Genomic DNA, 230,686 nt, shown 5'->3' on the forward strand with positions numbered 1-230,686 from the left:
CAGAGCAAGCGGCAGCGTTGAAACCTTACGATCGCGTGACGATTACCGGTCGTTTTAACGCTATTAGCGATGCCGTACGCGCAGCCTCCGCTCGCGCAGACAAAGAAGGCGCTGCCTCTTTTTACGTTGTGGATACTTCCGATTACGGTAGCGGCGGCAACCTGCGCGTCGTGGCCGATCTGTACAAACAAGATGCCCCGAAAGCTGACGCACCGAAAAACCGCGTGATCAATGGTGTCGTTGAGCTGCCGAAGGATCAGGCCGTCGCGCTGGAACCCTTTGACACCGTGACCGTTCAGGGCTTCTACCGCAGCCAGCCAGAAGTGAACGATGCCATCACCAAAGCGGCGAAAGAGAAAGGCGCAGCCTCTTTCTACATCGTGCGCCAGATTGACGCCAACCAGGGCGGCAACCAGCGTATCACCGCGTTCATCTACAAAGCAGATGCCAAAAAACGTGTTCTGCAGAGCCCTGACGCCATCCCGGCTGATTCAGAAGCAGGCCGCGCTGCCATCGCTAAGGGCGGCGAAGAAGCGAAGAAAGTGGAAATCCCGGGCGTTGCGACCACTGCGACACCAAGTTCTGACGTCGGTCGTTTCTTTGAAACGCAGACCACCAAAGGCGGTCGTTACACTGTCACCCTGCCGGACGGCACAAAAATTGAAGAGCTGAACAAAACCACTGCCGCGCAGATGGTGCCTTTCGACAGCATCAAGTTCACCGGAAACTACGGCAACATGACCGAAGTTTCTTACCAGGTGGCGAAACGTGCCGCGAAGAAAGGCGCTAAGTATTACCACATCACCCGCCAGTGGCAGGAACGTGGTAACAACCTGACCGTCAGCGCTGACCTGTACAAGTAACAAAACAGGTTTGAAAAGGCGGCGCAATGCCGCCTTTTTTGTAACTTTTTTCTTATTTCTGCCTCACATCATTGCATGCCCGCAATACACTCCGTAAAATCCCGCGCCTTAGTGTGATCCACCATTTTTATGCGCTTGTGCGAAATAATTATTCTGGATTTGGACCTTTCATAACAGGAAGCCAATGGAAAAGAAACTTGGCCTAAGCGCTTTAACTGCGCTCGTTTTAAGCTCCATGCTCGGCGCGGGCGTATTCAGTTTGCCGCAGAATATGGCGGAAGTCGCGAGCCCCGCGGCGCTGCTCATCGGCTGGGGGATCACCGGCGTCGGGATCCTGCTGCTGGCCTTTGCCATGCTTTTGCTCACGCGCATCCGTCCGGACCTGGACGGCGGAATATTCACTTACGCCCGCGAAGGGTTTGGCGAGCTGATTGGCTTCTGCTCGGCCTGGGGCTACTGGCTCTGCGCGGTGATCGCCAACGTCTCCTATCTGGTCATTGTCTTCTCGGCCCTCAGCTTCTTTACCGATACGCCTGAGCTGCGTTTCTTTGGCGACGGTAACACCTGGCAATCCATCGTTGGCGCATCGGTCCTGCTGTGGCTGGTTCACTGGCTGGTGCTGCGCGGCGTGCAGACCGCGGCGAGCATTAACCTGGTGGCGACGCTGGCAAAACTGGTTCCGCTGGGCCTGTTCATCGTGCTCGCGTTTATCGCGTTTCGTCTCGACGTCTTTAGCCTTGATTTCAGCGGTGTCGCCCTCGGCGTGCCGGTCTGGGAGCAGGTGAAAAACACCATGCTCATTACCCTGTGGGTGTTCATCGGCGTGGAAGGCGCGGTGGTGGTGTCGGCGCGAGCGCGCAACAAGCGCGACGTAGGCCGTGCCACGCTGCTGGCAGTTCTGGCAGCGCTTAGCGTCTACCTGATGGTGACGTTGCTCTCCATCGGCGTCGTTGCGCGTCCTGAACTGGCGCAAATGCGTAACCCGTCGATGGCGGGCCTGATGGTCAAAATGATGGGTTCCTGGGGCGACGTGGTGATTGCGGCGGGGCTGATTGTCTCGGTCTGCGGCGCGTACCTGAGCTGGACCATTATGGCCGCAGAAGTGCCTTTCCTGGCCGCGACGCATAAAGCATTCCCGCGTATGTTTGCCCGTCAGAACAAAAACAGCGCGCCGTCTGCGTCCCTGTGGCTGACCAACATCAGCGTGCAGGTCTGTCTGGTGCTGATCTGGCTCACAGGTTCGGACTATAACACCCTGCTGACCATTGCCTCCGAGATGATTCTGGTACCCTATTTCTTAGTCGGTGCCTATCTGTTAAAAATAGCTGCCCGCCCGGCGCATTACGTGGTCGGTGTCGGGGCCTGTCTCTACGGGCTATGGTTATTGTATGCTTCAGGGCCAATGCACCTGCTGCTGTCGGTGGTGCTGTATGCGCCGGGTCTGCTGGTGTTTATCTACGCCCGCCGCACGCATCAGCTCGGACACGCGCTGAAGCGCCGCGAAATGGCGTTGATTGGTATGTTACTGGTTGCTGCCGTACCGGCGACCTGGATGTTAATGGGATAAGCGCGTTTTTCCCATTGTCGAAGGAATATGGAGAACACGATGGGAAAAGCACCGCAACGCCCGATTCTGATTACAGGCGCAGGCCGACGCATCGGCCTCGCCCTTGCCCACCACTTCCTCAATCAGCACCAGCCGGTGATCGTCAGTTACCGGACGGAATACGGCTCCATTGAAGGATTGAGAAACGCAGGCGCGGTCTGCATTCAGGCGGATTTCTCCACGGACGCCGGGATTCTGGCATTTGCTGACACAGTGAAATCCACCACTGACGGCCTGCGCGCTATCGTGCATAACGCCAGCGCCTGGCAGGCAGAAAAACCGGGCACGCCGCTGAGCGACACCCTCGCCGCGATGATGCAGATCCACGTTCACGCCCCCTATTTGCTCAACCACGCCCTGCAGGATCTGCTGTGCGGGCACGGCCATGCCGCGAGCGATATCATTCATTTCACTGATTACGTGGTGGAGCGCGGAAGCGACAAGCACATTGCCTATGCGGCAAGCAAAGCGGCGCTGGATAACATGACCCGATCGTTTGCCCGTAAGCTCGCGCCAGAGGTCAAAGTCAACGCCATCGCCCCGTCGCTGATTCTGTTTAACGACCACGATGACGCGGAATATCGCCAGAAAGCGCTCAATAAATCGCTGATGAAAATCGCGCCGGGCGAGAAAGAGGTGATTGATCTTATCGACTACCTGCTGACCAGTTGCTACGTGACAGGCCGCTCATTCGGCGTGGACGGCGGTCGTCCGCTGAATTAGTGGAAACGGCTCCAGAAGAAGATCAACACCCAGGCGCTGAGGCTCCAGCAGACCACTGCCCCGCCCAGCGCCAGCGGTAACCGCATCATGGCGGTGAAATACCACAGAGAAAGCAGATAGATAAAATAGGGAATGATCGACCACATACCAAACACGATGGTGGTCCGCAGCGCCTCAATTCCCCGCTCAGACGCCACAATATAGTGAGCGATCAGTGCAAAGGTCGGGAACAACGGAATCAGCCCGGCGATATAGTAATTTTTAGTCTTCGCCAGAATGCCAATCAACACGACCACCAGCGCACCCAGCGCGGCTTTGATCAAAAGCGCCATCCTTTTCCCTTAACAATCAAATAACAATAACGGCCAGCATAACGGAACTGGGGTTAATTTTGAAAGATTAATGGAAGGTTAAGGTTGCGCGGTGTATGTTGGCTTTTTTCACGAAAACAGACGTTGTATGAATAAGATCGTTTTTGTTGAGGACGAACCGGAAGTCGGCCAGCTGATCGCCGCCTATCTGGGAAAACACGATATGGACGTTATTGTTGAGCCGCGAGGCGACCGTGCGGAAGAAGTGGTGCTGCGAGAGAAACCCGACCTGGTGCTGCTCGATATTATGCTCCCCGGCAAAGACGGGATGACCGTGTGCCGCGATTTGCGCGCGCAATGGGACGGCCCGATAGTGCTGCTCACCTCTCTCGACAGCGACATGAACCACATTCTGTCGCTGGAAATGGGGGCGAACGACTATATTCTCAAAACCACGCCGCCTGCGGTGCTGCTGGCGCGCCTGAGGTTACACCTGCGTCAGCGCGTCGTCACCGAAAGCCAGACGTCGTCTGCGGCACTGACCCCGCACAAAGCCATGCGTTTTGGCACTCTCTCGATCGACCCCGTTAACCGTCAGGTACTGCTTTCCGGCGTGGATATCGCCCTGTCGACCGCCGATTTTGATTTGCTGTGGGAGCTGGCTACCCACGCCGGGCAGATTATGGATCGCGACGCCCTGCTGAAAAACCTGCGCGGCGTGAGCTACGACGGGATGGATCGCAGCGTTGACGTTGCCATTTCGCGCCTGCGAAAAAAGCTGCTGGATAACGCCACCGAGCCGTATCGCATCAAAACCGTGCGCAACAAAGGCTATCTGTTCGCACCGCACGCCTGGGAAACCTGAGGGTCAGACACGCGGAGCTCGAGCGCTGAAACATCGCCAGAAGATAAGAGAGGCTGCAGCTCCACCAGCTTCTCTTCCTTAGAGGATGCTTATACTTTGAATCAGCGCATTGAAATGAGAGTTTCTCTTCAGCGATATTATTCGAACAAACCACATTAAGGATGATAACCATGAAAACCTTCGTACTACCCTGGTTTATTTTCATTAACGTATACGGTTGCATTACGCTTGCAAATCAGTTGAGTGAATCCTGGTTTGATGGCTCCGACATACCCATGTTCATCGCTATTCCCTTTCTTTGCGTGACCAACTTCATCGCTGCAAAATCTCTAAAGCGCTCTTAACCGTCGCCCTCCATATCCAGCACATCATAGGTGTTGTCAGCCAGCGCAAACCCTGCTTTCATAGCACCCCAGAGGGCACGTGAGACGGAACGCCCCAACAAAACCGAGCTAAGTCGTAGTATTACGGGTGACCATTCATGAAAAAGCTGTTTGTGCAGTTTTATCTTTTACTGTTTGTCTGTTTTCTGGTCATGACCATATTGGTCGGGCTGGTCTACAAATTCACCGCCGAGCGCGCGGGCAGGCAGTCGCTGGATGACCTGATGAAAAGCTCGCTCTATCTGATGCGCAGCGAACTGCGAGAAATTCCGCCGCACGACTGGGCGAAGACGCTGAAAGAGCTGGATCTGAATCTGTCGTTTAATATGCGCATCGAGCCACTCAAAAATTACGATCTCGATGCCCCGACCACCCAACGCCTGCGCGATGGCGACATCGTGGCACTTGACGATCAGTACACCTTTATCCAGCGCATTCCGCGCAGCCATTACGTGCTGGCGGTCGGCCCGGTTCCTTATCTCTATTTTATGCATCAGATGCGGCTGCTTGATATGGCGCTGCTGGCGTTTATCGCCATCTCGCTGGCCTTCCCGGTGTTTATCTGGATGCGGCCCCACTGGCAGGACATGTTGCGTCTGGAATCCGCCGCGCAGCGTTTTGGCGAAGGGCATTTTACCGAGCGCATTCACTTTGACAGCGCCTCCAGCTTTGAGCGCCTGGGCGTCGCCTTTAACCAGATGGCCGATAACATCAATGCCCTGATCGCCAGTAAAAAAGCGCTAATCGACGGTATCGCCCACGAACTGCGTACGCCGCTGGTGCGCCTGCGCTATCGCCTGGAGATGAGCGAAAACCTGACGGAGGCCGAATCCCTGGCGCTCAATCGTGATATCGGCCAGCTGGAAGCGCTGATCGAGGAACTCCTGACCTACGCCCGTCTCGATCGTCCGCAGAATGAACTCAAACTCAGCACGCCCGATCTGTCGGCGTGGATCCACAGCCATATTGAGGATGTGCAGAGCGTGAATCCGCAGCGCACGCTGCTGCTGGACAACAGCCCTGGCGATTACGGGGCGCTGGATATGCGCCTGATGGAGCGCGTGCTGGATAACCTGGTCAATAACGCCCTGCGCTACAGTGAAAGCCAGCTGCGTATTAGCTTGCACCTGAACGGCAGCGAGGCCAGTTTAGCCGTTGAAGACGATGGTCCCGGCATTGCCGCCGACGAACGCGAGCGGGTGTTCGAGCCGTTCGTGCGTCTGGACCCGAGCCGCGACCGCGCGACGGGCGGCTGCGGTCTGGGGCTGGCGATTGTCCACTCGATTGCTCAGGCGATGGGCGGTCACGTCAGCTGTGAGGAAAGCGATCTCGGCGGCGCGAAGTTCTGCTTTAGCTGGCCGGTGTACCACAACATCACCCTTCCCGTGACCGTCTGATGCGCATCACGCCTCGTCAGGCAGCGCCTGTAAATGCCCATGCCGCACGCCGCGCTGGGCAATCACATCATCGGCAAAATGCTGAATATCGCCCATATCGCCTTTTAACACCGCGATCTCCAGACAATCCTCGTGGCTGACGTGAACGTGCAGCGTGGCGACTGACAGGTCGTGATGATGGTGCTGCGTCGAGACCAGACGCCGCGCCAGATCGCGCTTCTCGTGCTCATACACATAAGACAACACCGCAAACCCGTTCCTGCCGTGCTCCTGAGCGGTTTCCTGCGCCAGTGCGCCGCGCAGAATATCGCGCAGCGCCTCTGAGCGATTGTTGTAACCCCGGCGCTGGCTCAGGCTGTCCAGCGTCTCCAGCAAATCATCATCGAGCGTGATAGTGACACGTTGCATCGGATGTAACCCTCAAAGTCTGGCGCGACGGCGCACGGGGAAAGCGGGAAGAACCGCGGTTTGTAACCTCTGTCCGGCGATGGAGGAAAAGGTTAAGGTTTCGCCGACGGTTTGCGTCTCAACGATTTTCCCCTCCTCCATCACCATCACCCGGTCGCAAAACCGCTCGACCAGCCGCAAGTCATGTGTGATAAACAGGCAGGCGGTGCCAAACTGCTGCTGGAGTTTTTTGAGCAAACGGATCACGTTCGCCTGCAATACCAGATCGAGATTCGACACCGCTTCATCAAGGATCAGCAACCTCGGTTCAACGGCCAGCGCTCGCGCCAGGCACACGCGCTGAAGCTGTCCGCCGCTGAGCTGCGGCGGGCGCTGGTTGAGAAGCGAATCATCCAGCTCAACCGCCTGCAGCAGCTTGCGGGCGCGGGCCAGCTGTTCAGTCCTCGACAAGGACAAAAGATGGCGCATCGGCTCGCGCAGGATATCACTCACCGTTTTGCGCGGATTCACCGCGCTGATGGCGTCCTGAAACACCATCTGGATCTCACGGCGAAAAGCTTTTTGCCGGGCTCGATTGAGTGTTGACAGCGACTCGCCCTGCCAGAAAACCTCGCCCTGACTGGGCGACTCCAGCCCCACCAGCAGGCGCGCGAGGGTGCTTTTTCCGCAGCCGCTGCGACCGAGCAAAGCCACGGTCTCACCGTTTTTCAGACTCAGTGCGACGTTGTCCAGCACCCACTCTGCGCGGGAATACTGGTGCGATACCGCGGAAACGGAAAGCAGCGTCATTGGGTCAACTCCATGCCATACAGGGCCAGATGTGCCGATACCAGACCGCGCGTCACCGGATGTACCGGCGCATGAAACAGCCTCTCCACGTCGCCCTGCTCGACAATCACCCCGCGATCCATCACCGCCACGTCATCCGCCAGGCGAGCGACCACACCCATATCGTGCGTGACCAGTAGCATGCCGGGTGCACGGGTGTGCATGATATCGTCCAGCAAATCCAGAATCCGCGACTGGGCGACGGCATCCAGATCGGTGGTCGGTTCATCGGCAATAATAAAGGGCGCGTCGCACAGCACCGCCATGGCGATCATCATCCGCTGCAACATGCCGCCGCTCATCTCGAAGGGATAAAGCTTCAGCACGCGTGCCGCCTCCTCCAGACCAACGGCAGTTAACGCCGCGATAAGCGCCGCGTCATCCGACGCTTTACCCAGCGCCTGACAGGTCTCGCGGGCGTGGGTCGCCATGGTATGCAGCGGATTAAAGGCGCTGCGCGGGTTCTGCATAATGGTCGCGACCTTGATCCCCCGAAGAGACGCCGGGGTGATCTCCTGACCGTCGGCCAGAATCTGCCCCGCCGTCTGACGCACACCGGCAGGCAACACGCCGAGCGCGGCCGCGCAGGTTAGGGATTTCCCACTCCCGCTGCCGCCGACCAGCGCCAGTACGCGCCCGCGTTTCAGGGTCAGCGAGACGCCGTTGACTAACGTGCGATCCGCCTCGAGAACAATATTCTGCAAATCAATACGCTGTGGCATCAGTGGGCGTGCTCCGTGGCCAGATGAGGATCGAGGTGATCGCGCAGGGCGTCACCCACCAGGTTAAAGGCCATCACGCTGATAAACAGCGCCAGCCCTGGCCAGAACATCTGCAGCGGCTGGGTCCAGATATACTGGCGCGCGTCGTTAATCATCACGCCCCATTCGGCGGTCGGCGCAGTCACGCCTAAGCCGAGGAAAGACATCCCGGCGACGTGCAGCATCATGTGGCCGATATCGAGCGTCGCCAGCACCAGCAGCGACGGCAGCGCGGCCCCCGTGAGGTGGTCGATAAAAATGCGCAGATTCCCGGCCCCAGAAAGACGCGACGCGAGGACGAACTCCCGCTGACGCAGGGCGATCACCAGGCTGCGCACCATCCGCGCATACCAGGCCCAGTGGGACAACGCGATGGCGATGATGACGTTGGTCAGCCCCGTCCCCAGCACGCCCACGAGGAAGAACGACAGAATCGAGGTCGGAAAGGTCATGAACATATCCGCGACGCGCATGGTGAGCTGATCGACACGTCCGCCGAGCAGCCCGGCAGCGCCGCCGATCACCATGCCCAAAATCAGGACTAACAGCAGGCAGGCCATTACCGAACCCAGCGACACGCGCGTCGCCGCCAGCAAACGAGAAAAGATGTCGCGCCCGAGGTGGTCGGTGCCGAGCCAGTGCTGGCTGTCGGGCGACAGCAGTCGCGACGGCAGATCAATCGCCTGCGGATCGTACGGCAGCCACCACTGGCTGGTGAGCGCAATCAGCGCCAGCAGCGCGATGATCGCCAGCGCCAGGCGAACGGGGAGACGCGCGGAACGATAGAAATTCATGCGTGCGCTCCTTCATGTCGACGAATACGCGGATCGAGCGCCGCGTTCAGCACGTCCACCGCCAGATTGCAGAGGACAAACACCACCACCATGATCAGCGTAAAGCACTGGATGACCGGATAGTCGCGATTAAAAATCGCCGAGACGGCGTAGCGCCCCACGCCCGGCCAGGCAAAGATGTTTTCGATGATCATCGTCCCGCCGATCAGCTCGCCAATGTGCATCCCCACGGCGGTGATCATCGGCAGCGAGGCGTTGCGCAGAATGTGGCGGCGCTCGGTCTGTTTGTGGCTCAGCCCGCGCAGACGTGCCCAGGTGACGTGCCGCTGTCCGGCGACGTCGAGCATACTGGCCCGCAGCAGTCGGGCGTTAATCGCCAGCGACATATAGGCGATCGACACCGCAGGCAAAATCAGGTGCTGCCAGTCGCCATAGCCCATCGCCGGGAGCCATTTGAGCCACACCGAAAAACACATCACCAACAGGAAGGCGAGCCAGAAATTGGGCATCGAGACGCCGAGGAACGAGATCACCCGCACGATGAAATCCGGCAGCCTGTCGCGATGGCGCGCCGCCCAGATCCCTAGCGGCACCGAGGTGAGCAGGATAAGCACCAGCGCCGCACCGGCCAGCAGCAGCGTAGCGGGCAGAAAATGCAGAACATCGTCCAGCACCGGGCGCTGGGTGGCAAAGGAGATACCGAAATCCAGATGCAGCGCCCGCCACAGCCAGGTGCCGTACTGCACGATTAACGGCTGATCCAGCCCGAGCATCACGCGCGTGGAGGCGACCATCTCCGCCGTGGGCGGCAGATTCGAAAGACGCAGGTAATCCAGCGCCGGGTCGCCGGTGCCGAGACGCAGCATCAGAAAGATAATCACCGAGGCGGCGAGAATCATCGGGATCAGGAGCAGCACGCGCCGCACGATATAGCGCAGCATTAGTGTTTCACCGGTTGGATCTGTTCGAACGGAATATCGGACGCGACAGGCGCGAACGGGATCACGCCCAGCTCGGGCTTCGCCACCACCATCATCGAGACGTAGCTTATCGGCAGGTAGACCGCGTCGTTGTGCAGGCGGGTTAAGATATCGCGGTACAGCGCCTGGCGCTGTGCGTCATCGCTCGTCGAGAGCACTTCGCCAATCTCTTTGTCGATGACCGGTTTATCCGCGAGGCCCAGCTGCGCCTGATAGTCGGCGTGGGATGGCACGCGCATCGAGCTCATAAAGGCATGCGGGTCGTAAGGCGCGCCCCAGGTGCGGTTGAAGATCATGCCAAAGCGACCGTCGCGCTGACGGGCGTAAATGCTGCTCTCCTCTTCCCCGACCAGCGCCACATCGACGCCCACCTGACGCATATCGGCCTGAATAATTTCCGCCATCGATTTGCTCAGGGCATCGGTGCCGATATAGGAGAGTTCAATCCGCAGCGGCTGGCCGTTTTTCTCGCGGATGGCTTTTCCGCTTTGCGCCTTCCATCCGGCCTGCTCCAGCAGGGATTTGGCCTGCTGAGGATCGTACTGACGCGGCTTCAGGCCAATATTCGCGTAGGGTACCGTCGGGGCAAAGAGCGTGTCCGCGACTTTTTGTGTGCCGTAGAGGGCGTTGTCGATCAGGGATTTTTTGTTGACCGCGTAGTTCAGCGCTTCGCGCACCGCCAGATCGTCCGTCGGCGCTTTAGCGGAATTCAGCGCCAGCATCACCGTTTCAACGGGCTGGGAAAGCTGGGTGCGATAGTTCGCGCTTTGGCTGAACCGGGAAAAGGTATCGAGCGGGAGCAGCCCTTCATTGCCGTACAGCAGGTCAATATCGCCCGTTTCAAAAGCCACGGAGCGGGTGGTCGGATCCGGGATCACTTTAACCGTGATCTGCCGGATGGCGGGCTTTTCACCCCAGTAACGGTCGTTACGCACCAGCACGTCATACTGGTTGAGTTTGGACTCTTTCAGCATCCATGGACCGGTGCCGACTGGTGCCTTTATCCCATTCATGGTTTCGTTGTTTTTGAACTGCGACGGGGCGATAAAGCGGAAAGGACGCGGCAGCGCGAGTTCCTGTAAGAAAGGGTAATAGGCGCTTTTCAGGGTGATTTGCAATTCGGTATCGCTGAGGGCTTTGACGTCGACGATCTGTCGGGCCAGCTCCAGCCAGGCGTGGCGCTGGCGGTTATCCAGCACGGCGCGAAAGTTCTCGGCAGCGGCGAACGCATTAAAGGGTTCACCGTTGGAAAAAGTGACACCGTCACGCAGAGTAAACACCCAGGTTTTGCCATCCGCCGTGTGGGTCCAGCTTTTCGCCAGCCAGGGTTTGACCGACCCATCGGCCTGATACTTCACCAGCGGTTCGTACACCATGCTCTGGGCAAACATTTGATTGGGCGTATAAAGATGGGGATTAAGCGGTCCAACGTTGACGGGCCACGCGGTTGTCAGTTCATCCGGTGCGGTGGCTTGTGCGAAGAACGACGCGCACGCCAGCAGCGCGCAGAGGATACGGCCAGGTCTGGACAAAAGTTGCCTCTTACCCTTTCGGGGTAGCTAAAACGTGTGACGATTTTAGGTTTTCATCATACTTTTAACCTGTTCTGGATCAACCGAGGGGGCATGAGAGACGCAAAGTATACAAAATTCGTATAGTTAACCCTCAATCGATAAGTCCCTTTTAGCCTGCCGGACCGAATCCGCACCGTAGCCTGACCGGGCGCACTGTGCTATATAATAAGTATGTTGTAACTACTGCGAGTGTTTTATGGCGACTTACGATCTTCTCGAACGGCTGAATTCGACTTTTCACCAGATAGAGCACGAACTCATGAGCCTGTGCGAACGGCTCAAAAGCTGCCGACTGCTGGCCGCGCGCGTCTTTACTTTGCCGGATGTGGTCAAAGGTGCGGAGCACGATCCGCTGGATGTGATTGAGGTGAAGCAGCATATCGGCAAGGAGGCGCTGGACCTGACGCTCGCCCACTACCGCCATCTTTTTATCCAGCAGCAGTCGGAGAACCGCAGCAGCAAAGCCGCCGTGCGGCTGCCGGGCGTGATATGCCTGCAGTGCGACGGCCCCCTGCGCGAGCAGATTGAAAACCAGATTGCTCACATTAACGCGCTTAAAGCGCAGTTTGAGAAGATTGTCACCGAAGAGTCCGGCCTGGCTCCCGCCGCGCGCTTTGAGTGGGTGCATCGCCAGCTGCCGGGCCTGATTACCCTCAACGCCTACCGCTCCCTGACGCTCCTGCGCCACCCGGCGACCCTGCGCTTTGGCTGGGCGAACAAGCACATCATCAAGAATTTTACCCGCAACGAGGTGCTGTCGATGCTCGAGAAGAGCCTGAAATCCCCGCGTACCATGGCCCCGTGGTCGCGGGAACAGTGGATCGAGCGCCTTGAGCAGGAGTACGAGAGTATCGCCGCGCTGCCTGACGATGCGCGTCTCAAAATCAAACGTCCGGTGAAAGTCCAGCCGATTGCGCGCGTCTGGTATTCCGGTGAGCAGAAGCAGGTGCAGTACGCCTGCCCGACGCCGCTGATTGCCCTGTATGACACGGAACAAGGGGCGATGGTGCCGGATATCGGCGAGCTGCTGAATTACGATGCCGAAAATATTCAGCATCGTTATAAACCGCAGGCACAGCCGCTGCGATTGATCATTCCGCGGCTGCACCTGTATGTGGCGGAGTGATTATTTCATGCTGCCGACCATCTCTTCCGGGCGCACCCAGGCATCAAACTCGGCCTCGGTGAGATAGCCCAGCGCCAGGGCTGAGGCTTTCAGCGTCAGCCCCTCTTTGTGCGCTTTTTTGGCGATTTCCGCCGCTTTGTCGTAGCCAATGTGGGTGTTGAGCGCCGTCACCAGCATCAGGGATTCGTTCAGCAGCTGGCTGATGCGCTCCCGGTTTGGCTCGATACCCGTCGCGCAGTGCTCGTTGAAGCTCTCCATGCCGTCCGCCAGCAGGCGCACGGATTGCAGGAAGTTATGGATCACCATCGGGCGATAGACGTTGAGCTCAAAGTTGCCCGATGCCCCGCCGAGATTCACCGCCACGTCGTTACCGATCACCTGACAGCAGAGCATGGTCATGGCTTCGCACTGGGTCGGGTTCACTTTGCCCGGCATGATGGAGCTGCCCGGTTCGTTTTCCGGAATGCTGATTTCGCCGATGCCGCAGCGCGGGCCGGATGCGAGCCAGCGTACGTCGTTGGCGATTTTCATCAGCGAGGCCGCCAGCCCTTTCAGCGCACCGTGGGCGTGAACCAGCGCATCGCAGGTGCCGAGGGCTTCGAATTTATTCGGCGCGGTGACGAAGGGTTGCCCGGTGATCGCCGCCAGCTCTTTCGCCACCCGCACGGCATATTCCGGGTGGGTGTTTAGCCCGGTCCCCACCGCCGTGCCGCCCAGCGCCAGCTCACAGAGATGCGGCAGGCTGTGGTCGATATGCCTGAGGTTGTGCTCCAGCATCGCCACCCAGCCGGAGATCTCCTGGCCGAGGGTGAGCGGCGTGGCGTCCTGTAAGTGGGTGCGGCCAATTTTGACGATGTCGCTGAACGCCTGTGATTTTTCGCTCAGGGTTTGGGTCAGCACCTTCAGCTGCGGAATGAGGTGCTCGCGCAGGCCAATGATCGCCGCCACGTGCATGGCGGTCGGGAAGACGTCGTTCGAGCTTTGGCTTTTGTTGACGTCATCGTTCGGGTGGACCTTGCGCTCCATACCGCGCACGCCGCCCAGCAGTTCGCTCGCGCGGTTGGCCAGCACTTCGTTCATGTTCATGTTGCTTTGGGTGCCGGAGCCGGTCTGCCAGATGGCAAGCGGGAATTCGTCGGGGTGTTTGTCGGCCAGCACTTCATCGGCGGCGCTGATAATGGCCGTCGCTTTCTCGGCGCTCAGCAGGCCTAAATCCTGGTTAACTTTCGCGGCAGCGCGTTTGGTCAGCGCCAGAGCGTGGATCAGCGAGACGGGCATTTTCTCCGTTGAGATACGGAAATGCTCCAGCGAGCGCTGGGTCTGCGCGCCCCACAGCTTGTCAGCCGGGACGTCGATGGCACCCATTGAATCTTTCTCGCGACGATTGGTGGTCATTACTTTCTCCTTGATAACAATGAATTTGGCGACATTGCTCACATGCTGGATTAAGTATTGTTTGCTTCAAAAAAACGGTATGGCGCTTTGTGCGCTCTTTTTGTGTCGGGTGGCGGCTACGTTTCGCCAGTCCGGGATTCTGCGGTTTTTGTGTCGGGTGGCGCTTCGCTTACCCGACCTACGGTTACAAAACCGTGGGCCGGGCACTGTTTAAAAACTACTTAACGCACGCCGAACACTGGGACGACTGGATCTGTTTGAAGAAATCGTTGCCCTTGTCATCCACAAGGATAAACGCCGGGAAATCTTCCACTTCAATTTTCCATATCGCTTCCATCCCCAGCTCCGGATACTCCACGCACTCCAGGCTCTTGATGCTGCCCTGCGCCAGCACCGCAGCCGGGCCGCCGATACTGCCGAGATAGAACCCGCCGTGCTTGTGACACGCATCCGTCACCTGCTGGCTGCGGTTGCCTTTGGCGAGCATGATCATGCTCCCGCCGTTGGCCTGCAGCTGATCCACGTAGGAATCCATGCGCCCAGCCGTGGTCGGGCCGAGTGAACCCGAGGCATAACCCTCTGGCGTTTTCGCCGGTCCCGCATAATAGATCGGGTGATCTTTCACGTACTGCGGCAGCCCTTCGCCGTTCTCCAGACGCTCCTGCAATTTGGCGTGAGCAATGTCGCGCCCAACGATAATAGTGCCGTTCAGCGACAGACGCGTCGACACCGGATACTGAGAAAGCTGCGCCAGGATCTCGCTCATCGGACGGTTGAGATCGACATGCACCGCCTCGCCCTCACCGGCTTTGCGCAGCTCTTCCGGAATGTATTTCCCCGGATTGTTTTCCAGTTTTTCAATCCAGATACCGTCGCGGTTGATCTTCGCTTTGATGTTGCGATCCGCCGAACATGAGACGCCCATCCCGACCGGGCAAGAGGCACCGTGACGCGGGAGACGGATCACGCGGATATCGTGGGCGAAATATTTTCCGCCGAACTGCGCGCCTAAACCTAAGTTCTGCGCTTCTGTCAGCAGTTCCTGCTCAAGCTGAACGTCGCGGAACGCCTGACCGTGCTCGTTCCCTTCCGTCGGCAGACCGTCATAGTATTTGGTCGAGGCCAGTTTGACGGTTTTCAGGGTGCTCTCAGCGGAAGTCCCGCCGATAACAAACGCGATGTGATACGGCGGGCACGCCGCCGTGCCGAGGGTGCGCATCTTCTCGACCAGGTAGTTTTTCAGCTTGCCCGGCGAGAGCAGCGCTTTGGTTTCCTGGTACAGATAGGTTTTGTTGGCAGACCCGCCGCCTTTGGCGATGCACAGGAATTTGTACTCGTCGCCGTCGACGCTGTAGAGGTCAATCTGCGCTGGCAGGTTGGTGCCGGTGTTGACCTCTTTGTACATATCCAGCGCCGCGTTTTGCGAATAGCGCAGGTTATCTTCGATGTAGGTGTTATACACACCGTGCGCCAGGGCGGCCTCGTCACCGCCGCCGGTCCAGACGCGCTGGCCTTTTTTGCCGGTGATGATCGCGGTGCCCGTGTCCTGGCAGGTCGGCAGAATGCCTTTCGCGGCGATATCGGAGTTACGCAGGAACTGCAGCGCGACGTATTTGTCGTTTTCGCTGGCCTGCGGATCGCTCAGGATATCGGCCACCTGCTGCTGATGCGCCGGGCGCAGCATAAAGGAGGCATCGTGGAAGGCGTGCTGCGCGAGTAAGGTCAGCGCCTGCGGATCAACTTTGAGGATCTCCTGCCCTTCGAATTCAGAGACAGAGACGTGGTCAGATGTTAACAGATAGTATTCAGTCTGATCCTTCGCCAGCGGGAAGGGATCTTGATAATGAAAGGGTTTGTTCGACATTGTTCTCTCACTTACTGCTTCGGTCTGGTTATTTAAGAGCAGATGTTCCGCTGCCCTGCTTAAAAGCGAGTTTGCTTATCCTACACAATTTTTTAACAAAAACTGAGACTAGTACGACTTTTTACATGTGCAGGTTACTTCCGGGCGGTTTATTGCTTTAATACGCGAAGATAATTCCACATTTGAAACAGGGCTTGATAATGCAAAAACTCATCAACTCAGTGCAGAACTATGCCTGGGGAAGTCAAACTGCGTTAACGGATCTCTACGGTATCGCGAATCCCGACAACCTGCCGATGGCGGAGCTGTGGATGGGCGCGCACCCGAAGAGCAGCTCAAAAATTGAAGATGCCAGCGGCCAGGTTCGCTCTCTGCGTGACGTAATCGACGCGGACAAAGCCGCGCTGCTGGGCGATGCGGTTGCCGAACGTTTTGGCGAACTGCCGTTCCTGTTCAAGGTGCTGTGCGCCGCGCAGCCGCTCTCCATTCAGGTTCACCCGAACAAGAAAGCTTCTGAGATCGGTTTTGCGAAAGAGAATAAAGCGGGTATTCCGCTGGATGCCGCCGAGCGTAACTACAAAGATCCCAACCACAAACCGGAACTGGTCTTCGCCTTAACGCCGTTCCTGGCGATGAACGCCTTCCGCGAGTTCTCCGAGATTGTCTCTCTGCTGCAACCGGTCGCAGGCGCGCATCACGCCATCGCCCATTTCCTCGAAAACCCGGACGCAGCGGGCCTCAGCCAGCTGTTTGCCAGCCTGCTGAACATGCAGGACGATGAAAAATCCCACGCGCTGGCGGTGCTCAAAGCGGCACTCAACAGCCAGCAGGGCGAGCCGTGGCAGACCATTCGCCTGATCTCTGAGTTCTACCCGAACGACAGCGGCCTGTTCTCCCCGCTGCTGCTGAACGTGGTGAAACTCAACCCGGGCGACGCAATGTTCCTGTTTGCCGAAACCCCGCACGCCTACCTGCAGGGCGTGGCGCTGGAAGTGATGGCGAACTCCGACAACGTGCTGCGCGCCGGTCTGACGCCGAAGTACATCGACATCCCTGAACTGGTGGCGAACGTCAAATTCGTCGCAAAACCAGCGGCAGAGCTGCTGACCCAGCCGGTGAAAAACGGTGCGGAGCTGGACTTCCCAATCCCGGTTGACGATTTTGCCTTTGCCCTGCACGACCTGAGCGCGCAAGAGACGGCGGTTTCCCAGCAGAGTGCGGCGATCCTGTTCTGCGTCGAAGGCGAAGCGGTGCTGAGCAAAGGCGAGCAGCGCCTGGTGCTGAAGCCGGGTGAGTCGGCGTTTGTGGCGGCGAATGAGTCCCCGATCAACATCAGCGGTAATGGCCGTTTGGCCCGAGTCTTCAATAAGCTATAAGTTTATCGACTCTCTTGCTAAGCTAGTTACAGGCTTTATATCTCCAGGCGGTTTCTACCGCCTGGTTTCATTTTAGGGATAATCACGATGAAAAAATCGGTTGTAGCGGTTGGCGTTGTTGTCGCATTAGGGGTTGTCTGGACGGGTGCGTCATGGTTTACAGGCAAGCAGCTGGAAGGCCGTCTGGCCGAAATGGTGGCGCAGGCCAACGGCGAAATCAAACGCACAGCACCGGAAGCCGGGCTGGAACTGAGCTATCAGAACTACCAGCGCGGCGTCTTCAAGAGCCATATGCAGCTGGTCGTGAAGCCGGTTGCGGGAGCTGAGAACGGCTGGCTGAAAGCCGGTCAGAGCGTGGTGCTGGACGAAGTGGTCGATCATGGTCCCTTCCCGCTGGCGCAGCTTAAGCATTTCAACCTGATCCCTTCCATGGCGTCGGTGAAAACAACGCTTGTGAACAACGAAGCGACTAAGCCGCTGTTCGATCTGGCGAAGAACGAATCTCCGTTTGTGATTGATACGCGCATTAGCTACGCCGGTGATACCAGCTCTGATATTGCCCTGAAAGCGCTGAACTACGAAAAAGGCGACGAGAAAGTGGCCTTCAGCGGCGGCGATTTCAAACTGGATGCGGATCGCGAGGGTAACGTCTTCTCCCTGAGCGGCTCGGCGGAAAGCGGCCTGGTGAACGCGGTCAACGAATACAATCAGAAAGTCCAGATGACCTTCAATAATCTGAAAGCAGACGGCAACAGCCGCCTGACCAGTTTTAATGAGCGCATCGGCGATCAGAAAATCAGCCTCGATAAACTGGCAATTTCTGTGGAAGGCAAAGAGATGGCCGTGCTGGAAGGGATGGATCTGAACGGTCAATCTGATATCTCCAAAGACGAGAAAACCGTTAACAGCCAGCTGGATTACAGCCTGAAGAGCCTGAAAGTGCAGAACCAGGATCTGGGCTCCAGCAAAATGACCCTGAAAATCGGCAATATCGACGGCCAGGCGTGGCACCAGTTTAGCCAGCAGTATCGCGCGCAAAGCCAGGCGCTGCTCGCTGATAAAGAGCTGATGACTAAGAACCCTGAGCTGTATCAGCAAAAAGCGATGGATGCGCTGCTAAGCAACCTGCCGCTGCTGCTGAAAGGCGAACCGGTGATCACTATCGCTCCGCTGAGCTGGAAAAACAGCAAAGGCGAAACCAACTTTAACCTGTCTCTGTTCCTGAAAGATCCGGCAACGGCGACCGGTGAAGCGCAGACGCTGGCGCAGGAAGTGGATCGCAGCGTCAAATCCATCGACAGCAAGCTGACCATCCCGGTGGATATGGCGACCGAGTTTATGACCCAGATTGCGAAGCTTGAAGGGTATAACGACGCCGATGCCGCGAAGCTGGCAAGCCAGCAGGTGAAAGGCATGGCGGCGATGGGCCAGATGTTCCGCATCACCACGCTGGAAGATAACGTGATCGGCACCAGCCTGCAGTATGCGAACGGCCAGGTGACGCTGAACGGGCAGAAAATGCCGCTGGAAGATTTCGTCGGCATGTTCGGGATGCCAACGCTGGGAATGCCTGAACCGGCTGAACCTGCGGCTCCGCAGCAGTAACGGTGAACATCGCCGGGTGGCGGCTTCGCCTTACCCGGCCTACAAAACCCTCGATCGCACTGGATCTGTAGGCCGGGTAAGCGCAGCGCCACCCGGCTTTTTTTATGACGGAAAATCCACCCCCTGCCGCCAGCGGTTCTCCCAGTGCGCAAGATACTGCGCCACCAGCTCCGGCGCGTTATGAATCACAATCACGTTCTCTGAGTTCTTGTACTCCGCCGTTTTGGCAAAGTTAAATGAACCCGTTTCCACCGTATTCCCGTCCGTAATAATCACCTTATCGTGTTGAATACGATAGTGATTATCCGTTCTCAGTTTGATGCCGTTTTGCGTCACGTAGTGCATCGCCAGCAGGCTTTTGTTGCTGATGTTTCCCTTCTCATCAATCACTATCTGCACGTCGACGCCGCGCTTTTGCGCCGCCACCAGCGCATTCATCACATCCGGGGCGCTAAAAGAAAAAGCCATCATACGGATCGATTTTGTCGCCTCATTGATGGTTTTCAGCACCAGCTCCTGAGCGCCGCCCTCCGGTGAAAAACCGACTTCGATATTGCTGGAGGCGAAAGACAACGCGGGAACGAACGCTAAGGCGAGCAGGGTTTTGGAGATTTGCATGGGGTAATCGTTTTACAGAACAAAACAGGTGCGCTGAATATGCATCGTTCGCTGACCTCAGCCGTTGATCTGGATCATTCAGCAAACTGATGCTTCTTACTTCACCGTCACCAGTCGCGCCGACACGATCTGATGCCCGGCCTGGACGTCTGATTTCTCGATGCGCTGCATCATCCGGTCAGCCAGCGTATACCCCATCTCACGCGCCGGTGTGGTGGCCCAGACAATAGGCAAGTCGTCCAGCGCGCTTTCGCCGACGTCGGCAAAGGCACCGAGCGCCACCTGCTGGTCGAAGAAGGTTTCCACGCCGCCCTCACCGCTCTGGCGCCCGGCGCGGATCAGGCCGAACCACGCGCCCATCGCAATGATGTCGTTGTAGCAGATCACCGCGCTAATGGTCGGATTGCTGCGCAATAGCGCGCCCATCGCCTCGGCCGCTTTCTTCTGGCTGGATTCGCACTCGACCACCCATTCGCTGTGGAACGGCAGACCGTATTTGATCAACGTCGAGCAGTAGCCGCCAACGCGTTCAGCGCGGGTCAGCGAGGAGCTTTTGCCGCCCAGCCAGGCGATTTTCTGATGGCCGCGACGAATAAGATGCTCGGTCAGCATTTGTGCGGCCTGCATGTTGTCGGGCCGCAGCGTGTCGGCTTCATCGAGATAACTGGCGCGTGAGGCAAACACCAGCGGCACGCCCTTCTCGGCTGCGCGCTCGCAGAGTTCACTGCCCACGCCCGACGCTCCGGCGATAATCACGCCGTCCACACCTTGCGTGAGCAACATGTCCAGACGCGACAGCAGTTGCTCCGCTTCACGGCCACCGTGCAGCAAGAAAACCATCCGCCCCTGCGCTTCGAGCGCTTCCGTCAGCCCGGCGGTCAGTTCCGCATAAAACGGCGACGTCAGATCGCGCACAATCAGGCCAATCACGCCGCTCTGCCCACCGCGCAGCGACGCCGCCTGCCGGTTACGCACAAACCCCAACTGCTCCACCGCCTCGTTTACACGCTGGCCGGTGGCGGGAGAAATACGCCCTTTTCCGCTGAGGACTAGCGAAACGGTACTGACCGATACCCCGGCCGCCAGCGCAACATCATTGATGGTGATCTTCTTCGCAACAGACATGTGAACGCGCAACTCCCTGATGTGCAGTCCGATAAAACGTTTTATCAATAGGTTCTATTTATACTGCTAATTAAAGCACGAGAATGTGATTCAGAGCGCACTAAAGTTTGGTAAAACGTTTTATCTTCTCGCCACAGTGAATCAGCTAAAACCATTTTAAACCATCAAGGAGTCGTTTTATGACGGCGAAAGCAGCACAAAAAATATCGCTGTGGGAATTCTTCCAGCAACTGGGTAAAACCTTTATGTTGCCGGTGGCACTGCTCTCGTTTTGCGGGATCATGCTCGGGATCGGCAGCTCACTCAGCAGTCATGATGTCGTTACGCTGATCCCGTTCCTCGGCAATCCGGTGCTGCAGGCGATTTTCATCTGGATGAGTAAAGTCGGCTCCTTTGCCTTTAGCTTCCTGCCGGTGATGTTCTGTATCGCTATCCCGTTGGGGCTGGCGCGCGAGAACAAAGGCGTGGCGGCATTTGCCGGTTTCGTCGGGTATGCGGTGATGAACCTGGCGGTGAACTTCTGGCTGACCGCCAAAGGCATTCTGCCTACCACCGACGCTGCGGTGCTGAAAGCCAACAACATTCAGAGCGTGCTGGGCATTCAGTCCATCGACACTGGGATCCTCGGTGCGGTGATTGCCGGTGTGATCATCTGGATGCTGCACGAGCGCTTCCACAATATCCGCCTGCCGGACGCCCTGGCCTTCTTCGGCGGCACCCGCTTTGTGCCGATTGCGACTCTGGTTGTTATGGGTCTGTTTGGTCTGATCATTCCACTGATCTGGCCGGTCTTCGCGATGGGCATTACGGGTATTGGTCGCATCATTAACAGTGCGGGCGATTTCGGTCCGATGATTTTCGGGACCGGTGAGCGTCTGCTCCTGCCGTTCGGTTTACAGCACATTCTGGTGGCGCTGATCCGCTTTACCGAAGCGGGCGGCACGATGGACGTGTGCGGCCACGACGTGAGCGGCGCGCTGACCATCTTCCAGGCGCAGCTGAGCTGCCCGACCACCCACGGCTTCTCCGAAAGTGCAACCCGCTTCCTGTCGCAGGGTAAAATGCCGGCCTTCCTGGGCGGTCTGCCGGGTGCGGCGCTGGCGATGTACCACTGCGCACGCCCTGAAAACCGTCACAAAATTAAAGGCCTGCTGATCTCCGGCGTCATCGCTTGTGTGGTCGGCGGAACGACCGAGCCAATCGAGTTCCTGTTCCTGTTCGTCGCCCCGGTGCTGTATCTCATCCACGCCGTGCTGACCGGTCTGGGCTTCACCGTGATGGCGGTTCTGGGTGTGACCATCGGCAACACCGACGGCAACGTGATCGACTTCGTGGTGTTTGGGATCCTGCACGGTCTGTCGACCAAGTGGTATCTGGTGCCGGTTGTGGCGGCCATCTGGTTCGCGGTGTACTACGGTATCTTCCGCTTCGCCATCACCCGCTTTAACCTGAAAACCCCTGGCCGTGATACGGACACCGCCAGCACTGAACAAGCGGTGGTTGGGACTGTCGGTAAATCTGGCTACAACACGCCAGCGATTCTGGCAGCACTGGGCGGCGCGGATAACATCACCTCTCTGGATAACTGCATTACCCGTCTGCGTCTGTCGGTGAACGATATGTCGAAAGTGGACACCAACGCCCTGAAGGCCAACCGGGCCATCGGCGTGGTACAGTTGAATCAGCATAATTTGCAGGTGGTGATTGGGCCGCAGGTCCAGTCGGTCAAAGATGAGCTATCGACGCTGATGCGCACGGTAGAAGCCTGACACCTCACCCCCTTCCCTTGAAGGGGGTTTTACTTTAAGGACGAGCGCTATGTTTGATTTCTCAACCGTCGTCGATCGCCACGGGACCTGGTGTACCCAGTGGGATTATGTCGCCGACCGCTTCGGGGCAGACGACCTGCTGCCTTTTACTATCTCCGATATGGATTTTGCCACCGCGCCGTGCATCACCGCCGCGCTGCATGAACGCATCAACCACGGCGTATTTGGCTACAGCCGCTGGAAGAACGACGAATTCCTCGCCGCCGTGGCGCACTGGTTCCAGCAGCGCTTCAACAGCCGCATTGATAAAGAAACCCTCGTGTACGGCCCGTCGGTGATCTATATGGTCTCTGAGCTGATCCGCATCTGGTCAAAACCGGGCGACGGCATCGTGGTCCACACCCCGGCGTATGATGCTTTTTACAACGCCGTGCAGGGCAACGATCGCAGAATCGTTCCGGTTTCGATGCAAAAAAGCGCGACCGGCTGGATGTGCGATATGGCGAAACTGGAAGCCGAGCTGGCGAAACCCGAGAACACCATTTTACTGCTGTGCAGCCCGCAGAACCCGACCGGTAAGGTCTGGACGCGCGACGAACTGAACACCATGGCTGAGCTGTGCGCCCGCTACGGCGTGGCGGTGATCAGCGATGAAATCCACATGGATATGGTGTGGGGCGACCACCAGCATACGCCGTGGAACGAAGTGGCGAAGAGCAAGTGGGCGCTCCTGACCTCAGGGTCCAAGAGCTTCAACATTCCGGCGCTGACCGGCGCCTACGGGCTGATCGGCGACGACGAAAGTCGGGCGAGCTACCTGAAAGCGCTGAAAGGCCGCGACGGGCTGTCATCCCCTTCCGTGCTTGCGCTGACGGCGCATATCGCCGCTTACGAGCAAGGTGAAGCGTGGCTGGATGCGCTGCGCGCCTATCTGGAAAATAATCTGCGCTTTGTGGCAGAGCAGCTGAACGCTGCGTTTCCGCAACTGAACTGGCAGCCGCCGGAAGCGACGTATCTGGCGTGGATTGATTTGAGTGTGCTAGGTATCGACGATAAAGCGCTGCAAAAAGTGCTGATCGAGCAGCAAAAAGTGGCGATTATGCCGGGATACACTTATGGCGTGGAAGGTAACGGCTATGTACGCCTGAATGCCGGATGCCCTAAGCGCAAGCTGGAACAGGGTGTTGAGCGGTTGATTGCGGGGGTGAATTCTCTGCTGTAACAGATTGCGCAATGGAATTTTCTATTGCGCAAATAGCTTTTTACCTGCAAATGTTTTTATAATGTGACGCACTTTAACCAGAAAAAGAGTGCGACCATGATTGATACCCGCCTGCCTTTAACCGATATTCACCGTCACCTTGATGGCAACATTCGTGCCCAAACCATTCTCGATCTTGGCCGCCAGTTTAATTTATCTCTCCCCGCGCAAACCATTGAAACCCTGATCCCTCACGTCCAGGTGACGGCCAACGAGCCGGATCTGGTGAGTTTCCTCAGCAAACTGGACTGGGGCGTGAAAGTGCTGGCGTCGCTGGATGCCTGCCGTCGCGTGGCGTTTGAGAATATCGAAGATGCGGCGCGCAACGGCCTGCACTACGTCGAGCTGCGTTTTTCTCCGGGCTATATGGCGATGAACCACAACCTGCCTGTTGAAGGCGTGGTGGAAGCGGTGATTGAAGGCGTGCGCGAAGGCTGTAAAGCCTTTAACCTTCAGGCGCGTCTGATCGGTATTATGAGTCGCACCTTTGGTGAAGCGGCCTGTCTGCAGGAGCTCGAAGCGCTGCTGGCGCACCGCGACCACATCACCGCCGTCGATCTGGCCGGTGATGAGCTGGGCTTCCCTGGCAGTCTGTTCCTCTCCCATTTCAACCGTGCGCGCGACGCGGGCTGGCATATCACCGTCCATGCAGGCGAAGCGGCGGGTCCGGAAAGCATCTGGCAGGCGATTCGTGAGCTGGGTGCTGAGCGTATCGGTCACGGCGTAAAAGCCGTTGAAGACCGGGCCCTGATGGATTTCCTGGCCGAGCAGCGTATCGGGATCGAATCCTGCCTGACGTCCAATATCCAGACCAGCACGGTCGCGTCTCTGGCGCAGCATCCGCTGAAAACTTTCCTCGAGCACGGCGTGCTGGCAACGCTGAACACCGACGACCCGGCAGTTCAGGGTGTCGATATTGTTCACGAGTATAATGTTGCCGCACCGCAGGCGGGTCTGAGCCGGGAACAGATTCGTCAGGCGCAGATTAACGGGCTGGAAATTGCGTTCTTAAGCGCAGAAGAGAAACAGGCGCTGCGCGAGAAAGTCGCAGGGTGATAGCCATTTTGCCGGGCGGCACTTCGTTTGCCCGGCCTACAAATGAATATAAAAGGCCGGCAAATTCGCCGTAATGCCAGTCAGTTAAGCAACATAATGAATTTAATTTCATTGTGTTGCTTGCCCCAAGACCTTTATGGCATCAGTGGAATTGTTCCGTTCACTTTCGTTCCTCTGCTTCCGGTCTATCACTCTGCGGTGAACGTGCCAGGGTGGCTCAATCGCCACCACCCTGGCAACCCCGGCTCCCGGCAAAGAAAATCGCCGCTTCGCGGTGCCCTCAGCTTATTCCTTGCGGCTTTCGGGTCGGGCGCGATCCTGCATCCATGCAGGTCGCACCCTCTCGGCGCTTCCCTGCGCCTCGACCCGGCCTCCAGGAAACGCTTCGGCGATTTTCAGCCGGACTAACGCTCCCTCCAGCTTTACAGCCGTCTGAATGTGGCACCGGTGTGGGTCCCCGCAGAAATCGGCGAACCGGAGGCCAGATGACAAGGGCTGGACGCCAGGGATGGCGGCCAGAGGCGAAACGAGACAGGAAGTCGAGTCGAGCCGACCGCAGGCAGAGGGTCGGGAGGTGAGCGCAGTGCGAAGCACCGATTTCATGGCGGGGCGCGGGGATTGACAAGGGGGCCGCGCAGCCCCCTTGTCACGTTCACAGGTGATACAGGTTTTATATTCTGCTGAACATAAGGTGAACGGAACAACCTCAGATGCTTAACTGACCAGCATTACGGCAAATTCACCGGCCTTTTTTTGCTTTACGCCAGACAGAGCGTCGAGCGGTGTTTCGCGGATTCGATACCCAGCTCGATCAGTTCCATAATCTGAATCGCCTGACTTGCCGGAACCGGGTTTTCGCCCGTGCCGTTCAGGGCATCACGGATCCCCGCGTAGTACGCCGGATAGTTCCCCGGCAGGGTCAGCCAGGTCTCCTGCACCTGCTCTTCTCCTTCAACGCGCGTTAACACGCCGTCGCGCATGTCGTAGCCCCAGTCTTCCTGCGGCAGACGCTCGCCGTTTTTGAGGCGGTCTTCCTGCGGATCCAGACCAAATTTCACGTAGCTCCCGCGCGTGCCGTGCACGATATAGCGCGCAGATTCTGCGGCCGCCAGCATGGTGCCGTGCAGCACCACACGACGCTGAGGATAACTCAATATGGCGTGGAAGTAGTCCGTCGCCTGGGCGCCGGGGCGCAGCTGCGCGAGATCCACCGTCATGCTCACCGGCAGACCGAACAGGTTCACCGCCTGATCCAGCAGATGCGGAGCCAGATCGTACCAGATGCCGCTCCCCGGACCGGCCTGCTCGCGCCAGCGGTTACGCACCTGCGGACGGAAACGGTCGAAATGAGACTCGAAGTACGCCACTTCTCCCAGCGTCCCTTCGTTCATCAGCGCTTTCACCGTCAGGAAATCACTGTCCCAGCGACGGTTATGGAATACTGACAGCAGACGCCCCAGGCTTTTTGCCAGCGCATCCAGCTCGCGCGCCTGAGAGAGCGTCACCGTGAAGGGCTTATCCACCACCACGTGTTTGCCCGCTTCCAGCGCGGCTTTCGCCAGCGGGAAGTGGGTATCGTTCGGCGTGGGGATGACGATTAAATCGATATTCGGATCGTTAAACAGGTGCTTAGGTTCAGACACCACCGGCACCGAGGGCCAGTCAGCGTGAACTTTAGCCTCGTCGCTGCTCGAAACCGCCGCCAGCTCCATTCCAGGCGTACCGGCAATCAGCGGCGCGTGAAACGTTTTGCTCGCGTAACCATAACCAATTAATCCGACGCGGATTTTGTCACTCATGTCGTTGCCTCTCGTCTTGTCTTTCACCCATTCTCACACTATCAACATTGCCGTCACAATAGTTTTGTAATGGATTACAAAACTAAAACTAGCATGACGCACCGAAGGTCTTTGTTACATTTATATAACCTGCTGAATTCATGAAGGGAAACCGTTCCCGAAGGGCTTGCGATAGCCGAAATCACGCTGTAACATTCTCAACCTGTATTTATGGATAAATCACAAACAAAAGATTATGACGTCAATCATTAATAGAATCGTTGAATTAGCGGGATGGGTTGTCCTGGGTGTTTCTGTCATTTTGCTCGGCGTTGCCAGCCATATTGATAACTACCAGCCGCCGGAGCCCGTTGCGGCTTCGCAGGCGAAATAGCTTTTGCTGCCAAAAGAGTGACATATCCTGTCAGTTGCTTGTTGCCAGCCGCAGTCATCAGGGTTAACCTTCTTCTCCGGGCGTCGTTCGACGCCTGAATTTATAAAAGAAAACTCCTAATTTAGCTTTAATCCTTGAGTGGGCAGTTTACGTCCTTATTTATCCGTTTATTATTCGAGCGAATTACCCTACTTGTATGATTTACTTTTAAAATGGAAGCTTATTACCATGACAGTTCAGGACTATTTATTAAAATTTCGCAAAATCAGTTCTCTCGAGAGCCTGGAAAAACTGTTTGATCATTTGAACTACACGCTGACCGATAATCAGGACATCATCAATATGTACCGCGCCGCCGATCACCGCCGCGCAGAGCTGGTTTCCGGCGGTCGTCTGTTCAATATCGGCGAAGTCCCTAAATCAGTTTGGCGCTACGTGCTGTAAGACAGTAGCCATCGACGCGAAATGTTATATACTCACGCCCCGGTAAATTTGCCGGGTATCATTTCGCGCAGACTGAGGGAGATAACATGACCACATTGCCTGGAGAAAAAATCGGAGGCTGGTTACTCGCCCCGCTCGCCTGGTTACTGGTTGCTTTGTTAAGCGCATCGCTGGCGCTGCTGCTGTACACCACGGCTCTCGTGACGCCGTATGCGTTAAAAAATCTGACCTCCCAAAGCACGCTGAATATTGCCTTGTGGTTTGTCTCATTCGCTTTTGCTATTGCCATGTGGTACTACACCCTGTGGCTGACCATCGCCTTCTTTAAACGCCGTCAGAAAGTGCCTAAGCACTATATTATCTGGCTGCTGATCTCTGTGCTGCTGGCGATTAAGGCCTTTGCCTTTTCCCCGGTTTCAGATTTACTGGCGACCCGCCAGCTTCTGTTCCCGCTGCTGGCCGCTGCGATCTTCGCACCCTATTTCAGGCGCTCTGCCCGCGTGAAAAAGACCTTTGTGAATCCGTAATAACCCTACAGTTATCCTGTTGTCGCCCGTTGTGGTTTATCCGATAATAGGCGGCTTTTTTATTTCAGGCTAAATAATGACCGATTACTTACTGCTCTTTGTCGGAACTGTGCTGGTTAATAACTTCGTGCTGGTGAAGTTCCTTGGCCTGTGCCCGTTCATGGGGGTTTCCAAAAAACTGGAGACCGCGATGGGCATGGGGCTGGCGACCACCTTCGTGATGACGCTGGCCTCTATTTGCGCCTGGTGGATTGATACCTGGATATTGATCCCCCTCGGCCTGACCTATCTGCGCACGCTGGCGTTTATCCTTGTGATTGCCTTTGTGGTGCAATTTACCGAAATGGTGGTGCGCAAAACCAGCCCGGCGCTCTATCGCCTGCTCGGCATCTTCCTGCCGCTCATCACCACTAACTGCGCCGTTCTCGGCGTGGCGCTGCTCAACATCAACCTTGGGCATAATTTCCTGCAATCCGCGCTGTACGGTTTTTCCGCCGCGGTCGGATTCTCGCTGGTCATGGTGCTGTTTGCGTCGATTCGCGAACGCATGGCCGCTGCCGATATTCCGGCACCGTTTCGCGGTAACGCTATCGCGCTGGTCACCGCCGGTTTGATGTCTCTGGCCTTTATGGGCTTCAGTGGTCTGGTGAAGTTGTAATGAATGCTATCTGGATTGCCATCGCCTCCATCAGCGTGCTGGGGCTGTTTTTTGGCATTATTCTGGGTTACGCCTCGCGCCGCTTTGCGGTCGAAGGCGATCCTGTCGTGGAAAAAATTGACGATCTCCTGCCGCAAAGCCAGTGTGGCCAGTGCGGCTATCCCGGCTGCCGCCCGTATGCTGAGGCCGTCGGCAACGGTGAAAAAATTAACCGCTGTGCGCCGGGTGGCGAAGCCGTGATGCTGAAAATCGCCGCGCTGCTGAACGTTGATCCGCAGCCGGTGGATGGCGACGAAACGGCGCAAGAGCCGGTGCGCGCCCTGGCGGTGATCGACGAAGCCAACTGTATCGGCTGCACCAAATGCATTCAGGCCTGCCCGGTGGACGCCATTGTCGGTGCGACCCGCGCGATGCACACCGTGATGGCGGATCTGTGCACGGGCTGCAATCTCTGCGTGGCCCCCTGCCCGACGCAATGCATCGAGCTGCGTCCGGTCGAGACGACGACTGACAGCTGGAAGTGGGATCTTCAAACCATTCCAGTTCGTATAATTCCTGTGGAACACCATGCTTAAGTTATTTTCTGCTTTCAGAAAAGAGAAGATTTGGGATTTCGACGGCGGCATTCATCCGCCGGAGATGAAAACCCAGTCCAGCGGCACGCCGCTGCGCCAGATCCCGCTGGCGACCCGTTTCGTCATGCCGCTGAAACAACATATCGGCGCGGAGGGCGAGCTGTGCGTCAAGGTCGGCGACACCGTCCTGCGCGGCCAACAGCTGACTTTTGGCCGTGGGCGTATGCTCCCGGTCCATGCCCCGACCTCCGGAACAGTGGTGGCGATTGCCCCACACACGGTGCCCCACCCTTCGGCGCTGTCTGAATTAAGCGTCACTATCGAGCCGGATGGCGAAGACCGCTGGATCGAGCGCGACGGCTGGAGCGATTATCGCGCCCAAAGCCGCGAGGCGCTGATCGAACGCATCCATCAGTTCGGCGTGGCCGGTCTCGGCGGCGCTGGCTTCCCGACCGGGACCAAACTGCGCGGCGGTGGCGACAAGATCGAGACCCTGATCATCAATGCCGCCGAGTGCGAACCCTACATCACCGCCGATGACCGTCTGATGCAGGACTGCGCCGCGCAGGTCGTGGAAGGCATTCGCATTCTTGCCCACATTTTGCAGCCGCGCGAAGTGCTGATCGGCATCGAAGATAACAAGCCGCAGGCGATCTCCATGCTGCGTGCGGTGCTGGCGGGCAGCCACGATATTGGCCTGCGCGTTATTCCGACCAAATACCCGTCCGGCGGCGCGAAACAGCTGACGCAAATTTTAACCGGCAAGCAGGTTCCACACGGCGGCCGCTCGTCCGATATCGGCGTGCTGATGCAAAACGTCGGTACGGCTTACGCAGTGAAACGCGCGGTGATCGACGGCGAGCCGTTGACCGAGCGCGTGGTGACTCTGACCGGGAAATCCGTTTCGCAGCCGGGCAACGTCTGGGCGCGTCTGGGTACGCCGGTGCACCATCTGCTGGAACAGGCCGGATTTTGTCCTGGCAGCGATCAGATGGTGATCATGGGCGGCCCGCTGATGGGCTTTACCCTGCCCTGGCTCGACGTGCCGGTGGTGAAAATTACCAACTGTCTGCTGGCGCCTTCCGCCAGTGAAATGGGCGAGGAGCAGGAAGAGAAAGGCTGCATTCGCTGCAGCGCCTGCGCCGACGCCTGCCCGGCGGATCTGCTCCCGCAGCAGCTCTACTGGTACAGCAAAGGTCAGTTGCACGACAAAGCCAAAGCCCACAATCTGGCCGACTGCATCGAGTGCGGGGCCTGCGCATGGGTTTGCCCGAGCAGCATTCCGCTGGTGCAATATTTCCGTCAGGAAAAAGCCGAGATTTACGCTATTTCGCTGGAAGACAAACGCGCGGCGGAAGCCAAAGCCCGCTTTGAAGCACGTCAGGCGCGTCTTGAGCGCGAAAAACTGGCGCGCCAGGAACGTCATAAGCAGGCCGCCGTGCAGCCAGCCGAAAAAGATCAGGATGCGATCAATGCCGCGCTGGCACGCGTTCGCGAGAAGAAAGCCTCTGCTGCCCAGCCGGTGATTATTCCTGCCGGTGAAAAACCGGATAACAGCGAAGCCATCGCCGCCCGCGAAGCGCGTAAAGCGCAGGCCCGCGCGCGTCAGGCGGAGAAAGTGCAGGACGCAGAAATCGATCCGCGCAAAGCGGCTGTGGAAGCGGCGATTGCTCGTGCCAAAGCGCGCAAAGCGACACAGCAGGAAGACGCTGTTGCGCCGGAAGCTGCCGTCGATCCGCGTAAAGCCGCCGTAGAAGCCGCTATCGCCCGCGCCAAAGCACGTAAAGCGGCCCAGCAGGAAGCGCCAGCCGCGCCGGAAGCCCCCGTCGACCCGCGTAAAGCCGCCGTTGAAGCGGCTATCGCCCGTGCGAAAGCACGTAAAGCGGCCCAGCAGGAAGCCGAACCCGCAGCAAACGACGACCCACGCAAAGCCGCAGTCGCCGCCGCGATTGCGCGCGTTCAGGCTAAGAAAGCCGCACAGCAGGCAGTAAACGAGGATTAAATGGTTTTCAGAATCGCAAGTTCCCCTTACACCCATAACCAGCGCCAGACGTCGCGCATTATGATGCTGGTCTGCCTGGCGGCCCTGCCGGGCATCGCCGTGCAGTTCTGGTTTTTTGGCTGGGGGACACTGTTTCAGATCCTCCTCGGCGGCGGTAGTGCGCTGGCCGCTGAAGCGCTGGTGCTTCGACTGCGCAAAATGCCCGTTACCCGTATCCTCGCCGATAACTCGGCCCTGCTGACGGGCCTGCTGCTGGCGATCAGTATTCCGCCGTTTGCTCCCTGGTGGATGGTGGTGCTGGGTACGGTGTTTGCGGTCATTATCGCCAAACAGCTGTACGGCGGCCTGGGGCATAACCCGTTCAACCCGGCGATGATCGGTTATGTGGTACTGCTGATCTCCTTCCCGGTCCAGATGACCAGTTGGCTGCCGCCACATGAGATCGCGGCGACGGTGCCGGGCTTTATGGATGCGTTGCAGGTGATCTTCACCGGCCATACGGCGACGGGTGGCGATATGAACACCCTGCGCATGGGCGTGGACGGGATAAGCCAGGCGACCCCGCTCGACACCTTCAAAACCTCATTGCATGCCGGTCACAGCCTGGAGCAGATCATGCAGTATCCGATCTACAGCGGCGTGCTGGCGGGCGCAGGCTGGCAGTGGGTGAATATCGCCTATCTTCTGGGCGGCGTATTCCTGCTGTGGAAGAAAGCGATTCGCTGGCACATTCCGGTCAGCTTCCTGGTGACGCTGGCAATCTGTGCCACGCTCGGCTGGGCGTTCTCGTCCGAGCCGCTGCCAAGCCCGCAGATGCACCTGCTCTCTGGCGCTACCATGCTCGGCGCGTTTTTTATTTTGACCGACCCGGTCACCGCCTCCACCACCAACCGTGGACGCCTGATTTTTGGCGCGCTGGCGGGGCTGCTGGTGTGGTTAATTCGTAGTTTTGGCGGTTATCCGGACGGTGTGGCCTTTGCCGTTCTGCTCGCCAATATTACGGTGCCTCTGATTGACTACTACACGCGTCCTCGCGTGTATGGACACCGCTAAGGGATTCGCCATGCTGAAAACGATGCAAAAACACGGCGTGACGCTGGCGATCTTCGCCGCCGCCCTGACCGGTCTGACCGCGCTGGTGAACGAACTGACTAAAAACACCATTGAAGAGCAAGCGGCGAAGCAACAAAAAGCGCTGTTCGATCAGGTGATCCCGTCGGACTTCTACGATAATGACCTGCAGAAAAGCTGCTTTATCGTGCAGGCCCCGCAGTTAGGCAAAGGTGAACACCGCATTTTCATTGCGCGCAAAGGCGATACCGCCGTGGGCGCGGTGATGGAAGCGACCGCCCCGGACGGCTACTCAGGCGCAATTCAGCTGCTGGTCGGGACCGACTTCTCCGGTACCGTGCTGGGTACGCGCGTCACCGAGCATCACGAAACGCCGGGCCTGGGCGATAAAATCGAGCTGCGCCTCGGCGACTGGATTTTGCACTTCGCCGGAAAAGTGATTCACGGCGAAAATGACACCGCCTTTGCGGTGAAAAAAGACGGCGGCGAGTTCGACCAGTTTACCGGTGCGACCATTACGCCGCGCGCGGTGGTGAATGCGGTGAAACGCGCCGGGCTGTATGCCCAAACGCTGCCCGCGCAACTTAACAATCTTCCCGGGTGTGAGGAGTAATCATGAGCCAGGTTAAAGAGGTTATTGTCCAGGGTCTCTGGAAGAACAACTCCGCGCTGGTGCAGCTGCTGGGGATGTGCCCGCTGCTGGCGGTGACATCGACCGCCACTAACGCCCTGGGTCTGGGGCTGGCGACGACGCTGGTGCTGACCCTGACCAACCTGTCGATCTCTGCCCTGCGCCGCTGGACGCCAGCGGAAATCCGTATCCCGATTTACGTGATGATCATCGCTTCGGTGGTGAGTATCGTGCAGATGCTGATCAACGCCTACGCGTTTGGCCTGTACCAGTCGCTGGGGATTTTTATCCCGCTGATCGTCACCAACTGTATTGTGGTGGGCCGTGCCGAAGCTTTCGCGGTGAAGAACGATCCGCTGATCTCCGCTCTGGATGGCTTTGCCATCGGCATGGGCGCGACCTGCGCGATGTTTGTCCTCGGCTCGCTGCGTGAAATTCTGGGCAACGGCACCCTGTTCGATGGCGCAGATGCGCTGCTGGGCGGCTGGGCGAAAGTCCTGCGCATTGAAGTTTTCCATACCGACACGCCGTTCCTGCTGGCGATGCTGCCGCCGGGTGCCTTTATTGGCCTTGGCATGATGCTGGCGATAAAATACCTCATTGATGAGAAACGTAAGCGCCGCGCCGCCGAGCGCAGCGTGCAGGAAGGACTCCCTGAGAAGGCTGTATGAATAAAGAGAAACGCATAGCGATTCTGTCGCGCCTGCGTGATAACGACCCGCATCCAACAACGGAGCTGAACTTCAGCTCCCCTTTTGAGCTCCTGATCGCGGTGCTGCTCTCCGCTCAGGCGACTGACGTCAGCGTCAACAAAGCGACAGCAAAGCTCTACCCCGTCGCTAACACCCCACAAGCGATGCTCGAGCTGGGCGTGGAGGGCGTGAAGTCGTATATCAAGACCATCGGCCTGTTTAACACCAAAGCCGAAAACGTGATTAAGACCTGTCGTATTCTGGTCGAACAACACGGCGGTGAAGTACCGGAAGACCGCGCGGCGCTCGAAGCGCTGCCGGGCGTCGGGCGCAAAACGGCGAACGTGGTGCTCAACACGGCCTTCGGCTGGCCGACGATTGCCGTCGATACGCATATCTTTCGCGTCTGTAACCGCACTAATTTCGCGCCGGGGAAGAACGTCGAGCAGGTCGAAGAGAAACTGCTCAAAGTCGTTCCTGCCGAGTTTAAAGTCGATTGCCACCACTGGCTGATTTTGCACGGGCGTTATACCTGTATCGCCCGTAAACCGCGCTGCGGCTCGTGCCTGATTGAAGATTTATGCGAGTTTAAAGAGAAAGTCGATCTCTGATATCTGCTGCATGTCGTTATCCCCTCACGCAATCAATCCCTTACTAAAGGAAGGTCTAACCGTGAACCTTCCTTTTGCCCATTTATTATCCGCTTCGCTGACTTTTAGACCTGTCGATTGTTCGGTTAATTAACACTCAGGCAGGTTAATTGTTTTTTCGTCAGCGAAATTTTCTATACATCTGTGACAGAGATCACTGTGATAACGTCATGTTGGATTTTTGTATCTAAAAACCTGATAAGCCCTTGCCTGCACAGGCTATGACCGATCGTTACCCACAGATTAAACCAGTTCATTTTCGGATTATGGGTCATCTGACTGCCTGAAAGGCCATATAGCAGAACATATCGCCATACGGGGCTTTTTAAGGGCATTCCGTAGTGAAAAAAACCACCAATTCTCTGGCTGTGAGATTTAACGCTAAATAACATTTGCCTGACCGGCTGATTATACCACGTCGGTTATATGTAACAGAGTATTACAAATGTATTGCCAGATGGACCAGGATAGTGAACATTACCCGCCGTTTCCCCTCCCAATATAACTATAAGGCGAATGGATTCCGGTCGATTACGCTATGAACACCCCCGTTAATATGGGATGTAAAAAAAGAGGTATATGTGTCTACTGCAAACAATAAACCAACAGAAGAGAGCGTAAGTTTAAACGCTTTCAAACAACCTAAAGCGTTCTATCTCATCTTCTCTATCGAGTTATGGGAACGTTTTGGTTTTTACGGCCTGCAAGGGATTATGGCTGTTTACCTGGTTAAACAACTGGGTATGTCCGAAGCTGACTCCATCACACTGTTCTCCTCATTCAGCGCACTGGTTTACGGCCTGGTCGCCGTCGGCGGCTGGTTAGGCGATAAAGTCCTGGGCACCAAACGCGTCATCATGCTGGGCGCCATCGTTCTGGCGATCGGTTATGCGCTGGTGGCGTGGTCCGGTCACGATGCAGCGGTTGTCTACATGGGTATGGCGACGATTGCCGTCGGTAACGGGCTGTTCAAAGCAAACCCGTCTTCCCTGCTGTCTACCTGCTACAGCAAAGATGACCCGCGTCTCGACGGGGCATTCACCATGTACTACATGTCGGTGAACATCGGTTCCTTCTTCTCTATGCTGGCGACTCCGTGGCTGGCCGCGAAGTTCGGCTGGAGCGTGGCGTTCTCCCTCTCCGTCGTGGGTATGCTGATCACCGTGGTTAACTTTGCCTTCTGCAAACGCTGGGTCAAAAACTACGGTTCAAAACCTGACTTCGAACCGGTTCACATGGGCAAACTGCTGGCAACCATCGTCGGTGTCGTAATCCTTGCGACTATCGCCACCTGGCTGCTGCACAACCAGGGCGTTGCACGTGCCGTTCTGGGCGTAGTGGCTCTGGGTATCATCTGCATCTTCGCGAAAGAAGCGTTCGCAATGCAGGGCGCAGCGCGTCGTAAGATGATCGTGGCCTTCATTCTGATGATTCAGGCGGTTGTTTTCTTCGTCCTGTACAGCCAGATGCCGACCTCCCTGAACTTCTTCGCGATTCGTAACGTTGAACACGCCATTCTGGGCATCGCGTTCGAACCTGAGCAGTTCCAGGCACTGAACCCATTCTGGATCATGATTGGTAGCCCGATTCTGGCCGCTATCTATAACAAGATGGGCGACCGTCTGCCAATGCCGCACAAGTTTGCCATCGGTATGGTACTGTGCTCTGGCGCATTCCTGGTTCTGCCTCTGGGCACCAAGTTCGCGACCGACGCGGGTATCGTGTCTGTAAACTGGCTGATTCTGAGCTATGCGCTGCAGTCTATCGGCGAGCTGATGATCTCTGGTCTGGGCCTGGCGATGGTTGCACAGCTGGTTCCACAGCGTCTGATGGGCTTCATCATGGGTAGCTGGTTCCTGACTACCGCGGGTGCGGCGATCATTGCTGGTAAGATTGCAAACCTGATGGCGGTTCCAGAAAACGTGACTGACCCACTGGTCTCCCTGGAAGTTTACGGTCGCGTCTTCATGCAGATCGGTATCGCGACCGCAGTTATTGCTGTGCTGATGCTGCTGACTGCGCCTAAACTGAATCGTATGACTCAGGACGACGACAAAGCCGCAAAAGCGACGGATACCGCTACCGCGTAATTGTCATCGGGAAACGACTGAAGAGAAGCCGCTAACTGTGCGTTAGCGGCTTTTTTTTTATGAGCCCGCGCATTAACATGCTTCTAACCTCAGCAAAAAGGAGTTACCGATGAAACTGTTCTACAAACCAGGCGCATGCTCTTTGGCTTCACACATCACCCTGCGCGAGAGCGGCAAGGATTTCACGCTCGATAGCGTCGACCTGATGAAAAAGCGTCTGGAGAACGGCGAGGACTACTTCGCGATTAACCCGAAAGGACAGGTTCCGGCTCTGGTGCTGGACGACGGCACCCTGCTCACCGAAGGCGTGGCGATCATGCAGTTCCTGGCAGACACCGTTCCCGATCGCCAGCTGCTGGCCCCGACCGGCAGCATTTCCCGCTATAAGACGCTGGAGTGGCTGAACTACATTGCGACCGAGCTGCACAAAGGCTTTACGCCGCTGTTCCGCCCGGACACGCCTGAGGAGTACAAACCGACCGTTCGTGCCCTGCTTGAGAAAAAACTGCAGTACATCAACGAATCCCTGAAAGACGATCAGTGGATTTGCGGCCAGCGTTTTACCATCGCTGACGCCTATCTGTTTACGGTTCTGCGCTGGGCGCGGGCTGTGAAGCTGAATCTGGAAGGGTTAAGCCACATTGAGTCGTATATGGAACGTATGGCGGCGCGTCCTGGCGTGGCGGCGGCGCTGAAGGCGGAAGGATTGAACTAACGGAGCGGTCTGTTTTGCCCGGCGGCGCTGCGCTTGCACGGGCCTACAGTTTTGTAGGCCGGGTAAGGCGAAGCCGCCACCCGGCAATGCTTTAAAGCTGCGTCGCGCTAAAATAGTGCTCCGGTTTCGCGATACGATCCTGCGCCGCCACTACCTGCAACTCATACTCATCCATCTGTTTGGTCGCGATCATGATTTCATATACCGCGGCGGTCACATGCTCCAGCGCGTCGCGAAGAGATGCGCCCTGCAACAGTTTCACCAGCAGCAACCCGCTGGTCACATCACCCACACCAACCGGCTGACGCGCACCAAAATCCACCAGCGGACGGCTGATATGCCAGGCGTCGTCTTTCGTCACCAGCAGCATTTCAAACCGGTCGTGGCTGATCCCGGCCCGCGCCAGATGCTTCACCAGCACGATCTCCGGCCCCTGAGCGATCAGCTCACGTGACGCTGTCACAGCTTCTTCCACGCTGTTCACCGGGTGTTCGCACAGGATTTCAAGCTCGATCAGATTCGGCGCGATAATGTCGCTGGCGGGCATCGCATGCCGCACGTGGAACTCCGCCACGCCCGGCGCGACAATACAGCCTTTTTCCGGATGACCCATCACCGGATCGCAGAAAAATTTGGCCGACGGGTTCGCCGCTTTCACCTGACGCACGATACCGAGGATATGCTCGCCCTGCTCTGCAGAGCCGAGATAACCGCTCAGCACGGCGTCACAGCGCTTCAGCTGGTCGATATCCGCGATACCCTGCACAATCTCCGTCAGATGCGACGCGGGCAGCACACAGCCCGTCCATTTGCCGTACTGCGTATGATTGGAGAACTGAACGGTGTTGAGTGGCCAGACGTTGGCGCCGAGGCGGCGCATCGGAAACTCAGCGGCGCTGTTGCCGGCATGTCCAAAAACAACGTGGGACTGAATGGCGAGGATGTTATTCATTTTTCTTACCACAACCCTGAAAAAAGAAAGGGGCGTGGTTACCCACGCCCCTCAAACACTTGTGATTACTTCCAGCAAACCAGACAGTAATTCTTCTTACCGCGACGCAGCAGCGTGTATTTGCCGTACAGGCGGTCGCTCTCTGCGAAGGTGTACTCCGGATCGGCCTGCTTTTCACCGTTGATGGTGATGGCGTTAGAGGCGATTGTTTTACGTGCCTGACCGCGGGACGGCTGCAGCTCGGAATCCACCAGCGCCTGCATCAGGTCTGCGCCCTTCTCAATCTCAACCATCGGCACGCCATCCTGCGCCAGCTGCTCGAAATCTTCCACGCTCAGATCGCTCAGCGTACCGTTGAACAGGCTGGCAGTAATGCGTTTCGCCGCCGCCAGGCCTTCTTCACCGTGCACCAGGCTGGTGACCTGATCGGCCAGCACATACTGCGCGCGAGGCGCTTTGCCGCTGTTCTTATCTTCTTCTTCCAGCGCATTGATCTCTTCAATGTCCATGAAGGTGAAGAACTTCAGGAAGCGATAAACGTCCGCATCGGCGGTGTTGATCCAGAACTGGTAGAATTTGTACGGGCTGGTTTTCTTCGGATCGAGCCAGACCGCGCCGCCTTCGGTTTTACCGAATTTGGTGCCATCGGCTTTGGTGATCAGCGGAACGGTCAGACCGAAGACCTGGTTCTGATGCAGACGACGCGTCAGGTCGATACCGGACGTGATGTTGCCCCACTGGTCGGAACCACCAATCTGCAGCGCCACGCCGTGCAGTTTGTTCAGACAGGCGAAGTCATAACCCTGCAGCAGGTTGTAGGAGAACTCGGTGAAGGAGATGCCCTGATCGTCACGGTTCAGACGCTGCTTGACCGCTTCTTTGTTGATCATCTGATTAACGGAGAAGTGCTTGCCGATATCACGCAGGAAAGTCAGCACGTTCATGCCGCCAAACCAGTCGTAGTTGTTGGCCGCAATCGCGGAGTTTTCGCCGCAATCGAAATCGAGGAATGGCGCAACCTGCTTGCGAATTTTATCCACCCACTCCTGCACGGTATCTTCCGTATTCAGTTTACGCTCGGCGGCTTTAAAGCTCGGGTCACCAATCAGACCGGTCGCACCACCCACCAGCGCCACAGGCTTATGGCCCATCTGCTGGAAGCGTTTCAGGCATAACAATGGAACAAGATGCCCCAAGTGCAAGCTGTCAGCGGTGGGATCGAAGCCGCAATAGAGCGCGATCGGGCCTTGCGCCAGTCGCTCTGCTAACGCTGCTTCGTCCGTCACCTGGGCCACGAGGCCCCGCTCTTGCAATTGTTTAATCAAGTTACTGCTTGCCATCAAATTCTCCATGTATAAACGACTGCACCTCTGTCGGTACACGACTTTTCGCCTAACGCGAAAGTGACATAGAATAAAGCGCCAGCCCATCCAGCGCTAGCGCTTACGACAACAAATTTCGCGGATTACGGGGCCAGTCGGTCGATTTTCCACGCGTCGCTGTCGCGCTGGTATAAAAAGCGGTCATGGAGGCGATGTTCGCCGCCCTGCCAGAACTCCATCTGTTCGACAGGCACGCGGAATCCACCCCAGAAGCTCGGGAGCGGCACTTCGCCCTGCTGGAATTTCTGTTTCAGCTCGAGGAATTTGCTCTCCAGCACGCCGCGCGCCGAAATTCGGCTCGACTGTTTGGAGACCCAGGCACCGATCTGGCTGTCGCGCGGACGGCTATGGAAATACTTCAGCACTTCCAGCGTTGAAAGGCGTTCGACTTTGCCGGTCACCATCACCTGACGCTCCAGCATATGCCACGGGAACAGCAGGCAGATGCGCGGATTGTTTTCCAGATGATGGGCCTTACGGCTGCCAAGGTTGGTGTAAAACACCAGCCCTTTTTCGTCGTAGTGTTTCAGCAGAACGATGCGCTGATACGGCTGGCCGTGCTCATCGACGGTAGCAACGACCATCGCCGTCGGATCGGCGAGTTTGGCCTCACAGGCCTGTTTCAGCCAGCGCTCAAAAAGGACGAGGGGTTCAGCGGGAAGATCCTGGCGACGCAGACCGCCTTTGGTGTATTCACGGCGCAGATGCGCAATTTGCTGCAATTCATCGTTATCTGACATGGCGTTAGCTGAAATTAGAATTGGGTGGCGCTATTGTGCGCCGCCCCTGGAAAAATCTCAACGCTTCGGATTCTGCAGCACGCAGTTGTTCAGCACGACGCGGTCGCGTTTATAGACGGTGGCATCGTCACCTTTCGACCAGAAGACGTAAATCCCATCGGTATAGCGCGCCCCGGAGGCGGACATTCCCTGTTTCAGGTTCAGCACTTTATTGTCATAGATGAAACTGGCTTCCTGACGCGGGTTATTCAGCTTCACGGTCAGCGGTTTTTCATCGCAGCGATATTCCAGCGTGTCGGTGTTCATGCGATCGACGAACTGGTTGTAGTAGCTACAACCCGCAAGTAAGAGAGGGGCAAAAGCAAGCAGAAGTTTTTTCATGGGCCTGTTCCGAAGACTATCCTGGTCATGGAGGGTGAAGTCACCCTCCTGTATTCCTGTGGATTTTAACCGTAACAGACCGGGCTTTGTTTCAGTTAACTCTGATTCTGACGTGGGTTGGCCGGAAAAATGGCGCCCAGCACGCTGGCTTCGCGCGCACCGGTGACGGAGGGCAGATTTCCCGGCAGTCCGGCGACCGTGCGCCAGGCAAGCCAGGCGAAGGCCAGCGCTTCCATATCATCCCCGCTAATCCCGGCCACATCGGTGGTGGTCACCTCGGTGCCAGGAAGCAGCCCGGCGAGACGCGCCATCACCAGTGGGTTACGGCTCCCGCCACCGCACACGAGAAGGCGTTCACAGCCGCCGCTCAGCAAGACCTGTTCAGAGATTGAGATTGCCGTCAGCTCCACCAGCGTCGCCTGCACATCCTGCGGGGCCAGCGCCGGGAACGGCGTCAGCTGACGCTCAAGCCAGCCGTAGTTAAAGTATTCCCGACCGGTGCTCTTCGGCGCAGGAGCCGCAAAATAGGGGTCGCTCAGCATCGATTGCAGCAGCGGGAGGATCACTTTCCCCTCGCTGGCCCACTGTGCGTCTTTGTCGTAGGCTTTGCCGCGCTGACGCCAGATCCAGGCATCCATCAGCATATTGCCGGGGCCGGTATCGTAGCCGCGCACCGGTTGGCCTGGAATGAGCATGGAGAGATTGGCGATACCGCCGATATTAAGCACCATCCGGCGTTCAACTGGATGCGCCAGCAGCGCCTGGTGAAACGCCGGAACCAGCGGCGCGCCCTGCCCACCGAGCGCGATATCGCGACGGCGGAAATCGCCCACCACCGTCACACCGGTTTTCGCCACGATCTGGTTGTTGTCGCCAATCTGCATTGTATGCGGCGCGTCGCCGACCGGCTCGTGCCAGACGGTTTGACCGTGACAGCCAATCGCCACCACGTCTTTCGGCTGCAGATTTTCCTGCTGCATCAGTGCGAGCACGCCATCAGCAAACAGCGATCCCAGCTGTACGTCCAGCCGCCCCAGCTGCGACAGGGTCAGCTGTTGGCCCTGGCAAATGCTCAGAATCGCTTCCTTCAGCTCAACGGGGATCGGCCAGGTCAGGCTGGCCTGCTGCGCCACCATATTCTCATCAATTGCAGCAAGGACAACATCGACACCGTCAAGGCTGGTGCCAGACATCACACCGATATAGCGACCCGATTTCATGCGCTTTCCTTAAGTTTTCAGGGCTTGGGGTAAACACTCCACCATAAACTTAGGGTCATTTCTATGACGCGATAATATTTTTTAACAATGTCAGATCTCAAACACCCCAGGCCGTCCGTTTATGTCTCGTTAAGCTAAATTCAAGTACAATTTTCTTATTGTTAGTGCAAAGATATGATCTATGGCTGCCGATGCCATATAATTGAGCCATAACGGATGCTCAGATTGAGCGTTTTGGGTGAACAGGAGATTCAAATGATTTTACGTGTACTGGGCGTTTCATTGATTGGTTTAACTCTGGCTGGCTGCGTGAATAACGACTCCCTTTCCGGTGACGTTTACACTGCCTCCGAAGCCAAACAAGTGCAAAACGTCACTTACGGTACTGTTGTTAACGTGCGTCCGGTTCAGATCCAAGGCGGCGATGACAGCAACGTGATTGGCGCAATTGGCGGTGCTGTGCTGGGTGGTTTCCTGGGTAACACCGTCGGTGGTGGCACCGGGCGTTCTCTGGCGACAGCCGCAGGTGCGGTTGCCGGTGGCGTAGCCGGTCAGGGCGTTCAGGGTGCGATGAACAAAACCCAGGGCGTTGAGCTGGAAATCCGTAAAGACGACGGCAACACCATCATGGTGGTGCAGAAACAGGGCAACACTCGATTCTCTAGCGGTCAGCGTGTTGTACTGGCGAGCAACGGTAGCCAGGTCACTGTTTCCCCACGCTAATTCCTTAATGGATGTGGCTTTCGGCCACATCCATTACTCTCCCCCCCAATTCATTAATAAAATTAAACACATGTAATATGTGAATTAATTAATGACGTTTCCCTTGTTCCTGCGCAAAGTATTTCCCACGTCGTCACGCTAGTCTCCACGTTCGTTCCTTCAGCTCAATAACGCAATATCTGCCCGCTAACAAACGTATGATTGTGATTAACCGACATCTGGGAAACCGATATGTTTCCTTCGCTCTAACTTGCCTCGTTTTCTTTGGCATATTACATGCGATATTTAATAATATAGAACGTACTGTCCCGACGCTGTCACCATTTTTATTCCCGACGCTGACCGTATTTCTGCTGGTGTTTCATCTGTTTATTGCCATTTTTATGATCATGAAATACTGGTGCGACAAACAGCGCGTGTTTCTGCTCGCCATCGCCTTTGCCTTTGTGGGCTCAGCGCTACTGATGGCGGGAACCCTGAGCTGCTTCCCGACGTGGCTAAACCCATACAGCCTGCATCCTAATAACTATAACGATGCGATGATTTATTTCATGATGCGCAACATTATGATGGCCAGTCTGTTTACGCTTTCGACGGTACTTTTTACATTGCGTCACTCGGCATTAACACGGTTAATGTACGGATCCATCGTAGGGCTATTATTTATTTTTACCGCGCTGATGATAATTCTCGCGTGGCTCTACTCCAGCCATAGCGCGTTGCTCTCGCTGGATCTAGTCAATAATGACACCCGACAGAACACGATATTATGGACGCAAGTCATTAATATTATCCTGATCCTGTTCTGGGTGAGCACATTAATAACCATGCTGGTTATTACTCGTCTGAGAAATCTATTCTGGCTGAGCGGCTGTTTTCTGTGTGTCTGCTATATCATTACCTTATCGACGCTGATGACCACCGACTATGTGGGAGGGTTCGTCTGGTACCGGGCGAGATTTTTTGAAGCTATCGCCACCCTGGTGATTATCTTCACCCTGCTGCAGGATGTGTTTAGCCTCTATCGCCAGTCGCATCTGAAATATCAGCAGTCGTACCAGAACTCGATTCGTGATGCCCTCACGCGCCTCTACAATCGCAGCTATTTTTACGAATCCTTGAATCACTCCCTCAGTACCACTACCGGCTCCAAACCCGTGTCGGTGATAGTGAGCGATCTCGACCGTTTCAAACGCATCAACGACACCTATGGGCATCTGCAGGGCGACAAGGTGTTGCAGTTTGTATCCAACCTGCTGATGGACTCCGTACGACCACAGGATATTGCCGCGCGCATCGGCGGCGAAGAGTTTGTTTTACTGCTGCCCAATACCTCGTCAGAGGCGGCTAAACAGGTGGCTGAACGGATCCGTATTCTGTTAGCCAGTTTTGATCGCGAAACCACGCACGGGGAACTACCGGAACCGATCACCATCAGCATGGGGGTCTATACCGCGACCTCCTCTGCCGTGACCGCTGAAGAGTGCGTCGAGCGTGCGGATAAGGCGATGTATGAGGCCAAAGAGACGGGACGAAATCGGGTGGTGGTGTTCAGCTAAAAAGAAAGCCTTGCGATGCAAGGCTTTGTTATGACGTTAGTCGCGGGTCTGGAGCTCATTGATGTTCTGCTCAAGGCGAGCAATCATGTCAATCAGCTGTTCCAGCTCGGCCGGTGAGATCCCGGAGAGGATTTCACCGCGCGTTTTACTGATCACAGCTTCCATCTCAGTGATGATAGGCGCTGCTTTTTCAGTGAGCTTAATACGTTTGGCACGGCGGTCGCTGGCGCAGGTCTGACGCGAAATCAGTCCCTTCTCCTCCAGTTGATCGAGCGTGCGCACCAGGGACGGCTGCTCAATGCCAATCGCTTTTGCCAGTTGAATTTGTGACTGCTCGGGCGGCAACTGATGAATGTTATGCAGCGTAACCCAATGCGTCTGTGTCAATTCCAGAGGTTTCAGGCGATGGTCAATCAGAGCACGCCAGATGCGCACCAACCTTGCCAGATCAGAACCTAATGGCGATTCCAATTTCATCTCCTTATAATTAGCTTGCTAAGTTATTATACTGATTTTAGAATAGTGTGCAGCATTTATATTGGCAAAACAAATGCAATACTGCATTCATCAAAATCGAACGAATGATTTACACTTATTGAAGGCGCTTCATCGTGTTAACACTCGCCTCTTCTCCACAGCAAAGGATCTCTTCTCGTGAAGTTCTCTTATAGCTCCGCGGGTTTACCCCTACAGGACCTGATTGTCGGCGCATCTGTCTATTTCCCCCCGATTTTCAAAGCCGTGATGTTGGGCTTTTTGATCTGGCTTGTGGCACACCGACTGCTTCGTGACTGGATGTATTCCGGTGAAATCTGGCATCCCATGTTGATGGATCTTTCGTTGTTTACCCTTTCGGTCTGTCTTGGTCTGGCTCTGTTGATTGCGTGGTGAATATGTCGCTGAAAACCGTTAAATACTTTTCGAGCCTGCTGGTGCTGGCTCTGGCGCTGGTCGCTGGCTGGTGGTTATGGAATTATTACATGCAGTCTCCCTGGACGCGCGACGGCAAAATCCGCGCTGAGCAGGTGAGCATTACCCCGCAAGTCTCAGGAAGTATCACCACGCTGCGGGTGAAAGATAATCAGAAAGTCAGAGCGGGAGATGTGCTCTTTCGCATCGATGAAACGCCCTACCATATCGCGGTGCTGAATGCCCAGGCGCAGCTGGCAAAAGCGCAGTCGGATCTGGCGAAAGCCAATAACGAAGCCAACCGCCGCCGCCATCTGCCGCAAAACTTTATCTCCGCCGAAGATCTCGATACCGCGAACATTAACGTGAAAGCGATGCAGGCCAGCGTGGAAGTGGCAGAAGCGACGCTGAAACAGGCGCAATGGCAGCTGACGCAGACGGTGGTCAAAGCGCCCGTTGACGGCTGGGTGACCAACTTATCCACCCGCGAAGGGGATTACGCCACCCAGGGAAAACCGCTGTTCGCCCTTGTGGATAGCCACTCTTTCTATGTCGTGGGCTATTTCGAAGAGACCAAACTTCGCCACATTCAGGAAGGCGCTGCCGCGCGTATCACCTTGTACAGCGGCTCCCGCGTGTTACAGGGTCACGTTTCCAGCATTGGCCGCGCAATCTACGATCAGAGCGTCGAGACCGATTCCGGCCTGGTGCCTGATATCAAACCTAACGTGCCGTGGGTGCGCCTCGCCCAGCGCGTGCCGGTTCGCGTGGAGTTCGATAACCTGCCGAACGATATCACCCTGGTCTCCGGGACCACCTGTACCGTGTCGATCGGAGCCCACTGATGGACCTCTCTGCTTTCTCCTGGCGTAAAATGCCGTGGTTTAAAGCAAACCCGGCGCAGTGGCGCTACGCCCTGCGCAACGGGATCGCCATGTGCCTGGCCCTGTCGGTGGCCTATTACCTGAATCTGGATGAGCCCTACTGGGCGATGACTTCTGCGGCGGTGGTCAGCTTTCCGACCGTCGGCGGCGTCATCAGTAAAAGTCTTGGGCGCGTCGCCGGGAGCCTGCTCGGGGCGACGGCGGCGCTGATTATCGCCGGACATACCCTCAACGATCCCTGGCTCTTTTTACTCAGCATGGCCGCCTGGCTCGGCGTTTGTACCTGGGCCTGCGCCCATTTTACAAACAACGTCGCCTACGCGTTCCAGCTGGCGGGCTATACCGCCGCGATTATCGCCTTTCCGGTGGTCAATATTCTCGACACCACGGAGCTTTGGGATATCGCCCAGGCGCGCGTGTGCGAAGTGATCATCGGTATTTTGTGCGGCGGGGTGATGATGATGATCCTGCCGAGCACCTCTGACGGCACCACGCTCATCACGGCGTTAAAAAACATGCATGCGCGCCTGCTGGAGCACGCCAGCCTGCTCTGGCAGCCCGACTCCAGCGATGCGGTTCGCCTGGCCCACGAGAAAGTCATCGGCCAGATCCTGACCATGAACCTCCTGCGCATCCAGGCGTTCTGGAGCCATTACCGTTTTCGTCGGCAGAACAAATTACTGAACTACCTTCTCCACCAGCAGTTGCGAATGACCAGCGCCCTTTCGGGCCTGCGCCGGATATTGCTCAACTGGCCCAATCCGCCGGACAACACGCGCGAAGTGATCGACCGTCTGCTGGCGGCGCTGGCGAATCCGCAGACGGATATGCTGGCAGTGGCGCGTATCATTGCGCCTCTCGCGCCGACGGATGAGTTTGATTACCGCCATCGCGCGTTCTGGCAGCGGTTGCTCTACTTCTGCCGCTTATACCTGCGCAGCAGTCGCTGGATCAACGCCGTTGAAAATGCCACACCTATTACCGAATTTAACGTGCCGGGCAGCCCTGCGTTGACCAGGCATACGGATAACAAAGAAGCACTATGGAGCGGTTTTCGCACCTTCTGCGCCCTGACGCTGGTCGGTGCCTGGAGCATCACCACCCAGTGGGAATCGGGCTCGGCGGCGCTGACGCTGGCGGCGATCAGCTGCGTACTCTACTCCGTGGCTGCCTCGCCGTTTAACTCTCTGACCCTTTTGATGCGCACGCTGGTGCTGCTCTCGCTCTTCAGCTTCGCCGTGAAGTTCGGGCTGATAGTGCAAATCACCGATCTGTGGCAGTTCCTGCTGTTCCTGTTCCCGCTGCTCACCACGATGCAACTGCTTAAATTGCAGATGCCGAAACTCGCGGGTTTGTGGGGGCAACTGATCGTCTTTATGGGTTCGTTCATTTCCGTCACCAATCCGCCGGTTTACAATTTTGCCGACTTTATGAATGACAATCTGGCGAAGATTCTGGGCGTGGGGCTGGCGTGGCTGGCCTTTGCGGTCTTGCGCCCCGGCTCGGACGCGCGGAAAAGTCGGCGACACATCCGCGAGCTGCGCGCAGGGTTCGTCGATCAGCTCAGCCGCAAGCCGCACCTGCGTGAGAGTGAATACGAATCGCTGGTTTATCATCACGTGAGTCAGCTGAATAACAGCCAGGATGAGCTGTCGCGTCGCTGGCTGCTGCGCTGGGGCGTGGTGCTTCTGAACTGTTCGCATGTGGTGTGGCAGTTGCGCGCATGGGAAACCCGCTCCGATCCCCTTTCGCAGGTGCGTGATATCTGCATTTCTCTGCTCCGGGACGTGATGAGCAAACGCGGCGTTCAGCAGCGCCCGCTGGCGGTGACGCTCGCCGAGCTACAGCGCATTTGCGATACGCTGGCGCGCCACCATCTACCGGCAGCGCGCGATCTCGCGTCGCTGATTTGGCGTCTGCACTGTTCGCTCTCTCAGCTGGAACAGGCTCCGCCGCCAGGGACGATTACGGATCAGATCACCCCGCAGGCATAACGCGCCCCGCCACCGCCCAGAGGTTTAGGCTGATCGGACATGTTATCCCCGCCGACGTGAATCATCAGCGCTTTGCCTTTTATCTCTTCAAGTTTTTTCAGACGCGGAGCCACCACCGGATCGGTGGCTTTGCCGTCATTGTTAACCACCAGCACCGGTAAGTCGCCTTCGTGCCCTGCGCCCTCCGGTCCTTCGTGTTTACCGGTTTTTTGCGGGTCAAAATGGCCGCCAGCCGCTTCAGCTGCCGAGGCTTTTCCGTCTTTCATGGCGGGCTGACAGCTGCCTTTGGCATGAACATGAAAGCCATGTTCACCGGGAGGAAGAGCTTTGAGATCGGGCGCAAACTCCAGCCCTTTATCGGTTTCGCTGATGGTGACACTGCCGATGGACTGGCCGATCCCCTGCGAGGTGACGAGATTCATTTCAACTTTGTCGCTGGCAGCCTGCGCGCCTGCGCAAACCACCAGCGTCATCACTGCCAGAGCAAAACGCTTCATATGACCTCCTCGGGTTGATTTTGCCCCTAAAGTTTAGACCAGGGGCAAGGATTTCACCGGAAAGTCATCGGCATAGACGATTAAGGTACGTCGTAACCGAGCGCCGCTTTGCGAATGCGGAACCACTGCTGACGCGTCATCTGCAGCTCTTCGGCAGCGATCGCTGAACGCACACGTTCGATTTTACCAGAGCCGATAATCGGCAGCGGTTTCGATGGCAGACGCAGGATCCACGCGTACACCACCTGCTCAATGCTCTCGGCGTTCAGCTCGCGGGCAACGGTTTCAAGCTCATCGCGCAGCGGCTGGAATTCGTCGTCATTGAACAGACGACCGCCGCCCAGGCAAGACCAGGCCATCGGACGAATGCGCAGCTGTTGGAGTTGATCCAGCGTGCCGTCCAGCAGCAGCGGCTGATGAACCGGGGAGATTTCCACCTGGTTTGTTGCCAGGGTAAACGGCAGACGAGACTGCAGCAGCGCGAACTGTGCAGGGGTGAAGTTCGACACGCCAAAGTGACGTACCTTCCCGCTCTGATGCAGCGCGAGGAACGCCTGCGCGACTTCATCGGCGTCCATCAACGGATCGGGACGGTGGATCAGCAGCAAATCGAGATGGTCGGTGGCGAGATTCACCAAAGACTGCTCGGCGCTTTTGATGATGTGATCGCTGTCGGTGATGTAATGACCGAGGGCGTTTTCTGGGCGAGCGGTGGTGGCGATGCCGCATTTGGAGACAATCTCCATGCGCTCACGCAGATGCGGAGCCAGCTTCAGGGCTTCCCCAAACGCCGCCTCGCACAGATACCCGCCGTAGATATCGGCGTGATCAACGGTAGTAATCCCGAGGTCGAGATGTTCCTCAATGAAACTGACCAGCTGACGCGGGGACATATTCCAGTCCATCAAACGCCAGTAACCCATGACAAAACGCGAAAACTCTGGGCCCTGCGGGGCAAGGGCAATACGCTGAACCATAACAATTTCCTCAAGGAAGTGATGTCATGAGTATACGCATATCCACCGCTAAAAAAGTGAAGGTTGCTGGGGTTCTTCGGTATCCGACGGTTTGTTTGCGCGTAATTTGCGCAGTAACCGCTGGCGACACAGACGGATGACATCCTGTTTCTGCACGTCGCTCATGTTTTGCCAGTTGAAACGCTCATCGCGACTGCGCATGCAGCCCCGGCAAAAACCGCGCTCATCAGACTGACAAATTCCCCGGCACGGGCTCTGGATGGGGAAAAACTCCAGTTGCTCTGCCACACGCACCTCCCGAAATCGATTCTCACCTTCAGTGAAGACGCTAATTGCGGCGTCTGCAAGGGCTTTAACACAGAATTGTGGCATTAAGGTTTCACTAATCTTCACTCCCTATACTCGCCTCATCAATAAAACAGATGGTTTCTTTATGATGTGGTCCGTTAAAAAGTTACAGTGTAACGATATTAAATTCACTCTGGGTTGTGCCCTGTTCTTTACCGTGCTGAATGCGCTGTTTATTCAACGCAGCTGGGAGATTATTGCCCCCGCTCATCTGCACGATGTTCTGTTTGCGGCGTCCGTTCCGCTGGTTCTGTTTTGTGGCTGGGTGATTGTTTTCAGCCTGCTCAATATTCCGTTTATCCGTAAGCCGCTGATGATCCTGCTGACCCTGGGCTGCGCCGGGGCGACGTACTTTATGTACACCTACGGTGCCGTCATCGATCAGAACATGATGGTGAACGTCTTCGAGACCAACTCGCAGGAAGCCACCGCGCTGGTGACTCCGCAGATGCTGCTGTGGATTGCCGCTATCGGTCTGATCCCGTCCATCGTGCTGATCTTTGTTCGCATTCGTTCCGGTAAATGGTGGTACACGCTCCTGATGCGCGTTGCCGCAATCCTCGGGGCGCTGATGGTGATTATCCTGGTCGCCTCCGTCTTCTATAAAGATTACGCCTCCCTGTTCCGCAACAACAAAAGCATCGTCAAGATGGTGACTCCGGCGAACTACGTCAGCGCCATCGCCAAATACAGCAAAAACCGCTGGTTTGCAGGCGATCAGACGCTGGTGCGCATCGGCCAGGACGCTCAGAAAGGGCCGGTGATTCTGGCGCAGAAGAAAAAGACGGTGCTGGTGCTGGTCGTCGGCGAAGCCTCTCGTGCGGAAAACTACTCGCTGAACGGCTATGCGCGTGACACCAACCCGCAGCTGAAAAAACAGAACATGATTAACTTCCCACAGGCCTCTTCCTGCGGCACTGAAACGGCGGTCTCCTTACCTTGCATGTTCTCCAACATGCCGCGCAAAAATTACGACGCGGATCTGGCGCGTCATCAGGAAGGCTTGCTCGATGTGCTGGCGCACGCAGGCGTTAACCTGCTGTGGCGTGAAAACGACGGGGGCTGTAAAGGGGCGTGCGATCGTATCCCGCATACGGACATGACCCAGTGGAAACTGGATGAGTTCTGCAAGGATAAATCCTGTATCGACGACGTGAACCTGCACCGTCTGGACAACGTGCTCGATGGCCTGAAGCAGGATTCGGTGCTGGTGATCCACCTGATGGGCAGCCACGGCCCGGCCTACTACCAGCGCTATCCGAAGGAGTATCGCCAGTTCACCCCGACCTGCGACACCAACCAGATCCAGGACTGCGACCATCAGGCGCTGATGAATACCTACGACAACACCATCCTCTATACGGATAGCGTGGTCAGCAAAACCATTGATGCCCTGAAAGCGCGTCAGACGACGATGAATACCGCCCTGATTTATCTCTCCGATCACGGTGAGTCGCTGGGTGAAAACGGCCTGTATCTGCACGGTACGCCGTACCTGATTGCCCCTGCGCAGCAGACGCACATTCCGTTTATGTTCTGGCTGTCGCCGGACTACGTGAACAGCTACAGCATCAACGAGCCGTGCTTACGCGATCAGGCGGCCAAAACGGCGGTTTCTCAGGATAATTTGTTCTCGACGGTTCTCGGCATGATGAACGTCAAATCAGCGGTTTATCAGCCGCAGATGGACATCATCAACACCTGTCGTAAATCGTGAGACTTGCATTAGACCGATTGGTCTAGTACATTAAGCGCCATGGGCAAAAATACTGAACACGATACACGCGAACATCTTCTGGCTACCGGCGAGCGTCTTTGCATGCATCGCGGGTTTACCGGAATGGGTCTTAGCGAGCTGTTAAAAACCGCTGAGGTGCCGAAGGGTTCGTTTTATCACTACTTCCGCTCCAAAGAGGCGTTTGGCGTGGCGATGCTGGAACGGCACTATGCCGGGTACCATCAGCGTCTCGCTACCCACTTTGCCAGCGGCGAAGGGTGCTATCGCGATCGTGTGCTCAACTATTATCAGGAAACGCTGAACCAGTTCTGCCAGCAGGGCATTATCAGCGGTTGCCTGACCGTCAAATTGTCCGCCGAAGTGTGCGATCTCTCAGAGGATATGCGCACGGCGATGGACAAAGGGGCCAGCGGCGTGATCGCCCTGCTGGCTCAGGCGCTGGAAAAAGGTCGCGATGAAAAAACGCTGAATTTTAGCGGCGATCCTTTGACTCAGGCCCAGGTGTTATATGCGCTGTGGTTAGGCGCAAATTTGCAGGCCAAAATTTCCCGCAGCGCCGTGCCGCTTGAAAGCGCACTGGCGCATGTGAAGAACAGCATTACAGCGCCTGGCGTTTAACAGGCGTTTTTATTTACCAAATCACTAGTCGACCGGTCTACTCAGGAGTCATGATGTCAACTGAAAAATTATTTACCCCACTGAAAATCGGTGCGGTTACTGCACCAAACCGCGTACTGATGGCCCCGCTGACTCGTCTGCGCAGCATCGAACCGGGTGATATCCCGACGCCGCTGATGGGCGAATACTACCGCCAGCGCGCCAGCTCCGGCCTGATCATTTCCGAAGCGACGCAAATCTCCGCGCAGGCGAAAGGTTATGCGGGCGCTCCGGGCCTGCACAGCCCAGAGCAGATCGCCGCATGGAAAAAAATCACTGCCGGTGTTCACGCTGACGATGGCCGCATCGCGGTTCAGCTGTGGCATACGGGCCGTATCTCCCATAACAGCATTCAGCCTGGCGGCCAGGCACCGGTTTCCGCTTCTGCCCTGAACGCCGGAACGCGCACATCCCTGCGTGACGAAAACGGTCATGCGATTCGTGTGGATACCTCTACCCCACGCGCGCTGGAACTCGACGAAATCCCAGGCATCGTGAATGATTTCCGCCAGGCCGTCGCCAATGCCCGCGAAGCCGGTTTCGACCTGGTTGAGCTGCACTCGGCACACGGTTATCTGCTGCATCAATTCCTCTCTCCGTCGTCTAACCAGCGTACGGATCAGTACGGCGGCAGCGTGGAAAATCGCGCTCGTCTGGTGCTGGAAGTGGTAGATGCAGTGTGCCAGGAGTGGAGCCCGGACCGCATCGGTATCCGTGTCTCCCCGATCGGTTCCTTCCAGAACGTGGATAACGGCCCGAACGAAGAAGCCGACGCCCTGTATCTGATTGAAGAGCTGGCGAAACGCGGTATCGCCTACCTGCACATGTCCGAGCCAGACTGGGCGGGCGGTCAGCCTTACTCCGAAGCCTTCCGTGAGAAAGTGCGTGCGCGCTTCCAGGGCGTGATTATCGGCGCGGGGGCGTACACCCCAGAGAAAGCCGAAGATCTCATCAGCAAAGGGCTGATCGACGCCGTCGCCTTTGGCCGCGATTACATCGCCAACCCGGATCTGGTGGCGCGTCTGCAGCGTAAAGCCGAGCTGAACCCGCAGCGTCCAGAGACCTTCTATGGCGGCGGCGCTGAAGGCTACACCGACTACCCTTCCCTGTAATTCCTCGGTTGTCCATTGATAGCGGCGATGATTCGCCGCTATACTAAAACATCGTTTCTGTTCAAAAAGATAAGCCACTGAGGTGGTTAAGAGGAAAATATGCGCCTACTTCACACCATGCTGCGCGTTGGCAACCTGCAACGTTCTATCGATTTCTACACTAACGTACTGGGCATGCAGCTCCTGCGCACTAGCGAAAACCCGGAATACAAATACTCCCTGGCGTTCGTCGGCTACGGCCCGGAAAGTGACGAAGCGGTGATCGAGCTGACCTACAACTGGGACGTCGATAGCTACGAGCTGGGCACCGCTTACGGCCACATCGCGCTGGAAGTGGATAACGCAGCAGAAGCCTGCGAGCGCATTCGCAGCAACGGCGGCAACGTGACGCGCGAAGCGGGTCCGGTCAAAGGCGGTACCACAGTGATTGCCTTCGTTGAAGATCCAGACGGTTATAAAATCGAACTGATCGAAGCCAAAGACGCCGGTCGCGGTCTGGGCAATTGATCCCTCCGGGCGCGTTCTGCGCCCGTTGTTTTACTGCATCCCCGCGCAAAATTTGCCATAATACGCACTGCTTTTTTCCCCTTGTAAGAGACCCTGATGTCCGATAACGCTCAACTTACCGGTCTGTGCGACCGTTTTCGTGGTTTTTATCCTGTTGTGATTGACGTAGAAACAGCCGGATTTAACGCTAAGACCGATGCGCTGCTTGAGATCGCTGCCATCACGCTGAAAATGGATGAACAGGGCTGGCTGACACCGGACACCACGCTGCATTTCCATGTTGAACCCTTCGAAGGCGCAAACCTGCAGCCCGAAGCGCTGGCCTTTAACGGCATCGACCCGACTAACCCGCTGCGCGGCGCGGTGAGTGAATACGACGCCCTGCACGCCATTTTCAAAATGGTGCGCAAAGGCATGAAGGACAGCAACTGCAATCGCGCGATCATGGTGGCGCATAACGCGACCTTCGATCACAGCTTTATGATGGCCGCCGCCGAGCGCGCGTCCCTCAAGCGTAACCCGTTCCACCCGTTCGTCACCTTCGACACCGCCGCGCTGAGCGGGCTGGCGCTGGGACAAACGGTGCTCTCTAAGGCGTGTATCACCGCAGGCATTGATTTCGACGGCACCCAGGCGCACTCGGCGCTGTACGATACGGAACGCACCTCAGAACTGTTCTGTGAGATTGTGAACCGCTGGAAGCGTCTCGGTGGCTGGCCGCTGCCGATGGGCGACGAAACAGATAACTAATCGTCGGCTGGGTAAGCGCAGCGCCACCCGGCAAAAAAAAAGCGACCTCTTCAGGTCGCTTTTTTTATCTCCGCAGCAAACTTACTCTGCGTCTGGCTCTTCGGTTTTGTACTTCGCAGCGGTCTCTTTGATCAGCTGCTGCAGTTCGCCACGCTGATACATTTCGATCAGGATGTCGCAACCGCCAACCAGCTCACCGTCTACCCACAGCTGCGGGAAGGTCGGCCAGTTGGCGTATTTTGGCAGCTCAGCGCGGATGTCCGGATTCTGCAGGATATCGACGTAAGCAAAACGCTCGCCACAGGCAGACAGAGCCTGCACGGCTTGTGCAGAGAAACCGCAGTTTGGCAGCTTCGGTGAACCTTTCATGTACAGCAGAATCGGGTTTTCAGCGATCTGGCGCTGGATTTTTTCAATAGTCGTGCTCATGTCTTGCTTCCTTAAACTTCTGTTACGGCATTCGTCTGACATTGTAGCGGGTCAGACAGACATCGGAAAATAACATTTTCGTCACCTGTATATATCATAACGGTTGTCTGCTGAAGTTGCATTCCTAAGATAGCTTAACCCTAAGCCGCGCGCGGTTTCGCTTAAGGAGTGAGCAATAAGGTAACAGTCTGACGTTTTTTTTTGCACTCGCTAACGAAACAGACTTTTTTGCCGATAAATGCTATTAACTTCTCGCAGATTTTTAGATTAGAATCGACGGGCTTTGTAAATCATACGCAGGCATTATTGATGACCTGCTCCTAATTCAGAGGAATGCTCAGTGGCGCGGATAACAAAAATCTCGATCACGCTCTGTGCTTTACTATTTACATCACTTGTTTTCACGCCAGCGGCTAACGCCTCCGAGCAGGCGCGGCACTCTGCCGTGCAGAAATCGCACCTGGCGAAAACCACAGAACGTAAGAAAAAAACCACCAGCTCCAGTAAAAGCGAAAAGAAAAAAACCACCACCGCTCGCAAGCAGTCCACCTCCAGTAAGGCCCTCACCAGTAAAACCCGAAGCAAACCGACCCGCACCGCAAAAGTGACTCCGGAAAAATGCACCGTGCGTAAAGGACACAAAACTAACTGCGTGAAAGTGGGCAAAACGGCGAAGCTCTCTGAGGTGCATAAAGTGCGCGTGCAGAAAGCGCAAAAAACCGCGATGAACAAACTGATGGGTCAGATTGGCAAACCGTATCACTGGGGCGGCACCTCCCCGCGCACCGGTTTCGACTGCAGCGGTCTGGTCTATTACGCGTATAAAGATCTGGTGAAGTTCCGCATTCCGCGCACCGCGAACGAGATGTATCACCTGCGCGATGCCGCGTCGGTTAATCGCGGTGAACTGGAGAGCGGCGATCTGGTGTTCTTCCGCACCCAGGGTCGCGGCACTGCCGATCACGTGGGCGTTTACGTCGGCAACGGGAAATTCATTCAGTCTCCTCGCAGCGGCCAGGACATTCAAATCACCTCCCTGAGCGAAGACTACTGGGTTCGCCATTACGTTGGCGCGCGCCGCGTGATGACACCGAAAACCATTCGCTAATCCCTGCCCTGCCGCGCCGTCGGCAGGGTAAGTTCCTCTTTTGCATACCCTTTCAATTTGCTACTCTATCCATGCACTCAATAGGGTTATTGGCGTGCAACACTATAATAAGGAGAGAAGCAATGTCGTTCGAATTACCTGCATTACCGTATGCAAAAGACGCCCTGGCTCCGCACATTTCCGCGGAAACCCTGGAGTATCACTACGGCAAACACCATCAGACCTATGTCACTAACCTGAACAATCTGGTGAAAGGCACTGCGTTTGAAGGCAAAACGCTGGAAGAGATCGTGCGTAGCTCTGAAGGTGGCGTGTTCAACAACGCGGCTCAGGTCTGGAACCACACGTTCTACTGGCACTGCCTGGCCCCGAACGCCGGTGGCGAACCGACCGGTGAACTGGCTGCAGCGATCAATGCCGCGTTTGGCAGCTTTGCAGATTTCAAAGCGAAGTTTACTGACGCCGCAATCAAGAACTTCGGTTCTGGCTGGACGTGGCTGGTGAAAGAGGCTGATGGCAAACTGGCTATCGTTTCCACCTCTAACGCAGGCACCCCACTGACCACCAGCGCGAAACCGCTGATGACCGTCGATGTGTGGGAGCACGCTTACTATATCGATTACCGTAACGCTCGCCCGAACTACCTTGAGCACTTCTGGGCGCTGGTTAACTGGGAATTTGTGGCGAAGAACTTCGCCGCGTAAGAGACACGCAGAAGGGTTTTGCCCTTCTGCGTTTTTGGTTTATTCCGTCACGCTGGCCGGTTCCGGCTGTTTGCGACCGGATGTGAGAACCAGCAGCAGACCAAGAGCCGCAATAATCGCCCCCATCACCGGGACAAAGCTGTATCCCAGCCCGCCCGAAATCACCGCCCCACCCGCTGCCGCGCCGAGCGCATTACCGAGATTAAACGCGCCGATATTCACGGACGACGACAGACCCGGCGCTTCGTGTGCCACACGCATCACGCGCATCTGCAACGGCGGAACCACCGCAAAGGTCGCCGCGCCCCACACCACCATCGCAATGGCCGCCCCGAATTCGTTACGCGCCAGCCAGGGAATGGCGAGCATAATCACAATCAGCAGGGTTAAGAAGCCTTTCAGCGTACCGGTAACCGAGCGATCCGCCAGCTTGCCGCCGAGATAGTTCCCGAGTGAGAAGCCAACGCCGATCAGGACCAGCATCGCCGTCACAAACAGCGGCGTCGCGTGGGTAATGTCATGCAGCACGGGAGAGATATAGGTGTAGAGCGTGAACATCGCGCCTGCGCCGAGCACCGTCGTTAACAGGGCAGACAGCACCTGCGGGCGCACCAGCACCGACAGCTCTTTGCGCACGTCCGGGCGCTCGCCCGCCTCGCCTTTCGGCAGGGAGAAGAACAGCGCGATCATCGCCACCACGCCCAGCCCGGCGGTCGCCAGGAACGACATTCGCCAGCCAATCACTTCCCCGAGCCAGGTCGCCGCCGGAACGCCGCCAATGTTGGCGATGGTCAGGCCCATAAACATCGTCGCCACCGCGCTCGCCTGTTTATGTTTTGGCACCACGCTCGCGGCCACCACTGAGCCTAAGCCAAAGAACGCGCCATGGTTCAGGCTGGTCAGAATGCGCGACAGCAGCAGCGTCGTGTAATCCGGCGCAATCGCCGACAGCACGTTGCCGAGGGTAAAAATCGCCATCAGGAAGATCAGCGCATTGCGGCGGGCGCGATGGGAGAGCAATAGCGTCATGAGCGGCGCACCGATCATCACACCAATTGCATAGGCGCTGATGAGCATCCCCGCCGCTGGAATGGAGACGTCCACGCCTTTAGCAATGACGGGCAGCAGCCCCATCGGGGAAAACTCGGTGGTGCCGATGCCAAAAGCGCCAATCGCCAGGGCCAGCAGGGGAAAATTGATTTTCATTGTTAACTCCGGATGCCGTGTCGTCGTCATCGCGCGACACGGGACTAAGATGGCAAAAGCATGACATCAATCACAAAAAATGAGAAGTTAACAAATTAGCAAAAGATTTTTGCAGGATGGGTAACAATCAGGGAGAGGAGACGAGGGAGAGAACTCTCCCTCGCTTAAATCAGTGCAGGGCTGCGGTCAGACCTGCTGCAACAATCAAAGCCAGCACAATAACGGTCGTGGTCAGCGAAAACTTCAGATCGGTACTCATCAATTTTTCTCCTTTTAATCACCTTACGAAAAGTGAGCTTGCTCATTTTTACACAGTTTACCCCAAAAATCTTCCTGGATTTAGACTGATAACCGTTTTTGCTCTTCCCCTTTTCATCAAGATAAGACAAAATTCCACGCTAAATTTATAAGCGTACCGGCCACTGACCCCCTCCTGACGTTCTGAGTCGTTTTCCCGGCGTATCGCAATTCACATTGCGAGATAAGGGTGAGAGAAGGCAAACGTTTACCTTTAAGTATTTCAGGAGTTTAAGATATGGTCTGGAGTGACATGTAATGGCAACAATTAAAGATGTGGCGAAACGCGCAAACGTTTCCACTACAACCGTATCACATGTAATTAACAAAACGCGTTTTGTTGCGGAAGAGACGCGCAACGCCGTATGGGCTGCCATCAAAGAGCTGCACTACTCCCCGAGTGCCGTGGCGCGCAGCCTGAAAGTGAACCACACCAAATCGATCGGCCTGCTGGCGACCAGCAGCGAAGCCGCCTATTTCGCGGAGATCATCGAAGCCGTTGAGAAAAACTGCTTCCAGAAGGGCTACACCCTGATCCTTGGCAACGCCTGGAACAGCCAGGAAAAGCAGCGCGCTTACCTGTCGATGATGGCGCAAAAGCGCGTCGATGGCCTGCTGGTGATGTGTTCTGAATACCCGGAATCCGTGCTCTCCATGCTGGAAGAGTACCGTCACATCCCGATGGTGGTGATGGACTGGGGCGATACCCGCGCCGATTTCACCGACTCCGTGAACGACAACGCCTTCGAAGGCGGCTACATGGCGGGCCGTTACCTGATTGAACGCGGCCACCGCGAAATCGGCGTGATCCCGGGTCCGCTGGAGCGCAACACCGGCGCAGGCCGTCTGGCTGGTTTCATGAAAGCGATGGAAGAAGCGCTGATCACGGTGCCGGAAAACTGGATCGTGCAGGGCGACTTCGAGCCGGAGTCCGGCTATCGCGCGATGCAGCAGATTGTCTCCCAGTCACATCGCCCGACCGCGGTCTTTATCGGCGGCGATATTATGGCGATGGGCGCGCTTTGCGCAGCCGACGAACTCGGTTTGCGCGTCCCGCAGGACATTTCTGTGATCGGGTACGATAACGTGCGCAACGCCCGCTACTTCACCCCGGCGCTGACGACCATTCACCAGCCGAAAGACTCGCTGGGTGAAACGGCCTTCAACATGCTGATGGACCGCATCGTCAGCAAACGCGAAGAGTCGCAGTCGATTGAAGTCCACCCGCGCCTGATTGAGCGCCGCTCCGTCGCCGACGGTCCGTTCCGCGACTACCGCCGTTAATCACCTCTGAGGGGCCGGTTATTCCGGCTCCTTCAGCCACTCTCTGTTCAGCGTTTCGCTATCCCCCAGATACTCCAGCAGCCACGCCAGGGCCGGTGACATATCGTTTTGCTGCCAGGTCAGGCAACAGGCCGCATCCGGGAACGGGTTTTCCAGCGTTAAGGCCACCCACTCACCGCGATCGATACGCGGACGCGCGAAATGCACCGGCACCATCCCGACGCACAGCCCTGCGGAAAGACAGGTCGCCGAGGTTTCCCAGTCAGGGGCCACCACCCGCCGCTGGTTATCCAGCAGCCAGGTGATGCGTTTTGGCAGCGATCGGGACGTATCTTCCAGCACCAGCGACGGCCAGTTGCGCAACGTGTCATCGCTCAACGGGCCTTCAATAGCGGCGAGGGGATGATCGCGCGCCACGACGCAGGTCCAGCTCAGGGCTCCCATATCGCGAAAGGCATAACGTCCGCCCACCGGGATCGCCTGCGTGGCACCGATCGCCATCTCCACCCTGCCGTCAGAGAGCGCATCCCACACGCCGTTGAACACCTCCTGGGACACGCGCAGCTCCACGTCCGAGAAGTGGCGGTAAAAATCGACCACCATCTGGCGGGTGCGTTCCGGTTTGACGATGTTATCCACCGCAATGGCGAGATGGCCGCGCCAGCCGTTGGCAATCTGCTGACACTGCTCGCGGGTGATCATCATTTTTTTGATAACAGATCGCCCTTCTTTCAAAAACCAGACGCCCGCAGGCGTCAGGACGACGTCGCGGTGGCGGCGCTCAAACAGCGGAACCGCCAGCCACTCTTCAAGCTGACGCACGGTATAGCTTACCGCAGACGGAACGCGGTGCAGTTCCTGGGCCGCGCCGCTAAAGCTGCCGTTGCGCGCAACCGCATCAACCACTTCTAAGGAATATTCAGACCACATTTTTTGCCTGCAAAATTTTTGAATGCAACCACCAAATATTAGCGTTTCACAAGGCAGTTTGCACTCCCTACACTCTGCGCCAGTGAATACCCGCCCTCTTTAGGAAATAAAAACAATGCAACCCAACAAAGGATTCCTGGTCTGGCTCGGCGGCTTAAGCGTGCTGGGCTTCCTGGCCACCGACATGTACCTGCCCGCGTTTGCCGCGATGCAGGCGGATTTACAGACCCCAGCCGCCGCCATCAGCGCCAGCCTGAGCCTGTTCCTCGCCGGTTTTGCCTTCGCGCAGCTGCTGTGGGGGCCGCTCTCCGACCGCTACGGTCGTAAACCGATTTTACTCTTAGGTCTGGCGATTTTTGCCGTCGGCTGTCTGGGCATGCTCTGGGTGCGCGATGCGACCTGGCTTCTGGTACTGCGTTTTATCCAGGCATTCGGCGTGTGTGCCGCGGCGGTGACCTGGCAGGCGCTGGTCACGGACTACTATCCCGCTTCACGCGTGAACCGCATTTTTGCCACCATCATGCCGCTGGTCGGTCTTTCTCCGGCCCTGGCCCCGCTGCTCGGCAGCTGGATCCTGGTGCATTTTGACTGGCAGGCAATCTTCGCCACCCTGTTTATCATCACCCTGGTGCTGATGTTACCGGCCTTCGCGCTGAAACCGGCGCCAGCCAAACCGGCTGAAACGACGGATAATCGCGTCACCTTCCTCTCCCTGCTGCGCTCCCGCGCCTATCGCGGCAACGTGCTGGTCTACGCCGCCTGTTCCGCCAGCTTCTTTGCGTGGCTGACCGGTTCGCCGTTTATTCTGCACGATATGGGCTACAGCCCGGCGGTGATTGGTCTGAGCTATGTCCCGCAAACCATCGCCTTCCTGGTCGGCGGTTATGGCTGCCGCGCGGCGCTGCAAAAATGGCAGGGACAGCAGATGCTGCCGTGGCTGCTGGTGCTCTTCGCGGTGAGTGTGATTGGGACCTGGGCCGTTGGCTTTATTCCAGACGTCGGGCTGACGGAGATTCTGATCCCGTTCTGTGTGATGGCCGTGGCGAACGGTGCGATCTATCCTATCGTGGTGGCGCAGGCGCTGCGTCCGTTCCCGCATGCGACGGGGCGTGCAGCGGCGCTGCAAAACACGCTGCAGCTGGGTCTGTGCTTCCTGGCAAGCCTGATTGTTTCGGCGCTCATCGCCACCCCGCTGATGACCACCACCAGCGTGATGCTGGCGACCGTGGTTCTCGCCGCGCTGGGCTATCGCATGCAGGCCTCAGCGAAAGATCGGGTAAGCGAAACGGCACAAGCATAATCGCGCCAGCAATTATGTGACATTTTAGTGATTAGGCTGCTAATAACTTTCGGTTGAATCACCGTTTTTTGCAGCCTATACTAAATTTGCTTCACACAAATACGATAAATATTATGTGTTAACGGGAGCCGGAGTGCTCCCGTTTTACCATGGAAGGCCTTTCGGTAAGGGTTATCTCCCTTCCTCTGTTCTACGTCGGATATTAGCCTCGCGGAAAAACCGTGGGATTTCTCACAAACCATAAAAAACGGCTACGCTGTTTGAAGGTTCTGATCACAGCAGGTGATGGAGAAGCTATGAGTTCATCGTGTATAGAAGAAGTCAATGTCCGGGACAATGACTGGTTTCGGATCGTCAATGAATTACTGAGTCGGGCGGGCGTCGCGATTAACGGGTCTGCCCCATCCGATATTCAGGTAAAACACCCCGATTTTTTCAAACGCGTTCTGCAGGAAGGTTCGCTCGGTCTGGGCGAGAGCTACATGGACGGCTGGTGGGATTGCGAGCGGCTGGATATGTTTTTCCATAACGTTCTGCGCGCCGGGCTGGAAAACCAGCTCCCTCACCGCCTGAAAGACACCCTACGTATCGCCTCTGCGCGATTGCTCAATCTGCAAAGTAAAAAGCGGGCGTGGATTGTCGGGAAAGAGCATTACGATCTCGGAAACGATCTTTTCAGCCGCATGCTTGACCCGTTCATGCAATATTCCTGCGCCTACTGGAAAGACGCCACCACCCTTGAAGATGCACAGCAGGCCAAGCTGCGTTTAATCTGCGAAAAACTGCAGCTTCAGCCCGGCATGCGGGTTTTGGATATCGGCTGCGGCTGGGGCGGACTGGCTTATTACATGGCGAAAAATTACGGCGTGAGCGTTGTCGGCGTGACCATTTCCGCCGAGCAGCAGAAGCTGGCGCAGGAGCGCTGTGCGGGTCTGGATGTGACTATTCTGCTGCAGGACTATCGCGATCTCGACGACCAGTTTGACCGTATCGTCTCCGTGGGGATGTTCGAGCACGTCGGTCCGAAGAATTACAGCACCTATTTCACGGTTGCCGACCGCAACCTGAAACCGGAAGGCCTTTTCTTGCTGCACACCATCGGTTCCAAAAAGACGGATCATTCCGTTGACCCGTGGATCAACAAATACATCTTCCCGAACGGCTGCCTGCCCTCAGTTCGCCAGATTGCCGATGCCAGCGAGTCGCATTTTATTGTCGAAGACTGGCACAACTTTGGCGCGGACTACGACACGACCCTGATGGCCTGGCATTCTCGTTTTATCGCCTCATGGCCGGAAATTGCTGATAACTATTCGGAACGCTTCAAACGGATGTTCAGCTATTACCTGAATGCCTGTGCAGGGGCGTTTCGCGCGCGGGATATTCAGCTCTGGCAGGTGGTGTTTAGCCGCGGTGTGGAACACGGATTGCGCGTGGCGCGGTGAGGTTATGGCTTTTGTAGGCCGGGTAAGCGCAGCGTCACCCGGCAACAAACGTGCTCATCTTCAATGAATAAACCCCGACTATCCGGGGTTTATTTTATTCGTCTTCCGACGTCAATTGACTCGCTAATTCTTTCGCCGCCAGCACGCGCTCAACGGTATCCACAACCGCCTGGGTCTGCGGATCAATTTCGATATTAATGCGATGGCCGAGTTTTTTCGTGCCCAGCGTCGTACGCTGCAAGGTTTCCGGAATTAAATGCACGCAGAAACGCGTCGGCGTGACTTCACCTACCGTCAAACTAATCCCATCCACGCCAATAAATCCTTTGTACAGGATGTATTTCATTAATGAGGAGTCCTGGACCTTAAACCAGATCTGGCGATTATTTTCCGAGGTCAGAATTTTGGATACTTCAGCGGTGGTGATAATATGGCCCGACATTAAATGCCCGCCGATTTCATCGCTGAATTTCGCCGCGCGCTCAACGTTGACCATATCGCCCACCACCAGCTCGCCGAGATTGGTAATACGCAGCGTCTCTTTCATCAGATCAAAGCTAATGCGATTCCCGTTAATCTCTGTCACCGTCAGACAACAGCCATTGTGGGCCACCGATGCGCCGGTCTCCAGACCGTCGAGCATATATTCCGGCAGCTCCACTACATGGGTACGGAAATTGGGTTTTTCATCAATGGACACCAGTTTTGCGGTGCCCTGCACAATACCAGTAAACATGCTTACCACTCCTGTTTTATCCCAACGGTGGTGACACCGTTTTAATCGCATCACAATAACAGTTGGAAAAAGAGGTTGCCAGCGGAGCGCATTTTCTGGCGATTTTTTCACTAGATAAATAGAGAATCCCCGCTACAATAGCTGGCATTCCCCCTGCATCTTCTTCTTACTGCCAGTTTTGGCGGGTTTTTTAGTCTCTCAAATAACAACAATACAAAAGGTGTTCACGTGCAGAAGTACATGAATGAAGCGCGTCAGTTATTAGCACTGGCAATACCGGTGATCATCGCGCAGGTCGCTCAAACCGCAATGGGATTTGTGGATACGGTCATGGCGGGCGGATACAGCGCCACCGATATGGCCGCCGTTGCGATCGGTACCTCTATCTGGTTCCCGGCCATTCTTTTCGGCCACGGGCTGCTGCTGGCCTTAACCCCGGTTATCGCCCAGCTTAACGGCTCAGGCCGACGCGATCGTATCGCCCACCAGGTGCGCCAGGGCTTCTGGCTCGCCGGTTCGGTCTCTGTTCTTATCATGATTGTGCTGTGGAATGCGGGCCATATTATTCGCTCCATGCACAATATCGACCCCGTGCTGGCCGACAAAGCCGTCGGCTATCTGCGGGCGCTGCTGTGGGGCGCGCCGGGCTATCTGTTCTTCCAGGTGGCGCGTAACCAGTGCGAAGGGTTAGCCAAAACCAAACCTGGCATGGTGTTCGGCTTTATTGGTCTGCTGGTCAACATTCCGGTGAACTACGTCTTTATTTACGGTCATTTCGGCATGCCGGAACTCGGCGGCGTGGGCTGTGGCGTGGCGACAGCGGCGGTGTACTGGGTGATGTTTATCAGCATGCTGTGGTACGTCAAACGCGCGCGTTCGATGCGTGATATCCGTAACGAGCCGCGTTTCAGTAAGCCGGATATGGAGGTCATGAAGCGTCTGGTCCAGCTGGGCCTGCCTATCGCGCTGGCGCTGTTCTTTGAAGTGACGCTGTTTGCGGTCGTCGCCCTGCTGGTGTCGCCGCTGGGGATTGTCGACGTGGCAGGCCACCAGATTGCCCTCAACTTTAGCTCGCTGATGTTCGTTCTGCCGATGTCGCTGGCCGCAGCCACCACCATCCGCGTCGGCTATCGTCTGGGCCAGGGCTCGACGCTGGACGCGCAAACCGCGGCACGGACCGGCCTGATGGTCGGCGTATGCATGGCGGCCTGTACCGCGATCTTCACCGTCGTGATGCGCGAGCAAATCGCCCTGCTCTACAACGACAACCCGGAAGTGGTGATCCTCGCCTCACAGCTGATGCTGCTGGCGGCGGTGTATCAGATTTCCGATTCGATTCAGGTGATTGGCAGCGGCATTCTGCGTGGTTATAAAGATACGCGCTCGATCTTCTATATCACGTTTATCGCCTACTGGGTGCTCGGCCTGCCGAGCGGCTACGTGCTGGCGCTGACGGATCTGGTGGTCGACAGAATGGGCCCAGCCGGTTTCTGGATGGGCTTTATCATCGGCTTAACCTCCGCTGCGATCCTGATGATGTTGCGCATGCGCTTCCTGCAACGCCAGCCGTCGACTATCATTTTGCAGCGCGCTGCGCGTTAATTATCCGTAAGCCGCCTTCGGGCGGCTACTTTCTCCTCATTTTGCGCGGGAATACAGCAATCGCGTGAAATACGGAAGAAAATTGCATTTTCCCTCTTGCCTCATCCACTCACTGTCGCTAATATTCGACCCCGTTGTCACAGACAACATGATGCGTCCGTAGCTCAGTTGGTTAGAGCACCACCTTGACATGGTGGGGGTCGGTGGTTCGAGTCCACTCGGACGCACCATTCAAAAAAATCTGTACAGTGCGTCCGTAGCTCAGTTGGTTAGAGCACCACCTTGACATGGTGGGGGTCGGTGGTTCGAGTCCACTCGGACGCACCATTTCACTTTCTGTGATTTGGTGCACTTTCTTCTCTCTCTTTTGAATTCCCCCTGATTTATCTCAAATAAAAAATGAATTTTTCTTCCAGCAAATTCATGAATCACACTCATAAGCCCTAGCGTATTACCCAATCTAATCAGATAAATCATTTCGCGTTATGCTTTCCTCCATACCCGCTGAAGGAAAACGTCATGCAAACAGTAAAACTGAACAACGGTATTGAAATGCCCCTGCTGGGCTTTGGGGTCTTCCAGATGACGGACCCCGCCGAGTGCGAGCGCGCCGTGATCGACGCCATTGATACGGGCTACCGCCTGATCGATACCGCGGCGTCTTACCAGAATGAAACCCAGGTCGGGAACGCCCTGAAACAGAGCGGTATCGCACGTCACGAGCTCTTTGTGACCACCAAACTTTGGCTGCAGGATACGCATTACGAGGGGGCTAAAGCCCAATTTGAGCGCTCACTGAACCGACTGCAGCTGGACTACGTTGACCTGTATCTGATTCACCAGCCTTATGGCGATGTCCACGGGGCCTGGCGAGCGATGGAAGAGCTGCAGCAGGCGGGAAAAATTCGCGCCATTGGCGTGAGTAACTTCCACCCCGACCGACTGGCCGACCTTATCGCCTTCAACAACATTGTCCCGGCGGTAAACCAGGTTGAAGTGAACCCCTTCAACCAGCAGCTTCACGCGGTGCCGTGGATGCAGAGCCGCGGCATTCAGCCGGAAGCCTGGGCACCTTTTGCGGAAGGTAAAAATGGTCTGTTCCAGCATCCCGTGCTGGCGGCGATGGGTCAGAAGTACGGCAAAAGCGTGGGACAGGTTGTGCTGCGGTGGATCTTCCAGCGAGGCATCATTTCGCTGGCGAAATCGGTGCGCAAAGAGCGTATGGAAGAGAACATCAACATTCTCGATTTTGAACTCAGCGCTGAAGATATGCTGCAGATTGCCGCCCTTGATACCGCCACCAGCGGGTTCTTTTCTCACCGCGATCCCGCCATGGTGGAGTGGCTGACGGGCCGTAAGCTGGACGTTTAAAAAAACGGCTCCCCCTCGATAATCCTCTCTTAACTTTTGCAAACAAATCTTGGGTCGGATAACCACCGGCCCTTCGCCTGATGGCAAATTGCTTCTGCATAGGGTGACTGCTGAAATCGCAGAATACTTAATAAACTGAAATAAACCGAAGGATCGTTATGTACCTCCAGATAGGCTTTGGCCCAGGAGCGAAATTCCTCAAGCGAAGCATTATTACGCTGGCGATTAAATCTCACTAATAAGGCAACATGCCGATCAAAATCCAGACGGCTGTACTGACTGTAAGGATTGCTCAACGACTGCAAAGTGCTTTTTTCGTTGAAAGCTAAAGGCGCCAGCTGGTGTTGTTCAATCCGTGTTAATGCCTGCTGAGTCTGCACACCCGTTATCATAAAGACGAATATGCCGACCGATATCATCATCGCCACCACTCGCCATGTCTGGCTCACATAGCGAAAGGGAAAATGACAGTTCGCAGCCGTTGCTTCCGTCTCTTTAACAGGACTGCGTTTCATACCGTTACCCAGAACAACCAGTAACAGGATAAGCGTCAGGCCGTGCGTCATCGACTGATAGAGAGGATATTCCAGGTTCATATGCAGCGTGATAGGTAATAACAGCGCGAACCCGACCCATCTTGCTCCACCCCGGCTCCACAAACGTTGCAGGATACCCGCGATGATACAAAAAATACCGGTAACGGCGATCAATCCGCCTTCGGCCCAGGCATACAGAATTTCATTATGCGGATAGAGCACCGTGGCGCTTTCCAGGCCAGGAGCTATCCGCTCGGCCATCTGGCCAAATAGCGATTCAAAGCTCCCATAGCCATTGCCCGCGACAGGATGCATTTTGATTAACGCCCAGGTCAGCTTCAGCAAATAAATACGTGAAGTTGTCGACCCTTCTTTATCCACCACCGGGATCATATTGAGATTGAAATAGTGACCCGCATAGAGAATGACACACCCCAACCCGACACCGCCCACGATCAATATGATGGCATCAACGGCGTACTGCTTTTGATTTCGCCCCATTGTCAGTAAAAGAACGAGCAGTGCTAACAGCGCACCAAGCGTGCCCGCGCGACTTTGCAGTAACACCAGGCTCGCTGGCAGAGTCACTAAAGCAACACTCCAGATAAGATGCAGAATTCGGTGGCTGTTCTGCAGATATAGCCACAGCGCACAGGCGAGCCCGGTGGCAAGAAAAGAGGCTAATACATTAACTTGCTGAAAACTGCCATAGGGCCTGCCCCCCGGTAAATCGTCAATTTCGATGATTTGCCAGAACGCATAGCCAGCCTGCATCAATGCCGCAGTCGCAATTATCGCTAACCAACATCCCCGCAGGCGGCGACAGGACGTGGTGCACAGTAACAGCAGATACAGCGCAACCATTCCCCAAAGCGCGACCACTTTTTGGATCGCATTAAATTGCCAGTCTGCGCGCGGTGACCAGAATAACGGCAAAGACCACAGTACCGCCCCAACAATTATCATCGCGGTCCCGACAGGAAGCACCGTTTCCCTCTCAGGATGACGCCGAGTGACGGGATGACACACACACCACAGGGCAATCATCGCCATGACGCTCCATACCATCAGATTTTGCGGCAGCGATAATCCCGCCCCACCGTGATTCGGCAATACAAACAATAACCCACCGCAAAACCAGCTAATTAATAATAACGTTACACCCGTGTTCATTCGTTTATAGGGTGAAGAAAATATTACGCGCCTGGACATGATTGACCTTGAAAGTTAAAAAAATAATCGCGTTCAGTCCCTCGGTGTTTTATTGCTGAGTCATCACTAATACTGCGCTCGCCGTAAATGCTCCGGTGGGAATATCTTTTGTTTCAACCGTCGGGTCGCGCACGGCCTGAAATGCGAGGTCGACGGAATTAGATCCATTTGTAAAAGTAATCGGCGTGGTATCGGTAGTGGAAATCACCTTGCTATTGTAAACAATCGAAACGCCCAGCCCATTGGACGACGATTTCACCACCTGCCCGGCATCTAACGTTATGGGCGTATAGTTCAGCTTCATATTGACGGTGACGTCTCCACCGGTGCAATCCACCGGAATCTGAAGGTGACGCATCGAGCCAGAGCCTGGCACGGTGGGCAGCTGAGCTCGCTCGACGTTATTGAGATTAACATTTAGGGCGTTGCCGCTGTTAATGGTACATGCCGTGTCAGGTGGGGCTGGGGTTGGCGGTAAAGGGTGGGCGTTAACGATACAATTGGGATTTGATGATATATAGTACAATTTACCGGCATCATCCTGCAGATATTGGCATACGGCAATGGTTTGCCCTGCAGCTACCGCAAACCAATCCTGATATCCTCCAACGGCTGTTCCATTCTGAGCTGATATTGTTTTGTTTCCATCAAGCCAAACAGGAGTTGTCACTGCATCTTGCAACATATATCCATCATCAACAATAATTACACCTGTAAATATTCCGTAATAACCTGAGCGAGGAGGATACATATTGGATGATACCGTACACATCCCAGGATCAATTGTTAAACCTACAGCATTTGCCGAGAAATACTTTGAACCATATCCTCCGCTGGGGCAATGATGACCATTTATTCCATGTGCACCGGAAATACTTGCTACTGCCTGTTGCACAATAAAGAGCAGCCCAACAAAAAATAAAAATAACCTTACAATATTTAATTTTTTCATCATAACAAATCCGACAATAGGCTATGGGTAAGCCATTTCAAAAGTAGCCGTGGCGCTGAAATCACCCGTAGTTATCGTCTGCGCCTGAATAGCGTCAGGCTCGCCTGCGACATACGCCTTCAGCAAAAAACTGTTGTTACCGCTGGATAAGGCCATAGCTGGAGTGGGTTTATTCAATGCCAGCGGACTGCCATCCGGGTTTTCCAGACCAATGGCAATCCCCGTCGTACCGGTCACCGCCAGCGTGCCCGGAAGCGTCGTGCTTTCGGTGCCGCTGAGGGTAAAGGTGATCTGATTGCCCTGCGCGATGTCGCAATTAATCAGGTTAATCGTGAAGGGTATCGCACTGGTGCGCGCGTTCTGGTACAGCCCTTTTTTGATGACCGTGCCAAAACTCACCGTGAGATCGGTCGTCAATGGATCCAGCTCGCAGGGATCGCTCACCAGCATGCCGCTAAATTTCAGGTTATCGTCGACGGCATGAACCGAAACGACAGACAATATGGCCGTCAGTAACGTCGCGGCCCGGTACGCCCAGCAAACAGCCTGTTTCATTGGTAATCCACCTTAAGCGTCGCCGTGGCAGAGAAGGTTTGCGCGGTCAATTCGATGGCGGGATCTTTGACCGGCACCGCCGATAAGCTCAGCGAACTTAGCGCGCCCAGCGTTGTCGCCAGCGGCGTGTTCAGTTTCATTGGCTGACCGTCAGCCTGAATTTGTATCCCCAGACCCGGCGCGTCCGTGGTGACCGCCGCGTTATCAAAACTCTCTGCCTCGCCGACAATAGTCATGTTCAACGCCGTGTTGTCTGGTTCGCCCTTGCAATCCACGGTGTAGGGGATCGTCCGTTTGTAGTTCGCACCATCGACTTTTTTTACGCCGACAGTATCAAAGGAAATATTCATCACCTTGTCATCGCTGACGATGCAGGGAGAGAGCAGCAAAAAGTGACCTTTAAAGGTGAAATCCACGCTGTCACCCGTTTGTGCTGCGCGGGCGGCAGGCATCAGGCAAGTCAGCAGCAGGCTCAACAACATTATATTATTCATGACGCGCATCTCAGTTAAACGCCAGCGTCAGCGTACCGGAGGCGGCAAACAGATCGCCGCTGACCACGTTATCGCTGTTGGTAGTGCTCAACTGGACCAGCTGTGCTTTTAGCGCCGGTCCGGCCTCCTGATCCACCGTGAACCACTCCCCCATATTCTGAGGCGTGCCATTAACCAGCAGCTCAATGCCAACAACACTTTTGTCCGTAGCCAGCACCTGAACCCCCTGATAGGTTTGGTAACTCCCGGCAGATGACGTGAATTTCATCTGTAGTAACCCTGCCGTATCTCCATCACAGAAAAAGTCACTCACCATAGGGCGAAGATAACTGCCTGCCAGTCCGACCGTACTGGTGCCCGACGCTTTCAGCTTTACCTCACCAAAATCGACCTGTAGCGTGCCGCCCTGGTTAAAGGTGCAGGTGCCGTTGGCGACCACCGTGCCGGAGATATTGATTTGCAGCGAGTCAACGTCCCCGGTATTTCCGGGAGCGGCGTAAACATTAAAGGCAGACGCGATCAGGAACCCTACGCCAGCTAATCTGGTGATTTTTTTATTCATAACTCATCCGAAAATCCACCGTGGCCTTAAAAGGGCCCGTGGTCAGCGGCGCAACAGTGCGAACCGGAATAACCTGATAAACCATCGTGTTGGCAGCGGCCGTCGTAAAGTGCGGCTGATAGCGCTCACCCGGCGCTATTTGCCGCCCCTGGTCGTTCAGGATCCGCAGCCCCACGCCTGACACTCCGCCTATCTTGAGTAACGTCGGCTCATCGGCATCGGCCGCCGATAAAAAGCTGATCATCGGCATCGCCTTGTCTGACACCCGGGCGGCAAAGCACCCCATCAGATGAAAGGTCAGGGTTACCGGCTGGCCGGTATCACCGGGATGCCGGAGATTCGCCAGCGCGGAACTGTCCATCGCCACATCCTGAAACTCTGAGCGCATATCCAGCAGACAAGGCGCTTCCATCAGCGAGCCATTGATTTGCAACACGCCGTGCTCGCCCTGGACATTCCAGCTATCGCTGGCGCTACTGCAGGTGCAGAACAGCATCCCACTTGCCAGCAGGGCTTTCGCCAGATGTATTTGTCCGCTCATCGTCTTTTCCCCCAGAGTTCGCGGTGAATTAACCCGCCGTGACGCTACTGACCGCACAGGTATTGCCGTTGCAGCTGAAGTTTAGCTGCGGGCGTCCGCCAAAATCATTCACAAAGGTCAGCACCGGATGGCTGCCCAGCAGCGTCGAACCGGCACCCAGCGCGATGGTGCCTTTGGGTTCTACCATCACCGGTTTAAAACCCTCGACGGCATTGCCCTTCGCGGAGGCCGCTGCGGCAACGATCGTCACAAAATAGGGCGTCGGATTATTCAGCTGGTAGGCTTCGCCCTGGCGGGTCAGGGTCAGTTTTTTTTGCACCTCGTTGTCATTGCCCTGCTTAATCGCCAGCGCCTGCGGGCGGTAAAACATTTTGATGCGCGTCTGGAGCGCGAGTTGAAGCGTGTTGGGCTTGTCACTTTTTGGCGGGATTTCCCGCACATTGAAGTAGAACAGCGATTCTCTGTCCTGCGGCAGCGCGCCGAGGCTGTCAGTAGCCTGGATCTTCACCTGCCCTTTCGCCCCCGGCTCCACGCGCTGTAGCGGCGGAACAGCCATCACCGGCGATTCAATTTTGTCCCCACTGGCGTTTTCTACCCACGCCTGCGCCAGATACGGCAACGATTTATTCTGGTTACTGATGCCAAGGCTCATGGATTGCGGCCCGGCGTTAAAAATCACGCGGGTTCTGTCCAGCGCAATCGCCGCGTGCGCCTGTTGGGCGACGAGCATAACGGCGATAACGCTCAGGGTAATTTTGATCAATTTTTTTGACGGGTTCATGTTCATAATAATTTCACTTGTTGATATGAGATTGAGCAACGGGCATCCGGCCTGATTTCGTTTCGCGCTGCCTGCGTCACGGTGTGTTATTCCTGTTTGCCTCGCGGACGGCAAGGCAACAGCAGCCCTTTGTCCTGCGCAGGTAGCGGAGAAGGCAAATCAATTCGGCACTGCACGACTTCGTTCCAGCTGACGTCCATATATTCGCCGGGGCGGATCCCGGACAGCCAGGTGCTGCCTTTTTCGCCCACAATACCGGTCTGAATGCCCTGCTTATTGCGGATTTCCGCACCGAACGGCGGCGAACTTCCATCGGTAAGCCGCACGGTCGCCATGGCTTTTTCTCCGGCCAGAATGCCGAATTTGCGATAGCCAATGGCACCTTCCGTCAGGGTGTCCTGTACCACGGAATTCGTGGCATCGACGTCGTCCGGCAGTTTGTCCAGATCCACGTTGACGCTGCTGCGGTAATAGCTGCTCACGTCGCTGAGCACCGCCTTACCAAAGGTGTTGGTGCGCACGATGCCACCTGAACCCCGCACCGGGACATCACTTACCCCGTCGGTGTCGACCATGATCCGCGTGCCGCCCGGCGTGCTGGTGCGATGCAGCGCTGCCCCCTCGGCGGTGGCGGTTAACCCACCCTGAACTGAAAGCCCATAGGCGTTGTAATCATTACCGGAATAGCTGGCGTTGGCGGTCATGCTGGCGTTGTCCCCGTCATGGGTGAAATAGCCGCTACCGGTGGCTTGCCCCTGGGTCGTGGTGCCCGCGTTGATGCGGTAGTTATTGTTCTCATCGATCCGGTTGTAGTAGCCCACGTTCCGGGTATTACTCCCGCCGCTGTACTGGCTGTTGTAGCTTAGGGTGCCACTCTCCCCCCAGGGCAGAGACAGGCTCACATACATGCCATCATCATTAGATCCATTACTCAGCGAGCGGTATGCCGCGACGCTGATGCTGACGTTTTTAACGCGTCCGATATCGAAGTAACTGGATAAAGAGAGGTTCCACGTATTGCTGGCCTGACGGTCCCAGTAGGTCTGGTGGCTGTAGTTGAGATAGGCGCTGATGTTCAGGGGTCTGAACTGCTTATTCAGGGTAACGGTATAGAGCTCTTTATCGGTGCCATCGTTGGTGTTTTCGTGATAACGCTTATCCAGATATTGAGACATGTTCATAAATTCTTTTTCCGAGAAGCGATAACCGGCGAAGGTTACCTGGCTGTCGTACTCATCAAACCTCTTGGAGTAACTGACGCGGAAAGATTTACCGCTTTTGGTCCCCTGATCCGGTAATTGTGCACGCGACTGGGTGACGTCCATGGAGATGGCCCCCAGCGCCATCAGGTCACGACCGATCCCCAATGACACCGCGTTGTAATCTCCGGCAAACAGCCCGCCGCCATACAACGACCAGCCGCTGTTCACACCCCAGGAGAATTCTGAGCTGCCAAATTCGGGTCCCTGAGTATGGTGGCCCATGTCCATCGGCTTACCGCCGGAAAACTTATAGCGCACCAGCCCCGGACGGGTCAGATAAGGAATACTGGCGGTATCCACCTGGAAGGTAGAAACACTGCCGTCCTGCTCTTCGACCTTCACATCCAGCTTGCCGGACACGGCCGAGTTCAGATCCTGAATACGGAATGGACCGGATGCCACGGTGGTTTCATAGATCACCCGGCCCTGCTGGCTGATGGTCACTTTGGCGTTGGTTTTCGCGATACCCGTCACCTCCGGCGCGTAGCCGCGCAGATTAGGGGGTAACTGGTTGTCATCGGTCACCAGGCTGGCTCCGGTGAAACGAAAGCTGTCAAACATGGCAGAGTTAAGCGAGCTTTCGCCGACCACCATTTTTGCCCGCAAAGAGGTGATCGCGCGGTAGGCGTAGTAGCGGCTCCAGTCCCAGTTCTTCTGCGTATTGCTGTTTTCACCGGTGGACTGGTTATATTGCGCCTGCCAGTCAGCGCGCAGGCGCCATGGGCCAACATTGACGCCCGAGGTGCCGTTTCCGCTCACCGACCGGTTACGCCCGCCGTCACTCTGGCTTGAGTTCATGGCATTGACGTTGTAATCGAACACCATGCCCGGGATGCCGTTATCCCAGCGCGATGGGGGGTCCCAGTTTTCCGAGGTGTATTCCATGTACGCCTGGGGCACGTTAATGTTTAACGCCCCACTCCCGAGATCGGGGGTGGCGGTCAGGCCGTGCAGGGACGCTAAATCCAGACACTGATTCTGATGCCACCAGCGGGCATCTTTCAGTGATGCCTCTTTCAGGCCAAATTTTTGCACCAGCTCTGGTGTCAGGCAGACCTGGCTGCCTTTAGGATCATTTTCAGGGGCCAGAAACGCGACGGTCTGGTCAGGAATATCAAATTTATTTACCCGTACCATTAGCTGATAGTTGCCAGGCATCAGATACCCGGCTTGAGAAAACTGTCCGAGATCGATGTTCGCGCGCTCTTTGACGTCCAGCACATCCGTGTTGAACTGAATCGCCTCTTCTGCCTGGGCACTGCGCAGGGTGATTAACGCGACCAGCACGCCCAGCGCAATCGGGCATAACCCACTGGTCACTGGAGATAGCCCGTGGCCATTTTGTGCCTGAAACCCAAGTTTTTTCACTTTCATCATCATCAGAAGTAATCAACTTTAAAACGCAAAATGGCGTGGTAATTACCAGCCTTAAGAGGCTGATCGTTTCTCACCAGGCGCAGGGTGTATTCCAGATTCTGCGTTCCCGAAATCAGCGAGCCTGAAGGGAGGGGTTGTCCCGGGATGGCGACATTACCCGCGGTATCGAGGATTTGAATGCCCATTCCTGTGGCGCCACTGATACTGAACAAGCCGTTTTTCGACGGACCATCAAAAGTGGTGCTGAAACGGGTGCGGTCTGGGGTTTTCTGGTCATGTGATGTGAGGTCACAGTTCACCAGGTTCAGAGAAAACGTTTGTTGCGCTCCGCGGCCAAAAAGGAACATCTCTCCGAGCGTCGTCACTTTCATATCGATGCTTTGGTGAAGATCGTCGGTAGCGATAGCGCAAGGTGTATCGATAATGCTGCCCTGCATATTCACCCGACCGAACTCCGACGCGGATCGCGCCTCACCGGCAGAGCTGAGCATCACGCTCAGAACGGAGGTTGCCAGGAAGACGGGCAACACGTTTTGGTGAAACGAACGGGGAAGCAGCATGCTGGAATCCGGGATGACGAAGTCTGAAACACGCCATGCTGCGAGCCTGACTCGCTCAAAACAGCATGGCGAACGCGGGGCGAATACAGGTGTATTCGCCGCTCAGTCTGTTACGGGTAGTCGAGCGCGAAGTTAGCCACAGACTTGAATTCGCCCGGGACGATGGTTGCGCTGGCACCGTCACCCTGCAGATAGGCCGCGAAGTCCAGGTTGTTCGAGCCGTTGAGCAGAGCCTGGGCCGGAGATGCTTTGCCCAGTTTGATCAGCGTGCCAGTTGTGGTGCTGATGCCGATAGAAGCACCCTTGGCGCTTCCCGTCAGACCGAGCAGGTCTGGGTTAGCCGCCGATGCTGTACCCGAGAAGGTAGTGGTAACCGTTTTGGAGGTGGTGGTATCGCACTGCTCCAGCTTAATAGAAAACACCTGTGGAATTGAGCGACCACCGTCTTTCAATGCCAGATTAGAAACCTGACCCAGATCGACCGTCTGATCAGAACTTTCAGGGGTAATAGAACACGGCGCATCAATGATTGAACCGGTGAAAGTCACGGTACCGTGCCCCTCATCTTTCGCATTTGCCACGCCCATGCTAATACCCGCTGCCATTGCTAAGATAAGAACTAATTTTTTACGATTCATAAATATAACTCAGTCAGATAAATACATTAAAAGAAGAGTCAGGCCAAATGGGTAAGCCGCCAGCAGTAATGAACAGAAAATCCATTGAATGAAACACCAGCTTCCTTATATTCAGCACATCTACTTCAGCTTTTTTGTTTAGAGTTTCAAATGTGCAGATAAGATAAAATTATCTGTGCGTTTGATGAAATAATCATATTCATAAGCAGACTAAGAGTAAAAACATAATGATTGTCTTTTGGGAATGGCACGGCAAGCTATTGTTAATTATGACTTTTAGATAGTCTCACACGTAAGGGAACCCGCGACAAAGCGCCATCAGTGATAATAAACATCCCGCTTTTGTTATCAGTCGCCAACCTGCCAGGCCCACTCTCAAATGAGAATAACAAATGAGTGATTTAGCCCCGCCGATCGTATGTAATATAGAAACCCTTATCCTAAAAGTGTAAACATTATGTCGTGCAATATACTAACGCTTAACAGCAAAAATCAGCATGTTTCAATCCTGATGTCGGATGAACAGTTTGAGTTATGGTTCCTGGGAAAACATGACATGAGTATGTTCGACGATGAAAGTGTCAGGTTACTACTGGAAGAAGAAAAACCTGCCGTTTATCCTTGCATCCCCGCGATATCCAGTGACGGATTCACCATTACTTATGTGGAATTAAATCTTGTTGAGCGGTGGTTTAATAAGCTATATGGTTTGCAGGATAAGGATAGAGTATCTTCTTGTTAGCATCAGGCTAACCTCAGTCAGTGTTGCTATAGTTGTTACATCTCACTTCACAAACAACGTGTTAATCATGCTCAATAATAATGAATTTCTAAACGTTAACCTAAATGTGATCCGTGTTAACCCTGTTTACCTCGAAGAGATGATTCAGAAACTTGACTCGGTTATTCAATACCATCTCTTTCCTGTCGGGCAGCGTTTCACCCTGACTGCCGATCATCAACCCAATGTCTACATCATCCGCACCGGGGCGATCTCATTTCTCCGGCAGCCAAATGATATTCTTCTGGATCTGCTGCCCGCCCCCTCCATCAGAGGCGTGATCCCGATTCATGCTGAATCCGAATCTATCTATACGATTAAAGTGATTGAGCAGGCCGAGATTGCCATTATCGATCGTGAGCAGATGTACAGGCTGTTGACCGAGCACAATTTGTGGGAGTCGTTCGCCAGACACATGCAGCAGCTGGCGGCGATGGCCACGGAAGTGATGTACAAACTCAGCTCGTCCTCTGCCTTTGAAATTGTGCGCTTTCAACTCTATGAGCTGATGAGTAAACCCGCACATATTCGGGAGAATATTACCGCTGAAAACTATATCAGCAGCAAAACCCGGCTATCCCGAAGCGCAATTTTTCGTGTTATTGCCGATTTAAAATTAGGGGATTATATCGTCATTGAGAATGGCATTTTGAAAGAAATTAAATTTATTCCTGCTCGTTACTAAAACTAGTATGCATTACCGTTTTTCGTAGCAATACAGTTAGCACAAAATGCACTAATGATTATTCAATTAGTCAAAATAACGGGTGGCAGATCATTATCATTTTTGTTGTATCATGATGACAAACAGCAAAAATCCACGCCCTTGCGTGGATTTTTCATATTCGACACTCAGGACTAACTAAACTGCCTGATCATTCGGTCGAGATCTTTTTCCCTGACGGCTTTCGAAAGGTAATATCCCTGGAAACTTTTCACCCCTGCCGCGGCCAGTTTTTCGAACTTATCCTCACTGTCGACCCCTTCTGCCACACAAGCTCCGCCGGTCATATCGCTGTAAAACTGGATGGCCTTAATCAAACTGTAGTCGTCTTCATTTGCTGAGAATTTATCAACAAGATCGCGATCTAATTTCAGCCCATCAAAACGTATCTGCCTGACAGGAAACATCGCGTAGTCACTGGAAAAACAGTCATCGAGGAACAGGCGACACCCGGTATCACGAATACGCTGCATCGCGAAAGGAATCTCTTTATTCTGGGTGACATCAATGGTCTCAGCAAATTCAAATACCAGCTTCTCTGCCCAGGCCACGTTCGAGAGTAACTCGACCGCTTTTTTTGCCATATCAGGCAATGCGTTCCCTCCGGCTAATTCCGGCGGAATATTGACCGAGAAATAATATTTGCCATTGTATTTATTGATCCCTTTCACTGCCGCATCAATCACAAGGGCCGTCATCTGCAGCCAGATTTTTTTATCATGAAGATCGGTCAAAAAGCTCACAGGTTTAAGGATCTCGCCGTTACGATCCCAGCGTAACAGGATTTCAAACCCGACCACTTTTTTATTTCTGTCCGTAATCACCTGATAAACAGGGAAAATTTCTCGCCTCATCAATGCCCTGATCAGTTCAGACTGACGATCGCTATGCTTTTCACTCTCCACGTCTGCTGGATCTGCACTGATGCGAATAAAAGAGACATCCTTCAGCCAGGGCTGAATAAATTGTAATTTACGCAGCCCTTCCGTACGGTGCGTGTATATCGTTTTGACGTCCAGACCGTACATTTCTGATTGTTGTTTAACCGATATTCCGCGGTAGGCGTTAAGCACAACATCGAGTTCTCGTGATGTGAGTCCTTTTGCCAGATTGCCGGTTAACATTTCATCGAGCCGTACAGCATCTTCCAGACGAGGGAAATCATTGTGAAGAATATCCTCACAGGAGTGCGACAAACTGGCAATGCGGATGGTTTTAAGCTTATATCTGTCTTTGATAAGACTCAACACCATACGGTAAATCCAGGTAGCGGGCAGACCACAATAAATAGTCATCGTCACACTACAGGGAAGCGCGTTGAGTAATGAAATGCTCTTCTTTAACGTCAGCAAAATAGTGGGCAGATCGCCTTTTAAAAAAACAGAAATACACCTGTCAGCATCCCCACAGATGTCATTGACTTCACGTTCGGTGGCCGTATCACCCTGAGTCATAATACGTGAAGAACGGATGGCATCACGTGCAAGCAGCATATCATAGCCCTGCCAGGTAAAACCGCAGGGCGTAATGACGAATTTATGTTTAATAGGATTCGGGTAATAGATAAGCGCTTCGCAGGCCACAATGACCTCCTGTAAAAAGAGTAGATGCAATGAACTTCGTAAAGAAGAAACGTAAAATATCATACCAAACCCGTATTCGCATCACTATATAAGAGACGTTTTAAAATGCGAAAAAGCCGCTTCTTTACAGATAAAAGACATTAAAAGCATTTAATGCCAATAACAATACAGAATGAGCACGTACATATTTGATTTAATTTCTCTGCGTTGCTAATGCAATTACATCCAATTACATTCTTAACGCACCTGAGGGCGTTATCTTTTAAAATAATAAAAGTAAAATACATTCACCCAATGTATAATATTATCTACGAAAGTTCCGACTGACATCAACACAGCACTTACTGGCTCGCTTTAATATAGGGCAACCGCATGGATAAACTCATTTAATCCAGGGCATTGCTGCATCGAAGGGACGTTATCAAAAATAACCCTCGATTCAGTGAAGCTATAAAACAGCATTTCACCATTAATGATTCAATCTACAAGAAACAACCCCTGTTCTATAAAACAATGCTTCAGGAATCCAGGCTTAACATTGTGTTATCGATGTGCTGCTTTGTGTTCGGCAACCAGGCCTCTTCCGTCTCAGAAATCAAAGAGTTATGCGCACGATATAAAATAGCCAGCCCGAATAGCGTGATCGCGATTATTACCCTACTCCGAACGACCGGCAGAATCAGTACCTGGCGCTGCAGCGAGGACCGACGAAAAATGTTGATCGAGCCGACGCAGAAAGGGCTGGATGAACTCAAGCGCTATATGTCGGGTGCGTTTTTACCGGTGAGCACATTATATCCAGATTACAATATCAACATTAATCTCTTAGACAATACGGCGCTGCGCCATAGTTTTTTTCATCGTGCCGCTGAGTATCTTTTCCGGGGCGTGACCTTTAAAAAGATTTTGCCCGACGTTGGATTGTTTATCGATAAAGATGGAGGGCGCATGATCATGCTGTATCTCTATTTACAGGCAATGAAAAACAGAAATTCCCATGGTGCGATTATTGACTATTCGGCGAGCGTGATTGCCAAAGAATTTTATGTTTCGCGCATCCATGTTAATCGCATCATTAAGGCGGCGCAGGAGGCAGGATATCTCAAAGATCGGGAAGATGGTTTTATTACGATTTACCCCAGCTTTATTCAACTGGTGGAAAATTATTGCGGGTTATACTTTGCCTATGTCACTCACTATCTGAATATTCACCCTAAAGAACGGCTGGCGGCAATCAGTTTTCACGCTGCCGTATAATAAAGCAGGCGGTCGGTTAACCGACCGCCTTTTTTTATCTTTCCCTCAACGCTTCCCGCGCTTTGTTCAGCGGTTTTAACAGATAATCCAGCACACTCTTACTGCCGGTTTTAATATCGACGGTTGCAATCATCCCCGGAAAGACAGGGAATTCTTTGCCCTGTTTATTGGTCAGATGATTACTGTCTGTGCGGATATAAACCCGATAATAGTAAACGTCTCTTTTGACCTCATCCTGGATGGTGTCCGGGGAAATCATGGTGACTTCACCGTCCAGCCCGCCATAGATGGAATAATCGTAAGCGGTCACTTTGACCAGCGCTTTTTGACCAGGATGAATAAAGGCCACATCGCGGGGTGAAATTTTGGCTTCAATCACCATCTGGTCATCAAGGGGGACCAGGGTCATCAGTTTGCCGTTCGGCGGAATCACGCCTCCCACGGTGGTCACGTCGATATCTTTCACAATTCCGCGGACTGGAGCCGTAAACGCCAGTCGGGTCAGGGAATCTTCCCGGCCTTTCATGACCGAACGTTGCGCTTCAATTTCAGCATTCGCCTTCGCCAGCTCTTCGCGGGCACGGACGTAATACTGGTTTTGCATCTCGGTGATCTTGCTCTCAAACTCATTTTTCTGCCGCTCAAGGCGTAAAACCTCCACCTTGCTGGCGGCCCCCTGAGTCACCAGCGGGCGAGTCAACGACAGCTCACGCTGGACAAGATCGGCGCCCTGACGCAGACCGGCCACCCCTTTGTCGAGACTTTCACGACGGGATTGATACAACGCCGTTTCCTGCCTGACCAGTTCGACGTCATCGTCCAGCTCTGACGGGAAGACCAGCTCCGTGTTATTCACCTCCGCATTCAGACGCGCGGCCGTTGCCAGGGCCGCATTCAGCCGGGACTCACTCTCCAGCACGCCCGACTCCGTTTTCGTCCGGTCCAGTTGGGCGAGCTGCTGCCCGCGCTCAACGATGTCACCTTCGCGCACCAGCAGGCTGTGAATAATCCCCCCTTCGAGGGACTGGATCACCTGCTCATGAGAGGACGGGATGACCTTGCCGCTGCCGGTGGTCACTTCATCGAGCTGGAAAAGACTCGCCCAGCCGACGAATACGGCCAGAAGTGAAAACAGCGACCATACCACCCAGGTTGAACGGGGCAGACGCGGCTCTTTCAGACGGCTGTTAAAGCGGGAAAAATCATTCATGCCAACCCCTCCTCTGTCATCGCCGTCGCTTTCATGGTGACAGTGCGTTTTGGTGCCTTTTGCGCGGCCATGCCGTGCTGGCGCAGGATCGCGTCTCGCGGGCCATCCATCACAATTTTGCCGTTTTCCAGCACAATAATGCGGTCAACCAGATCCAGAATCGGCAGACGATGCGTCGCCACCACCAGCGTCCGGCGCTGGCCCAGCCACTGATCGAGATGCTGGATAAACTGCTTCTCGCTCATCTCATCCAGCCAGGCGGTCGGTTCATCGAGCAGCAAAATATTCGGCGAGGTGATGAGCGCGCGCGCCAGCAGCAACGCCTGCCGCTGTCCGCCGGACAACCCTGCGCCCCCTTCGTTGATGATGTAGTTCAGCCCCATTTTCTGTTTGCGAACGAACTCCAGCGCCCCGCTGTTGACCAGCGCCTGATGAATTTCATCATCGGTTGCCAGCGGATTGCCCATCATGATGTTATCCCGCACCGAGCCAAAGAACAGCCGCGCCTGCTGGCCGAGCAGCTGCATGTCCCGTCGCACATCGGCCGTGTCGAGATGGTTCAGGGCAATATCGTCCAGCAGAATGCTGCCCTGCTGTGGTTCCTGCATGCCAGCCAGTAGCTGCAGCAAGGTGCTTTTCCCGGAGCCGTTACGCCCGAGCACCGCGATGCGCTCCCCGGCGCGGATCTGCAGCTTGCCGATCTCCAGCACCTTGAGTTTTTCCTCGTCGTCGTACCAGAAGCCAACGTCCTCCAGGGCATAGTCGCCCCGCAGGTGCGCTTTATGCACTTTCTTACCCTGCAGAGGGTCGTCAATCGGGCGCTGCATCAGATCGTCCAGCCCTTTGCGCGCCACTTTTGCCGACTGCCAGCGCGAAAGCACCCCGGAAATCTGCGATAACGGGGCAATCGTGCGGGACGCCAGGATCGAGGTGCCCACCAGCGCACCCGTGGTCATGTCGCCACTGATCACCAGATAACAGCCCACCAGCAACACCACCGCGTAGACAATCGACTGCACTTCCTGGGTCCAGGTCAGCAGCAGCCCCGTCAGCCAGCGCTGCTTCATCCCCACGTTGGCGGCCACATCGTTGGTGTTATTCCATTGATTCTGGAAACGCTGTTCAGCGCGCATCAGTTTGATGTCTTCGATGCCCTGCACCGCTTCCACCAGCGTGGCGTTGCGAATCGCCGACTCGCGCATCCCTTCACTGGAGAGTTTCCCCAGCGGACGCTGCACCAGCAGGCCAGGAATAAGCAGCAACGGCACGGCAAGGAGTACCACCAGCACCAGCGGGCCGCCAATCATCCACAAAATAAACACGAACAGCAGGAAGAACGGCAGATCGGAGATTGCCGCAATGGTGGTGGAGGTGATCAGTTCCCGCACCGACTCCAGCTCGCGGATTTGCGCGATAAAGGAGCCGGTTGATTTGGAACGGGCACCGTTTTTGATGCGCAGCGCGTGGGCAAAGACGCGCTCAGAGATCCGCAGATCGGCGCGTTTCCCCACCACATCGGAGATATGCACGCGCAGCATGCGCATGATGAATTCGAACAGGATGGCGATCATGACGCCACCAAACAGCACCCAGAGGGTGGCTTCGGACTGGGATGGCACCACCCGGTCGTACACCTGCATGGAAAAGAGCATCCCGGACAACGCCAGCACGTTGGCGACCATCGCCACCAGCATAATGTCGCTGTAACGACGCCAGTCTTTCAGCGCCAGCTGCCAGAACCAGTTTTTTTCGTAGGGCTTGATGTAGTCATCGACGCGCGCATCCGGCGTGGATTCCAGCGGGCGCAGCACCAGTAAACGCTGCAAGCGCGTGCCCAGCGCCTCACGGGTCAGGACCGTTTCCAGACCGCCATCCCCGCTGAACTGCAGGCTGACATTCCCTTCGTTGTCCATACGGTTAATCACCGCAATCTGCCCTTCGCTCATTTCAGCGATCAGCGGCAAACGCCACGGGTCGAGGGAGGCTGGCGTTGCGGCAACTTCACGCAGCCCCAGCCCGAGCTGGCGCGCCATCTCTTCCAGCACCAGCTGGCGCGGGGACTGACTCTCGTGGTTAATGGTGACCCGGACATGCTCCGCAGAGAAATCCAGCCGGTAGTGCTTTGCAATGATGAGCATACCCTGCAACCAGGGTTCGTACTGCGGATGTGTCTTCATAATGCTACGTCCTGTCCAGTGCGGTAATTTATCACTGAAATAGTACCCTTGCGGAACGATTTATAATCGAACGGTTTCTAAACAGGTCCGCAAAATAATCTTGTGAAATATAGGGTTAATACATTTGCTGTAAAGAAACGCAAAAGGCCGCGGGAATCGCTCCCCGCGGCGTTGTTTTACGCAATCAACAGTTGATGGTTAGCCAGCAGCGTAGCCAGATCCGTTTGCACGCCGTTGAGTGTCACCAGCGTGGTCGGTGTGAACTGGCCGCTCGACCCGTCCAAGTCAACCTGGATCTCGGTATTGCTGCCGTTTTGCACCACACGGATGTAATCGGCAACGTTGCCCGCACTGCTGTCCAGCGCCGCCACGCCGTTCACGTAGCTCGCGGAGCCCGTGCCGGTGTAACCACTGCCGGAGAGCAGATCGCGCAGGTCGATGCGATCCGTATCCGCGGTCCCTTCCCAGGTGCCGACGGTGAACCCGTTCACCACATCACTGCCGTTACCGCCCGTGGCATCCGACGCGTTGATCAGCTTATAGAGCAACGTATCGTGTCCCCCGCTGCCGATATTGAAGGTGTCATTCCCACCGCGGCCTTCGAACTGGTTATCACTGCTGTTACCGGTGATGACGTCGTTGTAGTCCGAGCCGTTAATGCCTTCAATGTTCAGCAGTCGCGAGGTGCCAAAGCCCGTGTCCTGGGCCGTGGACAGACGCAGGTCAACGGTGACCGCCGACGTCGCATTGCGGTAGTCCACCACGTCCATGCCACCGGTATTGCTCCAGGTGTCGTAGTCGGACGTCGTATTCCAGCCGCCGGAACCGTTATAGGTATAGGTGCCATCTTCTGCCACGAAGGTGTCGTTATACCCGGTCCCGGTGATCGTTCCGCTGTGGACGCCGGTTGCCGCTTCGGCGGTCAGGACATAGCCCTCTTTGCCGTTGCCCGCTTCCAGACCGTCCCAGGTGACGTTATCCGACGCGCCGTTGGTGATTTTCACAATCTGCGCCGAGTAGGTTTCGCTCGGATCCAGACCGTAGAAGCTCACCAGTGCCGTGGTGTCGTTCGACCCCACACCCGACTGGGCGTTGATGATCTGCGATGCCACCAGGACACCCGCTGCGTTATACAGATTGACCGTATTCCCGTAGTAGGCGTTGATGCCCTCGCTATCCACAATGTGCAGGTGCATCGCGGTACCGTCGGCGATGGTCTTGCTGTTCTGGAGCAGAACCACTTTGCCGTTCTGCTGAGACACCAGCAGATCCTGGGCGCCATCCCAGTTGTAATCCACTGCCGCCATACCCGTCACGTTCACCAGCGCCGACGCCAGCTGGCTTGAGGTCCAGGTGGAGCCGTAGCCATTGTTGGTGAACAGGGTTGCCGTCTGCGAACCGCCGTAAGTGCTGAGCTTGACGATGTCCATCTGGCCATCGGCGTTCCAGTCCACGGCCACAGAGAGATAACCCGCCGTGGCGTTAGACGCCTCGACCGCACTCTTGGTGGTCAGCAGTTTCCCGGCACCGTCGTTGTAGTAAATCACCCCGCCGTTGTTGTTGTAGGTGGTCCCCAGATACAGGTCCATGTAGCCATCGCCGTTGAAGTCCGCCCACGTCATTGACGCCGCCGTGGTGGTATTCGCGCTGTTACCGACAAACACGTTGGTGATGTCCTGGCCCACGGACAGAGTCCCGGTGCCGCTGTTGGAAATCACGGTCAGCGTATAGGCGCTGCTTCGGTTAGTGTGCTGCACCACATCCACAGCACCATCGTTGTTGATGTCGACGCCGGAGATTTCGCGCCCGGAATCGAACTGACCATAGAAGCCACCTTCCCCACCGGTGCCGTCCGGCGTCAGCACGCCGTTGTTGTTCACCAGATAGGTCAGGGAGTCCATACCCGCATCTCCGTAAGCCATATCCAGATAACCATCGCCGGTCTTGTCGTAGGCAATCACACCTCCGTAGTAGATCGCCGCGCCCATCGCCTGCTGGCTACCGGTGTAGCTGCTCCCGTCGTAGGTCCACATCACCTGAGTGTTGTTGGTATACGAGGTCTCCGTCGCAAACACGTCCATCGTCCCGTTACGGTCATAGTCCGCAGATGTATAGCTGATGACGTTCCCCCCACGGGTGTTGGTCAGGGCGTTTGCCGCGTAGGTCGACGCATCGCTGCTGGAATAAGCCTGTCCGTTCGCAATAATCGTCCACAGACCGCTGCTGTTCAGCCCCACCGACATGGCTTCGTTGTTCGAATTCCCCGCCGTGGTCGCCCAGTCGGTATTCACCGTCGTGGTACCGATGACCAGGCTACCGGTGGTCACGCCGGTGTTATTCCCGTTACCCGCGCTGCTCTTCACCTGCGCCGTCACGTCGTAACTCGCCACCGCTAAGGTATCGCTGTCCGGGATCTGCAGATACCAGGTGTTATGGTCAGGATCGACCACCACTGCACCGCCGGTCTGGGAGGTGTAGGTTTTACCGTTCACCTTCACTTCCAGGTACTCGCCGTTCTCCAGATCGGCAGAGACATTCCCGCCGACGATCGGTGTGGTATCCGAGGTCGTCTGAGCGGTCACCGTCGCCACCGTAGTCGGTACGCTGGTATCCACACCCAGCACAAACCCGGCAGATTCGGTGTAGTTCCCCGCGAGATCCGTGATACGCAGAACGTAGGTGTGGTTCCCGTCGCTCAGGCCGTTATCCTGGAAGGACCAGCTGGCGCTGCCGTTCATCGTGACCTGACCCAGCAGGATCCCGTCACGATACAGCTGCATGATCTCACCCTCATCCGGCGCACGGTTCAGCGTGCCGGTAATCACCGGTGACGTATCGTCCGTGGTCACCGAGGAGCCGAAGGTCCCCTGGCGCTCGCCTTCCGAGTCGGTGTAGCTCACCACCGTCCCCACCGTGGCTGGCACGGTGGTATCGACCGTTACTTCCTGCGACGTGGTTGACCCGACGTTGCCCGCCTGATCGATAATTCGCACCTGATAGGTGTAATCCCCGTCAGCCAGTTCACGCGTGTCCACGTAGCTCCAGCGCTGGTTGGTGACGCTGGCATCTATCCAGGTGTTGCCCCCGTCCAGGCTAATCTGCACACGTTCATCGCTGGCCAGCGCGCTGCCCAGTGAACCGTTCACCGTCAGCGTGGTGTCCATGGTGATGAAATCACTGGTGGACTGCCCGGTATCATCACTGATGCTGTCAATGGTGATGCCGTACTGTGGCGACTGCGTATCCACAGTGACCGCCTGCGAGGTGGTTGCCCCCACGTTACCCGCCTGGTCAACCACGCGAACCTGATAGTTATAGCTGCCGTCAGTCAGGGTACGCGCGTCGTTGTAGCTCCACTGCGTGCCATTGACTTCGGCGTAAACCCAGGTCGTGCCGCCGTCCATACTCACCTGCACAAACTCATTGCTGCCGAGCGCGGCGCCCAGCGTGCCGTTCAGGGTGTACGACGTTGAGCTGGTCAGGAAGTCGTTGTTATCAAAGCCGGTATCCACGGCAATGTTATCCACGGTCACGGTGATCGCCGCGTCCGGTGCGACGGTGTCAACGGTCACCTGCTGCTGGGCGTTGGATCCGATATTGCCCGCCGCATCGACGACACGCACGAAGTAGGTGTAAGTCCCGTTATCCAGCGTACGGGCGTCAGTGTAGAACCAGCTGTTGCCGGTCACGTTGACGTTCTGCCAGGTCACGCCGCCGTCGATGCTGATCTGCGCATATTCACCCTCAGAGAGCGTCGCCGCCAGCGTTCCGTTCACCGTCAGCGACGTATCGTTAGTGATAAAGTCGCTGTTGCTCAGGCCCGTATCGTCCGAGATGCTGTCGATGGTGATCACTTTGCTGGCGTCCGGCACTGTGGTATCAATCGTCACCACCTGGCTTACGCTGGCGCTGATGTTGCCCGCATCGTCAATCACGCGCAGCTGGTAGTTGTAATCCCCATCGGCCAGCGTACGGCCATCGACGTAAGTCCAGCTCGTGCCGCTGACGCTGACATCGCTCCAGGTCACGCCGCCGTCAATACTGATCTGCGCGTGCTCACCGCTGGCGAGCGTCGCACCCAGGGTCCCTTTCAGGCTGATCTGGTTGTCGCTGGTGATGAAATCACTCGCCGACAGACCCGTATCCTGAGTCACCGCATCCACGGTAATGGTGGTGGCCGCCGGTGCCGTCAGGTCGATGACCACATCCTGGCTGTCGGTTGCGCCGACGTTACCTGCGTTGTCGATCACACGAACCTGATACTGGTAAGTCCCGTCGGTCAGGGTACGGCTGTCGCTGTAGCGCCATGTCGTGCCGGTCACCGTCAGGTCAGTCCAGGTGGTACCGCCGTCGAGGCTGATCTGCGCTTTCTCGTTGTTACCGAGCTGCGCGGTCAGGGAGCCGTTGACGACCACCGAGCTGTCGTTGGTGATGAAATCACTCGCGCTCAGGCCGGTATCGTTTTGCAACGAATCAATGGTGATGCCCATCGACGGCGCGGTCAGATCCACGTTGATGGTGTGGTCTGCGCTGACGCTGTTGCCGATAGCGTTGCTCACCTGCGCATTGATGACATAAGCGCCGCCATCGGCCATGGCCGTGACATCTGCGCTGCCAAGCGTCGTGCTCCAGGTCCCGTCGTTTTGCACCGTGGTGGTGTAGGTTTTGCCGTTCAGCGTAATGGTCACCGTCTGGCCCGCAGGCGCGTCGGTGGTGCCATTGATCATAAGCGGCGTGCCGTGCTCGGCGGCGCTGACGATGTCATCCTCGGCAAAGGTGTTGATGGTGATGGTCGGAACATCCCCGCTGAGCGTCACATCGTGCGTGCCGCTGCCAGGGTTGCCCGCTTTATCACTCACGGACGCCGTAATGGTGTAGCTCCCGTCGCTCAGGCCGAGGAAATCACGCCCTGGTACGAACACCGACCATGTGCCATCCGCCGCCGCAGTCGCCTGATAGCTGTGACCGTTGAAGGAGACCGTCACAATCTGGCCCTGCTCCGCCGTGGTGGTCCCGCTGATCGTCTGGCCCGCCAGCTGCTCGGTATTGTTGACAATATCGTCGCCCGCCACCGTTGCAATCGTAACCGTTGGTGCAAGGGTATCGACCGTCAGGGTATGCGTGGTCTGGCCGCTATTGCCCGCCTTATCGTTCACCGATGCGGTGACCGTCAGCGCGCCCTGGCTCAGGGTGGACAGGTCCGTTGCCGGAACATCCAGCGTCCAGGTGCCGTCACTGGCGACCGTCGCGGTATAGGTTTTCCCACCGAGCGTGACCGTCACGGTTTGACCCGTTTCAGCACTGGAGGAGCCATTGACCGTCAGCGGTTGCTGCGCTTCGGCTGCGTTCAGCACGTCATCCCCGGAGAGGGTCGCGATGCTGACCACCGGCGCGGTGAGATCGACACTGATAGCGTGCGATGCCGTTGCGCTGTTGCCTACGCTGTCCTCGGCAGAGACGAACACGCCATAGTTTCCGCCATCGGCCAGCGCCGCGACGTCCGTTGCCGGTACGGTCGTCGTCCAGGAGCCATCGTCCTGAATGGTCGCCGTATAGTTCTTGCCGTTCAGGGTGACCGTCACCTGCGTCCCGCTGGCGAACTGCGCGCTTGACCCACCGATCGTCAGCGCATTGCCCGCTTCCGCCGCGTTGATAACGTCATCATCGCTAATGGTGTTAACGGACAACATCACCGATGCGGTGTTGATCGCCACGTCGTGGGTCTGGGTGCTGCTGTTGCCCGCGCCGTCAGTGATGGTCGCGCTGATGGTGGTGGTCCCGTCCTGCAGCGCCGAGATCACGCTTGCCGGTACGCCCACGCTCCAGTTTCCGCTGGCATCGACGGTGGTGGTGTACTGATTCTCACCGATAGTGATCACCAGCTTATCGCCGACGCTCGCGCCGGTGGTGGTGCCGCTGACGATCTGCGCCTGCGCGTGCTCCTCGCGGTTGATCACGTCATCGCCTGCAACGGTGTTGAAGCTGATGACCGGCGGTGTGGTATCCAGGGTAATGACCTTATCGGCGCTTCCTGGGTTACCTGCTGCATCGTTGACGCTCGCCTGCACGGTGTAGCCGCTGTCGGCCATCGCCGTCAGGTCTGCCGTCGGAACCGTTACGCTCCAGATGCCACCCTGCTGAACCTGCGCGGTATAGCTGTTGCCGCCCAGGGTCACGGTGACCGTCTGACCGACTTCCGCCGTCGTGGAGCCGGTAATGGCTACACCCGCCGCCGCTTCGCTGCTGTTAATCACATTGTCGCTTGCCACCGTATCGATGATGACGGTTGGCGCCGTCGCATCGACGCTGTACTCGCGGCCCGCCGAGGCGCTGTTGCCGTTCACGTTAGTGACATTGGCCTGCACGCTGGCGTCGCCGTCTTTCAGGCTGGTCAGATCCGCTGCCGGAACGGTGGTGGTCCAGTTGCCGTCTGCGTCCACACTTGCGGTGTAGGACTTGCCGCCGAAGGTGACTGATACAGTCTGGCCTGCTTCCACGTTGGACGTGGAACCAGAGAGCACCAGATCTGTACCCTTCTCTGCCGCGTTGATCACGTCGTCGGTGGAGAGCACGTCGATGCTGATTGCGACCTCTGCCAGATCGACGGTGACGTCGTGGCTGATGGCGACCGGGTTACCCGCGCTACTCTGCCCTTCAACACTCACGGTTACGTTGCCTGCCGCAAATGCGTTAACGTCTGTCGCCGGAACGGCGGCGGACCAGGTGCCGTCTGCCAGCACGGTGGCCGGGTAGGTTTTGCCGTTGACGGTGACGGTCAGAAGAGTGCCTTGTGCCAGACCATCGCTGGAGCCAGTGATAATCAAGTTTTGGCCGTGCTCGATGCTGTTAATCACATCGTCGCCCGCCACGGTATCCACACGCAGACCCGGCAGGTTGGCGTCGATAGTCATATCGCGCTCGCCGGAACCGGTGTTGCCGACGCCGTTAGTCACGGAAGCCGTGACCGTCAGGTCGCCGTTGCCGATTGCCGTCAGCACGTCCTCAGGAACGTTCACCGACCAGGTCAGATCGCTCTGAACCGTTGCAGTGTAAGTGTTGCCACCAATGGTCAGCGTGACCGTGTTACCCGCTTCGGCGTTCACCACTTTACCGCTGATGGTCTGGCCCGCCGCGACTTCTGCGGCGTTGACTACGTCGTCACCGGCGATGGTGTTGAGGGTCACACCAGGCAGCGCCGTATCCACCCGCAGGTTCGCGGTGTTGCTGATGCTGTTGCCCACATCGCTGGTCGCGGCTGCGCTCAGGGTGTAGTTCGCTTCGCCCAGAGCTGCCAGATCCGCTGCCGGAACCGTCAGGCTCCAGCTGCCGTCCGCTGCCGTGGTCGCGGTGTAGTTCTTGCCGTTCAGGGATACCGTTACCACGGTGCCTTCGGACAGGTTCGCGCTGGTGCCGCTGACGCTCAGGTCCTGGCCTTTCTCGACCGCGTTCAACACGTTATCGGCTGAAATGGCGTCGAAGCCCACGGATGGCAGACCGGTGTCGACCGTCACGTCGTGCGTGCCGGTCCCGGTGTTGCCTGCCACATCGGTGACGCTGGCGCTGATGGTCACGGAACCGTCCTGCAATGCAGAGATGACGCTCGCCGGAACACCCACGCTCCAGTTACCCGCCGCGTCGAGCACGGTGGTGTAGGTCTGACCGCCAACAGTGACAGTGACCTTATCGCCCGCGGCCGCGCCGGTGGCGGAGCCGCTGATGATCTGCGCCTGAGCGTGTTCCGCCAGGTTGATGACATCATCGCCTGCGACGGTGTTGATGGTGACCACCGGTGCGGTCAGATCGACCGTCAGGGTGTGATCCACCGATGCCGGGTTGCCCGCTTTGTCGCTGACGGATGCCGTCACAGTCAGGACGCCGTCATTCAGGACTGCCAGATCTGCCGCCGGAACCGTGACGCTCCAGTTGCCGTCTGCGCCCACGGTGGTGGTGTACTCGACGCCGTTCAGGGTCAAGGTCACCGTCTGCCCCGCTTCTGCGGTGCTGGTGCCGTTGAGAGTCAGATCCGCCTGCGCTTCGGTGGCGTTAAGCATGTCGTCAGCCGCAATGGTGCTGATAGTCACGGACGGTGCCGTGGTATCAACGCTGTACTCGCGGCCTGCTGAGGCGCTGTTGCCGTTCACGTTGGTGACGCTTACCTGCACGCTGGCATCGCCGTCTTTCAGGCTGGTCAGGTCCGCCGCCGGAACGGTGGTGGTCCAGTTGCCGTCTGCGTCCACATTTGCGGTGTAGGACTTGCCGCCGAAGGTGACGAACACCGTCTGGCCTGCTTCCACGTTGGAAGTGGAACCAGAGAGCACCAGATCTGCGCCCTTCTCAGCCGCGTTGATCACGTCGTCGGTAGAGACCACGTCGATGCTGATCGCGACTTCTGCCAGATCGACAGTGACGTCGTGGCTGATGGAAACCGGGTTACCTGCGGTGCTCTGCCCTTCAACACTCACAGTTATCGTGCCTGCTGCCAGTGCGCTGACGTCTTTCGCAGGAACCGCGGCGGACCAGGTGCCGTCTGCCAGTACGGTGGCCGGGTAGGTTTTGCCGTTGACGGTGACGGTCAGCAGAGTGCCTACGGTCAGGCCGTCGCTTGCCCCAGTGATAATCAGGTTCTGCCCGTGCTCGATACTGTTAATCACATCGTCGCCCGCCACGGTATCCACACGCAGACCCGGCAGGTTGGCGTCGATAGTCATATCGCGCTCAGCGGAACCGGTGTTGCCTACGCCGTTAGTCACGGACGCAACAACGGTGAGATCGCCGTTGCCGAGGGCCGTCAGCACGTCCGCTGGCACGTTCACCGACCAGGTCAGGTCGCTCTGAACCGTTGCAGTGTAAGTGTTGCCGCCAATGGTCAGGGTGACCATGTTGCCCACTTCGGCATTCACCACTTTACCGCTGAGGGTCTGGCCCGTCGCCACTTCCGCGGCGTTGATCACGTCGTCACCGGCGATGGTGTTGATAGTCACGCCAGGCAGCGCCGTATCCACCCGCAGGTTCGCGGTGTTGCTGATGCTGTTGCCCACATCGCTGGTCGCGGCTGCGCTCAGGGTGTAGTTCGCTTCGCCCAGAGCTGCCAGATCTGCTGCCGGAACCGTCAGGCTCCAGCTGCCGTCCGCTGCCGTGGTCGCGGTGTAGTTCTTGCCGTTCAGGGAAATGGTCACCAGGGTGCCTTCAGACAGGTTTGCGCTGGTGCCGCTCACGTTAAGATCCTGGCCTTTCTCGACCGCATTCAGCACGTTGTCGGCTGAAATGGCGTCGAAGCCCACGGATGGCAGACCGGTGTCGACCGTCACGTCGTGTGTGCCGGTGCCGGTGTTGCCCGCCACGTCGGTGACGCTGGCGCTGATGGTCACAGAACCGTCCTGCAATGCAGAGATGACGCTCGCCGGAACACCCACGCTCCAGTTACCCGCCGCATCCAGCACGGTGGTGTAGGTCTGGCCGCCAACAGTGACAGTGACCTTATCGCCCGCTGCCGCGCCGGTGGCGGAGCCGCTGATGATCTGCGCCTGAGCGTGTTCCGCCAGGTTGATCACGTCATCGCCTGCGACGGTGTTGATGGTGACCACCGGTGCCGTCAGATCGACGGTCAGGGTGTGATCCACCGATGCCGGGTTGCCCGCTTTGTCGCTGACGGAAGCCGTCACAGTCAGGACGCCGTCATTCAGGGCGGCCAGATCTGCTGCTGGAACGACCAGCGCCCAGTTGCCGTCTGCGCCCACGGTGGTGGTGTAATCCACGCCGTTCAGGGTCAGGGTCACCGTCTGCCCCGCTTCTGCGGTGCTGGTGCCGGTGAGAGTCAGATCGGTCTGCGCTTCAGTGGCGTTCAGCATGTCGTCAGCCGCAATGGTGCTGATGGTCACGGTTGGTGCCGTGGCATCGACGCTGTACTCGCGGCCAGCCGACGCGCTGTTGCCGTTCACGTTAGTGACGCTTGCCTGCACGCTGGCGTCGCCGTCTTTCAGGCTTGTCAGGTCGGCAGAAGGAACGGTGGTGGTCCAGTTGCCGTCAGCGTCCACGCTTGCGGTGTAGGACTTGCCGCCGAAGATAACTGACACAGTCTGGCCTGCTTCCACGTTGGAAGTGGAACCAGAGAGCACCAGATCGACGCCCTTCTCAGCCGCGTTGATCACGTCGTCGGTAGAGACCACATCAATGCTGATCGCCACTTCGGCCAGATCGACGGTGACGTCGTGGCTGATGGAAACCGGGTTACCCGCTGTGCTCTGCCCTTCAACGCTCACGGTTACGCTGCCTGCTGCCAGTGCGCTGACGTCTGTCGCAGGAACCGCGGCAGACCAGGTGCCGTCTGCCAGTACGGTGGCCGGGTAGGTTTTGCCGTTAACGGTGACGGTCAGCAGCGTGCCTGCCGTCAGGCCATCGCTGGAGCCAGTGATAATCAGGTTCTGGCCGTGCTCGATGCTGTTGATCACATCGTCGCCCGCCACGGTATCCACACGCAGACCCGGCAGGTTCGCGTCGATAGTGATATCGCGCTCGCCGGAACCGGTGTTGCCCACGTTGTTAGTCACGGAAGCCGTGACCGTCAGATCGCCGTTGCCGAGCGCCGTAAGCACGTCCGCAGGAATACTCACCGACCAGGTCAGATCGTCCTGAACCGTTGCGGTGTAGGTGTTGCCACCGATGGTCAGCGTCACGGTGTTGCCCGCCTCTGCGTTCACCACTTTACCGCTGATAGTCTGGCCTGCCGCCACTTCTGCGGCATTGACTACGTCATCACCGGCGATAGTGTTGATGGTCACACCAGGCAGCGCCGATCCGACATTCACGGTGTGAGTTGTGCTGGAGCTGTTGCCCACGCTATCCGTCGCCGAAGCGGTGATATCGTAGAGCGCTTCCCCCAGGGCACCCACCTGATCGGCAGGAACCGTCGTCGTCCACAGGCCGTTATCGTCCACCGTTGCGCTGTAGGCTTTGCCGTTGAGCATCACGGTGACAATCGCCCCCGCCGCCAGCCCCATCGCAGTACCGCTGATGGTCAGATCCTGAGTTTTTTCGCTGCTGTTGATCACATCGTCGCCGGAAACCGTGCCGATGGTCAGAACAGGGGCCGTCAGATTGACTGCCACATCGTGCGTGGTGCTGTTGCTGTTGCCCGCTTTATCAGTCAACGCCGCAGTAACGGTGTAATCCCCGGCAGTCAGTGCGCCCACGTCCGCAGCCGGAATGCCAATGCTCCAGTTGCCAGAGCCATCCAGAACGGCAGTGTAGGATTTGTCGTTCACCGTGACGGTCACCAGATCACCTGCCGCCGCGCCGGTCGCAGAGCCGCTGACGATCAGCGCCTGGCCGTGCTCAGTGGTATTGATCACATCATCGCCGGCGACGGTGTTGATGGTCAGCTGTGGAACCGTGATATCGACCAGCACGTCGCGCGCCGCCGACGCAGGGTTACCTGCTTTGTCAGAGACGGAGGCGTTGACGGTATAAGTACCATCCCCGAGGGTGCTCAGGTCAGCGGCTGGAACGGTCAGGCTCCATGTCCCGTTGTCCTGTACGACGGTGGTGTAATCCACGCCGTTCAGGGTGACGGTGACAGTCTGACCGGCTTCGGCATTACTCGTCCCGTTAATGGTCAGATCGGCCTGCGCTTCGGTCGCGTTGAGGATGTTGTCATCGCTGATAATGTCGATGGTCACCGTCGGCGCGGTCGCATCGACGCTGTACTCGCGGCCTGCCGACGTGCTGTTGCCGTTCACGTTGGTGACATTGGCCTGCACGCTGGCATCGCCGTCTTTGAGGCTGGTCAGATCAGCAGAAGGAACGGTGGTGGTCCAGTTGCCGTCTGCGTCCACGCTTGCGGTGTAGGACTTGCCGCCGAAGGTAACTGACACAGTCTGGCCTGCTTCTACCTTGGACGTCGAGCCGGATAGCACCAGATCTGCGCCCTTCTCAGCCGCGTTGATCACGTCGTCGGTGGAGACCACGTCAATGCTGATCGCGACTTCGGCCAGATCGACGGTCACGTCGTGGCTGATCGCCACAGGGTTACCCGCTGTGCTCTGGCCTTCAACAGTCACGGTTACGCTGCCTGCTGCCAGTGCGCTGACATCTGTCGCCGGAACTGCTGCAGACCAGGTGCCGTCTGCCAGTACCGTTGCCGGGTAGGTTTTGCCGTTAACGGTGAGGGTCAGCAGCGTGCCTGCGGTCAGGCCATCGCTGGAGCCAGTGATGATCAGGTTCTGACCGTGCTCGATGCTGTTGATCACATCGTCGCCTGCCACGGTATCGACACGCAGACCCGGCAGGTTGGCGTCGATAGTGATATCGCGCTCGACGGAACCGGTGTTGCCGACGTTGTTGGTCACGGAGGCGGTTACGGTCAGATCGCCGTTGCCGATAGCCGTTAATACATCAGCCGGGACGTTCACCGACCAGGTCAGATCGTCCTGAACGGTAGCGGTGTAAGTGTTGCCGCCAAGGGTCAGGGTGACCGTGTTGCCCGCTTCCGCGTTCGACACTTTACCGCTGATGGTCTGGCCCGCCGCGACTTCTGCGGCGTTGACCACGTCGTCACCGGCGATGGTGTTGATGGTCACACCAGGCAGCGCCGATCCGACATTCACGGTGTGAGTTGTGCTGGAGCTGTTGCCCACGCTATCTGTCGCCGAAGCGGTGATATCGTAGAGCGCTTCACCCAGGGCACCCACCTGATCGGCAGGAACCGTCGTCGTCCACAGACCGTTATCGTCCACCGTTGCGCTGTAGGCTTTGCCGTTCAGCATCACGGTGACAATCGCCCCCGCCGCCAGCCCCGTCGCAGTACCGCTGATGGTCAGATCCTGCGTTTTTTCGCTGCTGTTGATCACATCGTCGCCGGAAACTGTGCCGATGGTCAGAACAGGGGCCGTCAGGTTGACTGCCACATCGTGCGTGGTGCTGTTGCTGTTGCCCGCTTTATCGGTTAACGCCGCAGTAACGGTGTAATCCCCGGCGGTCAGTGCGCCCACGTCCGCAGCCGGAATGCCAATGCTCCAGTTGCCAAAGCCATCCAGAACCGCCGTGTAGGATTTGTCGTTCACCGTGACGGTCACCAGATCACCTGCGGCCGCGCCGGTCGCAGAGCCGCTGACGATCAGCGCCTGACTGTGCTCGGTGGTGTTGATCACATCATCGCCGGAGACGGTGTTGATGGTCAGCTGTGGAACCGTGATATCGACCAGCACGTCGCGCGCCGCCGACGCAGGGTTACCTGCTTTGTCAGAGACGGAGGCGTTGACGGTATAAGTACCATCACCGAGGGTGCTCAGGTTAGCGGCAGGAACGGTCAGGCTCCATGTCCCGTTATCCTGTACGACAGTGGTCAAATCCACGCCGTTCAGGGTGACGGTGACGGTCTGACCGGCTTCGGCATTACTGGTCCCGCTGAGGGTCAGATCGGCCTGCGCTTCGGTCGCGTTGAGGATGTTGTCTTCGCTGATAATGTCGATTGTCACCGTCGGCGCGGTCGCATCGACGCTGTACTCGCGGCCTGCCGTTGCGCTGTTGCCGTTCACGTTGGTGACGCTTGCCTGCACGCTGGCGTCGCCGTCTTTGAGGTTGGTCAGGTCGGCAGAGGGAACGGTGGTAGTCCAGTTGCCGTCTGCGTCCACGCTTGCGGTGTAGGACTTGCCGCCGAAGGTGACTGACACAGTCTGGCCTGCTTCCACGTTGGAAGTGGAACCAGAGAGCACCAGATCGACGCCCTTCTCAGCCGCGTTGATCACGTCGTCGGTGGAGAGCACATCAATGCTGATCGCCACCTCTGCCAGATCGACGGTGACGTCATGGCTGATGGAAACCGGGTTACCCGCGCTGCTCTGCCCTTCAACGCTCACGGTTACGCTGCCTGCCGCAAACGCGTTAACGTCTGTCGCCGGAACCGCGGCGGACCAGGTGCCGTCTGCCAGCACGGTGGCCGGGTAGGTTTTGCCATTGACGGTGACGGTCAGCAGAGTGCCTTCAGACAGCCCATCGCTGGAGCCAGTAACGATCAGGTTCTGGCCGTGCTCGATGCTGTTGATCACATCATCGCCCGCCACGGTATCTACACGCAGACCCGGCAGGTTGGCGTCGATAGTGATATCGCGCTCGACGGAACCGGTGTTGCCCACGCCATTGGTCACGGAGGCGGTTACGGTCAGATCGCCGTTGCCGATAGCCGTTAATACATCAGCCGGGACGTTCACCGACCAGGTCAGATCGTCCTGAACCGTTGCGGTGTAGGTGTTCCCGCCAATGGTCAGGGTGACGGTGTTGCCCGCTTCCGCGTTCGACACTTTACCGCTGATGGTCTGGCCCGCCGCGACTTCTGCGGCGTTGACCACATCGTCACCGGCGATGGTGTTGAGGGTGACGAGCGGCAGCGCCGTATTGACCAGCACGTCGCTGACAGCCGATCCGGTGTTACCCACGCTGTCGGTGACGCTGGCCGTCAGGCGGTAGTTCGCCTCGCCCAGCCAGCCAACCTGATTGGCAGGAACCGTTACGCTCCAGCTGCCGTCCGCCGCCGTGGTGGTATAGAAGTAGCCATCGTTCAGGCTCACCGTGATGGTGGTGCCTTCCGGCTGGTTGCTATACCCCGTCAGCAGCAGGTCTTCGCCTTTCTCGGTGGCATTGATCACGTTGTCCATCGCGATGGAATTGAAGGCGATCTGTGGGACATCCACGATCACCGCCACATCGTGCGTCGCACTGGTGCTGTTACCCGCTTTATCGGTGACCGTCGCCGAAATCGTGGAGTTGCCGGTGTCGAGAGCCCACACGTCCTCTGCCGGAACGCCGATGCTCCAGTTGCCGTTTGCGTCCAGCATCGCGGTGTAATCGGTGCCGTTCAGGGTCACGGTGACGACGTCACCCGCCTGGGCGCCGGTCACGGAGCCGGAGACCATCAGCGCCTGACCGTGCTCGGTGCTGTTGATCACGTCGTCGCCGGAGACGGTGTTGAAGGTGATCTGCGGGACGGTGACATCGACCAGCACGGACGCGCCGGTGCTCGCCGGGTTGCCTGCTTTATCGGACACGGACGCGGTAATCGCCGCGTTGCCGTCGGTGATATCCGCCATGTCTGCCGCCGGAACGTCGAGCGTCCAGCTGCCGTCGGCCTGCACAGTTGCACTGTATTGATTGCCGTTGAAACTCACGGTGACGGTCTGGCCTGCTTCCGCACTCGAGGTGCCGCTCAGGGTCAGGTCCGCCGCCGCTTCGGCTGCGTTCAGCATGTTGTCATTGCTGACGGTGTTGATGGTGACGGTCGGCGCAGTGATGTCCACGCTGTAGTCCAGCGCCGCGCTGACGCTGTTGCCGTTCACGTTGGTGACGCTCGCCTGCACGGTTGCGTCGCCGTCTTTCTGACCCGCGAGGTCTGCGGACTGTACGGTGGTGGTCCAGTTGCCGTCGGCATCGACTGTCGTAGTGTAGACCTTGCCGCCGAAAATAACTGACACCGTCTGGCCTGCTTCCACGCCGAATGTCGAACCGGACAGAACCAGATCCTGGCCTTTCTCTGCCGCGTTCAGCACGTTGTCGTCGGTGACGCTGTTGATGCTGATGGCGACCGGAGAGAGGTCGACGTCAACCAGCGTGCCGATGGTGACCGGGTTACCGGAGGTGTCCTGCGCGCTGGCGCTGATGGACAGTTCACCGTCCGCCCACTGGGCGACATCCGCCGCTGGGATCGCGGCCAGCCAGGTGCCGTCTGCCAGAACCGTCGCCGCATAGTCGTTGCCGTTGATGGTCAGGGTGACCGAGCTGCCCGCCACCAGGTCGGTGCTGGAGCCGGAGATCACCAGGTTCTGGCCGTGCTCGATGATGTTGATCACATCGTCGCCCGCCACGGTGTCGATACGCAGACCCGGCAGATTGGCGTCGATGGCGAACTCCAGAGATGACGCGCTGGTGTTGCCGTGGCCGTTGGTCACGCTGACAGTCGCCGTCAGATCGCCGTCGCCGAGCGCGGTCAGCAGGTTGCTGTCGAGCGGCAGGCTCCAGGTCAGATCGTCCTGCACGGTCGCGGTGTAGGTCTGACCGCCGAGAGTGATAGTCACGGTGTCGCCCGCCGCCGCGTTGGTCACGCTGCCCGTCAGGGTCTGGCCCGCTGCCACTTCCGCGGCGTTCACCACGTTGTCACCCGCCAGAGTATTGATTGAAACCACCGGCAGAGAGCTGTCGACCAGCACATCGTGAGACGCTGACGCGCTGTTGCCGACGCTGTCGGTGACGCTGGCCGCCACGCTGTAGTTGGCTTCACCCAGCGCGCTGACTGCGGAAGCCGGAACGATGACGCTCCAGCTACCGTCCTCTGTAGTGGTCGCGGTGTAATTGATACCGTTCAGGCTCACCGTCACGGTGGTGCCTTCCGGCTGATTGCTGGTTCCGGAGAGGAGCAGATCTTCGCCCTTCTCGGTCGCGTTGATCACATCGTCCACCGCCAGAGTGTTGATGGCGATCACAGGAGTGACGGTGTTGACCACCACGTCCAGCGAGCTGCTGCCGGTGTTGCCAGCAGCGTCGGTAACAGAGACATCAATAGTCCAGGTGCCGTCTGCCAGCCCCTGTACGACGGACGCAGGAAGGCCGAGGCTCCAGTTGCCCTCGGCATCCACGACGGTTTTGTACTCAATGCTATTGATGGTGATCGTGACCGCATCCCCGGCCGCGGCACCCGTGACCGAGCCACTCAGGATCTGCGCCTGAGAGTGAGCCGCCTGGTTGACGGTATTGGTGTCGGTCACGAAGTGATTGATGGTGACCTGCGGAACCGTGGCATCCACCAGGCTGACGCGATCGACGCTGCTGCTGTTACCCGCTACGTCGCTGACGCTTGCCGTGACGGTGAGGCTGCCATCCGCCAGCGCGCTCATGTCGGCTGCCGGAACGCTCAGTTGCCAGGTACCGTTGTTTTGCACCGTGGTCTGGTACTGTTGACCGTTCAGGGTCACGGTGACCGTCTGGCCAGCTTCGGCGTTGCTGGTGCCGGAGAGCAGCAGATCCTGCCCGGCTTCCGCCGCGTTGATGATGTTATCGTCAGTCAGGCTGTCGATAGCCACGGTTGGCGCCAGAGTGTCAACCATCACCACGCGCGCGGCGTCGGCGCTGTTGCCGTGAACGTTGGTCACGCTCACGCTGATCTGTGCCCGTCCGTCGGTTAAGCCGTCTATCGCACTGGCGGGCACCGTCAGGCTCCATGAGCCATCTTCCTGCACCTGGGCGGTGAAGGTCTGATCGGCAAATTTCACCACCACGCTCTGACCCGGCTCCACGCCCTGGGTCTGGCCTGAGAGGGTGAGATCGGCGGCTTTTTCTGCCGCGTTGAGCATGTCATCGCTGCTGATGGTATCGACAGTGATCGCCACGGCGTTCAGGTCGAGTTCAATCGGGTGATTGACTGTAACGCTGTTGCCCCATGCATCCACCGCGTGGGCCGTGACCAGCACGTCGCCTGCGCTCCAGTTTTGCAGGTCTGTCGCCGAGACGCCGATCTGCCAGCTGCCGTTCTGGGCAACCACCGCCGGGTAGTCGACGCCGTTCAGGGTCACGATAACCTGGGTGCCTTCTGCCAGGTGAGTGCTGGAGCCGGTGACGGTCAGGTCCTGCTGCTGCTCGATGGCGTTGATGACATCATCACCCGAAATGGTGTTGATGCGCAGGCCTGGCAGCTCGGCGTTGATATTGATATCGCGCTCGCCGGTGCCGGTGTTGCCATGGGCGTTGGTGACCGAGGCGCTAAAGGTCAGATCGCCATCGCCAAAGGCGGTGAGATCCGCAGCCGGGATGGTTACGCTCCAGTTCAGATCGGCGTCGACTGTCGCCGTGTAGCTTTGACCGCCGACGGTAATGGAGACGGTGTCGCCCGCCGCCGCGCCGGTGACGCGACCGCTGAGGGTTTGATCCTGCGCCGCTTCGGCGTTGTTCACCAGGTTATCACCCGCGAAGGTATTGATAATGACCTGTGGCAGAACGGTATCCACCAGCAGGTTCACGGTGGCGGAGCCGGTATTGCCCACGCTGTCGGTGCCGCTCACGGTGACGGTATAGAGGGTGTTCGCCAGGTTCAGGACATCAGAGACCGGCACCACAACGGACCAAACACCGCTCTCGACGGTGGTCTGGTAGTTGACGCCATTGAGCGTGACGCTCACCGCACTGCCGTCCGGCAGCGTGCTGGTCCCGCTTAAGGTGAGAGGCTGCACGGCTTCCAGTGCGTTGAGCACGTTATCCTGGCTCAGAGTATCTACCGTAAAATCTGGCGGCGCGCCGTTGAGGGTAATGTCACGGGTTGCGCTGCCGGTATTGCCTGCCGCGTCGGTGACGGAGACTGAAATCTCATGACTGCCTTCGCCCAGCGCGCCAATCACGGATGCCGGAACACCGATGTGCCAGCTGCCGTCCGCCAGCACCACGCCGACAAAGGTCTGATCGCCCAGGGTGAGTTTCACCACATCGCCCGCTGCCGCGCCGCTCGCCTGACCGGAGATCATCTGCGCCTGGCCTTGCTCGGTGGTGTTGAGCACGTCATCGCCCGAGACAATATCAATGGTGACAACCGGGGCAGCCGTATCCACGCCGAAATTGGCCGTGGTTGACGCTGGGTTACCGGCCTTATCGCTGACGTTCGCCGTCAGGGTGTGATCGCCGTCGACCAGCGCCTGGACGTCACTGGCGTCCAGGGTCAGAGACCATGTGCCATCGCTGCCAACGGTCGCGGTGTAATTTTTATCATTGAGCGTGACCGTGACGATCTGCCCGGCCTCTGCGGTGGTGGTGCCGCTCAGGATCAACGCCTGACCGTGTTCGGCGGCGTTAATAATATTGTCCTGCGCCAGCGTGTTCACGGTGAGGGCCGGTGCCTGGGTGTCGACAATCAGCGACTGGCTGCCGGTCACGGTGTTACCTGCCGCATCTTTCCCGCTCACGGCGACGGTCCAGTTCCCCTCCCCCAGTGCCTGGGCATCGGTGGCCGGAACCTCAAGGCTCCATGTGCCGTTCGCCTTCACGCTGGTGGTGTAGGTTTTTCCGTTCAGCGTGACGGTCAGCGCGGTGTTCTCAACCAGGTTTTTGCTGGTGCCGGAGAGGGTAAACCCTGCCGACTGTTCGCTGGCATTAATGACGTTATCACCCGCCGTCGTCGCCAGCGTTACGCTGGTTTCCGCCGTGGCGACGTTCAGCGTGATGCTGCCCGCCGCGGTGGTTTTGCTGCCGTCGATTTGCACGACCGACCAGGTGTGTTCGCCGTCAGCCTGGGTTGGCAGCTGTACGGTCCAGTTGCCATTCGCGCCGACCATGGTGCTGGCGATGGTGCTGCCGCTGCTGTCCTTGACCTGAATGGTCGCGCCCGGCTGTCCGGAGCCGGTAAAGGTTGGGGTGTTGTCATCCGTGATCTCTTTTGCACTCAGCAGACCCTGCTTGTCACCCGCTTTGTCCGTGACCATAAAGGTCGGCGTCGCGCTCTCGACCTCTTTTTTGGTATTGTCGATAACTTTTGTTCGGGTTCCGCCGTCATCCCCGTGCGCCAGCAGCGCGCCGATGGCGCCGCCGCCCAGCGCCGCGCCTGCGATCCAGCCCCACGGGGCATCGCTTAAAATGTTGTCCTGCGCCATGAAGGGTTCGATGCTGGAAATTGACGTGGCCTGAGCGGTCAACTCCGTGGCCGCCAGACCCGCCCCCTCTGCCGTATCGGCAAAGGCGATATGCGTCAGCTCCTGCTGATCGTTAAACACCAGTTCAGACTGCTTTTGCGTGTCAGGATCTTCGACGAAATAGTTATTGCATCGAATCACACTGCCATCTTTCATATAAATCAGCAGATCTTTCCCCTGGCGAATATAACGCGCCACATCCTGGGCAGAACCGTGGATTTCAATCACGCTCGGCGCAGAGACCGATACGGACAGGTTACCTTCACCCATCAATACCGTTTTCTCTGACGTCTTGCGAACGATGACATCAACAACTTTAGTTTTATTCATATTATTCTCCATTGCAGGCGTACTTAATGCTGTGGGTAATCCTGATGCAGGGATGTAAAAAACCCTGGGAATTAGCCCCATGACTTCCAAACTTATTGCTGCGGTTAAACCGCCAGGTATTAACTTAAATCGGGTATTTTGACGCCGGCGTTATTATCAATCCCCACCAGCGACATTAAATTATTGGTGGCGGAAGAATAATTAATGGCAGAACTCCAGCCATCATATTCCGCGGTTATTTTTGACAAGGTTGCCTGCCAGACGTCCTGCTCGACGCTGAGCAAATCGTTGATACTTCTTTTGCTTAAGGTGTATTCATTTTTATAAATATCACGAGTGCGTAAGGCATTTTGCAGCTGCACTTTTCCGGCTTCCATTCTGCCGCGCGCACCGGTCCAGTCCGCCTGGGCCACGGAGGCTTTTTGCAGCACATCAAAGCGCGCCTGTTCCACCTGGGAGGTGGCCATTGCGCGGGCACCCTGCGCCTGACGCACGCGGGCAGAGACGGCACCGCCCTGATACAGAGGGGCCTCAACGTTCAGTCGAATTTGATCGTCCCAATAAGAACGGTTGTTCGACTCATAGCGCGTTCGCCCGCCCTGGACGCTCACCGTCGGCCAGTACTGAGACTTGGCCCGGTCGACGCCATATTGCGCGGAGGTTTCCATGGTGCTGGCGGCCAGTACTTTTGGAATCATCGAGTAATCAATGGTATCCAGCGAATCCTGCTTGTTTTCCAGGCTCTGCGGCAGGGAAGAAAGCTGAGTCGCGTTCACGCCCGTCAGGACCGCAAGCCTGGCCCGTGCGCTCTGGAGCGCCGCGTTGTATTGCTGGACCGTTGCCTGCATACCGGCAATGCGCGTCTCGGTCTGGAGCTCATCTGAGTTGGAGCTTAAACCGGCATTCGAACGCAGCTGCGCCAGGCGTTGCACATTTTTGAGCGCCTTAACATTCTCTTCTGCCGCTTGTGTCAGGTCCATATAACGCTTGACCTCAACGTAGCTCAGGGCGGTTTTTTCCGCGACGTCAGACAGCGTGTCCATCAGCTGATAACGGTAGCTGTCGCGCTGAGATGAAGTCTGGTTGATCGAGCTGTTCGTTTTACCGAAGTCATAAACGAGCTGCGTCAGGGTTAATCCCCAGGACGCGGAATTCTTCAGCGATCCGCTGGAGTCAGTGGTTTGACTGTGGCCCGTGCTGCCATTGAGGGCAACTTGTGGCATCCATCCACTGCGCGCTTCATCAATTTGCGCCTGTCCAATCCCCATCTGTGCCGCCTGCTGGCTAATTGAGGGATCGCGATCAAACGCAAAAAGAATACTTTCTTTTAATGAAGTTGAAGGGACAAGGGCAGTTCCCACTGGCGTGTTTAAGGCCAGTGCGCGCGGAATTAATATTGAAGCGAATATCAGTGTCGAACCGAGGAAAAGTATCTTTCTCATAATTTCGTCCTTCTCTTTCACCCCCACAAGGATGTTTTTTAATGACCACCTCTTTTAACTACCTCGAAGGGAGTAGAAGAGACTCGCATAAAGTACATATGATCCCATCCCGAAATTATCACCCAACATCAGAGTCAGCCTTGTATTAAAGACCTGCTTCCTTTGGATTAATTTCAATTAAGAATGAGCTTATTCATTAGTACTATTTAACCTGGAGCATAACAAAATGCCTTAAGTGGAACTACACCTCCAATGTTAACGATGTGTTAATAACAAGAAAAATGTTTCCCTTTACTCGGCATAATGTAAAAAGTGTGTTTTTTACTCAAATAATAAAACGCTGTTATCAAAGGAAATATCCTCCCGGCCCACCTGTACATTTTTGAGTTAATTCCGCCATTCATCTGACACAAAGATTTTCAAAGAATCGTCAGTTTTATGATTAAGCTGATTGCTTAATGAATAATCAACGGGTAATGACCGAGCGGAGAGTATGGCGTGCTACCTTTACCTTCAAAGCAGCATTTAAAACCATCATTAATGTTAATAATAGTGTTTTATATTATATGTGATAAATAAAACAGAGTGATAACAAAGTCATTGAGTTTCAAGCCAACTGTTTATGTTTTTTAAATACTTTCTCACCTTTACTGAAAAGCACTCATAACAACAGTGAGATGACGCCTGGCCGTCAGCACGGCACAACTCATCTTGAGGCGTAAAAAAACCGCCCGTAGGCGGTTTGATTGCTGATGTGGTCAGAGCGGTTTTACAACATCCGGATCTTCCGGTAGCAAGGGATCATTCACATCAGGTGTTTCAGGGATATCGTCACCAGGAATCGGGTCATCTACAGGGACCGGATCAATTAAATCAGGACGTTCAGCCATAAAGCCTCCGTCAAATGCGATGAACTCAAGCTATTTACTTTTGCTCGGTTGTTGTTTGCCGTGATCGTTTGGCTGTTTTTGTGGTTGTTGCGGCTGCTTAGGCTGCTCTTTATTCACATTTAAGATGGTGGATTTCATTTGGAACTCCGGTAGGGTAAGCAGCATTTTGCTGCTCACTAACTATACGAGGGTATTGCTGATAATTCGAGCGAGGCGACAGGCGAATTTAGGCTATCTCATTAAGATATTACGTGTTTTAAGTGAAATTATTTTTATACTTACCACGATGAGAAGATTCCGGGGCGCAGGGTGCCACTACCTTGCGCCCCCTTTTAACGTTATCGCGTGAGTCCCCCCTTTCCCTTGATAAACAGATGCGGATACAAACTGCGCTCATGCAATCTTTCCAGCAAGCGCATTAATTCATAGTCCGTCGACAGACTGAACTTAGCCATCATGTAGTATTTATGAGAAAAAATTGTCTTTTCCGAGAGGTTTAGCTCATGGGCGATTTGCGGCACGCTTTTACCGCAATAAAATCCGGCCATAATCCGCGTCTGCTGCGGCGATAAAGCCCGATGGCGGCAGGCATAACAATTGCTGCAGCGGCTTTCCTCATGACCCTTCCAGACGTTGATGATGATTTCGTGGATCACATCGAGCGGTGCCCGGCGTTCGATAAAAACAATATCTTCCATACACTCCGGGGACGGCACGATCTTCAACGGTTCTTTATCTGTCAGCCCAACGATGACCCCTTTAGTCCGCGAATGCAGCACCGGATGGCAGGTAAACTGCTCCCCCTGACACATTTCCATGATAATCATATCGGCCTGGCTAACGGCTTCAGAATTAAACTCCCGGCTTAATTGCACTTTTTTAGAATATTGCCGGGAAAATAGTTCGGTCAGAAACGTCTGCATCGACCAGTGATAGAACGCGTTGTCATCTCTTATAAGTATGTTAATCATGAAACCTCATAGCGATGCGTGGCAACGGATCATCAAACCCGTTGCCAGCATGAACATGCAATATGATGAATCGATATCACTTACTGCCAGGTAAACTCCAGATTAATCACCGTTGAAAAGGTGCCGGGCACGGCATTTCCCTGAGGCGTAAATATTTTGGCCGCCATCGGGAAGGTTGCGCCTTGTGTACTGGCATTCACGGCAAGCGACTGAGTATCGCCCTGGCTGTAAATCACCGTGTGAGCAGCATTCGTCAGACGCAGCGCAACGTTAGTGGCAGAGCCACTGTTTTTCCACGCGGTGGCGTCATGCGAGTCTTGAGTGCCCAGATACTTCACCGTCACCTGCCGGGTGCCCGCCGGGCAATTATTGATATCAAGCGAAAAGTCCTGCCACTCCCCGCCGGCACCGGCATTCACTAATTCCATCCGGTGTAGCGAGGAAAACGCAACCTGCTTATTCACCGTCCCCGTATCAATCATGCACGGAGTGGCCACCACGTTGCCGCCGATCGTCACACTACTATCGGCTGAACAGAAAAATGAAACACCCGTCATTATTACTGCGCTGAGGTTAATCAAAACGCGCATAGTTTCTCCATAATGTTCCAGCGGTGCAGGCAATTACTGATAAGTGATGGCTGCCGTGACGACCGTGCGGATGGTCCCGGGGGTCGCATAGCCGGTATTGGTATAGGCTCTGGCTCTGAGGTGGAAGCTGTAGGCATTGCTGGCAAAAGCGCCGGTTAAACTTCTTCCGTTCCCGAGCGGCTGCCCTCCCATCCCCTGCATTTGCACCGCCACGTTTAACGCCGTTCCCGAACTGGCGTACATATCAACGGGATTACTGCTGTCCGGAATTCCCTGGAATATGATCGTCGCATTGGATGTTGTCGCAGGACAGTTAATCAAATTCACATCAAAAGGCACCCACTGGGTCGCATTCCCGGCTTTTTGCAACGCTGAGGCCTGAATAGATTGCCCCAGATCGACCACAATATTCGTACTGTCGCTTTTGATCTCGCAAGGTGATGCCACAATATTACCGGTCACATTAATACTCACGGGGTCGGCCGCGTTTGCGCCGGGCATCATACCCAATAAGATTCCAGTCATCGTGCCTTTGACGGCCCGCAAACGTGTCACTTTCATCATTAAACTCCTTGTATTATTGATAGGTAATATTGAGTGTCGCCGAAGTATTTGCAGTCCCTGTCGTGACAATATTTTTAGTTTGATAATATCGGGCTGTTAAAGGGAAGGTTTCCTGACCGCCTGCCGAGCGTTTTAAAACGATACGGTTATTAAGGGATAAGGGTGTGCCGTTATATAAAAGCTGCACGCCTACACCCGTGGCCACTCCTGCACTGCCCTGGTTGGTTAATGCCAGCACGCTGTTGTTTGCAACATCAGGATGTCTCACACCAGATAGACTTACATTAATATTGGCGTTGTAATCACAGTTAAGCCCCAGATTTTGCGTGCTTTGTGCGTTTGCCGGAATGGTTCCGACGGTCGTGCCAAAAGAAGCCGCCTTTATATCTCCGATAGGAAATGTTAAAGATGGAGTAGTGATACTGCACTGCACAACCTGCAAATTTCCGCCACCGATATTAAAAAATCCGATATAAAATTCACTCTCGAAGCTCGTTTCAGCAAACGCCCCTGTTCTTATGTAACCTGATGATGCAAAATTGGAAGTTTTGACAATCTCAAATTTATATAAATAGGTTTCGTTAGTCCAGTTGCCCGAGTCTCCTCCGGTCCAGCCCTGTATTGACACAGGGAAATAGTGGTGCATATCACCATTCGTTCCATTCTCAGAGAGTCTTAAACCAAAGCCATTTACCCCAATGTCATAAACATTATTGCCAAAGGCGGTTAATGGCGTATACATTTTTTCTTTATAAATATGGGCCTCACTGCCTGTACATTCTATTTTTACATCACCTTGCACAGACTGCGTCGCCACAATTGAACCCGGCACGGCATCGCGCTGAACAATTACCGTTCCAAAGTTAACCGTTTTGGTATAAGTACTTATTTTATTCGTGCAACCGGCGATAGCGTCTGAAATAAAGAGAGAAGCCAATAAAATTAAAAGACCTAATTTAAAGTATTTCATCCTATAAACCCTATAAACATTTTTCATTCGCACGGGTCAAATGAGCCGTCATATTCGTTGAGAGGGAATAATTCACTGTGCATTTTTCATCGGTTCCCCATTGCACATTGATGCGTCCGGCATTCTTTAAACCCGTCAAATAAACCTGCCCCGCATCACCCACGATGAAGCTTTGCCCTTTCTGCTGATCCACGGTCACGATGGCGCCGAATGGCACAGGTTGCCCGTTAACCTGCGTTAACGTCATCAATAAGCGCATCCCGACATTGGCGACATAATCGGCGCGCACCACCGCGCCGCGCGAAGGGATCACGGTACGGTTCGTCAGTTCCAGTTCAACGTTGTCGGGCAGGGTATCGGTGATTAATGCCACATCGTTTTTGCGGTAAACGGTCACATTGCTGACCGCGGTATAACCCCGCCAGTCGGTCTTCGCGCCGGTCTGGTTTAGTATGCTGACGCCACTCGCCCCCGGCGCCTTAATCAGGACGTTGGTTTCACCCAGCGGCTGGCTAAAGGTCACGCCGTCGGCATGGGCAAGCATCCCGCCCTGTAGGCCGTAGTTCAGGCGATCGCTGTTTTTGTCATAGCCATACCCGGCACTGATTTCAGCGTAAGTTCCGCGATAATCAGCATTCATCGATCCGGTATAGCCGACATCATGGGTGCCATATCCCTGCTGGGCGCTCCAGTTCAGGGCGTTATTCTCCAGCGCCATTCCGCTCAGTCCGACAGAATGGGTGGTGCCATTTTTCTTGCTGGCATTCATGCTGTAGTTGGCCCAGCTTTGCGGCAGGAATTTCTCCAGCGGAATACTCACGTTCAACGCCAGCTGCTGATCCTTATCGTAATAAGTTTGTTCCCCACGACCGGTCGAAGAGCCGTTTTTGCTGTAAGTCCATGCCAGGCCGTAGTTGATCCCGCGCCAGCCATTGTTGTAGCTCAGACTCCAGGAGCCCATCGTCCGGTTCGAATTCCAGTAATCCTCACGGACGGTGCTCAGCATCAGGGTGCCGAGATCTTGTCCCAGGATCTGACTCATGGTCAGCTCCATGCGGTTTCGGCGACGTTCAATCAGCCCGGCACTTTGACTGTAAGAGTCCAGCACTTCCTGCATGCCGTAATAGCCGCTGGTGGAGTAGCGATACCCGGCGATGGCAAAGTTGGTCCCGGTATTCATCAGATTTTTGCTGTAACGTGCGCGCCACGACTGGCCGTCGGTTTTCACCCCATCCTGCGGGGTTGACCAGCCCTGGGTCACATCGGCGGAGAGCGCACCGAAATCGCCCATGTTTTTACCGATCCCGGCGGCCAGAGACTGGTACTTACTCGACTCCTGCAGGCCACCGTAGATCGTGAAACCGTGCGGCAGACCGTAGATCGCGGTTCCCTGAGCAAAGGGGGTTTTCTCCACGCGGCTGTCATACGAACGATATTGACCGCCGGTGACGGCAAATTTCACGCGACCTTCACGCTGGAGTACCGGCAAAGAGGCAAACGGCACCGTGTAGTGCTGCTCGCTGCCATCCGCCTCTTTCACGGTGACCTGCAGATCGCCCGCCCCGCCCGTCGGGTACATATCGGTAATTTCAAACGCGCCCGGCGCCACGAAGCTCTGATAAATCTGGTAGCCATTCTGGCGGATCACCACCTGGGCATTGGTGCGGGCGATCCCGCGCACCACCGGCGCATAGCCTTTCAGGGAATCGGGCAGCATGTCGTCATCAGATGCCAGCTGCACACCGCGGAACGGCATACTGTCGAAGACATCGTTCGGCGCGCTGCTGTCGCCGCCGGTAAATTGTGCTTTGAGCGGGATGACATCGCGCTGGGCGTAGGTATAAACCGTGTCCCATTTGTCCTGGCCGGACGAATCCCGGCTCCAGGTGGAGTAGTTGCGTACGCGCCACGGGCCGATATTGATGCCAGGGCGCAGGTTGGCGTACTGGCTATCGTCGGATTGACCACCCGCGCCGCGCTGCCAGTTATTCGCCCCGCTGAGGCTGTAGTTGAGCATGGCTGCCGTGATGCCCTCATCCCACTGTTCCGGCGGAACATAGCCGCGCGCCTGCGGCTCAAGGGCCGCCTGCGGGATGCTGATCACCAGGCGTTGGGTACTGAACTGGAAGTCAGCCGCGGCATGGGGGATGGCGGATAAATCGACGCACTTCCCACCGGCGGCCAGATTTGGGAACAGATGGGTTCTGACGCCCCAGCTTTTCAGCTGTTCCAGGCTGAGGCACGGATGCAGCAACGTATCACCGTCCGGAGACTTGACGGCTTTAAACTCAATATCCTGGGTATCCACCGTCTGCTCGTTGATAACAATATCCACGTGATAGACACCCGGAGCCTGCGCGCCCGCCTCAAACATCGACAGATCGGTTTTTCCCGCGCCGGGATTCCCCACTTCCAGCAGCTCCGGGTTAAAAAAATCCCGGCCCAGCGCGTCCTGCGTGACCGATCCCAGCGCCACCGCGATGAACAGCGCCAGCCTGGCCGGTTTCATGTGTTTTTGTTTTTTTATCATCATCATTAACCAGAAGTCCGTCTCATAGTGCGGTCATTTTTAAATGCTGGCGTTGTGCGCTTTACCCGGTCCGCCGTAGTCGTTGATCACTTTAAACATCACGGTTCCCACGCTGACGCCTGCAGGCAGAGGAAACTCAGTCGTGGCACCCGGCAAGACGTAGCTCACCTCTTCAAGTTCACGGCCATTGACGCTGACCTGGCTGAAATTCATGACGTAGGGTGTGGGGTTACTGACGCTGAGATTATTTCCCGAGCGACGCCAGACCAGTTTTTCAGCCACCTCTTCCGGTGAGACGCCTTTTAATCCGGCAGGACGATAGATCAGCTTAATGCGCGTTTTAATCGCAATTTGCAGGCTGTTTTCTTTTTTCGGTGCAGACGGGATGGCTTTAATATTCAGCCAGTACAAACTTTCCTTATCCTGAGGTAAGTTGCCAGCCAGCATAATACGTTCAACGTTTTGCTGATCTTTATCGAGTCGATAAAGTGGCGGCGTAATCACAAAAGGGGCTTTCTCAGCGCCGCCATTTTGCGTTTCGACCCAGGACTGAATTAAATAGGGTGTCGCGTCCGGGTTACTCACGCTAATAGAGGCTTCTTTTTTATTGCCGTCATAGATGACACGCGTACCGCCTATAATCACTCCGGCGTTGGCAGCAGATATCCCGGCCGCAATAAATGCACCGACAATAAAGGTCTGGCGAAGAAAGTTCATTTTATACCTCAACTAAAAAATGAGGCCGATAAACGGCCTCACACTTATTCCGCGTATGGGAAATTAGTTATAGACAACAGAGAAGCTGGTTGCTGCGTTAGCCGGACCTGCAGTCACGTTATCAACCGTTGATTTATACTGAGCGTAGAAGTTCAGGATATTATCAGCGGTGGTATTCAGCGCGTAACGGTAGTTGTTATCACCGTGCAGTGGCAGCTGAGATTTGTCCGCAGACATCAGATTGATCGCTACGCCGGTTGCTGCTCCGCTCGTGGTGCTGTCGATGGCCAGCAGTGAAGAGTCAGTGGCTTCTGGTGTACCGTCAAAACGAACGCGCGCCGTAGATACGGTCGCCGGGCAGTTTTTCAGCACGATGCTGAATTTTTTCGCCGAGGTAGAGTCACCAGCACGAACGAATTCGGCTTTGTGATAGGAACCCAGATCAACGGTCTGGTTCTGAGAGGCCACGTCAACAATACAGGCGTCATTCAGAATTTCACCGGTAAAGTTTACTGTGCCAGCCGCCGCAAACGCGTTAGACATAGACAGTGCAGCGGTCGCAGCAAAAGCAACAGCGATCAGATTCTTTTTCATTTCATTTTCCTTAAATATAATAATATTGTGCCTGCTGAAGTTAAATTCATTCAAATATAGATTTGAAATCATTTAATACATCAACATTTGCGCACTCCAGTGAACGCAAAAACAACCATCAACTCTTTTATTACCACTCCAACGGCTAATAATTATCCCTGGCGAGGCGCAGGATAATTAGCCATAAATTTACTCGCGGCGTGTGATGTTGTTTTGCTAAACAGCAATTTATCGAAACACATTCGGTTACTCAATTTTTTTCTCAGTCCATCTGTAGACTATAAAGCGACCTGAGAAAATTCTGCTTTAAGTACACCTCACAGCAGCAATAATTGATTGACCACACTGAGATTATTGACAAACCACAGTTCAAAGTCCCTTTTCAAGCATTTTCTCGGTCTACACTTAGACCGTATTAACTACTTTTAAAAATGTTTGCAGTAGCAATAATTAATGGTCTCAATGAATCAGCATCGCAGGTGTAATTAAATATGAATACGCGTATGTCCCTTGAAGGGCTTGCTGGCGGCTATACATTTCCCGCGCATAAGCCCTTGAACCACATAGAAAGGATTTTGCTGCATCTTCACCCCTTCTCCACGGAAGTGATTTATCCCAAAGGCGCCATTATTCGCTACAACGAAGAAAATATTCGCTACTGCTTTCTGCTTTATAAAGGCAGCGTCGCTCTGCACCGCCGCGGAGATGGAATGGTATTGAATTCCGAATCCTCGCCCTTTGTCTTTGGCATCAGTAATCAGCTCTCCAATGAAGAGCATATGTATATTCGCACCCTTGACGAATGCCGCGTGGGCCAGGTCCCGCTGGCAAAAGCCAATGAAATTATTGCCCAGGACGATCTCTGGGAGAGCCTTTCCCATTTGGTGATCTACACCACGGGCCGCGTTTACGACCATTGCATGGCGATTACCCAAATGTCGGCCTATGACATCATTCGTTTCCATCTCCTGGAATTAATGAGCGAGCCCGATAATATCCGCCTGCACCTCACCGCAGCCAACTACATCATCGACCGCAGCTACCTGTCGCGAAGCGGGACGATGCGCATTCTCTCTGAGCTGCGCACCGGCGGTTACATCATTATGGACAAAGGTATTCTGATCGAAATTCGGCATCTGCCGTTGAAATATTGACAGCGTGTATACTCTTTAAGGTACGGGTCACCCGGCTTTAAAGACAGGACGCGCTGTATGAGCAACACCGATAAACCTGCTTTCCCTATGAATCGCGCGACGCCGCTGGCCGAGACATTAATCGATGCGTTGCTCCCTCATGCCACCATCGCCACTTATCCACCCGGACAACGATTCCCCCTGCGGGTGAACGATGTTGCCGTGTGCTACATTCAACTCGAGGGCACGACGGAATTTCATCGTGGGCCCGACGGACTGGTCGTTACTCACATTTACGCGCCCGCTATCGTAGGTCTCGCCGATGTGCAATTTTCCACGTTTCGCGAATCCTGGATCGAATCACGCGAGCTCTGCAAGATAGCGACCATGAATATGGAACAGGCGTACGAAATTATTCGTCAAAACGATTTGATGGAAACGCTGGTAGGCCACATTAACGGCGTCCTGGGCAAACTCTATTATCACACCCTGCAAAATACGGCCCCGTCGGCCTATGAGATTATTCGCTATCAGCTGATGGAGTTGATGACCGAGACCGAAGAATTTCGTGCCAGCACCACCGTTGAAAAATATGTCCGTTCCAAAACCAATTTATCTCGCAGCGGGATTTTAAAAATCCTAGCCGAACTGAAAACCGGGTCTTACGTCGAAATGGACGAAGGCCGACTGGTGAAAATCAATAAACTCCCGGCGAAGTATTAGCCCGCTGTTTTCTGGAAGAAAAAATAATAACAGGTGAATGTGGATGAAACAGATTGCGATTATCGGTGCCGGACCCACCGGCATTTACACCCTCTTCTCCCTGCTGAAAAACCAGACACCCCTCGCAGTGACGCTCTATGAGCAAGGCGACGAAGCCGGTGTTGGCATGCCCTACAGCGATGAAGACAACTCGCGGATGATGCTGGCGAACATTGCCAGTATCGAAATTCCGCCGCTTTTTTCGACCTACCTCGACTGGCTGCGCACCCAAAGCAGCGCGCATCTGGCCCGCTACGGCGTGGAGAAATCCACGCTTCATGACCGCCAGTTCCTGCCGCGCATTCTTTTGGGCGAGTACTATCGCGACCAGTTTGTGCAGCTGGTGCGTCAGGCCCGAGAAAACGGCTTTGCGATTAAGGTCCACGAATCCTGTCAGGTTACAGATCTCGAAGCCACGCCTGCAGGCGTCAAAATCTGGGCGGATAGCCAGGCAGAACCCACGACTTACGATCTCGCCGTACTCGCCACCGGGCACGTCTGGCCGGACGATGACGAATCGACCCGCTCGTACTTCCCGAGCCCCTGGTCCGGACTGATGGAGGCCAAAATAGGCGCCTGTCGCGTCGGCATTATGGGCACCTCTCTTAGCGGACTGGACGCGGCAATGGCCGTCGCCATTCAACACGGCGACTTTATCGAGCCGGAAAATCAGCCGGTAGAATTCAGGCTTGATAAGGGCAGCGAAGCGCTCAACATCGTGCTGATGTCCCGTTCAGGCATTCTGCCGGAAGCGGATTTTTACTGCCCGCTGCCTTACGAACCCTTAACCCTCGTGAGCGAACAGGCGATCGAGGAGGAAATCGCCGCTGGATCGGACGGGCTGCTGGATCGCGTGTTTAGCCTGATGGTAGAAGAAATCGAGCTCGCCGACCCGCAGTGGAGCGCCTCCATCAACTTGCCGACGCTTAACGCCGACAGCTTCCACGACGCCTACTTTGCCGAACGCCACAAGCACGATCCCTTCAGCTGGGCGCAATCGAATCTCGATGAAGTCGAGCGCAACAAACGCGACAAACGTACGGTGCCCTGGCGCTACACCATTTTGCGGCTGCATGAAATTGTGCAGGAGATCGTCCCGCATCTGACCAGACAGGACCGCAAACGCTTTGACGCCGGGCTGTCGCGTATTTTCATCGACAACTACGCCGCCATCCCGTCCCAGTCGATTCGCCGTCTACTGGCGCTGCGCGAAGCGGGGATTATCAGCGTGGTGGCGCTGGGCGCTGAGTATGAAATGGATGTGCAGGACGACCGCACGGAGATTGTCTTCGACGGTAAAAAAGTGGAATTCGATCTGTTTATCGATGCCCGCGGGCAGAAGCCGCTGAAAACGAAAGACCTGCCGTTCCCGACCCTGCGCCAGCAGTTGCAGGAAAATGGCGATGAAATCCCGGACGTCGGCGAGGATTACACCCTGCTCGCGCCGGACAGCGTGCGTGGGCGCATTGCCTTTGGGGCGTTGCCGTATCTGATGCACGATCAGCCTTTTGTTCAGGGGCTGACGGTGTGCGCGGAGATTGGCGAGGCGATGGCGAAAGCGATAACGCAGCGTGCGTCACGGGCGCGTCGGCGGTTGCCGCCGATCGAATGGTAAGGTCTGGTGGGGCGATTCAGGGCGGGTAAACTCCCGCCCTGAAAACAGGTTACTCGAAGTAAACCTGCGGATTATCAGACAGGGAGATAAAGGTTTTGCTCTCTTTATCCAGCGCCAGAATCGCGCCGCTTTCGATGTCATACACCCAGCCGTGCAGGCGGATGGCGTTATTGCGCAGGCCCACTGCCACTGATGGATGGGTTTTGATATTGCTCAGCTGAGCAAAGACGTTTTCCTGCACCATCGCGTTCACTTTGTCGGTCGGCGTCGCCCAGGTTTTGTTCTCCACCACCGCTTTGGCGGCATCGGAATAGCGCAGCCAGTGGGAGACCGCAGGCATCGGGTCGAGATTGGCGTTGTCGGCAATCGCCTTCATCGCACCGCAGTTGGAGTGGCCGCAGATCACAATGTCGGTCACGCCCAGCGCCACTACCGCGTACTCAATCGTCGCAGAGACACCGCCCGGTTCGGGACCAAATGGCGGCACGATGTTGCCAGCATTACGAATGACAAAGAGCTGTCCCGGTTCCTGCTGCGTCACCAGTTCAGGGACCAGTCGGCTGTCTGAGCAGGAGATGAAAAGCGCTTTGGGATTCTGGCTGGACGCTAAACTGCGGAAGAGTTCTTTACGTTGCGGGAAAATCTCTTTTTGAAAGCTGAGAAAACCTTCAATGATATGTTGCATAGCAATGTCTCTTTTATCTGTTTTAGTTTAGGCATGAAGCGATCACGCTTCCTGAGTTTACCCACCGCGCTTTATTTCATACAAGAAATATATTTCTCCCCTGATTGCATGACGATTTCATGAGCATTCTCAGTGATGTTTTGTCCTTCGAACGCGCCATAGAGCCGCTCGAAAGGTACCCCTTTAAGACGATCGGTGATCCCCTCCACCGCCGCCCCGGGCAGCGGGAGCATGTTCGGGTAACTCCACATAAAGGAGACGCGGTCCGCGCCGGGCGTGACCTGCAAAATATCCCCGGCGAGCAGGACGCCGCTGTCGTTATTCCAGTGCAGTACCGTGCCGCCAGCAAAGTGCCCGCCCAGACGCAGCAGCCGGACGCCAGGCAAAATATCCAGCGAATCGCCCTGCCAGAAGTGGAGCGCCGGGCTGTCGCGCATTACCCACTCCCGGTCGCTGGCGTGGAGGTAAACCGGGGCGTCAAACGCCGCCGCCCAGTCCTGCATGGTGGTGTAGTAATGCGGATGGGAAATCGCGATGGCCTGGAGTCCTCCGAGGGCTTTATCAGCGTTAGAGTGGCCGGGTCGAGCGTGGCGATGCAATCCCACAGCACGTTGCCGTGCGGTGTTTGCAGCAGAATTGCGCGCTGGTTGATGGCAAATTTGGGGACGGTTTTGAGGCTTAACAGGCCCGGCTCAAGCTGCTGCCATTTGTTGGTATGGCTTCGCGCGACACTGTCGTAATCCACCCACTGTTGCCCGCCGATGGGCACATACTGGCGTTCATCGTCGCAAATTGCGCAGCGCGCGGGCGTGGTGTCATAGGATGTCCCGCAGGTTTTGCAGAGTGTGATCATTTTCCCTCCTCTTATCCGTCAGAGAAAGAGTATGGCAGGGATTGGCGTTACGTGCGGTGAGGTACTTTCCCTGACTTTTTTATCCTATAATCTACCAACAGCAAAAACTGAACCAAGCAGGTGCATGATGGAAATTGATCTCGATAATCTTGTGTTTAACGGCCTTGAAGAAGCGCAAGAGCGCAACGCGGAACGTCTGGAAGATGCAGACAAGAAAGCGCAGGCGGTTGTTGCCGACGATGATTGCGGTGATGCGTGTAAGATTTGAGTTTTGAGTTTTTTTGCCCGGTGGCGCTGCGCTTACCGGGCCTACAAAACCATCAATGTCATGGTTTTTTGTAGGCCGGGTAAGGCGAAGCCGCCACCCGGCGATAACCCCGCACCGAACTACTTCTTCAACCCATCCAGCGCCTGCTGCGCGCACGCCTCATCGAGCTGACCGCCCGGCGCACCGCCGATACCGATCGCACCGATCACTTCGTCGCCCTCTTTCACCGGCAAACCACCCGCCAGCAATAAGAACCCCGGCACGTCACGTATATTCTGCGCGCCCGCGTTGCTCTGCGCGGCTTCCATCACTTTGCCGGAGGCATTTTTGGTGCTGAGCGCCGTGAAGGCTTTCATCTCACTGGCTTTCACCGTGTGCGGACCGGCGTTATCGGTACGCTGCACCGCTTTCACCACGCCCGCGCGATCCACCACCGTCACGCTCACCTGATAATTTTTGGCGCTACAGGCCTGAATCGCCGCGCTCGCCAGGGCATTCGCCTCGGTCAGAGAGATATTTTTCTGCGTCAAAGTATCTGCCTGGGCGGATACCGATACCATTCCTGCCACCAGCGCGGCCACCGTCATGAACTTTTTCATCGCAATTCCTCGAATGTGGGAGACAAGGCGATGCTATCGGGATGCGCGATGGAGCGATATTCGGTTGATTACGCAGGCCACCTGGTAGTTATACGGATTGCAATTTGTCGTATTCACGCATCGCCTGCACCAGGCTGCTCACTCCGAGCTTGGCAAACAGCGCCGCGCGGTGCGCTTCGACGGTTCTGGGGGAAAGATTTAGCCGCGCCGCCACCTCTTTATTGCTGCGCCCCTCCATCAGTTCGGCCAGCACTTCATGCTCGCGCGCCGTCAGCTGTTCAAACAGCGCTTTCACCCGCTTCAGCTCCTGCCAGTTGGCCGTGCGGCGCTGGCTCTCTTCGAACGCGCGGGCGAGAGTCTCGATGAGTTTATCGGCGTCCAGTGGCTTGGTGAAAAACTCAAATACACCGGTGTGAAACGCGCGACGGCAGGCATCGACGCTGCCGTGTCCGGTCATAATGATCACCGGCAGCAGCGGCCACGGCCACGCGCCCTCTTCCAGCCAGGTGAGACCGCCCTTGCCCGGCATGCGCATGTCCAGCAGCAGACAGCCGGTGAGCGCTTTTTCCGCGTCATGTTGTGCCGTAAACGCCTCGATGCTGGCGAAGGTTTGCACCTCCCAGTTCATGCCCGAAAGCAGAAACGCCATCGACTCCCGGATGGCGGCATCGTCATCAATCAAATACACCACATTAGTCATGCGCGGCTCCTTTACCCGGTTCCAGTTGCAACACAATCTTCGCTCCGCCCTGCGGCGCGTTGCCGAGCGTGATACTGCCGTTCATGCGCAGCATCAGTGATTCCGTGAGCGTCATCCCGAGGCCAATCCCCTTTTCTCTGCCGCTGTAGAACGGCATAAAAGCATTCTCCAGCGCCTCGGGGCTGAACCCCGGCCCGCCGTCGGTCATGATGATTTCTATCACCTCGCTCTGACGCTGACTGGTGATATGCACCCAGCCGCGCGCGTTCTCCTGCTGCGCCTGAATCGCGTTGCTGAGCAAATTATGCAGCACCTGCTCGAGCCACAGCCGGTCCGCCTGCACGCGCGCGGCCTCCGGCGGGAAATGGTGGTTGACGGTGATGTGCTCATTTTTGCGCTCATGCTCCAGCAAATTGCCTACGTGCTGCCAGCACTCAGCCAGATCGACCTCGCTCAGGGTGACTTTTTCCTGCACCACATGTTCACGAAAGCGCGCCAGCAGTTCGCCGATGCGCTGGGTCTGAACCCGCGCCGCATCGAGCGCATGGGAAACCGCCGCAGGGTTATCCTGCCCCAACTGGCGCTGCGCGCCCTGAATCCAGGTTTGTGCCGCCGTCAGCGGCTGGTTGATCTCGTGCACAATCCCGGCGGTGATCTCCCCCAGGGTGTTGAGGCGCGCGTGCTGATAATACCAGGCGCGCCGCTCGGCGTTTAATCGCTGCAACCGTTGCCAGACCACGCCCGCGCCCACAGCGACAATGCCCGCCCAGCCGAGAAACAGCAGCGGGAATAGCGCCCAGGAGATTTGCAGCCAGTGCGGTTCGGCATCCGCCGTCAGCGTGAAGGGCTGGGTATGCTGCGGAAAATCGCGCTGCCAGTGCCAGAACGCGGTCGAGGGTTCTGAGGCAGTCGCCGACAGGTTGATGTGCAGAGGGGAAAATTCATGCGCCGCCGTGAGCAACGGGCGCAGATCGACTCGCACCCGAATCTGCCGCCACGGATTGTAGAGCCAGTATTGTTCGTCGCCGAGCGGCTCAACGCGAGCAGCGTCCAGCGCTCGATCGTGCGTTTTTTCCAGGGCGAGGATCTGGGGGAATTTTTTGCGCAGCGCCGTCAGGTCTTCATCGCCATTGAGCAGCGGCAGCACGGACTCGTTTTGCGTCAGCACGGCGCTGATGCCGGAGAAGAGCGCGGTGAATTCGCGATCGCGCTCCCAGAACTGGCGACGGATCTGTTCGGCATACAGCAGGACGCTGCTCAGCAGGCAGAGAATTATCCACACCACCAGGGCTCGTCGGATCAATTTTTGGCTGGTCATTCGGTCTTCAGGCGAGGTGATTTTTGCCTTAGACCTTAGCAGGTTGAGCGATTAAGAACAAAAAAATGCCGATACGTTCAGGTATCGGCTGCACAGTTCGTTCCAGTAGGTCAGGCGCGTACGCCGTAACTCAGCGTGGTGTTTTGTCATGGAACCACTCCGGGTCGATGTTGGCTACATCGACGCCATACAGACTGGCAATCGGCAGCACCGATTCAATAACACGTTGCGCACTGTTCTCCGCACTCTCTGATTTGGCGACAAAAAACCGCCGTAACGTATTCACCCAGTTTTGCATGGCCCGACTCCTCTCGATTGCGTCTGAACTCAGTTAAAACCCAAACCCGACTTAACGGAAATACCAATATCAGCTGACCATTTTCAGAATCCGCAAATGCGACGTTTCCCGTCACTTACCCGTAACACCCTGTTCACTAATAACTTTTCTTATATAGCAAAGAACATTTTCTTATTTGGCGATACATAACGCTTATGGGAGCGTATTCGAACAAAACAAAAACAACGGGATACTTGAGGGAACTATGGCTACACACAAAAAGCATTATCACAGACTGGCGCTGGCACTGGGTTTACTGACCGCAGGCGGCTTTTTATCGACGCAGGCTCAGGCCGATCAACTGGCGGATATCAAAGCCGCTGGGGTGGTGAAGGTCGCGACCTTTGACGCCAACCCGCCGTTCGGCTCGATCGATGCCAAAACCCACGACATCGTCGGGTATGACGTCGATTTCGCCAAAGCGCTGGCTAAAAAGCTCGGCGTGAAGCTGGAGCTGGTCGCCACCAACCCGGCGAACCGTATTCCGCTGCTGCAGTCGGGCAAGGCCGATCTGATCGTCGCCGACATCACCATCACCCCGGAACGTGCGCAGGTGATCGATTTCTCCACACCCTATTTCGTGACCGGTCAGCAGTTCCTGGTCCCGGCAAAATCGGCGGATAAACTGGATGCCTACAGCAAAGCGCGCATCGGGGCGGTGAAAGGCACCACCGGTGAGCAGGCGCTGCATCAGCGTTTCCCGCAGTCTCGCGTGCTCTCTTATGATGATATTCCGCTGGCGTTAACCGCCCTGCGTAACGGCAACGTGCAGGCAATTACTCAGGACAGCACGATTCTGGCAGGCCTGCTGGCACAGGCGCCGGATAAAGCCGATTTCAAAATCCTGCCGGACTTGCTGAGTAAAGAGGAGATTGGCGTGGGGGTGAAGAAAGGCGAAACCGCGCTGCTGAAAGTGGTTAACGACGAGCTGGTCAATCTGGAGAAAACCGGCGACGCGGCCAAAATCTATGACGTCTGGTTCGGCCCGCAAACCCAGTCACCTCAGCCTCGCGCCTTTAAAATAGAAGCCCAGTAATATGCTCTCAGGTTTATTTTCACGCTCCGCGGCCCGTGCCGCGGATTTTTCACATCTGGACCAGGCAAGCGTTGAGTTCCGCGAGGTGGTCAAACGCTACGGCGATCATCCGGTTTTAAAAGGGATTAACCTCAGCATCGCGCCCGGCGAAGTGGTGGCGATCCTCGGCCCGTCCGGTTCCGGTAAGTCCACATTGATTCGTCTGATTAACCAGCTGGAGTCGCTGAACGGCGGCGAAATCCTCATCGACGGCAAACCCACCGGCAAACTGACCGGCACGGCCCTGCGCCAGCTGCGCAGCCGGGTCGGATTTGTGTTCCAGCAATTTAATCTTTACGCCCATCTGACGGCCAGCCAGAACATCAGCCTGGCGCTGGAGCATGTGCACGGCTGGAAAGCGCCGCAGGCCCAGGAGCGCGCCCTGACGCTGCTCGATAAAGTCGGGATGGTGGAGAAAGCGGAGCATTACCCGGCGGAACTGTCCGGCGGGCAGCAGCAGCGCGTAGCGATTGCCAGGGCGCTGGCGTCCTCGCCGCAAATCATCCTGTTTGATGAGCCGACGTCGGCCCTCGATCCGGAGATGATTGGCGAGGTGCTGCAGGTGATGAAGGCCCTCGCCCACAGCGGCATCACGATGATCGTCGTGACGCATGAGATGCAGTTTGCCCGCGAGATCGCCGACCGGGTGGTGTTTATCGACGGTGGACAGATCCTGGAGACCGCCCCGCCGGAGCAGTTTTTCCGCCATCCAGAACATCCTCGCGCCCGACAGTTCCTGCAAAAGGTGCTCAACCCGCTGCATCAGGAGTTACCGTGATGCCCGCCCTCGACTGGCAAGGGGTGCTATCCGGACAGCCCTTGCAGTGGATTTTATCCGGTTTTCTCACCACGCTGTGGGTGACGCTGGCAGGCATGATCATCGCCAGCGTCTTCGCGATTCTTTTTTTGCTCCTGCGCCTGGCAGGCGGAAAAACGGGCAACGCCCTCGTGGCGGTATGGGTCTCTTTGTTTCGCAATACGCCGTTACTGGTGCAACTATTGTTCTGGTATTTCGCCGCCTGGAACGGGCTGCCGCGCGCGTTTCGCGATTACATCAACGCCGATCACAGCTGGTCGATTCTGCCGGGTGACGTCTGGTGGTTTACGCCGGAGTTTCTCTGTTCCGCCTGGGGGCTGGGGGTGTTTACGTCGGCGTTTTTGATCGAAGAGATCGCCTCGGGTTTACAGGCGGTGTCATCCGGGCAGCGACAGGCGGCGCTGGCGCAGGGGTTTTCTTCCTGGCGGCTGTTTCGCTACATCCTCCTGCCGCAGGGGCTGGCGAACGCCTGGCAGCCGGTCGTCGGGCAGTATCTGAACTTAATGAAACTCTCGTCCCTGGCGAGCGGCATCGGTTTTGCCGAGCTGACCTATCAGGTGCGGCAGATTGAGAGCTACAACGCCCACGCCCTGGAGGCCTTTACCATCGGCACCGTGCTGTATCTGCTGACCGGCGTGGTGCTCGGGCTGCTGCTGGTGAGACTTGGGCCATCGACCGTGAAACGCCGTCCGCGTCCAACTACCATCCGCACCGGGAGGGAACGCGCATGATCGCCGGACTGAACGTGATTACTGAAAACCTGGATTATCTGCTGTGGGGGCGGATGTCGGCGGGGCAACCTGGCGGCGTGTTGCTGACGCTGCTGATGGCGCTGGGCGCCGCCGCGCTGGCCTTGCCGGGCGGAATTGCCCTCGCCGCGCTGGCCTGGCGTTTTCCAGGTATCGTGCGCAGAATGCTGTTTCTGTGGGCGGAGCTGATTCGCGGTATCCCGCTGATCTTCGTGATTTTCTGGATGTGGTATTTGCTGCCGCTGCTGACCGGCGGCGATCTGCCCGGCGCGTTGACCGTGACGCTGGCGCTGGCGTGGTTTACCGCGGCGGCGGTGATGCACTCAGTGCTGGCCGGGCTTCGGGCGTTGCCCGGCGGGCAATACGAAGCGGCGCTAACCCAGGGGTTTGGCACGCAGCAGACGCTGTGGCTGATCCTGCTGCCGCAGGTGTTACGCAATATTCTGCCGTCTCTGCTGGGGATTTTTATCAGCCTGCTGAAAGATACGTCGCTGGCCTTTATTGTCAATGTGCCAGAGCTGACGACCGTCGCCGGACAGGTGAACAACCGGGTGCAGATTTACCCGGCGGCCATTTTTATCTTTACCGGCGTGGTCTATTACCTGCTCTGCTGTGGTCTTGAGCAGGTTGCGAAACGCTGGCGTTTTACCCCGCCAGCGCTTTAACCACCGTTTCCATCGCTTCTGTCGTCAATTCACTGCGTTTCACGCGCTGGTTCGCCAGCGCGGTACGCAGCACGCCCGCAATGACGATATGCTTCGGCTCCTGGCCCAGATCCCGCATCTCAAGAACGACCTTCCCGACTACCCGGCACATTTCCTGATAAAGCGCGTCGTCTTTAGTCACATTGCCCATTGCTATCACTCCATTGCTGTAAAGGAGCAGCTTAAATGATTAACAGAATGGATACAAAAAAGGGTGAGGGGAAACCGCGGTTTCCCCTCACCCTAACCCTCTCCCAAAGGGAGAGGGGACCGACCGTGCTTAGTTATTGACCGGGATCACCGCGCCTTTGTATTTGGTGCGGATCCAGTCCTGAATCTCTTTGGAGTGCAGCACGTCCACCAGTGCGACGATATCTTTCTTCTTCTCGTCACCGCGATGCACGGTGATGATGTTCGCGTACGGGTTATTCTCACCGCTTTCTACCGCGATTGGGTCATGAACCGGGTCGAGACCCGCGTCGATGGCGTAGTTAGCGTTGATCACCACCGCCGCGCCTTCGTCGTTGTTATACATCTGCGGCAGCAGAGAGGCTTCGACGTTCGGGGTGAACTGCAGCTTTTTCGGGTTTTCCACGATGTCGCTGATGCGCGCGGTCACTTTGTCGATCCCAGGTTTAAGCTTAATCACGCCCTCTTTCTCGAAGATAGAGAGAATACGGCCTTCTTCAGACACCGCATCACGCATGATGATTTTGCCGCCTTCCGGCAGATCTTTCAGGGATTTGTATTTTTTGGAGTAGATACCAATCGGCTCGATGTGGATCGCCCCGGCACTGACGAAATCATAATCTTTGTCGCCCGCATGATCTTTCAGCACGCTGTTCAAATACGGAATGTGCTGGAAGTAGTTCGCGTCGATGTCACGGCCCGCCAGCGCGGTGTTAGGCAGGATGTAGTCCTGGAAGGGTTTGATCTCCAGATCGATACCCTGTTTCGCCAGAATCGGTTTCGCCTGCTCCAGAATTTCAGCGTGCGGGGTGTTGGATGCGCCGACGGTCAGCGTATCCGCCCAGGAGGCAAAGCTCAGGGCGCTCAGGGTTGCGGCGGCAATCAGTGTCAGTGTCTTTTTCATGATGTGTGTTCCTGTGAATTAATTGTTTTTAGCGTTTATCTAACAGTGAAGTAATGACGTCGCCGCAGAACTGGATAATGAAAACGATGATCAAAATGGTCACCGTTGCCACCAGCGTGACATCACCGTGGTTGCGCTGGAATCCTTCCAGATAAGCCAGATTTCCCAAACCTCCTGCCCCAATCACCCCCGCCATGGCGCTGTAGCTCACCAGGGCAATCAGCGTAACCGTGATGCCTGATACCAGGGCGGGTGAGGATTCCGGCAGTAAAACCCGAAAAATTAAGGTGCTCAGGCGTGCGCCCATCGAACGCGTCGCCTCGATCACCCCTTTGTCCACTTCGCGCAGGGCGATCTCCACCAGACGCGCATAGAACGGTGCCGCACCAACAATCAGCGCCGGGAGCGCGGCGTTGGCGCCCAGAATCGTCCCGACAATGGTCTTGGTGAACGGGATCAGCAAGACAATCAGGATAATGAACGGAATCGAGCGGAAGACGTTCACCACGATTGAAATCACGCTGTAGACCGTGCGGTTATGGAACAGCCCGCCGCGCGCGGTCAGAAACAGCGCCAGACCCAAGACAATCCCTAAAGCAAAGGTCGCGACGCCGGAAATCGCCGTCATATAGAGCGTCTCCAGAGTAGCGGCCCATAGCTGGTCCCATTTCAGATGCGGAAAAAGAGTTTCAGGCATGTTTAATCACCTCGCCTTCAATATCGCTGTGCTTCAGGTCGGCGAGGATATTGTTCAGTTGTTCTTCGGATGCCACCACGTGCAGCCAGAGCTGGCCGAAAACGCCGTGTGCGGTTTGCGTCATTTTGCCGTGCAGAATGTTGAACGGCAGGCCGTAGCGCAGGGTCAATTCCCCGACGACGGGCTTGTGGGTGCTGTGTCCGGTGAAGGTCAGGCGGATCACCGTCCCTTCCAGCTCGTTCGCCAGCTCCGGGTTAAAGGCTTCTTCTTCGGCGTACTGGCTCACCTGGCGCACAAACTGCTGAGTGATCGGTTTTTGCGGATGGGTGAAGACGCTCAGGACGTCCCCCTCTTCCACCACTTTGCCGTTTTCCATGACCGCCACGCGGTCGCAGATTTTGCGCACCACGTGCATCTCGTGGGTGATCAGCACGATGGTGAGGTTGAAACGACGGTTAATGTCGAGGAGCAGATCGAGGATCTGGTCCGTCGTTTGCGGGTCGAGCGCGGACGTGGCTTCATCGCACAGCAGCACATCCGGATTATTCGCCAGCGCACGGGCGATGCCGACGCGCTGTTTCTGCCCGCCGCTGAGCTGTGACGGATAGGCATTCTCACGGCCTTTCAGTCCCACCAGATCCACCAGCTCGGCGACGCGCGTTTTGATTTTGGCTTTGGGAACGCCCGCGATTTGCATCGAGAAGGCGATGTTTTCTGTCACCGTGCGCGACCACAGCAGGTTGAAGTGCTGGAACACCATGCTGATCTTCAGACGCGCCTGACGCAGCTCTTCCCCTTTCGCCGAGGAGATCTCCTGACCGCTGATGGTCACGCTGCCTGACGTCGGCTTTTCCAGCCCGTTCAGCAGACGAATCAGCGTACTTTTTCCGGCACCGCTGTAGCCGATAATCCCGTAAATCTGTCCCTGCTCAACCGTCAAATTGACGTCATCCACGGCGGTAAGCGCCACTTTTCCGTTGTCAAAAACCTTCGAAATATTCCTCAGAACTATCATTCTTTTTCTTATCCGTTACGCATATAGCGGTTTAGCAGTATGGATGTCCAAACGATAGTAATCAGAGGTTCTGAGGTTTTAAATGAACAAAATCGCATGTCTTATAACTCTGAGGAATATGTGGCGTGGCGACTGGGCGCAGAACGAATAGCTTATTTTCAGCAATGATTATCTGTGGAATGGATATGAGGCAGCGCCTCAGGCGCAAAAACGGTCATTTTTACCGCATTTTGTCCTTATATAGCCATCCTCACATCTGGAGCACTTTACGGCTTGCTATCTTGACTGCCAAATCAGGCATTTATATTACTTTCCGTTCTAATAGGCAGTGAAACGTTCTTTCTTGAGAAATTTTCATGCTCCTATCATCCAGCCATGTCCCTGTTAAGGAAAAGACCATGGCGATTTATCACTCTGTCACCGAACTGATTGGCCGCACGCCGCTGATCCAGTTGCACAAGCTGGATACCGGCCTGTGCTCGCTGTTTTTGAAACTCGAGAACCAGAATCCGGGCGGCTCCATTAAGGACCGCGTGGCCCTGTCGATGGTTAACGAGGCCGAACGCAAAGGGCTACTCGCACCGGGCGGCACCATTATTGAAGCCACGGCGGGCAACACCGGGCTGGGGCTGGCGCTGATTGCGGCGCAAAAAGGCTATGCGCTGGTACTGGTGGTGCCAGACAAAATGAGCCGCGAGAAGATTTTCCATCTGCGCGCGCTGGGCGCGCAGGTGGTGCTCACGCGCTCGGACGTCAACAAGGGCCATCCGGCCTATTACCAGGATTATGCGCAGCGTCTGGCGCAGGAGATTCCGGGCAGTTTCTATATTGACCAGTTCAATAACGAGGCCAATCCGCTGGCACACAGCACCTCCACCGCGCCGGAGCTGTTTGAACAGCTGGACGGAAAAATCGACGCTATCGTCGTCGGCGTCGGGTCCGGCGGTACGCTCGGTGGGCTGCAGGCGTGGTTTGCGCAGCATTCGCCGCACACGGAGTTTGTGCTGGCCGACCCGGCGGGATCGGTGCTGGCAGATCAGGTGGAGTCGGGCCGTCATCACGACGCCGGTTCGTGGCTGGTCGAAGGCATCGGTGAGGATTTTATTCCGCCGCTGGCGCACATCGAGGGTGTACAGCAGGCGTATCGCGTGACCGATCGCGAAGCCTTCACCACCGCCCGCGATCTGCTGAAAACCGAAGGCATTCTGGCGGGCTCTTCCAGCGGCACGTTGCTGGCGGCAGCGCTGCGCTACTGTCAGGCGCAAACCACGCCCAAACGGGTGGTGACCTTTGCCTGCGACAGCGGGAACAAATATCTGTCGAAAATGTTTAACGACGACTGGATGCGCCAGCAGGGGCTGATCTCCCGCCCGCCAACCGGCGATCTCTCTGACTATATCGCCCTGCGGCACGACGAAGGCGCCACCGTCACCGCCGCGCCGGACGACACCCTCGCCACCGTGCTGGCGCGCATGCGCCTGTACGACATCTCCCAGTTGCCGGTGCTAGAGAATGGTCAGGTGGTGGGCATTGTCGACGAGTGGGATCTGGTCAGCCATATCGCGGGCGACGGCGAGCGCTTCGCCCTGCCCGTGACCGAGGCAATGACCCGCCACGTGGAAGTGCTCGACAAACACGCCTCCGAGAGTGCGCTGAAACCGATCTTTGACCGCGGTCTGGTGGCGGTCATTAACGACCGCGATCGCTTTCTCGGCCTGATTACGCGCAGCGACGTCCTCACCGTCTGGCGCAATCGTCTGCAACAATAAGGAACAATAATGATGAAAACTCTGGCAACCCTGAGCGTCCACAGCGGCGAATTTAACGATCAGCACGGCGCGGTGATGCCGCCGATTTACGCCACCTCGACGTTTGCGCAACCCTCTCCCGGCGAACACACGGGCTACGAATATTCCCGCAGCGGCAACCCGACGCGCCATGCCCTGGAAACGGCGATCGCTGAACTCGAGAGCGGCACGCGCGGATATGCTTTTGCATCCGGTCTGGCGGCGATCTCCACCGTGCTGGAGCTGCTGGATAAAGACAACCATATTGTCGCCATTGACGATGTGTACGGCGGGACCTATCGCCTGATCGAAAACGTGCGCAAACGCAGCACCGGCTTGCAGGTGAGCTGGGTGAAACCGGGGGATTTGGCGGCGCTGGAGGCGGCGATTCGTCCTGAGACTAAAATGATTTGGGTGGAAACCCCAACCAACCCGCTGCTGAAACTGGCCGACCTCGCGGGGATCGCAGAGATTGCCCGTCGCCATCGCATCATCAGCGTGGCGGATAATACCTTTGCTTCGCCGGTGATCCATCGTCCGCTGGAGTTTGGTTTTGATATCGTGGTTCATTCCGCGACCAAATATCTCAACGGCCATTCTGACGTGGTGGCAGGTCTGGCGGTGGTCGGCGATAACCGCGAACTGGCCGAGCAGCTGGGCTATCTGCAAAACGCCGTCGGCGGTGTGCTCGACCCGTTCAGCAGCTTCCTGACGCTGCGCGGCATTCGCACCCTCGCCCTGCGAGTCGAAAAACACAGCGCCAACGCGCTGGCGATTGCGCAATGGCTGGAGCAGCACCCGCAAGTCGAAAAGGTGTGGTTCCCGTGGCTCGAATCTCACCCGCATTATCAGCTGGCGCGCGAGCAGATGGCGCTGCCGGGCGGGATGATCTCCGTGGTCGTGAAAGGTGATGCGCAACAGGCCACTTCGATAATCCGCAAGCTGAAACTGTTTACCCTGGCTGAAAGTCTGGGCGGCGTTGAAAGCCTGGTCAGCCAGCCCTACAGCATGACCCACGCCTCGATTCCGCTGGAGCAGCGGTTAGCCAACGGCATCGTACCGCAGCTGATTCGCCTGTCCGTCGGGATTGAAGATGCGAACGATCTGATCGCTGACCTTGAACAAGCGCTGAAAAATTAAACACATTGCGGCAGACATCGCGTCTGCCGCAACAAGATGCTGTTTAGCCTTAACGCCTTGATAACAATCTTTGTGAATCTGCACAGAATGGTTTTGAAACACCGTTTCCATTTTCCTTTTATCTGAAAATCAGCGTATAATGCGCGCCTAATCCCTGGGTGAATGGTTTCAGCGCTTGGAATACAAAAAACAACGTACAACTTCTCCTCTCCTTCGTTGGGCCAGGTCTCAGGCACACTTTCTTCTGCACGCTCATTTGATGTCACCTATCCTTAGTGCGTGTCATTTAAAATTTCGCAACACAGGTTTGACTCTGCGGCAGTGCGCCCCCGGAGCGAGATTTCCATATCCTTCCCAACTTAAAGACTAAGACTGTCATGAAAAAGACGAAAATTGTTTGTACCATCGGCCCGAAAACCGAATCTGAAGAGATGCTGAGCAAAATGCTGGACGCCGGCATGAACGTGATGCGTCTGAACTTCTCTCACGGCGACTATGCTGAACACGGTCAACGTATTCAGAACTTGCGCAACGTGATGAGCAAGACTGGTAAAAAAGCAGCGATCCTGCTGGATACCAAAGGCCCGGAAATCCGCACCATCAAACTGGAAGGCGGCAACGACGTCTCCCTGAAAGCGGGTCAGACCTTCACCTTCACCACTGACAAAACCGTTGTGGGTAACAGCGACATCGTTGCTGTGACTTACGAAGGCTTCACCACTGACCTGTCCGTTGGCAACACCGTACTGGTGGATGACGGCCTGATCGGTATGGAAGTCACCGCTATCGAAGGCAAAAACGTTGTTTGTAAAGTGCTGAACAACGGCGACCTGGGCGAAAACAAAGGCGTTAACCTGCCAGGCGTTTCCATCGCACTGCCAGCTCTGGCTGAAAAAGACAAACAAGACCTGATCTTCGGTTGCGAGCAAGGCGTTGATTTCGTTGCAGCGTCTTTCATCCGTAAACGTTCTGACGTGACCGAAATCCGTGAGCACCTGAAAGCCCACGGCGGCGAGAAGATCCAGATCATCTCCAAAATCGAAAACCAGGAAGGCCTGAACAACTTCGACGAAATCCTCGAAGCGTCTGACGGCATCATGGTTGCGCGTGGCGACCTGGGCGTTGAAATCCCGGTTGAAGAAGTGATCTTCGCGCAGAAGATGATGATCGAGAAATGTGTGCGTGCACGTAAAGTGGTTATCACTGCAACACAGATGCTCGACTCCATGATCAAAAACCCACGCCCTACCCGCGCAGAAGCTGGTGACGTGGCGAACGCCATCCTCGACGGTACCGATGCAGTGATGCTGTCTGGCGAATCCGCAAAAGGGAAATACCCGCTGGAAGCCGTGACCATCATGGCCACCATCTGCGAGCGTACTGACCGCGTGATGACCAGCCGTCTGGATAACAGCAACGACAGCCGTAAACTGCGTATCACCGAAGCGGTGTGCCGTGGTGCTGTAGAAACCGCTGAGAAACTGGATGCGCCGCTGATCGTGGTAGCGACCCAGGGCGGTAAATCCGCTAAAGCGGTGCGTAAATACTTCCCTAACGCCACCATCCTGGCGCTGACCACCAACGAAACCACTGCTCGTCAGCTGGTTCTGAGCAAAGGCGTGATCCCACACCTGGTGAAAGAGATCGCGTCTACCGACGATTTCTACCGTCTGGGTAAAGAAGTGGCCCTGCAGCTGGTTGATTGTGGTCTGGCGCGTAAAGGCGACGTGGTAGTGATGGTTTCTGGTGCTCTGGTTCCAAGCGGAACGACCAATACTGCCTCTGTTCACGTGCTGTAATCATTACCAAACGAATTGTTTTCGTAAAAAAGCGCCCCTTGGGCGCTTTTTTTATTTATGGCATCGCCATATTTATTCAAAATGCAAATCGAGTTTTTCTATTTAAGAGACGATTATCTAAGATGAATCCGATGAAAAATGTCTTTTTTAACATAGCTTTTTCGGCAAAAGGGGCAGATTCGTTGTTTCTTTGAGCGAACGATCAAAAATAGGTGTATTCCCATCAAAAAAATATTCTCAACCTAAAAAACTTTGTGTAATACTTGTAACGCTACATGGAGATTAACTCAATCTAGAGGGTATTAATAATGAATCGTACTAAACTGGTACTGGGCGCGGTAATCCTGGCTTCTACTATGCTGGCTGGTTGTTCTAGCAATGCTAAAATCGACCAACTGTCTTCTGACGTTCAGACTCTGAACGCTAAAGTTGACCAGCTGAGCAACGACGTGAACGCAATCCGTTCTGACGTTCAGGCTGCTAAAGACGACGCAGCACGCGCTAACCAGCGTCTGGACAACCAGGCTACTAAATACCGTAAGTAATAGTACCTGTTAATAAAATGGCGCACATTGTGCGCCATTTTTTTTTGCCCTTTTTCCGCCCTACTGCATCACCACTTCTTTCTCACCTTCTGAGACTGCGCTTGATCCGCTACTGTTCTGCACTGACAGCACCGAACTGTTCACCGACGCGGAGGGTACGTTTCCCACCGAGACCGCCACAGGAATGCCCGCGCGACGCGACAGGGCTTTATCAATCAGCGCCTTGTCATTCCCGTCAAGCGAAGCGAACGACGCAAAGCCGGCGTTGTGAACAATCGGCGTGGTTTGCGGGTTCTCCCCTTCGACCTGCGCCAGCGGGCGATGGACCTCGACATAGCGTTTCCCGTCAGGCTCCACCGAGTACTTCACCGGCTCGTTGATGATCTGCACGCGCGTGCCCACGCGAGCCTGCTCGAACAGCGCTTTAATGTCCGGCGCATTCATGCGCATACACCCGGAGCTCACGCGCAGCCCGACGCTGTCCGGCGCGCTGGTGCCATGAATCAGATACTCGCCGTTACCTATCCCCAGACGCAGCGCAAAGCGCCCCAGCGGGTTATTAGGGCCTGCCGGGACCACAGGCGGCAACTTGATACCCATTGCCAGCGAACGCGCTCTGATGCCCGGCGTAGGCGTCCAGGTTGGATTCGGGATTTTCTGGCTCACGCGCGTGGTGCTGACCGGTGTTTCCAGCCCCAGTTGACCAATCCCCAGGGGATAGACCTGGACGATATTTTCGCCCGGCGGGAAATAATAGAGCCGCAGCTCAGCCAGATTCACCACAATGCCTTCGCGCGGCGTATCCGGGAGCAGCATTTGCGATGGGATAGTAATCACCGTTCCCGGCGCGGGATAGACCGGGGCAATCGTATTATTGGTTTCGAGGATCAGCTGCGCCGCCGTATTAAATCGTCGGGCGATCGCCTGCAGATTTTTGTCCCCTTCCTGAATGGCGTAGGTTTGATTTTGACCAATAAGGCGGCTGCCCGCTGGCGGCAACGGATAATCCATCGCGCTGGCAGAATTAAGGCCACCGAAAGTGCTGATGAGTAAGAGTGTAATTATCGACGCGCGCTTCATACTGAGATTCCTTATTCACTGGCAGAACGCCAGAAAGCCGAAAAACCAGCGAGGTGAGAACCACCTCGCGAAACAGAATGAATGCAGTCTTTTTAGTTTAGCTAATGTTGGACGCTTTGGAGCGGATTGCGCGGATCATCGCTTCCAGTCCCTGAGAACGGGAAGGCGTTAGATGTTGAGTCAGCGCCATTTTTTCAAACCACGGGCGCACATCGAAGGCGACGATGTCCTGGGCGGACATCTGGTGATACAGAATAAACACCACGGCCACCAGCCCTTTGACGATAGCCGCATCGCTGTCGCCCTCAAGCTCAATCACCCCGTCGTCCCGCTGGTTCATGACGATCCAGACCTGGCTCTGACAGCCCTGGATCGTATTCTCCGGGCTGTGCGCTTCGTCGCTGAGGGCAGGCAGACGCTGCCCCAGCTCAATGATATACAGGTATTTCTCTTCCCAGTTGGCGCAACGACTAAAATTACGCAACAGCTTTTCTCTGTCCGGCAACGCGGCCATGTCTTGCCTCTCTTTTATCCCAGCAGGTGATGGATGCGTTTCAGCCCCGTCACCAGCCTGTCGATCTCTTCTGTCGTGTTATACATTACCAGCGACGCGCGGCACATCGCCGGGACCTGGTAAAACGCCATCAGCGGCATCGCGCAGTGATGCCCGGTACGCACGGCGACGCCGTAGTTATCGAGGAAACTGCCGACGTCGTAGGCGTGATGTTGACCCAGATTAAAGGCAATCACCCCTTTGCGCGAGTCCGGGCCGTAGAGAGCGAGATCCGGCACGCTGGCCAGCTGCTCCAGGGCGTAACGCATCAGCGTCTCTTCATACTCGGCGATCGCATCGAGGCCAATGGCCGAGACGTACTCTATCGCCGCGCCCAGCCCGATAATCCCGCCGGTATTCGGCGTCCCCGCTTCAAAACGCCACGGCGCTTTCGCGTAGGTGGTGCCCTGCGTCAGGCTGACGGTGGCGATCATCGACCCGCCCCCTTCCCACGGCGGCATCGCCTGCAGGATATCCTCTTTCACATACAGCACGCCAATCCCGGTCGGGCCATAAAGTTTGTGACCGGAGAAGACGTAAAAGTCGCAGTCCAGGGCCTGGACGTCGATGGTGTGATGCATCACCGCCTGGGCGCCGTCCACCAGCACTTTCGCGCCGGTCTGGTGCGCTTTAGCGATGATCTCCGCCACCGGGTTTTCGGTGCCGAGGACGTTGGAGATCTGAGTGATGGCCACCAGCCGCGTGCGCTCGTCGAGCAGGGAATCCAGCTGCTCCAGCTGCAACGTTCCGTCCTGATTCAACGGGATCACCCGCAGCTGGGCGCCCACGCGCTCGCAGAGCATCTGCCAGGGCACGATGTTGGCGTGGTGTTCCATCTGGGTGATGATGATGTTGTCACCCGCGTGGACCTGCGCACTGCCCCAGCTGTTCGCCACCAGGTTAATACCCTCGGTGGTGCCGCGCACAAAGACCAGTTCTTCGGGCGAACGGGCGTTGAGGAACGCGGCAATCTGCGTGCGCACGTTCTCCATGCGCTGTGTCGCTTCGGCGCTCAGGGTGTGAATGCCGCGATGCACCGCCGCGTAGCCGTGGCGATAGAACTCCGCCTCGGCGTCGATCACCTGGTTCGGCTTCTGCGCGCTGGCCGCGCTGTCGAGATAGGCAAGCGGCAGACCGTTCACTTCACGGGTCAGGACGGGAAAATCCGCCCGCATTTTCTCTACGGGAAAACTCATGCTTCGCCTCCTGGCAAACGCTGACCAATGCGTGCCAGCACCTGCTGTTTCAGGGTTTCATCGCGCAGGGCTTCCGTCAGCTCCGCGGCAAACGCGTAAATGATCATCTTCTGCGCGGCGTTTTTGTCGATCCCACGCGAGCGCAGATAGAACATCTGTTCATCGTCGATGCGCCCGACCGTCGCGCCGTGGCTGCACTTGACGTCATCGGCGTAGATTTCCAGCTGCGGCTTGGTATCCACTTCCGCCAGACGCCCCAGCAGCAGATTGTTGTTGGTCATCTGCCCGTCGGTTTTGATGGCATGTTGCGCCACGTTAATCAGGCCATTAAACACCGCGCGACCTTTGTCGTTGGCGATAACTTTGTGCATCTGACGGCTGTTGCAGTAGCCCTTGTTATGCTCAAGCCAGGTGCGGGTGTCGCACACTTCTGACTTAACCGGCATCGCCAGGCTGTTGATGCGAAGCGTGGTGTTTTCGCCGTTCAGCTGGGTGCTGGTGTTGTGACGCAGCACCGCTCCGCCGAGCAGGAAGCTGTGGCTGTATGCCGCCGCGTCCGGGCCGATCAAAATGTCGTTATGAGCAAAGTGATGGCAGGCCGGGTTTTCAAACGCCAGCTTGATGTGATGCAGCTGGGCGTTGGCCGCCACGTTCATCGTCAGGCGCGCGCCGGTAAAATGTTTGGTCTCATTCAGGCTGACGTAATGCTCAATGATCGTCGCTTCCGCGCCCTCGGCCAGCTCAAGATGATGACGATAGTGCGCGGTGTTGACCTCATCGCCGTCCAGCCCCTGGGTGATATGCAGCAGCAGCAGCGGTTTCGCCGGGCGCTGGTTGCGCTTCACGCGGATGTGCGTCACGCCCGACGCCAGGCTTTCGGTCAGATGCAGGAACACTTCCGGCTGAACCGGTGCAGGCAGAGACTGGCGCTGGTCATTAATCTCGACCTCAAAGCCGCTCGCCTGGGTGCTGTCGCTCAGTTCAGAGCTATATCGCCCGTCGACGAAGACCAGCCGCACGGCGTCCACATTCAGCGCCAGGGCATCGCGCTGCCCCGGAGTGACCTCCGCCAGACGGGTGACGAACTGGCTGTTGAGCAGGCCGTCCAGCGGCGTGTATTTCCAGTTCTCGTGTTTGCGCGTCGGCAGACCGAGGCGCAGCATCTGTTGCAGGTGCTGTTGTGCCTGCTCGGATCGCGTTTCGCTCTGGGTTTCAAACAGGCGATGCCACTGCTGCAGCGCGTTACTGCTGTTCGGTAAGCCAGCCATAGCCCTGCTCCTCCAGTTGTTTGACCAGAGTAAAGTCACCGGATTTCACGATGCGGCCCTGATACAGGACGTGGACGTAATCCGGTTTGATGTAGTCCAGAATACGCTGGTAGTGGGTGACGATAATGAACGAGCGTTTGCCGTCGCGCAGGGAGTTCACGCCGTCGGCAACAATTTTCAGCGCATCGATGTCCAGACCGGAGTCCGTTTCATCCAGGATGCACAGCTCCGGCTCCAGCACCGCCATCTGCAGGATATCGTTACGCTTTTTCTCACCGCCGGAGAAACCGACGTTCACGGAACGGGTAAGCAGATCTTCCGGCATTTTCAGCAGTTTGATCTTCTCTTCCATCAGATCCTGGAAATCAAAGCGATCCAGCTCCTCTTCGCCGCGGTATTTGCGCACCGCGTTGAGAGAGGTTTGCAGGAAGAACTGGTTGCTGACGCCCGGAATTTCGACCGGGTACTGGAAGGCCATAAAGATCCCTTCCCCGGCGCGGTCTTCCGGTGACAGTTCGAGGAGATCTTTGCCTTTAAACTCGACGGAACCGCCGACCACTTCGTAATCTTCACGCCCGGCAAGCGTCGCGGAGAGCGTGCTTTTCCCGGAGCCGTTCGGCCCCATAATGGCGTGCACTTCGCCCGGACGGACCTCAATATTCAGCCCGCGCAGGATCGCTTTATCTTCCACACTGACCTGTAAATCTTTAATGCTTAACATGTTTATTCCTTAACCGACACTGTGTTCAAGGCTGATGGCCAACAGTTTTTGTGCTTCTACGGCAAATTCCAGCGGCAACTCAGAGAACACGTCCTTACAGAAGCCGTTCACAATCATCGAAATCGCATCTTCTTCGCTGATACCGCGCTGCAGGCAGTAGAACAGCTGATCTTCCCCGATGCGCGAGGTGGTCGCCTCGTGCTCCAACTGGGCGCTGTTATTGCGGCATTCGACGTACGGGAAGGTGTGCGCTCCGCAGTCGGTACCGATCAGCATCGAATCACACTGGGTGAAGTTACGCGCGTTGGTCGCCGTCGGCATGATTTTCACCAGGCCGCGATAGCTGTTCTGGCTGTGTCCGGCGGAGATGCCTTTCGAGATGATGGTCGATTTGGTGTTTTTGCCGATGTGGATCATCTTGGTGCCGGTATCGGCCTGCTGATACCCGCTGGTCAGCGCCACGGAGTAGAACTCACCGATCGAGTTGTCGCCGCGCAGAATGCAGCTCGGATATTTCCAGGTGATCGCGGATCCGGTCTCGGACTGGGTCCAGGACATCTTGCTGTTTTCGCCTTCGCACAGGGCGCGCTTGGTGACGAAGTTCAGGATGCCGCCGGTGTTGCCATCGCCGGGGAACCAGTTCTGCACCGTGGAGTATTTCACTTCCGCGTCTTTGTGGATGATCACTTCAACCACCGCGGCGTGCAGCTGGTAGCTGTCGCGCACGGGCGCGGAACAGCCCTCAATGTAGCTCACATAGCTGCCTTCGTCGGCGACCAGAATGGTGCGCTCGAACTGGCCGGTTTTTTCGGCGTTGATACGGAAATAGGTCGAGAGTTCCATCGGGCAACGCACGCCTTTCGGCACGTAGATAAAGGTCCCGTCGGAGGCGACCGCCGCGTTCAGCGCCGCAAAGAAGTTGTCGTTGCTCGGGACCACGGTGCCGATGTATTTCTTCACCAGCTCCGGGTGATCGTGAATGGCTTCGCCAAAGGAGCAGAAGATGATCCCCTGTTCGGCCAGCTTGCCACGGTAGGTGGTGGCGACCGATACGGAGTCAAAGATGGCGTCCACCGCCACCTCACGCCCTTCGCGCACCGGCACGCCGAGCTGCTCGAAGGCCTCTTCCACCTCTTTGCTCAGGAAGGTGTTGGCCCCGGTTTGCTGCACCGCGCCAGGCTGTGAGGCGCAGGTATCGTCACAGCTGCCGCAGGAGGGCGCGGAGTAGTAGCTGTAATCCTGATAGTTGAGTTTGTCGTAGTGCGCCTTCAGCCAGTGGGGCTCTTCCATCTCCAGCCACGCGCGAAACGCGCTCAGGCGAAACTCGAGCATCCACTCCGGCTCGTTACGTTTGGCCGAAATCGCGCGCACCACCTCTTCGTTGATGCCTTTCGCCAGTTCGTCCGTTTGCAGCTGGGTGAAGAAGCCCTCTTTATAGTTGAGGTGCCCGCCACTCCAGGTATTCACATCGTCAGTTGCTTCAGTATTACGAGACATAGTACCGCCTATACCCCAAAGCTTTCGCCGCAGCCGCATTCATTCTGCGCTTTCGGGTTATTGAATTTGAATAACTGGTTTAAGCCTTCGCGCACGTAGTCGACTTCAGTGCCATCGATAAACGGCATCGCCTGCAGGGCGACAAACAGCTTCGCCCCGTCGGTTTCGAATACCAGATCATCTTTTTCGGGCACGCTGACCGTATCCAGCACGTAGCCGAATCCGGCGCAGCCAGTCTGTTTAACGCCTAAACGCAAGCCCACAATTTCCGGCTTTTTCGCCACCAGCTCGTGAATATGCGCCGCCGCCGTAGGCGTCAGCGTCAAACCACGCCAGGCAAAATCAGCGGGATTAAAGGTTTCTGAATGCAATTCCATAGGTCCACCTCATCTATTAAGCCACCAGGGGCATTACACCATGTTAGTGATAACGATTATCACTTCAACCCCCTGACAGCAGGGGCTTTCGGCTAAACCGCCCTTTTTGGCTACTTTTATTAAGCATAGACCCTGCCACGCAGGTTATTTAGCTATGTCGAAATTGTTTAATCTATTGATGTATAACGCATTTGAGGGGTTTAGAGCGTGAGAATGGCGCAAGTGGAAAATATGTATCGGGAATACCTATTTATTTAATTGGTTTTAGAAAATCTACAGAATCAAACGATTACCCCAAAAACAGTGGCTTATGTTTTGCGCAGAGTCTGTCGCTCCAGGAAAACACCGAATCCTGAGCGGGTGTGCAATGAGGGACTAAACTTTAGTCTGACACCTAAAGGAGATAACTATGTCATCACATGATTTTGAAAATGAAGCCGATCGCCTGGCGAAGAAAGCCCTGAACAAAGCCGATGAATTTGCGGGCGAGGCTCAGTCACAGTTTGGCGATGCGGTGGATTCACCGAAGCATCAGTTGAAAGGTGCCGCTCGCAAATACGCAGCACAGGCATCAGACGTCGCGTCAGAGGTCTCAGACAGAGTCCGTGATAATCCATTGACCGGATTGATGGCGGCGGGTGCGATTGGTCTTATCATTGGTCTACTGGTAGGCCGGAAATAAGCAGCAAAACGAATACGACAGGCCCGCAAGGGCCTTTATGCTATCGACAGGACGGTTAGCCTGCGATGAAAGAGACGGAAAAACCTTGCTCTCGCCAGTGGTCTAGCTGTTCCTGTTGACGTCTTGACGGCGCATGGCCGGTCCAGACAAAGAGTTTTTGACCTGGGAACAGTTCCGGTTTCGGCGAGTCAATCGGCTCAGCCAACACATCGACATGCCATCCCTGCTGTGACAAACGCCCTGCTTCAAGCCATAAACGCGTACGATCGTCCGTATCCCAGCCAATCAGCAACGCCTCTTTGCCCGGTTTTTTACGCGCTTCGACCAGAAGCGTGGCAATGAAATCGATCAGCACACCGTCCAGCAGGCTGGACATGTGTCGGGCGGTATTGTGATCGAGGCTTAAACGTTGACGAACGGGAATGAAAATGTGGTCAATGAGGGCTTCAACGGCGTGGTCACGACGGAATTCCGCAATTTTAAGCCGCAGTTTCGCCGGGCTGGCAAAACGCAGCACCGTCATCATCTCTTCCTGGAAAGAGACCCAGTTGCTGTCGACCAGAGGATTACCGACTTCAAGCAACGCCTTTACCTTGCCAACCGAAATGCCGGTTTTCATCAGGCGTTTGATCTCTTCGATGCGCTGGATATCCTCTTCGTCAAACTGACGATGGCCCCCTTCACTGCGCTGCGGTTTTAACAAACCGTAGCGTCGCTGCCAGGCGCGCAGTGTGACGGGGTTGATTCCGCATCGTTCGGCGACTTCGCCGATACTGTATAAGGCCATTAACTCCCTCATGCTTAAACGCAATACTTCCATACCAAACCTGTTCAACTTTAGCAGATTGTACAAACTCATTGTATAACTAACAAATCACCAGGGTTCAAGCCGAATTTGTACAAGATTTGTTGTCCCTGGTCTGATTTGTACAACCTATGTCACTGTGAAAGGGGTTACAGTCCGGCTTTTTTCTCCGGCCACGCCACCGCTGGAATACCGCCAAAACGTGGGCTGGCAAAGAGATGCCCCTGGAACTGGGAGATCCCCGCCGACTCAAGCCACATCCACTCTTCCGCTTTTTCGACACCCACGGCGCAGACCAGGATCTCCAGCGATGTACAGCATTTGATGATGGCCTGAATAATCGCCTGGCGCGGTCCGCTGCGATGGACATCCGCCACCAGATCGCGATTAATCTTGATTCGGTCTGGCTGGAACTGCGCCAGCAGTAACAGTCCGGCGAATCCGGCGCCAAAGTGATCGATTGCCACGCTAATACCGGCACTTTTCAGCTGCCTGACTGCGTCTTTAAATTCATCAAAGCGCGAAATCACCTCGCTCTCGGTAAACTCGACCACAATCTGCTCCGGCACCAGGCCGTTGGCTTCGATTTCATTCAACAAAAAGCCTACCGCGCCGGGCACATTCACCAGCGTCATCGGCAGCAGGTTGACGGACAACGCCTGCTCTTTCAGGCCCAGTTTACCCGCCATGGCGAACGCCACTTTCTTGCTGTCGAGGTCCGCCTGATAAATATCGTTCCCGGTAAAAGCCTTGAAATACGCCTGCGGAGAACCGCCGGTATGGGTGCGGATCAGCGCCTCGAACGAGACCACCTCCCGGGCAAACGGATCGACAATCGGCTGAAACGCAAAACCGCAGTCTGCGGTTTCATCCACCGCCAGCGGCCCGGAGGAGAGATCGTCTTCGTCCGGAATAAAATCCCACGTATCTCCGGCAGGAATTTCGTAATAGTTGGCTTTTTCCGTGGCTTCGACAAAGGTGCGGAAGAACTGCAATGCGCGGTCGTTGTAGATCAGCTGATACTTGGTCGTCCCTTTATCCAGAACCTGCTGGAGCACCTCTTCGCGTTCATAGGTTCTTAAATCGAACAGCTCCATCCCGGCTTTGCCGAAGCGGCGCGACGGGGCGTAATCGCACAAAAGTTCAACGAGATTGTAATGACGCGGGTCCTTGCAGATGTCGGCGTAAATGCGGAAAACGCTCTCCTCGGGGCCTTCGAGCAGCTGAAAGAAGTGGGTTCCGTTAAACAGTAAAATCCCGGTGACATCGGATTCCCCGTTTTTGATATTGGCCGCCGCGACCATCTCTTCCAGCGCTTTCACCGGAACGGTTTCGCAGAGATGACTGCGGTAGATAATTGTTGTGAGCATAGTGATTCCGGGAGTTAAAGGGGTGTTTGCCGTTGGGCTCAGGACGCCCAGGTCTTTGTTATATCACATTAATTGATTAACAAATAATTCACATCACAATCAGTTTAGCCGCTATCGGCTATCCGTCCTCTTCGATCGGACAGATTTTCAGAATGAAACATCTTGTACAATATATTCTGTACTGATATCAACAGCCATCGCCAATAACCCACTGATAAACAACGAATAGCACTTTTTGATCAAAATTAACCCAAAAAACTGTACATCAGAAATGTACAACTTTTTAAAAAACGTATAACTTAAATTGTAACTTAGCTGACTACTTAATTTTACAGGAGTGATACATGCGTCAGAACAGCTACATTCCCGACAGCGCCAATGCGATTGTCCAGTATTTTGAGAAAGCCGCGCTACCGACGCAGCAGGAAACCCTCGGTCAGATCGTGGTGGAGATCCTGAGCGATGGCCGTAATCTGAATCGCAAGACCCTGTGTACCAAGCTGCTTAGCCGCCTCGACACGGCGTCTGGCCCGGAAGAAGAGAGCCACTACCACACCCTGATTGGTTTGCTATTTGATCGCTAAGATCCAATAGCAAACCCATTGAGCAGATCACCTGGTTTTTAAGGCAATTCTGACGAAGGAACGTTGCAGGCACTGAAAGACCTGGCAATCTTCAGCAGACCCCCTCGCGAGGGGATCTGACTTAATGCCGCATGGTGTAACATCACCCAGCGGCAATCAGAGATGCAGTTATGAGAAGTGAAACAGAGCAACTAATAGATGAATTAATTGGAGAGGCGGTTTTATCTCTTTTGAAAGAGCACGGCCCTGTCAGCAAGCAATCGCTTTTGCGGCGATTGCGGGACATGGAGGCGAGTGAGGCCGACCCTCGCCGTCGCGAAGCCCTCGCGGCGGTGATCGGCGAAATCAACGCCAGCGGTACGCCGTTTGCCCAACGTAAGAGAGCCCGTCCTCAGAGGGATCTGAACGGTCTAAAAAGTGAGCAAAACGATAATGTTTTCCCGCTGTTTGGCGATGGTAAGCCCGGCGGTTCAAAAAACATTCATTAACAGCAACCGATCAATAACCCTTACGGTGAGAATAAATGAGACAAAATATTCAAGTTCAACCCGCTATGTACGCTGGTTTTAGTGATAATCCTCTGTCTGAGTATTTCCGTAATGCGGGCGATAGACTGGCTGAAGAGTCTGCCCTTTTTGCTTCTGCGGTGAGCTGTATCATGGCCTCCGAAGGGCATCTGACCAATAAAGCCATTATTCTGTGGCTGATTAATGCCCTCGAATCCACCGACGACGTGGTGATGGGCGATGTGATCCGCAAAACCCTCGAAATCGTCGTCGGCTATACCATGGACGATATTTAAGACACGATTTTTGCTATACAGGAGGCCAGAAGAGAGTATCGCCTTTGCTGCGGTTTTCTCACTGGCCTTCTCATTTTGTCGACACTTATGTCGAATGTCATGTCGAGCCCGATCCTCAAAAATCAGTAATCCCTGTTAAATCAACGAAATGAAATTCTGGCACAGAACCTGCTTTAACGGTCTGTCAGATGACGCTCGTTCAACTCTTAACAGGTCTGTTATTGATGAAAAAAATCGCAAGCGTCTGCCCCTACTGTGGCGCAGGCTGTAAATTAAATCTCGTGGTTGAGAACAACCGCATCATTCGTGCCGAAGCCGCCGACGGCGTCACCAACCAGGGCACCCTGTGTCTGAAAGGCTTTTACGGCTGGGACTTCCTCAACGATACCCGACTGCTCACCCCTCGCCTCACCCAACCGATGATCCGCTACAACAAAGGCGACAAATTCACCCCTGTCACCTGGGACGAAGCGATCCGCTACACCGCCAGCAAGCTGAAAGCCATCAAAGAGCAATATGGTCCGCGCTCGATTATGACCACCGGCTCGTCACGCGGTACCGGTAACGAAACCAACTACGTGATGCAGAAATTCGCCCGCGGCGTGCTCAACACCAATAACGTGGACTGCTGTGCCCGCGTCTGCCACGGCCCGTCGGTGGCCGGTTTGCAGGAGACACTCGGCAACGGGGCGATGAGTAACTCTATTAACGATATCGAAAACTCAAAATGTCTGCTGGTATTTGGCTATAACTGCGCGGATTCTCACCCGATCGTCGCCCGTCGAGTGATCAAGGCCAGGCAGAACGGCGCGAAGATCATCGTTTGCGATCCGCGTCGCATCGAAACCGCCCGCATCGCCGATCAGCATCTGCAGCTCAACAACGGCAGCAACATGGCGCTGATCAATGCCTTTGGCTACGTGCTGCTGGAGGAGGAGCTGTACGACAAAAACTACGTCGCGCGCTTCACCGACGGCCTCGAGACCTATCGCCAGATCGTCAAGGATTACGCGCCTGAGAAGGTCGAGCATCTGACCGGCATTCCGGCGCGCGATGTGCGTCAGGCGATGCGCACTTTCGCCGCCGCGCCGTCCGCCACGGTGATGTGGGGTATGGGCGTGACGCAGTTTGGTCAGGCCGTCGACGTGGTGAAAGGCCTCTCCAGCCTGGCGCTGCTGACCGGCAATCTGGGCCGCCCTGCCGTCGGCGTTGGCCCGGTTCGCGGACAAAATAACGTCCAGGGCGCGTGCGATATGGGCGTGCTGCCGAACATGTTCCCGGGCTACCAGGAGGTGACCGACGCCGCCGTGCGCGCGAAGTTCGCCGACGCGTGGGGCATTAACGTCAACGACATGGATGACCAGGTCGGGACGCGCATCACCGAAGTGCCGCACATGGCGCTGGAAGGCAAAATCAAAGCCTATTACATCATGGGGGAAGATCCGCTCCAGACCGAAGCGGACCTGGGCCTGGTGCGCCGCGGCTTTGAGGCGCTCGACTTCGTGGTGGTGCAGGACATCTTTATGACCAAAACCGCCGAAGTGGCGGATGTGTTGCTGCCAGCCACCTCCTGGGGTGAGCACGGCGGCGTGTTCACCTGCGCGGATCGCGGCTTCCAGCGCTTCGGCAAAGCAATCGAGGCCAGCGGGAACGTGAAGCGCGACTGGGAGATCATCAGCCTGCTCGCCAGCGCGATGGGCTATCCGATGCATTACGACTCTAACCAGCAAATCTGGGATGAAATGCGCGAGCTGTGCCCGCTGTTCTTCGGCGTAACATACGAAAAAATGGGCGAAATGGGTCACGTTCAGTGGCCGTGTCCGACGCTGGATCATCCCGGTACGCCCTACCTGTACAAAGACAATCAGTTCGACACGCCGAATGGCAAAGGCCAGCTGTTTGCCGCCCCGTGGCGCGCGCCTGCGGAAGTGCCAGACGCAGACTATCCGCTGGTGCTGTGTACGGTGCGCGAAGTCGGCCACTATTCGTGTCGTTCGATGACCGGTAACTGCGCCGCGCTGCAAAGTCTGGCGGATGAACCGGGTCGCGTGCAGATGAATCCGGCGGATGCAGCGGCGCTTGGCGTGTCGGACGGACAGCTGGTGTGGGTGCGTTCGCGTCGCGGGAAAGTGATCACCCGGGCGAACATCAGCGAGCGTATTAACGAGGGTGCGGTGTATATGACGTATCAGTGGTGGATTGGGGCCTGTAACGAGCTGACGCAGGACAATCTCGACCCGACGTCAAAAACGCCGGAAACGAAATATTGCGCGGTACAGCTGGAGGCGATCGACGATCAGCGTTGGGCGGAAGATTATGCTGCATCGGCGTATCAGTCGATGAAAACCCGGTTGATTGATGCGGTGAACGTGTAACGAAAAAAAGCCCGATGGCGCTACGCTTATCGGGCCTACAAACACCTCAACCGTGAGCCAGGTAAGGCAACAACATCCCCGAGCGTAGGCAGGGTAAGGCGCAGCCGCCACCCGGCAACAACACCCCCGAACGTAGGCCGGGTAAGGCGCAGCCGCCATCCGGCAACAACACCCCCGAACGCACGCCGGGTAAGGCGCAGCCGCCACCCGGCAACTCCGTTTATTCGTCTTCTTTCGCCTCGACCTCACGATACCAGCGCGGGTGATGTTTCTTCGCCCAGCGGCGGCTCACCTTCCCTTCGATCATGCCGGTTATCGATCCCTTCACCCAGAACGCCATATAGATATGAATCAGGATGGCGTGGATCAGCACAATCGCCGCCGTGGCGTGAATGAGCAGGCTCCAGCGCACCAGCCAGATCGGGAAGTAGTGGGTAAAGTAAGGCCGCCAGATGATCACTCCCGTCGCCAGCAGGACGAAAATCAGGCTCATGATCGACCAGAACATCATCTTCTGCCCGGCGTTGTATTTCCCGACGTCCGCCACCTTGTGCTCGTTGCCTTTCAGCACCTCCACGATACCCTTGATCCACGGCAGATCCTGTTTATCCGGGATGTTGTGATGCACAAAACGGACAAACATAAACATCAGCGCGAAAAAGATCAGCACGCCGAAAAACGGGTGCAGGATGCGCCCCATCTGCGGTGTGCCAAAGGTCTCCGTCAGCCACTGGAGGGTCGGGAAAAAGAGCGCGATACCGGATAACGACACCAGGAAAAAGCAGATCACCACCGTCCAGTGACAGGCGCGGTCGATAAACTTCGTGCGCAGGATCATTTTGCTCTTACTCATGCGGATTCTCCTCTTCGTCGTCGTCCGTCTCCTTGTTTGGCCCCACGCCGATGTAGTGGTAAATCAGCCCCGCGAAGGTGGCGATAAACCCAGCGGCAGAGAGCGGCTTGAGGATCCCCTTCCACAGATTCACCGGCAGATCGATCTTCGGATCCGTCGGCAGGTTGTGGTACAGCGCCGGCTGGTCGGCGTGATGCAGGACGTACATCACGTGCGTTCCGCCCACTCCCTGCGGGTTATAGACCCCCGCCTGCGCGTAGCCGCGTTTTTTCAGCTGCATCACGCGCGATTCGCCCAGCTCCAGCATCTCTTTTTTGGTGCCGAAATGAATCGCGCCGGTCGGGCAGGTTTTGACGCAGGCAGGCTCCTGGCCGACGCTCACCCGATCCACGCACAGGGTGCATTTGTAGACTCGGTTGTCGTCAGGATTGAGACGCGGAATATTGAACGGACACCCGGCGATGCAGTATCCGCAGCCGATGCAGTGCTCAGACTGAAAATCGACAATCCCGTTGGCGTACTGGATGATTGCCCCGGCGGACGGACAGGCTTTCAGGCAGCCCGGCTCCGCGCAGTGCATGCAGCCGTCCTTGCGGATCAGCCACTCCAGTTTGTTGTTCTGCGTGGTTTCGCTAAAGCGCATCACCGTCCAGGATTTGGCACTCAAATCCATCGGGTTGTCATAGACGCCCTCGCACACGCCCACCTCGTCGCGAATATCGTTCCACTCCGAGCACGCCACCTGACAACCTTTGCAGCCGATGCAGGTTGAAACGTCGATAAGCTTCGCCACTTCCGCTTTAAAATCCCGCGCCTGCGGCGGCGGGGTCATGACGTTGGTGGCCGAACGTTTGATAATATCTTGTGATTGCATAGACATATGCGGCCTCCCTTACGCCTTCTCGATGTTGACTAAAAACGCTTTGTATTCCGGCGTTTGCGAGTTGGCGTCACCAACGGACGGCGTCAGCGTATTGGCAAGGAAACCTTTGCGCGTGGCCCCTTCAAAACCCCAGTGACATGGGATGCCAATGGTGTCGATCTGACGCCCATCAATGGTCAGCGTTTGCAGGCGTTTGGTGACCACCGCTTTGGCTTTGATGTACCCACGTTTCGAGGTCACTTTCACCACGTCCCCGGCGACAATGCCCTTCTGCTGCGCCAGCGCTTCACCCATCTCGATAAACTGATCCGGCTGGGCGATGGCGTTGAGCCGCGCATGTTTGGTCCAGTGGCGGAACAGTTCGGTGATCGAGTAAGTCGTGGCGACATACGGGAAGTCAGCCGCTTTGCCCATATTGGCGACATCTTCCCTGAAGACGCGCGCCACCGGGCTGGAGATCACATTCGGATGCAGCGGGTTGGTGCCAATCGGCGATTCAAGCGGTTCGTAATGTTCCGGGAACGGGCCGTCGTTCATCTTGTCGATGGAGAACAGACGCGCCACTCCTTCCGGGTTCATGATAAACGGCCCGACGTTTGTGCCCGGCGCGGAGGCGTTGTAATCCGCCACGTCCATACCCGCCCACTTTTTCCCATCCCAGTGCAGCAGGGCTCGTTCCGGGTCCCATGGTTTTCCGGCGACATCCGCCGACGCGCGGTTATAGAGAATGCGGCGGTTCGCAGGCCACGACCACGCCCAGCCCGGCGTACAGCCCAGGCCGTAAGGATCGCTATTGTCGCGGTTCGCCATCTGGTTGCCCTGCTCGGTCCAGCTTCCGCAATAGACCCAACAGAAGCTGCTGGTCGAGCCGTCGTCGCGCAGCTGCGCAAAGCTGCTGAGCTGCTGCCCTTTTTTAGCAATCAGCTGGCCTTTGTCGTCATACAGATCGGCGAGCGCCATGCCGTTAGCTTCGCGGGCAATCTCTTCCGGATGCGGATCGCGTGGATTTTTGTAATTCCACGACATGTTCAGCACTGGCTCAGGGTTTGCGCCGCCCTCCTGCTGATAGAGTTCACGCAGACGCATAAACAGACGCCCGAGAATTTTGCCGTCGTGCATCGCCTCGCCCGGTGGCTCCGCCGCCGCCCAGTGCCACTGCAGCCAGCGGCCCGAGTTGGCGATCGAGCCGTCCTCTTCTGCAAAGCAGGACGATGGCAGACGGAACACTTCGGTCTGAATCTCTTTCGGATCGACATCGTTCATCTCGCCGTGGTGCTGCCAGAAGGTCGAGGACTCGGTGACCAGCGGGTCGATCACCACCATGTACTTGAGTTTCGCCAGCGCGCGCGCCGATTTGTTCTTGTCCGGGAACGCCGCCAGCGGGTTGAAGCCCTGCACGATGTAACCGTTGATTTTGCCGTCGAGCATCAGCTTCGCCTGGGTCATCACGTCGTACAGACGATCCCACTTCGGCAGCCAGTCGTAGCCCCAGTTGTTCTCCGCGGTCGCGCGATCGCCCCAGAAACTTTTCATCATGCTGACAAAGAATTTCGGCGTGTTTTGCCAGTAGTTAACCTCATTCAGACCAAGCGCTGGCGGCGTAATTTGCGAGATATAGGTCTGATAATCCGGCTGTTTTTCCGACGGCAGCGGCATGTAGCCGGGCAGATTGGTGGAGAGCAGACCGAGATCCGTATAGCCCTGAATATTGGAGTGACCGCGCAGGGCATTCACCCCGCCGCCCGCCATCCCGATATTCCCGAGCAGGAGTTGCAGCATCCCCGCCGCGCGGATGATCTGCGCCCCGGCCGAGTGGTGCGTCCAGCCGAGAGCGTACAAAATGGTTGCCGTACGATTCGGCACGCTGGTGCTGGCGAGGATCTCGCAGATGCGGTTGAAATCATCAATCGACGTACCGCACAGGCGGTTGACCATCTCCGGCGTGTAGCGATCGACGTGCGCTTTGAGTAAGTTCCAGACGCAGCGCGGATGGCTAAGGGTTTCATCACGCAGGGCATGCCCCTGCTCGTCCAGCTGATAGAACCAGCTTGATTTGTCGTACTGACGTTTTTCGGCGTCGTACCCGCTGAACAGCCCGTCATCGAAAGCATAGTCGTCGCGAATAATCAGGCTGGCGTTAGTGTAGGCGCGCACGTATTCGTGCTGGATGGCGTCATGTTCGATCAGATAGCGGATGGCACCGAGCAAGAAGGCGGTGTCAGACCCGGCGCGGATCGGGGCATACAGATCCGCCACGGCAGCGCTGCGGTTAAAGCGCGGATCCACAACAACTACCGTCGCATCGTTTTTGGTCTGCGCTTCGATCACCCATTTGAAGCCGACCGGGTGCGCTTCGGCGGCGTTGCCACCCATGATCAGCACCACGTTGGCATTTTTAATATCGACCCAGTTGTTGGTCATTGCCCCGCGACCAAAGGTCGGGGCCAGCGCGGCGACGGTCGGGCCGTGGCACAGACGCGCCTGACAGTCGATGGCCACCATCCCCAGCGCGCGGGCAAATTTGCCGTCGAGAATCCCGGTTTCGTTGCTGGCCGCCGAAGAACAGAGCATGCCAGTGGTGGTCCAGCGGTTGACCGTCAGACCCTCGGCGTTTTTCTCGATAAAGTTGGCGTCGCGATCCGCTTTCATCAGCCGGGCGATGCGTTCGATGGCGTCATCCCAGGAGATGCGCTGCCACTTGTCAGAGCCGGGCGCGCGGTATTCGGGATAGAGCAGACGGTTGTCGCTGTGGATGTAATCCAGCACGCCGGCCCCTTTCGGACACAGGGAACCGCGGCTGACCGGATGATCCGGGTCACCTTCGACGTGATAGATACTTTCTGTGACGTTTTTGGCGGTGTCGCCGAGGCTGTACATCAGCATGCCGCAGCCAACTGAGCAGTACGTACAGTTATTACGCGTCTCTTTTGCTTTTAAGAGTTTGTATTGACGGGCTTCTGCGTGCGCAGAAAATGATGATAAAAATCCGAGAGATGCAACAGTGGTTCCTGCCATACCGCCCGCGCAGATCTTAAAGAACTGCCTCCGGCTAAGCTCCATTTATCCTCCAGCTTAAACTTAAGACTCGAAAAGGGATGGAGATTATAGGGTTATTGGTATCAATAGACCATTATCCATTTGTGGTTATAAGACCCTGAACTCACAAAGGACAAAAACAAAAAAGGCCGCATTCGCGGCCTTTTCAACAAGCGGGGATTAATGGACGTGAACGCCTAACCGCCAGGCAAAGTAGATCTCTTCTTTCAGTTCGTTGGAAGAGAGCGCGAGCAGGTCGGCAAACTCCAGTTCAAGCTGTTTCAGCTTTTTCAGGTACTGCGCCGGGGACAAATTGCTCTTATCGCGACGTAAAAACTCTACTGCCAGTTGGGTGGGGCTCATTTCGGTATCCATAACATCCTCTCTATGTACAAAACCTGACCAGTATAGCACGTCTGACTGACCAATTTTTGACCAAAGACAATTCCTCTCAGATGTTTACCTTTATTTAAACCACCGCCGTGGTGAGTCGCGACGAGCAGCACAGTCGTTCCTGTTGGTCGAAAATGTCGATCTGCCACACCTGATGGCGACTGCCCGCGTGCAGCGCACGACACACACCGCGCACGCGCCCGCTGCGCACGGAGCGAATGTGATTGGCATTGACCTCCAGCCCCACGACTTTTTGCTCGCCCTCGGTACAGAGATAACCCGCCACCGAGCCCAGCGTTTCCGCCAGCACCACCGACGCGCCGCCGTGCAGCAGGCCAAACGGCTGATGCGTGCGGCTGTCCACCGGCATGGTGGCTTCGAGCTCGTTTTCGCCGATGCGCGTAAACTGAATATCGAGCAAACCGACCATATTCCCCTCGCCCATGGCGTTGAGCGCCTCAAGCGATGCGGTACGTTTCCAGATCATCCCATAATCTCCAGTAATGCCTGCAGTGGATGGCGAACGCCGCTGCCTTCCACGCGTTTCACCTGGCTGCGACAGGAATAGCCCGTCGCCAGACAGCGGTTGCGCGGCAGGCGCTGCATGGCCTGATGCCATGACAATTCGTAGATCCCCAGCGAGTTAGCGTGGTTTTTCACTTCGTGGCCGTAGGTCCCGGCCATCCCGCAGCAGCCGACGCTGACGTTTTCCAGCTTCGCGCCAAAGCGCGCAAAAATAGACGCCCATTGCGCCGGTGCACCCGGCAGCGCCGTCACTTCCGTACAGTGTCCGAACAGATACCAGGCTTCGCCGCTCACCTCTTTCGCCGCCGCAGATTGCAGCGCGGCAGGCAGCCATTCGTGAACCAGCATGACGCTGAAATCCCCGCGCTTGTCGCCCAGCGTCTGTTTGTATTCATCGCGATAACAGAGCACCAGCGCCGGATCGACGCCCACCATCGGCATGCCCAGCTGCGCGATGCGGTTCAAAAAGTCCGACGTTTTCTGCGCCGTTTTCGCAAAGCGATTCAGGAAGCCTTTGATGTGCTGCGCCTTGCCGTTCGGCGAGAATGGCAGGACCACCGGCTGATAGCCGACGCGCTCCACCAGACGGACAAAATCGGCCACCACCTGCGCGTCGTAATAGCTGGTGAACGGGTCCTGCACCACCAGCACTGTTTTGGCTTTTTGCTCGTCGCTCAGGGCCTCGAGCTGTTCCAGGGTCATATTGGCCGACCGGTGGCCGACCAGCTGACGCTGCAGTGACGGCGTGGAGAGCAGCGGTAGATCGACCATCCCGATATGCTTTTCGGAAAGCTTGCGCACCAGCGGCTGATTAATGAAAAAGTTGAAGGTCTTCGGCGCACGCGCCATCAGCGGGGCATAACTTTCGACCGTCGCCACCAGGTGATCGCGCACCGGGCGCAGATAGCGGGAGTGATACAGCTGCAGGAAGCGCGAGCGGAACTCCGGCACGTCGATTTTGATCGGGCATTGCGTCGAGCAGGCTTTACAGGCCAGACAGCCGGACATCGCCTCTTTCACTTCGTGGGAAAAATCGTACTCGCCTTTACTGGCATGCCAGCTGTTCCTGGAACGTTCGATCAGCGTGCGTAGGCTGGCGCGTTTTTCCGGAAGGTCGTTTTCCAGCTTCAGCGGATCGACGCCGCGATCGGCCAGCAGACGCAGCCATTCGCGCACCAGCGTCGCTCGTCCTTTCGGAGAATGGATGCGGTTGCTGGTGATTTTCATCGACGGGCACATCGGGCTTTTCACGTCGAAGTTAAAGCACAGGCCGTTGCCGTTACACTCCATCGCCCCGCGCCAGGATGAGCGCACGGCAATCGGAATTTGTCGGTCATAAGTGCCGCGTTTTATCGCGTCGACCTGCATCATCGGATCGTCCACGCCCGCAGGCGGGCAGATTTTGCCGGGGTTAAGACGGTTATTCGGGTCAAACGCGGCTTTGATTTTGCGCAGTTCGCCGTACAGCTGCTCGCCGAAGAACGCCGGGCTGTACTCCGCGCGGAAGCCCTTCCCGTGCTCGCCCCACAGCAGGCCGCCGTATTTTGCCGTCAGCGCCACCACGTCGTCGGAGATCTGCTTCATCAGCATCTCCTGCTGCGGGTCGCACATATCCAGCGCCGGACGCACATGCAGCACGCCCGCATCGACGTGGCCGAACATGCCGTAGCTCAGGCCGTGGCTGTCGAGTAACGCGCGGAACTCGACGATGTAGTCCGCCAGATGTTCCGGCGGCACGCAGGTGTCTTCCGCAAACGGGATCGGTTTGGCTGCCCCTTTGGCGTTCCCCAGCAGGCCGACCGCTTTTTTACGCATCGCGTAGATGCGCTCAATGCCTGAGAGATCGTTGCACAGCTGCCAGCCAATCACGCCGCCCTCGCCCTGCGCGATCAGTTCGTCGAGACGGGCGCAGAGCGTCTGCACCTGAGAGTCGATAAGTTCCGCATCATCGCCAGCAAATTCCACGATGTTCAGGCCGAGCATCTCTTTATCCGGCACGTCGGTGATCAGTTCGCTGACTGAGTGCCAGACGATATCTTCCCGCGCCAGATTAAGCACTTTCGAGTCGACGGTTTCCACCGACAGGGCGCGCGCCTCGACCATAAAAGGCGCGTTGCGCAGGGCGGCATCGAAGGAGTTGTATTTGACGTTAACCAGACGGCGCACTTTTGGCAGACGGGTGATATCCAGACGCGCTTCGGTGATAAAGGCCAGCGTCCCTTCGGAGCCGGTCAGAATGCGTGTCAGGTCGAACTCACTGAGATCGTCATTAAAGACGTGGCGCAGATCGTAGCCTGTCAGGAAGCGGTTCAGTTTCGGGAATTTATCCAGAATCAGCTGGCGGTTGTCACGACAGCTGTCGAGCACGCTGCGATAGATGCGCCCGACCGCCGTGTTGTCCTGCCCGAGGGTTTCAGCAAGCGCAACCGGCACCGCCTGGGTGTCGAGGATGTCGCCGCCGAGCAGTACCGCGCGCACGCCGAGCACGTGATCGGAGGTTTTGCCGTACACCAGCGAACCCTGGCCGGAGGCATCGGTGTTAATCATCCCGCCCAGGGTGGCGCGGTTACTGGTGGATAATTCCGGGGCGAAGAAGTAGCCGTAAGGTTTCAGGAACTGGTTGAGCTGATCTTTGATCACCCCCGCCTCGACGCGTACCCAGCCCTCTTCCGGGTTGATCTCAATGATCCGGTTCATGTAACGCGACATATCAATGATGATGCCCTGATTCAGGGCCTGACCATTGGTGCCGGTTCCGCCACCGCGCGGGGTGAAGACCAGCGAGGCGAAACGCTCCTGCGCGGCCAGCCGGGAAAGCAGGGCCACATCGGCGGTCGAGCGAGGAAATACGACGGCATCGGGAAGTAACTGATAGATACTGTTGTCTGTCGCCATCGTCAGCCTGTCGGCATAGTTGGTGGCGGTATCACCTGTAAAACCCTGCTGCTCCAGTGCTTGCAAATAAGTCAGCACCAGCTGAACGACGCCGGGTGCCTGAGAAATCAATGGGATCATTACGGAAGACCCTAATTAGAGTTGTTTATCGTTTGCGTTGTGCTTGCCTTTGAATTGTTGTATCACATTTTTTTCTTATACGCCCAGCAGAATTACGGGCAGAATTCGCCTGTCAAAAACCGCTGAAATCACTAATGATTAAGGGATGCGGTTTTCTGTTTCGGCCAGACTGTCTGGTCTTCATTTAAGGTAAATTTCATTTATGGTCACTTCTCGTCAGCCCAGGGACGTTGCGCAAATACTGCTGTCGGTGCTGTTCTTAGCCATCATGATTATTGCGTGTCTGTGGATAGTTCGTCCGTTCATCCTCGGATTTGCATGGGCGGGCACGGTGGTTGTCGCCACCTGGCCGCTGCTCTTACGTTTGCAGAAGCTGTTGTTCGGTCGCCGCACGCTGGCGGTACTGGTCATGACGTTGCTGCTGTTCCTGGTCTTTATCATTCCAATCGCGCTGCTGATTAACAGCCTTGTCGACACCAGCGGACCGGTGATTCGCGGGATCACCAGCGGTGAGATGACCGTGCCGGATCTGGCGTGGCTGAACAGCATTCCGCTGGTCGGCGCGAAACTTTACAGCGGCTGGCACAGTCTGCTGGAGATGGGCGGCAGCGCGATCATGGCGAAGGTGCGTCCGTACGTCGGCACGACGACCACCTGGTTTATCGCCCAGGCGGCCAATATCGGCCACTTTATGATGCACTGTACCCTGATGCTGCTCTTCAGCGCCCTGCTTTACTGGCGCGGTGAACAAGTCGCGCATGGCGTGCGTCATTTTGCGACGCGCCTCGCGGGGACTCGCGGTGATGCGGCGGTGCTGCTGGCGGCACAAGCCGTGCGCGCAGTGGCGCTGGGTGTGGTGGTGACCGCGCTGGTGCAGGCGGTGCTCGGCGGGTTAGGGCTTGCGATCACCGGCGTGCCGTACGCGACCATTCTCACCGTCATCATGATCCTCACCTGTCTGGTGCAGCTCGGGCCTTTGCTGGTGTTGATCCCCTGCATTATCTGGCTCTACTGGAGCGGCGACACCACCTGGGGCACGGTGCTGCTGGTGTGGAGCTGCGTGGTGGGCACCATGGATAACGTGATTCGCCCGATGCTGATCCGCATGGGCGCAGACTTACCGCTGATTCTGATTCTGTCCGGCGTGATCGGCGGGTTGATTGCCTTTGGCATGATCGGGCTGTTTATCGGCCCTGTGCTGCTGGCCGTGACCTGGCGTCTGTTCTCCGCGTGGGTGCATGAGATCCCGCCGCCAGCAACAGACCCGGATGTGGTGCTTCACGAACTCGAAGATAAGAATAAGCAGTAATTGAACCACAGGCGGGGTAACCCGCCTGATACTTAAGCACGCCTAATCTGTATTAAGACTTTTCTCAGCCCCACCCCGCTTCGCTACGCTATTCACCTCGCAAAATCTTCATGGTTCTTAAACTATTGAGACGAATCTGATCGACGCTAAAACGTCGCATGACCTACTATTAAGTCACGGTTATGAATCAACACATTGATTTATAAGCATGGAAATCCCCTGAGTGAAACAACGAATTGCTGTGTGTAGTCTTTGCCCTTCTCCCACGAAGGGCTTTTTTTTATCCTGATTACGCGCGTTTGATCTCACACCCACTCATCATCCGCCACTCCCCCGGCTGAACCCGCGTTTCCCCGGTCACGTTCACCGTCACTGCCCCGAGGATATCCGCCGACGATAAACCGACCTGCAGTTCAAACTCGCCCGGCTCGACCACTCTTTTGCCGTCGCGACGGGTAAAGTTGAACATATCCACCGGCAGGCGGAAGGTGAGCGTCGCGCTCTCATTTGGCGACAGGGTGACGCGCTGGAAGGCTTTAAGTTCCTGCAACGGTCGCACCATGGAGGCGACTTTATCGCGCACGTAGACTTGCACCACTTCACTGCCGCTGCATTCGCCGCTGTTTTTGACTTTAACGCTCAGGGTCACTTCGCCATCCACCGGGACAGAGGTTTCCGCTAATCGCACTGATTCGCAAGAGAATTGCGTCCAGCCGAGACCAAAACCGAAGGGATAGCGCGAACCAAAGTGGAAGGCGAACGGCGTACCGCCGCTTTTCAGCTTGTGGTTGTAGTAATACGGCATCGCGCCCGCGCTTTTCGGGACGCTCACCACCAGGCGGCCCTGGGGTTCGGCGCGTCCGGTCAGCACGTCGGCAATCGCCCAACCGCCCTCTTGCCCCGGCGCCCAGGCCAGCAGCAGGGCCGCGACCTTATCTTCCAGACCTTGCAGGTTATAAGGACGTCCGCCGGTCATGACCACCACCACCGGTTTACCGGTTTCCACTAATGCTTCCAGCAGTTGCTGCTGCACGCCGGGCAGGTTCAGGCTGTCGGTGTCTGAGCCTTCGCCGACGGTGCCGCTCTGGAATAATCCCGCCAGATCGCCGACGCAGGCGACCACGATATCGCTCTCCTGCGCGGCGCTCACCGCCTGCGGGATCAGGCTGGTATCGAATGAGACCGGTGATTGCTGCATCGGTTTGCCGCCGCTGTCACCAGGGAAGACCGGCGCGCCCGCCATGCGGTGCTCAATAATGTGGCAGCCTTTGGCGTAGCGAACCTGAGCATCCCCGAGATAATTTTTCAGGGCGGCAAGCGGCGTCGTCACCTGCGAGGTCTCTTCCACCATGTCGCTGATGATCAGATGCACCGGGAAGCTGTAGCCGCTCAGCAGCGCCAGCGGATCGTCAGCGCTCGGCCCGACGACGGCCACGCGCGGTTTGCCGGATATCGGCAGCACGCCGTTGTTTTCCAGCAGCGTCAGCGAGCGGGTCGCGACCTCGCGCGCCACCTGACGGGTTTGCGCATTCTGCAGATCGATATTCTCTTCTGGCACATACGGACACTCAAACAAGCCTAAGCGGAATTTTTCGCTGAGCACGCGGGAGACGATTTCATCGATCTTCTCCATCGAAATCAGCCCGCGTTCGACCGCCTCCGCGAGATGGCGGGCGCAGTCATCTTTCGGCAGCTCCACGTCCAGCCCGGCGTTGAAGGCCAGTGCAGCGGACTCGGCGGCGTCGTGAGAAATGCCGTGATGCTGATGCAGCAGGCTGACGCCGCCGTAGTCGGCTACCACAATTCCGTCGAAACCCCACTGTTCGCGCAGAACGGTGGTCAGCAAAAAGCTGTCACTGTGGCCAGGCTGATTGTCGATATCATGATAGGCCGGCATCACCGACCCGGCGTTGGCCAGTTTTACCGCCATCTCAAATGGCAGCAGGAAGGTGTCATTCAGCTCGCAGAAACCGAGATGCACCGGGGCATGGTTGCGCGCCCCTTCGCTAAACGAGTGGCCGACGTAATGTTTAAGGGTCGCCAGCAAATCGCGTTTTTCGCCCTGCAGTCCTTCGACATAGGCCGTCGCCATCACGCCCACCAGCCAGGGATCTTCGCCAAAGGTCTCTTCGGTGCGCCCCCAGCGCACATCGCGCGACACATCCAGCACCGGGGCCAGCCCCTGCTGACAGCCCACCGAACGTGCCTCGTGACCGATCTGCTGCGCCGCGCGTTTCACCAGCTCCGGGTCCCAGGTCGAGCCGTAGTTCAGGGACGAGGGGAAGAGCGTCGCGTCTTTGCACAGCAGGCCCACCAGACACTCCTCATGGAACAGCGCCGGGATACCGAGGCGAGTCTCCTCGATCATCATTCGCTGCAGACGGTTCGCGGCGCGTACGCCGGTGTGGGCATCGACGATATGCGTCCCTAACGGGCGGGTGATCTGCCCGACGCCGAGTTTAAGTCGTTCGCTTAACGCGGCCTTTTCACTCACGCCTGCGAACTCGTCACTGAGGTCGCTGCGTTCCCGATGGTTCCCGTTCTCATCCAGAATCAGCCAGTACGCGTGCATTTGCGCGAATTTCTCTTCCGGGGTCATACGCGCCAGTAAATCGGCGACGCGATCCTGCACGGGATATCCCGCATCCTTGTAGATGGCAGTCATGTTTTACTCCTGTGTAGCGGAATGAAATGCCGGGCTGGTCTGCCCCGCTTCAGTACGAGCTTCGCGCTTGCTGGCGAGCTCTCGTGCGATGGAATCCACCAGGCGGCTGTTGAGTTTGTAAATCGAGAGCAGCACGACCATGGCGATAAACAGCACGCACGGAATGAGGGTGAACAGCGCGTTAATGGTGGTAAGCACCTGCGGGCTTTGCATCTCCTGCCCTGGGATGTAGTGCATCATCCCCAGCACCCAGCCGACCACCGCGCCGCCAAGGGCGAGACCGAATTTGATGGCAAACAGCGCGGTGGAAAAGACCAGCCCGTCCAGACGGCGACCGCTGCGGTGCTCTTCGTAGTCAACCACGTCGGAGAACATCGTCCATTGCAGCGGCGTAGTCAGGTTTTGAATAAAGCTAAAGATGATATTCAGGCCGAAGATCAGCCAGATTTGCGTCGGCGGGAGGAAGAAAATCAGCGCACCAAAAATAACAAACGAAATAATCGTCCACTGATAGGCCCGCACGCGGTCAAATTTCCCCAATAATCTTTCAGATAATAAGGCACCGCTTAAGGAGGCCACCATTCCGGAGACGATAAAGGCAAAAACGAGATCCGGACGTAACAACACATAATTGACGTAATACATGGTGGCGGAGCCGCGCGTCACGACCGCCGTCAGGAGTAAAATATTAAACACAAAAACAATGCGCCATTGGCTGTTACCGGCCAACAGTTTTAAATCCGTGAGCATCGAGCCGGAGGTGTCATTGCGCGGAGAATAACGCTCGCGGGTCATAAAGAAGCAGATAAAGAATAAGATGATGCCTAACAGGCCCATCAGACTCATGGCATAGAAATAACCTTTCTGCACGTTGCCCTGACCTAAATGGGAGACCAGCGGCAGGGCGATGACCGTGACGATCAGGCCGCCAATGAACGACAAACCAAAGCGCCAGGACTGCAGGGAGTGGCGCTCGCGCGGATCCATCGTCAGGGCACCCGGCATGGCGCAGTAAGGGACGTTAATCGCCGAATAGATGAGGCTCAGCAGCGTGTAAGTCACGCAGGCGTAGGCAATTTTTGCCGTTGGGCCGACATCCGGTACGTAAAACGTGATCAGGCAACTCACGCCAAAAGGAATGGCGAACCACAGCAGCTAGGGTCGAAAACGCCCGTGCCGCGTCTGGGTGCGATCCACCAGCGCGCCAATGCACGGATCGACAAAAGCATCCACCACGCGCACCACCAGAAACATGGTGCCCATGATCGCCGCAGGCAAACCAAATACATCCGTATAGAAATAGGCCAGAAATAAGGTGGCGGTTTGCCAGACCAGGGCGCTGGCCATATCGCCGAGTCCGTAACCTATTTTATCTTTCGTACGTAATACAGAGGAGATCGTCATTTTTTAATTGCCTTTTATCAGGTTAAAACGTATTTCAACCAGTGCGCACGCTGTTGGGTAATGCGCAGTAAGGCTCAATTATTAGCAGCGCTTTGCTCGCTAACAATTGTAGAAATTAACAGACTGATTACGATATTTGGTTAATTGTGCTAAGTGTGACGGGGAGCATACTGGGGGGGAATAATTTATTGCCGTCCCTTTTGGGGAATAAAAGGGACGGCGAGGTCAATCTTACTTATTCAGTTCTGCCAGGCTCAGCCAGGTTTGCACCACGGTATCCGGGTTCAGGGACAGACTATCGATCCCCTCTTCCATCAGCCAGGCAGCAAAGTCTTCGTGGTCCGACGGACCCTGACCACAAATCCCGACGTATTTACCCTGTTTCTTCGCCGCACGGATGGACATCGACAGCAGCGCTTTCACCGCTTCGTTACGTTCATCGAACAGCTCGGAGACAACCCCGGAGTCGCGGTCCAGACCCAGCGTGAGCTGCGTCATATCGTTGGAGCCGATAGAGAAGCCGTCGAAGTGTTCCAGGAACTGTTCGGCCAGCAGGGCGTTGGACGGGATTTCGCACATCATGATGATCTTCAGCCCGTTCTCGCCGCGCTTCAGACCCTGACGGGCCAGCTCTTCCACCACCGCTTTCGCCTGATCCACAGTTCGTACGAACGGGATCATGATTTCGACGTTGGTCAGACCCATCTCGTTGCGCACGCGTTTTACCGCGTCACACTCGAGAGCGAAGCAGTCGCGGAAGCTGTCTGCCACGTAGCGTCCGGCCCCACGGAAGCCGAGCATTGGGTTCTCTTCTTCCGGCTCGTAGCGCTCGCCGCCCACCAGGTTGGCGTATTCGTTGGACTTGAAGTCCGACAGACGCACGATCACGCGTTTCGGGTAGAACGCCGCGCCCAGAGTCGCAATCCCTTCCGTCAGACGGCCGACATAGAATTCTTTCGGTGAGTCGTAGCCTTTCATCATCTCGCGGATTTCGTTCTGCAGCTGAGGCGTCTGGTCGTCAAACTCCAGCAGCGCGCGCGGGTGCACGCCGATCATACGGTTGATGATGAATTCCAGACGCGCCAGGCCCACGCCTTCGTTCGGCAGACAGGCGAAATCAAAGGCGCGATCCGGGTTCCCGACGTTCATCATGATCTTCAGCGGCAGGTCCGGCATGGTATCGACGCTGGAGCTTTTCACGCTGAAATCAAGGATATCGGCGTAGACGTAGCCGGTGTCGCCTTCGGCGCAGGAGACGGTGACTTTCTCATCGTCTTTCATGCGCTCGGTCGCGTCACCGCAGCCGACCACTGCCGGAATACCCAGCTCGCGGGCGATAATCGCCGCGTGACAGGTACGCCCGCCGCGGTTGGTGACGATCGCCGCCGCTTTCTTCATGATCGGTTCCCAGTCCGGGTCGGTCATGTCGGTGACCAGCACGTCGCCAGGCTGGATACGGTTCATCTCGCTGATATCGTGGATCACTTTCACCGGACCGGCCCCGATGCGGTGGCCGATCGCGCGCCCTTCGGCGACAATTTTACCCTGAGCATGCAGCGTGTAACGCTCCATCACCTGGCCGCGGGAACGCACGGTTTCCGGGCGTGCCTGCACGATAAACAGTTTGCCGGTATGGCCGTCTTTCGCCCATTCGATATCCATCGGACGCGCGTAGTGTTTTTCAATCTGAACGGCCTGTTTCGCCAGCTCCTGGACTTCCGCGTCAGTCAGGGAGAAGCGGTCGCGCTGCTCCTGCGGCACGTCCTCGATTTTCACCTGCTTGCCGTGCTCCTGGCTCGGAGCGTAAATCATGCGGATTTTTTTGGAGCCCATGGTGCGACGCACGATCGACGGACGGTTGGCCGCCAGCGTCGGTTTGTGGACGTAGAATTCGTCAGGGTTGACCGCGCCCTGCACCACCATTTCGCCCAGACCCCAGGCGGAAGTGATAAACACCACCTGGTCGAAACCGGATTCGGTATCGATGGAGAACATCACGCCGGAGGAGCCGATGTCGGAGCGGACCATACGCTGCACGCCCGCCGAGAGCGCCACGCCGCGGTGGTCATAGCCCTGATGCACGCGATAGGAGATCGCACGGTCGTTGAACAAAGAAGCAAACACATGCTTCACCGCCACCAGCACCGCGTCGTAACCCTGAACGTTCAGGAAGGTCTCCTGCTGACCGGCAAAGGAAGCGTCCGGCATGTCTTCTGCGGTGGCAGAGGAGCGCACGGCGAACGAGGCCTGCGCGTCGTCCGCAGAGAGTTGGTTATAAGCATCGTGAATGGCTTTTTCCAGCTCCGGCTGGAAAGGTGTGTCGATGATCCACTGGCGGATTTGCGACCCGGCTTTCGCAAGCGCGGTCACATCATCAATATCCGTTTGGTCCAGCAGGTCGTAAATGCGCTGGTTAACACCGCTCTGGTCTAAAAAATAGTTAAACGCGTCGGCTGTTGTGGCAAACCCGTTCGGTACGGAAACACCCATACCCGACAGATTTGTAATCATTTCACCCAGGGAGGCATTTTTGCCTCCAACTCTGTCTACATCATTCATGCCGAGTTGGTTATACCAAAGCACCAGCGGTGACGAGCCATTGTTGGACATCGAAACAATCCTTTTGTGATATTTAAACGGAGTAAGTAACGCCTGACTTCGTATTTATACTGGCATATTTATTCCCGGCAAAAAAACGGTGAATCGTGTAAGCACTTTTATTTTTATGTTTTTCGGACACTTTCCCATCAAGCGCTAACCCGATGATTCCTATAGATTCGTACAAAAACCCTTAAAACAAAGTGACTAATTTAAAAATGAAATCCACTTTTCAGTAAAATCAAAAACACCGTTTCATTTATAAATCAGACAAGTTCTTTGCTGTGTATTTTACTTTTTTAATTTATGCTTTCAGACAATTAGGTACGATATTCAGGGTGGATAAAATGGATAATGCTGTGGATCGCCACGTTTTTTATATTTCTGATGGGACGGCAATCACCGCCGAGGTGCTGGGGCATGCGGTGATGTCGCAATTCCCGGTCGCGATTAACAGCATCACCCTGCCGTTTGTCGAAAACGAGAGCCGGGCAAAAGCGGTGAAAGAGCAGATTGATGCGATTTTTCAGCAAACCGGGATTCGCCCGTTAGTCTTCTATTCCATCGTGATCCCCGAAATTCGCACCATTATTCTGCAAAGCGAAGGTTTCTGTCAGGATATCGTCCAGGCGCTGGTGGCCCCGCTGCAAAGCGAACTGAAGCTCGATCCGACGCCTGTCGCCCACCGCACCCACGGTCTGAACCCTGGCAACCTGGTGAAATACGACGCGCGTATCGCCGCCATCGATTACACCCTCGCCCACGACGACGGCATCTCGATGCGCAATCTCGATCAGGCGCAGGTGATTTTGCTCGGCGTGTCGCGCTGCGGCAAAACGCCGACCAGCCTCTATCTGGCCTTGCAGTTTGGTATCCGCGCCGCAAACTACCCGTTTATCGCCGATGATATGGATAACCTCGTGCTGCCCGCGGCGCTGAAACCCCTGCAACATAAGCTGTTCGGCCTGACGATTAACCCGGAGCGACTGGCTGCGATCCGCGAGGAGCGTCGCGAAAACAGCCGCTACGCCTCGATGCGCCAGTGCCGCATGGAAGTTTCCGAAGTGGAAGCTCTGTACCGTAAAAACCAGATCCCGTGGCTGAACAGCACCAACTATTCGGTGGAAGAGATCGCCACCAAAATCCTCGACATCATGGGACTGAATCGCCGCATGTACTAATATGCTAGTACGATGGTTTATTTTCGGTTATCATCGCGTTCACTCTCGGGGTCATTAGGCCCCGAACTTGAATTCAGCAGGGATTGGTTTAAGGTGATGCCCATCACTTCCGGTAGTCTGCCGATGAAGCAAAAATTTCTGAGAACTCCCATGAACAAAACTGACGAACTTCGCACAGCGCGTATCGAAAGTCTGGTGACCCCCGCCGAACTGGCGCAGCGCCACCCTGTCTCCGCAAGCGTGGCGGAACACGTGACAGCGTCACGTCGACGCATTGAAAAAATCCTTAACGGTGAAGATCGCCGTTTACTGGTAATTATTGGCCCCTGCTCGATTCACGACCTGGACGCGGCGATGGATTACGCCCAGCGCCTGAAAGTGCTGCGCGATAAGCATCAGGACCGCCTTGAAATCGTGATGCGCACCTACTTTGAAAAACCGCGCACAGTGGTGGGCTGGAAAGGACTGATCTCCGATCCGGACCTGAATGGCAGCTACCGCGTGAACCACGGTATCGAGCTGGCGCGCAAACTGCTCCTGCAGGTTAATGAGCTGGGCGTGCCGACTGCCACCGAGTTTCTCGATATGGTGACCGGGCAGTTTATCGCCGATTTGATTAGCTGGGGCGCTATCGGGGCGCGGACTACGGAGAGCCAGATCCACCGCGAGATGGCCTCGGCGCTCTCCTGCCCGGTGGGCTTTAAAAATGGCACCGATGGCAATACCCATATCGCGGTGGACGCGATTCGCGCCTCGCGCGCCAGCCATATGTTCCTCTCACCGGATAAAAACGGCCAGATGACCATCTACCAGACCAGCGGTAACCCTTACGGGCATATCATCATGCGCGGCGGGAAAAAGCCGAACTACCACGCGGAAGATATCGCGGCGGCGTGCGATACGCTGCATGAGTTTGATCTGCCGGAGCATCTGGTGGTGGACTTTAGCCACGGCAACTGCCAGAAGCAGCACCGTCGCCAGCTGGACGTGTGCGATGAGATTTGCCAGCAGATCCGCAGCGGTTCGACGGCGGTGGCCGGGATTATGGCGGAGAGCTTCCTGAAAGAAGGCACGCAGAAAGTGGTGGCCGGTCAGCCGATTGCTTATGGCCAGTCGATTACCGATCCGTGTCTGAACTGGGAGGATAGTGAGTTGCTGCTGGAGAAACTGGCGGCGGCGGTGGGTACCCGGTTCTAATATCCTGCCCCCTTATGTCGGGTGGCGCTTCGCTTACCCGACCTACAAAACCCTGCCCCCTTACTGTCGGGTGGCGCTTCGCTTACACGACCTACAAAATCCTGCCGCCTGTGTCGGGTGGCGCTGCGCTTACCCGACCTACAAAATCTTGCCCCCTGTGTCGGGTGGCGCTTCGCTTACCCGACTTACAAAACCTTCTGAAAAATCACGGAAATTGATCCCGTCACAAATTTTTCACAAAAACGCTTGCCGTAAAATTTCACTTTGTTGATAATGATTATCATTGTTACATTGATTGTTATTTTTAAACACTATGTCACGCATCAATAACAGCACGGCAACGCTCGAACAAGACCGCACACAGCCAAAACCTGCTCCCATTGAACGTCGCATTGACAGCAAAACGCTGCTGGGCGATGAGGGGCGGGTCATCATTGAGCATGACGGCCAGCTGTATCTGCTGCGCCAGACCCATGCCGGAAAACTGATTCTCACTAAATAAACAAAACCCATAAATTTCGCCAGCCACCCAGGTGATCCCCAGGCAGCCAGCGCTTTCGATTTCCAAATGGAGAGTTGCTATGCCATACCTGTATTCCGCGTCTTTGCGCCCATCGCTGCTGGCGCTGGCCGTGGTCAGTGCCCTTCCGGGCGCTGCGTTTGCCGCCTCAGAAGAGATGACCGTCACCGCCACGGGTAATGCCCGCAGCGCCTTTGAAGCGCCGATGATGGTCAGCGTGATCGACGCGACCTCCCCTGACAAACAGACCGCCAGCTCTGCCGCCGATCTGCTGCGCAACGTGCCGGGCATTACCCTGGACGGCACCGGGCGCACCAACGGTCAGGACGTGAATCTGCGCGGTTACGATCGCCGCGGCGTGCTGGTGCTGGTGGACGGCGTTCGCCAGGGCACCGACACCGGCCACCTGAACAGCACCTTCCTCGATCCGGCGCTGATCAAACGTATCGAAGTGGTGCGCGGCCCGTCTGCCCTGCTGTACGGCAGCGGCGCGCTGGGCGGGGTGATCTCTTATGACACGGTGGATGCGAAAGATCTGCTCGATGCCGGGAAAAACAGCGGCTTCCGCGTCTTCGGTACCGGCGCGACGGGCGATCACAGCATTGGCATGGGGGCCAGCGCCTTTGGTCGTACGGATACGCTTGATGGCCTGGTCGCCTGGTCCAGCCGCGATCGCGGGGATTTACGACAGAGCGATGGCACCACCGCGCCGAACGACGAATCCATCAACAACATGCTGGCGAAAGGCAGCTGGAAAATCGACAGCGCCCAGACCCTGGGCGGTTCCCTGCGCTATTACAACAACGCTGCGCAGGAGCCGAAAAACCCGCAGACCATTGAGGCGAGTGACAGCAGCAACCCGATGACGGATCGCTCTACCATCCAGCGCGATGCCCAGCTCACTTACAACGTTGCGCCAGAAGGCAACGACTGGCTGAATGCCAGCACTAAGCTGTACTGGTCCGAAGCGCGGATTAACGCCCAGAACATCGACCGCACCGCCGAGTTCCGCAAGCAGACCACCAAAGGCGGGAAAGTCGAGAACCGCACGCGCCTGTTCACCGACTCCTTCGCTTCTCACCTGCTGACCTACGGCGGGGAATATTATCGTCAGGAGCAGAATCCAGGCGGCTCGACCACCGGTTTCCCGGACGCGAAAATCGATTTCAGCTCCGGCTGGCTGCAGGACGAAATCACCCTGCGCGATCTGCCGGTTACCCTGCTGGGCGGGACGCGCTATGACAACTACCGTGGCAGCAGCGACGGGTACGAAGATGTGGATGCGGACAAATGGTCTTCTCGCGCGGGCCTGACCGTGACGCCAGCCGACTGGCTGATGCTGTTCGGCTCCTACGCGCAGGCGTTCCGCGCGCCGACGATGGGCGAGATGTATAACGATTCCAAACACTTCTCCATCGGCAATTTCTACACCAACTACTGGGTGCCAAACCCGAATCTGCGACCGGAAACCAACGAAACGCAGGAGTATGGCTTCGGTCTGCGCTTCGACGATCTGATGCTTGCCAACGATGAACTGGAGTTCAAAGCCAGCTACTTCGACACCAAAGCGAAAGATTACATCTCCACCACCGTCGACTTTGCGGCGGCGACCACCATGTCCTATAACGTACCCAACGCCAAAATTTGGGGCTGGGACGTGATGGCGAAATACTCCGCTGACCTGTTCAGCCTGGATATGGCCTACAACCGCACCCGCGGAAAAGACACGGACACCGGGGAGTACATCTCCAGCATCAACCCGGACACCGTCACCAGCAAACTGAACGTTCCGGTGGCGCAAAGCGGCTTCTCCGTGGGCTGGATCGGCACCTTCGTCGATCGTTCGACCCACATCAGCAGCAGCTACAGCAAGCAGCCGGGCTACGCGGTCAATGACTTCTACGTCAGCTATCAGGGTCAGGAGCAATTGAAAGGCGTCACCACCACTCTGGTGCTCGGCAACGCCTTCGACAAAGAGTACTGGTCCCCGCAGGGCATCCCGCAGGATGGCCGCAACGGCAAGATTTTCGTCAGTTATCAGTGGTAATCACCTTGCCCCGGCTCGCCGGGGCGCTTATCTGGAAGGAAGAGACAATGAATCACTACACACGCTGGATTGAGCTAAAAGAACAAAACCCTGGCAAATACGCACGTGACATCGCCGCGATGATGGCGATCAGCGAAGCCGAACTGACCTCCGCGCGCGTGGGCCATGACGCCTGGCGTCTGCACGGGGAGATCCGTGAGATCCTGAGCGCGCTGGAAGCGGTCGGCGAAACCAAGTGCATCTGCCGCAACGAATACGCGGTGCATGAGCAGGTCGGTGCCTTTACCAATCAACACCTGAACGGCCACGCCGGGCTGGTGCTGAACCCGGGCGCGCTGGATCTGCGCCTGTTCCTGAACCAGTGGGCCAGCGTATTCCACATCAGCGAAGCCACCGCGCGCGGCGAGCGCCAGAGTATTCAGTTCTTCGACCATCAGGGCGATGCGCTGCTGAAGGTCTACACCACCGACAACACGGATCTGTCCGCCTGGGGCGATGTACTGACCCGCTTTATCTTTGCCGACAATCCGCCGCTGGAGCTGAAAGCCGCCGACGCGGTGGTTCACGCCGCTGACGTTGACGGTAAAACCGTGGATAACGAGTGGCGCGCGATGACCGACGTGCATCAGTTCTTCAGCCTGCTGAAGCGCCACAATCTGAGCCGTCAGCAGGCGTTCCGCCTGGTGGGTGACGACCTGGCCTGCAAAGTGGACAACAGCGCCCTGGCGCAACTGCTGGAAACCGCGCGTCAGGACGGGAACGAGATCATGGTCTTCGTCGGCAACCGCGGCTGCGTGCAGATCTTCACCGGCGCGGTGAAAAAGCTGGTGCCGATGAAAGGCTGGCTGAATATCTTCAATCCCACCTTTACTCTGCATCTGCTGGAAGAGACCATCGCCGAGACCTGGGTGACGCGTAAACCGACCGCCGATGGGCATGTGACCAGCCTTGAGCTGTTTGCCGCCGACGGTACGCAGATTGCGCAGCTTTACGGCCAGCGCACCGAAGGCCAGCCGGAGCAGACTCAGTGGCGCGCGCAGATCGACGCCCTGACGCCAAAAGGGCTGGCCGCATGAGAAAACTGCTTGCCCTGATTGTCGCGCTGCCGCTGACGGCCTTTGCCGCGAGCCAGGAGAAAATTGTCTCGCTGGGCGGAGACGTGACGGAGATTGTCTATGCTCTGGGTGCGGAGTCGTCTCTCGTCGCGCGCGACAGCACCAGCCAGTGGCCGAAGCCCGCCACCGCCCTGCCGGATGTCGGCTATCTGCGTCAGCTGAACGCCGAAGGGATTCTGGCGATGCGCCCGACGCTGGTGCTGGCAAGCGCGCAGGCCCAGCCATCGCTGGCGCTAAAACAGGTCGAGCAGAGCAAGGTTAAGGTGGTGACTGTGCCGGGCAGCAACGATCTCAGCGTCATCGACGAAAAGATCCGCGTTATCGCCGGGGCGACTCATCGCACAGAGCAAGGCGACGCCCTGCGCAAATCCGTGCGTGAAGCGCTGGCGGCACTGCCGTCGACGCCGCTCAATAAACGGGTGCTGTTCATCCTCAACCACGGCGGAATGACCGCCATGGCGGCCGGACAGCAGACCGGCGCGGACGCGGCGATCCGCGCCGCCGGGCTGCACAACGCGATGCAGGGCTTTGCCCGCTACCAGCCGCTTTCGCAGGAAGGTGTGATTGCCAGCCAGCCCGATCTGGTGGTGATTTCGCAGGACGGCGTGAACGCGATGGGTGGGGAAGAAAATCTGTGGAAGCTGCCAGGTCTGGCGCAAACCCCTGCGGGCATGAATAAGCAGGTGTTGCAGATTGACGATATGGCGCTGCTCGGTTTTAGCGTGCGTACGCCGCAGGCCATTCAGCAGCTGCGCGACAAAGCGGAGCAACTGCCCTGATGCCTCGCCGGATCACGCTCTCTCTGTGGATGCTGGCGTTAACCCTGGCGCTAATGACGCTGCTGGCGACCGGTTTTGGCGCGTTGCGTCTGCCGGTGAATCTGCTGTGGAACGGCACCGACGAAGCGCTGCGTCAGATCTGGTTCACCATTCGCCTGCCGCGCGTGCTGCTGGCGCTGGTGATTGGCGGATCGCTGGCGCTGGCAGGCTGTGTGATGCAGGGGCTGTTTCGTAATCCGCTCGCCGACCCTGGTCTGCTTGGGATCAGCAGCGGGGCGGCCTGCGCCGTGGCGCTGTGGGTGGTCTTGCCCATTACGCTGCCTGCCCTGCTGATGCTGTACGCCCCGATGCTGGCGGCGTTTCTTGGCGCCCTGGCGGCGACGCTGGTGATCTTCCTGCTGAGCCAGCAGCGTGACAGTTCTCTGTCGCGCCTGCTGCTGGTGGGGATTGCCATCAACGCCCTGTGCGGCGCGGCGGTCGGAGTGCTGTCGTGGGTAAGTAATGATGCCCAGCTGCGTCAGCTGTCGCTCTGGGGTATGGGCAGTCTGGGATCGGCCCAGTGGTCCACGCTGCTGGCCGTCACCTCGCTGATGATCCCGACGGTGCTGATCATCTGGCGTCTGGCGGGCGCGCTGAATCTGCTGCAGCTCGGCGACGAAGAGGCGCACTACCTGGGCGTCGATGTCCGCGTCGTTCAGCGGATTTTACTGCTCTGCAGCGCGCTGCTGGTCGCTTCGGCGGTCGCCGTGAGCGGCGTGATTGGTTTTATCGGTCTGGTGGTGCCACATCTGATGCGCATGTGGCTCGGGTCGGATCACCGCGCGGTGATCCCCGGCTCAGTGCTGGCAGGCGCATTTCTACTGCTGATTGCCGATACCCTCGCGCGGACCCTGGTGGCACCTGCCGAAATGCCGGTCGGGCTGCTGACCAGCCTGCTCGGCGCGCCCTGGTTCCTGTGGCTCATTTTCCGTCGCGGAGAACAGCATGGCTGAACAATTTAGCGCCCTGGCGCTGACCTACGGCACGGCAGACAAGGCAGTGATCCGCGATGTCTCGCTTTCGCTGGAACAGGGCGAGCTGGTGGCGCTGATCGGGCCTAACGGCGCGGGGAAATCAACGCTATTACGCTTGCTGACCGGCTTTCTGAAACCCGGCTCCGGGTACATCATGCTGGGTGGAAAACCGCTGCACGCCTGGAGCACGCAGACGCTGTCCCGTCATCGTGCGGTGATGCGCCAACAAACCCAGCTGGGATTCGACTGGCCGATTGAAGCGGTGATCGGTATGGGTCGCGCGCCCTGGACTCAGCAGCCGGAAGCGGCGGTGATCCAGCAGGTGATGCAGCTCACCGGCTGTCTGCCGCTGGCGGGAAGGAAATATGCAGCTCTGTCGGGCGGTGAACAGCAGCGCGTACAGTTAGCCCGCGCGCTGGCGCAGCTCTGGTGTGACGGCGCACCGCGCGGCTGGCTGTTTCTCGATGAACCAACGTCGGCGCTGGATCTCTACCATCAGCAGCATCTGCTGCGACTGATGAAATCCTTAACCGCCCAGGGGAATCTGCACGTCTGCGTGGTGCTGCACGATCTCAATCTGGCCGCCCTGTGGGCAGACCGGATTGTGTTGTTGCACGAAGGAAAAATTGTGTCGCAGGGATCGCCGGAAAGCGTGCTGCGGGCAGAGGATTTGGCCCGCTGGTATGGTGCCGAGGTGCAGGTGGGTCAGCATCCGGCGAATGCCGCCCCGCAGGTGTTTCTTGCCCCTTAGCTTGAACAGCTCACTTCCAGCCGCTTGCCCCAGTCCGGTGGGCGGCTGACATACTCATCGCTGCGATCGGCAAACGGGGTGCGCAATGCCTCGTGCAGACGGTGCAGTTCTGCGTAATCCCCCTGCTCGGCCTGTTCAATCGCCCGCTGCGCCAGCCAGTTGCGCAGAATCATCGCCGGGTTAACGGCTTTCATCTGCGCCTGACGGGCGTCATCAGTGAGTTCTTCGCGCTGCAAACGCTCGCGGTAAGTGACGAACCAGCTGTCAAATGCCGCCCTGTCGATGAACTCATCGCGCAGCGGTGAGGCGGTACTGAGCTGCTCGGTCTGGCTAAGCATACGAAACGTGCGGGTGTAGTCGCTGCCTTCCCTTGCCATCAGTGCAAACAGCCCATTAAGAATATCGTTATCGCCCTTCTCTTGCGTCGTCAGCCCCAGCTTGCGGCGCATCAGCTTGCCGTATTCTTGCATCAGAACTTCCTGATAAAGATCCAGTGCATCGTTCAGGGCCTCGACATCAATGAATGGCGACAGCGACTGGGCGAGACGCTGCAGATTCCACAGGCCAACCGCAGGCTGATTTTCAAAGCTGTAGCGCCCCTGGTGATCCGAGTGATTGCAGATCAGATCCGGCTGGTAGTCATCCAGAAAACCGTAAGGACCGTAATCAATGGTCAGCCCCAGAATCGACATGTTATCAGTGTTCATTACGCCGTGGGCGAAACCGACGGTTTGCCAGCAGGCCATCAGGGACGCGGTGCGGGTGACAACATCCCGGAACCACAGGATGTATTTGTCCGCGTCATCCGCCCACTGCGGCCAGTAGTGGCGAATAACAAAGTCGGCCAGCTGGCGGACTTTTTCCGGCTCGCGGCGATAGTAAAAGTGCTCGAAATGACCGAAGCGCACGTGGCTTTGGGCGATACGCATCAGCATCGCGCCCGGCTCGTAGGTTTCGCGGGCAATCTGGGTGTCGCTGGTGACGATGGATAAGGCGCGCGTCGTCGGGATACCCAGTGCGTGCATCGCTTCTGAGGCCAGACTTTCACGGATGGTCGAGCGCAGCACCGCGCGTCCGTCGCCCATGCGGGAATACGGCGTTAAACCAGCCCCTTTCAGGTGCCAGTCGAGGGTTTGACCGTTGGCGAGCTGTTGTTCGCCTAACAGAATGCCGCGCCCGTCGCCGAGCTGTCCGGCCCAGACGCCAAACTGGTGGCCGCTGTAGACCTGCGCCAGGGGCTTCATGCCGGGAAGCAGCGTTTCACCGCCCCAGACGCCTGCGCCGGATTCAGGCTGGAATAGCTCAGGCGGAACGCCTAAGTCGTTCGCCAGGCTGGCGTTATGCCAAATCAGACGGGCATTGGTCAGCGGCGTGGGATTGAGTGCGGTGTAGAATCCTGGCAGTTCATCGTGCCAGTGAGCAGTAAAAGACAGGGTCATAAGTCCTCCTGCCTGTAGTGTAGAGGGTTTACCCGCGGTTAAACACGGGCGAATATCAGGGTTATCACTGAACCAGCGTGGTGACCTGCTCGGCGGTGACAGCTGACCACAGATTGCCCTGCATGGCGCTGAAACTAAACGGCATCATGCGGCGCAGAACCTCTTCGTCGTCTACGCCCGCCACCATTACCGACTGGCAATAAGGCGAGATTTGCGCGAGGATCGCCCGCATAAAGGGCTCGAAGGAGAACTCCACGACGCGCTGCTGGATAAAGCCTTTGTCCAGCGCCACACGGGTAAACAGCCCGTCAAAAACGGCTTTATTCGACGCCGCGCCTGCACCGTAATCGGCCAGCACCATCGGGAAGTGGATCGCCATTCTTGCCAGCGTGAGATCATCCTTACCGTTAATTAAACCGGGATAGTTCTCATTAACAGTAAACTCAAGAAACGGATAACGATCTAATATTGCAGCGGCATTCCCGTTACTTAAAAGAAACTCGCCTATCGCAGGGGTAATATTTATCCATGCTATAAGCTGATGCTGAACGAAAAAAAGTTTACAGGAATCCAGCAGTTCGAGTTTCTCTTTAAACAGCGTTAACTCTTCTTCTTCGGTGAGATGGGGAGCCACCAGCTCGGTGGGAATACGGACGTCAGCACCCACACCAACAAAGTTAGTTAAAATTTCCAAACCACGTAACTCCCCTGCGTTATTGCGCGCCGGGAGTAATAAAAGTTCAGATTGCCAGGGTTTATTGAGGGTGACTATCATAGCGCCTGCCCCGCGGTAACGAAGATAACGTGCATCCTGGAGCAATAGCTAAAACAATTCAACTTTATTGATTTTAATAGAGTTAATTTCATTCGTTCCTTTTATTTTTAAGATTTATCCCTCAATCTAAAAATAATCTTATCCTGGTTATCCGATAATATCCAGTTTTAGCGAAAACAGAGATTTAAAGAAATTAATTAATGTTACTTAATGTATCGGACACAGTAGTAAGTTATCCGCACGGCTTAAGAAACCGCGCGGAATCGCAGAAATGGGGGCTAAATACGTCGGGCCTGCCAAAAGTTCTTCCGCCAGTAAACATTATCCAGGGAAGATCTCATGACACCGCGACTGGTCGAGGCGTGAATAAACTGGTTATCGGTATCATAAATGCCAACGTGCAGGCCGCTTTCGCCTGAGCCGGTTTTAAAGAATACCAGGTCGCCGGGCAGCAAATCGTCTTTATCGATCTCCGTGCCAATTTTCGCCTGCGTGCGCGTGTCGCGCGGGAGTTGCAGATCGAATTTATCGCGCATCGTCATTAATACGAATCCCGAGCAATCCACCCCGCCGCGGCTCATACCGCCATAGCGATAAGGCGTCCCGCGCCAGTTTTGCAACTGTTCGTTCAGGTTGGCAATCACGGTAATCGAATCCGATAACCGCGGATTTGGGGGTGGCGCACGATGGCTGCTGCATCCTGCAAGTAATAACATGCCCACGATCAGAAACCAGAAGCGCATTTCCAGACGAATCCTCTGCTTTTTTTGTCCTTTCCGTAATTTAGCCTGTGATTACGCTACCTTGCAAGAAACGCTTATTCCTGGGCGGTAGAAATCAGCATTCTGTGCCCTTCTATGTCCAGACGGCGGAAAGGCATACCGTAAGCTTTCGCAAGATGCGGTGGCGTCAGGACGCTGTCACGCGGACCGCTGGCGAGGAGCTTTCCGCGCGCCAGTAGCCACACGCGATGCGCGTGACGCAGCGTATGGTTCAGGTCATGGCTGCTCATCACGATGGCAATCCCTTTACCAGAAAGCTGACTCAACAGTCTGTCGAGAGCCGCCTGTTGGGCGACGTCCAGGCTGCTCATCGGCTCGTCCAGCAGCAGCAGGCAGCCGTGCGGGTTCCCAGTCGGATGGATTTGCAATATCACCGCGGCGAGCCGCACGCGCTGCCATTCTCCGCCGGAGAGCTGATTCACATTGCGCGAGAGCTTATCAGTCAGCCCCAGCGCAGCCGTGACGTCGTCAAGCAGCGCGGTTTGGCTTTTATCATGCTGATGCAGCGCCAGATAGTGCCAGACGGGCATGGCGAAAGGCGGCGTTTGCTGTTGCACCAGATAGCTGCGGCGGTGGGCCAGCGAGACGGGCGACCATTCATGCAAAGAGTGTCCGTGCAGGATAATCTCACCTTCGCCCGACGTTATTCCGGCCAGCCGCGCCAGCAGCGTGCTTTTCCCGGCACCGTTTGGGCCCACGAGGTGCACAATTTCACCCGCGCGGACTTCGGCGTTAACCGGCTCCAGCCTGCCCTTTTCCGCCACGCCTGCCAGCTGCAACAGCATACTCATTACTTCGCCAGCGCCAGCTTAATGGACTCCATGACGATCGGATCTTCCGGGGTCATGTCCGGAGAGAAACGCTGCACCACCTGACCATCACGACCAATCAGGAATTTTTCGAAGTTCCACAGAATATCGTCAGGATAGAGCGGCGCGCGCCCTTTGCTCGCCATACGCTCGTAGAAGCCGCTGCCTTCCGGCGCGACGGCGGTAGGCGCTGCGGCCACCAGTTTTTCATATAGCGGGTGGCGGTTGTCACCGTTGACGTCGATTTTGCTGAACATCGGGAAAGTCACGCCGTAGGTTGTGCTGCAGAACGTTTTGATCTCGTCTTCGCTGCCCGGCTCCTGGCCCAGGAACTGGTTGCACGGGAATCCGAGGACCACCAATCCGTCTTTCTCCCAGGCTTTCTGGATGTTTTCCAGCTGTTCGTACTGCGGCGTCAGGCCACATTTCGAGGCCACGTTAACCACCAGCAGCACTTTGCCGCGGTAGTCTTCCAGCGTGGTTTGCTTGCCATCAATGGTTGTTACGTCGGTATTCAGAATATCGTACTGCATAGCGTCCCCTTAGATTGTCTTGCGGTTGGGCGGATCTAACGTCCGGCCTTTAATAGTAGCCAGATAAATACGGGCGCGCCCAGCGTTGCGGTCACGACCCCGATCGGCAGCTCGGCGGCACTCATGGCCAGACGGGCAATAATATCGGCAATCAGCAGCGTCGCCGCACCGGCGATAGCGGCGGCGGGTAATAAGGTGCGATGGTTTGTGATCCCCGCCAGACGCAGCATATGGGGGATTACCAGGCCAATAAACCCGATAGCACCGGCCAGGGCGACGCTGACGCCTACCATCCAGCCGATAGCCACCACCAGCACATTACGCCACAGGCCGATGGACAGGCCCAGCTGGCGGGCCGAGATCTCCCCCAGCGCCAGCATGTTCAGCGGCTTCGCCTGAAAAGCGGCCCACAGGATCGCCGGGATCAGGAGCGCCATCAGCCAGCCCTGTCGCCAGTCCACGCCGCCAAAACCGCCCATCATCCAGTACATCAGCTGGCGCAGATCGAACGACGTGGAGAAGTACACCGCCCAGGTCATCAGCGCGCTGCAGATAATCCCCAGCGCGACGCCGGCCAGCAGCAGGCGGCTGGTCGACAAATGCCGCCTGGCGAAACGCAGTAAAATGACGGTGATAAGGAGTGCGCCAGCGATGGCGCTGAGGCTGATGCTCCAGCCAGAAAGGGTTCCGCCGCCCAGCATTAACGCGGCGATAAGGCCGACGCCCGCGCCATTGGAGACGCCGAGCAGCCCCGGCTCCGCCAGCGGATTTTCAAACAATGCCTGCATGATAGTGCCGCACAGCGCCAGCGCCGCGCCGACTAAAACCACGGCCACCGTGCGCGGCAGGCGGATTTGCCAGACAAACAGTTTGCCCTGCTCGCTCGCCCAGTGCTCTGGCCCGATCCACTGCTCTCCGGCACACAAACTCAGCGCAAAAACGGCTGTCAGTAATGCCAACAGCACCAGTAACCAGCGCAGATCGGAGCGGTGTTGTCGACGGGCAAATTCAAGCATGGGTTCTGTTTTCAAGTGGGCGATGATATTGATTTTACGGTGGGTATGTCTTCGCGCAAAGAAAAAAGGCCGCGATTGCGGCCTTTTTGGGTTAGTTCATATTACTCTGCTTTGGGCGTTGCGTTTTCGACACGGCTTTTTAACTTCTGGCCGGGTCTGAAGGTCACCACGCGGCGGGCTGTAATGGGAATATCTTCCCCCGTCTTCGGGTTACGGCCCGGACGTTGGTTTTTGTCTCGCAAATCAAAATTGCCAAAACCGGAGAGTTTTACCTGCTCACCATTTTCCAGAGCACGACGGATCTCTTCGAAAAACAGCTCTACCAGCTCTTTGGCATCCCGTTTGCTAAGCCCAAGCTTATCAAACAGATATTCTGACATTTCAGCTTTTGTAAGCGCCATAGGTTCAATCCCTCAATGATGCCTGGAATCGCTCTTTTAATGCCTCTACACATCTGGCAACGGTAGCGGCAATCTCCTCTTCTTCGAGTGTACGGCTGGTATCCTGAAGGATAAGGCTAATAGCGAGGCTCTTAGAACCTTCTGCTACGCCCTTGCCGCGGTACACGTCAAATAAGTTTACGCCAACTACCTGATTTACGCCAACTTTCTTACACTCGGCCAAAATATCTGCTGCGGGCACATTTTCAGCGACCACAACGGCGATATCGCGACGGTTCGCCGGGAAGCGCGAAACGTCCTGAGCCTGAGGAACCACGCGGTCTGCGACCTTGTTCCACTCCAGCTCAAACACCATGGTGCGGCCGTTCAGGTCCAGTTTACGTTCCAGTTCCGGGTGAACAACGCCAACGAAACCAACGCGTTCGCCGTGTAAATAAATGGCAGCGCTCTGGCCCGGATGCAGGGCTGGGATGGCTTCTGCGCGGAATTCAATTTCAGACAATTTACCGGTCAGATCGAGAACAGACTCCAGATCGCCTTTCACATCGTAGAAATCGACGCTGTTTTTGGTCAGATCCCAGTGCTCTTCATAGCGGTTGCCGCAGATAGCGCCAGCCAGCATCAGATCCTGACGGATACCGAGATTTGCCTGGGTATCAGGCACAAAGCGCAGACCGGTTTCGAAGATACGCACGCGGCTCTGCTGACGGTTCTGGTTGTAAACGATGGTACCGAGCAGGCCAGTCCACAGAGAAAGACGCATCGCGGACATTTCGCTGGAGATCGGGCTTGGCAGAATCAGCGCTTCCTGACCCGGGTGGATCAGCTGCTGCAGTTTCGGATCCACGAAGCTGTAGGTGATCACTTCCTGATAGCCTTTGTCGTTGAGCATGGTTTTCACACGCTTCAGGGACAGGTTGGCTTCGCGGTGGGAGCCCATTACCAGACCGGCCTGCACAGGCTCATTAGGAATGTTGTCGTAGCCGTAAACACGGGCCACTTCTTCCACCAGGTCTTCTTCGATTTCCATGTCGAAACGCCAGCTTGGCGCAACGGCCTGCCACTGGTCCTGACCTTCGGTCACTTCGCAGCCCAGACGACGCAGGATATTGCTCACCTGTGCATCGGCAATGTGATGGCCGATCAGACGATCCAGCTTGCCGCGAGTCAGAGTAATGGTCGCACGCTTAGGCAGCGTCGCTTCATTGGTCACATCAATCACCGGACCCGCTTCACCGCCACAGATGTCGATCAGCAGGCGAGTGGCGCGTTCCATGGCCTTATACTGCAGAGCTGGATCCACGCCGCGCTCGTAGCGGTGAGAGGCATCCGTGTGCAGGCCATGACGACGTGCGCGGCCGGTAATAGACAGCGGGCTGAAGAACGCACACTCCAGCAGAACATTTTGCGTCTCGTCGTTCACACCAGAGTGCTCACCACCGAAGATGCCGCCCATCGCCAGCGCTTTGGTATGGTCAGCAATGACCAGCGTATCAGCGTTCAGTTTGGCTTCGCTACCGTCGAGCAGAACCAGGGTTTCGCCCTCTTTCGCCATACGCACCACGATCCCGCCTTCGATACGATCTTTATCGAAGGCGTGCATCGGCTGACCCAGCTCCAGCAGAACGTAGTTGGTCACGTCGACCACCGCATCGATAGAACGAATCCCGCAGCGTCGCAGTTTTTCTTTCATCCACAGCGGGGTTGGCGCTTTGACGTTGATGCCTTTCACCACACGACCGAGGTAGCGTGGGCAAGCGTCAGCGGCTTCCACAGAAATTGGCAGCGTGTCATTGATGGTGGCCGCAACCGGTGCAATCTCCGGTGCGTTCAGTTCGGTCTGGTTCAGTACCGCAACGTCGCGCGCCACGCCGATGATACCCAGGCAATCGGCACGGTTTGGCGTCACGCTGATTTCGATGGTGTTGTCATCAAGCTTCAGGTATTCGCGGATGTCGGTACCAATCGGCGCATCAACAGGCAGTTCGATAATGCCGTTGTGATCGTCGGAAATACCCAGCTCGGAGAAGGAGCACAGCATACCTTCAGACGGCTCGCCGCGCAGTTTCGCCGCTTTAATTTTGAAATCGCCCGGCAGAACCGCACCGACCGTTGCCACAGCCACTTTCAGGCCCTGGCGGCAGTTTGGCGCGCCGCAGACGATGTCCAGCAGGCGATCGCCACCGACGTTCACTTTGGTGACGCGCAGTTTGTCCGCGTTCGGGTGCTGGCCGCATTCGACCACTTCACCGACAACCACGCCGTTGAATGCGCCTGCGACCGGCTCAACCCCGTCCACTTCCAGGCCTGCCATGGTAATTTGGTTAGAGAGCGCTTCGCTGTTGAGCGCGGTGTTCACCCATTCGCGTAACCACAGTTCACTGAATTTCATTGTTCTGTCCTGCCCTTATTTAAACTGTTTGAGGAAACGCAGATCGTTTTCGAAGAATGCGCGCAGATCGGTTACGCCATAGCGCAGCATGGTCAGACGCTCCATGCCCATACCGAAGGCGAAGCCGGAATAGACTTCCGGATCGATACCGACGTTACGCAGAACGTTTGGATGGACCATGCCGCAGCCGAGCACTTCGAGCCATTTGCCGTTTTTGCCCATCACGTCCACTTCTGCAGAAGGTTCGGTGAACGGGAAGTAGGACGGACGGAAACGAACCTGCAGATCTTCTTCAAAGAAGTTGTTCAGGAAGTCGTGCAGCGTGCCTTTCAGGTTGGTGAAGCTGATGTTCTTATCGACGATCAGGCCTTCCATCTGATGGAACATCGGGGTGTGCGTCTGGTCGTAGTCGTTACGATACACGCGGCCCGGCGCGATAATGCGGATCGGCGGCTCTTGTTCTTTCATGGTGCGGATCTGCACGCCAGAGGTCTGGGTACGCAGCAGACGGGTCGCATCAAACCAGAAAGTGTCGTGGTCAGCGCGTGCCGGATGATGGCCTGGAATGTTCAGGGCATCGAAGTTGTGATAATCATCTTCGATTTCCGGGCCAGTCGCCACGGTAAAGCCGAGCTCACCGAAGAAACTTTCAATGCGGTCAATAGTACGGGTGACCGGGTGCAGACCGCCGTTTTCGATACGACGACCTGGCAGAGAGACGTCGATGGTCTCTTCGGCCAGACGGGCATTCAGCGCGGCGCTTTCTAAATCATATTTACGCGCATTCAGTGCCTGTTGAACCTGCTCTTTGGCTTCGTTAATCACCGCACCCGCTGCCGGGCGCTCTTCTGGCGGCAATTCACGCAGGGTGGTCATTTGCAGGGTCAGATGCCCTTTCTTGCCCAGATATTCGACGCGGACATTGTCTAATGCGGCAACATCTGAGGCCTGGTTAATGGCTGCCGTTGCACTGGCAACCAGCTCTGCGAGATGTGACATGGTTTTCCTCGTTATGTGGCGATATTCATAAGCGGTAGAAACAAAAAAAGCCTCCATCAGGAGGCTTTCTGGCGCTGTTTTTCGTTTCATCTTTCACGCGCAAGCCCCCTGAATTCAGGTGCTAAAGTAAAAGAAGAAGCGGAAAATAGCAGCATTCATGCTTGCGTTACCTTGTGTTTTCATTCGTCCCGGATGGGATGGAAATGAAAGAGGGAGCAAAGCCCCCTCTCTCAACTGGCTTATGCCAGTGCTGCTTTCGCTTTTTCGACCAGAGCGGTGAACGCTAATTTGTCGAATACTGCGATGTCAGCCAGGATCTTACGGTCGATTTCAACAGAGGCTTTTTTCAGGCCGTTGATGAATTTGCTGTAAGAAATACCGTTCTGACGTGCTGCTGCGTTGATACGCGCAATCCACAGTTGACGGAACTGACGCTTACGTTGACGACGGTCACGGTAAGCATACTGACCAGCTTTGATAACAGCCTGGAAGGCAACGCGGTATACGCGAGAACGCGCACCGTAGTAGCCTTTAGCTTGTTTCAAAATTTTCTTGTGACGTGCACGGGCAACTACACCACGTTTTACGCGAGCCATATGTGCTCTCCTGTATCTATTCTAAGTTAAAAAAGGTTAATAAACGTTTACGACTTATGCGTACGGCAGGCACGCGATGACCAGGCCCAGATCGCCTTTGGAAACCATGGCTTTCGGACGCAGGTGACGTTTACGCTTGGTAGCTTTTTTAGTCAGAATGTGACGCAGGTTTGCGTGCTTGTGCTTAAAACCACCTTTACCGGTTTTTTTGAAGCGCTTAGCAGCACCGCGTACGGTCTTAATTTTTGGCATTTTAATAACTTCCACTTCGCATTGTTAATAAACGAAACATAGGCGAACAAAACCTGCGAAGCCCGTAGGCTCCACAGGAATTGCTACTTGAAGGCCTTACTGTTTCTTCTTAGGAGCGAGCACCATGATCATCTGGCGGCCTTCGATCTTCGATGGGAAGGATTCGACCACTGCCAGTTCACTCAGATCGTCACGGACGCGATTAAGCACTTCCATACCGATCTGCTGGTGAGCCATCTCACGACCGCGGAAACGCAGCGTGATCTTAGCTTTATCACCCTCTTCCAGAAAGCGTACCAGGCTGCGGAGTTTTACCTGGTAATCGCCATCGTCGGTGCCAGGTCGGAATTTAATTTCCTTAACCTGAATAACTTTTTGCTTTTTCTTCTGTTCCTTAGAAGACTTGCTCTTTTCATAGAGGAATTTGCCGTAATCCATGATACGACAAACTGGCGGCTCGGCGTTAGGGCTGATTTCGACCAAGTCTACTCCGGATTCTTCAGCTTTTTCCAGAGCTTCTCTCAGACTCACAATACCAAGCTGCTCGCCTTCCAGACCTGTTAAGCGAACTTCTTGCGCGCGAATTTCGCTGTTGATACGATTCGGGCGCGCCGTTTGAACTCGTTTTCCGCCTTTAATACCTTATTCCTCCAGTTGTTGAAGACTGCGGCTGCGAATCTCTTGTCGCAGCTTCTCAATCACTTCACTCACGTCCAGGCTTCCCAGGTCTTTACCACGGCGGGTGCGAACGGCAACTTTGCCTGCTTCCACCTCTTTATCACCACAGACCAACATGTACGGGACCCGACGTAAAGTGTGCTCGCGGATTTTAAAGCCAATCTTCTCATTTCTCAAGTCCGCTTTTACGCGAATGCCCGCATTTTGTAGTTTCTGCGTCAATTCTTTAACGTAATCGGCCTGAGAATCGGTGATGTTCATGACCACGACCTGCACTGGCGCAAGCCAGGTTGGGAAGAAGCCAGCGAACTCTTCGGTCAGAATGCCGATGAAGCGTTCGATAGACCCAAGAATTGCACGGTGAATCATTACCGGCACCTGACGCTCGTTGTCTTCGCCAACATAAGAGGCGCTTAAACGCTGCGGCAGGGAGAAGTCCAGCTGGACTGTTCCGCACTGCCATGCACGATCGAGGCAGTCATACAGTGTAAATTCAATTTTCGGACCGTAGAATGCGCCTTCACCCACCTGATATTCAAACGGGATGTTGTTCTCTTCCAGCGCAACTGCCAGATCCGCCTCAGCACGATCCCAGGTCTCGTCGCTACCGATACGCTTTTCCGGACGAGTTGAGAGTTTGACGACGATTTTCTCGAAGCCAAAGGTGCTATACATATCGTAGACCATACGAATACAGGCGTTGACTTCATCACGCACCTGGTCTTCAGTACAGAAAATATGCGCATCATCCTGAGTAAAGCCACGAACACGCATCAGACCATGCAGTGCGCCTGATGGCTCATTACGATGGCAGCTACCAAACTCCGCCATACGCAGCGGCAGGTCACGGTAAGATTTCAGACCCTGGTTGAAGATCTGAACGTGGCCCGGGCAGTTCATTGGCTTGATGCAGTATTCACGGTTCTCAGAAGAGGTGGTGAACATCGCATCTTTGTAGTTGTCCCAGTGGCCGGTTTTTTCCCACAGCACACGGTCCATCATGAACGGGCCTTTCACTTCCTGATACTGGTACTCTTTCAGCTTGGAGCGCACGAAAGTTTCCAGTTCACGGAAGATAGTCCAGCCGTCGTTATGCCAGAACACCATACCTGGTGCCTCTTCCTGCATATGATACAGGTCGAGCTGCTTACCGATTTTACGGTGGTCGCGTTTCGCGGCCTCTTCCAGACGCTGCAGGTAGGCGCTCAGGGCTTTTTTATCTGCCCAGGCGGTACCATAAATACGCTGCAACATCTTGTTGTTGCTGTCGCCACGCCAGTAGGCGCCTGCGGTTTTCATCAGTTTGAAGTGATGACAGAAACGCATGTTCGGCACGTGCGGTCCACGGCACATGTCGACGTATTCTTCGTGATGATACAAGCCAGGCTTGTCATCATGCGCGATGTTCTCATCAAGGATCGAAACTTTATAGTTCTCGCCACGCTTCACGAAGGTTTCACGCGCTTCATGCCAGCTGACTTTTTTCTTGATGACATCGTAGTTGGTCTCGGCGAGCTCGTGCATACGTTTTTCGAGCGCGTCGATATCTTCCTGGGTCAGGGTATGGTCAAGGTCAACGTCATAGTAAAAACCGTTGTCGATCACCGGGCCGATCGCCATTTTGGTGTTTGGCCACAGCTGTTTGATGGCATGGCCTAACAGGTGCGCACAAGAGTGACGAATGATCTCAAGACCTTCATCGTTCTTGGCGGTAATGATGGACAGCTGCGCATCGTTTTCAATCAGATCGGAGGCGTCAACCAGTTCACCATTGACACGGCCGGCGATGGTGGCTTTTGCGAGTCCAGGACCAATGTCCAGAGCAACATCCATCGGGCTAACGGCGTGGTCGTAATGGCGTTGGCTGCCATCAGGAAGAGTAATTACAGGCATTTTATATCCTTATTTGCAGTGATGCCCCACACATAAGAGCATATACAAAGAAAATAATCGTGTTTTATCAATAGATTGCGAAACCATCTGACCAACAATCGTCAAATTGGCTCGCAGTCTGGAACAGCGACGAATCAGACAAAGGCTGATTTACGTTCTGCCCTGCGATGGTAACACTAAAAAAAGGGTGAATGCACCCTCTGCGACCAGATTGATGCCTCTCATACTTTTGCATGAGTTTTTAGGGGTGACGCTCGCAATCCCATTTTGCTGAGCTAATCTTGAACAGGTCCTGACAACGAAAGGGGCGTTACATGAATGTTTCCAGTCGAACAGTGGTGATCCTGAATATTGTTTCCGCAGCGGCGCTGGTCATGATTCTGGCGGAGAAGTTCCATTGGTTCTGACCCCGAGGGTGCGCGATATGACCGTTTTTGATAAACTCATGTTTATCAACTGACGAAGGAACGGTTTATGCCATCAAAACGCTTTGCGCAAAAACACTGGAAAATGGTGGTCGTATTAATCGCTATCTGCGGAGCGATGCTTTTATTACGCTGGGCAGCGATGATCTGGGGCGTGTAGATTGAGTGAGTAATTAATTCACGTCTGTTCAGAATAATTCCGCAGCACATATCAAACGAAAAACCGGTACATCATTATCCGGTTTTTTCACTGGTCATGACCATTAAGCGTAATGCCCAATTAAGACCACTCACCTGCGACCAGTTTATGCACATCGAACGCGTCATTCATTGACTGACCGGTAGACTGGGAGCCCGGCGCGATGTTTGAGCCCGCTTCAACATCAGAAGCACGGGTAATGCCGATTGGGTTGGTGGTATCACTGGCAGGTTGAGTCACTGAATCAGCAGCAAATACACCAAATGACAGTGCAGAAAGCACCATTGCTGCGGCAGCGTTTTTGATTTTATTCATAATGATTCTTCTCTATCTGAATTAATGCAGAACAACTTGAGGCAATGAATTGCCTGTATTGTTAGTGTAGATCTGGATCACACTTTTGCCTAGTCAATTTATTTATCAAATCGTGTCAAATAAACTGAATATTAATGTACAGAGGGAATTATGAAGAAATGATGGAGAAACAGAAAAACAAATAAAATAAAACGCCGTTTAATTTTAAATAGCACAGTTTGTGAAAATATAAAAACGGGCCGAGAATATATCGGCCCGCCGGAATTACATTTTATAGCCTAATGAAACCGTTGTTCTGCGGTCGGTGTGTTCTGGCGCAGAAGCCGGTGGCTCCGAGTTCCAGGTCACGTTGTAAGCGACTTTCAGACCAAAGTGTTCGTTGATCGCCACGTTCAGCGCGGTCTCAGAGTTCAGGGTCGTGTCATCAGCACCAAATACGGAAACACCCTGGGTGAATTTGGCGTTATCGGTGAACTGCCAGGCGTAAGTACCGGACGCGTAACCCAGCGGCTGCGTTTTGGTATCGCCATCGGTGTACTCGTCATAACGCACACCAGGACCGAATTCGAAACGGAAGCTGTGGACCGGACCATTCAGGAACTGACGACCATAACCGGCCGTAAACACGTCACGCTGGCGATAGCCGTTGTAGCGGTCAGTTAACCAGCTTGCCTGGCCGAAAAGATAGTCATAATCCGTCATGTTGTAACGGCTACGGCCACCCACTGCATACTTCTCAGAGGAGCGCTCGTCGTTAGATGAGGTGTTGCTGGCGTTACCCCACAGGGACCAGGCAGTGGTATTGCCGTACCAGGTCATGGTGGTGTCTGCGGTCAGGGAAGAGCTTTTGGTGTTACCTGATTGCGCCAGATACCCAGCGTTAAGGTTACCTTCAAACGGTTTCTGCGCAGTGGATGGGTCATCCATGACAGTAAAAACGGTATCGTCAGCGGCTGCGTACATCGAGGCAAACACGCCACCCGCCAGCATCATTGCGGCAGGTACTGTCTTCAAGAGCTTCATTTATAAAGGAGTCCGTACAACAAAAAAAGAGACCATCACGGTCTCGGAAACTTTCTTGAGGATCAATGACAAGGCATCCTTAGAAAGGTAACAAATTATAAAAAGGCTCATATAACATAGCAATGATTTCTTATTTCAATTTTTGAATAAGAACGATCTCAAAACGTTATTTCCTTCATAATAAAAACGCACAAAGCGTCTAAACATTTATATTTAAAATCATACTGTTATTTACTTTCCCTTCTCGTCTTTTGTGCCATGCTTACCGAAGCCCATGCTAAAAGGAGGTCATAATGGTCCGAATTTATACGCTAACGCTCTCCCCTTCCCTCGACAGCGCCACGCTGACACCGCAGATCTATCCCGAAGGTAAACTGCGTTGCACTGCACCGGTGTTCGAACCTGGCGGTGGCGGCATCAACGTCGCGCGCGCCATCACCTATCTTGGCGGAAAAGCCACGGCGATCTTCCCGGCGGGCGGCGCGACCGGTGAACATCTGGTGGCGCTGCTGGCGGATGAACAGGTGGCCGTCGATACGGTGGAAGCCAAAGACTGGACGCGCCAGAACCTGCACGTCCACGTCGAATCGAGCGGCGAACAGTACCGCTTTGTGATGCCCGGCGCCATGCTGGATGACAATGAGTTTCGCCAGCTGGAAGAGAAAGTGCTCGCTATCGAAAGCGGCGCCCTGCTGGTCATCAGCGGCAGCCTGCCGCCCGGCGTGAAATGTGAAAAACTTACCCAACTGATTCAGGCGGCGAAGAAGAAAGGCCTGCGCTGCATCGTCGACAGCTCCGGCGAAGCGCTGACCGCCGCGCTGGAGTCCGGCGATCTGGAACTGATAAAACCGAACCAGAAAGAGCTGAGCGCGCTGGTCAACCGCCCGTTAACCCAGCCGGATGACGTGCGCTCTGCCGCGCAAGAGCTGGTGCGCAGCGGCAAAGCGCGTCGTGTGGTGGTGTCTCTGGGGCCACAGGGTGCCCTCGGCGTCGATGAAACCGGATCGGTACAGGTCGTTCCGCCGCCGATGAAAAGCCAGAGCACCGTCGGTGCCGGTGACAGTATGGTCGGCGCGATGACCTTAAAACTGGCGCAAGGCGCGTCGCTGCTGGAGATGACGCGCTACGGCGTCGCGGCCGGTAGCGCCGCCACGATTAACCACGGCACGCGCCTGTGCTCTCTCGAAGATACGCAAAAAATCGTCGATTACCTGTCCCAAAGTTAAAGACCACTTCCCCTCAGCGATGAGGGGAATTCCCCGTTAAGTCGCCAAACTGGCGCAATCGACTATGCTAAGAAAACTTTCGCGATAACAAAGAGGTGAAATATGAGCAGTGGTGACATCACCCGCTACGTTGTAACCATCAAAATTCATGAAGACTCGCTGACCGAACTCAACGAGATCACCAATCACCTGACGCGCGGCGGATTCCTGCTGACCCTGACGGATGACGAAGGCAACGTACACGATCTGGGCACCAATACCTTTGGCCTGATAAGCCCCCTCGATCGTGACGAAGTGAAAACGCTGGCCAGCGGCCTGGTTGAGAGCGCGACCGGCAAAGAGGCAAATATTGACGTAAAAACCTGGGAAGAGTGGCAAAAAAGAGAACAATAAATGCCCTGCAGTGATCCTGACGGCTCAGGTGTGCGTTAGCTCGTATTATTGAACGGCGTTTTTGCGCTAACTTAATGATCTGGCGGACAACATGGGAGAATCATCATGTGGCAGGCTATCAGTCATCTGTTAAACGAGCAACTGGGCGACGGGGAGATCGAGCTGCGTAACGAGCTGCCGGGTGGTGAAATCCACGCCGCATGGCATGTGCGCTTCGCGGGGCGGGATTTCTTCGTCAAATGTGATGAGCGGGAATTGCTCCCCATCTTCACCGCCGAAGCCGATCAGCTGGAACTGCTGTCGCGCAGCAAAACTGTCTCCGTCCCGCAGGTCTGGGCGGTGGGCAGCGACCGCGACTACAGCTTTCTGGTGATGGACTATCTCCCTGCCCGTCCGCTGGACGCGCATAACGCCTTTCTGTTAGGCCAGCAAATCGCCCGCCTGCATCAGTGGAGCGACCAGCCGCAGTTTGGTCTCGATTTTGATAACGACCTCTCCACCACCCCACAGCCCAACGCCTGGCAGCGTCGCTGGTCGACCTTCTTTGCCGAGCAGCGCATTGGCTGGCAGCTTGAGCTGGCTGCCGAAAAAGGCCTGGAGTTCGGCAATATCGACGCCATTGTTGAGCACGTTCAGCAGCGCCTGGCGTCCCACCAGCCTCAGCCTTCGCTGCTGCATGGCGATCTCTGGTCTGAAAACTGCGCCTTAGGGCCGAACGGGCCTTACATCTTTGATCCTGCCTGCTACTGGGGCGACCGCGAATGCGATCTGGCCATGCTGCCGCTGCATCCGGAGCAGCCGCCGCAAATCTACGACGGATATCAGTCGGTATCACCGCTGCCGTCGGGGTTCCTCGAACGACAGCCTATTTACCAGCTCTATACCCTGTTTAATCGGGCGATTCTGTTCGGAGGTGAACATCTGGTGAATGCGCAGCGCGCGCTGGACAGGATTTTAGCGGCGTAAAGGCGAAAACGGGTGGTGCCTGACCACCCGTTTTGCGTTACAGAAAACCGAGCAGTGAGAAGAAGAAATAGCCGCAGACGATGATAATCACCGGCAGGACATACAGCGGGAAAATCTGCAGGAAAATGGTGTGATGTGGCACCACGATGCGCGACTCAATCTGCTCGCGGGTTAACCCTTCTGGCCCTTTCGCCTGCTCCAGAATCAGCTGATCTTCCACCCCTTCACGCAGAAAACGGGTCTGGCGGCTCATGCGCGCGCCGGAGGCCTGCAGGGCCAGGGCGATGAAAATCAGCGCAAAGATAATCCAGAACACAATGTTCAGCTGTTGATGGAAATCGGGCGTGGGCGAGTTGTACCAGAAGATGTTAAGAAACGGCGTATTAAAGCGCATCATCTCGATCATCACATGCGCAAAATCAAGCATAACCGCATTGATCCCTGCCTGTTTTTCGCTGTGCTCGTACATGAATTTCAGCACAGAGATCAGCGTGGAAATCACGGCCGGAATAAAAATCACCCATCCGGCAATGCGTTTTAGCACCGCTATGCGTCCAGCTTGTTGATACGTCATCAGTTCCCCTTCATTAAGACGCTCTCTTTGAGCCTAAGTTTACCTTCTGCTTACGAATTTCGCCCGTTCTTTAGGGGCAATATGGTAAATTGCGGAGTAACTCAGGACTCTCCCTGTGCTGTAAACCTGTGAAAGGAGATATCGTTATGTCGACCCCGCGCCAGATTGTTGCTGCCATTTTCGATATGGATGGATTGTTAATCGATTCCGAACCGCTGTGGGATCGTGCCGAACTGGATGTCATGGCCAGCATTGGAGTGGATATCAGCCGCCGTAGCGAACTCCCGGACACGCTGGGACTGCGCATCGATATGGTTGTTGAGCTGTGGTATGCCCACCAGCCGTGGAATGGCCCGAGCCGCCAGGAAGTGACCGACCGTATTATCAGCCGCGCGATTTCGCTGGTAGAAGAGAACCGCCCGCTGCTGCCGGGTGCGCGCGAAGCCATCGCCCTGTGCAAAGCTCAGGGGCTGAAAGTCGGTCTGGCGTCCGCCTCCCCGCTGCACATGCTGGAAAAAGTGCTGGAGATGTTCGACCTGCGCGACAGCTTTGACGCGCTGGCCTCGGCGGAAAAACTGCCGTACAGCAAGCCGCATCCGCAGGTGTATATGGACTGTGCCGCCAAACTGGGCGTCGATACCCTGGCCTGCGTGGCGCTGGAAGATTCGGTGAACGGCATGATCGCCTCGAAAGCGGCGCGGATGCGCTCCATCGTGGTGCCTGCCGAAGAGGGCCAGCACGATCCGCGCTTTGCCCTGACGGATGCTAAACTGGCGACGCTTACCGATCTCACCGTAGCCCATCTGCGCGGCTAAGCACTCCCCCTTCGGGCAACGCTCCGTTGCCCGAAAACATGACTCTCCATCAATTTTTAAAACATCATTTCATTTTTATTTGTATTTCCGCGAAGCGGCTCCTATTCTTACCTTCAGAACGATAATAATCCTACACTCTGAGGTAAATATGATACTGGATGCCTTTAATCTGGCGGGAAAAGTGGCCATCGTCACCGGCTGCGATACCGGTTTAGGCCAGGGAATGACGCTCGGGCTGGCGCAGGCAGGATGTGACATTGTGGGCGTGAACCGCAGGATCCCCGAAGAGACCGCCGCAAAAGTCAAAGCCCTGGGCCGACGCTTTATGGCGATTCAGGCCGATCTTAGCCAACAGGACGCTCTCGAAAACATTGTGGCCCAAACGGTCGCGGAGATGGGCCGCGTCGATATTCTGGTGAACAACGCCGGAACCATCCGCCGGGAAGATGCCCTGTCATTCAGTGAAAAGAACTGGGATGACGTCATGAACCTGAACCTCAAATCGGTCTTTTTCCTTTCCCAGGCCGTGGCGCGCCAGTTTATCGCCCAGGGTGACGGCGGGAAAATCATTAACATCGCCTCGATGCTCTCCTTCCAGGGCGGGATCCGCGTGCCTTCTTATACGGCATCCAAAAGCGGCGTGCTGGGCATCACGCGCCTGCTGGCCAACGAATGGGCCGGGCATCACATCAATGTCAACGCGATTGCGCCGGGGTATATGGCGACCAATAATACTCAGGAGCTGCGGGAGAATGATCAGCGCAGCAAAGAGATTCTGGATCGTATTCCCGCCGCGCGCTGGGGCGTCCCGGAAGATCTGCAGGGCCCGGTGGTTTTCCTTGCGTCAAAAGCCTCTGACTATATCAATGGCTACACCCTTGCCGTGGATGGCGGCTGGCTGGCGCGTTAACGCCAGTTTGTGACAAAGAGTTACACCGTAACCTCTTCCGCCTACTGTATAAAAACCCTATACTGTATGAATTGACAGTTTCATGGGTTTTATCATGACGGCGGAAGGCCACCTCCTTTTTTCTATTGCCTGCGCAGTGTTTGCCAAAAACGCTGAGCTGACCCCTGTTCTGGCGCAGGGCGACTGGTGGCATATTGTTCCTTCTGCGGTCCTGACCTGCCTGCTGCCGGATATCGATCATCCGAAGTCATTTCTCGGCCAGCGGCTGAAATGGGTCTCCAAGCCTATCGCCCGGGCCTTCGGCCATCGCGGATTTACCCACAGCCTGCTGGCGGTGTTTATTCTGCTGACCCTCTTCTATTTAAAGATCCCCGAAAGCTGGATTGTCCCCGCCGACGCGATTCAGGGGATGGTGCTCGGCTATTTAAGCCACATTCTCGCGGATATGCTCACTCCCGCGGGTGTTCCGCTGCTGTGGCCGTGCCGCTGGCGCTTCCGTTTCCCGATTCTGGCCCCGCAAAAAGGCAACCAGCTGGAGCGCGTATTGTGCATGGCGCTGTTCGCCTATTCGGTCTGGATGCCCCAGACCTTGCCCGAAAATGGTGCAGTTCGCTGGTCGTCACAGATGATCAATTCCCTGCAATTTCAGTTCAATCGCTTTATTCATCACCAGATTGAACATTAAACAGACGAAATAATCCCATTTGTCATAATCCATTCCATTTGGATATAAGCGCCACATCACACTTCTGCTAACCTTGCGCCAACAGGATCGGAAAATACCGGTCGGTAATAAATCAGGAGAACGGGGATGAATTTTCCACTTATTGCGAACATCGTGGTGTTCGTTGTCTTGCTGTTGCTGCTGGCGCAGACGCGTCATAAGCAGTGGAGCCTGGCGAAAAAGGTACTCGTCGGTCTGGGTATGGGTGTGGTATTTGGTCTGGCGTTGCAGGCGATTTACGGCTCAGATAACCCGGTGCTGAAAGATTCGATTCAGTGGTTCAACGTTGTCGGTAACGGCTACGTGCAACTGCTGCAAATGATTGTCATGCCGCTGGTCTTCGCCTCTATTCTGAGCGCGGTGGCCCGTCTGCATAACGCATCACAGCTGGGTAAAATCAGCTTCCTGACCATCGGCACCCTACTGTTCACCACGCTGATTTCCGCGCTGGTCGGTGTGCTGGTCACTAACCTGTTTGGCCTGACCGCTGAAGGTCTGGTGCAGGGCACCGCGGAAACCGCGCGTCTGGCCGCCATTCAGACTAACTACGCCGGTAAAGTGGCCGATCTGAGCGTGCCTCAGCTGCTGCTCTCCTTTGTACCGAAAAACCCGTTTGCCGATCTGACGGGCGCGAACCCAACCTCCATTATTAGCGTAGTGATTTTCGCCGCCTTCCTGGGTGTGGCTGCGCTGAAACTGCTGAAAGACGATGCGCCGAAAGGCCAGCGCGTCCTGACCGCCATCGACACCCTGCAGAGCTGGGTGATGAAGCTGGTTCGTCTGGTGATGCAGTTGACCCCATACGGCGTGCTGGCGCTGATGACCAAAGTCGTTGCCGGTTCTAACCTGCAGGACATCATCAAGCTGGGCAGCTTCGTGGTCGCCTCTTACCTGGGTCTGATCATCATGTTTGCCGTCCACGGCCTCCTGCTCGGCGTGAACGGCGTGAGCCCGCTGAAGTTCTTCCGTAAAGTCTGGCCGGTACTGACCTTCGCCTTCACCAGCCGCTCCAGCGCCGCGTCAATTCCGCTGAACGTGGAAGCGCAGACCCGTCGTCTGGGTGTGCCAGAATCGATCGCCAGCTTCTCCGCCTCTTTCGGCGCGACCATTGGTCAGAACGGCTGCGCGGGTCTCTACCCGGCGATGCTGGCAGTGATGGTGGCTCCAACGGTTGGCATTAACCCGCTGGATCCAATGTGGATTGCAACGCTGGTCGGTATCGTGACCGTCAGCTCCGCCGGTGTGGCTGGTGTCGGTGGTGGCGCAACCTTCGCCGCGCTGATCGTGCTGCCTGCGATGGGTCTGCCGGTGACGCTGGTCGCCCTGTTGATCTCCGTTGAGCCGCTGATCGACATGGGTCGTACCGCCCTGAACGTCAACGGTTCCATGACCGCCGGGACGCTCACCAGCCAGTGGCTGAAGCAGACCGACAAAGCGATTCTCGATAGCGAAGAGAACGCCGAACTGGCGCATCGTTAATCGTACAAGCGACAAGAGGCCCTCCATTGAGGTAATGCTGATCAGTTAAGCATCTGAGGTTGTTCCGTTCACCTCATGTTCAGCAGAATATAATCGCGTCACAACCTGTGAACGTGCAAAGGGGGCCACGCGGCCCCCTTTGCAATCCCCGCGCCCCGCCATGAAATCGGTGCTTCGCACTGCGCTCACCTCCCGGCCATCTGCCTGCGGTCGGCTCGACTCGACTTCCTGTCTCGTTTCGCCTCTGGCCGCCATCCATGGCGTCCAGCCCTTGTCATCTGGCCTCCGGTTCGCCGATTTCTGCGGGGACCCACACCGGTGCAACATGCAGACGGCTGAAAAGGTTGAGGGAACGTGAGTCCGGCTGAAAATCGCTGAGGCGTTGACTGGAGGCAGGGGCGACGCACAGGGATGTGCGTCGAGGGCGCGACTTACAGGGATGTTACCTGCGCCCGTCCCCGTCAGCCGGAAGGAATAAGACGAAGACAAAATTGCCGGGAGCAATTTTGAACAACGCTTGCGTTGGCCCCGTAGGGGTGAGCCCCATGGATGGGGCGAATAATCCGCGAAGCGGCGATTTTCTTTGCCGGGAGCCGGGGTTGCCAGGGTGGTGGCGATTGAGCCACCCTGGCACGTTCACCGCAGAGAGATGGACCGGAAGCAGAGGAACGAAAGTGAACGGAACGATTCCACTGATGCCATAAAGGTCCTGGGACCAGCATTACCTCCATTGAGGGCCTTTTTTTATGCCATTTTTCCCTACAAAAAATTCAGCTTAATCGTCGCCAGGGTTTCCACTTTACCTGCGCTGACCTTCCCGGATGTGGCGACATACCGCGCCGACAGCGGAATATCGCCCTGATTGTTGAGGAGTGGAACATCATCCAGCGATATCGGCGAGCCGAACGCCACAGGCGCATTGCGATACAACAGCTGAACGCCAACTCCCGTCGCCTGCTCCGTCCCCTCTTTATTGCGTAACACCCCATTCGCTACCGCATCCGCCGCGCCGTAGAGCGTCATTTCGATATGCGCGGGTGCGCCGACGCAGGCAAAGTTGATGGGCAGCGGCGTCACTGGCAGCGCCGAAGAGGATATCACCGCGCTGCTGTCCACCGCCGCCAGGCTGAACGCCGCGTGAGTGGAAGTGAACCGGCAATATCCGGCAGGTGGCGTCACGGCGAGGGAGTAATCTACGTTGACGATCTGCTGCGTCGCCGAGCGCGAAAACGACAGCAGCGACGGAGTCTGATAGCTAATATTACCCAGCGTCGCGATCGGCCCGGTTTTGACCAGCTCGGTTTTGACAAACACGTTGTCGCTGGTGATATCCGTCGCGCTGTTTAGCGCAATTTGCTCTGATACCGGCAACGTCAGGAGTGACGTGTGGTTCCCTTTTTGCCCCACCACCACCGACAGCCGCACGCCGATCCCCGGGACGGACGTGGGATAAACATGGTCCCCCGTCATGGTCCCGGTCATATTGCCTTTGAGGATCAGCTGCTCCTGCGACTGAACCGGCGTGCAGAGGATATCCTGCTTGCGGTGCGCCAGCGTCGAGAGTGACGCCCTTTTGACATACAACGTCTCGCCGACGCTGGCGCTAAGCGGGTCTTTTTGCAGCGCCCCGCTCAGTGCGACGGATGCCGTTGCCTGACGTTGCAAATCGCAGGCTGACGCGAGCGCGGGCAGCGCCGCACCGCCAGCGATGAGCAGAAAGACCGTGGCTGGAAAAATACGCATTTATTGATCCCCGCAGGCTAATGGCATCATGGTAATTGGCAACTTACCTTTGCTTTTCGGTAACTGATAATGGGCCTTGCACTGATGGTCTTCGGTCATGTCCACGGTGATCTCCCCGTCTTCGGATGCGCCGGTAATAAACAGTTCTCCGCGATCGCCCACAAAAAACATCCGATCGCTGCCTTTCAGGTACGCCTGGGAACCAAACGGGATCACATCCCCTTTGTAGTTGAGCGTGAAAAGCACTTTGCGCCCGATATTGACCGGGAAACTGGCCATCACCACCGCATCTTTAGTGGGAATGACCTCTGCCGAAATATTCTCAAACGACATGTTCTGCCCCACGCTGTCAGGATCGATCTGCACCGAGTTTGTTTTATAGGCGGTTAAATCAGGCACGAGGGTATAGCCACGCCAGTCGGTGTAAACGCCGAGATTATTGGTAATACCCACATGATCGGCGCCCGGCGCACTCACCAGGGCGATCGATCCGTCGGAATATTGCCCCAGCGTCAACCCATGCCGATGGAGAACCAGCTGGCCGTTAAGCCCATAAGTGAACTGTTTTTGCTGGTCGTCCTGGTTGTATGCCGCCTGCGCCTCGCCGTAGCGCCCTTTGTAGGTCGCGCCGACGTTGGCATTTTTGGTGTCATCGTCATGCTTTTTGACGTTGTAACCGAACTGGGTGTTATAGGTTAACGCCGGGGAATTCATGATGTTGCCGTTCACGCCGACCGTCTGATTGCTGTTGCCTTTTAAATCATTGGTGATCATCGCCGTCGCGCTGGCCGTCGAGGTGGTATCAAACACGGAGAGCGGCAAGGAGAAGTTGAACAGCAGCTGCTTGTCGCGCGTCACGGATCCTTTTTCGTCAGCGTTTTGATTCAGACCAAAGGTGACGGAGGCGTTGAGTTTCCACAGCGGACTGTTAAGACCGATCTGATACATTTTCGCACTGGCGCTGTTCTGGTAATCCGTTTTGTTCATCGACACAAACAGGCTTTGCGTTTCAGTGAGCGCCTGATTAAACGACAGCGAGAGCTGCTGTTTTTTAACCTGGCGGGCATCCGTATTCGAGTAGGTATCGGCGAAAGAGATATAGCCCCCGCTGTACCGGGTGAGATCCAGATTGATGTCACTGCGCGTTTTGTTGATGTGGTTCTGCCAGACAAGATGCGTCGCACTGCCTTTGCGGTTTTCATCATCCGTGGAAAGCGTGGCTTTCTGTTTTGCCACATCCAGCGACATAGCCCCGAGGAACCCTAAATCCAGCCCCAGTCCCAAATCGACGCTTTGATATTCATTGCTGTGCTGTAACCCGCTGAGCAAGGTCAGGCTGTACGGCAATCCGTAGGCGATAACCGCCTGGAAAACGTCTGGTTCGGTGCCGTGGGCTTCTGCTTCCGAGTATTTCCCGGCAGAGAAGGCATATTTTAGTGAGCCTTTACGCTGCAAAATCGGCATCGAGGCAAAAGCCTGGTTGTAGCGCGTCTCCGTCCCGTCCGCCTCTCTCACGGTCACTTCCAGCGAACCGCCGGAGGATACCGGCGCCAGATCGGTAATGGCAAACGGCCCAGGGGCGACGTTGGTCTGGTAGATGATGTTGTTATTTTGCCGGATGGTGACCGTGGCGTTGCTTTTGGCGATCCCGCGGATCACTGGCGCAAAGCCATTAATACTGTCTGGCACCATATCCGTATCTGACGCCACCTGAACGCCCTTAATACGGATGCTGTCAAAAAGATCCCCGGTGGTATAGGCATCGCCCACCACCAGTTCCCCTTTGATACCCGGCAGGGCGCGTTCGATGTAGGTACTGGTGCTGTCCCAGTGTGTCCCGGCGTCGCTGCTTTGGGTGAAGGTAGAGAGATTACGTAAACGCCAGGCGCCAAGGTTAATACCGTTTTTCAGGTTCACGAAATTATCAGAACCTTTAGAGCTCTCGTCCTGACTTTGCAGCGTTTGCGAGCCCGACGCCTGGTAGCCCACCAGCAACGCCGGAATACCGTCATCCCAAAGCGCCGCGGGGATTTCATCTTTCAGATGCGCACGCAGCGTACTTTGCGGAAAAGAGAGGGACAATTTCTTGGTTAAAAAATCGAAAGACGATTGCGCCACGGGAACCGCTTCGGTCAACAACACGCAGGTACGATCGTCTTTTTCATGATTGAGATGCACATCCGATGCCGAGGGATCGACGCCAATTTTGGCATACATCGTCATAGGCACACAGGGCACCAGCTCGTCATTCTTCAGGCTAAATTGAATATCACCGGTCGCAAATTTTTCGCCGTTAACATCAATGTAGACATGATAGGTCCCCTCTTTTTTCTGATTCGCCATTACCGCATTCAGATCGCCAATGGCCGGCGCGCCGTCAACAGGCTGCATCATGCCAGGGTCGAAATAGGCTTCCCCATGAGCTGCTGAAATTGAGAGCAATACACATAATGAAACCGCACTACGCACAAAGCGCGGGGACGTCTTTTTCCGGGTATGGACTGATGGCATACAATAATTACAGCGTTACGCTGTGCTCAGCAGACACCACTGAGTATTCATTAATGGCGCTCCAGGTCACTTTGGTTCCCGCTTTCGCTGTTTTAACGGGATACGTTTTGCTGCCATGAGGCGCCACCACGGTATTGTTGTCTTCAATGGAGACTTTCACTTCGTCATCATTAATTTTGACTTTATTCATGACGACGTAATACGGAGAGTCATTTTTTACCGTCACGGTATTATTGGCGTCTTTTTTCCATGTCAGCGCGGCAATGGCATCCGTCGCATTGCCTGGCAGATTTTCCGGGCGATAGAAGACTTTAATACGGGTCAGAACGGCGACCATGACTTTGGTTTTGACTTTTTTCTCGCCATCGGTCATTGCCGGAATGGCTTTGACGTCCAGCCAGACCAGACTTTCGTGATCGGTTGGCAGCCCTTCACCGGAATACATCATCTGCACAACGGCTTCGCTTTTATTCGCCATATGGAACAACGGGGGTGAAACAATAAAAGGCAGTTTCGCGTTATGTTCTAATTCGGGATTACCTTTTGCATCAACCCAGGACTGCACTAAATATTCACGGTCTTCAACATTCTTAACCGTAATATTCACATCCTGATTTTTAGCACTATAAAAAAGGCGGTTCGCAGATAACTGGACGGTCGCCTGTGAAGCAAAGCTCATTCCTGCCAGCGAAATAATAGCGGCAGCAACAATAGGATTTAATTTCATGGTCGTTCTCGGAGATAAAAAAAGGGCTGGCCTGTTAGCCAGCCACTGGAGAGTTAAAAATTAATTACAGGAAATTCACTTTGATGCTGGTGGTGGCACTGATGGTGCCTGCTACAGCCGCCTCGGTAGTCGACTGTACCGGTGCGATGCTCAGAGGGATGTTAACGGCACCGTCACTGTTCACTTCGCGCGGCACTGAGCTGTTGTCGTTCACGGCCAGCAGTTTGTGTTCGTTGGTCGCCATAATCGTGTCCCAGAAACCAATACCCACGCCTTGTGCAGCGCCTGGAGCATCATTTAGCGCCACCAGCTGTACGTTTTCCGCATCAGGCGTTCCCTGAATGGTCACAGAAATCTTTTGGCCCGCCGGGCATTTGGTCACGGCAATCATGTAGGGTTTTGCTGCGCCATTCGCCAGCGGTTTTCCTGACTCGAGGGTCCCGATCTGAGTCATTTCGATATTATCAAAGCTCAGCGTTGCATCCGCTTTAACCTGACAGGAAATTTCATTCAGTACATGACCGGTGATGGTAACGTCCTGAGAAATAGGCTCCTGCGCCGCATTGCTCATGCCTACAACGCCGGAAAAGGCCATTGCCATCGCCATCGCGATAATTTTCTTATTCATAATAAATCCCTTAATATTTTATCTGAGCAATAGCCGTGGTTTAGAGGAAGGTCAGTTTAATCTGTGCAGTGGTAGTCACATCACCGGCAGTCACTGCGGCAGAGCCATCCGCTTTCACTAATGCGAAATCCAGATTGGTCATTGGGGAACTCCCTGGGACCAAAATAATGGGGTCGCCACCAATCTTGACCTGGCTACCATCTTTCTTATTCCACACGCCCACGCCGACGTTGGTTGCCGCATTCGTTGCTGCGCTGTTTGCCAGCAGCGTGCTGTCGCCTTCAGCAGAAGCACCCAAAACACTCAGTTCCACGTTAGTGGTGGGTTGGCATTGATCGAGAGCAATCTGCAGCGTACGGGTGCCAATTTCTGCCGGGGCTTGATCGGAGGTTTTCAGATCGCTAATCAGAGAAGAACCCAGATCCAGCGCAGTTTTGCTCACGACCAGCCCACACGGTGCAGGATTAATGGTGCCTGACACCTGTAAAGACAAAGTGTCAGAATCATCTGCAGCATTAGCCATTGATGAAACCAGGGCGCTTGCAGCAATTAAAGATGCAAGCGTCATTTTTTTATAAAACATTTTGCTCATATGATTTCCCTTTTATAAGAATAAAAACCAAACCCTATTAACACGATGTTAATAAGATTTGATATTTATATTGTCCTGTCAGAAATAGATTTCCGTCTGTCATGAAATTAATGACAAACAGGCTTTCTGACTTGTGGCGTAGCGTACTGTGGATTGCACATTCGTTCAGCAAGGCGAGCGTCTATTTTTAGACCCCAAAGCTGAGCGCGGCATAAGATGAATCAAAAGGGAGCAGCAGAAGCGGTAAGAAATAATTGTTCAGGAATCAGGAATATAAAGCGGGCGCAGAATTAACATCGCGATTTTAGTGTGCTTCTCAACAGAGCCACAGGCTCTGCGCCCGAAATGTCATGGCTAATCCTGAATATCGTCATCCTGGCGGATTTGCGTTGCCCAGCGCTGGGCTGATTCCGGAACGGTGAAGGTCGGTGAACGGCGGAAATGCTCTCCCATCAGGACAAAGGCCACGTATTTGCCACGAAGCTGCCAGACGTCGCGAAAGCCATCCACTTTCAGGGCGTGGTCCGGCGGCGCGGGTTCAACACGAGGCACGTAGCTAATGACACGACGGTTTTGTTGACGAAATGGTTTCATAAGCGACTGGTTCACTAAAACAAATTCTGGAAGCGTAAAACCCCAATCATAGCCGATTCCTGCCCCGTCCGTCGCGCCTTGCATGCGATATGCCCTCCTTTTGCTAAAGCGTCAGCCCGAATACTCTCAGTTTCCCGGCCGCAGAATCACATTGTTCTATAGTTAATGGGGCTTTTCGCCACAACGAACGTATTTCAGCAATGAAGACAGGAGAAGTGAGCAATGTCGAAGCAAAAAGATAAGACCGAAAAACAGCACCAGTCACCGATTCACGGCGACGAAGAATCCAGACCGGGGATGGACTCGCTGGCGCCAGAGGATGGGTCTCATCGCCCCTCATCTTCCCCATCCGCGCCGGGTGAACAACCTACCGCGCCAGGCAGCCTCAAAGCGCCTGATACCGACAACGAAAAACTGCACGCTCTGGAACCGCATCGTAAAGGCGGGGAGAATTTCCCGCTCACGACGAATCAGGGCGTGCGCATCGCCGATGACCAGAACTCCCTGCGCGCGGGGAACCGTGGCCCGACGCTGCTGGAAGATTTTATCCTGCGGGAGAAAATCACCCACTTTGACCACGAACGCATTCCGGAACGCATCGTTCACGCTCGCGGCTCTGCCGCCCACGGCTATTTCCAGCCGTATAAAGATTTAAGCGATCTGACCAAAGCCAACTTCCTCTCGGACCCGGATAAAGTGACCCCGGTCTTTGTGCGCTTCTCCACGGTTCAGGGCGGCGCGGGCTCGGCGGATACGGTGCGTGATATTCGCGGTTTCGCCACCAAGTTCTACACGGAAGAAGGCATTTTTGACCTTGTCGGCAACAACACGCCGGTGTTCTTCATTCAGGACGCGCACAAATTCCCTGACTTTGTCCATGCGGTAAAGCCGGAGCCACACTGGGCTATTCCGCAGGGACAAAGCGCGCACGACACCTTCTGGGACTATGTTTCGCTCCAGCCGGAAACCCTGCATAACGTCATCTGGGCGATGTCCGACCGCGGGATCCCGCGCAGCTATCGCACCATGGAAGGCTTCGGTATTCACACCTTCCGCCTGATCAACGCCGACGGTAAAGCGACGTTCGTGCGTTTCCACTGGAAACCGGTGGCCGGTAAAGCCTCGCTGGTGTGGGACGAAGCACAAAAGCTGACCGGGCGCGACCCCGATTTCCACCGCCGCGAGCTATGGCAATCTATCGAAGCGGGCGATTTCCCGGAATATGAACTGGGGTTCCAGCTGATTCCAGAAGAGGACGAATTCAAATTTGATTTCGATCTGCTCGACCCGACCAAACTGATCCCGGAAGAGCTGGTCCCGGTGCAACTGGTGGGCAAAATGGTGCTCAACCGTAACCCGGATAACTTCTTTGCCGAAAACGAGCAGGTGGCGTTCCATCCGGGGCACATCGTTCCGGGGCTGGATTTCACCAACGATCCGCTGCTGCAGGGTCGTTTGTTCTCGTACACGGATACGCAAATCAGCCGACTCGGCGGGCCGAATTTCCACGAGATCCCGATCAACCGTCCGACCTGCCCGTACCATAATTTCCAGCGCGACGGGATGCATCGTCAGGATATCGACACTAACCCGGCCAACTACGAACCGAACTCGATCAACGATAACTGGCCGCGCGAAACCCCGCCGGCGGCGAAACGCGGCGGTTTCGAGTCGTACCAGGAGCGCGTGGAAGGCACCAAAATCCGCGAGCGCAGCCCGTCGTTTGGCGAATACTATGCCCACCCTCGCCTGTTCTGGCAAAGTCAGACGCCGGTTGAGCAGGAACACATCATCGGCAGCTTTAGCTTTGAGTTAGGTAAAGTGGTGCGGACCTATATCCGTGAGCGAGTCGTCGATCAGCTGGCGCATATCGACATTCAGTTAGCCCAGGCCGTCGCGGACAATTTAGGCATCACCCTCACCGACGAGCAGCGTAACACCGCCCCGCCGAAAGAGGTCAACGGCCTGAAAAAAGATGCCTCCCTGAGCCTGTATGCCGTGCCGGGCGGATCGATAAAAGGGCGCGTTGTGGCGGTACTGCTTAACGACAACACTGCCGCAAAAGATGTGCTGGCGATCCTGAAAGCGCTAAAAGCCAAAGGCGTGCATGCCCAGTTGCTCTACAAGCGTATGGGGGAAGTGAAAGCGGACGACGGTTCCACGCTGCCGATTGCCGGGACCTTTGCCGGGTCGCCGTCCCTTACCGTCGATGCGGTGATTGTGCCGGGCGGGGATATTCAGAGCCTGCTCGACAATGGCGATGCGGCATACTACCTGCTGGAAGCCTACAAACACCTGAAACCTGTCGCACTGGCGGGCGATGCGCGTCAGTTTAAATCCCTGCTGAAAGTGGCGGAGAAAGGCGAAGAAGGGATTGTGGAGGGTGATAAAGCCGCTGGGCCGTTTATGGATCAGTTGTTCGAGCTGCTGGCGGCGCACCGGGTGTGGTCGCGCAGTAGTAAAATCGCTCACATTCCGGCTTAAAAAACGCCGGATGCGCTTCGCTTATCCGGCCTACAAGGTCAATGCAAAACGGCAACCCGAAGGTTGCCGTTTTTGATGTTTTCTCCCTCTCCCGTGGGAGAGGGTTGGGGTGAGGGCATCAAACCGCACGAACCCCGTAGGCCGGGTAAGCGCAAGCGCCACCCGGCAATGCTTACAGATCGCTAAACGTCCCCAAACGATACCCACGCTCCGCAATCGCATACTTCAGCGACGGCGATGTCAGCACATCCAGTTCCGCCAGGCGCGGCCAGCAATAGGCGCTTTTTCGCACCGTATTGTCGACAAACGCCGGGTGGGCCATCACTTCCAGTGACCGTTCTCCGCGTGCCGCAGAAGCGTCCAGCTCCTGCAACAGCAGCGCTTCGCTGATCTCATCCCCGTAGAAATCGCTGCTGAACCCGTCGGTGGTCGGCGCAGCGCTCAGAGTGAGACCGTGCAAAGCTTGCACCTGACGATCCACACGCATCGCCACACCTTTACGCGCCGCAAATTCAGCCACCAGCGGGAAAATCGCCGGGATCATATGCACGTGGTGATGGCTGTCGAGGTGCGTCGGTTCACGGCCAAAGAGGTCGACAAAGCGGTTAAACTGGCAGTCCAGCTCGCGCGCAATTTCGTCGAGCGGCAGCGCACCCTGCTCTGCCATCTCCCAGATCCATTTTCCCAGCTGCCCGTCACGCGTCAGTTCCGGCATCGGGGAAAGCGGCATGCCGAGCGTCAGCACAAAGTGCATCCCGACGCCGAGCTTCGGCAGGTCGCGGCTGAGCGCCGCGGCATGCTCCACCGCCTCGCCGTTCACCAGCGCGGTGGTCGAGGTGACCACCCCGTGGCGACAGGCTTCGACAATGCCGTAGTTTTGCCCTTTCGACAGGCCAAAGTCATCGGCATTGATGATCAACAGATTTTCCATCTCTGTTCCTCTTAGCGTTGTTTGAGCTTCTCAGCCGTGGCCGCAAAGTTTGGCAGCCATTTCTCATGGGCGAGGATCATTTCACGCGCCAGCGATTCCGCATCGCGATCCGAATGCACCAGCGGGCTTAGGTTCAGCGCCAGCAGCACGTCGTTGAACTCACCGCTCAGGGCCGCATGGCTGGCAGCAATTTCGAAGCCTTTGATGGTGTGGATCAGGCCCATCACTTTGTCATCGAAATGGGTAATGCGTGAGTGCGGCTTCGCCCCGTCGCGCCCCAGAATGCAGGTCATTTCAACGGCCCAGTCTGCCGGGATGTTGTCGACGTGTCCGTGATGCGGCACGTTCACATAGTGCTCGGCCTGTTTGTCGTTGTAGATCGCGTTGATAACTTCACAGGCTGCATCGGAGTAGTACGCCCCGCCGCGCTGCTCCAGCTCTTTCGGTTTAACGTTGAGGTTCGGATCTTTATACAAATCAAAGAGCTGTTTCTCAACCTTCTGCACCACCTGCGCACGCGCGCCGCCCTTATAGTACTCGCCCATTTCGATGGCGAGCATCTCTTTCTGCTTGAAGTAGTAGAGCAGATAGGAGCATGGCAGCAGGTTCAGGGAGCGAATCAGCCCTTCGCTGAACGGCAGGTCGAAGATGTTTTTCACGGAACCGGCGGTCAGGCGGCCAGAAGCCACGCCGTCCAGCAGTTCGGCAAAACGGGATTCGCCGTTAACGATCACATCTTTGATAAACACCATGTGGTTCAGGCCGAACAGGTCGATGGAGAGATCGTCGCTGTCGGTCAACTTCAGCACATCGCGGATGAACATTTTCATGCCGATCGGAATGTTGCACACGCCGATGAAGCGTTTGAAGCCGGTGTGGCGGTAGACCGCCTCCGTCACCATCCCGGCCGGGTTGGTGAAGTTGATCACCCACGCCTGCGGGCAGACCTCTTGCACGTCTTTGACGATGTCAAAAATCACCGGAATGGTACGCAGCCCTTTAAACAGACCACCCGCGCCGTTGGTTTCCTGGCCCAGATAGCCGTGGCTCAGGGGGATGCGTTCGTCCAGTTCACGCGCTTTCAGCTGGCCGACGCGCAGCTGGGTAGTGACGAAGTCCGCGTCTTTCAGCGCTTCGCGACGATCCAGGGTTTTGAATACGGTTAACGGGACGCCGGCTTTCTGCACCATGCGCTGGCAGAGCTCGAAAATAATATCGAGTTTCTCCTGCCCTTCTTCGACGTCCACCAGCCATAATTCGCTGACCGGCAGTTCATGATAACGTTTCAGAAAACCTTCGAGCAGTTCCGGGGTATAGCTGCTGCCGCCGCCGATTGTCACGACTTTCAATTTCTTTTGCATAATATCTCCCTTAGCGTATCAGGTTAACCGCCTGCAAAGTATAGCGTGGCATTCCCGCTAATTTGGGCAAGCGTTTAAGTCAATATTTCTGGCGAGTTAATTCGCCGCGAGTCAATTAATTATTCATTACCGTTAAATTTTTACGGTAGCTGTTTGGCGTAAACGAAGTGAATTTTTTAAAGGTCTTAATAAACAGGCTCGGGCTGCTATAACCCGACTCATAGGCAATATCGGTGACCGAATAGTTGGTAATTTCCAGCTGCTTTTTGGCGAAATTAATGCGGATGCCGTTAATAATCTGCACCGGTGTTTTTTGATAATAACGCTGGGTGGCGCGGGTCAGGTATTCTTGCGATTTCCCCGACAGCGCAATCATATTTTCCAGCGCACTGTCACCAAACTGATGTTTGTCGTGCATTAATTCGACGGTGGTACGCAGCCATTGCGGAATATCATCGATCACCTGCTGCTCATCGCGATGATGGCGCAGGCGGTTCATCACATAAAAAGTGACCGTTTCAATGAACTCATCAAACTCATTGTCGCGGAAGTTCAGCGAGGCGATGACCGTTTCGATCCAGGTCATGAACTCGTTTTTAATGCGATAAACCTGTGAGGCGACAAAACAGAACGGCACCAGCGGCAGGTAGTGTTTCTCGAAGAAACGTCTGCTGACACCGACGTTCAGAATACGCGTGGCACCAAATTCATAAAAGCTCTGGTGATACGACCCCATCGGCAGGAAGACAAAGTCCCCGCGCTCCAGCAGAACGCGCTTGCCGTTGATCTCCTGGTAGTAGCGCCCGGTCAGAACAATCGTGAACTCGTAGTAATCATGCTGATGCAGGCCACTCACGCTTTCGGTTTTGTTGTAGATAACCACGTGAAAATTCTTGCCGTTAAACAGTTGCTGCTCAAATGCGGTTTTAATTTCCATCGTGTTTACCTCCTGCGGCCTGACTTATTGCATCTTCTCGTGAAGCTCGATGAGCTCGGTCACCAGCTCGCGAGCCAGCATGGAGGTCATCAAATGATCCTGGGCGTGTACCAGCACCAGACTCACCTTCATTTTACCTTCACCCTGGTCACCTTCAATCAGTTTAGTTTGTACCAGGTGAGCTTCGTTCAGCGCGGTGCGCGACTGATCCATCATCCGTTTCGCGGCGGCAAAATCGCCCTGCTTGGCTTGTTTGAGGGCGGCATATGCCAGGCTGCGTGCCTGTCCGGAATTGATGATAAGCCCCATCACCACTTCTTCCAGATCGTTCTCGACCGCCTCTTCTGCCACAACATTATCCAAATCAAACATCTTCTCTCTCCTTATACTGGCGCGGGTTTCCCCGCGCCGGACAACTTAGAATTTCAGTGCGTTAGCGATATCTTCTTCGCTTTCCTGCTCATCAAGTACCGCCTGCGCCTTGTTCGACACCGCCACGAATGGCAGGTAAACCAGCGTTGAGACACCGAGGTTGAACAGGGCCACGCAGAGTGCGGCGATGCTGCCGTTACTGTTGAAGAAGGCGCCTAAACCGGTTGGCATGGTCCAGGGTGCGAGGTTAGTCACCGGTGGGATAATCCCCATCGAGTAAGCAGCCAGGGTAATGGCAGCCAGAATCGGCTGAACCAGGACGAACGGGATGAACATCACCGGGTTCATGATGATCGGCAGACCAAACAGAATCGGTTCGTTAATCTGGAAGATGCCTGACGGCAGGGCCAGTTTCGCCACCTGACGGTGATCCGCACGGCGTGAGCCGATGAAGATAGCGATAATCAGACCCAGCGTTGCCCCGGAGCCACCCAGCAGGATGTAGGAGTCCAGCATCGGTTTCGCCCAGAAGTGGAACTCTTTACCGGCTGCAATCGCTGCTTCAACAGAACCATACTGGTTGTACAGAGCGATGTTTTCCAGTGCCCACGGGGTCATGATGCCGTTATCCAGCGCGGTCAGCGCAAGAGATCCGTGCACGCCGAAGAACCACAGCAGGGAGTTAAAGATAACGTAAGCCCAGCCCACTACGCTGCCCATGGATGCCAGCGGCGTGGAGATGGAGTCCATGATGATCTGGTGGAAGTTGCTGCCGTGGTTGGCGAGCAGCCAGGAGATAATGCCGAAGATCGACAGAATCAGGAAGCCAGGAATCAGCGCCGAGAAAGAGCGTGATACGGAGGACGGCACGCTGTCTGGCAGGGTAATGACCCAGTTGCGACGAATCACAAAGGTAAACATTTCTGCCACGATCAGGCCAATCACCATCCCGGAGATAATGTTCTGTCCACCGAGCCAGTTGGCACCGACCGCATAGGCTTCGCCCACGCTGTAGGGGGTGACGGTCATAAAGGCCGCGACCGCTAAAAGACCGGCGGCCATCGGGTCAACTTTTCGTTCTTCAGCTAACGCGGAACCAATGAAAAAAGGCGCCATCAGCGACATAATGCCCAACGTACCGTTGTACACGTTGCCGCCGATGGCTTTAAAACCATTCAGGGTCTCAATGGTGGAAGCGTCTAACCGAATGCCCATAGAATAGAAAAACGAGCCTTCGCCGAAACTTAAAAAGACGTTATTGATTAAAACGAACATGGCCCCTGCGAGGGTCAGCGGCATTAATTTAATAAAGCCGTTTTTGATCGCATTAATATGCGGCTGCTTTCCTATTTTAACAGCAAAAGGAAGGAGGACCTTTTCAAGAGAGCTAATAACTTGACTCATAGAAATTACCCTTAAATGCCGCAATGAAAATATTGCGGCGTAAGTATGTGAAATAACTCTTTGACGGGAAAAATTTAAAATTTAATTAGCGGCAGCTTTTTTAATTGATGCGACTGCAGCTTTAAGCACACCCAAACCATCAATTTTGCCGTACAGCACAGAATCGATCACTTCCACAGGTTTGTTCGGTAATAAACGCTGGATTTCTGGCAGCATGTAAGCGATTTGTGGTCCGAGTAATACCACGTCCGCGTTCTGGCCTTTTTCGCCTGCCAGCGTTTCAGGAAACGCTTCGATAACAACGGGAACTTCATACTTTTCAGCCTGCGCGCGCATTTTAGACACCAGCAGCGACGTTGACATGCCCGCAGAGCAGAACAGGTAGATATGTTTCTTTTCCATAGCAACTTCCCTCTTGTATGACCCTCACCCTCGCCCTTCAGGCCGTTTGTGAGTGTTACTATTGTTTATCATTGAATGGAGTATACGGCATGGCGCAGGGAGGGGATAATTCCAGACACATCACAATTGTCTCTCCTTGACCTGGCGTTTTGACTACCCTCACATTTTAGGCAAATAATTCGCGATAAGAAATAAGATTATTGCAGGCACAAAAAAACCGGCCCAGAGGCCGGTTTGTGACATTGCGCAGGCTACAGGTTATTGCGCCTTAGGAGCCTGCGGGTCGGTATCGTACTCAGCACAGGTCTGGTAACCGGAATTGATCACGTGTCCCGTGTCATCCAGTGCTACGAAGTAGGTTTCTGCTTTACCATCCCGTTGACCCAGAATATAGGTCTGGCACGTCCCACGTGCGTGGATCATGGTGACTTCTGAAGAAGGTTTACCCGCCACCTGCGCAACCTGCGCACGACTCATACCCTTCTTCACATCTTTAACCACCGGCTGTGTGAATTGATCGGTTGTACGATCGTAAGCTGTACACCCTGCCAGCATAGTCAATACCGCCGCTGCGCTCAGAATTCCCGCTACATTCTTGTTCATATTCCGTCCTCTTGTTTATCAGCGTGTTATCTAAGCATGGAACAAAAAATCCTATTCATCAACTTTGACTACGAAGCGGCATGTTTTTCGGAAAATTCTAATAAAACAACGATAACCTACTAAATCGTCGCAATTTGCCGCACTCGAAACTGTGATCCTTGTCGTTTTACGCCCAAAGGGTTAGTTTTAACGGATACTCATTCTGCTTCGTTTTTGCTAATGGAGGGCGTAATGGCTCTGCAACAAGAGATTATTCAGGCGCTTGGCGTAAAGCCCGCTGTCGACGCAAATCATGAAATCCGCCGCAGTATCGATTTTCTGAAAGACTATCTCAACACCAACGCCTTCCTGAAGTCGCTGGTGTTGGGGATAAGCGGCGGCCAGGACTCGACCCTGACCGGCAAACTGTGCCAGATGGCGATCTCAGAATTGCGTCAGGAAACCGGCGACGAGACCCTGCAGTTTATCGCCGTGCGCCTTCCTTATGGTGTGCAGGCCGACGAGCAGGATTGCCAGGACGCCATTGCCTTTATCCAGCCTGACCGTGTTCTCACTGTGAACATCAAAGGCGCAGTCCTGGCCAGCGAGCAGGCCCTGCGCGAAGCGGGAATTGAACTGAGCGATTTCGTACGCGGCAACGAGAAAGCCCGCGAGCGCATGAAAGCGCAGTACAGCATCGCCGGGATGACCAAAGGCGTGGTGGTCGGCACCGATCACGCGGCAGAAGCCGTGACCGGTTTCTTCACCAAATACGGCGACGGCGGCACCGACATCAACCCGATCTTCCGCCTCAACAAGCGCCAGGGTAAGCAGCTTCTCGCCACGCTTGGCTGCCCGGAGCACTTATATAAGAAAGCCCCGACCGCCGATCTCGAAGACGACCGCCCTTCTCTGCCGGATGAAGTCGCGCTGGGCGTGACCTACGAAAACATCGACGATTATCTGGAAGGCAAAACCCTCGATGAGAAGATCGCCCGCACCATTGAAGGCTGGTATCTGAAAACCGAGCACAAGCGCCACACGCCAATTACGATTTTCGACGATTTCTGGAAGCGGTAATTTTCGCACCTGTTGCCGGATGGCGCTGCGCTTATCCGGCCTACAAGGTAAATGTAAAACGGCAACGCAAGTTGCCGTTTTTAATGTTTGCGCCCTCTCCCGGTGGGAGAGGGTTGGGGTGAGGGCACCAGACCGCACCGGTCAGTCATGCCGGGTAAGGCGAAGCCGCCACCCGGCATTTGTCTCTTTTTTAACCGGCACCTCTCTGCTACACTGTATGCCTGAACAGTATCAGGAGTCTTTTGTGAGCAGGCGTCAATCCGCCCCGCGACTGGAATTTGAAGCGGCGGCCATCTACGAATATCCCGAACATCTTCGCCCCTGGCTGGAAGCTCTGCCGAAACAGCCCGGCGTCTATTTCTTTCATGGCGAAAGCGACGCCATGCCGCTTTATATCGGCAAAAGCGTCAATATCCGCAGCCGGGTGTTATCACATTTACGCACCCCCGACGAGGCCGCGATGCTGCGCCAGTCGCGGCGCATCACCTGGATGCAAACCGCCGGTGAACTCGGCGCATTATTGCTCGAAGCCCGGCTGATTAAAGAGCAGCAGCCGCTGTTCAACAAACGTCTGCGCCGCAACCGTCAGCTCTGCTCCCTGCAAATCACCGACGGCAAACCGCAGGTGGTCTATGCCCGCGAGATTGATTTCTCTCACGCGCAGAATCTGCACGGGCTGTTTGCCAACCGCCGCGCAGCGCTGCAGGCCCTGCAAACCATCGCGGACGCGGAAAAGCTGTGCTACGGATTATTAGGTCTGGAATCCCTCACCCGCGGGCGCGCCTGTTTTCGCTCGGCGTTAAAACGCTGTGCCGGTGCCTGCTGCGGTAAAGAGAGCGTGGAAGATCATCAGGCGAGATTAGTGGCCGGACTGGCCGCACTGCGCGTCACCTGCTGGCCGTGGGATGGCGCGATTGCGCTGAAAGAAGGCAGCCATGAGATGACGCACTATCACATCATTCATAACTGGCTGTGGCTGGGTGCCGTCGACACCTTAAAAGAGGCAACGGCCCTGCTGAAAACCCCCGCCGGTTTTGATCACGACGGCTACAAAATTCTCTGTAAACCGTTGCTCTCCGGCGAGTATGAGATCATCGAGCTTAATGCCCCGGCAGCCAGGTGATCTCACTGAACAGCAGCGTACCTTCGGATTCCAGTAAGCGCAGGGTGTGAGTTCCATCCTGCCAGCTGGCGCCCTGGTCGGCGGTGAGAAGTTTATCCCCTAACTGCCACGCCCCGCTTAAAACAAACGCCACGCCGCCGCGCGAGGCGAACGTCGTAAAGGTACGGTCAGCCACCCGCACTTTGGCCTGACAGCAATCCCGGCGGGTCATGATATTAAAATCCATCGACATCTGCCCTTCGGTGAGCTTCGCTTTCACCGGATGGTCGCCCGCAAAACTGAACGGCTGATGACGTTTCAGGGTATGGCAAAAGGTGTGGCCCGCATCGAGGGTCACTTCGCCGCCCTCAATCAGGGTAATTACCCGATCGACACCGGGAAATAATGAGAATTCGCCGTTGCTGGCGATAGAAGCAATGCTGGCGCGCCAGTGAAAATCACGGGTCGCCGTGGGAAAGCAACAGATCTCACGGGTTTCGCCCGCGCCATTTCGCCAGAGGTTCACCGGCATCTTGCGGATATCAAAAAAATCCATCACCACTCCTGAAAGGCGCACCTGCGCCAGGGCGACGATATATCGCGTCGCTGTCTTGATTGTTATCGTTAGGTGTTCACAGGCGTATTATCGGCAGCAATGGGAAGAGGCCTTAGTGTCGTGATGAAAAAAACACTAACGCCCTGACTCTGCTACTCATTCTTAAAACCGACTACAGGAGCATACCGTGATGGCGGCGCGTGACAAGAGGGTGCGAAAGAAAAAACCGCCGGACCTGTCCACAGCGATTGCGCTTATGTGGACAGGTTTCCGGCGGTCTTAATAGTTTGTGCTGATTATTCAGCAGGCGGAGCCATTTTACCTTCTGGCGCCGGACGTTCTGTCAGACGCTTCTCAAAATTGGCATTAAATTGCTTTTTCTGTTCCGGGGTCAGAATGTTGTAGATCTTGTTCTGAGTTTCCATGCGGGCGAGCATTCCGGCTTTGTGCTGCTCGGCCATTTTGTCGATCTGCGCTTCGGCTTTTGCCTTATCGAAGCTGTCGCTGGCAATGATGTCATGCATTGCGCGGCGCTCTTCCAGCGGCGGACGTTTCATCTGGTCACGCTGGCTTTTCATGATGTCGCGCACCTGCTGTTTCTGCGCATCGGTCAGGTTCAGGTCTTTAAACATCATATCGTGATGCATACCCGGCTTACCTTTGTGATGCATCATCTTGCCTTCAGTTGGCGCTGCGGTGGTGGTCGCGGTATCTGCGGCGAACGCCATGCTGGTAGCGCCCAGAGCCAGGGTAGAAGCAACAAACAGTGCAGTTAATTTACGCATAATTGTTTTCCTTTCTTTCAGTTATTCTTCGGCGCTATGCCGTGTTGACGAGATTAACTTTACGGGGTTTATCGTCAATTAGTCAGAGCAACGGTAAAACAATGAAAGTGTAAAAAACAAATTATCGCCAAATGTGGAGGAATTAAGGATAAAGCGTGGAGAGTTGAAACAAAAATATTCAATACGATGATTTTAAAGAGATTATGAAGAAGTATAGCGAAGTGCCGATTAATAATAAAGCAGTTATCCAGGAATAATCTGCAAAAAGATCGTCAGCACTCTCTTTATTAAAACCTCATAGAGGATACAGGCCTCAGCGACCGGGATAAATCATCAGACAAACTCCACCAGCAGATCCTTAAAAGCGTTGATCAGGCTCATCTGCCGGGTGTCTGCATGATGATAAACGAAGCAACGAATATAAGACGTTTCAATGTGCTCAACCTCGATCCCTTCAAGGCGAAAAATCTGCGCCATTTTCTCAGACGAAACGCACATCCCCTTCCCCGCCCGCACGAAGGAGAGCAGCGTGAAGAGGTCGTGGTTGTGTTCAATAAACTCAGGGTCAATACCCTTCGGGCCAAGGATGTTTTTGATCCTGGCTTTATACAGTGCCGTATGCTGATCCCTCCAGACGAAGAATTTCGGCTTGCCGCTCGGGGTATCGGTCATTCGCTTGCGCAAAATGACATGGTGGCAACCGTGCCAGGAATCACACTGCAAGCCAGGCTCAGAATCCAGCGGCCTGAACGCCAGCACGGCCGTATTCGGCTGATAGGTCAGTGCACTAAAATCCTCATGAGTCAGCTGGGTTCTGTGGGTTTCGAATTTGAGATTTTCCGACTGGAAAACGCGCTGTAAATGATGGAAGAGGATTTGAGGAACGGAGATATCAAAATAGATGAGCATTTGCGTGTCGTGAGGGTTTGTCCTGAGACTGTCTTCAAATGCCAGCAGATTCTGATAGGCGGGCAGGCATCGGTTGTAGCAATCCCAGGCCAGCTGCGTCGGCTCGAGATCGTTATGCTTTCGGCTAAACAACTTGCCTCCCAGCGACATTTCCAGCTCGGTTAAGACCTTACTCAAAGGCGACCGGGTGATACACAACTCTTCCGCCGCCTTGCCAAAATTTTTGTTTCTCATGATAACCATGAAGTAACGCATCTTCTTTGACAAAAATATCCCCATAGCTAGCCTCGTAAAAAATTCGTTAATACATTTTTTTGCGCAACAAACGGGTTGCGCAGCAAAGAGTCATTGTTGCGCTATTGCAATAAAATGCGTTTCCGTCCGGGAAACAATTTTTTCAAATCAGGAAATCAATAATCCTGAGGAAAAATAAACACCTCTTACGCCGCTTAATTTAGTTATTTATCCTCTTCACAAGACACACCTATTTGTCATGGTATCGTGGTTTAGCGCGGAAGAAAACGGGCGAGAATAAGAAACATAATAGTTCTCAATGCCTTAAAATAAATTTTAATAACGCGATAAATAATTACCATGAAAACAAAAATGCTAACGTATTGATTTAAAGCGAACAATGACACACAAATCATAAACAGTTTTATTAAATTAAATAGTTAAAACAACAAGTTGTTACACAATCATAATATCAACCACACTCACAAAGCGGATTACCCGGCTTTTGAGACACCCTGAATCCCCTCGCCAAAATAGACACAATTATTTCGCAAAATAAGAAATTAGCCGAGGCGAAGTTCGTAATCTGTCTTCACCCCGCCGGGAAAATATCTCCTCCCCGGGCAAACTCGACAGCTAAGCATCTGCTTAATGTTAAACCACTCACGTACATCAAGGTGTTAATTATGAAAAATACCGTTCAGGCCGTCATTGCTTATGCAAAATGGGAATCTGGTGACACTCCGGCCCCCTATTACGATAACTGTATCATCACCCTTTATAATATGACCGACAGCGATATTGTTAATCCGCTGATAGCCTTCACCCTCGCGGCAGGACAACAGCCGAGTCAGGATCTTAATTTCGCATTTTCCGTCAGCGGCAGCTCGGTAAGCGGATATTTAACCGACGACAACAGGGTTCCCGCTCAGGGCTCCGTGGAGTTTGCGATCGGTATTAATGGCGGGGAACAACTGGGCGCGCTGCCAACCGGGTTTGTCGTCAATGGCGCCTCCGCCGACGCACCACCCGACTCAGATGCCCCTTCCGTTCCACAGGGATTGACGGTCACCGGAACCGGGGCGAAAACCGCATCACTCGTCTGGCAGCCTTCAACGGACAATGTTCTCGTGGTCGGGTATATCGTCGAGTACGCGGCGGGCTCTGCCAAAACTCAGCTTTCCGTAGACGCAGCCAGCGCCATCATTACCGGTTTAACGGAACTCACCGCCTATACCGCCACCGTCAAAGCCGTGGATGTCGCGGGAAATACCTCGGCCATCTCTGACGTCGTCTCCTTCACGACGCAAACCGCGGTGCCGGACCCGGGCGAGTACCGCTTCTCCGTTGCGCCCTATATCGATTACATGGCCTACCCGCAGTTAACCACCGGGATGTGTCTGGACGCTTCGGGCATCAAGAACTATACGCTGGCATTTATTGTTGCCGGGACCAACAGCGCCGACAACACGCCGATGCCCGCCTGGGGCGGACAAAGCGATCCCGCCTTTGACGCCCGCACCAGTAGCCTGGCGAAAGACGATATTGCGTCATTGCGCGCCGCCGGGGGTGATGTGGCGATTTCATTTGGCGGCTCCGCCGGTATTCCCATCGAAGAAGCCGTGGCAGATACCGATACCCTGATCGACTGGTATCAGCAGATCATTGATAACTACGCCCTGAAATACATCGATTTCGATCTTGAGGGCGAAGTCCTGGCCCAGCCGGATGTCCTGACGCGTCATGTAGTAGTGGTCGAAGCCATCATGCGCGCCAACCCGTCACTGCAGGTCTCTTACACCCTCCCGGTTGACGGGCAAAACAGCGCCTCCAGCCAGGGCTTAAGCTCCTACGGGATTGATTTCATTGCCATGCTGGCGGATGCCGATATCCTGCCTTCGATGATCAATGGCATGACGATGGACTTTGGCGCGGATTCGCCTGCGGATATGTTTACCGGTGTCAAAAATGCGCTCGACGCGATGAACACGCAGATCGTGGCGAACTGGCCGCAGCTGAGCGCTAAACAGGCGTGGCGTCGAACCGGCGCAACGCCGATGTTCGGGGACAACGATGTGCAGGGCCAGACCTTCACCCTCGACAATCAGTCGCAGCTTCTGGATTATGCGAAAAAGGTTAATCTGGGGATGTTGTCGGGCTGGAGCGAGAACCGCGACCACGATCTCTTTGCCTGGGGTTACAGCAAGGTGATTGCCGATTATCAGCACAAAAACGCTTAACCCGTTAAGGGGTCAAAGAAAATCCCTGAGCGCCACGCGATCAGGGTTTATTCGTTTTAAAAATGCGTTCCGCCGATTTACGTCACCTTCTCCAGCATCAACCCCGCCCGCAACCCCAGTGCCACCGACGGATTCGGGAACAGCACGTACTCCGTCGTTTTCTGCACTTCATAGCGTTCGCCCCCGTCCTCTGCCAGCAAAATCCCCTGGCGGAACGGCGTGAAGTTCAGGGTATGCGCCGCCATATGCAGCTGAAACGCCTCGCTGCGACGGGTGAGCTGTTGCACGACGCGATAACGCTCCACCGGCTCCGCATGCGGTTCCGGCTCAGCGCCTGAGAGCAGCGCCCGCAGCGCCAGATGGGTAGGCGCAAAACGCGTCAGATCGTTATGTCCAAACGGCAGGGCTTTACCCAGCTCAAGGGTACAGGCCAGCGCGCCGAAATGCTCACAGGTGAAATGGGTGAAAGTCCCGCCCGGCGACTGATGGAACACCAGCGCTTCGAGGCCCGCATCGCCCAGCCATTCGAGGAAAGTTTCATCCCACGGCAGCTCGCGCTGGGGCAGCACGCCGAAACGCACGTGATACGACGCGCGAATGGCAGTGTGCAGATCCAGATGCCAGCGATCTTCCCCGGCTGTCGCATAAAAATCCCTGACCGCCTTCTCCAGCACCGGCACCCGTTCGGTTTCTTCACAGGGCGCAAACTGCGCCGCGCGCCCGCCAAACATCCGGTTGATATCGCTCACCAGATAACGTTTGTTCTGCGCCAGCGCTACCGGGTTCCCGAGCACCACCAGCACGCGGCAGCGCAGCGGAATATCCCCGTGAAACAGCGCGCGGAGCAGCAGATCGACAATTTCCACCGGGGCCGTTTCATTGCCATGAACGCCCGCCGAGAGCACCAGAGCACGTTCACACGCCTCGAGCGGCGTCAGTTCGAGCAGCCCGCGCCCCAGCCATTTCCAGCGAAAGGTCGCGCCCTCACCTTCGGTTTGCGCAGGCGTTTCGTCCGCCAGGGTCAGCGCCAGTAAATTCTCCATCCTCTCTCCTTAGCGCTGGAACGGATAAACCGATCCCAGCTGCAGGATCGAGGTCAGAGCGTCCAGCGCTTCGCGGCCTTCGCGCAGCAGCTGCGGATCAACCAGATCCGCCTGCGTCAGCTGATCGCGATAGTAGCGATCGACCCAGTTATTCAGCGTGTTAAACAGGGTGTCATTCATCATCACCGCCGGATTCACCGCCTGCATTTCGGCCTGGGTCAGCACCACGCGCAAGCGCAAACAGGCCGGGCCGCCGCCGTTGGCCATGCTTTCACGCAGGTCGAACACCTTCAGCTCGCTGATCGGGTTGTCGGCCTTCACCAGTTCCGTCAGATATCGCCACACGCCCTGATGGTTTTGCGACTCCTGCGGCAGGACCAGCAGCATGCTGCCGTCGTCGCGGCTCAACAACTGGCTGTTAAACAGGTAAGTTTCCACCGCATCCTGCACGCTCACGGCGTGCGTCGGGACCTGAATCGGCGTAAAGCCCGGCACGCGCTCGTCAAGCGCGGCAAGCAACTTATCCTGCTGGGCAAACGCCTGTTCGTGGCAGAACAGCACCTGACGGTTCGACACGGCGATCACGTCGTTGTGGAAGACGCCCTGATCGATAACATTTGGATTCTGCTGGGCAAAAACCACCTGCCCCGGATTGACCTGATTCAGCCGAGCCACCGCCTGGCTCGCCGCCAGGGTCTGACGCGCCGGGTATCGCACGGGTGCGTTGTGCCCACTCTCGTCGCGTCCGTAGACAAACAGCTGCGTCGCCGGGTCGCCGTAGTTACCACCCAGACGGTTATGGTTTGCCGCCCCTTCATCGCCAAACATCGCCACCTGCGGGAGCGCTTCGTGAACGCTGAACCGTTCAGCATCGCTGAAAATGGCGCGCAGCACGCGCTCGGTGGTCACCGCCTCGGTCGCGCGATGGAATTTGTTATTCAGGTTGGCGACGGTGAGATGCACCTTGCCGTCGAGGGTATCCGCTGAGGGCGCGACGGTGGCGGCGTTGGCGACCCACATGGACGAGGCGGAGCTTGCCGCCGACAGCAGATGCGGCACCTGCGTCCCCGCTTTTTCAACCACCTGTTCGTCGCTGCCGCTAAACCCGAGCTGACGCAGAACCTCGACGTTCGGGCGCTCCTGCGGCGGGATCACCGCCTGCGGGAAACCGGTGTCAGCCAGCGCTTTCATCTTTTGCAGCCCCTGCTTCGCCGCCAGCTTAGGATTCGAAATCTGGAAGCGGTGCTTCGTTGAGGCCTCATTGCCAAACGACAGCCCGGCGTAGTGGTGAGTCAGCCCCACCAGCCCGTCAAAGTTGACCTCATGCGCTTTCATGACGATCCCCTTGCGTAAAATCGAGCCCCGGATTGAGGGTTTCCGGCAGGGTCAATGCAGGCGTTTCGAGGCTCGCCATCGGCCACGCGCAATAATCCGCCGCATACCAGGCGCTGGCGCGATGGTTGCCGGAGGCGCCCACGCCACCGAACGGCGCGGTGCTTGCCGCACCGGTCAGGGGTTTGTTCCAGTTCACAATTCCGGCGCGCGCTTCAATCAGCAACGTGTCGAATTTCTCGCGATCCGGTGAAATCAGCCCGCTCGACAGGCCGTAGCGGGTGTTGTTCGCCATCGCAATCGCGCTGTCGAAATCGTCGTAACGCCAGACGCAGAGCAGCGGCCCGAACGTCTCTTCATCCGGGACATTGCTCGCCCCGCTCATCTCCACGATCCCCGGCGTTAACAGGGACGTACCCGGCTGGACAAGCTTCGGCTCCAGCAGGCTTTTCCCGCCGCGCGCAACGTGCTCGCGCCAGGCGTTGACCACATTGTTCGCGGCTTGTTCGGAGATCAGCCCGCCGATAAACGGCTGCGGATCGGCGTCCCAGGCGTCGGGCACCAGGCGCGCGGTCACTTCGACTAAACGGGCCAGGAAGGCATCGCCCTGCGCCCCGCGCTTCACCAGCAGACGACGCGCGCAGGTGCAGCGCTGCCCGGCGGTGACAAACGCCGACTGAATCGTCAGATGCACGGCGGCGTCGATATCCTCCACGTCTTCGACAATCAGCGGGTTATTCCCGCCCATCTCCAGCGCCAGAATTTTCTCCGGCTGCCCCGCCAGCTGGCGATGCAGCTGATAACCCGTCCCCGCGCTGCCGGTAAACAGCAGGCCGTCGATATCACTCAGGGCGCTCAGAGCCTGACCGGTTTCGCGTCCGCCCTGCACCAGGTTCAGCACGCCCGGCGGCAGACCCGCCTGCTCCCAGAGTTTGACCACCGCTTCACCCGTCCACGGCGTCAGCTCGCTCGGTTTGAAAATCACGGTATTGCCCGCCAGCAGCGCAGGCACGATGTGGCCGTTCGGCAGATGGCCGGGGAAGTTATACGGACCAAACACCGCCAGCACGCCGTGCGGACGATGGCGCAGCGTTGCCGCGCCGTCGGCCATGTCGGTATGCTGCTCGCCGGTGCGGGTGTGATACGCCTTTACGGAGATAGCAATTTTGTTGATCATCGCCGTGATTTCGGTCGTCGCTTCCCAGCGCGGCTTACCGGTTTCGCGGGCGATAATGCTGGTCAGCTCGACCTTGTTGGCCTCCAGCAGGGAGGCAAATTTCTCGACCACCGCCTGACGCAGGCTAAAGGGCTGTTTCGCCCACGCCGGGAACGCCGCACGCGCCGCTTTACAGGCCTGTTCCACCTGTGCGGGGCTGGCATCGGTACCGGTCCACAGCGCCTCTTTGCTCACCGGGTTAGTTTTCTCGCGACGCTCGCCTTCGCCCGTCACCCAGTCGCCATTAATCCATAAACTCATGCTGTTTTCTCCTCGGGGCAGAGTCGCACCAGGCGCACCGTGTCGCCTGCGCTACATTTCAGGGCATCCAGCTGGGCTGCGGTCAGCACCAGGCGGTCGCATTTGGGGTTCGCGCGGATCAGCATGGCGCGAAAATGGTCGTACTGTTCATTCGCCACCAGACAGGCCGGCCATTCGCCCGGCGCAGGCTGCCCTTCGGCGACGGTCACCAGACGGCTTTTACGGATGGCGCGGACGCGATCGATATCGCACTCCAGCGTCGGGCCGCCGTCAAAAATATCGACGTAGTTACGGTAGCGGAAACCCTCTTTCTCCAGCACCGCGCGCGCCGGGGCGGTCTGCGGATGGACTTCGCCAATCACCGCCTGGGCTTCGGGGCTGAGGAAATGGGTGTAGATCGGGTGTTTCGGCATCAGCTCGGCGATAAAGGCTTTCTGCCCGGTGCCGCACAGGTAGTCCGCGCGACTGAATTCCATCGAGAAGAAGCGCTCGCCGAGGCTTTCCCAGAATGGGGAGTAGCCTTTTTCGTCGATCACGCCGCGCATCTCCGCCACCACTTTTTCGTTAAAGCGATCGCGGAAGGCGGCCATAAACATGAAGCGCGATTTCGAGAGCAGATAGCCGTTGCCCTCTTTGCGCCACTCAGGATCGAGGAACAGCGTGCAAAGCTCGCTGCTGCCCGTGTGATCGTTGCTGAGAGAGAGCGTCGGCAGCGCGTTGTAGATATTCAGCTCTTTCGAAGCGTGAACCAGCGTGCCGACGCGGTAGTTGTACCAGGGCTCATTGAGGCCGACCGCCACTTCGATGGCGCAAATCCCGGCCACAGTTCCTGTGTCAGTATCTTCCAGAACAAAGACGTATCCCTGTTCGCTCTTCGGCACCGTCCCTTGCCAGGTATTGATGGCGCGCTCGATGCGCGCCGACAGCGTTTTTTCGTCGGCAGGAAGCGAGGTCAGCCCGCCTCCCGTCTTACCGGCAAGCTGCATAAGCCCGGCGAGATCGCCGCGCTCAACGGGACGGATGACCATCATGATGACACCCCGGATTTCACCTGTTCACAGGCCAGCGCAAAGCGATCTAATCCGGTGGTGACCTCTTCTTCACTTACCACCAGCGCCGGAGCAAAACGCACCACGTTCGCGCCCGCGATCAGCACCATCACACCCGCTTTTGCCGCTTCCTGTGAAATAAGTTTAGCTTTTCCGGCAAATTCAGCCGTCAGTTCGCAGCCAATTAACAGACCCAGACCGCGAATTTCTTTGAACATGCCGACCTTGCTGTTGATCGCATTCAGGCGCTCAACAAACCAGTCGTGACGCTGCTTCACGCCGTTCAGTACTTCTGGCGTATTGATGATATCCAGCACCTGTCCGGCGACCGCCGAGGCCAGCGGGTTACCGCCGTACGTGGTGCCGTGGGTGCCGACGACCATCACGCTGGCGCATTTATTGGTGGTCAGCATCGCGCCGATCGGGAAACCGCCGCCTAATGCTTTCGCCGTCGACAGCACGTCCGGGGTGACGCCGTAGTGCATATAGGCATACAGCTCGCCGGTACGGCCAACGCCGGTCTGAACTTCATCAAAAATCAGCAGCGCGTTGTGCTGGTCGCACAGCTCGCGCAGCCCTTGCAGGAAGGCTTTCTCCGCCGGGACCACGCCGCCCTCGCCCTGCATCGGCTCAACGATCACCGCGCAGGTGTTGTCGTTGATCAGCTCTTTCGCGGACTGGAGATCGTTAAACACCGCGTGACGAATATCCGGCGGTAACGGGGCGAAATCCTGCGAATAGGCAGGTTGTCCACCGGCGCTGACGGTAAACAGCGTGCGACCGTGGAAGGCATTTTTGAAGGCCACAATCCCGCTTTTCTGTGCGCCGAAATGGTCATGGGCGTATTTACGCGCCAGCTTCAGGGCCGCTTCGTTGGCCTCTGCGCCGGAGTTACAGAAGAAGATTTTTTCGGCAAAGGTGGCGTCGATCAGTTTTTTCGCCAGGCGCAGGGCAGGCTCGTTGGTGTAACCGTTGCCCGTGTGCCAGAACTTCGCCGCCTGATCGTTCAGGGTCTGGCGCAGCGCCGGGTGTGCGTGTCCCAGCGCGTTCACCGCAATCCCGCCCGCGAAATCGATATACTCTTTGCCCTGCTGATCCCACAGGCGTGAGCCCTCCCCGCGTACCGGAATAAAAGCCGCCGGAGCGTAAACCGGCATCATCCATTCATCAAAATTTTCACGCGTAATTGACAGAGACATAGCGACCTCATCCGGTAAATAAGAAGTTGTTTAAATGTTAAATAATTGAGTGTTTGCACTGTGAATGTAGATTGCAGAGTTCGTGCCAGCCAGCGATAAAAATGCATAAACGCCTTGAGGTGACAGAATATCAATAAGTTAGAATATGGATTTATTCACTGTTAGTGCATAATAAGTGAATATTTTTACGACAAGCGGCGGTTCGCGGGACGAAAACGAGAAATATTATGCACAGGCAAAATATAATTCTGGAATTGTGATCGCTCGCGAAATTTATCGACCGTTTACGCCCCCTTTGAGGGCAAGGCGCGTCGAAATGGTGCAAAAATTGCACCAACGGGATGATCTGTTGCAGTTATTGGCTGAACCCGATAACAGGCGGCGCAAATTCTGCTACCATCCTTGCACTATTCACCTTGCATTGGCAGCGACTATGAAATTTGTCTCTTTTAATATCAACGGCCTGCGCGCCCGCCCTCACCAACTGGAAGCCATTGTCGAACAACATCAGCCAGACGTGATCGGCCTGCAGGAGACAAAAGTTCACGACGATATGTTCCCGCTCGAAGACGTTGCGAAGCTGGGTTATAACGTCTTTTATCACGGCCAGAAAGGCCATTACGGCGTGGCACTGCTCACCAAAGAGACGCCGGTCTCCGTGCGCCGCGGCTTCCCGGGCGATGACGATGACTCACAGCGTCGCATTATCATGGCGGAGATCCCCTCGCCCGTCGGCAATATCACGGTGATCAACGGCTACTTCCCGCAGGGCGAAAGCCGCGACCACCCGACCAAATTCCCGGCGAAAGCCAAGTTCTACCAGGATCTGCAGGATTACCTGACCACCGAGCTGAACAAAGACAACCCGGTGCTGATCATGGGCGACGTGAATATCAGCCCGACGGATCTGGATATCGGTATCGGGGAAGACAGCCGCAAACGCTGGCTGCGCACCGGTAAATGCTCCTTCCTGCCCGAAGAGCGCGAGTGGATGGACCGTCTGATGAACTGGGGCCTGGTGGACACCTTCCGCAGCGCCAATCCGCAAACGCAGGATCGTTTCTCGTGGTTTGACTACCGCTCAAAAGGCTTCGACGACAACCGCGGCCTGCGTATCGATCTGCTGCTGGCAAGCCAGCCGCTGGCCGAACGCTGCATCGAAACCGGGATCGATTACGACATCCGCAGCATGGAAAAGCCGTCCGATCACGCGCCGGTCTGGGCGAAATTCAAACTGTAATTGCCGGTGAAAACGCAAAAAATCCTCATCCTGTGCGCCCTGTTGGGCGCATTTGCTTTGCTTATCGCGCTCCTGCCGCCAGGCTTTCTCTCCCTCGAATCACTCCGAACGCATCGGCTGATGCTTATTGAGTATGTCCATCGCGCCCCGGTGCAGAGCGCTGCGATCTATTTTGTGCTTTACGTGGTGGTCTCTGCGTTTTCGATTCCCGGCGCGGCGCTGCTGACGCTGCTGGGCGGGGCGCTGTTCAGCGTCTGGGAAGGGATTGTCCTGGTGTCGTTCGCTTCGACGCTGGGGGCAACGCTGGCGATGCTCGCCAGCCGCTACCTGCTGCGCGACTGGGTGCAGCGCCGCTTTGCGAAACCGATGCAGACGGTGAATGCAGGTGTCGCGCGCGACGGCGCATTTTATCTGTTTGCCCTGCGCCTGATGCCGGTGTTTCCGTTCTTTGTGGTCAATCTGCTTTCAGGCTTAACCGCTATCGGCGTGGCGCGCTACTGGTGGGTCAGCCAGCTGGCGATGTTGCCTGCGACGGTGATTTTCCTCAATGCCGGGCGCGAGCTGGGGGAGCTGACCTCCCTGCGCGATATTCTGTCGCCGGGAATGCTGGTAGCCTTTACACTCTTAGGGTTATTGCCGCTGGTCACCCGCTGGCTGTTCTCTCGCTTTTCCCCTTCATCTCATTAACAGGGAGGCATTATGCGCCGTGTGCGTTCTTGCATGTTTCTGACCGGGCTGCTGCTGGCCGCCCCGGTATTCGCCGAAAGCGACTGGCAAACCGTTCAACAGGACGCCAAAGGCCAGACCGTGTGGTTTAACGCCTGGGGCGGCGATCCGGCCGTCAACCGGTATCTCGGCTGGGTGAGCGAGGAGATGAAAACCCACTACGCCATCACCCTGAAAATCGTGCACCTGGCGGACGCCGCCGATGCGGTCAAACGCATCCAGACCGAGTCCCGCGCCGGGCGAACCAGTAAGGGCTCCGTTGATTTACTCTGGGTTAACGGGGAGAACTTCCGCACACTGAAAGAGGCAAATCTGCTGCAAACCGGCTGGGCGCAAATGCTGCCCAACTGGCGCTATGTCGATACCACCAAACCGGTGACCGAAGATTTTGCCATTGCCACTGACGGCGCAGAATCCCCGTGGGGCGCGGCGCAGCTGACCTTTATTGCCCGCAAAGCCACGCTCTCAGCCTCGCTGCGCGATCCTGCCGCTCTCCTCGACTATGCGAAGCAGCATTCGGGAAAAGTGACCTATCCACGTCCGCCCGATTTTACCGGCACCGCGTTTCTGGAACAGCTGCTGCTGAGCCTGACCACAACGACGGATGCCCTGAAAACTGCGCCCGCCCCGCACACCTTCGACGCCGTCACCGCCCCGCTGTGGCGCTATCTCGACGCGCTTCACCCCTTGCTCTGGCGCGAAGGGAAAGATTTTCCGCCGTCACCGGCGCGCATGGACGCCCTGCTTGCCAGCGGCAATCTGAATCTCTCCCTGACCTTTAACCCGGCCCACGCGCAGCAAAAAGTCGCCAGCGGCGAACTGCCTGCTGACAGTTTCAGCTTCGGCTTTGCCGACGGGACGATGGGAAATGTCCATTTCGTGGCAATCCCGGCCAACAGCAGCGCCAGCGCGGGGGCCAAAGTGGTCGCCAATTTCCTGCTGTCACCTGACGCGCAAATTCGCAAAGCCGACCCGAAAATATGGGGTGACCCGAGCGTGCTGGACCCGCAAAAATTGCCTGCTGAACAGGCCAGCGCACTGCGCCAGTTTATTCCGGCGGGTTTACCGACCATGCAGCCTGAGCCGCACGCGGCCTGGGTGAACGCTCTGGAGCAGGAATGGCTGCGTCGCTACGGCACCCGCTAGGCTGGCTGGTGTGGCTGGTCATCGCGGCCATTTACGCGCCGCTGTTCCCGGCCACCGTGATGCTGCTTGAACCGGCGTTTTCCGTCGCGGGATGGCAATCCCTGTTTAACGATCCGCAGCTGCCACAGGCGCTGATCGCCACCCTGGTCTCCACGGCCATCGCCACCGTCGGTTCGCTGTTGATCGCGCTCTGCATCGTGGCGGCGCTGTGGCCCGGCAAGCGCTGGCAGCAGATGAATTCCCGTCTGCCCTGGCTGCTGGCCATCCCGCACGTCGCGTTTGCCACCAGCGTGCTGCTGGTTTTTGCCGAAGGGGGCGCGTTTTATCAGCTTTGTAGCGCCTGTTCACCTCTGCTGGATCCCTACGGAATCGGCCTCGGCCTGACGCTCGCGGTGAAAGAGAGCGCCTTTGTGCTGTGGGCGATTTACGCCGTGTTGCCGGAAAAGACGCTGGCCCAAAAAATGGTGGTGCTGCAAACCCTCGGCTACTCCCGCATCCAGGGGCTATTCTGGCTGGTGCTGCCGACCATTGCCCCGGCACTCGGCGCGGTGATGCTGGCGGTGGTCGCCTGGTCCCTTTCGGTGGTGGATATTGCGATCATTCTCGGGCCGGGCAATCCGCCGACGCTGGCGGTGCTGGCCTGGCAGTGGCTGAGTCAGGGCGATGCCGAACAGCAGATCAAAGGCACTCTGCTCTGTCTGGTGCTACTTCTCCTGCTGGCCGCGTTTGCCGCCGTCGGTGTCGCCCTGTGGAAGCCGTGGCGACGCACGATCCCATCGGTGTCGGGTCAACGCCACGAAGCCGGGCCGCCGATCGCAGGAACCGCGCTCGGGTGGCTGCTGCCCCTGAGCGGACTGGTCTGCGCCCTGGTGCTGCTCGTGCTGGCAAAACAGAGTGATTTTGATATTGCGCCGTTTAGCGCCAGCCTCTCGTTCGCCCTGGTTTCCGCCCTGATCGCGCTGGGCACCGCCCTGCTGTGGCTGGAGTGGGGGCCGTCGCGCGGCACGCTGTGGCTCTGGCTGCCGCTGGCCCTGCCCGCCCTGCCGCTGGTCGCCGGGCAATACCGGCTGGCGCTCAATCTGGGTTTTGACGGCGAGTCTATTGCCGTGCTGTGGGGACATCTGCTGTGGGTGCTCCCGTGGACGCTTCTGGTGCTGCAACCCGCGTGGCGCAGGCTCGATCCACGTCTGATTCTGATCGCCAAAACGCTGGGGCTGTCGCGCAGTCAGGTATTCTTTAAGATCAAATGCCCGCTGCTGGTGCGCCCGATCCTTATCGCCTTTGCCACCGGGTTTTCCGTGAGCATGGCGCAATATCTGCCGACCCTGTGGCTCGGTGCCGGGCGCTTCGCGACGCTCACTACCGAAGCCGTAGCGCTCAGCAGCGGCGGCAGTACGGCGATTCTTGCGGGACGCGCGCTGTGGCTGCTGGCGCTCACCGCCGCTGCCTTTGCCCTCGCGGCAGGACTCTCGCGCCTCGCGGGCCATTATCGACAAGGGTTACGCTGATGTTGACCGTCAAAAATCTCACTCTTAACCCGCTGCTGCGCGAGGCGAATTTCAGCGTTGAACGCGGGGAAATCCTCACCCTGATGGGGCCTTCTGGCAGCGGGAAATCGACGCTGTTTGCGTGGATGGTCGGCGCGCTGTCCGCCGATTTTCAGGCCCACGGCGAGCTGTGGCTCGACGATGAACGTCTTGACTCGCGGCCGGTCGAAAAACGGGGGATTGGGATCTTGTTCCAGGATGCGCTGCTGTTCGATCACTTTAGCGTCGGGCAGAACCTGATGCTGGCGCTGCCCGCGAGTATTCGGAAGGCGCGCCGCGAACAGGTCGAGCAGGCGCTGGCGAGCGCGGGTCTGGCCGGATTTTATGCCAGCGACCCGGCGACGCTTTCGGGCGGTGAACGCAGCCGCGTCAGCCTGCTGCGTGCCCTGCTGGCGCAGCCTCGCGCCCTGCTGCTGGATGAGCCATTCAGTCGTCTGGATAAGTCTCTGCGAGTGACGTTCCGGGAGTGGGTCTTCACCCAGGTTCGCGCGCAGAACATTCCGGTGGTGCTGGTCACGCACGATGAAGACGACATTCCGCCGGGTGGACGGGTGATTCAGCTCGCCGGGTGGCAATAAACCCTGTGCTAACGCAAGGAATTCTGTTTAGGGGAAGACGAAAATGACGCACCTTTTATTTCACGTCAGGTTCTTCGATGAAACGTGTTTCTCAACTGACCGCGCTGGCGCTCTGTCTTGCCAGTTTCTCCACTTTCGCCGCTGAAATGGCCTCTTCTGTGACGCTGGCCCAGCTGCAACAGCAGCACGGCGCGGTGATCGACACCCGCGCCAGCGCCTTCTATAACGGCTGGCCGCAAACATTGTCCGGCACCTCCGGGCATGAACCCGCCGCGCTGAACCTGTCAGCCAGCTGGTTAACCCTTATGAGCGACGAGCAGCTCGCCGACTGGGCTAAACAGCACAACCTCGCGCCGACCTCCGCCATCGCCCTGTACGGCAGCGACGCGGAGAACCAGGCGGTGAAAGCACGCCTCGCCAAAGCCGGGTATCAGCACGTTTCCACCCTCGGCGATGCGCTGCAAAATGCCGATCGCCTGCAGCGTCTTCCCCACTTCGAACAGCTGGTCTATCCCGAGTGGCTGCATCAGCTGACGCAGGGTAAAAAGGTCACTGCCGCGCCGACGGGCGATTATAAAATTATCGAAGCCGCCTGGGGCGCGCCGAAATTCTATCTCCTGAACCACATTCCGGGCGCCGGATACATTGATACTAACGAAGTGGAAAGCGAACCGCTGTGGAATAAAGTCTCCGACGACAAACTGAAAGCGCTGCTGGCGAAACAGGGTATTCGTCACGACACCACCGTGATCCTCTATGGCCGCGATGTGTATGCCGCAGCGCGCGTGGCGCAGATCATGCTCTACGCCGGGGTGAAAGATGTGCGTCTGCTGGATGGCGGCTGGAAAGCCTGGTCCGACGCCGGTCTGCCGGTCGAGCGCGGAATGCCAGCGAAAGTGACGCCCGCCGCGGACTTCGGCGCACCCATCCCTGGTCAGCCTCAGCTGATGGTGGATATGGAACAGGCGCGCGGGATGCTGCATCGCAAAGATGCGTCGCTGGTGAGCATTCGTTCCTGGCCGGAATTCACCGGCGAAACCAGCGGCTACAGCTACATCAAGCCAAAAGGTGAGATCGCAGGCGCACGCTGGGGCCATGCGGGCAGCGATGCCACCCATATGGAAGATTTCCACAACCCGGACGGGACCATGCGCAGCGCCGATGATATCGCCGCGATGTGGAAAGAGTGGAATATCCTGCCGGACCAGCACGTCGCCTTCTACTGTGGCACCGGCTGGCGCGCGTCAGAAACCTTCATGTACGCCCGCGCCATGGGCTGGAAAAACGTCTCGGTCTACGACGGCGGCTGGTACGAATGGAGCAGCCACCCGAGTAACCCGATCACTACGGGCCCGCTGACGCCAGAAAGCACCCTTTAAGGTTTGACAGCTTTCAGGGTCTGATACCCGCTCCAGATGCGCGTTGTGGTGGTGAGCCAGCACAACGCGCCGAAGATCCAGGCGAACAGCGCGAAGTGCGCCGGGAACAGGCAGCAGAGTACAAACAGCGCGATGGTCTCCGTCCCCTCCGTTAATCCCCCGATGTAATAAAACGACTTGTGCGCGTAGCCCGGGTTATCAATATTGTGTTTTGCGGCCAGCGCCGCAAAGGCCAGGAAACTGCTGCCGGTGCCGATAAATGCAAACAGCAGCCAGGCGGCAGCGAGCGCGTTTTCCAGCGGCGCGGCGAGCGCAAAGCCAAAGGGCACTAAGGCGTAAAAGAGAAAATCGAGGGCGATATCGAGAAAACCGCCCGCGTCCGATAACCCGCGACGCCGCGCCAGCGCCCCGTCCAGCCCATCAAACAGCCGGTTCAGCACAATGGCGATCAGCGCCGCCACATACCAGCCGAGCGCCAGAAACGGCAGCGCCAGCACGCCGATGGCAAATCCGGCCAGCGTCACGCCGTCGGCGCTGATGTAGGGCTTATCAATCACCGCCACCAGGCGGTTGAGCAGCGGTTTCACGCGCGGATGCAGATGCCGGTCAAACATGAGGCTTCCCCTTGAACGCGTCGCAAAGCCCCTGGGGCGGGATCTCCAGCGCGGCGTTGAAGCGCGCCGAAAGATTCTGAAAGGCAATCAGGGCCGTCATTTCCGTGATCGTCGCATCGCTGTAAAAGCGTTTCAGTTCGCTTTTGATGGACTCCGTGACCAGCGGCGGCGTAGCGGTGGTGGCTTCGGCATACTCCAGCGCCGCACGCTCTTCCGGACTGAACAGCGCGGACTCACGCCAGTCGCTGACCGCCTGCACCTTATCCAGCGCGCCGCAGCGCTCGGCCAGACGCAGGCTGTTGGCGTCGATACAAAATGCGCAGTGGCAGAGCTGCGAAACACGCGTCATCAGCAGTGCGCGCAGGGCCGGATTGAGGCGCGCATTTTTGCGCTCCAGAAAACCGACAAACAGCGCCACCAGCCAGAAAAGACGCGGCATGCGTCCCCACCAGCGGGTGGGATTCAGCACCACGCCGAAGTGTTTTTTTTGCATGGCGGCAATGGGTTTTAAACTGGCGGGGATAGATTCGACGGGCTGGACCCAGGCGGAAGTTTCTTTCACCGGACTCTCCTGATGGCTGGACTCTTTGAAAGCCGACGATAATATGTCGTTTTTCCCCTACAAGTATTGACGACCATGCTGAAAACTCTCGATGTTGTTGCCGCCATTATTGAAAAGAATGGCAAAATTCTCCTCGCGCAACGCCCGGAGAGTGCCGACCAGCCAAGAATGTGGGAGTTCGCCGGGGGCAAAGTTGAAGCTGGTGAAACCCAGCCCGAGGCGCTGACCCGCGAGCTGCGTGAAGAGTTAGGGATAGACGCGCAGCCGACGCAGTATGTCGCCAGCCACCAGCGGGAAGTCTCCGGGCGGCTGATTCATCTGCACGCGTGGCACGTCCCGACCTTCAGCGGCGAAGTGATCGCGCATTACCACAGCAACCTGGTGTGGTGCACTCCGCAGGAGGCGTTCGCGTATGATCTCGCGCCCGCCGATATCCCGCTGCTGGAAGCCTTTATCCTTTTACGCGCCGCCACACCAGCGGGTTCGTGCTGATGGTTTTTTCATCGCGCTGACACTGGAGCAGAACGCCGTCGGCTTTCACCACCGCCCCTTCCGAATAGTTTTGATCCTGATAGATGCAGCACTGGTTGCAGGGCTGCGCGCGCTGGCCGCCGGAGCTGAACACTTCCGGCGGTACATTGACCTCCACGTCCGGGCGAATACGGTCGGCCTGAGCACCGGCGGACAACAGGGCAAGCAAAGCAGTTAACAGGTAGCGGTTCATAAAGATTCCTTTTGTGTGCTGATAATGACTATAACGGTTGTTTGCCGCCGTTCCTTTAATTTCTCTCATCATCGTTTTTAGTTATGACACAAGGCCGCTGATTAATTTCACTTTCCCGCTAAATTTTCCCTTGCCTCGCCAAGCGGTACGGGTGGTATAGTCGAAAACGACCACAAATCACCCACACAACACACAAAATTAAAAAAATCTTTATAAGAGGCTCTTATATCTATGGATCAGACACGCTCTCTGGAATCGTTTCTTACCCACGTTCAACAGCGCGACCCGCATCAGAGCGAGTTTGCCCAGGCCGTTCGTGAGGTCATGACCACCCTGTGGCCCTTCCTCGAAGAAAACCCGCGTTACCGTCAGATGTCCCTGCTTGAGCGCCTGGTTGAACCCGAACGTGTGATTCAGTTCCGCGTGGTCTGGGTCGACGACAAAAATCAGGTGCAGGTGAACCGCGCGTGGCGAGTCCAGTTCAGTTCGGCGATTGGCCCGTTCAAGGGTGGAATGCGTTTTCACCCTTCCGTAAACCTGTCGATCCTCAAATTCCTCGGCTTTGAGCAGACCTTTAAAAACGCACTGACTACCCTGCCCATGGGCGGCGGTAAAGGCGGCAGCGATTTCGATCCGAAAGGCAAAAGCGAAGGCGAAGTGATGCGTTTCTGCCAGGCGCTGATGACGGAGCTGTACCGTCACCTCGGCCCGGACACCGACGTGCCAGCGGGGGATATCGGCGTGGGCGGACGCGAAGTCGGCTTTATGGCCGGGATGATGAAAAAGCTCTCCAACAACAGCGCCTGCGTGTTTACCGGGAAAGGGCTGTCGTTCGGCGGGAGTCTGATCCGCCCGGAAGCGACGGGCTACGGCCTGGTGTACTTCACC

206 protein-coding genes, 2 tRNA genes, 1 other RNA gene, 2 pseudogenes and 1 other annotated feature (2 of these 212 only partly in view) are annotated in these 230,686 nt (G+C 56.2%); of the genes and pseudogenes, 93 read left to right on the forward strand and 118 right to left on the reverse strand.

Annotated features, from left to right (window positions below; genetic code table 11):
• From ydgH to folM, 3 genes are all read left to right on the forward strand, one after another.
• On the forward strand, window positions 1-863 hold the 3' portion of the coding sequence (gene ydgH, locus AC3WS9_RS12160; RefSeq protein WP_282493240.1) for a DUF1471 family protein YdgH. Its footprint begins 82 nt before the window's first position; only the last 863 of its 945 coding nucleotides appear in the window; its start codon lies off the left edge, out of view; its stop codon occupies window positions 861-863.
• A gap of 184 nt (window positions 864-1,047) precedes the next feature.
• The gene (locus AC3WS9_RS12165) at window positions 1,048-2,430 is read left to right on the forward strand and encodes an amino acid permease (protein WP_285144633.1); all 1,383 of its coding nucleotides are present in this window, start codon (window positions 1,048-1,050) and stop codon (window positions 2,428-2,430) included.
• Between the two features lie 39 nt (window positions 2,431-2,469).
• On the forward strand, window positions 2,470-3,192 hold the full coding sequence (gene folM, locus AC3WS9_RS12170; protein WP_492488586.1) for a dihydromonapterin reductase: 723 nt from the start codon (window positions 2,470-2,472) through the stop codon (window positions 3,190-3,192).
• Here the strand turns inward: folM and AC3WS9_RS12175 are convergent.
• A complete protein-coding gene (locus tag AC3WS9_RS12175) occupies window positions 3,189-3,524 on the reverse strand; it encodes a GlpM family protein (protein WP_095281854.1) in 336 nt (111 codons plus the stop codon). The genes folM and AC3WS9_RS12175 overlap by 4 nt on opposite strands.
• Before the next feature lie 127 nt (window positions 3,525-3,651).
• Between AC3WS9_RS12175 and rstA the strand changes: the two genes are divergently transcribed.
• A complete protein-coding gene (gene rstA / locus AC3WS9_RS12180; protein WP_282493243.1) occupies window positions 3,652-4,368 on the forward strand; it encodes a two-component system response regulator RstA in 717 nt (238 codons plus the stop codon).
• Window positions 4,369-4,849: 481 nt separating this feature from the next.
• Window positions 4,850-6,148 carry a two-component system sensor histidine kinase RstB gene (gene rstB, locus AC3WS9_RS12185; protein ID WP_492488589.1) on the forward strand — a complete coding sequence of 433 codons (1,299 nt, stop codon included), beginning with the start codon at window positions 4,850-4,852 and terminating at the stop codon, window positions 6,146-6,148.
• A 6-nt stretch (window positions 6,149-6,154) separates the two neighbouring features.
• On the opposite strand, the gene nikR is transcribed toward rstB, so the two are convergent.
• The 6 genes from nikR to nikA are packed head-to-tail and all read right to left on the reverse strand — an operon-like array spanning window position 6,155 to window position 11,451.
• Window positions 6,155-6,556, reverse strand: coding sequence for a nickel-responsive transcriptional regulator NikR (gene nikR, locus AC3WS9_RS12190; protein WP_324724264.1), 402 nt, complete (start codon window positions 6,554-6,556; stop codon window positions 6,155-6,157).
• Between the two features lie 12 nt (window positions 6,557-6,568).
• Window positions 6,569-7,345 (reverse strand): nickel import ATP-binding protein NikE, encoded by a 777-nt coding sequence (nikE, locus tag AC3WS9_RS12195; RefSeq protein WP_492488591.1) that lies wholly within the window; start codon window positions 7,343-7,345, stop codon window positions 6,569-6,571.
• Complete coding sequence (nikD, locus tag AC3WS9_RS12200) at window positions 7,342-8,106, reverse strand: nickel import ATP-binding protein NikD (RefSeq protein ID WP_492488593.1); 765 nt, start codon at window positions 8,104-8,106, stop codon at window positions 7,342-7,344. Before nikD ends, nikE begins: the two co-directional genes overlap by 4 nt.
• A complete protein-coding gene (nikC, locus tag AC3WS9_RS12205; protein WP_285150244.1) occupies window positions 8,106-8,939 on the reverse strand; it encodes a nickel ABC transporter permease subunit NikC in 834 nt (277 codons plus the stop codon). The genes nikD and nikC overlap by 1 nt, the downstream gene beginning before the upstream one ends.
• The gene (gene nikB, locus AC3WS9_RS12210) at window positions 8,936-9,880 is read right to left on the reverse strand and encodes a nickel ABC transporter permease subunit NikB (protein WP_492488595.1); all 945 of its coding nucleotides are present in this window, start codon (window positions 9,878-9,880) and stop codon (window positions 8,936-8,938) included. Before nikB ends, nikC begins: the two co-directional genes overlap by 4 nt.
• Complete coding sequence (nikA, locus tag AC3WS9_RS12215) at window positions 9,880-11,451, reverse strand: nickel ABC transporter substrate-binding protein (RefSeq protein WP_492488597.1); 1,572 nt, start codon at window positions 11,449-11,451, stop codon at window positions 9,880-9,882. Before nikA ends, nikB begins: the two co-directional genes overlap by 1 nt.
• Window positions 11,452-11,689: 238 nt before the next feature.
• Between nikA and tus the strand changes: the two genes are divergently transcribed.
• Window positions 11,690-12,619 carry a DNA replication terminus site-binding protein gene (gene tus / locus AC3WS9_RS12220; protein ID WP_492488599.1) on the forward strand — a complete coding sequence of 310 codons (930 nt, stop codon included), beginning with the start codon at window positions 11,690-11,692 and terminating at the stop codon, window positions 12,617-12,619.
• On the opposite strand, the gene fumC is transcribed toward tus, so the two are convergent.
• The gene (gene fumC, locus AC3WS9_RS12225) at window positions 12,620-14,014 is read right to left on the reverse strand and encodes a class II fumarate hydratase (RefSeq protein WP_285144645.1); all 1,395 of its coding nucleotides are present in this window, start codon (window positions 14,012-14,014) and stop codon (window positions 12,620-12,622) included.
• A 217-nt stretch (window positions 14,015-14,231) separates the two neighbouring features.
• On the reverse strand, window positions 14,232-15,878 hold the full coding sequence (fumA, locus tag AC3WS9_RS12230; RefSeq protein WP_492488601.1) for a class I fumarate hydratase FumA: 1,647 nt from the start codon (window positions 15,876-15,878) through the stop codon (window positions 14,232-14,234).
• A 200-nt stretch (window positions 15,879-16,078) separates the two neighbouring features.
• Between fumA and manA the strand changes: the two genes are divergently transcribed.
• The gene (manA, locus tag AC3WS9_RS12235) at window positions 16,079-17,254 is read left to right on the forward strand and encodes a mannose-6-phosphate isomerase (RefSeq protein WP_492488603.1); all 1,176 of its coding nucleotides are present in this window, start codon (window positions 16,079-16,081) and stop codon (window positions 17,252-17,254) included.
• 87 nt (window positions 17,255-17,341) lie between these two features.
• Window positions 17,342-18,859 (forward strand): YdgA family protein, encoded by a 1,518-nt coding sequence (locus AC3WS9_RS12240; protein ID WP_492488605.1) that lies wholly within the window; start codon window positions 17,342-17,344, stop codon window positions 18,857-18,859.
• A gap of 102 nt (window positions 18,860-18,961) precedes the next feature.
• Here AC3WS9_RS12240 and AC3WS9_RS12245 read toward each other — a convergent pair whose 3' ends face one another.
• Window positions 18,962-19,477: a phospholipase D family nuclease gene (locus tag AC3WS9_RS12245; RefSeq protein WP_492488607.1), complete on the reverse strand. Its 516-nt coding sequence runs from the start codon at window positions 19,475-19,477 to the stop codon at window positions 18,962-18,964.
• 96 nt (window positions 19,478-19,573) lie between these two features.
• On the reverse strand, window positions 19,574-20,602 hold the full coding sequence (locus AC3WS9_RS12250) for a Mal regulon transcriptional regulator MalI (protein WP_285155304.1): 1,029 nt from the start codon (window positions 20,600-20,602) through the stop codon (window positions 19,574-19,576).
• Window positions 20,603-20,781: 179 nt separating this feature from the next.
• Here AC3WS9_RS12250 and malX point away from each other — a divergent pair, with 179 nt between their 5' ends.
• The 3 genes from malX (at window position 20,782) to add (ending at window position 24,688) form a co-directional block, all read left to right on the forward strand.
• Window positions 20,782-22,371 carry a maltose/glucose-specific PTS transporter subunit IIBC gene (malX, locus tag AC3WS9_RS12255; RefSeq protein WP_285144650.1) on the forward strand — a complete coding sequence of 530 codons (1,590 nt, stop codon included), beginning with the start codon at window positions 20,782-20,784 and terminating at the stop codon, window positions 22,369-22,371.
• A gap of 49 nt (window positions 22,372-22,420) precedes the next feature.
• The gene (locus AC3WS9_RS12260; RefSeq protein WP_492488609.1) at window positions 22,421-23,593 is read left to right on the forward strand and encodes a MalY/PatB family protein; all 1,173 of its coding nucleotides are present in this window, start codon (window positions 22,421-22,423) and stop codon (window positions 23,591-23,593) included.
• A 96-nt stretch (window positions 23,594-23,689) separates the two neighbouring features.
• Window positions 23,690-24,688 carry an adenosine deaminase gene (gene add / locus AC3WS9_RS12265; RefSeq protein WP_492488611.1) on the forward strand — a complete coding sequence of 333 codons (999 nt, stop codon included), beginning with the start codon at window positions 23,690-23,692 and terminating at the stop codon, window positions 24,686-24,688.
• 758 nt (window positions 24,689-25,446) lie between these two features.
• Here add and AC3WS9_RS12270 read toward each other — a convergent pair.
• On the reverse strand, window positions 25,447-26,487 hold the full coding sequence (locus AC3WS9_RS12270; protein WP_282493261.1) for an oxidoreductase: 1,041 nt from the start codon (window positions 26,485-26,487) through the stop codon (window positions 25,447-25,449).
• A 247-nt stretch (window positions 26,488-26,734) separates the two neighbouring features.
• Between AC3WS9_RS12270 and blr the strand changes: the two genes are divergently transcribed.
• The 12 genes from blr (at window position 26,735) to gstA (ending at window position 36,915) form a co-directional block, all read left to right on the forward strand.
• Window positions 26,735-26,860, forward strand: coding sequence for a division septum protein Blr (gene blr, locus AC3WS9_RS12275; RefSeq protein ID WP_174348432.1), 126 nt, complete (start codon window positions 26,735-26,737; stop codon window positions 26,858-26,860).
• A gap of 228 nt (window positions 26,861-27,088) precedes the next feature.
• Window positions 27,089-27,304 carry a transcription modulator YdgT gene (gene ydgT, locus AC3WS9_RS12280; RefSeq protein WP_064325909.1) on the forward strand — a complete coding sequence of 72 codons (216 nt, stop codon included), beginning with the start codon at window positions 27,089-27,091 and terminating at the stop codon, window positions 27,302-27,304.
• 86 nt (window positions 27,305-27,390) lie between these two features.
• A complete protein-coding gene (locus AC3WS9_RS12285; protein ID WP_492488614.1) occupies window positions 27,391-27,831 on the forward strand; it encodes a DUF2569 domain-containing protein in 441 nt (146 codons plus the stop codon).
• 76 nt (window positions 27,832-27,907) lie between these two features.
• The gene (gene rsxA / locus AC3WS9_RS12290; protein WP_095281828.1) at window positions 27,908-28,489 is read left to right on the forward strand and encodes an electron transport complex subunit RsxA; all 582 of its coding nucleotides are present in this window, start codon (window positions 27,908-27,910) and stop codon (window positions 28,487-28,489) included.
• On the forward strand, window positions 28,489-29,064 hold the full coding sequence (gene rsxB, locus AC3WS9_RS12295; RefSeq protein ID WP_282493263.1) for an electron transport complex subunit RsxB: 576 nt from the start codon (window positions 28,489-28,491) through the stop codon (window positions 29,062-29,064). The genes rsxA and rsxB overlap by 1 nt, the downstream gene beginning before the upstream one ends.
• A complete protein-coding gene (rsxC, locus tag AC3WS9_RS12300) occupies window positions 29,057-31,066 on the forward strand; it encodes an electron transport complex subunit RsxC (protein WP_492488616.1) in 2,010 nt (669 codons plus the stop codon). The genes rsxB and rsxC overlap by 8 nt, the downstream gene beginning before the upstream one ends.
• On the forward strand, window positions 31,067-32,119 hold the full coding sequence (gene rsxD, locus AC3WS9_RS12305; RefSeq protein ID WP_492488618.1) for an electron transport complex subunit RsxD: 1,053 nt from the start codon (window positions 31,067-31,069) through the stop codon (window positions 32,117-32,119).
• A gap of 10 nt (window positions 32,120-32,129) precedes the next feature.
• Window positions 32,130-32,750 carry an electron transport complex subunit RsxG gene (gene rsxG / locus AC3WS9_RS12310; protein WP_285144664.1) on the forward strand — a complete coding sequence of 207 codons (621 nt, stop codon included), beginning with the start codon at window positions 32,130-32,132 and terminating at the stop codon, window positions 32,748-32,750.
• A gap of 2 nt (window positions 32,751-32,752) precedes the next feature.
• Window positions 32,753-33,439, forward strand: coding sequence for an electron transport complex subunit E (locus tag AC3WS9_RS12315; protein WP_282493267.1), 687 nt, complete (start codon window positions 32,753-32,755; stop codon window positions 33,437-33,439).
• The gene (gene nth / locus AC3WS9_RS12320) at window positions 33,436-34,071 is read left to right on the forward strand and encodes an endonuclease III (protein ID WP_492488620.1); all 636 of its coding nucleotides are present in this window, start codon (window positions 33,436-33,438) and stop codon (window positions 34,069-34,071) included. The genes AC3WS9_RS12315 and nth overlap by 4 nt, the downstream gene beginning before the upstream one ends.
• A gap of 620 nt (window positions 34,072-34,691) precedes the next feature.
• Entirely contained in the window at window positions 34,692-36,200 is a 1,509-nt protein-coding gene (gene dtpA, locus AC3WS9_RS12325; protein ID WP_282493269.1) for a dipeptide/tripeptide permease DtpA, read from the forward strand.
• A 109-nt stretch (window positions 36,201-36,309) separates the two neighbouring features.
• Window positions 36,310-36,915, forward strand: coding sequence for a glutathione transferase GstA (gene gstA, locus AC3WS9_RS12330; protein WP_282493270.1), 606 nt, complete (start codon window positions 36,310-36,312; stop codon window positions 36,913-36,915).
• A gap of 91 nt (window positions 36,916-37,006) precedes the next feature.
• Here gstA and pdxY read toward each other — a convergent pair whose 3' ends face one another.
• The 5 genes from pdxY to anmK form a co-directional block, all read right to left on the reverse strand.
• Window positions 37,007-37,867: a pyridoxal kinase PdxY gene (pdxY, locus tag AC3WS9_RS12335; RefSeq protein WP_282493271.1), complete on the reverse strand. Its 861-nt coding sequence runs from the start codon at window positions 37,865-37,867 to the stop codon at window positions 37,007-37,009.
• Window positions 37,868-37,932: 65 nt separating this feature from the next.
• A complete protein-coding gene (gene tyrS, locus AC3WS9_RS12340) occupies window positions 37,933-39,207 on the reverse strand; it encodes a tyrosine--tRNA ligase (protein ID WP_492488623.1) in 1,275 nt (424 codons plus the stop codon).
• Between the two features lie 125 nt (window positions 39,208-39,332).
• The gene (pdxH, locus tag AC3WS9_RS12345) at window positions 39,333-39,989 is read right to left on the reverse strand and encodes a pyridoxamine 5'-phosphate oxidase (protein ID WP_492488625.1); all 657 of its coding nucleotides are present in this window, start codon (window positions 39,987-39,989) and stop codon (window positions 39,333-39,335) included.
• A 57-nt stretch (window positions 39,990-40,046) separates the two neighbouring features.
• On the reverse strand, window positions 40,047-40,370 hold the full coding sequence (gene mliC / locus AC3WS9_RS12350) for a C-type lysozyme inhibitor (protein WP_282493274.1): 324 nt from the start codon (window positions 40,368-40,370) through the stop codon (window positions 40,047-40,049).
• 95 nt (window positions 40,371-40,465) lie between these two features.
• Window positions 40,466-41,590 (reverse strand): anhydro-N-acetylmuramic acid kinase, encoded by a 1,125-nt coding sequence (anmK, locus tag AC3WS9_RS12355; protein WP_282493275.1) that lies wholly within the window; start codon window positions 41,588-41,590, stop codon window positions 40,466-40,468.
• Window positions 41,591-41,845: 255 nt separating this feature from the next.
• On the opposite strand from anmK, the gene slyB reads away from it, so the two are divergent.
• The gene (gene slyB / locus AC3WS9_RS12360) at window positions 41,846-42,313 is read left to right on the forward strand and encodes an outer membrane lipoprotein SlyB (protein ID WP_282493276.1); all 468 of its coding nucleotides are present in this window, start codon (window positions 41,846-41,848) and stop codon (window positions 42,311-42,313) included.
• 197 nt (window positions 42,314-42,510) lie between these two features.
• On the forward strand, window positions 42,511-43,872 hold the full coding sequence (locus AC3WS9_RS12365; protein WP_492488628.1) for a sensor domain-containing diguanylate cyclase: 1,362 nt from the start codon (window positions 42,511-42,513) through the stop codon (window positions 43,870-43,872).
• A 36-nt stretch (window positions 43,873-43,908) separates the two neighbouring features.
• Here AC3WS9_RS12365 and slyA read toward each other — a convergent pair whose 3' ends face one another.
• Window positions 43,909-44,349, reverse strand: a complete 441-nt coding sequence (gene slyA / locus AC3WS9_RS12370; protein ID WP_282493278.1) for a transcriptional regulator SlyA — start codon at window positions 44,347-44,349, stop codon at window positions 43,909-43,911.
• A 177-nt stretch (window positions 44,350-44,526) separates the two neighbouring features.
• On the opposite strand from slyA, the gene AC3WS9_RS12375 reads away from it, so the two are divergent.
• From AC3WS9_RS12375 to AC3WS9_RS12385, 3 genes are read left to right on the forward strand one after another with little or no spacing between them, the layout of a single operon-like run.
• Entirely contained in the window at window positions 44,527-44,763 is a 237-nt protein-coding gene (locus tag AC3WS9_RS12375) for a DUF1656 domain-containing protein (RefSeq protein ID WP_282493279.1), read from the forward strand.
• Window positions 44,764-44,765: 2 nt separating this feature from the next.
• Window positions 44,766-45,626 carry an efflux RND transporter periplasmic adaptor subunit gene (locus AC3WS9_RS12380; protein ID WP_282493280.1) on the forward strand — a complete coding sequence of 287 codons (861 nt, stop codon included), beginning with the start codon at window positions 44,766-44,768 and terminating at the stop codon, window positions 45,624-45,626.
• Window positions 45,626-47,659, forward strand: a complete 2,034-nt coding sequence (locus tag AC3WS9_RS12385) for an FUSC family protein (protein WP_492488630.1) — start codon at window positions 45,626-45,628, stop codon at window positions 47,657-47,659. Before AC3WS9_RS12380 ends, AC3WS9_RS12385 begins: the two co-directional genes overlap by 1 nt.
• On the opposite strand, the gene sodC is transcribed toward AC3WS9_RS12385, so the two are convergent.
• The 3 genes from sodC to AC3WS9_RS12400 form a co-directional block, all read right to left on the reverse strand.
• A complete protein-coding gene (gene sodC, locus AC3WS9_RS12390; RefSeq protein ID WP_282493282.1) occupies window positions 47,638-48,156 on the reverse strand; it encodes a superoxide dismutase [Cu-Zn] SodC in 519 nt (172 codons plus the stop codon). The genes AC3WS9_RS12385 and sodC overlap by 22 nt on opposite strands.
• A gap of 80 nt (window positions 48,157-48,236) precedes the next feature.
• A complete protein-coding gene (locus AC3WS9_RS12395; RefSeq protein ID WP_282493283.1) occupies window positions 48,237-49,133 on the reverse strand; it encodes an aldo/keto reductase in 897 nt (298 codons plus the stop codon).
• A gap of 48 nt (window positions 49,134-49,181) precedes the next feature.
• On the reverse strand, window positions 49,182-49,421 hold the full coding sequence (locus tag AC3WS9_RS12400; RefSeq protein ID WP_282493284.1) for a DUF1289 domain-containing protein: 240 nt from the start codon (window positions 49,419-49,421) through the stop codon (window positions 49,182-49,184).
• A gap of 148 nt (window positions 49,422-49,569) precedes the next feature.
• Between AC3WS9_RS12400 and eptA the strand changes: the two genes are divergently transcribed.
• The 5 genes from eptA (at window position 49,570) to rnt (ending at window position 54,245) form a co-directional block, all read left to right on the forward strand.
• Window positions 49,570-51,198: a phosphoethanolamine transferase EptA gene (eptA, locus tag AC3WS9_RS12405; protein ID WP_492490331.1), complete on the forward strand. Its 1,629-nt coding sequence runs from the start codon at window positions 49,570-49,572 to the stop codon at window positions 51,196-51,198.
• 39 nt (window positions 51,199-51,237) lie between these two features.
• Window positions 51,238-51,837 (forward strand): TetR/AcrR family transcriptional regulator, encoded by a 600-nt coding sequence (locus tag AC3WS9_RS12410; protein WP_492488632.1) that lies wholly within the window; start codon window positions 51,238-51,240, stop codon window positions 51,835-51,837.
• A gap of 53 nt (window positions 51,838-51,890) precedes the next feature.
• A complete protein-coding gene (locus tag AC3WS9_RS12415) occupies window positions 51,891-52,988 on the forward strand; it encodes an alkene reductase (protein ID WP_285155290.1) in 1,098 nt (365 codons plus the stop codon).
• A gap of 99 nt (window positions 52,989-53,087) precedes the next feature.
• The gene (gloA, locus tag AC3WS9_RS12420) at window positions 53,088-53,495 is read left to right on the forward strand and encodes a lactoylglutathione lyase (protein WP_012017189.1); all 408 of its coding nucleotides are present in this window, start codon (window positions 53,088-53,090) and stop codon (window positions 53,493-53,495) included.
• A 96-nt stretch (window positions 53,496-53,591) separates the two neighbouring features.
• Complete coding sequence (gene rnt, locus AC3WS9_RS12425) at window positions 53,592-54,245, forward strand: ribonuclease T (protein WP_492488635.1); 654 nt, start codon at window positions 53,592-53,594, stop codon at window positions 54,243-54,245.
• 81 nt (window positions 54,246-54,326) lie between these two features.
• Here rnt and grxD read toward each other — a convergent pair whose 3' ends face one another.
• Window positions 54,327-54,674: a monothiol glutaredoxin 4 gene (gene grxD, locus AC3WS9_RS12430; RefSeq protein ID WP_095281803.1), complete on the reverse strand. Its 348-nt coding sequence runs from the start codon at window positions 54,672-54,674 to the stop codon at window positions 54,327-54,329.
• A gap of 340 nt (window positions 54,675-55,014) precedes the next feature.
• Here grxD and AC3WS9_RS12435 point away from each other — a divergent pair, with 340 nt between their 5' ends.
• Window positions 55,015-55,782 (forward strand): C40 family peptidase, encoded by a 768-nt coding sequence (locus AC3WS9_RS12435; protein WP_285144675.1) that lies wholly within the window; start codon window positions 55,015-55,017, stop codon window positions 55,780-55,782.
• A 122-nt stretch (window positions 55,783-55,904) separates the two neighbouring features.
• Window positions 55,905-56,486 carry a superoxide dismutase [Fe] gene (gene sodB / locus AC3WS9_RS12440; RefSeq protein WP_103946411.1) on the forward strand — a complete coding sequence of 194 codons (582 nt, stop codon included), beginning with the start codon at window positions 55,905-55,907 and terminating at the stop codon, window positions 56,484-56,486.
• 39 nt (window positions 56,487-56,525) lie between these two features.
• Here the strand turns inward: sodB and AC3WS9_RS12445 are convergent, their stop codons facing one another.
• Window positions 56,526-57,692 (reverse strand): MFS transporter, encoded by a 1,167-nt coding sequence (locus AC3WS9_RS12445; RefSeq protein WP_285144676.1) that lies wholly within the window; start codon window positions 57,690-57,692, stop codon window positions 56,526-56,528.
• Between the two features lie 169 nt (window positions 57,693-57,861).
• Entirely contained in the window at window positions 57,862-57,951 is a 90-nt protein-coding gene (gene cydH, locus AC3WS9_RS12450; RefSeq protein ID WP_282493292.1) for a cytochrome bd-I oxidase subunit CydH, read from the reverse strand.
• 296 nt (window positions 57,952-58,247) lie between these two features.
• Between cydH and purR the strand changes: the two genes are divergently transcribed.
• Complete coding sequence (gene purR, locus AC3WS9_RS12455) at window positions 58,248-59,273, forward strand: HTH-type transcriptional repressor PurR (RefSeq protein ID WP_095281798.1); 1,026 nt, start codon at window positions 58,248-58,250, stop codon at window positions 59,271-59,273.
• A gap of 18 nt (window positions 59,274-59,291) precedes the next feature.
• On the opposite strand, the gene punR is transcribed toward purR, so the two are convergent.
• Window positions 59,292-60,203 carry a DNA-binding transcriptional activator PunR gene (gene punR, locus AC3WS9_RS12460; RefSeq protein ID WP_282493293.1) on the reverse strand — a complete coding sequence of 304 codons (912 nt, stop codon included), beginning with the start codon at window positions 60,201-60,203 and terminating at the stop codon, window positions 59,292-59,294.
• A gap of 115 nt (window positions 60,204-60,318) precedes the next feature.
• Between punR and punC the strand changes: the two genes are divergently transcribed.
• Together punC and cfa are read left to right on the forward strand one after the other, a co-directional pair.
• Window positions 60,319-61,503: a purine nucleoside transporter PunC gene (punC, locus tag AC3WS9_RS12465; protein ID WP_492488638.1), complete on the forward strand. Its 1,185-nt coding sequence runs from the start codon at window positions 60,319-60,321 to the stop codon at window positions 61,501-61,503.
• Window positions 61,504-61,799: 296 nt separating this feature from the next.
• A complete protein-coding gene (gene cfa / locus AC3WS9_RS12470) occupies window positions 61,800-62,948 on the forward strand; it encodes a cyclopropane fatty acyl phospholipid synthase (RefSeq protein ID WP_285144679.1) in 1,149 nt (382 codons plus the stop codon).
• A 94-nt stretch (window positions 62,949-63,042) separates the two neighbouring features.
• Here the strand turns inward: cfa and AC3WS9_RS12475 are convergent, their stop codons facing one another.
• Complete coding sequence (locus AC3WS9_RS12475) at window positions 63,043-63,684, reverse strand: riboflavin synthase subunit alpha (protein WP_492488640.1); 642 nt, start codon at window positions 63,682-63,684, stop codon at window positions 63,043-63,045.
• 228 nt (window positions 63,685-63,912) lie between these two features.
• Between AC3WS9_RS12475 and mdtK the strand changes: the two genes are divergently transcribed.
• From mdtK to AC3WS9_RS12495, 4 genes are all read left to right on the forward strand, one after another.
• Window positions 63,913-65,286, forward strand: a complete 1,374-nt coding sequence (mdtK, locus tag AC3WS9_RS12480) for an MdtK family multidrug efflux MATE transporter (protein WP_282493297.1) — start codon at window positions 63,913-63,915, stop codon at window positions 65,284-65,286.
• Window positions 65,287-65,439: 153 nt separating this feature from the next.
• Window positions 65,440-65,516: transfer RNA gene (locus AC3WS9_RS12485), tRNA-Val, on the forward strand.
• 20 nt (window positions 65,517-65,536) lie between these two features.
• Window positions 65,537-65,613 (forward strand) — tRNA-Val (locus tag AC3WS9_RS12490).
• Between the two features lie 192 nt (window positions 65,614-65,805).
• Window positions 65,806-66,657 (forward strand): aldo/keto reductase, encoded by an 852-nt coding sequence (locus AC3WS9_RS12495; protein WP_492488642.1) that lies wholly within the window; start codon window positions 65,806-65,808, stop codon window positions 66,655-66,657.
• 29 nt (window positions 66,658-66,686) lie between these two features.
• On the opposite strand, the gene AC3WS9_RS12500 is transcribed toward AC3WS9_RS12495, so the two are convergent.
• From AC3WS9_RS12500 to AC3WS9_RS12545, 10 genes are all read right to left on the reverse strand, one after another.
• Window positions 66,687-68,405, reverse strand: a complete 1,719-nt coding sequence (locus AC3WS9_RS12500; protein WP_492488644.1) for a PglL family O-oligosaccharyltransferase — start codon at window positions 68,403-68,405, stop codon at window positions 66,687-66,689.
• 49 nt (window positions 68,406-68,454) lie between these two features.
• Window positions 68,455-69,360 (reverse strand): fimbrial protein, encoded by a 906-nt coding sequence (locus AC3WS9_RS12505; protein WP_492488646.1) that lies wholly within the window; start codon window positions 69,358-69,360, stop codon window positions 68,455-68,457.
• 18 nt (window positions 69,361-69,378) lie between these two features.
• Window positions 69,379-69,912 (reverse strand): fimbrial protein, encoded by a 534-nt coding sequence (locus AC3WS9_RS12510; RefSeq protein WP_492488648.1) that lies wholly within the window; start codon window positions 69,910-69,912, stop codon window positions 69,379-69,381.
• Window positions 69,909-70,406, reverse strand: a complete 498-nt coding sequence (locus tag AC3WS9_RS12515; protein ID WP_492488650.1) for a fimbrial protein — start codon at window positions 70,404-70,406, stop codon at window positions 69,909-69,911. Before AC3WS9_RS12515 ends, AC3WS9_RS12510 begins: the two co-directional genes overlap by 4 nt.
• Window positions 70,407-70,416: 10 nt before the next feature.
• Window positions 70,417-70,968, reverse strand: coding sequence for a fimbrial protein (locus AC3WS9_RS12520; protein WP_492488652.1), 552 nt, complete (start codon window positions 70,966-70,968; stop codon window positions 70,417-70,419).
• Window positions 70,961-71,509: a fimbrial protein gene (locus AC3WS9_RS12525; RefSeq protein WP_492488654.1), complete on the reverse strand. Its 549-nt coding sequence runs from the start codon at window positions 71,507-71,509 to the stop codon at window positions 70,961-70,963. The genes AC3WS9_RS12520 and AC3WS9_RS12525 overlap by 8 nt, the downstream gene beginning before the upstream one ends.
• A gap of 28 nt (window positions 71,510-71,537) precedes the next feature.
• Window positions 71,538-72,296: a fimbria/pilus periplasmic chaperone gene (locus AC3WS9_RS12530; protein WP_492488656.1), complete on the reverse strand. Its 759-nt coding sequence runs from the start codon at window positions 72,294-72,296 to the stop codon at window positions 71,538-71,540.
• Between the two features lie 80 nt (window positions 72,297-72,376).
• Window positions 72,377-74,872, reverse strand: coding sequence for an outer membrane usher protein (locus AC3WS9_RS12535; RefSeq protein ID WP_492488658.1), 2,496 nt, complete (start codon window positions 74,870-74,872; stop codon window positions 72,377-72,379).
• Between the two features lie 59 nt (window positions 74,873-74,931).
• On the reverse strand, window positions 74,932-75,489 hold the full coding sequence (locus tag AC3WS9_RS12540) for a fimbrial protein (RefSeq protein WP_492488660.1): 558 nt from the start codon (window positions 75,487-75,489) through the stop codon (window positions 74,932-74,934).
• A 110-nt stretch (window positions 75,490-75,599) separates the two neighbouring features.
• Window positions 75,600-76,127, reverse strand: coding sequence for a fimbrial protein (locus tag AC3WS9_RS12545; protein ID WP_492488662.1), 528 nt, complete (start codon window positions 76,125-76,127; stop codon window positions 75,600-75,602).
• 809 nt (window positions 76,128-76,936) lie between these two features.
• Between AC3WS9_RS12545 and AC3WS9_RS12550 the strand changes: the two genes are divergently transcribed.
• Window positions 76,937-77,593, forward strand: a complete 657-nt coding sequence (locus AC3WS9_RS12550; protein ID WP_492488664.1) for a helix-turn-helix domain-containing protein — start codon at window positions 76,937-76,939, stop codon at window positions 77,591-77,593.
• Between the two features lie 173 nt (window positions 77,594-77,766).
• Here the strand turns inward: AC3WS9_RS12550 and AC3WS9_RS12555 are convergent, their stop codons facing one another.
• A complete protein-coding gene (locus tag AC3WS9_RS12555; RefSeq protein ID WP_285144687.1) occupies window positions 77,767-79,215 on the reverse strand; it encodes an EAL domain-containing protein in 1,449 nt (482 codons plus the stop codon).
• 399 nt (window positions 79,216-79,614) lie between these two features.
• Between AC3WS9_RS12555 and AC3WS9_RS12560 the strand changes: the two genes are divergently transcribed.
• Complete coding sequence (locus tag AC3WS9_RS12560) at window positions 79,615-80,472, forward strand: MarR family transcriptional regulator (protein WP_492488666.1); 858 nt, start codon at window positions 79,615-79,617, stop codon at window positions 80,470-80,472.
• Window positions 80,473-80,506: 34 nt separating this feature from the next.
• Here AC3WS9_RS12560 and AC3WS9_RS12565 read toward each other — a convergent pair whose 3' ends face one another.
• The 12 genes from AC3WS9_RS12565 to AC3WS9_RS12620 form a co-directional block, all read right to left on the reverse strand.
• Window positions 80,507-81,682, reverse strand: a complete 1,176-nt coding sequence (locus tag AC3WS9_RS12565) for an HlyD family type I secretion periplasmic adaptor subunit (RefSeq protein ID WP_282491920.1) — start codon at window positions 81,680-81,682, stop codon at window positions 80,507-80,509.
• Window positions 81,679-83,859: a type I secretion system permease/ATPase gene (locus tag AC3WS9_RS12570; protein WP_492488668.1), complete on the reverse strand. Its 2,181-nt coding sequence runs from the start codon at window positions 83,857-83,859 to the stop codon at window positions 81,679-81,681. The genes AC3WS9_RS12565 and AC3WS9_RS12570 overlap by 4 nt, the downstream gene beginning before the upstream one ends.
• Before the next feature lie 176 nt (window positions 83,860-84,035).
• The gene (locus AC3WS9_RS12575) at window positions 84,036-103,841 is read right to left on the reverse strand and encodes an Ig-like domain-containing protein (protein ID WP_492488670.1); all 19,806 of its coding nucleotides are present in this window, start codon (window positions 103,839-103,841) and stop codon (window positions 84,036-84,038) included.
• Between the two features lie 119 nt (window positions 103,842-103,960).
• Window positions 103,961-105,283, reverse strand: coding sequence for a TolC family outer membrane protein (locus AC3WS9_RS12580; RefSeq protein ID WP_282491923.1), 1,323 nt, complete (start codon window positions 105,281-105,283; stop codon window positions 103,961-103,963).
• A 758-nt stretch (window positions 105,284-106,041) separates the two neighbouring features.
• Complete coding sequence (locus AC3WS9_RS12585; RefSeq protein ID WP_282491924.1) at window positions 106,042-106,173, reverse strand: hypothetical protein; 132 nt, start codon at window positions 106,171-106,173, stop codon at window positions 106,042-106,044.
• Window positions 106,174-106,511: 338 nt separating this feature from the next.
• On the reverse strand, window positions 106,512-107,144 hold the full coding sequence (locus AC3WS9_RS12590) for a helix-turn-helix transcriptional regulator (protein WP_492488673.1): 633 nt from the start codon (window positions 107,142-107,144) through the stop codon (window positions 106,512-106,514).
• A gap of 80 nt (window positions 107,145-107,224) precedes the next feature.
• Window positions 107,225-107,734, reverse strand: a complete 510-nt coding sequence (locus AC3WS9_RS12595) for a fimbrial protein (protein WP_492488674.1) — start codon at window positions 107,732-107,734, stop codon at window positions 107,225-107,227.
• A 33-nt stretch (window positions 107,735-107,767) separates the two neighbouring features.
• The gene (locus AC3WS9_RS12600; RefSeq protein WP_492488675.1) at window positions 107,768-108,298 is read right to left on the reverse strand and encodes a fimbrial protein; all 531 of its coding nucleotides are present in this window, start codon (window positions 108,296-108,298) and stop codon (window positions 107,768-107,770) included.
• 13 nt (window positions 108,299-108,311) lie between these two features.
• Window positions 108,312-109,268 (reverse strand): fimbrial protein, encoded by a 957-nt coding sequence (locus AC3WS9_RS12605; protein WP_492488677.1) that lies wholly within the window; start codon window positions 109,266-109,268, stop codon window positions 108,312-108,314.
• A gap of 10 nt (window positions 109,269-109,278) precedes the next feature.
• Entirely contained in the window at window positions 109,279-111,804 is a 2,526-nt protein-coding gene (locus AC3WS9_RS12610) for a fimbria/pilus outer membrane usher protein (protein WP_492488679.1), read from the reverse strand.
• A 33-nt stretch (window positions 111,805-111,837) separates the two neighbouring features.
• On the reverse strand, window positions 111,838-112,515 hold the full coding sequence (locus tag AC3WS9_RS12615) for a fimbrial biogenesis chaperone (RefSeq protein WP_492488681.1): 678 nt from the start codon (window positions 112,513-112,515) through the stop codon (window positions 111,838-111,840).
• A 63-nt stretch (window positions 112,516-112,578) separates the two neighbouring features.
• Complete coding sequence (locus AC3WS9_RS12620) at window positions 112,579-113,109, reverse strand: fimbrial protein (RefSeq protein ID WP_492488683.1); 531 nt, start codon at window positions 113,107-113,109, stop codon at window positions 112,579-112,581.
• 491 nt (window positions 113,110-113,600) lie between these two features.
• Here AC3WS9_RS12620 and AC3WS9_RS12625 point away from each other — a divergent pair, with 491 nt between their 5' ends.
• From AC3WS9_RS12625 to AC3WS9_RS12635, 3 genes are read left to right on the forward strand one after another with little or no spacing between them, the layout of a single operon-like run.
• Entirely contained in the window at window positions 113,601-114,263 is a 663-nt protein-coding gene (locus AC3WS9_RS12625; protein ID WP_492488684.1) for a helix-turn-helix domain-containing protein, read from the forward strand.
• A 57-nt stretch (window positions 114,264-114,320) separates the two neighbouring features.
• Window positions 114,321-114,965, forward strand: coding sequence for a winged helix-turn-helix transcriptional regulator (locus tag AC3WS9_RS12630; RefSeq protein ID WP_492488685.1), 645 nt, complete (start codon window positions 114,321-114,323; stop codon window positions 114,963-114,965).
• Between the two features lie 43 nt (window positions 114,966-115,008).
• Window positions 115,009-116,619: an FAD-NAD(P)-binding protein gene (locus AC3WS9_RS12635; protein ID WP_492488687.1), complete on the forward strand. Its 1,611-nt coding sequence runs from the start codon at window positions 115,009-115,011 to the stop codon at window positions 116,617-116,619.
• A gap of 49 nt (window positions 116,620-116,668) precedes the next feature.
• Here the strand turns inward: AC3WS9_RS12635 and AC3WS9_RS12640 are convergent, their stop codons facing one another.
• Both AC3WS9_RS12640 and AC3WS9_RS12645 read right to left on the reverse strand, forming a co-directional pair.
• A complete protein-coding gene (locus tag AC3WS9_RS12640; RefSeq protein ID WP_285144694.1) occupies window positions 116,669-117,304 on the reverse strand; it encodes a carbonic anhydrase in 636 nt (211 codons plus the stop codon).
• Between the two features lie 71 nt (window positions 117,305-117,375).
• Window positions 117,376-118,157 (reverse strand): annotated as a pseudogene (locus AC3WS9_RS12645) (MBL fold metallo-hydrolase).
• Window positions 118,158-118,284: 127 nt separating this feature from the next.
• Here AC3WS9_RS12645 and AC3WS9_RS12650 point away from each other — a divergent pair.
• Window positions 118,285-118,425 (forward strand): hypothetical protein, encoded by a 141-nt coding sequence (locus tag AC3WS9_RS12650; protein WP_095281773.1) that lies wholly within the window; start codon window positions 118,285-118,287, stop codon window positions 118,423-118,425.
• 119 nt (window positions 118,426-118,544) lie between these two features.
• Here AC3WS9_RS12650 and AC3WS9_RS12655 read toward each other — a convergent pair whose 3' ends face one another.
• From AC3WS9_RS12655 to AC3WS9_RS12670, 4 genes are all read right to left on the reverse strand, one after another.
• Window positions 118,545-119,024 carry a GlcG/HbpS family heme-binding protein gene (locus AC3WS9_RS12655; protein ID WP_492488689.1) on the reverse strand — a complete coding sequence of 160 codons (480 nt, stop codon included), beginning with the start codon at window positions 119,022-119,024 and terminating at the stop codon, window positions 118,545-118,547.
• A gap of 88 nt (window positions 119,025-119,112) precedes the next feature.
• Window positions 119,113-119,724, reverse strand: coding sequence for a response regulator transcription factor (locus tag AC3WS9_RS12660; protein ID WP_492488691.1), 612 nt, complete (start codon window positions 119,722-119,724; stop codon window positions 119,113-119,115).
• A complete protein-coding gene (locus tag AC3WS9_RS12665) occupies window positions 119,717-121,042 on the reverse strand; it encodes a sensor histidine kinase (protein ID WP_492488693.1) in 1,326 nt (441 codons plus the stop codon). Before AC3WS9_RS12665 ends, AC3WS9_RS12660 begins: the two co-directional genes overlap by 8 nt.
• A gap of 130 nt (window positions 121,043-121,172) precedes the next feature.
• Window positions 121,173-121,340 carry a hypothetical protein gene (locus tag AC3WS9_RS12670; RefSeq protein WP_165790602.1) on the reverse strand — a complete coding sequence of 56 codons (168 nt, stop codon included), beginning with the start codon at window positions 121,338-121,340 and terminating at the stop codon, window positions 121,173-121,175.
• Between the two features lie 244 nt (window positions 121,341-121,584).
• Between AC3WS9_RS12670 and AC3WS9_RS12675 the strand changes: the two genes are divergently transcribed.
• Genes AC3WS9_RS12675 through AC3WS9_RS12690 form a run of 4 tightly spaced genes read left to right on the forward strand, consistent with a single transcriptional unit; the run spans window position 121,585 to window position 124,685 of the window.
• A complete protein-coding gene (locus AC3WS9_RS12675; RefSeq protein ID WP_285150204.1) occupies window positions 121,585-122,415 on the forward strand; it encodes an ABC transporter substrate-binding protein in 831 nt (276 codons plus the stop codon).
• Window position 122,416: 1 nt separating this feature from the next.
• Window positions 122,417-123,232 carry an amino acid ABC transporter ATP-binding protein gene (locus tag AC3WS9_RS12680; RefSeq protein WP_285144699.1) on the forward strand — a complete coding sequence of 272 codons (816 nt, stop codon included), beginning with the start codon at window positions 122,417-122,419 and terminating at the stop codon, window positions 123,230-123,232.
• Window positions 123,232-124,002 (forward strand): amino acid ABC transporter permease, encoded by a 771-nt coding sequence (locus AC3WS9_RS12685; protein ID WP_492490332.1) that lies wholly within the window; start codon window positions 123,232-123,234, stop codon window positions 124,000-124,002. The genes AC3WS9_RS12680 and AC3WS9_RS12685 overlap by 1 nt, the downstream gene beginning before the upstream one ends.
• Entirely contained in the window at window positions 123,999-124,685 is a 687-nt protein-coding gene (locus AC3WS9_RS12690) for an amino acid ABC transporter permease (protein ID WP_492488696.1), read from the forward strand. Before AC3WS9_RS12685 ends, AC3WS9_RS12690 begins: the two co-directional genes overlap by 4 nt.
• Here the strand turns inward: AC3WS9_RS12690 and fumD are convergent.
• From fumD to AC3WS9_RS12710, 4 genes are all read right to left on the reverse strand, one after another.
• Window positions 124,666-124,875: a fumarate hydratase FumD gene (gene fumD / locus AC3WS9_RS12695; protein ID WP_045401410.1), complete on the reverse strand. Its 210-nt coding sequence runs from the start codon at window positions 124,873-124,875 to the stop codon at window positions 124,666-124,668. The genes AC3WS9_RS12690 and fumD overlap by 20 nt on opposite strands.
• 129 nt (window positions 124,876-125,004) lie before the next feature.
• On the reverse strand, window positions 125,005-125,817 hold the full coding sequence (locus AC3WS9_RS12700) for a MetQ/NlpA family ABC transporter substrate-binding protein (RefSeq protein WP_006174916.1): 813 nt from the start codon (window positions 125,815-125,817) through the stop codon (window positions 125,005-125,007).
• A 28-nt stretch (window positions 125,818-125,845) separates the two neighbouring features.
• Window positions 125,846-126,514 (reverse strand): methionine ABC transporter permease, encoded by a 669-nt coding sequence (locus tag AC3WS9_RS12705; protein WP_285144701.1) that lies wholly within the window; start codon window positions 126,512-126,514, stop codon window positions 125,846-125,848.
• Window positions 126,507-127,529: a methionine ABC transporter ATP-binding protein gene (locus AC3WS9_RS12710; RefSeq protein WP_285144702.1), complete on the reverse strand. Its 1,023-nt coding sequence runs from the start codon at window positions 127,527-127,529 to the stop codon at window positions 126,507-126,509. The genes AC3WS9_RS12705 and AC3WS9_RS12710 overlap by 8 nt, the downstream gene beginning before the upstream one ends.
• Window positions 127,530-127,927: 398 nt before the next feature.
• Between AC3WS9_RS12710 and AC3WS9_RS12715 the strand changes: the two genes are divergently transcribed.
• From AC3WS9_RS12715 to AC3WS9_RS12735, 5 genes are all read left to right on the forward strand, one after another.
• The gene (locus AC3WS9_RS12715; protein ID WP_492488699.1) at window positions 127,928-129,298 is read left to right on the forward strand and encodes a pyridoxal-phosphate dependent enzyme; all 1,371 of its coding nucleotides are present in this window, start codon (window positions 127,928-127,930) and stop codon (window positions 129,296-129,298) included.
• Between the two features lie 12 nt (window positions 129,299-129,310).
• Complete coding sequence (locus AC3WS9_RS12720; protein ID WP_492490333.1) at window positions 129,311-130,456, forward strand: trans-sulfuration enzyme family protein; 1,146 nt, start codon at window positions 129,311-129,313, stop codon at window positions 130,454-130,456.
• A 175-nt stretch (window positions 130,457-130,631) separates the two neighbouring features.
• On the forward strand, window positions 130,632-130,826 hold the full coding sequence (gene ynhH, locus AC3WS9_RS12725) for a protein YnhH (RefSeq protein ID WP_452233249.1): 195 nt from the start codon (window positions 130,632-130,634) through the stop codon (window positions 130,824-130,826).
• A 7-nt stretch (window positions 130,827-130,833) separates the two neighbouring features.
• On the forward strand, window positions 130,834-132,255 hold the full coding sequence (pykF, locus tag AC3WS9_RS12730) for a pyruvate kinase PykF (RefSeq protein WP_154125223.1): 1,422 nt from the start codon (window positions 130,834-130,836) through the stop codon (window positions 132,253-132,255).
• Between the two features lie 308 nt (window positions 132,256-132,563).
• Window positions 132,564-132,800, forward strand: coding sequence for a major outer membrane lipoprotein (locus tag AC3WS9_RS12735; RefSeq protein ID WP_095281761.1), 237 nt, complete (start codon window positions 132,564-132,566; stop codon window positions 132,798-132,800).
• A 60-nt stretch (window positions 132,801-132,860) separates the two neighbouring features.
• On the opposite strand, the gene ldtE is transcribed toward AC3WS9_RS12735, so the two are convergent.
• The 7 genes from ldtE to sufA form a co-directional block, all read right to left on the reverse strand.
• Window positions 132,861-133,880 (reverse strand): L,D-transpeptidase LdtE, encoded by a 1,020-nt coding sequence (ldtE, locus tag AC3WS9_RS12740; protein ID WP_282491955.1) that lies wholly within the window; start codon window positions 133,878-133,880, stop codon window positions 132,861-132,863.
• A gap of 97 nt (window positions 133,881-133,977) precedes the next feature.
• Window positions 133,978-134,394 (reverse strand): cysteine desulfuration protein SufE, encoded by a 417-nt coding sequence (gene sufE, locus AC3WS9_RS12745; RefSeq protein WP_282491956.1) that lies wholly within the window; start codon window positions 134,392-134,394, stop codon window positions 133,978-133,980.
• A gap of 14 nt (window positions 134,395-134,408) precedes the next feature.
• Window positions 134,409-135,629, reverse strand: coding sequence for a cysteine desulfurase SufS (gene sufS / locus AC3WS9_RS12750; protein ID WP_492488703.1), 1,221 nt, complete (start codon window positions 135,627-135,629; stop codon window positions 134,409-134,411).
• Window positions 135,626-136,897 carry a Fe-S cluster assembly protein SufD gene (gene sufD / locus AC3WS9_RS12755; protein ID WP_492488704.1) on the reverse strand — a complete coding sequence of 424 codons (1,272 nt, stop codon included), beginning with the start codon at window positions 136,895-136,897 and terminating at the stop codon, window positions 135,626-135,628. The genes sufS and sufD overlap by 4 nt, the downstream gene beginning before the upstream one ends.
• The gene (gene sufC / locus AC3WS9_RS12760; RefSeq protein ID WP_282491959.1) at window positions 136,872-137,618 is read right to left on the reverse strand and encodes a Fe-S cluster assembly ATPase SufC; all 747 of its coding nucleotides are present in this window, start codon (window positions 137,616-137,618) and stop codon (window positions 136,872-136,874) included. Before sufC ends, sufD begins: the two co-directional genes overlap by 26 nt.
• Before the next feature lie 9 nt (window positions 137,619-137,627).
• The gene (gene sufB, locus AC3WS9_RS12765) at window positions 137,628-139,115 is read right to left on the reverse strand and encodes a Fe-S cluster assembly protein SufB (RefSeq protein WP_095281755.1); all 1,488 of its coding nucleotides are present in this window, start codon (window positions 139,113-139,115) and stop codon (window positions 137,628-137,630) included.
• Between the two features lie 8 nt (window positions 139,116-139,123).
• Entirely contained in the window at window positions 139,124-139,492 is a 369-nt protein-coding gene (gene sufA / locus AC3WS9_RS12770; RefSeq protein WP_282491960.1) for a Fe-S cluster assembly scaffold SufA, read from the reverse strand.
• Window positions 139,493-139,901: 409 nt separating this feature from the next.
• Between sufA and AC3WS9_RS12775 the strand changes: the two genes are divergently transcribed.
• The gene (locus AC3WS9_RS12775) at window positions 139,902-140,174 is read left to right on the forward strand and encodes an ElaB/YgaM/YqjD family protein (protein WP_100780447.1); all 273 of its coding nucleotides are present in this window, start codon (window positions 139,902-139,904) and stop codon (window positions 140,172-140,174) included.
• Between the two features lie 55 nt (window positions 140,175-140,229).
• Here AC3WS9_RS12775 and AC3WS9_RS12780 read toward each other — a convergent pair whose 3' ends face one another.
• Together AC3WS9_RS12780 and AC3WS9_RS12785 are read right to left on the reverse strand one after the other, a co-directional pair.
• On the reverse strand, window positions 140,230-140,961 hold the full coding sequence (locus AC3WS9_RS12780) for a MerR family transcriptional regulator (RefSeq protein WP_285144711.1): 732 nt from the start codon (window positions 140,959-140,961) through the stop codon (window positions 140,230-140,232).
• 167 nt (window positions 140,962-141,128) lie between these two features.
• The gene (locus AC3WS9_RS12785) at window positions 141,129-142,349 is read right to left on the reverse strand and encodes a diguanylate phosphodiesterase (protein WP_492488708.1); all 1,221 of its coding nucleotides are present in this window, start codon (window positions 142,347-142,349) and stop codon (window positions 141,129-141,131) included.
• Between the two features lie 344 nt (window positions 142,350-142,693).
• On the opposite strand from AC3WS9_RS12785, the gene ycgZ reads away from it, so the two are divergent.
• The 4 genes from ycgZ (at window position 142,694) to fdhF (ending at window position 146,110) form a co-directional block, all read left to right on the forward strand.
• Window positions 142,694-142,933, forward strand: coding sequence for a regulatory protein YcgZ (ycgZ, locus tag AC3WS9_RS12790; protein ID WP_282491963.1), 240 nt, complete (start codon window positions 142,694-142,696; stop codon window positions 142,931-142,933).
• A 170-nt stretch (window positions 142,934-143,103) separates the two neighbouring features.
• A complete protein-coding gene (locus AC3WS9_RS12795; protein WP_285144713.1) occupies window positions 143,104-143,421 on the forward strand; it encodes a hypothetical protein in 318 nt (105 codons plus the stop codon).
• Window positions 143,422-143,456: 35 nt separating this feature from the next.
• Window positions 143,457-143,735, forward strand: a complete 279-nt coding sequence (locus AC3WS9_RS12800; protein WP_282491965.1) for a biofilm development regulator YmgB/AriR family protein — start codon at window positions 143,457-143,459, stop codon at window positions 143,733-143,735.
• Between the two features lie 224 nt (window positions 143,736-143,959).
• The gene (gene fdhF / locus AC3WS9_RS12805; RefSeq protein WP_492488710.1) at window positions 143,960-146,110 is read left to right on the forward strand and encodes a formate dehydrogenase subunit alpha; all 2,151 of its coding nucleotides are present in this window, start codon (window positions 143,960-143,962) and stop codon (window positions 146,108-146,110) included.
• Between the two features lie 220 nt (window positions 146,111-146,330).
• Here the strand turns inward: fdhF and fdnI are convergent, their stop codons facing one another.
• The 6 genes from fdnI to ydiJ form a co-directional block, all read right to left on the reverse strand.
• On the reverse strand, window positions 146,331-146,963 hold the full coding sequence (gene fdnI / locus AC3WS9_RS12810; protein WP_285144716.1) for a formate dehydrogenase-N subunit gamma: 633 nt from the start codon (window positions 146,961-146,963) through the stop codon (window positions 146,331-146,333).
• Window positions 146,956-147,843 carry a formate dehydrogenase subunit beta gene (gene fdxH, locus AC3WS9_RS12815; RefSeq protein ID WP_285144717.1) on the reverse strand — a complete coding sequence of 296 codons (888 nt, stop codon included), beginning with the start codon at window positions 147,841-147,843 and terminating at the stop codon, window positions 146,956-146,958. Before fdxH ends, fdnI begins: the two co-directional genes overlap by 8 nt.
• A 12-nt stretch (window positions 147,844-147,855) precedes the next feature.
• Window positions 147,856-150,906 carry a formate dehydrogenase-N subunit alpha gene (gene fdnG, locus AC3WS9_RS12820; protein WP_492488712.1) on the reverse strand — a complete coding sequence of 1,017 codons (3,051 nt, stop codon included), beginning with the start codon at window positions 150,904-150,906 and terminating at the stop codon, window positions 147,856-147,858.
• A 156-nt stretch (window positions 150,907-151,062) separates the two neighbouring features.
• On the reverse strand, window positions 151,063-151,257 hold the full coding sequence (locus AC3WS9_RS12825) for a YdiH family protein (protein ID WP_100780454.1): 195 nt from the start codon (window positions 151,255-151,257) through the stop codon (window positions 151,063-151,065).
• A 94-nt stretch (window positions 151,258-151,351) separates the two neighbouring features.
• The gene (gene menI, locus AC3WS9_RS12830) at window positions 151,352-151,762 is read right to left on the reverse strand and encodes a 1,4-dihydroxy-2-naphthoyl-CoA hydrolase (protein WP_492488714.1); all 411 of its coding nucleotides are present in this window, start codon (window positions 151,760-151,762) and stop codon (window positions 151,352-151,354) included.
• On the reverse strand, window positions 151,759-154,815 hold the full coding sequence (gene ydiJ, locus AC3WS9_RS12835) for a D-2-hydroxyglutarate dehydrogenase YdiJ (protein WP_492488716.1): 3,057 nt from the start codon (window positions 154,813-154,815) through the stop codon (window positions 151,759-151,761). The genes menI and ydiJ overlap by 4 nt, the downstream gene beginning before the upstream one ends.
• Window positions 154,816-155,017: 202 nt before the next feature.
• Here ydiJ and ydiK point away from each other — a divergent pair, with 202 nt between their 5' ends.
• On the forward strand, window positions 155,018-156,124 hold the full coding sequence (ydiK, locus tag AC3WS9_RS12840) for an AI-2E family transporter YdiK (RefSeq protein WP_285155007.1): 1,107 nt from the start codon (window positions 155,018-155,020) through the stop codon (window positions 156,122-156,124).
• A gap of 176 nt (window positions 156,125-156,300) precedes the next feature.
• Window positions 156,301-156,408: antisense sRNA RprA (gene rprA, locus AC3WS9_RS12845), an RNA gene on the forward strand.
• Window positions 156,409-156,413: 5 nt separating this feature from the next.
• Here rprA and AC3WS9_RS12850 read toward each other — a convergent pair.
• The 3 genes and pseudogenes from AC3WS9_RS12850 to ppsA all read right to left on the reverse strand — a co-directional run bounded on the left by AC3WS9_RS12850 (window position 156,414) and on the right by ppsA (window position 162,803).
• Window positions 156,414-158,789: a glycoside hydrolase family 3 N-terminal domain-containing protein gene (locus AC3WS9_RS12850; protein ID WP_492488718.1), complete on the reverse strand. Its 2,376-nt coding sequence runs from the start codon at window positions 158,787-158,789 to the stop codon at window positions 156,414-156,416.
• Between the two features lie 3 nt (window positions 158,790-158,792).
• Window positions 158,793-160,193: pseudogene (locus tag AC3WS9_RS12855) on the reverse strand (MFS transporter).
• Between the two features lie 231 nt (window positions 160,194-160,424).
• Complete coding sequence (gene ppsA, locus AC3WS9_RS12860) at window positions 160,425-162,803, reverse strand: phosphoenolpyruvate synthase (protein WP_492488720.1); 2,379 nt, start codon at window positions 162,801-162,803, stop codon at window positions 160,425-160,427.
• A gap of 335 nt (window positions 162,804-163,138) precedes the next feature.
• On the opposite strand from ppsA, the gene ppsR reads away from it, so the two are divergent.
• The 8 genes from ppsR (at window position 163,139) to AC3WS9_RS12900 (ending at window position 171,394) form a co-directional block, all read left to right on the forward strand.
• Window positions 163,139-163,972 carry a posphoenolpyruvate synthetase regulatory kinase/phosphorylase PpsR gene (gene ppsR, locus AC3WS9_RS12865; protein WP_282491976.1) on the forward strand — a complete coding sequence of 278 codons (834 nt, stop codon included), beginning with the start codon at window positions 163,139-163,141 and terminating at the stop codon, window positions 163,970-163,972.
• Between the two features lie 150 nt (window positions 163,973-164,122).
• Complete coding sequence (gene aroH, locus AC3WS9_RS12870) at window positions 164,123-165,169, forward strand: 3-deoxy-7-phosphoheptulonate synthase AroH (protein WP_492488722.1); 1,047 nt, start codon at window positions 164,123-164,125, stop codon at window positions 165,167-165,169.
• A 313-nt stretch (window positions 165,170-165,482) separates the two neighbouring features.
• Window positions 165,483-165,671: a hemin uptake protein HemP gene (gene hemP / locus AC3WS9_RS12875; protein ID WP_282491979.1), complete on the forward strand. Its 189-nt coding sequence runs from the start codon at window positions 165,483-165,485 to the stop codon at window positions 165,669-165,671.
• Window positions 165,672-165,750: 79 nt separating this feature from the next.
• Window positions 165,751-167,736 (forward strand): TonB-dependent hemoglobin/transferrin/lactoferrin family receptor, encoded by a 1,986-nt coding sequence (locus AC3WS9_RS12880; RefSeq protein ID WP_492488724.1) that lies wholly within the window; start codon window positions 165,751-165,753, stop codon window positions 167,734-167,736.
• Between the two features lie 47 nt (window positions 167,737-167,783).
• Window positions 167,784-168,812 (forward strand): hematinate-forming heme oxygenase ChuS, encoded by a 1,029-nt coding sequence (chuS, locus tag AC3WS9_RS12885; RefSeq protein ID WP_492488726.1) that lies wholly within the window; start codon window positions 167,784-167,786, stop codon window positions 168,810-168,812.
• A complete protein-coding gene (locus tag AC3WS9_RS12890) occupies window positions 168,809-169,630 on the forward strand; it encodes a heme/hemin ABC transporter substrate-binding protein (RefSeq protein ID WP_492488728.1) in 822 nt (273 codons plus the stop codon). Before chuS ends, AC3WS9_RS12890 begins: the two co-directional genes overlap by 4 nt.
• On the forward strand, window positions 169,630-170,622 hold the full coding sequence (locus AC3WS9_RS12895) for a FecCD family ABC transporter permease (RefSeq protein ID WP_282491983.1): 993 nt from the start codon (window positions 169,630-169,632) through the stop codon (window positions 170,620-170,622). Before AC3WS9_RS12890 ends, AC3WS9_RS12895 begins: the two co-directional genes overlap by 1 nt.
• On the forward strand, window positions 170,615-171,394 hold the full coding sequence (locus tag AC3WS9_RS12900; protein WP_492488731.1) for a heme ABC transporter ATP-binding protein: 780 nt from the start codon (window positions 170,615-170,617) through the stop codon (window positions 171,392-171,394). Before AC3WS9_RS12895 ends, AC3WS9_RS12900 begins: the two co-directional genes overlap by 8 nt.
• Here the strand turns inward: AC3WS9_RS12900 and selO are convergent.
• From selO to thrS, 14 genes are all read right to left on the reverse strand, one after another.
• Window positions 171,391-172,833 carry a protein adenylyltransferase SelO gene (gene selO / locus AC3WS9_RS12905; protein WP_492488733.1) on the reverse strand — a complete coding sequence of 481 codons (1,443 nt, stop codon included), beginning with the start codon at window positions 172,831-172,833 and terminating at the stop codon, window positions 171,391-171,393. The genes AC3WS9_RS12900 and selO overlap by 4 nt on opposite strands.
• Window positions 172,834-172,897: 64 nt before the next feature.
• Entirely contained in the window at window positions 172,898-173,608 is a 711-nt protein-coding gene (locus AC3WS9_RS12910; RefSeq protein WP_492488735.1) for an EAL domain-containing protein, read from the reverse strand.
• A gap of 278 nt (window positions 173,609-173,886) precedes the next feature.
• Window positions 173,887-174,351: a C40 family peptidase gene (locus tag AC3WS9_RS12915; RefSeq protein ID WP_282491987.1), complete on the reverse strand. Its 465-nt coding sequence runs from the start codon at window positions 174,349-174,351 to the stop codon at window positions 173,887-173,889.
• Between the two features lie 74 nt (window positions 174,352-174,425).
• Window positions 174,426-175,181 (reverse strand): vitamin B12 ABC transporter ATP-binding protein BtuD, encoded by a 756-nt coding sequence (btuD, locus tag AC3WS9_RS12920; protein WP_492488737.1) that lies wholly within the window; start codon window positions 175,179-175,181, stop codon window positions 174,426-174,428.
• Window positions 175,181-175,732: a glutathione peroxidase gene (locus AC3WS9_RS12925; RefSeq protein ID WP_282491989.1), complete on the reverse strand. Its 552-nt coding sequence runs from the start codon at window positions 175,730-175,732 to the stop codon at window positions 175,181-175,183. The genes btuD and AC3WS9_RS12925 overlap by 1 nt, the downstream gene beginning before the upstream one ends.
• 35 nt (window positions 175,733-175,767) lie before the next feature.
• Window positions 175,768-176,748 (reverse strand): vitamin B12 ABC transporter permease BtuC, encoded by a 981-nt coding sequence (gene btuC / locus AC3WS9_RS12930; protein ID WP_492488739.1) that lies wholly within the window; start codon window positions 176,746-176,748, stop codon window positions 175,768-175,770.
• 101 nt (window positions 176,749-176,849) lie between these two features.
• Window positions 176,850-177,149 carry an integration host factor subunit alpha gene (gene ihfA, locus AC3WS9_RS12935; protein ID WP_003857805.1) on the reverse strand — a complete coding sequence of 100 codons (300 nt, stop codon included), beginning with the start codon at window positions 177,147-177,149 and terminating at the stop codon, window positions 176,850-176,852.
• 4 nt (window positions 177,150-177,153) lie between these two features.
• Entirely contained in the window at window positions 177,154-179,541 is a 2,388-nt protein-coding gene (gene pheT / locus AC3WS9_RS12940) for a phenylalanine--tRNA ligase subunit beta (protein WP_492488742.1), read from the reverse strand.
• A gap of 15 nt (window positions 179,542-179,556) precedes the next feature.
• Window positions 179,557-180,540 carry a phenylalanine--tRNA ligase subunit alpha gene (gene pheS, locus AC3WS9_RS12945; RefSeq protein ID WP_282491993.1) on the reverse strand — a complete coding sequence of 328 codons (984 nt, stop codon included), beginning with the start codon at window positions 180,538-180,540 and terminating at the stop codon, window positions 179,557-179,559.
• 40 nt (window positions 180,541-180,580) lie between these two features.
• Window positions 180,581-180,704, reverse strand: a sequence feature (Phe leader region).
• A complete protein-coding gene (pheM, locus tag AC3WS9_RS12950) occupies window positions 180,655-180,699 on the reverse strand; it encodes a pheST operon leader peptide PheM (RefSeq protein ID WP_001386830.1) in 45 nt (14 codons plus the stop codon). Its footprint overlaps the feature before it by 45 nt.
• Window positions 180,705-180,779: 75 nt before the next feature.
• The gene (gene rplT, locus AC3WS9_RS12955) at window positions 180,780-181,136 is read right to left on the reverse strand and encodes a 50S ribosomal protein L20 (protein WP_012017122.1); all 357 of its coding nucleotides are present in this window, start codon (window positions 181,134-181,136) and stop codon (window positions 180,780-180,782) included.
• Window positions 181,137-181,190: 54 nt separating this feature from the next.
• Window positions 181,191-181,388, reverse strand: a complete 198-nt coding sequence (gene rpmI / locus AC3WS9_RS12960; RefSeq protein ID WP_001124225.1) for a 50S ribosomal protein L35 — start codon at window positions 181,386-181,388, stop codon at window positions 181,191-181,193.
• A gap of 96 nt (window positions 181,389-181,484) precedes the next feature.
• Window positions 181,485-182,027 (reverse strand): translation initiation factor IF-3, encoded by a 543-nt coding sequence (infC, locus tag AC3WS9_RS12965; protein WP_071818735.1) that lies wholly within the window; start codon window positions 182,025-182,027, stop codon window positions 181,485-181,487.
• A 3-nt stretch (window positions 182,028-182,030) separates the two neighbouring features.
• Complete coding sequence (gene thrS / locus AC3WS9_RS12970) at window positions 182,031-183,959, reverse strand: threonine--tRNA ligase (protein WP_100780477.1); 1,929 nt, start codon at window positions 183,957-183,959, stop codon at window positions 182,031-182,033.
• Between the two features lie 314 nt (window positions 183,960-184,273).
• Here thrS and yncL point away from each other — a divergent pair, with 314 nt between their 5' ends.
• Both yncL and yniD read left to right on the forward strand, forming a co-directional pair.
• Window positions 184,274-184,366: a stress response membrane protein YncL gene (gene yncL, locus AC3WS9_RS12975; RefSeq protein WP_282491994.1), complete on the forward strand. Its 93-nt coding sequence runs from the start codon at window positions 184,274-184,276 to the stop codon at window positions 184,364-184,366.
• A gap of 67 nt (window positions 184,367-184,433) precedes the next feature.
• Window positions 184,434-184,544 carry a small membrane protein YniD gene (gene yniD / locus AC3WS9_RS12980; protein WP_282491995.1) on the forward strand — a complete coding sequence of 37 codons (111 nt, stop codon included), beginning with the start codon at window positions 184,434-184,436 and terminating at the stop codon, window positions 184,542-184,544.
• Window positions 184,545-184,664: 120 nt separating this feature from the next.
• Here the strand turns inward: yniD and AC3WS9_RS12985 are convergent, their stop codons facing one another.
• Complete coding sequence (locus tag AC3WS9_RS12985) at window positions 184,665-184,898, reverse strand: YdgH/BhsA/McbA family protein (protein ID WP_285154994.1); 234 nt, start codon at window positions 184,896-184,898, stop codon at window positions 184,665-184,667.
• Window positions 184,899-185,162: 264 nt separating this feature from the next.
• Window positions 185,163-185,921 carry a DUF481 domain-containing protein gene (locus AC3WS9_RS12990; RefSeq protein ID WP_282491996.1) on the reverse strand — a complete coding sequence of 253 codons (759 nt, stop codon included), beginning with the start codon at window positions 185,919-185,921 and terminating at the stop codon, window positions 185,163-185,165.
• A gap of 293 nt (window positions 185,922-186,214) precedes the next feature.
• Here AC3WS9_RS12990 and pfkB point away from each other — a divergent pair, with 293 nt between their 5' ends.
• From pfkB to AC3WS9_RS13005, 3 genes are all read left to right on the forward strand, one after another.
• On the forward strand, window positions 186,215-187,147 hold the full coding sequence (gene pfkB / locus AC3WS9_RS12995; protein WP_282491997.1) for a 6-phosphofructokinase II: 933 nt from the start codon (window positions 186,215-186,217) through the stop codon (window positions 187,145-187,147).
• Window positions 187,148-187,249: 102 nt separating this feature from the next.
• Window positions 187,250-187,540: a type V toxin-antitoxin system endoribonuclease antitoxin GhoS gene (gene ghoS, locus AC3WS9_RS13000; protein ID WP_282491998.1), complete on the forward strand. Its 291-nt coding sequence runs from the start codon at window positions 187,250-187,252 to the stop codon at window positions 187,538-187,540.
• A 105-nt stretch (window positions 187,541-187,645) separates the two neighbouring features.
• Complete coding sequence (locus AC3WS9_RS13005; protein WP_285150708.1) at window positions 187,646-188,506, forward strand: fructosamine kinase family protein; 861 nt, start codon at window positions 187,646-187,648, stop codon at window positions 188,504-188,506.
• Between the two features lie 37 nt (window positions 188,507-188,543).
• On the opposite strand, the gene AC3WS9_RS13010 is transcribed toward AC3WS9_RS13005, so the two are convergent.
• A complete protein-coding gene (locus AC3WS9_RS13010; protein ID WP_282492000.1) occupies window positions 188,544-189,080 on the reverse strand; it encodes a YniB family protein in 537 nt (178 codons plus the stop codon).
• A 146-nt stretch (window positions 189,081-189,226) separates the two neighbouring features.
• Between AC3WS9_RS13010 and hxpB the strand changes: the two genes are divergently transcribed.
• The 4 genes from hxpB to AC3WS9_RS13030 all read left to right on the forward strand — a co-directional run bounded on the left by hxpB (window position 189,227) and on the right by AC3WS9_RS13030 (window position 193,008).
• Window positions 189,227-189,895 (forward strand): hexitol phosphatase HxpB, encoded by a 669-nt coding sequence (gene hxpB, locus AC3WS9_RS13015; protein WP_492488750.1) that lies wholly within the window; start codon window positions 189,227-189,229, stop codon window positions 189,893-189,895.
• A 148-nt stretch (window positions 189,896-190,043) separates the two neighbouring features.
• On the forward strand, window positions 190,044-190,805 hold the full coding sequence (kduD, locus tag AC3WS9_RS13020; protein WP_492488752.1) for a 2-dehydro-3-deoxy-D-gluconate 5-dehydrogenase KduD: 762 nt from the start codon (window positions 190,044-190,046) through the stop codon (window positions 190,803-190,805).
• Window positions 190,806-190,899: 94 nt separating this feature from the next.
• Window positions 190,900-191,490 (forward strand): metal-dependent hydrolase, encoded by a 591-nt coding sequence (locus tag AC3WS9_RS13025; protein WP_282492003.1) that lies wholly within the window; start codon window positions 190,900-190,902, stop codon window positions 191,488-191,490.
• 126 nt (window positions 191,491-191,616) lie between these two features.
• On the forward strand, window positions 191,617-193,008 hold the full coding sequence (locus tag AC3WS9_RS13030; RefSeq protein ID WP_492488754.1) for an L-cystine transporter: 1,392 nt from the start codon (window positions 191,617-191,619) through the stop codon (window positions 193,006-193,008).
• A 759-nt stretch (window positions 193,009-193,767) separates the two neighbouring features.
• Here AC3WS9_RS13030 and AC3WS9_RS13035 read toward each other — a convergent pair.
• The 6 genes from AC3WS9_RS13035 to cedA all read right to left on the reverse strand — a co-directional run bounded on the left by AC3WS9_RS13035 (window position 193,768) and on the right by cedA (window position 199,818).
• Entirely contained in the window at window positions 193,768-194,751 is a 984-nt protein-coding gene (locus tag AC3WS9_RS13035; RefSeq protein ID WP_492488756.1) for a fimbrial protein, read from the reverse strand.
• A complete protein-coding gene (locus AC3WS9_RS13040; RefSeq protein WP_492488758.1) occupies window positions 194,752-197,145 on the reverse strand; it encodes a fimbria/pilus outer membrane usher protein in 2,394 nt (797 codons plus the stop codon).
• A 124-nt stretch (window positions 197,146-197,269) separates the two neighbouring features.
• Window positions 197,270-197,989 (reverse strand): fimbrial biogenesis chaperone, encoded by a 720-nt coding sequence (locus AC3WS9_RS13045; RefSeq protein WP_492488759.1) that lies wholly within the window; start codon window positions 197,987-197,989, stop codon window positions 197,270-197,272.
• Between the two features lie 64 nt (window positions 197,990-198,053).
• Window positions 198,054-198,617 carry a fimbrial protein gene (locus tag AC3WS9_RS13050; RefSeq protein ID WP_324724171.1) on the reverse strand — a complete coding sequence of 188 codons (564 nt, stop codon included), beginning with the start codon at window positions 198,615-198,617 and terminating at the stop codon, window positions 198,054-198,056.
• Between the two features lie 40 nt (window positions 198,618-198,657).
• Complete coding sequence (locus tag AC3WS9_RS13055) at window positions 198,658-199,209, reverse strand: fimbrial protein (RefSeq protein WP_492488761.1); 552 nt, start codon at window positions 199,207-199,209, stop codon at window positions 198,658-198,660.
• A 354-nt stretch (window positions 199,210-199,563) separates the two neighbouring features.
• On the reverse strand, window positions 199,564-199,818 hold the full coding sequence (gene cedA / locus AC3WS9_RS13060) for a cell division activator CedA (protein WP_282495021.1): 255 nt from the start codon (window positions 199,816-199,818) through the stop codon (window positions 199,564-199,566).
• A 207-nt stretch (window positions 199,819-200,025) separates the two neighbouring features.
• On the opposite strand from cedA, the gene katE reads away from it, so the two are divergent.
• Window positions 200,026-202,287 (forward strand): catalase HPII, encoded by a 2,262-nt coding sequence (katE, locus tag AC3WS9_RS13065; RefSeq protein ID WP_492488763.1) that lies wholly within the window; start codon window positions 200,026-200,028, stop codon window positions 202,285-202,287.
• Window positions 202,288-202,459: 172 nt separating this feature from the next.
• Here katE and chbG read toward each other — a convergent pair whose 3' ends face one another.
• The 7 genes from chbG to osmE all read right to left on the reverse strand — a co-directional run bounded on the left by chbG (window position 202,460) and on the right by osmE (window position 208,297).
• Window positions 202,460-203,218 carry a chitin disaccharide deacetylase gene (chbG, locus tag AC3WS9_RS13070; protein ID WP_285150717.1) on the reverse strand — a complete coding sequence of 253 codons (759 nt, stop codon included), beginning with the start codon at window positions 203,216-203,218 and terminating at the stop codon, window positions 202,460-202,462.
• A gap of 11 nt (window positions 203,219-203,229) precedes the next feature.
• Window positions 203,230-204,579, reverse strand: a complete 1,350-nt coding sequence (locus AC3WS9_RS13075) for a 6-phospho-beta-glucosidase (protein ID WP_492488765.1) — start codon at window positions 204,577-204,579, stop codon at window positions 203,230-203,232.
• A 115-nt stretch (window positions 204,580-204,694) separates the two neighbouring features.
• Window positions 204,695-205,516, reverse strand: coding sequence for a transcriptional regulator ChbR (gene chbR / locus AC3WS9_RS13080; RefSeq protein WP_282495006.1), 822 nt, complete (start codon window positions 205,514-205,516; stop codon window positions 204,695-204,697).
• 24 nt (window positions 205,517-205,540) lie between these two features.
• A complete protein-coding gene (gene chbA / locus AC3WS9_RS13085) occupies window positions 205,541-205,888 on the reverse strand; it encodes a PTS N,N'-diacetylchitobiose transporter subunit IIA (protein WP_282495005.1) in 348 nt (115 codons plus the stop codon).
• Between the two features lie 45 nt (window positions 205,889-205,933).
• Window positions 205,934-207,292: a PTS N,N'-diacetylchitobiose transporter subunit IIC gene (gene chbC, locus AC3WS9_RS13090; RefSeq protein WP_095281701.1), complete on the reverse strand. Its 1,359-nt coding sequence runs from the start codon at window positions 207,290-207,292 to the stop codon at window positions 205,934-205,936.
• Window positions 207,293-207,373: 81 nt separating this feature from the next.
• Entirely contained in the window at window positions 207,374-207,694 is a 321-nt protein-coding gene (gene chbB, locus AC3WS9_RS13095; RefSeq protein ID WP_282495004.1) for a PTS N,N'-diacetylchitobiose transporter subunit IIB, read from the reverse strand.
• 258 nt (window positions 207,695-207,952) lie between these two features.
• Window positions 207,953-208,297 (reverse strand): osmotically-inducible lipoprotein OsmE, encoded by a 345-nt coding sequence (gene osmE, locus AC3WS9_RS13100; RefSeq protein WP_100780498.1) that lies wholly within the window; start codon window positions 208,295-208,297, stop codon window positions 207,953-207,955.
• Window positions 208,298-208,528: 231 nt separating this feature from the next.
• Between osmE and nadE the strand changes: the two genes are divergently transcribed.
• Together nadE and cho are read left to right on the forward strand one after the other, a co-directional pair.
• A complete protein-coding gene (gene nadE / locus AC3WS9_RS13105; RefSeq protein ID WP_285150718.1) occupies window positions 208,529-209,356 on the forward strand; it encodes an NAD(+) synthase in 828 nt (275 codons plus the stop codon).
• A 217-nt stretch (window positions 209,357-209,573) separates the two neighbouring features.
• Window positions 209,574-210,479 (forward strand): excinuclease Cho, encoded by a 906-nt coding sequence (cho, locus tag AC3WS9_RS13110; protein ID WP_390889507.1) that lies wholly within the window; start codon window positions 209,574-209,576, stop codon window positions 210,477-210,479.
• Here the strand turns inward: cho and ves are convergent.
• From ves to AC3WS9_RS13125, 3 genes are all read right to left on the reverse strand, one after another.
• The gene (gene ves, locus AC3WS9_RS13115) at window positions 210,457-211,014 is read right to left on the reverse strand and encodes an environmental stress-induced protein Ves (protein WP_285150719.1); all 558 of its coding nucleotides are present in this window, start codon (window positions 211,012-211,014) and stop codon (window positions 210,457-210,459) included. The two genes, cho and ves, sit on opposite strands and share 23 nt — an antisense overlap.
• A 296-nt stretch (window positions 211,015-211,310) precedes the next feature.
• A complete protein-coding gene (gene spy, locus AC3WS9_RS13120) occupies window positions 211,311-211,799 on the reverse strand; it encodes an ATP-independent periplasmic protein-refolding chaperone Spy (RefSeq protein WP_282495000.1) in 489 nt (162 codons plus the stop codon).
• Window positions 211,800-212,132: 333 nt separating this feature from the next.
• Window positions 212,133-212,975 carry a LysR family transcriptional regulator gene (locus tag AC3WS9_RS13125; protein ID WP_285150720.1) on the reverse strand — a complete coding sequence of 281 codons (843 nt, stop codon included), beginning with the start codon at window positions 212,973-212,975 and terminating at the stop codon, window positions 212,133-212,135.
• 653 nt (window positions 212,976-213,628) lie between these two features.
• Between AC3WS9_RS13125 and AC3WS9_RS13130 the strand changes: the two genes are divergently transcribed.
• Window positions 213,629-215,182, forward strand: a complete 1,554-nt coding sequence (locus AC3WS9_RS13130; RefSeq protein ID WP_285150721.1) for a fibronectin type III domain-containing protein — start codon at window positions 213,629-213,631, stop codon at window positions 215,180-215,182.
• 77 nt (window positions 215,183-215,259) lie between these two features.
• Here AC3WS9_RS13130 and astE read toward each other — a convergent pair whose 3' ends face one another.
• From astE to astC, 5 genes are read right to left on the reverse strand one after another with little or no spacing between them, the layout of a single operon-like run.
• Window positions 215,260-216,225 (reverse strand): succinylglutamate desuccinylase, encoded by a 966-nt coding sequence (astE, locus tag AC3WS9_RS13135; RefSeq protein WP_285150722.1) that lies wholly within the window; start codon window positions 216,223-216,225, stop codon window positions 215,260-215,262.
• Window positions 216,226-216,234: 9 nt separating this feature from the next.
• Window positions 216,235-217,560 carry an N-succinylarginine dihydrolase gene (astB, locus tag AC3WS9_RS13140; RefSeq protein WP_492488770.1) on the reverse strand — a complete coding sequence of 442 codons (1,326 nt, stop codon included), beginning with the start codon at window positions 217,558-217,560 and terminating at the stop codon, window positions 216,235-216,237.
• Complete coding sequence (astD, locus tag AC3WS9_RS13145) at window positions 217,547-219,034, reverse strand: succinylglutamate-semialdehyde dehydrogenase (protein ID WP_492488772.1); 1,488 nt, start codon at window positions 219,032-219,034, stop codon at window positions 217,547-217,549. Before astD ends, astB begins: the two co-directional genes overlap by 14 nt.
• Complete coding sequence (astA, locus tag AC3WS9_RS13150; RefSeq protein WP_492488774.1) at window positions 219,031-220,065, reverse strand: arginine N-succinyltransferase; 1,035 nt, start codon at window positions 220,063-220,065, stop codon at window positions 219,031-219,033. The genes astD and astA overlap by 4 nt, the downstream gene beginning before the upstream one ends.
• Window positions 220,062-221,282, reverse strand: a complete 1,221-nt coding sequence (gene astC, locus AC3WS9_RS13155) for a succinylornithine/acetylornithine transaminase (RefSeq protein ID WP_285144775.1) — start codon at window positions 221,280-221,282, stop codon at window positions 220,062-220,064. The genes astA and astC overlap by 4 nt, the downstream gene beginning before the upstream one ends.
• A gap of 433 nt (window positions 221,283-221,715) precedes the next feature.
• Between astC and xthA the strand changes: the two genes are divergently transcribed.
• From xthA to AC3WS9_RS13185, 6 genes are all read left to right on the forward strand, one after another.
• Window positions 221,716-222,522, forward strand: coding sequence for an exodeoxyribonuclease III (gene xthA, locus AC3WS9_RS13160; RefSeq protein WP_282494992.1), 807 nt, complete (start codon window positions 221,716-221,718; stop codon window positions 222,520-222,522).
• A gap of 6 nt (window positions 222,523-222,528) precedes the next feature.
• Window positions 222,529-223,209 (forward strand): TVP38/TMEM64 family protein, encoded by a 681-nt coding sequence (locus AC3WS9_RS13165; RefSeq protein ID WP_492488777.1) that lies wholly within the window; start codon window positions 222,529-222,531, stop codon window positions 223,207-223,209.
• Window positions 223,210-223,230: 21 nt separating this feature from the next.
• On the forward strand, window positions 223,231-224,394 hold the full coding sequence (locus AC3WS9_RS13170) for an ABC transporter substrate-binding protein (protein ID WP_492490334.1): 1,164 nt from the start codon (window positions 223,231-223,233) through the stop codon (window positions 224,392-224,394).
• On the forward strand, window positions 224,367-225,902 hold the full coding sequence (locus AC3WS9_RS13175) for an ABC transporter permease family protein (protein ID WP_492488779.1): 1,536 nt from the start codon (window positions 224,367-224,369) through the stop codon (window positions 225,900-225,902). The genes AC3WS9_RS13170 and AC3WS9_RS13175 overlap by 28 nt, the downstream gene beginning before the upstream one ends.
• Window positions 225,902-226,519, forward strand: a complete 618-nt coding sequence (locus AC3WS9_RS13180; RefSeq protein WP_492488781.1) for an ATP-binding cassette domain-containing protein — start codon at window positions 225,902-225,904, stop codon at window positions 226,517-226,519. Before AC3WS9_RS13175 ends, AC3WS9_RS13180 begins: the two co-directional genes overlap by 1 nt.
• Window positions 226,520-226,596: 77 nt before the next feature.
• Window positions 226,597-227,898, forward strand: coding sequence for a sulfurtransferase (locus AC3WS9_RS13185; RefSeq protein ID WP_492488783.1), 1,302 nt, complete (start codon window positions 226,597-226,599; stop codon window positions 227,896-227,898).
• Here AC3WS9_RS13185 and AC3WS9_RS13190 read toward each other — a convergent pair.
• Together AC3WS9_RS13190 and AC3WS9_RS13195 are read right to left on the reverse strand one after the other, a co-directional pair.
• A complete protein-coding gene (locus AC3WS9_RS13190) occupies window positions 227,895-228,512 on the reverse strand; it encodes a CDP-alcohol phosphatidyltransferase family protein (protein WP_492488785.1) in 618 nt (205 codons plus the stop codon). The two genes, AC3WS9_RS13185 and AC3WS9_RS13190, sit on opposite strands and share 4 nt — an antisense overlap.
• Window positions 228,505-229,074 carry a carboxymuconolactone decarboxylase family protein gene (locus AC3WS9_RS13195; protein WP_492488786.1) on the reverse strand — a complete coding sequence of 190 codons (570 nt, stop codon included), beginning with the start codon at window positions 229,072-229,074 and terminating at the stop codon, window positions 228,505-228,507. The genes AC3WS9_RS13190 and AC3WS9_RS13195 overlap by 8 nt, the downstream gene beginning before the upstream one ends.
• A gap of 75 nt (window positions 229,075-229,149) precedes the next feature.
• Here AC3WS9_RS13195 and AC3WS9_RS13200 point away from each other — a divergent pair, with 75 nt between their 5' ends.
• Entirely contained in the window at window positions 229,150-229,566 is a 417-nt protein-coding gene (locus tag AC3WS9_RS13200) for a pyrimidine (deoxy)nucleoside triphosphate diphosphatase (RefSeq protein ID WP_492488788.1), read from the forward strand.
• Here the strand turns inward: AC3WS9_RS13200 and AC3WS9_RS13205 are convergent.
• Window positions 229,526-229,798, reverse strand: a complete 273-nt coding sequence (locus AC3WS9_RS13205) for a YnjH family protein (protein ID WP_282494984.1) — start codon at window positions 229,796-229,798, stop codon at window positions 229,526-229,528. The two genes, AC3WS9_RS13200 and AC3WS9_RS13205, sit on opposite strands and share 41 nt — an antisense overlap.
• 231 nt (window positions 229,799-230,029) lie before the next feature.
• On the opposite strand from AC3WS9_RS13205, the gene gdhA reads away from it, so the two are divergent.
• Window positions 230,030-230,686, forward strand: partial view of an NADP-specific glutamate dehydrogenase gene (gdhA, locus tag AC3WS9_RS13210; RefSeq protein ID WP_492488790.1) — the start only. 687 nt of this gene lie beyond the right edge of the window; only the first 657 of its 1,344 coding nucleotides appear in the window; its start codon is at window positions 230,030-230,032; the stop codon falls past the right edge of the window.

This window comes from Lelliottia sp. EB106-05-01-XG201 (assembly GCF_058791735.1).

Bases quoted from the DNA above. Each gene is read 5' to 3' on its own strand.
- AC3WS9_RS12585 (WP_282491924.1), bottom strand. From the start codon at position 106,173: ATGGCTGAACGTCCTGATTTAATTGATCCGGTCCCTGTAGATGACCCG.
- AC3WS9_RS12625 (WP_492488684.1), top strand. From the start codon at position 113,601: ATGAATACGCGTATGTCCCTTGAAGGGCTTGCTGGCGGCTATACATTT.
- nikC (WP_285150244.1), bottom strand. From the start codon at position 8,939: ATGAATTTCTATCGTTCCGCGCGTCTCCCCGTTCGCCTGGCGCTGGCG.
- AC3WS9_RS12410 (WP_492488632.1), top strand. From the start codon at position 51,238: ATGGGCAAAAATACTGAACACGATACACGCGAACATCTTCTGGCTACC.
- chbR (WP_282495006.1), bottom strand. From the start codon at position 205,516: ATGGAAATTAAAACCGCATTTGAGCAGCAACTGTTTAACGGCAAGAAT.
- yncL (WP_282491994.1), top strand. From the start codon at position 184,274: ATGAATGTTTCCAGTCGAACAGTGGTGATCCTGAATATTGTTTCCGCA.
- mliC (WP_282493274.1), bottom strand. From the start codon at position 40,370: ATGAAAAAACTTCTGCTTGCTTTTGCCCCTCTCTTACTTGCGGGTTGT.
- AC3WS9_RS12445 (WP_285144676.1), bottom strand. From the start codon at position 57,692: ATGAAAATCAATTTTCCCCTGCTGGCCCTGGCGATTGGCGCTTTTGGC.
- AC3WS9_RS12710 (WP_285144702.1), bottom strand. From the start codon at position 127,529: ATGATAGTTCTGAGGAATATTTCGAAGGTTTTTGACAACGGAAAAGTG.
- AC3WS9_RS13010 (WP_282492000.1), bottom strand. From the start codon at position 189,080: ATGACGTATCAACAAGCTGGACGCATAGCGGTGCTAAAACGCATTGCC.
- pdxY (WP_282493271.1), bottom strand. From the start codon at position 37,867: ATGAATAACATCCTCGCCATTCAGTCCCACGTTGTTTTTGGACATGCC.
- AC3WS9_RS12890 (WP_492488728.1), top strand. From the start codon at position 168,809: ATGAGAAAACTGCTTGCCCTGATTGTCGCGCTGCCGCTGACGGCCTTT.
- chbC (WP_095281701.1), bottom strand. From the start codon at position 207,292: ATGAGTCAAGTTATTAGCTCTCTTGAAAAGGTCCTCCTTCCTTTTGCT.
- tyrS (WP_492488623.1), bottom strand. From the start codon at position 39,207: ATGGCAAGCAGTAACTTGATTAAACAATTGCAAGAGCGGGGCCTCGTG.
- AC3WS9_RS12735 (WP_095281761.1), top strand. From the start codon at position 132,564: ATGAATCGTACTAAACTGGTACTGGGCGCGGTAATCCTGGCTTCTACT.
- AC3WS9_RS12795 (WP_285144713.1), top strand. From the start codon at position 143,104: ATGAGAAGTGAAACAGAGCAACTAATAGATGAATTAATTGGAGAGGCG.
- spy (WP_282495000.1), bottom strand. From the start codon at position 211,799: ATGCGTAAATTAACTGCACTGTTTGTTGCTTCTACCCTGGCTCTGGGC.
- AC3WS9_RS12895 (WP_282491983.1), top strand. From the start codon at position 169,630: ATGCCTCGCCGGATCACGCTCTCTCTGTGGATGCTGGCGTTAACCCTG.
- AC3WS9_RS13180 (WP_492488781.1), top strand. From the start codon at position 225,902: ATGTTGACCGTCAAAAATCTCACTCTTAACCCGCTGCTGCGCGAGGCG.
- AC3WS9_RS12610 (WP_492488679.1), bottom strand. From the start codon at position 111,804: ATGATGATGATAAAAAAACAAAAACACATGAAACCGGCCAGGCTGGCG.
- thrS (WP_100780477.1), bottom strand. From the start codon at position 183,959: ATGCCTGTAATTACTCTTCCTGATGGCAGCCAACGCCATTACGACCAC.
- btuC (WP_492488739.1), bottom strand. From the start codon at position 176,748: ATGCTTGAATTTGCCCGTCGACAACACCGCTCCGATCTGCGCTGGTTA.
- AC3WS9_RS13045 (WP_492488759.1), bottom strand. From the start codon at position 197,989: ATGAAATTAAATCCTATTGTTGCTGCCGCTATTATTTCGCTGGCAGGA.
- rsxB (WP_282493263.1), top strand. From the start codon at position 28,489: ATGAATGCTATCTGGATTGCCATCGCCTCCATCAGCGTGCTGGGGCTG.
- AC3WS9_RS13025 (WP_282492003.1), top strand. From the start codon at position 190,900: ATGACGGCGGAAGGCCACCTCCTTTTTTCTATTGCCTGCGCAGTGTTT.
- AC3WS9_RS13030 (WP_492488754.1), top strand. From the start codon at position 191,617: ATGAATTTTCCACTTATTGCGAACATCGTGGTGTTCGTTGTCTTGCTG.
- osmE (WP_100780498.1), bottom strand. From the start codon at position 208,297: ATGAACAAGAATGTAGCGGGAATTCTGAGCGCAGCGGCGGTATTGACT.
- AC3WS9_RS13200 (WP_492488788.1), top strand. From the start codon at position 229,150: ATGCTGAAAACTCTCGATGTTGTTGCCGCCATTATTGAAAAGAATGGC.
- ghoS (WP_282491998.1), top strand. From the start codon at position 187,250: ATGAGCAGTGGTGACATCACCCGCTACGTTGTAACCATCAAAATTCAT.
- AC3WS9_RS13185 (WP_492488783.1), top strand. From the start codon at position 226,597: ATGAAACGTGTTTCTCAACTGACCGCGCTGGCGCTCTGTCTTGCCAGT.
- AC3WS9_RS12475 (WP_492488640.1), bottom strand. From the start codon at position 63,684: ATGTTTACTGGTATTGTGCAGGGCACCGCAAAACTGGTGTCCATTGAT.
- AC3WS9_RS12785 (WP_492488708.1), bottom strand. From the start codon at position 142,349: ATGCTCACAACAATTATCTACCGCAGTCATCTCTGCGAAACCGTTCCG.
- AC3WS9_RS12640 (WP_285144694.1), bottom strand. From the start codon at position 117,304: ATGCAACATATCATTGAAGGTTTTCTCAGCTTTCAAAAAGAGATTTTC.
- nikB (WP_492488595.1), bottom strand. From the start codon at position 9,880: ATGCTGCGCTATATCGTGCGGCGCGTGCTGCTCCTGATCCCGATGATT.
- ydiJ (WP_492488716.1), bottom strand. From the start codon at position 154,815: ATGATCCCATTGATTTCTCAGGCACCCGGCGTCGTTCAGCTGGTGCTG.
- AC3WS9_RS13205 (WP_282494984.1), bottom strand. From the start codon at position 229,798: ATGAACCGCTACCTGTTAACTGCTTTGCTTGCCCTGTTGTCCGCCGGT.
- AC3WS9_RS12240 (WP_492488605.1), top strand. From the start codon at position 17,342: ATGAAAAAATCGGTTGTAGCGGTTGGCGTTGTTGTCGCATTAGGGGTT.
- AC3WS9_RS12910 (WP_492488735.1), bottom strand. From the start codon at position 173,608: ATGATAGTCACCCTCAATAAACCCTGGCAATCTGAACTTTTATTACTC.
- ycgZ (WP_282491963.1), top strand. From the start codon at position 142,694: ATGCGTCAGAACAGCTACATTCCCGACAGCGCCAATGCGATTGTCCAG.
- xthA (WP_282494992.1), top strand. From the start codon at position 221,716: ATGAAATTTGTCTCTTTTAATATCAACGGCCTGCGCGCCCGCCCTCAC.
- AC3WS9_RS12260 (WP_492488609.1), top strand. From the start codon at position 22,421: ATGTTTGATTTCTCAACCGTCGTCGATCGCCACGGGACCTGGTGTACC.
- AC3WS9_RS12270 (WP_282493261.1), bottom strand. From the start codon at position 26,487: ATGAGTGACAAAATCCGCGTCGGATTAATTGGTTATGGTTACGCGAGC.
- nikR (WP_324724264.1), bottom strand. From the start codon at position 6,556: ATGCAACGTGTCACTATCACGCTCGATGATGATTTGCTGGAGACGCTG.
- astE (WP_285150722.1), bottom strand. From the start codon at position 216,225: ATGGAGAATTTACTGGCGCTGACCCTGGCGGACGAAACGCCTGCGCAA.
- AC3WS9_RS12530 (WP_492488656.1), bottom strand. From the start codon at position 72,296: ATGAACATGAACCCGTCAAAAAAATTGATCAAAATTACCCTGAGCGTT.
- AC3WS9_RS12985 (WP_285154994.1), bottom strand. From the start codon at position 184,898: ATGAATAAAATCAAAAACGCTGCCGCAGCAATGGTGCTTTCTGCACTG.
- tus (WP_492488599.1), top strand. From the start codon at position 11,690: ATGGCGACTTACGATCTTCTCGAACGGCTGAATTCGACTTTTCACCAG.
- menI (WP_492488714.1), bottom strand. From the start codon at position 151,762: ATGATCTGGAAACGTACCGCATCGCTTGAGGCGCTCAACGCCATGGGC.
- AC3WS9_RS12630 (WP_492488685.1), top strand. From the start codon at position 114,321: ATGAGCAACACCGATAAACCTGCTTTCCCTATGAATCGCGCGACGCCG.
- fumC (WP_285144645.1), bottom strand. From the start codon at position 14,014: ATGACCACCAATCGTCGCGAGAAAGATTCAATGGGTGCCATCGACGTC.
- fumA (WP_492488601.1), bottom strand. From the start codon at position 15,878: ATGTCGAACAAACCCTTTCATTATCAAGATCCCTTCCCGCTGGCGAAG.
- AC3WS9_RS12575 (WP_492488670.1), bottom strand. From the start codon at position 103,841: ATGAATAAAACTAAAGTTGTTGATGTCATCGTTCGCAAGACGTCAGAG.
- AC3WS9_RS12250 (WP_285155304.1), bottom strand. From the start codon at position 20,602: ATGTCTGTTGCGAAGAAGATCACCATCAATGATGTTGCGCTGGCGGCC.
- AC3WS9_RS12680 (WP_285144699.1), top strand. From the start codon at position 122,417: ATGCTCTCAGGTTTATTTTCACGCTCCGCGGCCCGTGCCGCGGATTTT.
- AC3WS9_RS12600 (WP_492488675.1), bottom strand. From the start codon at position 108,298: ATGATGAAAGTGACACGTTTGCGGGCCGTCAAAGGCACGATGACTGGA.
- malX (WP_285144650.1), top strand. From the start codon at position 20,782: ATGACGGCGAAAGCAGCACAAAAAATATCGCTGTGGGAATTCTTCCAG.
- nikE (WP_492488591.1), bottom strand. From the start codon at position 7,345: ATGACGCTGCTTTCCGTTTCCGCGGTATCGCACCAGTATTCCCGCGCA.
- AC3WS9_RS12665 (WP_492488693.1), bottom strand. From the start codon at position 121,042: ATGACCAGCCAAAAATTGATCCGACGAGCCCTGGTGGTGTGGATAATT.
- AC3WS9_RS12635 (WP_492488687.1), top strand. From the start codon at position 115,009: ATGAAACAGATTGCGATTATCGGTGCCGGACCCACCGGCATTTACACC.
- AC3WS9_RS12590 (WP_492488673.1), bottom strand. From the start codon at position 107,144: ATGATTAACATACTTATAAGAGATGACAACGCGTTCTATCACTGGTCG.
- pheT (WP_492488742.1), bottom strand. From the start codon at position 179,541: ATGAAATTCAGTGAACTGTGGTTACGCGAATGGGTGAACACCGCGCTC.
- AC3WS9_RS12365 (WP_492488628.1), top strand. From the start codon at position 42,511: ATGATTGTGATTAACCGACATCTGGGAAACCGATATGTTTCCTTCGCT.
- AC3WS9_RS12580 (WP_282491923.1), bottom strand. From the start codon at position 105,283: ATGAGAAAGATACTTTTCCTCGGTTCGACACTGATATTCGCTTCAATA.
- pdxH (WP_492488625.1), bottom strand. From the start codon at position 39,989: ATGTCAGATAACGATGAATTGCAGCAAATTGCGCATCTGCGCCGTGAA.
- fdhF (WP_492488710.1), top strand. From the start codon at position 143,960: ATGAAAAAAATCGCAAGCGTCTGCCCCTACTGTGGCGCAGGCTGTAAA.
- rnt (WP_492488635.1), top strand. From the start codon at position 53,592: ATGTCCGATAACGCTCAACTTACCGGTCTGTGCGACCGTTTTCGTGGT.
- sodB (WP_103946411.1), top strand. From the start codon at position 55,905: ATGTCGTTCGAATTACCTGCATTACCGTATGCAAAAGACGCCCTGGCT.
- pykF (WP_154125223.1), top strand. From the start codon at position 130,834: ATGAAAAAGACGAAAATTGTTTGTACCATCGGCCCGAAAACCGAATCT.
- AC3WS9_RS13035 (WP_492488756.1), bottom strand. From the start codon at position 194,751: ATGCGTATTTTTCCAGCCACGGTCTTTCTGCTCATCGCTGGCGGTGCG.
- sodC (WP_282493282.1), bottom strand. From the start codon at position 48,156: ATGAAGCGTTTTGCTCTGGCAGTGATGACGCTGGTGGTTTGCGCAGGC.
- AC3WS9_RS12800 (WP_282491965.1), top strand. From the start codon at position 143,457: ATGAGACAAAATATTCAAGTTCAACCCGCTATGTACGCTGGTTTTAGT.
- AC3WS9_RS12175 (WP_095281854.1), bottom strand. From the start codon at position 3,524: ATGGCGCTTTTGATCAAAGCCGCGCTGGGTGCGCTGGTGGTCGTGTTG.
- AC3WS9_RS12415 (WP_285155290.1), top strand. From the start codon at position 51,891: ATGTCAACTGAAAAATTATTTACCCCACTGAAAATCGGTGCGGTTACT.
- fdxH (WP_285144717.1), bottom strand. From the start codon at position 147,843: ATGTCTATGCAATCACAAGATATTATCAAACGTTCGGCCACCAACGTC.
- aroH (WP_492488722.1), top strand. From the start codon at position 164,123: ATGAACAAAACTGACGAACTTCGCACAGCGCGTATCGAAAGTCTGGTG.
- AC3WS9_RS13055 (WP_492488761.1), bottom strand. From the start codon at position 199,209: ATGAGCAAAATGTTTTATAAAAAAATGACGCTTGCATCTTTAATTGCT.
- slyB (WP_282493276.1), top strand. From the start codon at position 41,846: ATGATTTTACGTGTACTGGGCGTTTCATTGATTGGTTTAACTCTGGCT.
- AC3WS9_RS12825 (WP_100780454.1), bottom strand. From the start codon at position 151,257: ATGGATACCGAAATGAGCCCCACCCAACTGGCAGTAGAGTTTTTACGT.
- nadE (WP_285150718.1), top strand. From the start codon at position 208,529: ATGGCTCTGCAACAAGAGATTATTCAGGCGCTTGGCGTAAAGCCCGCT.
- rstA (WP_282493243.1), top strand. From the start codon at position 3,652: ATGAATAAGATCGTTTTTGTTGAGGACGAACCGGAAGTCGGCCAGCTG.
- ves (WP_285150719.1), bottom strand. From the start codon at position 211,014: ATGGATTTTTTTGATATCCGCAAGATGCCGGTGAACCTCTGGCGAAAT.
- fdnG (WP_492488712.1), bottom strand. From the start codon at position 150,906: ATGGAGCTTAGCCGGAGGCAGTTCTTTAAGATCTGCGCGGGCGGTATG.
- AC3WS9_RS12315 (WP_282493267.1), top strand. From the start codon at position 32,753: ATGAGCCAGGTTAAAGAGGTTATTGTCCAGGGTCTCTGGAAGAACAAC.
- AC3WS9_RS12540 (WP_492488660.1), bottom strand. From the start codon at position 75,489: ATGCTGCTTCCCCGTTCGTTTCACCAAAACGTGTTGCCCGTCTTCCTG.
- ppsA (WP_492488720.1), bottom strand. From the start codon at position 162,803: ATGTCCAACAATGGCTCGTCACCGCTGGTGCTTTGGTATAACCAACTC.
- AC3WS9_RS13075 (WP_492488765.1), bottom strand. From the start codon at position 204,579: ATGCAAAAGAAATTGAAAGTCGTGACAATCGGCGGCGGCAGCAGCTAT.
- AC3WS9_RS12285 (WP_492488614.1), top strand. From the start codon at position 27,391: ATGACCACATTGCCTGGAGAAAAAATCGGAGGCTGGTTACTCGCCCCG.
- astA (WP_492488774.1), bottom strand. From the start codon at position 220,065: ATGATGGTCATCCGTCCCGTTGAGCGCGGCGATCTCGCCGGGCTTATG.
- astC (WP_285144775.1), bottom strand. From the start codon at position 221,282: ATGTCTCTGTCAATTACGCGTGAAAATTTTGATGAATGGATGATGCCG.
- btuD (WP_492488737.1), bottom strand. From the start codon at position 175,181: ATGAGTATGCTGTTGCAGCTGGCAGGCGTGGCGGAAAAGGGCAGGCTG.
- punR (WP_282493293.1), bottom strand. From the start codon at position 60,203: ATGTGGTCTGAATATTCCTTAGAAGTGGTTGATGCGGTTGCGCGCAAC.
- ydgT (WP_064325909.1), top strand. From the start codon at position 27,089: ATGACAGTTCAGGACTATTTATTAAAATTTCGCAAAATCAGTTCTCTC.
- AC3WS9_RS12915 (WP_282491987.1), bottom strand. From the start codon at position 174,351: ATGCGCTTCTGGTTTCTGATCGTGGGCATGTTATTACTTGCAGGATGC.
- AC3WS9_RS12850 (WP_492488718.1), bottom strand. From the start codon at position 158,789: ATGACTGCCATCTACAAGGATGCGGGATATCCCGTGCAGGATCGCGTC.
- AC3WS9_RS12775 (WP_100780447.1), top strand. From the start codon at position 139,902: ATGTCATCACATGATTTTGAAAATGAAGCCGATCGCCTGGCGAAGAAA.
- AC3WS9_RS12165 (WP_285144633.1), top strand. From the start codon at position 1,048: ATGGAAAAGAAACTTGGCCTAAGCGCTTTAACTGCGCTCGTTTTAAGC.
- AC3WS9_RS12690 (WP_492488696.1), top strand. From the start codon at position 123,999: ATGATCGCCGGACTGAACGTGATTACTGAAAACCTGGATTATCTGCTG.
- gloA (WP_012017189.1), top strand. From the start codon at position 53,088: ATGCGCCTACTTCACACCATGCTGCGCGTTGGCAACCTGCAACGTTCT.
- AC3WS9_RS12515 (WP_492488650.1), bottom strand. From the start codon at position 70,406: ATGAATAATATAATGTTGTTGAGCCTGCTGCTGACTTGCCTGATGCCT.
- AC3WS9_RS12385 (WP_492488630.1), top strand. From the start codon at position 45,626: ATGGACCTCTCTGCTTTCTCCTGGCGTAAAATGCCGTGGTTTAAAGCA.
- nth (WP_492488620.1), top strand. From the start codon at position 33,436: ATGAATAAAGAGAAACGCATAGCGATTCTGTCGCGCCTGCGTGATAAC.
- AC3WS9_RS13175 (WP_492488779.1), top strand. From the start codon at position 224,367: ATGGCTGCGTCGCTACGGCACCCGCTAGGCTGGCTGGTGTGGCTGGTC.
- sufS (WP_492488703.1), bottom strand. From the start codon at position 135,629: ATGAGTTTTCCCGTAGAGAAAATGCGGGCGGATTTTCCCGTCCTGACC.
- fdnI (WP_285144716.1), bottom strand. From the start codon at position 146,963: ATGAGTAAGAGCAAAATGATCCTGCGCACGAAGTTTATCGACCGCGCC.
- chbB (WP_282495004.1), bottom strand. From the start codon at position 207,694: ATGGAAAAGAAACATATCTACCTGTTCTGCTCTGCGGGCATGTCAACG.
- AC3WS9_RS12720 (WP_492490333.1), top strand. From the start codon at position 129,311: ATGAAAACTCTGGCAACCCTGAGCGTCCACAGCGGCGAATTTAACGAT.
- eptA (WP_492490331.1), top strand. From the start codon at position 49,570: ATGTGGTCCGTTAAAAAGTTACAGTGTAACGATATTAAATTCACTCTG.
- sufD (WP_492488704.1), bottom strand. From the start codon at position 136,897: ATGGCTGGCTTACCGAACAGCAGTAACGCGCTGCAGCAGTGGCATCGC.
- rstB (WP_492488589.1), top strand. From the start codon at position 4,850: ATGAAAAAGCTGTTTGTGCAGTTTTATCTTTTACTGTTTGTCTGTTTT.
- AC3WS9_RS13130 (WP_285150721.1), top strand. From the start codon at position 213,629: ATGAAAAATACCGTTCAGGCCGTCATTGCTTATGCAAAATGGGAATCT.
- sufA (WP_282491960.1), bottom strand. From the start codon at position 139,492: ATGGAATTGCATTCAGAAACCTTTAATCCCGCTGATTTTGCCTGGCGT.
- AC3WS9_RS13190 (WP_492488785.1), bottom strand. From the start codon at position 228,512: ATGTTTGACCGGCATCTGCATCCGCGCGTGAAACCGCTGCTCAACCGC.
- AC3WS9_RS12650 (WP_095281773.1), top strand. From the start codon at position 118,285: ATGGAAATTGATCTCGATAATCTTGTGTTTAACGGCCTTGAAGAAGCG.
- ydiK (WP_285155007.1), top strand. From the start codon at position 155,018: ATGGTCACTTCTCGTCAGCCCAGGGACGTTGCGCAAATACTGCTGTCG.
- punC (WP_492488638.1), top strand. From the start codon at position 60,319: ATGCAACCCAACAAAGGATTCCTGGTCTGGCTCGGCGGCTTAAGCGTG.
- AC3WS9_RS12565 (WP_282491920.1), bottom strand. From the start codon at position 81,682: ATGAATGATTTTTCCCGCTTTAACAGCCGTCTGAAAGAGCCGCGTCTG.
- AC3WS9_RS12705 (WP_285144701.1), bottom strand. From the start codon at position 126,514: ATGCCTGAAACTCTTTTTCCGCATCTGAAATGGGACCAGCTATGGGCC.
- chbG (WP_285150717.1), bottom strand. From the start codon at position 203,218: ATGGAAAATCTGTTGATCATCAATGCCGATGACTTTGGCCTGTCGAAA.
- AC3WS9_RS12660 (WP_492488691.1), bottom strand. From the start codon at position 119,724: ATGACTAATGTGGTGTATTTGATTGATGACGATGCCGCCATCCGGGAG.
- rpmI (WP_001124225.1), bottom strand. From the start codon at position 181,388: ATGCCAAAAATTAAGACCGTACGCGGTGCTGCTAAGCGCTTCAAAAAA.
- sufC (WP_282491959.1), bottom strand. From the start codon at position 137,618: ATGTTAAGCATTAAAGATTTACAGGTCAGTGTGGAAGATAAAGCGATC.
- AC3WS9_RS12925 (WP_282491989.1), bottom strand. From the start codon at position 175,732: ATGCAGTACGATATTCTGAATACCGACGTAACAACCATTGATGGCAAG.
- AC3WS9_RS12570 (WP_492488668.1), bottom strand. From the start codon at position 83,859: ATGAAGACACATCCGCAGTACGAACCCTGGTTGCAGGGTATGCTCATC.
- nikD (WP_492488593.1), bottom strand. From the start codon at position 8,106: ATGCCACAGCGTATTGATTTGCAGAATATTGTTCTCGAGGCGGATCGC.
- kduD (WP_492488752.1), top strand. From the start codon at position 190,044: ATGATACTGGATGCCTTTAATCTGGCGGGAAAAGTGGCCATCGTCACC.
- AC3WS9_RS12620 (WP_492488683.1), bottom strand. From the start codon at position 113,109: ATGAAAAAGAATCTGATCGCTGTTGCTTTTGCTGCGACCGCTGCACTG.
- astD (WP_492488772.1), bottom strand. From the start codon at position 219,034: ATGAGTTTATGGATTAATGGCGACTGGGTGACGGGCGAAGGCGAGCGT.
- AC3WS9_RS12495 (WP_492488642.1), top strand. From the start codon at position 65,806: ATGCAAACAGTAAAACTGAACAACGGTATTGAAATGCCCCTGCTGGGC.
- AC3WS9_RS12655 (WP_492488689.1), bottom strand. From the start codon at position 119,024: ATGAAAAAGTTCATGACGGTGGCCGCGCTGGTGGCAGGAATGGTATCG.
- AC3WS9_RS12900 (WP_492488731.1), top strand. From the start codon at position 170,615: ATGGCTGAACAATTTAGCGCCCTGGCGCTGACCTACGGCACGGCAGAC.
- AC3WS9_RS12595 (WP_492488674.1), bottom strand. From the start codon at position 107,734: ATGCGCGTTTTGATTAACCTCAGCGCAGTAATAATGACGGGTGTTTCA.
- ppsR (WP_282491976.1), top strand. From the start codon at position 163,139: ATGGATAATGCTGTGGATCGCCACGTTTTTTATATTTCTGATGGGACG.
- rsxA (WP_095281828.1), top strand. From the start codon at position 27,908: ATGACCGATTACTTACTGCTCTTTGTCGGAACTGTGCTGGTTAATAAC.
- sufB (WP_095281755.1), bottom strand. From the start codon at position 139,115: ATGTCTCGTAATACTGAAGCAACTGACGATGTGAATACCTGGAGTGGC.
- AC3WS9_RS12675 (WP_285150204.1), top strand. From the start codon at position 121,585: ATGGCTACACACAAAAAGCATTATCACAGACTGGCGCTGGCACTGGGT.
- AC3WS9_RS12395 (WP_282493283.1), bottom strand. From the start codon at position 49,133: ATGGTTCAGCGTATTGCCCTTGCCCCGCAGGGCCCAGAGTTTTCGCGT.
- folM (WP_492488586.1), top strand. From the start codon at position 2,470: ATGGGAAAAGCACCGCAACGCCCGATTCTGATTACAGGCGCAGGCCGA.
- chuS (WP_492488726.1), top strand. From the start codon at position 167,784: ATGAATCACTACACACGCTGGATTGAGCTAAAAGAACAAAACCCTGGC.
- rplT (WP_012017122.1), bottom strand. From the start codon at position 181,136: ATGGCTCGCGTAAAACGTGGTGTAGTTGCCCGTGCACGTCACAAGAAA.
- AC3WS9_RS12700 (WP_006174916.1), bottom strand. From the start codon at position 125,817: ATGAAAAAGACACTGACACTGATTGCCGCCGCAACCCTGAGCGCCCTG.
- AC3WS9_RS12715 (WP_492488699.1), top strand. From the start codon at position 127,928: ATGGCGATTTATCACTCTGTCACCGAACTGATTGGCCGCACGCCGCTG.
- pfkB (WP_282491997.1), top strand. From the start codon at position 186,215: ATGGTCCGAATTTATACGCTAACGCTCTCCCCTTCCCTCGACAGCGCC.
- AC3WS9_RS12510 (WP_492488648.1), bottom strand. From the start codon at position 69,912: ATGAAACAGGCTGTTTGCTGGGCGTACCGGGCCGCGACGTTACTGACG.
- ihfA (WP_003857805.1), bottom strand. From the start codon at position 177,149: ATGGCGCTTACAAAAGCTGAAATGTCAGAATATCTGTTTGATAAGCTT.
- AC3WS9_RS12615 (WP_492488681.1), bottom strand. From the start codon at position 112,515: ATGAACTTTCTTCGCCAGACCTTTATTGTCGGTGCATTTATTGCGGCC.
- AC3WS9_RS12520 (WP_492488652.1), bottom strand. From the start codon at position 70,968: ATGAATAAAAAAATCACCAGATTAGCTGGCGTAGGGTTCCTGATCGCG.
- yniD (WP_282491995.1), top strand. From the start codon at position 184,434: ATGCCATCAAAACGCTTTGCGCAAAAACACTGGAAAATGGTGGTCGTA.
- AC3WS9_RS12880 (WP_492488724.1), top strand. From the start codon at position 165,751: ATGCCATACCTGTATTCCGCGTCTTTGCGCCCATCGCTGCTGGCGCTG.
- AC3WS9_RS12505 (WP_492488646.1), bottom strand. From the start codon at position 69,360: ATGATGAAAAAATTAAATATTGTAAGGTTATTTTTATTTTTTGTTGGG.
- AC3WS9_RS13050 (WP_324724171.1), bottom strand. From the start codon at position 198,617: ATGAATAAGAAAATTATCGCGATGGCGATGGCAATGGCCTTTTCCGGC.
- AC3WS9_RS12685 (WP_492490332.1), top strand. From the start codon at position 123,232: ATGCCCGCCCTCGACTGGCAAGGGGTGCTATCCGGACAGCCCTTGCAG.
- cho (WP_390889507.1), top strand. From the start codon at position 209,574: ATGCCTGAACAGTATCAGGAGTCTTTTGTGAGCAGGCGTCAATCCGCC.
- AC3WS9_RS12605 (WP_492488677.1), bottom strand. From the start codon at position 109,268: ATGAAATACTTTAAATTAGGTCTTTTAATTTTATTGGCTTCTCTCTTT.
- AC3WS9_RS12780 (WP_285144711.1), bottom strand. From the start codon at position 140,961: ATGGCCTTATACAGTATCGGCGAAGTCGCCGAACGATGCGGAATCAAC.
- AC3WS9_RS13040 (WP_492488758.1), bottom strand. From the start codon at position 197,145: ATGATGCAGCCTGTTGACGGCGCGCCGGCCATTGGCGATCTGAATGCG.
- astB (WP_492488770.1), bottom strand. From the start codon at position 217,560: ATGAAAGCGCATGAGGTCAACTTTGACGGGCTGGTGGGGCTGACTCAC.
- anmK (WP_282493275.1), bottom strand. From the start codon at position 41,590: ATGAAATCGGGTCGCTATATCGGTGTGATGTCTGGCACCAGCCTTGAC.
- grxD (WP_095281803.1), bottom strand. From the start codon at position 54,674: ATGAGCACGACTATTGAAAAAATCCAGCGCCAGATCGCTGAAAACCCG.
- selO (WP_492488733.1), bottom strand. From the start codon at position 172,833: ATGACCCTGTCTTTTACTGCTCACTGGCACGATGAACTGCCAGGATTC.
- AC3WS9_RS12550 (WP_492488664.1), top strand. From the start codon at position 76,937: ATGCTCAATAATAATGAATTTCTAAACGTTAACCTAAATGTGATCCGT.
- cydH (WP_282493292.1), bottom strand. From the start codon at position 57,951: ATGAGTACCGATCTGAAGTTTTCGCTGACCACGACCGTTATTGTGCTG.
- ldtE (WP_282491955.1), bottom strand. From the start codon at position 133,880: ATGAAGCGCGCGTCGATAATTACACTCTTACTCATCAGCACTTTCGGT.
- rsxG (WP_285144664.1), top strand. From the start codon at position 32,130: ATGCTGAAAACGATGCAAAAACACGGCGTGACGCTGGCGATCTTCGCC.
- manA (WP_492488603.1), top strand. From the start codon at position 16,079: ATGCAAAAACTCATCAACTCAGTGCAGAACTATGCCTGGGGAAGTCAA.
- AC3WS9_RS13005 (WP_285150708.1), top strand. From the start codon at position 187,646: ATGTGGCAGGCTATCAGTCATCTGTTAAACGAGCAACTGGGCGACGGG.
- rsxD (WP_492488618.1), top strand. From the start codon at position 31,067: ATGGTTTTCAGAATCGCAAGTTCCCCTTACACCCATAACCAGCGCCAG.
- rsxC (WP_492488616.1), top strand. From the start codon at position 29,057: ATGCTTAAGTTATTTTCTGCTTTCAGAAAAGAGAAGATTTGGGATTTC.
- fumD (WP_045401410.1), bottom strand. From the start codon at position 124,875: ATGGGCAATGTGACTAAAGACGACGCGCTTTATCAGGAAATGTGCCGG.
- AC3WS9_RS12245 (WP_492488607.1), bottom strand. From the start codon at position 19,477: ATGCAAATCTCCAAAACCCTGCTCGCCTTAGCGTTCGTTCCCGCGTTG.
- AC3WS9_RS12500 (WP_492488644.1), bottom strand. From the start codon at position 68,405: ATGTCCAGGCGCGTAATATTTTCTTCACCCTATAAACGAATGAACACG.
- pheS (WP_282491993.1), bottom strand. From the start codon at position 180,540: ATGTCACATCTCGCAGAGCTGGTTGCCAGTGCAACGGCAGCCATTAAC.
- sufE (WP_282491956.1), bottom strand. From the start codon at position 134,394: ATGGCCGCGTTGCCGGACAGAGAAAAGCTGTTGCGTAATTTTAGTCGT.
- AC3WS9_RS12545 (WP_492488662.1), bottom strand. From the start codon at position 76,127: ATGAATCGTAAAAAATTAGTTCTTATCTTAGCAATGGCAGCGGGTATT.
- slyA (WP_282493278.1), bottom strand. From the start codon at position 44,349: ATGAAATTGGAATCGCCATTAGGTTCTGATCTGGCAAGGTTGGTGCGC.
- purR (WP_095281798.1), top strand. From the start codon at position 58,248: ATGGCAACAATTAAAGATGTGGCGAAACGCGCAAACGTTTCCACTACA.
- add (WP_492488611.1), top strand. From the start codon at position 23,690: ATGATTGATACCCGCCTGCCTTTAACCGATATTCACCGTCACCTTGAT.
- chbA (WP_282495005.1), bottom strand. From the start codon at position 205,888: ATGTTTGATTTGGATAATGTTGTGGCAGAAGAGGCGGTCGAGAACGAT.
- katE (WP_492488763.1), top strand. From the start codon at position 200,026: ATGTCGAAGCAAAAAGATAAGACCGAAAAACAGCACCAGTCACCGATT.
- gstA (WP_282493270.1), top strand. From the start codon at position 36,310: ATGAAACTGTTCTACAAACCAGGCGCATGCTCTTTGGCTTCACACATC.
- cfa (WP_285144679.1), top strand. From the start codon at position 61,800: ATGAGTTCATCGTGTATAGAAGAAGTCAATGTCCGGGACAATGACTGG.
- hemP (WP_282491979.1), top strand. From the start codon at position 165,483: ATGTCACGCATCAATAACAGCACGGCAACGCTCGAACAAGACCGCACA.
- AC3WS9_RS12670 (WP_165790602.1), bottom strand. From the start codon at position 121,340: ATGCAAAACTGGGTGAATACGTTACGGCGGTTTTTTGTCGCCAAATCA.
- AC3WS9_RS12525 (WP_492488654.1), bottom strand. From the start codon at position 71,509: ATGAGCGGACAAATACATCTGGCGAAAGCCCTGCTGGCAAGTGGGATG.
- AC3WS9_RS12380 (WP_282493280.1), top strand. From the start codon at position 44,766: ATGTCGCTGAAAACCGTTAAATACTTTTCGAGCCTGCTGGTGCTGGCT.
- hxpB (WP_492488750.1), top strand. From the start codon at position 189,227: ATGTCGACCCCGCGCCAGATTGTTGCTGCCATTTTCGATATGGATGGA.
- AC3WS9_RS12990 (WP_282491996.1), bottom strand. From the start codon at position 185,921: ATGAAGCTCTTGAAGACAGTACCTGCCGCAATGATGCTGGCGGGTGGC.